Below are 184480 nucleotides of genomic sequence, written 5' to 3'. Positions count from 1 at the left end.
CTAGCGCTGAACCTGCGAGCTTACGACTTCGTGTCGCAAGAGATTCGCGCAGCGGAGGACCCTGAATTTGAGACGTTCTACACGAAGAACATCTTGCTGAACGAGGGCATCCGCGCTTGGATGGCACCTCAAGATCAGCCACACGAAAACTTTGTCTTCCCTGAAGAAGTACTACCTCGTGGTAATGCTCTGTAATTGTGTTTCTGAATGCTAGCTGAGCCGTTTTTGGTTTGGCTAAACCGACGCCCTTATCTTTAATTAGATAAGGGCTTTTTTGTAGACACACATCTCTGAATTCGTGTGTTATCTTAGCTAAAGGTGAATGCACCCGGAGCTTTAAGCTCTGCCTTCTAAGAATTAATCCGCTTAGGGACCAAAGGAGGTGATGCCCATGCAAGATAGTAGTAAATGCCTGGGTCGTCAGGTTGAAGTTAGCCGGCTGCGTGCCGGGGCTGTTCTCTAACAGTTAGCCACAGTTGATCTAGTCTCTAGAAAAACTGAGTAACTTTAGTTACTAGGCTGACAGGGAGTCCCTCCCGGCAGTCTGGTTTCAATCTGAAGACCCGCTACACCGCTCTCACTCTACGGCTGCAATGAGTTTCTCAAAGCGCCTACCTAGTGAGAGCGGATAGTTTTTTAAATGGTTATTTAATTTCTTAGATCTAAGTTTTTGCGATCGCAGCTTAGTACTGCAAAGTTCGGAACGCAGCGACACATAACCCGACTTTGCTGAAGTAAATCTTTTGTCTAACTTGTCTAAAATCTTAGAGCGGTTTTACTGAAAACTATCAGATTTCTCATTACGAGGAGTTAGGTATGGCTCCACTACTAAGCCAAGCAGAGATTCAAGCACAGGCTCATTTACTTTCTGGTTGGGCCGTTGAGGGAAAAACTCTTCAGTCTGTTCGTAAGTTCAAAAATTTCGTTGAGGCGATCGCTTTTGTCAATAAATTGGTTGAGCCGGCTGAAACAGCGGGTCATCATCCAGACCTGGAAATCTCCTACAACAAAGTCATAATCACCCTAACAACTCATGACTCAGGTGGGCTGACTCAGAAGGATTTTGATCTAGCTCAACAGATTTCTCGCATTTAATCTACCGTCTTAACTGCTTATATTTTTTAGTAGTAATTCACAGCAGCCTAGGCGTCTTCGCATATCAAGTTAGGAAATCTTCAAAAGTTCTCGACAATTTTCGGCTGATAAAGTTAACGTTGAATTGAAGAATCCGCTGGTTTTTGCTAAAACTGTAAGCTAAGACACACGATCGTGGTCCTTGTTCAACCATTTTGAGAGATCTGGTAGATCTAATTTCAAAATACTTGGGAACAATTACGAAACGTCGTGAGTCTCTATCGTAGACTAGTAGATAGATGGCTTAGCTTAGTCGTCCTACAGCAGGTGTGAGGAGAACAAAAAGAATGTCAAAGATTCTGTGGAAATCATTATTGGTTAGCCCTGCTCTCTTGGGTACCGTTTTAGCAGTTTCTTCAGGTGCGATCGCCGCAGAAGCTGGAGTAGTTGCTGAAGCAGCTCAACCCCAAGTTACAGCAGCTCAAGATTTGGCTCCCGTAGCTGTTTCTGCTCAGCCAGCAGCTCCAGAAGCAGAAGTAAGCCCCGTTTTTGCGACTGTTCCTAGCCAAGCGCAAGCGCCTACTCAGATTGCGCAAGTTCCAGCCAACACTTCTTCCCTCGATCAAGTTAACAAGTACACCAACGAGGGCAAACAGAATTCTGTTGCTCAAGTTACCTCTGTTTCTCAACTATCTGACGTTCAACCTACCGATTGGGCTTTCCAAGCACTGCAATCCTTGGTTGAGCGGTATGGCTGTATTGCTGGTTATCCCGATGGTACCTACCGTGGCAACCGGGCAATGACTCGTTATGAGTTTGCAGCTGGTCTGAATTCCTGCATGGACCGCGTTAACGAACTCATTGCGGCTGGTACTGCCGACCTAGTTACCAAGGAAGACCTAGCTACCCTACAACGCCTGCAAGAAGAGTTCTCTGCCGAGCTAGCCACTCTCCGGGGCCGTGTAGATGCCCTAGAAGCTCGCACGGCTGAATTGGAGGCTAATCAGTTCTCCACCACTACCAAGCTAGTTGGTGAAGCAATTTTTGCAGTCACCGATGAGTTCAACCAAAATCTTTCTAACAACCCTGTTCTGCAAGATCGGGTTCGTCTAGACTTGCAAAGCAGCTTCACAGGTAGAGATGTCCTCCACACCCGTCTCGCTGCTGGTAATGCAACTGGTTTCTCAACAGACTTCGACAACAATGGCGTTCCTGACACCGTTACAGCTGAGGGAACACAGCAGTTTAACATCGGTAACACTGGCAACAATGACATCGTTTTAGACTGGCTGTCTTACTACTTCCCTCTAGGAGACAATATCAACGTCTACCTTGCAGGAACAGGTGGAATTCACAGTGACTATGTTTACAGCACTACCAATCCCTACCTAGAAGACTATGACGGCGGTAATGGTGCGCTCTCTGCCTTTGGTCAAGAAAGCCCCATCTACCGGATTGGTGGAGGAGCAGGTGTCGGTATCAACACCAAATTTGGTGATGCTATCGCTCTTAGCCTTGGCTACCTAGGTGGTCCTGATGCTGCTAACCCCTCTGAGAAGAACGGCTTATTCGATGGTAACTATGCTGCTCTGGGTCAGTTAACCTTCTCTCCTGGCGACAATCTGGAGTTGGGCTTAACCTATGTTCACGGTTATCACAACACCGGAACACCTATTTTCAACTTGGGTAGCGCTACCCAAACCGTCACAGGTAATGCCCTGGCAAACGGTGGTGGATCTGATGGTGGCCCCAGAGTTACCAACTCCTATGGTGCGCAAGCCTCGTTTAAGGTTAGTAATGCCTTGGCTATCAACGGCTTCTTCGGTTACACCAATGTGATCAACCTACAGGAAAATAGCCGGGATGTCTGGTACTACGGTCTAGGTTTGGCTCTGCCTGACTTTGGTAAGAAGGGCAACCTCCTCGGTCTAGTTGCGGGTGTTGAGCCCTACCTAGGTAGCAAGAACAATGATGTTGAAGATGATACCTCTCTGCACCTAGAGGGTTTCTACAAGTACCAGTTGAATGACAATATCTCCGTCACCCCAGGTGTAATCTGGATTACAGCTCCTGGCCAAAACGAAGCTAATGATGACATCCTCATCGGTACTGTAAGAACAACTTTCAAGTTCTAAGCCGAAGAAGAGAAGTTTTCATTCTCTTAATCAGCTAATCATTCAGCCCCACTGCTAGTGGGGCTTTTTTATGTCTTCTTCCAAACTTTACTAATCAACCTTTAGTGGTAGAGTACTTAGATAGGCTACTTAAATTAAGTAGCCTATCTAAGTGTGGATGTGCTTTAAAGAACATAAAAATCAATCTAAGGGTGCTAATTTTGCTCTTAGAGTTCTGTTTGGTCTATTGAGACCGTTCTAATTTGGTGTGAGGACGTGGAAGTTGATGTCTAAAATTTTCTGGAATTCTCTGCTGATTACTCCAGCGGTTTTGGGTGCTACCTTGGTCGCTTCTTTGTCTGCGATCGCTTCTGAAGCACCGACTGCCCCTACCTCTGTATCTTCTCTGGATCAACCCATCGCTGTAGAAACCAGCGATAACGGTCTGGCTCAGGTTACTTCAGTATCTCAGCTCTCTGACGTCCAACCTACTGATTGGGCTTTCCAAGCATTGCAATCCTTGGTTGAGCGGTATGGTTGTATCGCTGGTTATCCTGATGGCACCTATCGGGGTAATCGCGCCCTGACTCGTTATGAGTTTGCAGCTGGTGTTAATTCTTGCTTAGACCGGATCAATGAATTGATTGCGGCAGGTACCGCTGACCTGGTTAGCAAAGAAGATTTAGCGACTCTACAGCGGTTGCAAGAGGAGTTCTCTGCTGAACTCGCTACGTTGCGCGGTCGGGTAGATGCATTGGAAGCTCGCACGGCTGAACTAGAAGCGAACCAGTTCTCCACCACTACCAAGCTCACTGGAGAAGCTATTTTCGCTGTCACCAATGCTTTTGGTGATCAAGGGCCAGGTGGTGCAGAGCTAGATGACGAAACTGCTCTGAGCGATCGCGTTCGTCTCAATCTAGATACCAGCTTCACTGGTAAGGATCGCCTAAGAACTCGTTTGCAAGCAGTCAACGTGCCCGAATACGGCACTGATAGAACTGGCACCAACATGACCCGTTTGGGCTTTGATGGTGAAGGAGAAAATGATGTCAACATTCAGAAGTTGTTCTACCGCTTCCCTTTAGGAGACAACACGAACGTTATCCTTGACGCTACAGGTGCTGAGTTCTATGAGAACATCGACACCATTAACCCCCTGTTTACCAGCAGTGGTAGTGGTTCGATCTCTCGGTTTGGGCGCTTCAACCCAATTTACCGCCAAGGGTCGGGTGGAGCAGGTCTTACTGTAAACACCGGTTTTGGTAAAGCAGTGTCTGTATCACTGGGTTACCTAGCAGATAATCCTCAAACTCCTAGTGAAAAGGCAGGATTATTTGACGGTCCTAATGCAGCATTGGCTCAAGTTGCGTTCCGTCCTTTTGAGGCCCTGAGTTTAGGGTTTACGTATGTTCGGGCCTACGACCCAGGATTTGGAGTCGAACTTGATGAAAACGGTGAGCTGGTACCACTAGTTAACGTCACTTCTTCAACAGGTAGCCGCCTTGCGAGAAGACCTTTTGGTAATGTTGCCACCGCAACTGACAACTTTGGCGTTGAAGCTAACTTCCGTCTTGGTTCTAAAATCTCTCTAGGAGGTTGGGTTGGCTACACTGAAGCTCATGCCCAAGCTGGTGCGCTTGAGGGTAGCGATGCAGAAATCTGGAACTGGGCAGCGAATGTAGGTTTCACTGACTTAGGTAAAGAAGGGTCACTGCTTGGTGTCATTGTTGGTATGCCACCTAAGCTAACCGATGTTGATGGCAATCGCGCTGACGATGCCGACACCTCTCTCCATCTAGAGGCGCTGTATCGTTATCCTGTCAACGACAATATCGACATCACTCCTGGTTTGCTTGTGATCTTTAATCCTGAGCACAACGATGCTAACGATACCATCTATGTTGGTACGCTTCGGACTACCTTTAAGTTCTAGTAATTCCTGGGTAGGCTGAAATTCTTTTGAGTGGCCTCGCTGATACGCGGGGCCTTTTTATTGCAATTACTTAAACCTCTAAACCCCAGTGGAGAACCGGGGTATAATGTAAGAATATTAAGCCTTGTTAGTCGCTCTCTATTCCTACTTTGCTTGTGGAACTCTCGTGTAAAAGTGAATATGCCTTGCTAGCTTTGTTGGAACTAGCAGCTCATTACGGTAGTAGTGAGCCTTTACAGATTCGGCAGATTGCAGCTCAGCAAAACATTCCCGATCGCTACCTGGAACAATTGTTAGCAACCCTTAGACGTTGTGGCCTAGTTCGCAGTCAAAGAGGAGCCAAGGGAGGTTACTTACTGGCTCGTGAACCTTGGAAGATTACACTTTTAGAAGCCTTAAACTGCATTGAAGGGCTGGACACTCAACCAATGGAGAATGGTTCTACAACCAAAACCGTGGAAAGTTCAGTCATCTGGGACATTTGGCAAGAATCGCGGCAGGCTGCTGACGCTGTGCTCCACGGATATACACTTCAAGACCTAGCGGAACGGCGAGATTCGCGGCAGCAATTGGACATTATGTATTACATCTAAAACTCTACAGAAGCTCTTATTGCTTACTTCAGGCAATAAGGCCAAAAGCTTAATTCAAGCTTTAGTCAAGAATATTGCTTTGCTGAGTTATCCAGGTTAGCACTGCTAATATTTGCTCTTTCTACTTCAGTCCTTCAGTCCACTCCTACGTCAACCCCAGAGTCAAGCCATGCGTATCGCTCATGATGTTACAGAATTGGTTGGTCACACTCCTCTAGTGCAACTCAACCGTGTTCCTCAAGCCGAGGGATGCCTAGCTCGCATTGTGGTCAAAATGGAGGGCATGAACCCGGCGTCGTCTGTGAAGGATCGGATTGGCGTCAATATGATCAACGCAGCAGAACGGGAAGGATTAATTACACCGGGCAAAACTATTTTAGTTGAGCCAACTTCGGGAAATACGGGTATTGCTTTGGCGATGGTAGCTGCCGCTAAAGGGTATCGATTAGTTTTGACCATGCCAGAAACCATGAGCTCGGAGCGACGAGCCATGCTGCGAGCCTATGGAGCGGAATTAGAGCTGACACCTGGTATTGAAGGGATGGGTGGTTGCATTCGCCGAGCGCAACAGATTGTTGACTCTACGCCCAATGCCTATATGTTGCAGCAGTTCCGCAATCCTGCGAATCCTCAAATTCATCGGGAAACTACCGCAGAAGAAATTTGGCAGGACACGGACGGCGAAATAGATTTCTTAGTGTCTGGGATCGGTACGGGGGGTACTTTGACTGGTGTTGCGGAAGTGATTAAACAGCGCAAATCCAGTTTTAAGGCGATCGCGGTTGAACCTGTTAATAGTGCTATTTTGTCTGGAGGCAAACCAGGTCCACACAAAATTCAGGGTATTGGGGCTGGCTTTGTACCGCAAGTCCTCAAAGTTGACTTGATCGATGAAGTGATTGCCGTTGCTGATGAGGATGCGATCGCTTATGGTCGCCGTTTAGCTCGCGAAGAAGGTTTGTTGTCAGGAATTTCGAGTGGAGCGGCTCTCTACGCAGCAATTCAGATTGGCAAGCGACCGGAAAATGCAGGACGCTTAATCGTCATGGTGCAACCGAGCTTTGGAGAGCGCTACTTGAGCACACCCCTATTTCAAGACTTGGAACCCAGTCTCTCGACAGCAGCCACTTGAGCTGTTTTTTTGGCTCCAGTTACATCCCAAGCAATGTAGGGCTACAAGCTAAAATAGCCCTATGGGAAATTCCAATCACTACGACACGCTGGATATTCCTCAGGCGGCGACTCAGGTAGAAATTAAGCAAGCCTATCGCCGCCTAGCGAAGCAATTTCATCCAGATAGTAATCGGGCTGTCACTGACCACGAGCAGATTAGTCGGATCAACGCTGCTTATGAAGTTCTTAGCGATCCGCAGCGTCGTCAGTCTTATGACCAAGAGCTGGCTCATCGGTTATACGGCACTAGATTTGACACGGAGGGAATGTCTCCTGGCGATCGCCAAAGACGAGCTGCCGAAGTACAGAAGCGTTATCGAGAGCAGTACCCCACTGGTCAAGCAGCGGATGAACACCTACAGCTATGGCTAAATCAGGTTTATGCACCTGTAAATCGACTGCTATCTCGAATTCTCAGAGCTTTAGCTGAAGAAATAGATGAGCTATCAGCTGATCCTTTTGATGATGAATTGATGGAAGGATTCCAAGAGTATTTGGAAGATTCCCATACTGATTTGAGCCAAGCTCAGAGAACTTTTCGCTCCATGCCCAATCCTCCTAACGTAGCGGGTGTAGCGGCTCATCTCTATCACTGCTTAAACCAGGTGAGTGACGGTTTAGAGGAGCTAGAGCGGTTTACATTCAATTACGACGACCACTACTTGCACACGGGGCAGGAGTTATTCAGGATTGCTACAGGGTTACGCCGAGAAGCTCAGGCTGCGATCAAGAACCTGGCTTGATGGAGGACCCACTAAAAAAGCCTGAAGCTGCACACTCCAGGCTCTGATTGATTCGGATCAAAATTGGTTAAACGATTTGTTGGAGTTCAGACTCTAACATACCGATCAACCTTTGATCTCCTAGATTTTTAGCAACTTGCAAGCGTCGCTCTAGGCTACGGTAAATATTTGTCCGATGCGTCTCTTCAACTTCCTTCAGTACCCGCTGTCGTACATTTTGCACAGGTTTTACTTGGCTAGCAGCCGTTGCGGACTGAGATGCAATTAAATCCTCCACTTGCATTGGGCGATGAGTGGAATAGGAAACGCCTCGATACTTTAGGTCCAAAGGAGTTTGAGGCACGGGAATGTGCTTCGGATAAGGATATTGCAGCCGCAGGTTTTGTCCACGATATTTTCCTACGACATCTCCTTCCAACATTTGAAAGGTAGGTAGCTCAGACTCGTATTGAGCACCACGGTATGACAGTCTCATGCTTTTCGCCTCTAACTTCGTTGCTTAATGGGGTTAGGATGAGGCGCGTTCCTTCGGGATGGCTCCCTACTTCCGTCCCTCTCGATGGCGAAATAGCCAACTCAGCAATAAATGAGACACCAAGAGAGATGAACGTAACTATATTCTGTATCTTAATTTACAGACTAGGCACCAAATGTGATTCTTTAGTAAATTTTATTAATTATAAGTGTTGACCTGCCACTAGCCTTAGGCATAGAGCAAGTTGGTATAACTAGAGACAATCTTGGTGGTAGCCATAGAGGCATGTGTCACCATGCCTCTGCTGAGTCTGGTTAGGGATTGGCTGCTCTGAGCACCTGAATCCAATCGAGTAAGAAAAGATTGCCAATTTTTTCTGCCAGTATCTGGGCTTCTTGATAGAAGTCTCTGGCCCAGTCTGACTGCTCCAATTCTGCCCAAATTGCCCCAATATTTGCCAAAGTTGTGATCTCACCTGGGCGATCCTCTAATTCTCGGTAGAGGATCAAGGCTCGATTGTAAAAATCCAAAGATCGCTGAGGTTGTTTCAGGTCTCGGTAGGCAAAGCCAATATTGTTGAGGGTGGTGGCTTGTCCTGGGCGATCGCCTAGGGTTTCCCGAATTGCCAGGGCTTGGTGATAGAGGTCTAAAGCTTGGTGTAACTGACCTGCATCGCGATAGGCAAAGCCAATGTTATTAAGTGTGGTAGCTTCGCCAAAGCGATCGCCCAAGTCTTGTCGAATCAGCAAAATTTGATTGTGAATCAGCAAAGCTCGCTGAGGCTCACCCAAATCGCTATAGACAGAGCCAATGTTGTTGAGGGCTGTCGCTTCTCCAGTGCGATCGCCTAATTCCTTTTGAATTAGGAGTGCTTGCTTGAAATATTGCAATGCTTTGCGGGGCTGGCTTAAGTCACTGTAAATCAAGCCGATATTATTCAGCGTTGCTGCTTCTCCCGCCCGATCGCCCAACTCACGCCGGATCGGTAGGATTTGGTTGCATAACAGTAAAGCTTGCTTCGGCTGACCCAAGCGAATGTAAGCCAAGGCAATGCTGTTTAAGGTAACTGCCTCAACTCGGCGATCGCCCAATTCTCGAAAGATCGCAAGAGCTTGGTTGAAAAACTCTAAAGCTCGTTGAGGTTCTCCTAGCTGGCTATAAACAGAGCCAATATTGTTAAGCGTGGTCGCTTGGCCAAACAAAGGTAAAACCACGGTTTGCGGAAAACACTCTCCTTGGACTTCCAACTGGGGTTGGCCTAAGGCGCGTTGCAGCACTAAAGCTTGCTGAAGAAATTGCAAAGCTTGCTGCGGTTGCCACAACCGAATATGCGCTAACCCGACTTGATTCAGAGCGATCGCTTCCTTGGGCGTGTCACCCAAAGTTCTAGCTAATTCCAGGTTTTGCTCAGAGAGGGTTAGGTATTCTCGAAATTGATTTTTACCGTAGCAAGCGATCGCTTGGTTGCGGTGCTGTTCCCATGCCTGTACAGGACTTGAAGACTTCTCCATTAATGCGCTTCCAGGGGAGATTAGGTGAGCTGACATTACTGCCTTCAGCTTTGCCTGTCAGGGATGTAGAGGAGCGATGCAATAGTATGGCTGAGATTGAGGGCACTTTCTAGTAAGTGACCCATTCCCGTAATTTTACATACTTAATGCAGCCTTTGAAGTGCCCTTTCAGTTTGGTGAAACCAGTGTCATCTATCTTAGGGTATAGGAGCAATTTAAAGCATCCGCATACGAAACATACTTTAGCTAGATTGACTAAAGTTTTAATGGTTATTTCGGTTTCGGATTAACAGCTGATTTATTTCTGACCTAATTTATCTCTGCGGTCTAGCCGCCGTTGACCGACCAGTGCGGCGGGTCGCCTAGCAGCTTATACACTCCATAAGAAGCTCCGACTTTCATCAAAGCGGGATTCTCGCCATCGCGAGGAGCAGCAATACTCACTAGTTGACCGCTGCTGTCTCTGATTTGCAATGTCCCTTCCCAACTAATGAACCAATCGATCGCCAGGCCTTGCGTATGCAGCGATCGCAAAGCTACAGGGTTAGTACCAATGCTGTAAGCATCAATCATTTGCTGAGCCGCTTGCACAGAGCCAGCATTGGTGTAATGCACCCAGTCAATATCTACCCCCAGCATGGCGGTCACATCTTGAGGCCGAATTTGGGAACGGCTAATTTTGGCCGCAAAATGCATCAGATAAGCGCGCTCCGGGGGACGCAGCGTATTAGTAATTTCCATTTTTGCCCCTGCTGCTCGCAAGGCTTTCTCAAAGGCCTGAACTCGCTGTCGAAACGGCGAAGCTAAATCCTCTATAGAATTAGTTGCCAAGAAAAACTTTACCCAGTGGGGACCACTTAAGCGAAAGCGCAACTTTTTGGCATAGTCATCAATCAAGGCGATCGCAGCATTGAGATCTGTCCCCAGTTTTTGCTGGGTCGTGGCTGCTAACCGCTGTTGCAAGTCATCGCGAAACCGGACATCCCTTTGTTTATATACTTGGGCTAAGCCTTTGCTGCTCAGGGCTCCAAAATCGCCATCCACGGTGAGGGGAGGATTCAGTTGGGCGATCGCGTTGAGGCTCTTTTGCAAATCCTCGACCTCAGCTATGCCAAAGTTGAGGTAATCCAGCAGCAGAGAAGCAGAGAAATTCGGCACTTTAAATAACAGGCCTTGCTGGAGTGCTAGAGCATAAGTAGCCTTGTCCACGACTCCTGTGACAGGGAGATTATTTTTTTGTTGATAGTTGCGAGTTGCCGTATCGGTTAGCCCGCCGAAGTCTTCATCTACTGCTCCGAGCGCAAACTGGGCTCCTTTGAGAAAGCTTTGCCAAGCCCCCACTGCTGGCCCTTCAGACCCGCTCTGGAGTACAGGTAATCCTAAAGCAGCAATATTAAATGTCATAAATTTCACCGGACGCTAGGCAATCCAAAGGTTGTCATCTATAAATATGCGTTCAACTCTACTGCACTCCTTTGATAAAACTTTAGACGATTAAAAATTGATCACAAGCGATCGCGAATTCCCTAGGACGGCCCTACTTAATTAACCTCAAACTGAATAGGGCTTTTATGATCAAGGAGAGGAGTTCACTGGTTAACTTTGGGCATGCAACGCATTGTATTGATGGCTGGGTTTGAGTCTTTTAATGCGGACCTATACCGCAAAGCTGCTCAACTGGCGCAAGCTCGTTGTTCAGAGTTAGAGATTTGCGTATTTAGCGATCGCGACCTCACCACCCAAGCAGAAGCGATCACAGCGGCGCTTGAAGGGGCAGATGTCTTCTTTGGTAGCTTGTTGTTCGACTACGACCAAGTGTTGTGGTTGTGCGATCGCGTGCAGCAGATTCCGATTCGCTTGGTGTTTGAGTCAGCGCTGGAATTGATGAGCCTGACCAAGTTGGGCGACTTCGCCATTGGTGACAAACCCAAAGGCATGCCCAAACCTGTCAAGTTTATTCTCGACAAATTTGGCAGCGGCAAAGAAGAAGACAAACTCGCAGGCTACCTCAGCTTTTTGAAAGTCGGCCCCAAACTCCTCAAATTTGTCCCAATTCAAAAAGTTCAAGACCTCCGCAACTGGCTGATCATCTACGGCTACTGGAATGCAGGCGGCCCAGAAAACGTTGCATCCATGTTTTGGACGATCGCCGAAAAGTATCTCGGTTTAGCGATTGGTAAAATTCCTGCCCCGATTGAAACCCCGAATATGGGGCTGTTGCATCCTGACTATCCAGGTTATTTCGAGTCTCCCAAACAATATCTAGATTGGTATCGCGATCGCGGATCTGTCCCTTCCGGTAAGGGTGGGCTTAGCACCGAATCTTCGGCTAGCAATTCTTTCTCTACAAACACTACTCTCCCTGTTGTTGGCATCCTACTGTATCGCAAACACGTTGTCACCAAACAACCTTACATTCCACAATTGATTCGCCACTTTGAGCAGGCAGGTTTAATTCCGCTGCCAATTTTCATCAATGGAGTAGAAGGGCATGTGGCGGTGCGCGATTGGATGACAACTGCTTACGAGCAAGCCCAGCGATCGCAAGGCAATACCGAAACGCCATCCCTCTCGAAAGAGGCTGTAGCAGTGGATGCGATCGTTTCTACAATTGGCTTCCCGTTAGTGGGTGGTCCTGCGGGTTCTATGGAAGCGGGACGACAGGTAGAAGTGGCGAAGCGGATTCTCAGTGCCAAAAATGTCCCTTATATCGTCGCGGCTCCCTTACTGATTCAAGATATTCATTCTTGGACGCGGCAGGGAATTGGTGGGCTGCAAAGTGTAGTGCTGTATTCCTTACCAGAGCTTGATGGCGCGATCGATCCGGTGCCGTTGGGTGGTCTGGTCGGCGAAGACATTTATCTGATTCCTGAGCGAGTCCAACGCTTAACGGGACGCTTGAAGCGCTGGATTGAACTAAGGCGCACCCCACCCAGCGATCGCAAACTAGCGATTATTCTCTACGGGTTTCCCCCTGGATATGGAGCTGTGGGAACGGCTGCTTTGTTGAACGTACCGCGATCGCTGCTGAAATTCCTGCAAGCTTTGAAAGACCAAGGTTATACGGTTGGGGACTTGCCGGAAGAGGGCGAGGAACTAATTCGTCAGGTTAAAGCCGCCGATGAAGTCTTTAGCGATCAGGAGGATACTCCAATTACCTTGGTGAGCGATCGCCAATTAGAAAAATGGCTGGGCTTCCTAAAAACTAGCCGCATTGAGAAACAGTGGAAGTCGCTGACGGATAGCGGCATTAAAACCTGTGGCAATCAGTTCTGCTTAGGTGGCATTCAACTCGGCAATATTTGGATTGGGGTGCAGCCCCCACTCGGCATCCAAGGCGACCCCATGCGTTTGATGTTTGAGCGTGACCTCACACCCCACCCGCAGTACGCCGCTTTCTACCAGTGGTTACAACACGACTTTCAAGCTAACGCGATCGTCCACTTCGGGATGCATGGCACCGTGGAGTGGCTGCCAGGTTCGCCCCTGGGCAATACAGGCTATTCTTGGTCAGATATTCTGCTGGGCAACCTGCCCAATCTATATATATATGCAGCGAACAATCCATCTGAGTCGATTTTGGCAAAGCGGCGGGGCTACGGCGTACTGATTTCTCATAATGTGCCACCGTATGGTCGCGCCGGACTCTACAAAGAATTGGTGACGCTACGGGACTTAATCGCCGAATATCGCGAAGACCCCACAAAAAACTATGTCCTCAAGGAAGCGATCCTGAAGAAGATTGGTGACACTGGCTTAGACGCGGATTGCGCTTGCGACGAAGCCAAGAAGCTGGGTATCTCCCTCACTCCCGAAAACGCCAAACTCTTCAGCGCTGAGGTGTTCAATCGCTACTTGCTGAAGCTGTACGAGTATCTGCAGGTTTTAGAAAACCGCCTCTTCTCCACGGGGCTGCATACGTTAGGAGAAGTGCCTAATGCCGAAATCGTAGAAGGCTACTTGAACGCTTATTTAGGCGAAGAATTGCCAGAACAGGCGATCGCTCAAGTTTCTGCTGGTGCTGACCTCAAATCGCTGACCCAACAATTTGACCTTAACGGCAAAACTCCCAAACTCGAAGCAGCCGTGCAAGTTCGAGACTTACTCGCCCAAACTTCTGACGAGTTAACCAACTTATTGCGAGGCTTAAACGGGGAATATATTCCTCCCGCTCCTGGTGGTGACTTGCTGCGGGATGGCCCTGGTGTCTTGCCCACAGGCCGCAACATCCACGCTCTTGACCCCTACCGAATGCCCTCCCCTGCTGCCTACGACCGAGGCCGCGTGATCGCCCAACAAATCATTGCCCAACATCTCCAAGAACACCACATCTACCCCGAAACTGTGGCCGTGATGCTCTGGGGCTTAGACGCAATCAAAACCAAAGGCGAATCTTTAGGTATTTTGCTAGAACTCGTCGGCGCGGAACCCGTCAAAGAAGGCACGGGTCGGATTGTCCGCTACGAACTCAAGCCTTTAGCCGAAGTCGGTCATCCCCGTATTGACGTACTCGCCAACCTCTCTGGCATTTTCCGCGATAGCTTCGTCAACATTATTGAACTGCTCGATGACTTGTTCCGTCGCGCCGCCGAAGCCGATGAACCGGAAGACCAAAACTTTATTCGCAAACATGCGATCGCCCTCCAGGCCAAGGGGGTAGACAATGCCTCAGCCCGCTTGTTCTCTAGCCCTGCCGGAGATTTTGGCTCTTTAGTCAACGATCGCGTGGTGGATGGCAATTGGGAATCGGGCGACGAACTCGGGAGTACCTGGCGCGATCGCAACACCTTCAGCTACGGTCGCCAAGATAAAGGCCAAGCTCGCCCGGAAATTCTCGATACGCTACTCAAAACCACCGAGCGAGTCGTTCAAGAAATCGACTCCTTAGAATACGGCCTCACCGATATTCAAGAGTACTACGCCAACACAGGCGGCTTGAAACGAGCTGCCGAACAAAAACGAGGCAAAAAGGTCACCACTAGTTTTGTGGAAAGCTTCTCGAAAGACAGCACCCCTCGCAGTCTCGAAGATTTACTACGCCTGGAATACCGCACCAAGCTCCTCAACCCCAAATGGGCGGAAGCAATGACCGCACAAGGTTCTGGGGGTGCTTTCGAAATCTCTCAACGCATGACTGCCCTAATTGGCTGGGCTGGTACTGCCGACTTCCACGAATCTTGGGTCTATGACCAAGCCGCCGATACCTACGCTCTCGACGCAGAAATGGCCGCAAAACTCCGCCAAGCCAATCCCGAAGCTTTCCGTAACATTGTCGCCCGGATGCTCGAAGCCAACGGTCGCGGTTTTTGGAACCCAGACCCCGAAAAACTCGCCCAACTCCGCCAACTCTACGAACTTACCGACAAAGAACTGGAAGGGGTAACGGTTTAGTACCTAAGGGCGATCGTCATTCATTATGACTGTATTGTGGTCACACGAAAATGATCAGAGTAAATTAGCAAATCCATCCACATCAATACTTCTTAAAGTTTTAAGTAGTTTTACCATTCGCACGTACACACTCTTTGGTTAGCCTTGAGGCTGAATGGGTTCGCAATCAACTACGAGGAAGTAAGCAATGTTAGATACACTTGCAAAAGCTCCGATTCAAGCTACATGGGGTTGGCTTCAAGGTTCGTTAGCAGGGATAGTAAGTTCCCCAGAAATGCTAATGAAGGGCTTACAAGCAGCAATGTCCCTAATCGCAACAGGTGTACTGGCTCTTGCCGCAGGATGGTTCATTGCTGTTAAAGCAACTGAAGTAACCATAAACATCACGGCTACAGCAGTTCACATTAGTGCGTCTGCTATATCAAAGTCAGTTTAAGAAGTGATGTCTTCTACTTAGGTCGTTTCATTAGGAAATGGCAAAGATCTATTTAGTAGAATCCATACCGTAACTTTAGCGACCATCTTTACTTCGTAGAATAAGGTTGGTCGCCTTTCTGTTTTTAATCAAACCTCTATCTCTCCAAAGCGCGATCGCCCCACTCAACCTCTAGCGTCCTTCTTGATATTCAGTGGCATACTCCATCACGCACATAGTGGTGTAGACAGCATGAGAACCACAAGCTACCCCTGTGATGCGGTAATCGGGTTTGAGAATCGCTTTACGATGACCACGATCTTTGACTCCATCATCGATCAATAGTTGGATGACATGCCACTTTGCCTGATTCATCGGGCTGTAACTGATGTTTTCGCCTGTCAGTCCTTTCCAGGTTCCATAGCGACTAATCCGCTTGTCTGGCTTGCTGCCATCAGTACCATAGTGTCCAGCTTTTCCAGCAGGCCCTAAATCGTTCACATGGTCTTTTGCCCCCAAAGACATTCCTTTAGAGAAACTCAAAACGGACATCGATTTAGTAGCTTTCAGGGCTTGGATTGCTTCCTCCACAGCGCTGACCCCCTCTTCCGTTTCCATCGGAGTTTGCCCAGGCAGCTTCAGCAGTTTGCCCTCAAAATATTGCCTCAAATTTTCTAGCTCAGCAGCATAGGTAGCAGGATTCGATCGAACTCTATTTGTTTCCTCAAAAATTGCTTGCTCTTCTGGCGATAGATAGCTCTGTGGAAATCCAAGCGTCGTTGGGGTCGAAGCAGGAAGTGTCTTGGCAACAGCTTGAGATTTTGTTTTTGGCTTCGTTGGAGCCGCGATCGCCTTATCTACCTGCGCTACTAGTTTTGGTGTTGTCTTGGCTGACTGCCCTTGGGAAGCATTATTGTGCTTAGGGTTTGTTGCGGGTTGAGCCTTGGATGTTGCAACTGTTCCAGATTTCTCTGCATATTCCGTTGACGACTCAATCACACACATTGCGCCTCTGCTGGCATGAGGGCCACAGGCTATACCGATGAAGCGATTCTTCGGATTAAGCAATTCTCCTCGCAAACCTCGATTGGGGTCGCCATCATTAATGACCAACTGCAAAACTACAGCAGCAGATGTTTTTTTCCCGTAGCTGAGAAGCTCGACAAATCCACCTTTAAAGGTGCCATAACGTTTAGCGCGATCGCTTGGACTGCTGCCATCAGTGCCAACGCTACCTACCACACCCTGAGCACCCGTATCAGCTACATGATCTTCAGCAGCCTGGGACATTCCTGCTGATAGGGCCATCGGTGGCATGGGTGGCATGGTTTGCAAAGTAGCGATCGCATCTTCTAACGCTCCCCCACCTTCGCGAGTGCGGATTTTATCTTCTCCTGGTAGAGCCAGAATATTTCCTTCATAATATTGGCTCAGGCTCTCTAGCCAGTCTGCATAACCTGTGGGATTGGTACGAACTCGGTTAATTTCCGCCAACACGTCTGCCGTTAGGACATTTTGGGCAGGAATCGCTTGGGCAACGCGAATAGAAGCCTTTTGGGAGCTGTTGAAAATCGTTTCAGCGAGCGCTGGGGTGGATGGCCCAAAGATTAAAAAGGCAGGCGTCGCTGCAGCAAATGCTACTAACAAACTGAGAGGTGCTCTCGTACCTGAATAACCCCAATAGCGCATAACTGACCTCAATAATGCTGAGCTGAGAGAAAATATGCACAGCACTATATCAGTGAATTTTTAATAAGTCCTTGTAGTTTTTACTACGTTCATCAATTTCATAGCAAGTAGAGAAATTGTGTAAAGACTTTAACAAGTCAAGCTACTGGCTGATATCAGATGAGCCAATACTGGAGAAGGTAGGCAGTCTTTTCTCTACTCAGTGTGGTACTAAAAAAGCGATTCCGTTTGCCTAGCTACATTTAAGCCCTGGGATAGGGATTCCTCGCGCAGACCGAGTCTAAGCTAGGGCATACCAAAATTGTTTTAGTTGAGGAAACATATATGCCCGGCGGTCATGCTAGCCACAAAGGCGCTTCGATCAAACCTAATACAAATGCTAACGGTGTCATGGATGATGCGAGTAATCCAGGGGTAGACCCTCAAGCAATCCTTGACCAACCAGAAGGTTATCCTTTTGATGCCCAAGGCCAGGGAGAAGAAGAGACCAACCCTGCAGCTCTTGAGCGTGGTCCTAGCCCTTCCGAGGATGCAAAATAATCGTAATTTGCGGTAGAGCGGAATAGTCAGCAGCTCTACCGTACAAATTGCTGTTTTTAGCTAGGTATCGCTGCATTTCTCCGCTTTCCTTGATACTAGATAAAGAAGACTGCCTAGCTCCATTGAGGAAAAGCCGTGCTGCTATCAAAAGGTTTTGAAGTAGAGCTGTACACAGGAACCCCCCAGGGCGACATCGTGGGATTGTCCGACAAGATTGTGGCAACCTTAGATGGGTTTGTGCGCGAGCCTGATAGCCGCAATGTTGAGTACACCACTGCTCCCTTGTGCCGCTATGAGCGCTTACTCTGTGACTTAGTGCGTCCTCGCGTGGCACTACGACGCTATCTCAAGCAGTTGGGCGACTATACCCTGCTACCAGGTAGCACTTTGTCTTTGGGGGGGAGCGATCGCTTCTGTCGCTCCGATCCAGGCAATCCTTACCACGGCTATATTGAGCGCACTTATGGCACTAAGGTCGTCACAGCCAGTATCCATATCAACGTCGGCATTGCTGAGCCAGAGCTGTTGATGCGAGCTTGCCGCTTGATTCGCTTAGAAGCTCCTCTATATCTAGCCTTAAGTGCGTCCTCTCCTTTTTTAGATGGTCAGGCGACAGGCTACCACTCTACTCGCTGGGGACTCTTTCCTAAAACTCCCGCTCATGTGCCTCTGTTTGAGAGTCATGCTCATTTCATTCAGTGGACGGAGGCGCAGCTCGTAGCAGGCACGATGCAAAATGTACGGCACCTTTGGGATTCTGTCCGACCCAATGGCGATCGCCGTCCTTATAATCTCAATCGCCTGGAACTGAGAATTTGTGATTTAGTTTCAGATCCGATCGCTTTGCTAGCCATTACCGCGCTCTTAGAAGCTCGTCTGCAACAACTCATTGCTGACCCCAATCTTGATCCGCTCACAGCGAGCACCTTACCCGCTACAACTCGCGCTGAAGATTTAATTGAACTGACGAATGCCAACGAGGCTGCGGTATCCCGAAACAGCCTAGATGCAGAACTGAGGCATTGGCAAGACGGCAGAACAATTTTGGCTAGAGATTGGATTGAGCAGCTCTATCAAGAAGTATGGGCGATCGCTAAACAGCAGGGATTTAGCTGCTTTCTCCTACCACTGAAAAAAATCTTACGAGAAGGCAATGAAGCGCAACAATGGTTGAAATTGCATGAATCAGGTATGGATAGCCGCATAGTAATTAGTCAAGCTATTCAAGCAATGGCAGAGCAGGAGGGAGCTTTAGAACTTGAGTTGTGCCAGCCTATCGCCGCGTAGTTATTCACCTGAGGCATTGCAGCTCTGAGCTTAGTGCCTTTAGTTTTCCACTGTAGTTATTGATCAAGTAATGTTTCAGCTCTTAAAGGCCAGGACTGCCAGCTTTAGAGATTCTTCTTTTAGCAAAACAATCCTGGCTGAAGACCAAAAGAAATTGTTTGTAGCCCAGAATGCCAAAACAGGGGTATTAAACTATCGAAGATCCGAATCATGAATGAATTGATCGATCAGGATCTTTAATCACCTTGCTTTCTTTCTGGAACTATTAAAAAAATATATAGGTTCGTCTACCAAAAGGTAGACTTTTTTGTGTTTTCAGCGAGTAGTATCAGCACAAATTACTCTTTATGCCCCAGGTTGTCTTAGTTCATCCCCAAATCCCCCAAAATACGGGCAATATCGCCAGAACTTGCGCTGCTACGGGTACAGAACTGCATTTAGTGGCCCCTCTAGGCTTTGAAATCACAGATCGCTATCTGAAGCGAGCAGGTCTGGACTATTGGCCTTACGTTAAGTTGCACTATCACGGCTCTGTAGAGATTTTCCAGGCTTACTCTCGACCTAAGGGAGGCCGCTGGTTAGGCTTTAGCGCTAGAGGAAGCTGTAGTTATATTGAGTACCAATATCAAGTCGATGATTGGCTGCTGTTTGGCAGTGAAACTCAAGGTCTGCCCGCAGAAGTTTTAGATATGTGTGACCAGGTGCTCTACATTCCTATGGGGCAGCCTCACGTTCGTAGCCTTAACTTGTCCGTGAGTGCAGCCGTTGGTTTATTTGAAGCGCGCCGTCAATTGAGTGACCTTAGCGTTAAGCCTGAGCAGCCTTGACAAGTTCATTTTCAGGTAAGCGATCGCTTAATTCTTATATTGCGATTGAGTAGTCATTTCTATTCAATGACTCAACTCTCTGTTAGAAATGGAAAATCAGAAAGTAGTTCTATGGTAGGCAGTTACAGTTGGATAAAATTATTTCGTCGCACAAAATACAAAATCTATCCGGAAGCAATAAGAAATTCCTATAAAAAATTAGATGAGATCACCCAATCTACGCTGTGAATTTTGATCACTTTGTCATGGTCTTATCCTGTTCCATCCGAAAACTGCTGTAGCGATCAAAACAGACGGGTTTGCTCTTGGGAACCTAAATCCCAAATTTTTAGTTACCTTAATCTGGGTGCATGATTCCACGGTTGATGTTCACCAAAACTTCACGTAGAGTCACGTCTGTAGTTAAGTTGAATCCTGTACCCCAGCTCTGAGACGGCTGAAAAAAACCGTTACTGACGCAATGACAAACACTAGTTTTTGGGCAAGCAATCTGAAATCTGCACTTGATTTAGCAAACGAGAGAAGTGCGTTAAACTTCAGTTTGATTAGCTCTTCAAGAGAAACTGCAACTCAATTTCTGAGACAGCAAAACCCCTTGAGCTGGACTCAAAAATCGACTCTTGAATTTTTTGTTAAGTAGTGTAAGCTTGTCTAAACCAAAAAAGCAGGGTAATCTTGCCTAGGTGTAATTGCCGTCAGTGATCTTCGTCTGTTTTCAATGTGATTTGCATCATTGACTGACGACGGATCGAGTGAATTGAGGACAGTTAAGCGCTGGTCATTAGGAGGTCGTTCTTTGAAACGAGCATTTCCGCAGAAGGTCAAGTCTGTTCTTTCCCACACACCAGGAAGTGATGTGGCTGATGAACAAAGCAAGCAGGGGCCAACCGAGGTCAATCGTAAGGCTTGCACCTCTGCTGCCATGATTGGATTAGCAATCTCGATGGGTGCGTCCAGTTTATTACTGCCTCGGCAAAACGATCGAGCTGTGGCAGCAGAACCGTTGACTGTTGAACCATCGGTTGCAACCGTTCCGGCTTACGAAGTTGCAGCTCTCTCAGCTACCCCAGAAATCGAGCCAGCAGCAGCTACACTGCCTGTGCCAGAGTCTTCTGCTATCAAGCACAGTGTGCAACCAGGCCAGACCCTGTGGCAAATTGCTCGACTCTATCAAGTTGATGCTACCGCGATCGCTACCGCTAATGGTATCGCCCCTAGCACCACCCTAGAGGTTGGTCAGATTCTACAGATTCCTTCTGTCTCCTCTACTTCCACCTCTTACGAGGTTGCTTCAGCCCAGTTGGAACCAAGCCCCACGCTTGATCCCACGGCTGAGCTACAAGTAAACGAACCCAGCATTGCTTCTGTAGATCAAGCTGAGGTTTTGAAGGAACAGCAAGACATCGCTCTCGATCGCTTAAAGCAAAAGCGAGATGAGCTGAAAAATAGTCTGGCGGAGTTACGGTCTGAGGAAAGTCAAAGTTTAGTTAATAGCAATCAAGTTGCGACAGCTTTCGCTGAGGAGTCTGATGCCGATGGTGCAGCAAGCCAAGTAACTGCCACTGCATCTCCTGAAACTCCATTGGCAGCTGCAGAGGTGGCTCAAGCGAAAACGCAACCTCAAGAGCCTCAAGTTGTTGCAGCGACCGAAGTACCACAAGCAAAACCAGTGGTCACCCTCGCTGAACTTGCTCAAGTACCTACTCCGACTCTGGAGCCTAAGGTGGTTGAGTCCAAAACCAATGAGTCCAGCTCTGTAGTAGCGACCGCTCAGGGCACGAAAGCTTTGAAACCAGAAGCTGAGACTCAAGTCATTATCGAGTCTCAGGTATTTCCCGCTCCCAGCTCTGTAGTGATTCCGGAGGCCATGAGTGAGCCTCAGGTTCCAACAGCGGTTGAGCAAAGCGCTTATCGGGTCGGCCCTGGGGACACCTTGGATGCGATCGCTCGGAATCATGGCATCTCCAGAGCAGAACTGATTCAAGCCAACCGAATCAGCGATCCGAACTACATCCGAGTTAATCAGGTGCTCACAATTCCTCAAGTCAAAGAGGGCACTTTACAAATCGCTACTACGGCTGATGTCACCAACGGAACGGCACCAACCTTAGTCGCTTCGACCAGCGGTGTTGCTGTCCCCACCATGCCAGTTGTGGGAGCTAGCCTACCTAGCACCTCTGCTGCTGGCGCTAAATCCGCTGAATTCCGAGGCACGATCGCAGCCGTACCCAAGCAAGCGATCGCTACGGAGAAGGCGGCTGAAGGCCAAGAGGGCACCAAGGTAGCAACAGCTCCACTGAGCAATGCACCTTTCTCTGAGAAGCCAAGCAGCTCAGGAGCCTCGTTTAACCCAGACGCAAGCAACAGCCCTTACATCAACAACTTGAAATCCGAGATTATCAAGTTGCGTGAGAAGTACCGAGCTACTGGGTCATCTAAAGCCACCGCTACTCAGGCTAATGTGCTGAAGACAGTGCCTTCTATCAGCGCTGCTCCATCTCAGAAGCCTAATGCTAGCCCTGTAACAGCTAGGCAGGTCAATCCAGAATTCAGCCCTAGCCGCTACACAGAAGCTCTACAAGCCGAAATTCGGACGCTCCAGCAAAAGCGTCAGTCTGGGCAATCTTCAGCTCCTACAGCGTCTAATACGGTCAAGCCAGAAGCTAGCCAAAAGTTGGTTGCGGCGGCTCCCCTAGGTTCAGACTCATATGATCCTCTAGTGAAGCCTTTAGTGGGACAAACGGTGTCTCCTGATTTGCCACCTTTGGCGGCAGCCGATCGCTATCTGCCAGAAAACGCAGCTAGCTTCAAGGGTTATATTTGGCCCGCGAAGGGAGTTCTAAGCTCAGGTTATGGTTGGCGCTGGGGTCGGATGCACAAAGGAATCGACATTGCGGCTCCTGTAGGAACTCCTGTTGTAGCAGCAGCTTCTGGTGTTGTGATCACTGCTGGTTGGAATGAGGGTGGGTATGGCAACTTAGTCGAGATTCAGCATCCCGACGGTAGCGTTACTCTCTACGCTCACAACAACCGGATTCTGGTGCGTTCAGGCCAACAAGTTGACCAAGGTCAGCAAATTGCCGAAATGGGCAGCACTGGCTATAGCACAGGTCCTCACTCCCACTTTGAGCTCCATGCTGCTGGGCAAGGTGCTGTGAATCCAATGAAGTACCTCGCTAGCCGCTAATTAGCTCAAGCATGACTTAATCGATCATCGGGGAGGTCTTTGGCTTCCCCGATTGCTTTTATGGCTGTAACAGCTAGCCTAAATTTTTTAGATTTTTTTCAGATAAGGATAGCGATCGCTAACTTTTTTATGCTATTTTAATAAAGCGAAATCAGTCAGCACTGATGGATGCAGCTCGGCTCAGTAGCTCAGTGGTTAGAGCAGGGGACTCATAAGCCCAAGGTCGCAGGTTCAAATCCCGCCTGAGCCATTTTTTGGCGTTTATAAACAACTTGCAAACCCTTGCTCTGCCTGGAACAAGGGTTTTTCTACTTTTATCGATAGGGAATAAAAGGGAATAAAGCGGAATAGATGGGAACAGAATTTTAGGCAAATTTTAGGCAAGGGGTACTTTTGGCCTATCCGCTCGAGTAATCAGTGCATCATAGGCACGTTGATGTACATCTTCATTGATCCAATGCTGGTAAATCTCACAGTGGATTTTGACGCTATGACCCATCTGAGCAGCGGCCAGAGAGACATCCAACCTAAACTCAATGGCTCGCACGGCCCACGCATGCCGCAAATTGTAGGGAGGGAAAGGAATCCCCATCCGCTTAAACGCATGCGTCACCCGATTGCCTAAGTCGGTGTTGTTCTTCCCTGTGCAGTTGGGGAGATTGATAGCCTGTAGCTCCCACTTTTCTGCCCATTCTGGATACAGAGGCCAGACGCGATGTGGATCGGTCTTAGCTCCTTCAGTAATTTGCAGAATGGGAAACCGGGACAGGTCGCAGTAGAACAACTCATGGTTACGGAGCCCATAAGCTGCCATCATGCCAAATGCCCACTGCCACGGCCCCGGCTTGAGTGAGTAGAAGAGTTGGGCGATCGCTTGGTCTGAAGGTAGGTCACGAGGAGCCACATTTTTGGATGAGTAGGAGCCCTTGAGGGGTTTAAAGTTAGCTTCCAGCTCGGCAAATTCAGCCAGTCGAGATAGAACATCAACGAAACGTTTGCGAGTTCGGCTGTCTGCTTTAACGCTGGTGATTGTGTTGGTCAGAACCTCCACTGTTAAAGGTTGGTCCAGAGGCAACGTCTTAAACACCTTCCAATAGTCAGAATGCCATGTCGTTTCTGACTTAGGGTTGCGAGCACGTCTTGTAAAATAATCAATTTCAAAACGCTCAATCCAATCTCCAATTTTGTCTCGTTGCTGAGGCTCTACTTTGAGGTAGGGTGTCCAATCAAACTGCCTGCAATCAAGTAATGCTCCTACTTTTCGGGCTTCTTTTTCGGCTAAACTCACCCCCGCAGGGTTGGCATGAATGCCGAGGGCGATCCGTTGCTGGTGAGGGTGAGTTTTAGCAGATCCTGGTTTGGGTGGGAAGGTGGCCTTCAAATATAGACGGTTGCCAAGTTGCTGAATGGTAACTCCCACTTTGGCAGCCCGCAGCCGTCCGTTAGCTTGATTAATGCGATCGCTGCTCATCTCTGCTCTGCTGGTGTCTCTAACATGCGCTCACACTGCGCCAAGTTCCATTGATAAGTTGCACGCGCAGCACCAGGGCTTCGGATGTCACGCCAATGCTCTCCTTCTTTGAAGAAACCATCATTGCGTAACTTGCGTAAATGCTTTGTGCACATTCCCATCTTCTGAGCAGCCGTCGCGGTGTCTACCCATTCGGATGAAATTGGCTTACCCCGTTTTTTGATCCTAGGCATTCTCCACCCCCACTAATAGATTCAGTTGCCCTTCACGTTCTTGCTTCAGTCGTCTCTTGGTTGCCATTGCTTTGAGGTCGTACCGGCAGTGGCAGACGGAACACCAGGCGCGTAAGTTGGAGCGATCGCAGTTCTCGGGCTGGTGGTCGAGGTGAGCAGTGGTGAGTGTGAAGCGGGTGAGCTTTGGGACTAGGACCATGCACCCAAACTCTTCATCATCCTCTAGCTCATCTAAATCACCTGCCCACTTTTCATGCTCTAGTTCAATGCGATCGCGCAGATCGCCGTCGTCTTCACCAGGCAGACGGCAGGGCCTACCGCAGTTTTCACAGGTCCAGTTCACTTCGGTCTTGATGGCCAGGGCGATCGCCTCCCAGTTTTTGGGGTAGAGCTTGCGGTTCATTGGCATGGCTCTTTCCACCGAAATTGAGAATCGGTCAGGATGCAGGATGTCCAGCCGTTAGGTTTTAGAGCATTGAGGCGGTGCGAGGGTTCTAAGGTGCGGTTGATCGGGCTGAGTCTCATGCCATTAAGGGCTTTGACGTATTTGGCTGGAAACCATTGGTCATCAATCAGGACTTCACAATTACATTCTTGTAGTTCTTTAGAAATTGGATTGAGATCAGGTTCTCTAGTGCTCTTAGGAATTTCGATGTCCAGGATGGGCAGGTTGTCCACGGCCATTTCTTGCACTGTTGATTCTGGTAAAAGTGGGGGTTGTCCAGGGGGTTGTCCCAAAGGTTGTCCACTAGGTTGTCCCGCTACTGCTATCTCGTTTTGACTGTCCTCTGGACAACCTGGACAACCATATTTATTAAAATTGGGAGAAAACCAAAATCTGAGCCTACGACCCTGGACAACCTGACGCGAGGTTGTCCACTGATTTGCCTTTAGGAGGTTGGTCACTCGCATTTGTGAGGCGCGATCTTGCCTGTCGAGGTCTAGATGAATCGCATTAAACAGAATTTCAGCCGCAGTAACTTGCTGCTTATCAGCGATGTAATTCAACACAGGTTCTTCCCAAGGATCTGAGAGTTCGTACTCTTGCCCTGCTTCCATCGCCTGCTCCTTCATCTCGGTGGGGAGTGTCCAGCTCTCCCCTTGCATGAAGGCATGAGTGGCAGCGGCCCAAATGCGATCGCGCTCACTGGCTAGGTCGTCCAGGGGAATCCACTCGTTTTGGATGGGGACCACCCAGAAGCGTCTATTACCCGTGGGGTCTGCGAGGAATTCATTAAAGTTAGTGGTCCCGACAATGATGCTGGGACGGGGAAATTCTTTAACAGTGCGACCATAGGGCGGTCGGATCTGGTCGGTCTGGGTGGTGATAAACGCCTTTACTGCACTAATGTCTCGGCGCTTGAAGACGGCCTCTAACTCTGCCCACTCTACAAACCAGGATTGGTGAAGCTTCAGCCGTTCGTCTTTATCACTGACTGAGCCGATCGAGTCGTCGAACCAGTCCCCAGCTAAGACTCTCCAGAAGGACGACTTACCCACACCTTGACGGCCTGCAAGGATGCAAACAGTGTCCACTTTGCAACCTGGACTGAGCGATCGCGCTACTGCACTAATGAGAGTTTTACGAATGAAAGTGGCGTGTAGCTCTGAGTCAGTACCGAGGTAAGTCTTAGCAATAGAAGCCAGCAGCTCTGAGTCTGGGTCATAGAGGGCAGCGCATTGATGCAGGTATTCAGCTACTGGGTTGTAAAGTTGCTGCTTGGAAATGTAAGTAACAATCTGAGCGCAATCCTCGGCAGGAATATCAATGTTGTGCTTCAAGGCTAGATAAATTCGTAAGTCGTCCACATCTGCTGTTTGTCCATCAAGTTCGACCTCGCCTTTGAGGTTGTTGAATCTGAGACGGCCCTTGAGCTTTTCATGCACCATTTTGTAGCGCATGGCTAAGCGGCAGGTTTCGATCTCCATCAGCTCGGTGGGTTCATCCTCTTGCTCGTCGCGCCACTCCTCTAAGGTTTTGGCATCGTAAAGGCGGCTCTGGATGTCGCCACCTGCTGCAAGGTAATCATCAATGCCTTTGTTGAAGTTGTTCCACTCCAGCACATAGACCATTGCACCTTTGTCGGCGATCATTCGACCGAGGTTGTGCAGGGCTTGTTGAACGGCACGTTTCTTTAAGATGTCGCGGTCAAAGGCGAGGTAGATACGGCGGCCATATTTGCAGAACAGCTCTAGCTCTGGTCGCAGCCGTCCCAGTTTGCCGCCAGTAGCGACACCAGGGATGCTGATGCAGGGAAAGCCCGCAGATAGTACAGCTCCTGCTTTTTTGGCTCCCTCAGTCAGGATGATGGGGCTGGTGAAGTCGAGTAGCAGCTTGTGCCAATACTCTGGGTCTTCCATTTCCAGGAAGAGGGGACTAAGAGCCACTTTGGATGGGCTGAAATACTTCAGCGGCTTCTTGGTTTCTGGGTCGATGGGGGTTTTGTCTGGCTTAAACTGGGCTCCCTTGAAGGAGCGCTCGCCAGTTTTGGGGTCCACACCAGCGACGGCCCAACCGGGCACCAATTCATCAGAGTGCTTCCACTTGCGTTTGTTGTTGCGGTTGAGCAGCTGATCTACGTCGCGCGGATCTTCAATGGTCCAGACGTTGCGCCGGATGATTTCGGGGTCAACGGCGGAAGCGATCCACTCGTCCCAATGTTTCGGAACGATGGAGCCATTGATACTGGAGAGTGTTTGAGGTTGGGCTAAATTAGGTGAAGTCATAACCGATATCTGAGCGCGACAAAATATTTGGTTTGGCAGGTGTAACTGGTGGAGCTGCTCATCTCAGCAGCTCCTTTTTTATGGCGATCGCCTAGGCGTACTCGGAATCAGCTAGATGACCACAGCTAGTACATTTCCACTGGTCATAAGAGCAACCGAAATACTCATCAATGGTGTAAGGCTCGCCGTCTTCGTCGTAGCGGGTCACACAGAATGCCTCGCGGCCTGAGACTCTGCCTGCATAACGAACGATGCCAACTTTCCCGGCATTGGCGCAGACATGACACAAGTCCTCGCCCTTTGCCAGTTCGGGCTTCAGCACCTGCTTGACGAAGAAGTGACCCAGCTTATGCTTCTTGATGGTTTTAGGGTCGTTGTAAAGGGATTCTTTGCGCCAAGTCTTGCCGCCGTCGGAACTGATCTGATAGCTGCGATTAGCTTCATCGAATTCAATCCGGAACCCTAACCGCTCGGCTTCTAGTTCACTAATCATGGCGATCGCCCTCGCTTCGCCTCACTGCTAACTCCCCTTCACCACCGCACTGGTCGCAAATTTCCCATTCCGTCTGGTCTGAGTCTGGGTAGGTGACCTGGGCTTCACCACCAACGCAGTGAGGGCATTCGTAGAGGTCGTAATGTAGCTCTAGTTCTAAGGGGTCAAGCTCTGAAGGACGTTTTACCTGGGTCTTGCTCATAAGCTCCTCCCATAGCAAAAAGCCCACTCACGCCCCGACTGTGAAGCGATCGAGGGCAAGTGGGCACAATTCCTCTGTTTAAAACAATGCGAAAATAAGGCTGTTAAGCCCTTCGTTGGGGTGTGCATTTATACCTCTGGAAGAAACGAACGGTTTAACGCAAAAGAGCCGGGGACTGCTGACACAGTCCTCGGCCCTCTATTTGCTTATAAGTTTTGGAATTCCAACATTATTGTAGACTCCTGAATTCGTTTGTGCTTGTGCAGCCTGTCACTGGGCTGTTTTTTTATGACTGGGAAGATTAGGGAAGGGCAGACGGATGGCGGTCCATCTGCCCTAGATGTTTCTCAAGTCAAAAGTTATGAGTGAATTTGAACCGTTAGAACTGGATGATGTTGTGATGGTTGACAAACCAGGAATCCCAAATCATTCACCGTTTCTGCTGAAGCAATTTCTAAGCGGGTTGCAATCCCTGTTGCTTCAGCAAGGTAGTGCAGGCGGCTTAACAAATAGTGATGGTGTTCGTTGCAGAGTATTGAGACCTGGAGGCGATTGGCGAGCGGGCAAAATTAGAATCCGATTGGAGTTTTGCCCAGATGCTCCACCATCAAGCGGTGGGTCGCTAGATGAATTTAGGCAGTGATTTGATGTCATAAATTCCTTTTTGTTTGTTACTCAAAGGTCAAAAGTTATGAGTGAGTTTGAATCGTTAGAACTGGATGATGTTGCTTGCACTCCAGGTCTGGTAGTCGTCAAGCATCCAACCTTTCAAGTAAGCGAGTATATGGAAGCACTCAGTGAGTTTCTGAGGAGTTATTTAGGTGCCACTGAGCAAAGTAACCAACTCTTGAACGAGGGAGTTCCAGGTAAGGTGTTGAAGCCAGGTAAAGGTTGGCAAACAGGAAAGTTACGAATGCGTTTAGAGTTTTGTCCAGATGAGCCAGAGGAAATTAACTTGTCGGAAGACAGCAGTCCGCTGGATGAATACAGGTAGTGATCAGATGTCATAAAATCCTCAACTTGAATTACACACGGGGCTCAGAAGCCCCTTTTTTATTGACTGATACTAAGCCCACCTCCCATAAAACTTGCGGTGTAAGCGTAGGCAATATGGCTTATTTCACCGTTTTGAGTGCATACATTGCCTTGAGATGATTAGTGATAAGGACGGGTCTACCTGCCAAGTTCGCCCGCCCTTTTGTTGTTTATACGCGAACTAGCAGCCGATTACTAGTAGCGCACTGCTAGTAGTGCATTATAATATGTCTCAAGAAGGTGAAGCACGACTCACGCCAATGAAACTGCGGAATCGCACGGGACTGACTCAAGTTCAATTCGCAATCATGATCGGCAAAAGCCCTTCAACGGTTGCGAAGTGGGAAGCTGGAGATTTTGTTCCTAAAGGGAAGCCATCAGAAATTAAAAGATTGATGGATGCCTATCAATGCACTTTGGATGAGCTTATTGAGGCGTTTGAAGGCATTGAGGACGCAGGCGCACATTAAAAAACTAGGGCTGCAACCCTAGCTCTATCTAAATGAAGGAGGTAGCACGATTAATTAGTGAGTTTCAGGGCTAGGGGCGGTAGGACAAGTACCACCCCATTCCTGCCCACAGTTGACGAGATCTAAACGCACAACTGGAGCATTGCAACAATGATGACACTTTCACGTGACGGAACAAAGATTTTAAGCCCTTGGGCAGAAAGCGATCGCAATTTGATGCAGAGCGACGAGAGAGGGAGTGGCCGAGCCATGCTGAGCGAATCTGACAAACTCTACATTTCGTTGCAGATTCAACGGTATGAGGCATTTACACAGGCTTGGAAGCAATCGACAAAGAGAATACAACGGCTTAATTTGCATTTGTACCGGGAAAACTGCCTTTGGAGAATTGCATCGTGCTCAGAGCTCTTAGGCGATGCACTTGATCCGACCGGTGCCTTAAGTGATGACCAGTGGAACCAAGTGCTTGAGTTTATCGAGCAGTTCCAGGGAGGGAAGCAGTAATGTCTAAAGTTGATGAACTGCTAGACCAACTGGATGAGATTCAGCAACAAATCGCTCAGCTGCCAACTTCCAAGAATGAAACCGGACAGGCTCTCAACCGTGCCTATGACTCTGTAAAAGCAGCCGCGATCGCCCTACAGGAAGCTCAGAAGCTTGAGGGAGGGCAGCAGTAATGCCCTACACCGCAAAGCAACGATTACAGGGCATGAGAGAGGCAGCAAAGAAGATGTTGCCAGCCAAGGAACAAAACCTCTCAGTCTTACCCCTCTATGACGGCAAAATAATTTCTACTGGCCTAACCAAGCGTGAGTATTTTGCAGCAATGGCGATGCAAGGGCTGTTGGCTGCTCAGGGCAATCAGGCAAAGCCTTCTGATGCCGTTGCTTATGCTGACGCTCTGCTAGATGAGCTGAACAAAGTCGAATAACTCCACGGGCGATCGCAGCTCTACTCTCCGCTGAGCGATCGCCCTCTTTCCCATGTCAAAAATTTGCACTAGAAGCCATGAAAGACCTTGCATTCATCGTTTGCTTAGCGGCAGCGGCTGCAATCGTCGCACCTACAGCAGCCGATCTGCTCACTGCCCTGAGCCCTAAATACATCAAGCTCGAAGCCCAAAAACAGCAACTAGAACAGACCGCACGGGACTATCAAGTTTACCGGGAGGCCGTCAAGGATGCCCGATAGTCCCCACGACCAAAGCCAAATCATTCTCCAAGGCTCCGACCTGGGAGACATCATTCGTCCCACTGCCAAGACCGTCACCGTCCAGAGTAATCGCCAGCATCCCGTGATGGAAAGCCAATGGCACTGGCTAAACCTGCTCTTTCCCCCTGCCAGACCACGGGACATGCTGCTACAAATCAGCTCGCGCATCTTCCCCACATCGGTGGTGGTGGGAGTGATCGTTACCAGCTCACCACTTTGGTGGGGGACTGCTGATCTGATTCCCTTCCTCGTTGTGGGGGCGATCGCCCTGGTTGCAGCGGCTTGGCTATTCAAATTTGTGGCTCAGAACGTCCCCAACGGTCGGGGGCTGATGTTCTACCACTACCTATGTGTGCTGATTGGCGTCCTCCTAGCCCTGAATATCTAATGCCAGACATCCACCCCACTGAACTGCAACTGCTGCTCGAAACCAAACGGCGCAACACCCTCGCGACTTGGTGCGCGATCGCGGCTCTACCGTTCTGCGCGGGAATGATGCTGGCTACCCGTTCCCCTTGGCTCAAGCTAGGGGGCGCGGGGCTAGGCACAGCCTTCACCGTCGTGGGTGCCCTCGCTTCCTCAGCCGCCAAAGATGCCGAGTACCGCTTGCAAGATTGGTCAGACATCTCAGCCCAGAGCTACCAAAATCGCTTGTACAAGCTGATGAACCCAGTTAACGCTACGGTCACCACAGTAGAAGCAGAAGTTGCACCCGAAATCTACAACTTTGACAGCATCCTAGATGAGGCCGTGGGCATTGCCCTCTTAGGGAACAGTGGCAGCGGCAAGTCTAGCGTTGCTAAATACATCATCAACTTGATGGGTGAGACTCAAATTCTAGTGTTAGACCCACACGATGATGGCGACACTTGGGGCGGCTTGCCCGTGGTCAGCAGCTATGAAGGCATCGCTGAACAGCTAGAACTGCTGCTGACTGAACTAGACAACCGGGGACCAAAACGCCGACGCAAGGAACGACTCGATCCAGTGGTTGTGGTCTGTGACGAGTGGCCTGCGGTGCGATCCTACTGCCAGCAAAACTCCCTCGATGTCGCCGATCGCTTTTTACTGCGCTTTGGCTCAGAGTCGCGCAAATTTAATATGTTGTGCATGTTCTGCTCACAGTCAGGTAATACAAAGGCACTAGGGCTAGAGGGCAAAGGCGACTTCCTGGAAAACTATCTGCTAATCCGCTTGCACAAAGTTGCCCTCAAGTACGCCAAGAACCTGAGCGATCGCACCGTATTGCAGCGACTCAAGCAACAGGGGTTCCCCTGCTTAGTGGGCGATGACGTGAGCATCCATCCTACCCACGGGCACTACGCCCAATTCAAAAAGCAGTTACCTCCTGCCAACCTCAAAGAGATCCGCTCACTACCCCTGACATTTGCCACCACCAAGCATCTAGTCCAGCTCAGTTCCGTCAAGGTTCTGCCGTCGGTTCCGGAGGGTTCTAGCGAAGTTCCGAACCGTTCCGGAACCCCTGCGAACCCTGTAGAACCTGACACGGTTCGCAAGCTGAACCAGTTGCTAGAGCTAGAGTTCCACGGTTCCGAACCCACTGCGAACCCTGACACCATTGCTGACCCATTCGCCGCAAAAACAGAGCCTTGGGCAGTCGAAAAAGTTTTACACCTCCAACGAGATGGCATGCCCCAGAACCAAATCATCTTCGAGGTTTGGAAAGCCACCAAGGGCGGAGGTAAGCGCTACGGTAAGGCGCGCGAAAAGTATTTGGCGATCATCAACGAATCGCCAGACGAGCTTAGGGAGTCAGACACTTAGACACTCAATCAAGGCCCACGGCCTCAGAAGCGAGACACTAAGACACTGACAAACTGAGATAAGCCCTCTCTCCAGGGCGGCACGGTTAACCAACACCTGCAACCAATAGGAGAAACCACGATGTCTAACTACACACGACTCATCAAATCCACCCTGTTACTCGCTGCGTTCGGCGGCATCACTGCCCTCGCACTCAAAGTAACTGCCCTACTGCTCAGCGCCCTGGTCCTACCAGCACTGCTGACAACGGCGTTAGCGATTCTCGGACTAGCAGGCTATCACGTCTTTCGCCAGCTCCTGCAATCCTTCCAGCTCAGGGAAGCCAGTGTGGAAGCTCCCGCCGCTCAGGAACTGCCACCAGTCACCGAAACGGTAGAGCCCATTCAACCGGAAGAAGCACCACAACCCCCCGTAGTGGCCACGAAACCCCAACCGATCGCCCAGCAACCGGAACGCATCCAATCAGCCAAGGTTTACGCCTTGTTTCCCAAAGCTGTAGTCGAACTAGAAGCCGAGCAACCGGAGGAATCAAACCCCACGGAGGAGCCCCAACCGGAAGACGCCACACACCGCAACGTAGGAGAAGAGGAAACTCTTGCACCTGCAACGGTGGAGGAGTCCAGTGTAGAGCCCACCCAAACGGGTGAGGCACAGCCAGAGGAGCCGGAAGCAATTCCGACCGAAGGAGACACGGGGCCAACCCTAAAGGCCGAGGATATTGTGAGCCAAGAGGATCTTGAAAACCTAGTCGAATCGGGGAAATTAACTTTCACCAAAATGCGGCAAATCTGTCGAGATTTGAAGCTCACGGGCTACGGGAATATCAAGAACTGCAAGGGATACATTGCCTTTCTTGCTCAACAGAACCTCAGACGATCTCAACTAGAGAGAGTCGCATAATTCCGTTACGTTCAATCGTCCGCACCGTCCCCCTGGTTTCAGGGGGCTTATTTTTTGGAGGGAGCAATTATTGGAGCGGTTCTTAAGTTTAGGACCATTTATCCGTGTGTCTCCAGGGGAGTCCCCTTAGCACGCTTATCAAAATCCAAAACATAGTTTTTCTTGGCTTCTTCATATACTTCAGAGATTACATCTCCTATTGGGTCAACAGTATGCATGACAATTTGACCCTGGTTTCTGGTAGTTAGCTCTATAACTTTTTTTTTCAGTTCACCCTCATCTTTAACCCAATAAAGCTTTGAGTTGAAAGATAGTAAGCCCATTTGAAAGAGAGAAGACTGGTAGCCTTCAGAGCGCAAGTAATCGATCGCCTGCCGCATTTCTTCTGGAGAGACTTTTTCCCGCAATCTAGTAATAGCTTTAATTTCTAATAGTTGCTCCCATGTATAAATGACTGTTGGGTGTTTAGGATGCCCAATCTTCTTAGGTTTGACAAGACCAATACGATCTAGATAGCTGATTTGGTTGGAAGTCAAACCTGTCAGCCTAAGAGCTTCTTGACGTGTAAATCCAGTTTCCATGTATCAAAAGGAAAGAAATAATCAAAGTATACGAACAAATATACTAGTTAAGTGATTGCACTGAGGTCTCTGTTTGAACCAGCTAATACAGTTAGCTTAGCAAGGTAATTCTGCTCTGCTCATTTTTAAAAGTAGTTGCAATAAACAAGCCATCAAATCAATATCAAACACAAAAAATGTATATCAATCTATACTCAAAGCGAAAGAAGCTTGCCGAGAGAAGTGGTCAAGCAGAAGTCTATCAATACACTGACCTGCCGATTGAATTCCGACGACAGGTAGTCCATATCTGGTTGACTGCTATTGGGTCTTACGTCCATCCAGAAAGATTCAGTGTAAGTTTGTCTTTAGTAAGCCAGTTGTGGCATAAAATTCATGACTCTGTTGCTAGAGAACTAGGTTTATTCCATCTTGGCTCCCCTCTTAAAGATCCTTTTGAGCAATGTCAGTCTTTTTTGCTCAACAAGGAGACTCCTATTGATCATTGTTTAGATTTAATTGAACTTGCATTTCACTATATAGAGAACATTATTCCCCAATTACTAGGGGAACGTAGGCTAAATGTAGAGCAGAGAGCTGAATACGCTATTAGGGAACTTAATCATCGCTTCCGGGAGCATGGAATAGGGTATCAATATCACGGCGGCCAAATTATCCGTGTTGATTCAAATTTCATTCATGCAGAAGCTGTCGTACCTGCGCTCAGTCTGCTCTCTAAGCAGAGCTTTGAAGGAGCTGAGCAAGAATTCCGAAATGCTCATGAGCACTACAGAAAGAGGGAATATAAAGATGCAATTGTTGATTCCCTAAATGCTTTTGAGAGCACTATGAAAATAATCTGTGATAAGTCTGGATGGACTTACGACAAAACAGCTACTGCTAAAGACCTTATTAAAGTAGTGCTCCAAAACGGGCTTGTTCCAAACTATCTTCAAACCCATTTATCAGGCTTGCGCTCTGTTCTTGAATCTGGCGTTCCTACTGTTCGCAACAAAACTTCTGGTCATGGTCAAGGATCACAACCCATAAGCGTACCGGAGTATTTAGCCGCATACGCATTACACCTTACTGCTTCAAATATAGTTTTGCTTGTAGAGGCATTTGAGGCTAAACAAGGCACCTCAAAATAAACCTAACAACACAGGCTAAAAAAAAATATCATTTACCTTCGGACGGTCAGGCCAAAGTTTTAGCCTTATATATAAACGAGTAATAGGGGATCGACCTCGCCCAGCTTGTAGCACTTGCCTCACCATCAGTGGGGTTATTTTTTGGCGGGAGCGATCGCTTTTCTCTGGGCATATTTAAACTGCATGCCTATAGGCTCGGTAGACCGAGCTTTTTCTATGAGTAAAAAATCAAGATCGTGGTGGCCTGCTTGGTTTCCCTACCCCAGTTCCTGGGCCAGAGCATTTTTAATCATGATGCTGATAGCTTTTCTAATGGTTAGCCTACGATTTACAGGCTTTTGGGGACTTGCAATGTCTGCCATATCCGGGAATGTTGTTCCCTTCATACTTCTAGGATTAGCAGGCTTTTCGGCCCCATTTCTACTAGTTGCCTATACCCATAACTTGATTTGGCGGAAAGCGCCTGCTAGTTGGCCTCAGTGGTTACCTAGCCCCGCTAGCTTAAAAGAAGGGTTGACTGCCTTGATTGTGATGGTCGTATCGATAGCGGCTGGCCTGGTCACTCTAATTCCCTTCATGCAATGCACCATATTTGCTGATGAGGTTGTCTGCCCACCGCTTCCAGAAGCGCAAACAACCTTTGCAACAGTGGTTTTATTTGTTTCGGCTGCTTACTTATACCAATACGATTACTTAGTCCGTCGCCGTCGCTCCAACCGCAAACAACGGCGCGCTGCTTCGCCTGCTATTCGGACAACGCAGCCTACTGCCCAAATTGATCCACTAGAGGCAGAGTTGAATCAGCTACGAAGAAACTTAAACTCAGAGCCGAATCCTTAGAAATGGTAGCTAGTTTTGATACTTGCCCTCCACAGCGAGGGCTTATTTTTTGGAGGGAGCGATCGCCCTATCAGGGGAAACATGAATAAAGCCTCCCTTAGAAGAATCTAAGGGAGGCTTGCACTACTACCATCAGCATTCCCATGTTTGAGATTTTGATTTTGGTGAGCGTGATTGCCCTCACCTTCACCGCCATAGTTTGCTGGATACTGTATGCCTTGGTAGGAGAAATGGGATGGATCAAACCTGCCCCACGGCGCTTAGCAAGGAAACGCATGGTTAGACATGGCATTCTGCTGCTTTGTGCCCTTTCTCTGGGGGCGGCTCTACTGTCTCATGGGGTCTCACTCTTGGCAGCTATTATCATTGCGGGTGGTTTAGCCCTAGTAATAGAAATCATCATTACCAACCCGACCCCCTCTGTCTCCTCAAGTTCCGGGGTCAGCACAAGCTCAAGCACTAGAAGATATGAGACCGTTGAGGCACCGCCCTTTGAGCGATATGCTGGCTCACTGCCAGGGCTCAAAAATCAACTAATTGGGATGCTCCAAGGCGATCGCAGGGCGGCTCATAGCATGGTGCTTTATGAAAAGAATGCTTTGCCTGGGGGTCATCCTGAAGCGTGGTATTGGAAGGCCGCTATCCAAAGACTGGAACGGGACAGGCGCTGGTAAGGCGATCGCCCTGATCTTTGACAATGCGAAGCTCACACCCAGGCAGATCAAGACACGCTGCAATGAAGCTATGAGTTGGTTGGGAAAGGTCCGTGAAAATCGCTGCAATGTCGCGCTGACCAAACCCTGCTCCGGACCCTAGCTCACTTCCGCCAAATCGCTGAATCAGCTCACCAATTTTGGTGTCGAGGCAAGGGAAATCAACATCTGGGTAAAGTACCGTGATTTGAATCATGCTTATTCTTTGACGGGAACGATCGCCTTGACATGGGCAAACTGATTGCAGCCTCCTACCCCCTGCCTTTACATGGACATTGTTGGAATTGGCTTGATAGTTGCGATCGGCGCTGTGGCTTTCTTCGTTAGCTTCTGGTTAGAGCTGCTGATTGCAGGGATTTTTCTAAAAAACCTGAATAACCGTTACCTAGCAGTTTTGTTGCTCAACTTGACTCCAGCATTGCTCGCTGTCGCCAAATCACCAGGAAAAACCCTAACCTTTGTTCTAGTTGGGCTTCCAATCCTAGGGTTGATGTACTGGCAAGCTAAGAAGGCAAGTTTGAAGCATCCTGCCTAACCTCAGCGGCCAATTCTTCTAGCGCTTCTGCCAATGCCAATAAGTCTGTTTTGCTGGCAGGAAACTTCAATGAAGGTCTGAGCGAAATTTTGAAGCGCTCGACCTGGGGCCGATCAATTTGGTCGCTGCTGAAGCTCATTCTGGATGCCGTTGTCCCCTAAGCATTGCTTTGATTTCCAGCAATTCTCTGTGCAACGCTTCAAACTTCTGCCAAAGCTCGTTGTGTTCTTTATCAGCCCGATCATCAAAATCTTTCATCAGAACACCAATGTTCTGAATCATTTGTTCTTGGTTGCGTCGCAGATGAGCAAAATCCCGCTCAGCGGCATATTCCTTTTTGACTGCTTCAGCCGTTTGCTCGCGCTCAATTTGTGCTTTCTGTTTGGCTAAAGCTTGATTTTGTTTCCGATTTGTTAACCAACCCAGTAACCAACCCACAGAAGCTGTGAAAACTGAGAAGAGAAAACCAGCCAAACCCAAATCAAATTTCATGGCCTTATATCAACTCTTCTAGGGTTAGACTCCAGTCGCTATCGGGCCAGATGAACCCGTAGCGCCTACGAATTAAACGTTTCACCCCGATATATCGCACCACCATGCCTGAGTTTTTCAGCGGCTCTGGAATGGGCAACTCTAAAATCAATTTTTCCCGTTTGGGATAAAGCCTTGTAGCAGGGCTAACTTCATCATTAGCAAAGTATTGGCGAATCAGAGCTGTAGAGCTTAGCTCTGGAGTCAGGCCAGTATAAGTAATCCTGAAAGTATCGGAAAACGTGGGGGCATTGAACGTTCTCCAATCCATTTGAGGTTTGAGAGTACCGAGCGATCGCCACATTCAACCCTCAAAATAAAACTCTTCTAGCAAGTCTTCATCCTCAGATTCGAGCAACCGCTCCTCATACTCACCCCCTTCTAGATATTCTTCCGCCTCAGACCAGGGGACAGCGGTCAGAACTCCCCCCTGTCCAGCCTTGGCGATAATTGCATATTCAGGATGCTCATAGGCCAAGGCTTGCCAGTCTGGGGGGAGGCTGCGACCCAGAGTTTCTTCAAACTCTGGATCACCTGGAAGAATTAAATTAGATGTCGTTGCCATCGTCCTTTAGAGGTTTCCAGCCATCAGGAAGCCGATCCATCACCGAAGGATCGACAAAGGTCGAAATCGTATCAATTCCCCCCTGTCCAGAAGGGAGAATGATACCTGCCTTAGGTGGTTTGGGATAAGAAGCCCCAAAGACTAAATCTTTATCGTTGGTGGTCGCAATCTTGATTCCTAGAGCTGCAAGGAAAGTTCTAATTTTCGATTGCGTACTCTTGGGTAGGTTCCAGGCATAATTTACCCCTCGGATGGTCACGTAGGCGATCACCGTTTTGGGAGTTTGCCGACCCCGACGAACCTTAGGCCGACTAACAGACCAGCCAGCAGGCAAACTGTTTAATTTGGTGGCATCTACGAAGGTTGAGAAAGTCTCAATCTTGCCAGAAGTAATTCTAGTTTTAGTGCCTCTAGCTGGTTTGGGAGCATTAGCGCCGATCACCATCCCGTTTGGCACAGCAGTACTGATCACCTTGTGCCCAGCTTCGGTCCCAATTTTGTCTTCTACGTTCGTCTTAAACCCGTAGCGGTGTGTACTACCTATAAAGGGTAGAACGTGCGCCATCCGTTTTTTTGCATATCTACTCATGGTGTGTCCTCGCTTAGTGCGGTTGTATTAAAAGCACTAAACCTTAGACTCTAGAAGCGGTACTAGCGCCCAGATTCACAGGGGCATCAACTGAAACCGTGTAAGTGTACGTGACCAAATAACTTCCATCTTCTTGCCGAGTTGGAACGCCAGGAGCAGGAAGCGCAAAAGCATCAAGCTGAGCGTTTGCGTTTGCAGGAGCAGCGTTGTAGGTTTCTTGAGCTGTGGCCGCTGCTTCTAAAACAACCTGAATAAACTCAGCAACGTTATCAGCAGGAGCCGCAATCCGAATTGTTCCGGGTGCTGGTGCATCCACAACAGCGGCAGCAGGCAAGGCAGCATCGAGAGCAGCAATATCAAACATATAGTGTCCTAATTCATCTACAAATAGACTTCCCCACCATAGCTAGGCTGCTATCGCATCGCAAGAACGGGTAGACTATCGATAAGACTCATCAGGAATAGACCAAACCTCTGAGGTCCGGTCTAAGTACTGAACTCCTAAAAGCCTCATGTAACTTTTTGTAAAGCATGGAATTAGTTTTTTATTACAGGCTTGGGACTAAAAGCAAACGGGCACTAGTCCGACAGAAAAAAAGCTGGGGCAACCTGTACGCCTACAGCCCTAGAGGGGATTTACTACAACGCTTGAGTAAAGAGCTGAACATGCCCATACCAGAGGTAGCAGCCCAGCTTCACCGGGAACGAAACGAAATTCTACGCTCAGGAGTAATCCCCTAGATGGCTGCATTGATTCAGCAAGCTTACAGCCGCAATGTTTCAGTGATTAAAGCTTTCTCCAGTGCTAGCGGTACCAGTATGGTTCAGTTGTACGCTCCAGGTAGTGTCACACCGTGGGACCGTACCGCAACGATTCGCTATTACGGCTTTATTACAAGCCTGAGAATGAGCGTCAATATTAAGTCTATTCCTGAGTCTCAGATTCCCAATATTCAACTAACCGACGACCAAACCGCGAGAATGTTGGCAGTTCGGGATATGGAATGGAAGGAACCTAGGAAACAAATAGATCTCTTCATCAAGAACAGCCAGATTAGTTGGCAAAGAATAGCCAGTTTGAGCTTGTTAAACCGTTTGCCCTACTATCACGTCAATTTGCTGCAATACCTGACAGACAGCAGCAGTCTGGAAGTAGGAAACGATACCCGATTAGCTGCAAGAATTTCTGATGCTGGCTACGGTCTGCTCAATAACACCGATAGCGTAACTATTTTTGGATCAGTCCAAGAGGAAGCAACCGCACTTCCGACCGATGAACGTGACATCAGTTACACAAGCGATTTTTCCTGGGAGCTGGGCACCAACTCCCAGATAATCTTGCCAGCAAACCCGAATCGGTTACAGGCAAGCTTTGTAAATGACAGCGAGACTCAAAATGTCTACTTGAGCTATAACGGCATCGCTCAGCAGGGCAAAGGCATCGCGTTGTTAAAAGCAGGAGGGACTTACGAAATCAACAAGTTCAACCCCTACAAAGGCGCGATTTCCGCCGTTGCTACAGGCAATTGTAATTTGGTCGGATTGGAGGCTGTTTGATGTTTAATTACGCCACTTATTTAAACCCGAAGCCTCAACCTGCTCCAGTGTTTCGCCTACCTTTCCACTGTGGCCCAGTTCAAGCACGACTCTTGGAGGAAAGAGCCAAGCGCCCAAGAGTCCACAATCACCTAATTTTTCAGCCTAGCAAGCCTAATTTAGCTGATGCCTAAGCGGAGTCCTAGAACTGCTAGGAGACAACCTCCTAGAGAGCAAGAGCCACGACAGCAAAAGCCAGGGGGCTATCAGATGCCCGACGTTTTAGAGGAGCCGTTGCAACCGTGGTTAGAGCCAATCGGAGACACTGGATTCTATCAATCCCCACTGGAACCCGTAGACCCTAGAGACTGCGACCGCTGGCCCGACTCACCATCTTGTGGTGGATCGGGGGTGAATATTGACGACTTTATTAACGTAGTGCCACAGGTTCATGCCAACGACTGTGAGATCTGCGTTACGTTTAGCCCGACGCTGGCTTTTATTTCACTTCCGCCTTACACAATCTGCTACAGAAAGGACTCGCCAGAGTGCAGACCGGAACCTCCACCCCCCCCACCCGCTCCACCTCCAAGACAAAGAGAGTATGAATCACCAGATGGAGTAAGGGCATCGCGTTGGACGTTTCCTGTAGAGAAGCAATGTATAGGCCAGCTCTACCTAGTCGAATTTTCTTATGAGGTCTACTACCCTGCTAGAACTTTTGTTTCTCAGGGGGCAACGTTCAATTTTCCAGAAGAAACCTACTCAGGCTTATATTCTGTTCTGGCCTTTGCTCCCATCGTTGAAGTTGGATTCGCCCAAAATCCAGCTTTAGATCCAGGTAACGGAGAACTGACATTAAAAGCTGCCAGAACTTACGGGTTAGGCCGACCAATAGAGCAGGTTTTTTCAACCAACCCTTTAAGGGCAAATTACATTGAATGGCAAACAAACACAGGCTTTCGGGTTGGCCCTCCCGCTGTTCATTCTCTTTTTAATGTGAAGTTGTTTCGAGTTTCAGATGAAGAGGAATTAGTACTAGGGCTAAAAGATACTTATCCCTGGTTATACAGTGAGTTTTGTACCAGAATCCCAGCAGTTAACCTACCAGATCCACCCCCTCCCCCCCCGCCTGGGCCAATCCTTCCCCCTCCGTTAAACAATCCACCGAGAGAGCCTTGCTGTATGAATTGTGCTGAGCAGGATAGGTTATTGCGGCTAATTGCTAAAAGGCTGGGGACTGATGACTACCCCGCATCAGTCCCTAAATCTTTGCTAACCGATAGGGGAAGTGAACAACAGCAAATAGAGAGCCTAACCCAGTTTTTAGGCTGGTTTGTGCAACAGGTGGATTCGCTAGCAGGTGAGTTTCCCATTGAAATTAATGTTGAGGACATCGACCCAACTAAACCAGGGAAACAGAGCAAAAAAGTAAAAGTTCCCAACCTAGCGGAAGCAATCGCTGAACTCTACGGACTAGCGCTTAAAAATACAGTTGATAGTGATATTCACACTAATTTTATGATGCGACTTGCAGCGGAAATTATCGCAACAAAAAACGCTGCAATCGTAACTCAGGACTATGCACGAGCTAACGCAACTTTTTTGGGATACAAGGCAAACCCGAAACGTAGAAAAGTCAATTACGCTTTCAACCCTGAAGGCTTAGAAAGCCTAGAAACAGTCCTTCAAGAATCAGAGAAATATGTGCAAGGTTGGCAGGAGGATGACCCTGAAACTGTGGTTGGATTTCTGCAAAGAATCGTGTTTAGTGCTGGCATTATCAAGGCTGCATTCCTGAGGAATAAAGACCAACTCGGCAACCTCAAGGGGGATCTGGATAACCTGCTGAAAAGTGATGAAGGCGATCAGGATGATTTATGGAAGCAGTTCTTAAGGTCGGTTGAGAACCCAAACCATCGAATCAATACAGGCAATGTTCCTACTCCTGAAATCAAGGATCTGTCCATGACCAGCAATGAGGGCTTGGGCAATCTACTAGACGAGCAAACCTAACATGCCGCTGCTGATTAAGGCTGAACAACTCACGAGCCGAGCAATTAGAAAACAAACCACAGGGGGTAAACCTCGCCTATTGGATTTGTCTAAGCGCTTTGTGCCAGTGACCAAGGATAAAACCTTTTTGGGTCGAATCTTTGATTTCGGTCGCAGCCTTGGCGGTTTTATCAGTGGCGCGATCAACCTAATCCGCAATATTGCCGTTAGTGCTACTGGGATCTTTGGCTGGTTATTGGCACGAGTCGAACAGCTTAAACAGTTCGACTGGAACGCATCCGACGCTGAACTTAGGCAGCAAATGAAGGGGCAAAACGTCCAACTAGCGGCAATCTGGGGAACTGCACTAGGAAACGCTACTGGGTGGTTGGTGGGTGTGGGTGTGGGCTATGGGGTGAGTTTCTTGTGTCCCGTTATTGGTGGAGCTGCACTAGCTCGCACTGTTGCGACCGCTGCTGGAACTGAGGCGCTAGAAGAAATCACCGCTGGTATTGGTGGAGCACTCAGAGCCACCGCTGGGATTATGGCTAACAGAGCTGTGACGTGGGGCTATATCAATTACAGGCGCTTACTAAAGCGAGTCCCTAAGCCAATCCTAGAGAGGCTGTATGGCAAGTCAGGCGCTAACTTCATCAAGAACACTTGGGGCAATGAAGGTGAGCCGATCATCAGTTTCAACTCGGAAATGGATGAATTTGTTGAAAGCATCCAATCTGAAACGACTCGCGCCTTTGTCGAAAACTTTCTAGAGGAGAGCTGGGAGGGATTCACTGAAGCTGGTTTCATCGTGGCTGCTGAGATTGACAACGCCTACGCTCAATCGAAACAAGCCAACAGCGAAGCCCTAGGACAAACCCGGATAGTTGAGCTGACACCAGACAAGAACAACAAGGAAGAAAAAATTTTGCTGGTAGCTGAGGAGAAGTTAATCAGACCTCAAATCATCAGCACTCTAAGCCAGCATCGTCTGTTACACAACCGGGACGTAGGCCAATGGGTAGGCAGTCCCGTAGATGATTCGATCAGGGCAAAATTCCTAAATCGCAAGATAGAGATCGTCTTTCGAGCTAAGGAATCACCTCCTTACTACATGCCAGGGGGTAAGCGTTGCAAAGTTGTTACTTGCTCAATCCCAGACACTAAACCAGGAGTCACCTGGAAAGACATTAAAGCTGCTGCTTCGCCCTATATGTGGGGGTCTTACTTATTAGTCGCAAAGTTGGACAATGGGAGGCAAATGCAAATTCATGGCGCGACTAAGCAAGCGGCACAGAAAAAACTGGAGCAATTGCTGAAACTCTCTACAGCCAAAGTTCTTAAGCTTACTGGCTCTAATGAAGTGTTGGTTAATCCTCGCAACAAAAAACCAGCCACAAAGGTATATCCGTCTTTTGCCAGCCTGCTCATTCGAGCCAAGTCAAGTGATCAGGAAGGGCGAACCAACATGCAAGGCCAGGTCTTTGATGAGAAGTTGATCAAGTTTGACCTCTACACCAAGGAACCACCAGAGGGCCTCCCAAGTTTCAACCAAATCTAAACTATGCCGCTTAGAAATCCGCTCAGAATCACGATCACAATTGGCTCACCTGGAGCCGAAGAAGTGTTAACCGTTATAGATGGAGAAGACGATATGCCCCAAAATTGGCAACTACGAAGCAACGATTACACCGCTCAGAATCGCGATCGCGTAATTGCAGATGTTACCGCTGCTGGCTTTGAACTGAAGTTGCCACCAGGCGCGAGGTATGGCGATGAAGTAGAAGTCTTGATTGATGGGACTAACCCGCTAACCATCAACCCCAACGGCGCAAAGGTTAACGGCGCTGTTGCACCGTTGGCTGTGACGAGCGATCGCGCCAAACTTGAGATCGTTTATAAAGACGATGCAAGAGGCTGGCTTGTAGGAGCTGGATCAACTGCTGGCACTGGCGGGGGAGGAACTGAACCAACGCCAACGCCAACACCAACACCAACGCCTTCATCTTTACTTACAGGCTTATCGGCATTCTGGAAGCTAGGCGATCTGAAGGACGAAGCGAACAACTCAAACTTAATAAATAGTGGTGTTACTTTCGCCAATGGTGAAGCTAGCTTTAACGGTTCGAGCTTTCTCTATACTCCTAACGCTGTAGGGCTTCAAGCTAGTACTGAATTGACGATCGCTTTCATGGCAAAAATCGCGCCATCTGGCTATTGTGCTCTCTTCTCGAAGTGGGAGTCTAACGGTACTAAGACAGATTATTTAATTGATTTTTACGGGACAACAGTTCAATTAAATATTGCTAAAAGCGATAACTCGGCTGGTACAACTATTGCTGCATCTGTTGGGACTCTAGATAATTATCATTTGATAGTTGCAAAAATCACCCCAAACTCTATATCGCTTAGAGTGGACAATGGTACTCCTGTCACTTCTCAAATCACTGCATCTTGCAGAGTGACAGATTGCGATCTAACTTTAGGCTCTTTTGGAGGCACTAGAGATCACAAAGTTTCGGCTGGTACTTTATATAAGTTCGCTGGAGTGTGGAAAAGAGTGTTAACCGATGAAGAGGAAACTAAGCTCTGGAATAATGGCAGCGGTCTAGAGCATCCTTTCTCCTAATTGACTTAATTGCTCGTGACGCAACTACTCATCAAAGGTTCACACAATGCCACAACCTGCTTCTAAACCTTGGTTGCCCTCACTCCAGTCAAGACAAATATTCTATTTAGCAAGAGAGAACCAACAGCTCAAAAAACAAATTAAAGAGCTAGACAAGCGGCTTAAAGAAGTTGAGTGCTGGCTTGATTCAGAAGACTCCTACAGGAGAGAGCAACTAGAGCGCTCTTAATTGCGCGCTACGCAATACATCAACGAAGGAATGCGGGTTCCAGGCTCCAAAAACATCCAGGATTACGCTTGTAGTATGGATGTTTTTGAATTTTTAAGGCCAAAATTAGTCCAGCCTGTTGTAGTACAGGTAGATTGAACCTGAATCAAGAAAATCTTTGTTACTTAGTTTAGTGTTGCTTACATCCGCTGACCGCAATCATTAGCTGTCAGAAGTTCACCTATCACAAGCGCTTGAAATGCCGTGTCTTGAAGATCACCAATATCTCTGGGATGGCAGTTCCCCAGCATGGTGTTTGCTGGAGATAAAATCTTGGGCTGAGGGTGAAAAAAGTTTTATCATTTTTAATTCTCAAAACCCTATTGAGTCCCCAGCTATCAACTGGCGTTATGGGCTTGCCGTACAAAGCAAAATGATTGAAGCAGGGGTGCGAATCATTTCACTAAATGAAAAGCTAGAAGATCCTCTCAGAGAGTACTGTAGGCAGGCAGGCTGGAGCGAAGAAACGATTCGTGGAACGTTCGACTATTTAATCGAGCGGTGGGAAGTATTCGTCAAAAAGGTAATTTCAGGCACTTACCGAGGACGCGATGATTATCTATACGATTTAGGATTTAAGGAATATTTAGAGCAGCTTATCGAGTTTGCTGGTGATGCTGCTCTTTCTGGAATCAAAGAGCGAACTTATCAGCTGGATGTTGAGTTGAAATCTATGCTTCAACCTTCTTCAGTGGGTTCTATTTGGGGAGCAGAGTTTACTAACAAAACTTATTCACGAGAGAAGCACTGGTATTACTTTATGTTACCTACTTATACTGCTGAGGCATGGGAGAAGGAAGTTCGCGCTATACGAGAGGAAGGGCCTGCCTAGAAGCTCAACAAAAATGTAGCTAGTTTGAACGCCCTCCTCTCTACTTAATCAGTGCGATCGCTTTTACGCGCACAATTGAGATACTGTTGATATCTCAGCTATTGAGAATACTTGAAATCCCTACCATCACTAGCTCACAAGCTAAAAATTCCTGCCTTGGGGTAGTAGGGTTCCTTCTTGAAAATGAGAGGGATCTCTGCTTATATCTAGGCAAAGTTTAGGCAAGATTGTAGAGTGAATCGCTAAACCTTATATAGATAGAGAGATTTGAGTTTTACTTCTGGGGACTCATAAGCCCAAGGTCGCAGGTTCAAATCCCGCCTGAGCCATTCTAGAAAAGTTCAAATTAAGGCAAATTTTTCTTTGTACTAAAGCGATCGCTTCTAGCAATAAGCTGGCGATCGCTTTAGACCTTGATGCTGTTCAGCTGCTGCGCTTATTCCTGTTTAGGTTAACAGTTTCTACAGTCCGCAGCACCAAATCAAGACGTTTACGCTGCTTTAGCCACTCTCTGCAAGCATCTTTGGCTAGCTGAATCTCTTCCTCCGTCAAAGTCTCGTCTGAGGGGGCAGAAACTAAAATATTGGCTACTTTTGCGGCTTTGTAAAAAGGAACTCCATGCTTGACTAGTTCGGTATGGAATAACTCTTCTTTTTGCTTAGGAGATATTAAAAGCTTTTCCTGCATGATCGTTTAACAACAGGGAATAAATTAGTTTGAATTTGCATTGTTTTATCGCCCATAACCTTACGGCGCTTCTATAACTGCTTACATCTACCTCTGGAAGGGTCACAGAGCCTCACTCAGCTGTGAATCAGTGGAGACTAGCCATCAACGCTGAAACCAAGCCGTTAAGGCCACTGCTAGACCGTCTGCCGCATCATCGGGTCTAGGGATGGCATCTAAGTTAAGTTCCCGTGCCACGGCTTGCTGTACCTCTTGCTTGTCGGCTCCACCGTATCCCGTTAAAGCCTGCTTGATCTGAGCTGGAGTAAATTCCACGAAAGGTACTTTGTGCTGCGCTAGGACTAACATCAACACGCCACGGGCTTGAGCAACGGCGATCGTGTTGCCCATGCGGTAGAAAAACAGCTTTTCGATCGCCACTAGATCGGGTTGCCATTCGTCTAGCAGCGTATGCAGGTCGTCATAAATGGTGCAGAGGCGATCGCCCATTTCTGTATGAGCTGGAGTTTGGATCACCCCAAAATCAAGCAGGGTAGGAGCGTGGTTACCCTCGTCCCTACCCAAAATAATGCCAAAGCCTAGGATCGCCAATCCGGGGTCTAAGCCTAGGACACGTTTTTCCATTGTCGTTTAGCGAGCCTCTAGTTTAGCGAGCTCTGGCTCCAGTGCCGTTAGTCGCAGCCACCGCCTCAGTTTCTGCTTCTTCTAAGCCGAATACGCGATTAAACACTTTTTCCACTTTGTAGCCAGAATCAATGGATTCTAGAGGGTCTTTGCGGAGGCGGTGACGCAGACAAAGGGTGACAACTCGGCGAATGTCATCAACAGTGACTTCGGTGCGACCTTCCAGAGCTGCGATCGCTTTGGCAGCCCGATTGGTCACAATATCGCCCCGGAGCCCATCTACATCTAACTCAGAGCAAACCTGAGAGATATTCACGCGCAGATCGTAGTCCATGCTGACAGATTTGAGGCGTTCTTGCGCTCCCACTAAACGCTCTTGCAGCTCATCCTGCTGCGCCTGATACTGCTCTAGGAAAGCTTGAGGGTTTTGGTCAAACTCAGTGCGTTGCTCGACGATTTGCACCCGTAGAGATGGCTCTTTGACAGTGCGAATCTCCGCGTGCATCCCGAAGCGGTCGAGCAGTTGGGGACGGAGTTCGCCTTCTTCTGGGTTTCCGGAACCAACCAAGACGAAACGAGCTGGGTGCCGAATCGAAATACCTTCCCGCTCAACTGTGTTCCAACCAGAGGCCGCAGAGTCGAGGAGCACGTCTACCAAGTGGTCATCCAGTAGGTTGACTTCATCCACATACAGGATGCCTCGGTTTGCCTTGGCTAACAGGCCAGGTTCAAATGCTTTTACCCCTTCTGACAATGCTTTTTCGATGTCGATCGTGCCACAAACTCGGTCTTCAGTCGCACCAAGCGGCAAGTCAACCATGATGACTTTTTTCTGGGCAACTTTAACACCACCTTGCTGCTCTACCAGTTGTTTGACGGCATCGCTCATCAGCTCCGGATCGGTGGGGTGGCTGTTGAAGGGGTCGTCTGCTACTACTTCAATTTCGGGTAGCAGGTCAGCCAAGGCACGAATGGTGGTGGATTTACCTGTGCCGCGATCGCCCATGATCATGACACCGCCAATCTTAGGGTCAATTACGTTCAGCAGCAGGGCCAGTTTCATTTCCTCCTGACCCACAATGGCTGTGAAGGGAAACACCAGGCGGCGAGTAGCTGATTTTGAATTTGGGCTAGCTTGGGCAGTCAGACTCACAGGATTACCTAGATCTTAAGAATATTTGATGACTGTCTCTCATTTTGCCATACAGCCTAGAGCTAAATGCACTCCCAGCACTCGTATCAAGTTTCTAGCGCTTTAAGATCCCGCAAAACCTCACCAGCAGATTGGTATCGCTCGTTGAAGTAGTAGCAGACCATGCGATCCAAAACCGCCGCGAATTGATCGCTAACTTCAGTAAACTCTCGCCAAATCACAGTGCCCGTTTCAGGATTCGGTGACAGTTGGTAAGGAAAGAACCCCGTTAGGGCTTGAATGGCGATCATTCCCAACGCATAAACATCGCTGCTGAGACCAGGGTATCCAGCTAGCTGCTCTGGGGGAGCATAACCACGAGTACCGATCGCAACAGTAAATCCTTCTTCTTGGGCGCTCTGGCGGGAAGCACTATAGTCTTGGGGCTGCATTTGTTTCACAGCTCCAAAATCAATTAACACTAGTTGTTGATCGAATTGACGACGCATGATGTTGCTGGGCTTGAGGTCCCGATGAATCACATGACGTTCGTGCAGAAATGCTAAGACTTCTAAGATGGGCCTGAGTAACTCTACAACTTGAGCTTCTGACAACCGCTTGCCGGCAGGTAACTCCTCGCTGAGAGGGTGCCCCGCTATAAATTCCTCTACTAAGTAAAACTCAGCGTTTTCCTCAAATGAAGCTAACAGCTGCGGAATTTGATCATGTTTCCCTAGCTTTTCCAAAATTTCAGCTTCAGTTTTAAACAAGCGTCTGGCAGTTTGCAAAAAACGCGCATCACTCCGAGCTGGCACTAAATGCTTCACCACACACAGCGGATTACCGGGCCGCTGAGTATCTTGAGCTAAATAGGTCAAGCTAAACCCCCCGGATGCCAGGACGCGATCAATTTTGTAGCGCCGACTCAACAGGAAGCGAGGGCGATCGCTGATTGGGTCTTCAACATCATTAGCGACATGCTGATCTGAATAAGTGCGGGTATTAATGGCCTCAGTTGCATCATTAGACTTGGTGCTACTAGTGGGCACCTGGGTGGTGACACTCCGCTTGGTACTCTGGGTCGGGATTAAGGTGGTGTCACCACTTGCAGCACTGGTCGGAGCGCTAGTTAAAGCAATGGTTGGATCCCCACTTAACAAGGTTTGCAACAGGGCAATCGTTTTTTCTTGGTCTTCAACTTGTTCAGCGATCGTTTTACGCTCTTGATACGCCTGATAAGCAAAGTAAGAAACCAAGCTACCCGCTGTAGTAAGTAGGGCGATCGCAGGCGGTACAAAGGGAATCCAAGCAGACTGGGTAAACCAGCCATAGCAAACCAGATATAAGCCCCCAACAGCAGCAACTCCCATCAAGCCGAGATAGACCGGATGCCGAACTCGCCAAGCTAACAAAGCCCCTACTGCCGACCAACCCCAAATCCACAACCCTTCAGCCCACTCAGGCCAAAACCAAACTAGCGATCGCTGGCCCAACGCAGCACTGATAAACTGACTGACCATGTGAGCATGAATCAGCACTCCTGGCATTTCTGGGTTGCCCTGCTCAATCGCGCTGTAGGGAGTAGGAAACAAATCTTTGATACTAGGGGCTGTGGTTCCGATCAAGATAATTTTGTCTTTGATCCAGGCTGGATTCACTTGACGCTGCAATACCTGCGTCAATGTCACTTGACGAGCCACTCGCTGGTTCGAGTGATAGCTCAATAAGACTTGGTACCCGCCAGCATCACCGTTGATGTAACCACCGGAATTTGGTTGTAACGGCGTAAACACAGCCTCACCCCAGCGAACTGCCTGGTAACTTTTCCAGGGCTGTTGCGGGGTAATTCCTCGGGGGGCCAAATACTTTGATGCCAGCCGCAACGACAAAGAAGCAAATTCAGCGTTATCAGTTTCTCCGAAGAGAAAATTGCGCCGAATCACGTTGTCAGAGTCGAAGACAATATCGTTAAATCCCACCCGCTCACTTGGCACACCCGACGGAGCCTTAGTCTTGTTGTTGGCTGTGTCCCCCAAGGTCGAGATTGTGACTACATTTGGTGCTTGTAGTTGTTGTAGCAAGGATGTGCGCCCCGGTGGCTGGGGAATTTCCCGCAGGATATCTAAGCCAATGGCCGCGGGCTGGTAACGCTGGAGTTCAGCTAACGCTTGAGCGATCGCCTGATCCGAGATTGGCCACCTATTTTGAGCTTGAATATCTGATTCGGTAATGGCAACTACAAGTAAGCGAGGGTCAGGTCCCAAATCAGGTTGCAGTTGCACCAAGCGATCGTAAGCCGCTAACTCCAGCAGTTGCCATCCTCCCACTTGCCGCACCCCCAGCACCAAACCTGTGACAATCACGCTCGTCACTAGAGCGGGTTGAGTCACCATCGGTATCAGCTTGCGCCAGCGTTCTAAATTAGGCCGTGTAAAACGGATTTGATGCGCCAGTTTAGAGATCACAGAGGTCAGCCATTGGCTAGAGCATTAACAAGCAGACTTTTACCAAACTCTAACAGCTCTACATGACTAACCCAGCCTAGCTAAGCAATCGAATCACTGCCACTCGTTTAAAATGCGCTTATTCCGTCCAGAGACACGATTTAGATCATGACAAGTCAACTTCCCATTCCGGTTGTTGTTAACGGGGCTGCGGGAAAAATGGGCCGCGAAGTCGTCAAGGCTGTCGCCCAAGCACCTGATCTGACCCTGATTGGGGCTGTCGATCGCAATCCCAAATACATAGGTGAAGACGTAGGGGAAGTGGCTGGATGCGGCCCTTTAGAAGTGCCAATCCTTAACGACTTTGAGCCAGTCCTAGCGATGGCTGGGCAAGAGAAGCAGCTAGGAGTGATGGTCGATTTCACTCACCCAGACGGTGTGTATGACAACGTGAGAGCTGCGATCGCCTATGGTGTTCGTCCCGTTGTCGGCACGACTGGCTTAAGCCCCCAGCAGATTCAAGAATTAGCCGAATTTGCTGACAAAGCCAGTACAGGTTGTCTCATCATTCCTAATTTCTCCATTGGTATGGTGCTGCTGCAACAGGCCGCAATCCAAGCTTCCCAGCACTTCGACCATGTCGAAATCATTGAACTACACCACAACCAAAAAGCAGATGCTCCAAGCGGAACAGCGCTACAAACAGCGCAAATGCTAGCCGAGCTAGGTAAAAGCTTTAACCCAGCAACGGTTGAGGAAACTGAAAAAATACCAGGAGCCAAAGGAGCTTTAGCCGATGAAGGAATTCGTATTCATAGTGTGCGTTTACCCGGTTTAATTGCTCATCAAGAAGTCATTTTTGGCGCAGCCGGGCAAATTTATACCCTGCGGCATGACACGAGCGATCGCGCTTGCTACATGCCCGGAGTCTTGCTTTCAATTCGCAAAGTGATTCAGCTAAAGTCGCTGGTCTATGGCTTAGAAAAAATCCTTTAGACCCAGCAAAATTGCCAAAAAAAATTGCCTGACCCTACAAGCCCCCAGGGTCAGGCAATTCACCTGTAAAGACGCTTTCCTAACCAGAAAAACCAAACAAATTTAGTTGCCCCCTACTTGTTTAGTCTTTCTGAACGCCTTATTCAGAATTAAATTCATTCTGTTACTTTTGCTCTATAAAAACTTCGAGGCAACTACGCAACTTTTAGACAGTAAAGATTGAATTTTCTGTGCTCAAATCCGTAGAATTACTCTCCTCTTATTTAAAGTTAAACTCATAAACAGAGGAACACAAAGAAATGAAGCGACCTGACAACCACTAGGGCAGTGCCTTTGAGCAAACTGCTAATCTATAGCCAATAATCTATAGTCAAGTCTAGCACTAGTAAATAAAGCGTTGTGAGTTCGAGTTACCGCCAAAGTTCCTTCCCTTAAAAACTTCACAATGTTAGGCTCATAATATTAAAGCGATCGCCCACAAAGTATTGCCAACTCAAGAGTATATAAACTTGTACTAATGCTAGTTCCATTGACTCGTGAGAAATTCGAACAACTGGTTCCCCTCGTTGCCACTTTTCCTCAGTACAAATATCACTGGGGAAAAGTCTCTGACTTCTTAAAGCGACTTCTCATCTCTGTTGTGGGAGGGGTAGTTGTCACCATTGCCTACTCCGTTCTTGGAGAAGGCAGCGCAGGTGGACTCATCCTCTTTTTCCTAGGAGTTGCAACCAGTCTCTATTGGCTCTGGGCTCCTGTTTTCTGGGCTACCCTCCGAAACCTAGAAGCTCGCAAACCACGCCATAGCGGTTTTTGGCAAGGCCGTGTCTTAGATGCCTACGTCAGCGAAGAACTGATCGGAACAGAAGAAACCGTGAATAAGCGGGGAGAGTTGGTCCTCGTAGAAAACCGCGAACGACGGCTGAACTTAGAAGTAGGCGACGAAAGCGGATTTAGAATTCCCGTCCAAGTGCCGCTGCGTCGGGAGCATAAAGCCATTCGCCCAGACCAAGTCGCTCATATGGTGGTAATGTCGCATTTGCCAGATCTGAGTCGCATTGCCAAAATCTCTGACATTTACATTCCTAGCCAGAATATTTGGGTGAGCGACTACCCACAAGTGCAGCGGGATAATTTCTTGGAAGTTAGCCGACGACTAAGCTCTCAGCCTAAGCCTCGCAAATCCCCGCGTCGCCGCGCTGCAATGGACATGTAAGTCGCTGAGCCCATCTCTAAACTCAACCCATACCAGGGCTGTCTTGACCGTAGGCTTTCCAAGCCAAATCTACTAAGCCATTCATAATTGCAGCGGCGACGACAGCGCTCCCTTTACGTCCCTCAATGCGAATATGGGGCACCAATGAATCCTGTAAGCGGTGTTTTGCAACTTCAATATCGACAAATCCAGAGGGCGTGCCTACCACTAGGGCGGGGCGAATTTCTTCTGCCTCAATTAAGTCCACAATGACCGATAAGGCAGTTTGGGCTTGACCAATCACGAAAATGCCTTCTGGATAGCGACGTGCCAGGGTTTCAATGCCCCAAGCAGCGCGAGTTTTATCTCTTTGAGGCCGAGTCAAAGCATCCATGCTGCAATATACCGGATTGGCAAAGGTGTTTTGGATATTTGAAGTAATACCAACTTGTACCATCGGCACATCTACCACAATAGTGCTGCGGGCTGCTAAAGCTGCGGCTCCCGCTTGTAGTGCCTGCTCAGAAAAGCGAATCAAGGATTTGTACTCAAAATCAGCAGTGGCATAAATCACTCGACGCACAATTTCATATTCAGCCGGGGAAAACGTGTGTTCACCCATTTCTCGGTCAATGATTCCTAAACTCTGAGCGTCCGTAATATGCCACTCCATGCCTAACTTGTCCCTCAAATGCGTGCTTGGGGTTTGAGATAGTTATACACTCCTAAGCAGTCATACAGCGTAATTGCTATAGGACTGCTTGCACTTTAGGCGATCGCGTTGGTTCTATCCTCAGCGGATTGAAATTCAGTCTTGAGGAAATTTTGCCTGCATTCAAGTTACCACTGGTTAACTTTCAGGGGCGGAAGACTGAGTAAACATTGGTGAAAGATAAGCCACTAAAGCTCCTAGCATAAATCCCACCACGTTTCGAAACAGAGGTAGCCATTCTGAGGTGCGTGTCACAACCGGACCAACGCCAAAAGCAATAAATAAAATTCCCCACAGAGGCGAGAAAATTAAAGCCCATTGCCAAGCAAACACTTGGCCTTCCTTACGAGGATGAGCGGCAAAGCCGAAGATCACGCCGCCAACCAGTGAAGTAATTAGAGTAAGAATCCACTGTTCTTGAGGCAAACCGGGCACCACTTGGCACCCACCTTTACGTAAGCAGGTTTTGACGGACTCTAAGGCTTGAATGATGGCTTGGTCTTCACCATTTTCGCGCACAAAGAATTGGTTACCATAGCGGGTTTGCAGTTCAATCCAGAACGTGCGTGGCATCAACTCATAAAAGGCATCCCCTACACTAAAGTTGAGGATATTACCGCCCCGCGCATCCGCGACTAGCAGCAGACTTTTTTCATCTAGGCCCCAAAAGTCTTTCACCGCTCGTCCTGGAGTTTGATCAAATTGAGTCAAAACTCGAAGTTTCCAGCCTGTTTCTGCTTCAAAGGTTTCTAAATCTTTGGCCAAGGATTCTTCTTGAATACCCGTAAGATTTTTTGCTAGATCAATGACCGTCGTTGGTTCACTGGGCAGCAGTTGTGGGTTTTCGTAGGCTTGGGCTGCTGGTGCGATCGCCCACATTGACAACGCTAAGCAGAAGGCAGCAAGGAAAGTAAAAAGCCGTCGCGGAGAAAGGTATGGCATTGGCAACGCTAGATTAAATCTAATAAGTGGATGCTATGGGTGACGCTAAAAATGGACAGCGCTCACCTATTTATCTTTACACTTGTTTACTTTAATTTAATCTTACGGACTGAGAGCGGAAGCCGTCAATTGCCATGGTTCGATCAAAATTTGGTGGATTTTCGCTAGTAACTCGTCTTTAGGGTCAAACTATTCGTTGAATTGTGGCGAAACGTGTACTTTAACGAAGCTTAATGGCCGATTTCTGTAAAAACTGATGAAGCTGGCAGCTCATCTGTCAGAACAGCGAGTACTCTCAGATTAAGAAAACCTAATGTTGCTCGCTATAGCCGCGAGTCCTTTCTTGGTTCAGGGCACTCTAGGGATCTGCGCTACTTTATTTGTTCCCTGTCTGACTATGTCTATGACCCAGTCATTTCAGTCATCCCAGGTTCAGCCACTTTTTCCTCCAGTCAATTCAGTGCGGAGCCGACCTCAAGTTCGCCGCCAAGCTGATATTGACCCTCGGCAACGAAGGGAGTATGAAGCGACGATCGCCCGTTGTGATCAAGCGATCGCCCGAAAAGGTGATGATGTGAGCGCCTGGTACCAACGGGGACAGGCTCAAGCCAACTTGGGAGCCTACAATGAAGCGATCGCCAGTTTTAACCAAGCGCTAAGGAGCCAGCCTAATCATGCTGCGGCTCTAGTGTTTCGGGCTGTGGCTTTCATTCACTTAAATTGTTACGAAGAAGCCTTGCTTAGTTGCAATACAGCTTTAGCGATTCAGCCTCACCATACAGAAGCTTGGTTATTCCGAGGGGTAGCACTACGTTATCTCAACCGCTACAGAGAAGCTTATGCTAGCTACGACCATGCCCTGGGAATTCGCAGACCTGCTAACTGGCTGAACCGGATCTCCAGAATTTTCGGTTGGTTTCGGCAGTAACACTGCAAACGCTGACGTTTTTATAGAGTTAGTAGAATAGAAGCTAGTGAATTTGAGGGCCAGGTCTCTGGTTAAGCAAGTCTATAGAAACGATCTACGGCAATCTTCAAGGTCTAAAATCTAGTCAGCTTAAGCAGCTGCAACGTCTGTACCATCAACGGCTACCGGGCGATCGCCTCACCACATCTGAATTCGCCCAACGACTAGCTGCCATTAGTACAGATCTCAACCAGCCTGTTTGTGTCTACATCAACCGGCGCGGCCAAGTCATCCGGGTTGGAGTGGGCACGCCCCGTCAAACTCAGATTCCACCTCTAGAACTACCGCGTTATGGGGCCGAACGTCTCAGCGGCATTCGCTGTTTGGCGACCCAATTAAAAATTGAACCACCCAACGAAGCTGCTTTGACTGCTATGGCAATTCAGCGGCTCGATAGCTTGGTGATGATTACTTTGTCAGGTGCAGGATTTGAGCGGCGCGGGGGTGGCGCGACGGGCTATGTTAAGCACGCTTACTTAGCGCATCTGGTCCCGCATCCAGAAGCGAACTGGACTGTTTCACCACCAACCGACCTGGATGATTTAGCGGCTCAGGACTTTCTAGATTTAGTAGAAAATTTAGAAGCAGAATTTGAGCGCGAGTACGTCGCTCAACAAGTCGATCGCGACCACGATCAGGTGTTGATTGTGGGCTTGATGACCGATGAACGAAAATCGCAACGCTTCCAAGATGGCTTAGTCGAACTGACTCGCCTAGTGGAAACTGCGGGCGGCACTGTGGTAGAAACCTTAACTCAAAAGCGCTCTCGCCCCCACCCACAGACCGTGGTTGGCGAAGGCAAAGTTCAAGAAATTGCGCTTGCCGCTCAAACAGTGGGTGCAAACTTAATTGCTTTCGATCGCGACTTACACCCAGCCCAAGTACGTAACTTGGAAACTCAAATTGGCATTCGGGTGGTCGATCGCACTGAAGTAATTTTAGATATTTTTGCGCAACGGGCTCAGTCTAGAGCCGGGAAACTGCAAGTAGAGTTGGCGCAGTTGGAATACATGCTGCCGCGTCTGATCGGGCGGGGACAAGCTATGTCACGCTTGGGCGGTGGGATTGGCACTAGAGGCCCTGGTGAGACCAAGCTAGAAACCGAGCGTCGTGGCATCCAGCGGCGAATTTCTCGGTTGCAGCAAGAAGTCAACCAATTACAAGCTCACCGTTCTCGGTTGCGGCAACGACGCCAGCATCGCGAAGTTCCATCGATCGCGATCGTGGGTTATACCAATGCTGGTAAGTCTACGTTGTTAAACACATTGACCAACGCGGAAGTGTATACCGCCGATCAACTCTTCGCGACGCTTGACCCTACCACCCGACGCCTGATCATTCAAGATGCCGTGACTCAGGAACCCCGCTCTATTTTGCTGACTGACACGGTTGGCTTTATCCATGAGCTACCGCCGTCGTTAGTGGATGCGTTCCGAGCCACTTTGGAGGAAGTCACGGAGGCAGATGCTTTGTTGCATTTGGTGGATCTCTCCCATCCAGCTTGGCAAAACCAAATTCGTTCGGTCATGAAGATTTTGTCCGAGATGCCCATCACGCCGGGACCCGCGTTAGTAGCTTTCAACAAAATTGACCAGGTGGACGGAGATACTTTAGCCCTCGCTCAAGAAGAATTTCCTCAAGCTGTATTTCTCTCGGCCAGCGATCGCCTGGGGTTAGAAACCTTACGTCGGCGACTAGCTCAACTTGTGGACTATGCGTTTTCTTCCTGGGGCTAAACTAAGATCAAGAAACATTGCTTAACGATTGAGGTTGCTATGGCTTCTAAAGTTGAAATTTACACTTGGCGAACCTGCCCCTTCTGTATCCGGGCTAAAGCACTCTTAGACAAGAAAGGAGTTGAATACACCGAATACAGTATCGATGGTGATGAAGCAGCTCGCGCTGAAATGTCCCAACGTGCTAATGGCAAACGTTCTCTGCCCCAAATTTTCATTAACGACCAGCATGTTGGTGGTTGTGACGACATTCATGCCTTAAATGCTCAAGGCAAGCTTGATCAGCTTTTACAGACTGCTAGCTAATTACTTATAAGTTAGCTAGTACATCGTGTAACGCCAAAAGCGATCGCATTTCCACTCAGTTGTTTCGTTAGTGCAAAAGTAGCCACACCGTTGCAGAGGGTAATTCATTGAAATTCGCATTTATTATTGACCCCATTCAAAAACTTGATCCTTGTCATGACACGAGTGTTGCCCTCATGGAAGCAGCACAAGAACTGGGTCATGAGGTATGGGTAACTCAAGCGAATTTATTGAGTGTGGTGAATGGTAAAGCCTGGGCAATTTTAGAACGGGTCAAGCTGACGCCCATTCAGTTAATAGATGGCCACTGGGTGGCTGCTGAATCTTGGTATTCCCTAGGGAGTTCCTTGCAAGATTCCACCCAGGCTAAGAGTTTCGGCAATCTACGCCCGTTAGAGGAGATGGACGTAGTATTTATGCGAACCGACCCGCCGGTGACTACGGCTTACCTCTACGCTACTTATATCCTGGACTACATCGACCCCGCTAGAACCTTAGTCGTTAACTCACCTAGCGGTTTGCGAGCGGCTAACGAAAAAATGTATGCCCTCCAGTTTACCGAGGCGATTCCAACCACGATCGTGACTCAAGATAAGCAAGTGATTCGCCAGTTTGTAGAGCAGCAAGGAGCTGCGGTACTCAAGCCGCTAGGTGGTAAGGCGGGGGAAGGCATCTTGTTCTTGCAACCAGGCGATCGCAACTTGAATTCCATGATCGAAATCAGCACCTTCCAAGGCCAACTGCCGATCATGATTCAGACTTACCTACCGGAAGCGAAAGCAGGTGACAAGCGAATTATCTTGCTAGACGGAGAGCCAATTGGAGCCGTTAACCGCGTGCCCACAGGCAATGAATTCCGGGGCAACATGGCAGTTGGCGGCAGGGTTGAGTCAGTAGATATTACCCCCAGAGAACGAGAAATTTGTGCTCAACTCGCTCCAGTGCTGCGGCGAGATGGCTTGATCTTTGTGGGGATTGATGTGATTGGTGGCTACCTTACTGAAGTTAATGTCACCAGCCCTACAGGTATCCGCGAGATCGATCGCCTGAACCAATCCCGTATAGGTCATCAAGTGGTTCAGTGGCTAGAGAAAGCTAAAGTTAGCAAGCTCAGCCTCACCTCACCTGTCTAGTCGTTCATTGCTGAGTGAGAGTTATGGAGCCATGATGGGCGAGCTACATCCGCCCGTCATGGTTGAGATTGAGTATTTGATTGGGCATTAAGCATCCGCCCACTGACGAAGCAAATTAGCATGGCTTTTAGAAATCAAGTCGAACTCTGTGGTCTTGCCTTGCTTTTCAAACAAAGCCCGACGAGCTACATCTAGATCAAACAAAATTTCGCGTTTGTGGGGGTCACGCACTAAGCTTTGTACCCAAGCTACAGCGACTAATCGCACGCCTTCAGTCACAGGATTGACCCGATGCAGCGTAGAAGAAGGATAGACAATGGCTGAGCCTGCTTCTAGCTTAAATGTAGTTTCTCCTTCAACTCCCTCAATCACTAGCTCACCGCCTCCATAGCTGGAGGGCGAACTGAGAAATAGCGTTAAGGAAACATCCGATCGCCAAAACTCCTGACCTCCCATCAGGGCATTATCAATATGGCTGCCGTAGGACATGCCTGATTCATAGCGACTAAACAGCATTGAGTGAATCAGTCGAGGCTGGACAGCAATTTGAAAGAGGGGATTGCGCCTCAAAGCATTTTTGATTGTCTCTTTCAGAGCTTGGCTGTAGCTAGCTTCATTTTTGAGTTGGGTATTTTGCTTCACCAACTTTGCGTGCCAACCTGCTGTAGTTTTGCCATCGACAAAATCAGATGCATCGAGGCTGGAAACGACAGAATTGAGTTCTTCCGATGTCAGGACATCAGGGATGGTCAGCATCATTATAAGCAACCTCGAACAGCAGTAAGCACAAAAAGGGACAAGCCATAAATTGGCCGAGTTCTAGCTTAATCAGTTCTGGCAGTTTTAAACTGCGACGAACTCAAAAACTTGTAGAATGAGTAACTTATTTATAAAGTACATAAAGAACTGAGGAGAAATACTCAATGCGTGCAAAGTCGGCTGGGCTACTACTACTTCTAGGTTTGATCGCTCCCGTAACAGGTTGTGGCACAGAGAACGAAACTGCTCCCCCTGTGGAACAGACTGGTGGAGCAGGTGGTGAGGCAGGAACCACCACTTCTCCTTCCCCAGATGCTCAAGGCAGTGCTGGTGAAGGTGGCGAGGGCGGTGAAGGTGGCGAAGAAGGAACCACTTCTCCTTCTCCCTCTCCTGGCGGTGAGGGTGGTGAAGGCGGCGAAGGTTAAGGTTGAAATTTTCGACCTTTAACTAAACACTGCAACCCTATCTTTGGAGCCGTAACATCCCGATCGCTTTTTGCAGTTTGGGAAGTAGCGGCTCTATATAAGAAGGCCAGCCAACCAAAATGGGTTGCTTGTGGGCTAGCGTATCTGGATCAAGGGCATCTGGAGTAAAGCGAATTGGTTGCCCTTCTAGGTCGCAACAAACTAATCCTGCGGCTTTAGCGATCGCTAAAGGACCCGTCGTATCCCACAGCTTCACCCGTCCATTGAAATAAACATAAAGCCCTGCTCGGCCACAAATTACTTCCATGACCTTAAGGCCAAAGCTGCCTAGCGTGTAGAACTGTACATCTGGAATTAGCTTTGCGATCGCTTCCCCAAAGTTGTTTTGATCTTTTGTGCCGATGATCATGGGGCAAAACCCAGATTGAGGTGGCGGTGGCTCTACAGGCTCTAACCGCTCGCTATCCTGTCCTGGTTTTTCTTGAAATAGTCCCCAACCGCAGCCGCCATAATACATTTGGTTCAGCATTGGCGCATAGACCCAACCCGCGATCGGTTGGTATTCCTGCAACAGTCCGACCATAATGGCGAACTCTGCGTTGCCTTTGATAAAATCCTCAGTGCCGTCTAGCGGATCAATCAGCCAAAGCTGCGAGTAGTGATCTCCAAAGGCTTGTCTTGATTGAGTATTCTCCTCCGTAATCAGACCATCGTGAGGAAATAAATTTGAGAAAGCTGTCGTCAATTCTTGATCTAAGGCGCGATCGACATTTGTAACGTAGTCATCTGGCCCTTTTTGAGAAACTTGGAAATGCTCTTTCGCCAGACGTTCTACTTGCAAGCCGCAACTACGAATTACTTGGCGAATTTTTTGGTCTTGTTCAGTAGAAGGCAAGGGCATAGCAGGCGATCGCAACAGGGTTGGGACTATCTATCTTGGAAGTCACTCCCGTAAGTCTACACGATTGGCATAAAAAAACGGGCTAACCCGTTTTAGTGGTTAACCCGTAAGCTTGGGAACGCGCAGAGAAATTACTTTTGCAGAACTAGTTTAACGTTGGCATTTTGCAGACCAGGCCGCTTAACTTCTGCCAGAGTCTTATTAACTGCGTACTTTTGATTAATGGAGTTGATGAGTTCAGTTTGGTTGTGCTTCTTAGCAACGCCCCAAAGGTCAGCAATGAGATCGAAAGAACCATCACTATTGCGAGACCAGCCTAGGTCGTATTCACCTTCGAGAACAGCAACGATATCAGAACGAACTCTTTGACCGTTGTAGCCACGGACATCAGCTTCAGTCTTGACCGAGATACCCAAATCACGCAAGGAAGCCTTCAGGATTTCGGCATCAGTGATCTTGGTGCGCAGAGTGCTGAAGTGAGACATTTCGGATTTCCTCCTGGAGAGATTGAGAGAAACGACAACGTTTGATGTGATGAGAGGTTTACCGCGATGGTGGCACGGTATTTTGTCAAACTGCTAGCAACAATTTGCTAGCCTTTCCTCCTGTTGGGAGCAGGAGTGAAAGCCTTTAGAACTCCAGTCGCTGATATTCTGCGACGGAAGATGCAGCAGGTCGCGCGCGCTGCCTTGCCCAGTCTCTTAGGGCTGTCACCTGCTCATTCATTGTTTTAGACAGAGGCAATGTTGACTTAATCGCAGCAATAATGTCGAGCTGGGTAAACTCCCGTTCTTGGGCGAATGCCTCATACATTGCTGCAATCAACGCCTGTTCAATTTCTGCCCCAGAAAAGCCATCGCAAACAGTCGCAAGCTGGTCCAAATCAAACCGAGCAATTTCACGCCGCCGCTTGCTTAAGTGAATACTAAAAATCTCTTTGCGCTCTTCTTTAGTCGGCAGATCAACAAAGAAGATTTCATCAAAGCGCCCTTTTCTCAGAAATTCTCCTGGTAAACGTTCTACCCGGTTAGCAGTCGCCATCACAAACACCGGAGAAGTCTTCTCTTGCATCCAGGTCAAGAATGAACCAAAAATCCGACTGGAGGTGCCGCCATCCGAATCCGCAGAGCCAGTGCTACCTGCAAATGCTTTATCAATCTCATCGATAAACAAAATCGCGGGAGAGATCGATTCAGCGGTTTTTAAGGCATTACGCAAGTTGGCTTCAGAACGACCTACCATTGAGCCGTCGTAAACTCGGCCCATATCTAGACGAATCAGTGGCAAACCCCAGAGTCTAGAAGTGGTTTTAGCGATCAGCGACTTTCCGCAACCTGGAACCCCTAAGATCAGCATGCCTTTTGGTTGAGGCAAACCATATTCTCTGGCTCTTTCTGTAAAGGCGTTAGAGCGCTGCTTGAGCCAATGCTTGAGTTCTTCTAAACCGCCAACAGAATCAATCGTCTCGTCTTCTTCGATGTACTCTAAGATTCCGTTACGGCGAATAAGTTGCTTCTTTTCAGATAAGACAATGTCTACTTCTGCTTCAGTCAGGCGACCCGCTGTAACTAAGGCTTTACGATAAACTTTTTCGGCTTCATCTCGGGTAAGTCCCAGAGCCGCTTTTAGGAGTTTTTCTCGTGCTTCGGTTGTAATCCGACGGTTGCGAGGTAGTTGGTCTAGTTGGTTGGATAGCACTTGATTTAACTCAGCCATTGTTGGCAGAGTGAAATCGAGGACTACAACTTCCTTTTCTAACTCGATCGGAACTTGCTGCACGGGAGACATCAAAATAATAGTTTTTTGTGTTCCCTTAAATCGGGCGATCGCATCTCGGAGACGTCGTGTAACTGCTGGAGAATCTTTGAAGGGGTGCAAATCCTTAAACAGGAATACACCAGATGGTTGCCGAATGGCCCAATCAATCGCTGCTTCTGGAGAAACAGTGTTGTTTTGCACAGGACTACGGGACTGTTCGTGCCCTACCATCCCTTCAGTCATTGTCCAGATGAATAACTGAGGACGCTGGGGTGACCTAGCTTGAACAATTGCAGCTACTGCCTGCTCAGCCCGTTCCTCTTCAGAGGTAACTAGATAGATAAGAGGGTATTGAGCTTGAATTAAAATATTGAGCTCTTCTTGCATGACCATCGACCTACTAGAGACGGTGCAGACATTGCTAGATCCGAGTTCACCCGACCTGAAATTAATGCGGCACCCTTGCTAGCATTAACCTACAGGTTAGAGCCTTAACAAGGAACGAGTTCCTCGCCTGGCTGATTAGGATTAGAGCCAACCTTTTGAGCTTGCTGAACTGGCAAAGATTGCCCAGCTTCATCTAACACACCTGGCTGGTTCTTGAGAGCAAGCATTTCTCCGTTTTGGACCACAACCGAGCTAGTGCACTCTGGACAGTTGTAGACCTGATGAGATTGGCCGTAGGATGCTTCCACCTCATCTACCAACTCTGGGTGAGCCAGGTAGAAGACAACAGCTCGTTCAACAATTGTTGACATAGGCTCTGCATCGACTGCTGCCCGAATTTTCAACTTTCGATGCAGCTCCGGTGAAAGATACAACGTAACCTTTTGCTTCTCTTGCATATAACTTCCAGTTCTACCCGGGTATGTATCTGTCAGAATATCGACTCTGATATTTGCTGTCAAGATGGCAAGACGTCATGACGGCATCATTGTTACTTTTATTTACAAAGCAGGGTTATCTATTCAACGAATGAGAACGAATCAGACAGTGAACCTTTATCGCTCTGGAACTAACCCTAGATCAGTCAGGTTGTCTGCCTTGGCTGGTTTATTGGCTAGCTTGGTTCTCCTAACGAGTTGTCGTAGTTCTGAGATGCCACTTGCAGGGACATGGAAGACTTACCATAACCCGCGCTATAACTTTGAATTTCCCTATCCCAGCAGTTGGGCAGCCGAGCCACCCCCCGACAATCAGGATGGACAGGCTTTTCGCGACCCTAAAAATCCTCAAGCTGAAATTCGAGGGTGGGCAGGACATCAAATTAAGCCCATTACTACTAAGCAAGCTCAGCAGCAAGCGGCTCCTGTTGTCACTTCAAAGCCAAACTTCACTACTGCCCAAGGTTTATCTGGGGCGCTTAATGTCAACATTGGACCCGAAATCAGTTCGATGACACTGGCGCTACAACAAGGCGACATTCGCTACCACTGGCAAGCGCGATCGCCCAGTCAGCAGTTCGACGACTACTACCGCTTCTTCTATTACATTGCTCAGCAATACCGAGTGCCGCCCCCATCACAACAACCCTAGATTCGTGGAAGTGAACTCAGAAAGTGCCATTTCAGAAATTAAGTTAACAAGTAGCTAGAAATTTAAACAGACTGAGTAAAATAGCAAATATCAAGTGCAGCATCTAAGCCAAACCCCCTCAGGGCGAGGATTGATCGCACCCAAGCTGAGCCGTAATTTACACTTCCTCAACCTCATTATCCTTTAGCAGTAGGTCAAAACCGAGTTGTCAACCAGAGCACCTTTAATCGAGAAAAAACAAAATCGTGATTTACCCCAAATCAACGAGCGCATTCGATTTCCTAAGATTCGGGTAATTGATACTGATGGTGCACAACTAGGTATTCTTACCCCTCGTGAAGCGCTGCAAATTGCAGAGGAAAAAGAACTAGATCTCGTACTGGTTAGTGATAAAGCCGATCCTCCGGTTTGCCGGATTATGGATTACGGCAAATTTAAATTTGAGCAAGAGAAAAAAGCTAGAGAAGCTAAAAAGAAGCAGCATACTTCCGACGTGAAGGAAGTAAAGATGCGCTACAAAATCGAAGAACACGATTACAACGTTCGCATTAACCAGGCCGAGCGTTTTCTCAAGGCAGGAGACAAGGTCAAAGCGACAATTATGTTTCGAGGCCGTGAGATTCAACATAGCGACTTGGCTGAAACTCTGTTGATGCGGATGGCGAAAGACTTGCAGGAAATGGCTGAAGTTCAGCAATTTCCTAAAAAAGAGGGACGCAATATGATGATGTTGCTTGCGCCTAAAAAAGCCTAAGTCATCAGCATCCATATAGTCAGTCTCCAGCAAGCCTCACAGCTTCCTTAGCGATTATTACGGTTTCAGTCATAAGGCTGAGGCAGAGGCGATCGCAGAGCCTAGACGTGGATTAACACATCTATATCTCTTCGTAACGTCTCAAACAATATTAAAAATTTCAAGAACAAGGTTGACTATAAAGCAGCCTTGTTCTTTTGCGTTATGTCACTCTATCGCCAGAACGTTACAAAGATTCAAGCTGCTTGTACTTACTAAAACAGAGTCAAGGTTGGGAACGCTAAAAAAGCAAGGTTCTGCTTAGATTTGCTTCACCACTGTTCTCCTATAGTAATTTTGCTGTTTAAGTAGACACAGCCAGCCCAGCGTAGCCCCAGGAAGCTAATTTGGTGCAGAATCCTGTTCAGAAAGTGTCATCAATTGACATTGGCTCCTGTCTTGGAGCTCGAAGCATGTTTTTACTCTCAAGTCGCCACTTGCAAATCTGCGGTAAGCCGAACTCATTAATAGACTGAGTGCGACGAGCGGAAGAAATCATGTTTAGATGAGAAGCAACTCAACCAGGCTGCGATAGAGGAAATCAACGCTACATGACGCTAAAAAATCGGTGGCTTGCTAAAGATAGCCTTGGCCAAAAGCTACTGCGATGGGTCAACCTCCGCCCGGAAGAAAGCGAACGTACCATGTTGATGTTTGCTTTTTACACCACAACCTCTATAGGGTTGCTGTGGTTAGAAGCAAGTACAGTCGCCCTGTTCTTGAAGGAATACGGAGCCGATAAGCTGCCCTGGATTTATATTGCTAGCGCTGGTATTGGCTCAAGTCTAGGGTTTATCTACTCTTGGATGCAGCGAATTCTACCGTTGCGTCGAGTGATTGTTCTAACTGCGTTATTAATGGCAGTTCCCTTGCTCTTGTTTCGCTTTGGCCTTGATGCAGCAGGCGGGGCCACGATCGGCAGCCTTACGGTTCTGAGCTTGACCGTTCTATTGATGCGGCTGTGGCTAGAAGCTATCTACGTGCTCAACGACCTCAATACCTCCATTACCGCCAATCAACTTTTTAACATCCGAGAAATTAAACGAACTTTTCCATTAATTAGTAGTGGTGTGTTAGTGGCAGATGTCATTAGCGGGTTTTCGCTGCCATTTCTCCTCTCGTTCATCAAGCTTTCTGATGTCATTCTAATTTCCTGCCTCGTCATGGCTTTGGGGGCAGGGGTTTTGTTCTACCTCAGCCAAAGTTACAACCAGTTTTTTCCAGAGGCTCCACGCAGACGTCTGGAAGAAGCGCATCCTGATCACCTGATTGCCCGTCGCCTCAAAGGGCCGTTACGCCGTTATGTCATCTTGTTGTTTGCCTTCTTCATGATGGCGCAGGTCTTGTTCTTGCTGGTAGATTTTCAATTTCTGAGCCAATTGGAGAACCAGCAATTAGAAGGGCAAGGATTGGTCGGTGGGATTGCTAGCTTTTTAGGCCTCTTTAATGGTGTCCTTGGCATTTTTGAGCTAGCAACGCAGTGGTTTGCCTCTAGCCGAGTTATTGAGCGCATTGGGGTGTTTACGACCGCGATGTTTTTGCCAATAGCAATTATTGCTTTAGGCTCTTTTTCGATGACAGGTCTCGTGCCGCTTTTTGTTGGGTTAGTGATTCTTAAGTTTTTAGATGAGTTACTGCACTACACCTTATTTACCAGCACTGGCCCTGTGCTTTTTCAACCGTTACCTGAAAGTGTCCGCAGTGGGCTGCAATCTTTGGTCCGAGGTGTGGCTGAACCGATCGCCACTGGTTTAACCGGACTCAGCATTTTAGGGATTATTTGGTTTTGTCGGAACACGCAGATAGGCGTACAGCTACAAGATTGGATCTTTTTGGCCCAAATTATTCTTCTGGCAACGATTTGGTTATGCACAGTTTGGTTGCTACGGAGCCGCTATGTTGGGCTACTGGTGGTAGGTGCAGAACGGGGACAACTGAGTATTTCAGATGTCGATTTGCGGGAGCTAAAGCGAGCTGTAATTGAGACACTTAATCGTCCAGGTACAGAAGCAGATAAGCGTTCTTGCATTGAATTACTCAGCCAGATCGATCTCCAAAATGTAGGGGAAGCGCTAGCTCCATTGTTAGCTAATTTGCCACCAGCCTTGCAACGACAGAGTTTAGAGGCGATGTTGGTGCATCCCAGTGAATCTTACGTAAACCCAGTTAGAGCCCTAATTGAACAACCTCTATTTCCAGAAGTGTTGGCAGTAGCGTTGCGCTATATTTGGCTTACAGAGCGAGAGCCTGACATTCGCCAGTTGCGGCCTTACTTGCGCCCAGAGGTTGATGCGGTGGTACGAGGCACGGCTGCCTCTCTCATGTTGCGCCGGGGCACACCTCGACAGAAAGCGGAGGCTACCAACACCTTGCGGCAAATGCTCACCCATAAACAAGAGCGAGAGCGGGTGATGGGGTGTCGCGCTTTGGGAGAAGCTGTTTATTTGCAAGCGCTGCGGCTTTACATCCCGACTTTGCTGCAAGATGAATCTTTGCGAGTGCGTTGTGCTTTACTGGAGGCGATCGCAGCCACTCATTTAGAAGAATATTATCCTTCTCTATTGCGGGGCTTGCATTACAAATCCACCCGTGAAGCCGCTATGCGGGCACTGGTCAGGCTAGACAATGAGGCGATTCCGCTGTTAGTAGAGCTGGCAGAAGATATTCACAAGCCCGATCTAGTCCGGATGCAAGCTTGGAGCGCCATTGGACAGATTGCGAGTCGAGAGGCCTTAGATGTACTTGTGGCTCATTTGATGACGGCTTGGGGAGCCAACCGACGCAATGTTCTCCGAATCTTGTTGAAAATGCCCCATGAACTCGGAATTGATGCCATATCCGATCGCTTGGGACGAAGTGGGGTTGAAACCCTAATCGATCAAGAAATTCTGTTTATTGGTCAGCTTTACGCTGCCTTAGTCGATCTCAGCTGGGAACAAGTTTTAGGGGCAGAAGCGGATTTACTGCGCCGGGCCTTGGCGGATGTGCAAACTGATGCCGTGGAGCGCTTATTCTTGCTCATGAAGGTACTTTATCCTTTAGAAGCGATTCAGGCAGCTTCGATTAATCTACAATCTGCCTCACCATCGAGCGTGGCTCAGGGGCTGGAAATTCTAGACAATACTTTAGATATTGCTAACAAGCGGGCTCTACTCAGTGTGCTCGATCGCCGTCCAGACTTAGATAAACTGCAAAGCCTCTCTGATATGGTGACCTATGAACCGATGAATGCCAGCGATCGCCTGCGCTACTTATTAGATTTGCGCTACTTTCTACCCGACTGGCCTTTAGCTTGCTGTTTTCACTTAGCCCGCCAAGCTCGCTGGAGCCTGACGTCTGAGCAGATTTTAGCTTGTCTGCGCTACCCCACAGGGTATGTGCGAGAGGCAGTGCTGACTTATTTGAAAGTTGCCTCTCCGAGAGCACTCAAGGAGCTTTTGCCCAGGCTCACCAATGACCCAGACCGATTGGTAGCCGCTCAAGTACAGCAGATGATGGCAGAATTGGGCTTAAAGCATTCCAGACCTCAAACAAACGGCTCTAAACCACCGGGTCCCGCTGCTAATTTCTCTGATATCGCAGGCTTAGAAACTATTTAACGCTCCAGCGTTGCGCTCTAAACCACGGTAACTTTTAGACCCGTTCTTTAAATCCTCGTTCTCTCGCTGCGTTTCTGCTTCAAACTGGACTGATATGAGCTTATTTGCACCCTAAACTCTATGCTAACTAGCGTCGATCGCCTACTTTTTGTTCGAGGAGTGCCTATCTTTAAAGAGCTACGGGATGATTTTCTCGTGAGATTAGCTTCGATTATGGATGAGCTATCTTTTCCGGCGAAGCACACCATCTTTAAAGAAGGGCAGGAAGGGCGATCGCTTTATATTGTGGTGTCTGGCCGAGTCCGTGTCCACCTGAGCAACCAAGAGCTGGCGCAGCTGGAGAAAGGTGCTTGCTTTGGGGAAATGTCTTTGTTTGATGCTGAGCCACGGTCGGCTTCGGTAAGCACGCTAGAAAATTGTGAGTGTCTGGTCCTAACGCAGCAGCAGCTTTACGATGCCATTGACGAGACTCCTGGCATTGCGCTCAATATCATTCGGTTGCTGTCCCGCCGGATTCGCGAACTAAATCAGAGAATTAATGCCCAAGACGTAGAAAATCAAAAACTATTGTCGTTCTACAACCGCCACATGAATAGCAGGGAGGACAGCCGCTTGCCATCTTCCTACTAAAATTTCGCGATGGGTTGTTGAAACTGAGCACAGGATCGCACAAATCGAGCGGCTAGTTCGGGTCGGCTCCCCCAGTGCAAATGTAAATAGGAGGCATGCACTTGCTGCGATCGCCAGCCTTCTAGACTGGGTGCTTCTTGCGACGATGGGTCATAGCGCCAAGTTTGAAATAAGGGTTGGGGCGTAGTTTCAGTAAGGGTTGAGCGGTGAAATTCGTGGCCGCAAACCGTAGTGCCTGCCGCTATTAAGGAACTGTTTTGTTGCGCAATCGCTCGTCGGTAACCCAAAGTTAAACGCCCTGCCATCACAGCGGTAGTTGGCAAAATACCAACCATCGCCCAAGATTGCTGATCAAACCCTTGAATCTGCTGGCATAAATACATCAACCCGCCACACTCAGCGTAAGTGGGTAGCCCTGCTTGAATTGCCACTCGTACCGCATCTCGTCCAGAAGCGTTGTCTGCCAACTGCTCGGCAAAGACTTCAGGAAAACCACCGCCCAAATAAAGCCCTTGTACATCTACTGGCAAATGGGGATCGCTGAGAGGACTCCAAGAAACGAGTTCTGCACCTAATTGTTCCAGGCAGTCTAAGTTGTCGGCGTAGTAGAAGCTAAAGGCGCGATCGCGGGCCACAGCAATTCGCACTTGAGGCCGAGGAAACAAGTTTTGCTCCTGACCAACTAACGGCTCAAAAGGCTGGGGAGGCGGCGCATCAAGCAACGGTAACAGTTGGGGCCAATCAAAGCAGGTTTCGCCTAAGTCAGCGAGTCGGTCGATCAAGGAGTGGAACTGGTCTAGTTCTCCGGTTGGGACTAAACCAAGGTGACGGTCGGGGATGGTGATCTCTGCTTGGCGACGCAATACACCCAAAATCGGCAAATTAAGCGGCTCTAAAGCTGCCTGCAAAAGTTCTAGATGGCGATCGCTGCCAACTCGGTTCAGAACCACACCAGCCAATTGAATTCGTGGGTCAAAAGAACGATAGCCGTGAGCGATCGCGGCTACAGAACGCGATAAACGGCTGCCATCGAGCACTAGCAAGACTGGAATATTGAGCAGGCGGGCAATATGAGCTGTGCTAGCACAGTCCTCAGGTCCCGTTGCACCATCAAATAGGCCCATCACCCCTTCGACTAAGGCACAATCTACCCCCGCGACATGACGAGCGAAACATTGCTGAACATAGGCTTCTGAAGTGAGGACGGGATCAAGGTTGCGGCAAGCTCGACCTGTTACCCGCGTGTGAAACATTGGGTCAATGTAGTCTGGACCGACCTTAAAAGACTGCACCCGTAAGCCACGTCGCTGTAACGCTGCTAACAGCGCTAAAGTCACCGTGGTCTTGCCAACCCCACTCCTCTCACCTGCGATCGCCAAAGCCATAACTGAACCATAAAAAATAAGGTGCCAGCCAAAAATCACCCCATGATGATCTTGCTAACACCTTAATAAACTAACTCAGGTATTTACTAGGCTGAGCGCTCCTGCAATTTAGCAATTTGAGCTGACACAGCTAGGCTTTCTTCATACAGTGCATCCCGACCCCAACTTTGAAGTTGTTGACTGAGCAGATTCTCTGCTTTCTGGTCCAATAGAGATGAAACCTGCTGAATTCGGCAGGATTGGGCACCACCCCCCGATTCCATCCGCATACAACCAGAGGTTTCAGAGCAAAGCACTGTACAACAATCAGCATTCAAATTCGTCGAAGTCAGACGCAGAGCCATCAAGTCACCCCCCACATCCCCATAATCAGCCGTAGGCATTCCTGCTAATTCTGCTTCGATCGGGCGCTGGTCAGCCGCAACAAACCTCACTCTGCGCAAATCGTAGTCGCCTCCTTCATGCTCATAAGAGACAGGGTGCCATTGGAGCCGACTTGCTAACCAACCTAGGAACATTAAAGCTTGGGTCGGATTTCCTTGCTCGTAGTCAATTGTGACGCGATCGACTTCTGTTAAGGCAGCCCGACGCTCCGGGGGGTCAAAAGCCTCCGCAGTTAATTCCTGCCACGGGGCCAGCCGCCGCCAGTTCAGGTCAGCAACATGAGTTCCTTGTTCCACAAGACTTTGAACCTTGAGTAGGCCAGTCTCTGCTTCCAAGAAAGTGCTGGAGTCTACGATGACACAGGTAGAAAAACCTGCTAATTGCCTGAACAAGGCTTGGTTAGGCTCAGGCGTAGCTTTCCACCACAAAAACTTTGGCAGATCACTAATCAACAGAGAAGAAACCAAACTACTCGCTCGGTCTAGCGCTGTTTCTGTGCCTCGCAGAGTAATGTACTCACAACAAATTAAAGTACTGCGGCTTTGCTTTTGCACAGGGCAGTAAGCAGAAACTTGAGCTGTCACCCCTTCATCTTCCCCAGAAACTGGGAATAGAGCGATGATGCGGCAAGGATTTTGGCTGGCGATCGCATCTGCCACCCCTGCGCCTCTAGCATCTCTGGCATAAGAAGGACTGATCGGGGAAGATTCATCACTGGCGGCACTCGTACGCTTTCTGGTGAGTTCCTCCTGCAACCTTTGCAGTATTTCGGAAGTGGCTTTGCCCGTAACCGGTAAGCCGTAGGTTTCCTGAGCTGTCCTCAGAGCTGCTTCCATGCGAGGGCCAGTAATGCCATCAATCGGCCCCGTATAAAAACCGAGATCAGCCAGTAAGTGCTGAGTTTCCTCCGGTTCATACACGATCAAACTAAAAGTAGCGGCTCTCGTTGCCACAGGAAAGGAGCCATCATCACCTGTAGCACTGTAACTTTGCCAAATCTTGCCAAGTTCACCGTCAATTTCGCTGAGCGAAACATCTTTGGGAGCTTGCAGAGAAACAACAGGAGAAGACTGTTTAGCCATAGGATTTATTGGGGTGGTTTGGGTTCAGGAATCAGCGTTTTGAGGTTAGAGATGTAGTTCAGTGCTCTCGATGCGCTAGCTACCAAAAAACTACGGCCTCCGCCAACGATGGCCATCACGGTTCAGCAACAACTCGGCTTCGGCTGGTTCCCACGTGCCCGCTTCGTAAGTAGGGATTGAGGTGGGGTCAGTGGGAGATTCCCAAACTGTTAGAGCGGGGGTCACGACTCGCCAAGCTGCTTCCACTTCATCCGCGCGGGTAAACAGGGTTTGGTCCCCCATCATGCAATCCAGCAATAGGCGATTGTAAGCATCAGCGTTAGAAACGCCAAAGGTAGAGCCGTACTGGAAATCCATATCCACTGAGCGACTTCGCAAGCTCGGCCCTGGCATTTTGGCATCAAAGCGCAGAGAAATCCCTTCATTCGGTTGAATTCGTAGCACCAACACGTTGGGGTTTGCCTGCTGCGTGGCCGACTGGAAAATCAAAAATGGCACTTCCCGAAACTGGATGGCAATTTCCGTCACCTTCTTCGGCAACCGCTTCCCAGTTCGCAAGTAAAAGGGCACTCCTTGCCAGCGCCAGTTATCGACCACTAGCTTCATAGCGACATAAGTCGGCGTAGTTGAGTTGGGATCAACGCCTGGCTCTTCGCGATAACCCGCCACTTGCTTACCCTTCATCCATCCGGCTGTGTACTGCCCCCGAATCGCGGAAAACTCTAAGTTATGCTCGTCGGCTAAATGCGTCGCCTGAATAACTTTGACTTTTTCGGTGCGGATACTATCGGCATCAAGAGAGTTGGGAGCTTCCATTGCCGTGAGTGAAAACAACTGCATCAGGTGGTTTTGCACCATATCTCGCAGCGCCCCAGAGCTTTCGTAGTAGCCCGCCCGATCTTCAACCCCTACCGTCTCGCCAACTGTGATCTGTACGTGATCGACAAACTGACGATTCCACAATGGCTCGAAAATGGCGTTGGCAAAGCGAAACACAAGGAGGTTTTGAACGGTTTCTTTGCCCAAGTAGTGGTCGATGCGATAGACCTGCTCTTCTTTGCAAACCTGGCGCACTACCTGGTTGAGAGATTGGGCCGAGCCTAAGTCCCGCCCAAAGGGTTTTTCGATCACCAAGCGGCTTTTCTGGGGATCGGTCAACATGTTGGCTGTGCCCAACTGCCGAATTGCCTCCCCAAAGAATTTGGGAGCAACCGCTAAGTAGAAGACGCGATTGCCTCTAGTGCCTCTTTTGCCATCAAGCTCCCCTAAAAATTCTTTGAGCTTGAGATAACTGTCTGGATCATCAATGTCACCAGAGAAGTAATACAAACCTTGAGCAAAATCTTGCCAAGCGTCTTCTGAGCCTACCCCATCAGAGAACTGATCGATCCCTTCGCGCATTTGTTCGCGGAAGTAGTCGTGACTCCAAGGCCGACGAGCCACTCCCACAATGGTCATTTCAGCGGGTAGCCGCCGTTCTCGCTTGAGTTGATAGATAGCGGGCACTAACTTGCGCTGCGCCAAATCCCCTGAGGCACCAAAAATCACCATAATCAGGGGTTCAGGAATTCGTTCCTGCTGCAAACCAACGCGCAGGGGATTTTCGAGCAAAGTCACCATATTAGAATTTGTGATTAATTAATGAGTTAAGAGTTAGTGGTTAGCCATTGGTTGTTAGCGCTTAGCGGTTGGCTGTTAGCTTGAGAAACTCCTAATAATCCGAGAGGCTGATGGAGTGTCCTAATTAAAGGGAGCAAGAAGGCGATCGCTCTAGGTAATTGCCCACAGCTAACCGCCAATTATCAAAAACTACCAGAAGCCAACCGCCAGCGCTTTCTACACAGGAGAGAGAAGATTGATTTTTTCTTCCAAGGCTTGCATCAGCGAGTGAAAGGGTTGAACAAACTTATCAAGCCCCTCGTGTAACAGTTCGGTCATGACCTGATCGAGGTCGATATTGATGTCGGGATCTTTCAGATTCTCAATCAGGGTATATGCATGATCCACGTCAGTTTCAATGCGGCTGGCGACATCACAGTGATCCACACAAGCATCAATGGTGCTGGGGGGTAGGGTGTTGACGGTATCTGGCCCCACTAAGCCATCTACATACATGACATCGCTATAGTCGGGGTTTTTGGTCCCGGTGCTCGCCCACAACAGACGTTGCACATTCGCACCCTTTTCAGTCAGGGCTTTCCAACGGTCAGTTTGGATGATCTTTTTGTATTCTTGATAAGCAATCTTGGCATTAGCGATCGCCACTTTACCCTTCACGGCTCTTAGCTTGGCTTCTTTTTCCAGGCGATCGACCCCTGCCTTCAGTTGGTTATCAATCGCCTCGTCCACTTTGATGTCAATGCGGCTGAGGAAGAAACTGGCAACTGAAGCTAGTTTGCTAATATCACCACCGTCAGCAACTCGCTTTTCGAGTCCCCGAATGTAAGCCCAAGCGGTTTCGATATAGCTATTGACTGAGAACAGCAGCGTCACGTTGACGTTGATCCCTTCGCTGATCACCTGCTCAACGGCGGGTAGACCTTCTGCGGTACCGGGGATTTTGATCATGACGTTTTCACGGCCAATTTCGCGGTAGTAGCGACGGGCCTCTTCGATAGTTTTTTGCGTGTCGTTCGCGATCGTGGGAGGCACTTCAATGCTGACGTAGCCATCCAAACCACCCGACTCGTCGTACACGGCGCGAAAGATATCGCAAGCATTCCGAATGTCATCAAAGATCAATGATTCATAGATCTCTTGGAGCGGTTTTCCAGCCCGCACTCCCGCTTCAATATCAGCGTCATACATGGCATTGCCGATGATCGCTTTCTCAAAAATGGCTGGGTTGGAAGTGAGTCCGCGAATCCCTTGCTCCTCAATCAACCGCTTCAGTTCACCGGATTGAATCAAATCACGGGCCAAGTTATCCATCCAGATACTTTGGCCTTGATCTTTGATTTCTAGTAAATGGTTTGTGGTCATAACAGTCCTTATTTAATTCCTTAAATTTCTTGTGGTAGCAACAACTCAACTCAGTTTTGTTGCAGAGTAGCCAGTTATCGTTTGGCTGCCATCAGCCTTTCGTCTTGTTCGCGATCGCGCTCCTGAATAAAAGATTCAACTAGCGTCACATCTTCTTTACTGCCAATAATCAGGGGGCTACGAGCATGCAGTTTGTCAGGCACTACATCAAGAATGTCTTGAGTGCCAGCGCTAGCTCTTCCCCCTGCTTGCTCAATCAAAAAAGCGAGCGGAGCAGTCTCATACAGGAGGCGTAACTTACCTTCTGGCTTCTTCACTGTGCCCGGATAGAGAAAGACACCGCCTTGGAACAAAATGCGATGAATATCTCCGACTAAAGCACCGCTATAACGAGCCGTATATCCCTCATGGCGATGCACATAACGGATATAGTCCCGAATTGATTCTTCCCATTGCCAGAAGTTACCTTCGTTGACGCTGTAAACAGGGCCGTGGTCAGGAATGCGAATGTTTTCGTTTGATAAAATAAACTCGCCTAAGCTGGGATCAAGTGTGAACGCATGCACTCCGGTTCCCATTGAGTAAACCAACATCGTGCTAGGGCCATAGAGCACATAACCCGCAGCAATCTGCTTTCGTCCGTTCTGGAGCAGGTCACTAGCGGTACCATCATCTTCCCCTTCTTGTTGGCGAATGGCAAAGATAGAACCGACATTGATGTTGATGTCTACATTGGAAGAACCATCAATTGGGTCATAAAGGAGCGTGTAGCGACCAATGGGACAGTTTTCTGGGATGTAGTAAGGCTGCTCCATCTCCTCAGATGCGAGGCGGCAAACCAGTCCGCTCTGCTTAAACACAGAGATGAAGACCTCGTTGGCATAGACATCCATCTTCTTGACCGTTTCTCCCTGGACATTGATGTCTCCTGTAACCCCCAGGACATTTTCCATCAACCCAGCGCGACTGAGACGACGAGCAATCAGCTTCGCCGCTAAGCCAATCCGACCCATAATCGCGCTCAAGTCTTGAGCATCGGTGGAAAAGCTATGTAATTGCTGTAATACGTGGCGGGATAAAGTCGTGCAATCGCGGTCCAGGCTACGTTCTCCCTGTACCAAAGGTTGTTGAGCATCAACCACGTCTTCTCCTCCTGATCTAGTGAGTGTTAGTAAAGAACTCACTGAGTTCAAAACCTGGCTATTTCTGCCTTCTATATTAGAGAGGGATTCCCAAACTGAAATCTGACTTTAGGTAAACTACAGAAACTGAGATAAAAGTATTCACAGTTTCACGACTCAGGTAGCGATCGCTGTGAGAATCCCAGTTCAGCCGACTGCGCGCATGCTTTTATCGCTTTTATGATTATTAACAGCCAGCCCAAGGAGAGCCTGCTGCTTCTACCCTGTGTCGTAACTTAGGTGTGAGCAATCACTTACGTCTCTTACTCCTATTCTAGAGAGTGAATTGTCTAACTAGGGTTGCGCACAGTCAGCGGCACCCGCCCAGAGGTTTTCTCCAAGTTGTCAAATGCTAAGCCAGCCAGTGGGAGGTGTAACAGTCACTTCTGCTACAAAATACAAAGTTTTACGCTTTGCAAAGCAAAACTTGAACCTGTACTGGCAGAGACCTTAATCCCTGAAGTGGAATAAAAGTCAACCTTGGCAGCGATCGCAGTGCCCACACCGAAAATTAGTTGCCTCTGCGGCGAAGCCAAAAGCGTTTAACAAAAACTGCCAGCGACATTGCCGAGTACCCAGGTAATCCGTCATTTGAGCGATCGCTTGAGTCTGGAGCTGATTCAAAGTGGTGGAACTTTGATTAGTAGAGGCGATCGCATAGTGAAACGGATCTTGCCAACGCAGTTGCCCAGCAGCTTGCAACAAAGAGAGGGCGATCGCTCCATCGGGAAACTGGCGTGATACGCCTTCTACGGTGCCTTGGCGAGGAAGTTTGTGGATTAATTGGCTAGCAATTTGCTGTTGCGATCGCAGCTTATCAGCAAAAAACTGACGCCGCTGTTTATCTCCTGAATCCAGCCACCCAGTGGGTTCGCTCACCAAGGTCAAGGCGATCGCGGGTTCACCGTCTCGTCCCGCTCGACCAATCTCTTGCACATACTCCGAGAGCAAGAAGGGTGTGTGATAGTGGACAATCCAGCGGCAATTTGGTTTGTTGATCCCCAGGCCAAAAGCAGAGGTGCAAATCACAAATTGGGTGTGTCCGTGCAACCAAGCTTGCTCAATGGCGCGACGCTCCTCTGGGCTTAACCCGGCGTGGTAAGCAGTAGTGGCATAGCCTTCTTGCTGTAGCCAAGTGACCAAGCTCTCACTATCGCGCCGAGTGCGAACATACACTAAACCTGCTTGCTGCGGTCTCGCTTGAATAAACTGCAAGAGCTGCTGTTTGCGGCCTCGTGGAGTCCAAGCGGTCTTGACCAACAAGTGCAAATTATCTCGGTAGGGATTGCAGCGAAAAACCTGTGGTTGTCGCAGTTGCAGAATGTGTTGAATAGTTTTTTGAGCTTGGGGATCAGCCGTAGCGGTAAAAGCTGCGATCGCGATTCGAGTGCCCTGTGGCTTGGTTCGGAGCAGCGCTGGACGGATGGCACCGAGACGATAGTAAGCGGGTCGGAAGCTATCCCCCCACTGAGCTAGATTTTAACTTATGTTTTCAAAGCAGCCTTAAAGCCCCTCCCAGCAAGGCTTTCGGCATGAGCTATAAGCTTATATCCCTTTTGAGTTGTCCGGGGGTAGCTTTCAGGGGCGGTGTAATACATAGCAAGTTGTAGCAAGTGAGAGCAATAACGATTTTGGAACTGTTTATAGTGCTTTGATTAACCGATTACCCGCATTCTTTGTTGTGATCAGAATCAGCGCTTGCCCAGGTTCAGGAGTTTCGTTTGAAGCTGCATCCACCTTTACCTCTGTCTCACCTGTCATCATCGAGTTGAATTTAACTACATGTTGCCCTGCGTCATAACGAACGTACTCCACTACGAACGGCCCTTCGCTCATATAGCTCATCATTTCTATAGAATCAGAAAATTCAGGCATAGGATTATTTCTGGAAATCAACGTTCTAATGCTAGCTCACAGGTTTTAGCGTTTTGTTAGCTGGCCTAGTGTGGAACCAAGAGCAACAACAAGCGCTGGTCAGCTTTGACTAACTAGACCAGCGCTTGTGTTTGTTATGCCGCTTGTTGCCACCTCCAGCAAGCTAGAGTGTAGCCAGCATTGGAGCGGACTCTTGTATCAGACGAAGAACAACGAAGTTCTCGTCCAGCTTTGCTCGCTTGAGCGAAAGTTAGCGCCTTTTTGGGCATAATGAAGTCACTCTTTATTTAACGAACCAGGCTCAAAAAGCCTGGTTTTTTTACCAATTCAACTGTATTAGGTAGTCATACAGTTGAATTCTGTATTAACACTGGTTTTAACTAGTGTAGATAGGAGCAACTCAGGTGATGTAGGTATATTCAACAATGAAGAGTGGATTTACTCGACAAGAAACATTGCAGCTAACTGGAATTACGTCCAACCAATTGAGCTATTTAGATCGAACAGATGTTGTAAAACCAGAAAAATCTGGCAATCTCAAGCATCCCAAGGTTATTTACTCTTGGGAGCAGGTTTTGCAAATCAAAACTATTAGCCGTTTAAGGGAATCCTTATCCCTACAGGAAATTCGTCAAGTTATTGATTATTTAAAGCGCGAAAATTACAATCCATCTTTATTTAAAATGGGACTTCTATTCTTTAACTCAAACCTCTATTGGGTTAAAGATGAAGATGAGCTAAAAAGTATAGTAATAGAACTAACTGGTAAGAATAGAGGCCAGATTATCATTCACTCAGTTCAAGAAATCGGAAATGTAATTGATGAATTACGCAGAGAAGCAGAAAGGAATCAGGTTTTAGATTTCGACAAGCGCATTCAAGGAACTCCATTAGCAATCAGCTAAAGTTTTATCTTCGGCCAAATCACCGTAATTCCTATGCAGCAAGGCTTTCACGTTATTGGCGTTCCACAACGTGGGTTAAACGGTTCACGGAAGAGCCTCCTGTTAGCGACTCTTTTAGAATGCTCACAAACTTTTTGAAACCCTTAAGGCTTGGGAGGAGAGAGCGACTACGCTTAAGCAGAAGCGGCAGTAGTTGTTGTAGCCACATAAGAGGTATAAGCTGTGGAAAATTTCCTTGGCGATCTAGCTGCTTATGGCAGTAATCAATTGGGATCTCTTGAGTAGAGAGTGGGACGTAATCTCGCAAGCACCAGCAACATTCTTAATAGCGCTAACACTTAGCACCGTCATAGTAGGAGGGATTATTAGATGGTTTTTTGAGAAGGAATTTAGAGGCAAGCTTAATGGAAGAGAGGGAGAAATAAGCTTACTCAAACAACAATTAGAAGCAGAGAAGAACGAATTTTTAAGGCAGTTAGCAAGACGTGATGAAGAGATTGTAGAGCTGAAGAATAAAATTGAAACCATTCCAGAAGCGCCTAAAAGCAATTCAAGTCTCAGAGTCGATGGGCTTGACCAGTACAAAAATCGGTTAAATCAGTACTCGAACGCTGAGCTGGCTAGAGAAGCCCGTCAAGCGGCTAAAAGATTACGGTCGTTAGTAGACCCCATTTTGTTGAAGCAGAGAGTAGCACTCCTTAATCCCAGTGAAAGCCGAGTCAACCACGCGCAGGAAGTCCATTTGCATAACACTTGGTCGTCTGAGGGGCCAAGGATGCTGGAAATTAAGCGGGAAATAATCAAACGATTACCAAACGATAGAGCAGACCTAATAGATCGCTACCCTGACCCTTACTACCAAAACTCAACAATGGACGCAGAGATAATATCGCAGGCAATGACTGAAGTGGCTGACTTCGGCTCAGAACTGAAAAAGATTGCTTAAAAGTTTAACCCTATGGCCCATACCTACTCACTAGGGATCTGTGGAGGTGGGTTATTGAAGCCGGGGAAGGGGATAAGGCGGTTTAGGTGGAGGGACGCCATGCCCCCTTGTATAAGTTATTAGCTTTTGAGGGAGTCTTGCATTATCGATAATTGGGCCATTCAGCGTAAAGCGAAACGGCCCAATGTTCCAACCTTAGTTAAGACTTACAAGCCTTAACTAAATCTGTAAGAGATCGAATGAAGTAAATGAGCAAGACAAGAATCACAATCGCAGTTCCTAAGGACTGAAACTGCTGGACCATCTCAGTAGTTGGGATGGCTTGTGATGTAGTGGGTTTTGAGTCCACAACTTGAATGGGTGAAGATTTGGTCATCTAGTTGCCTCCATAAATCACAACGCCCAGAATCAAGAGCGTAAGAGACAAACTAGGAACCTAGCGACAAGTTACGTAGCCTGTCCTTTTTAACTGACTTAAAACATGGGCTATATCTATCAAAAATCAAAATGCCCTTCAGTGTCAATACTGAAGGGCACCAAGATCTGCTCTCGAACAGAAGTTAAACATTTCTATCGAGGTCAGACTACATAACTTGTCGCTGATATGATCCTAGAGCGAGGTAGAAATATCGTCAATAGAGAGAGGTAAAAATATCGGTCAATAGTAACTTCCGTAAATCTACTTATGACTACTTGTATTGAATAACCTATAACTCAGTTTCTAGAAGAGTTATCAGGGAGTTCAATGATGGGAAACCCCGAAACTAGCCCTTGAAATACTTAGTAGACATCTAACCTTCACTCGTTTATTGCTAGTTCTTACCACCCAAAAATAGCGATAGTCATCTTACTAGCCTTCCCCAGCAAGGGATCAGTAAAACCCGGTGAGAAAGCGGGAATTCTAAGCCTGCCTCCTCATGGTGAAAGTATGAACCGATTCTTTGCACTGGCAGCAGCGATCACTCTGATTTCCCCTACTCCACTTTTGGCTCAAGCTACTGTACCGGGCACTGTCATAAGTACGGGTGATGGTGATACGCTGCGCGTTCAAGTGAATGGAAAGCCTATCACTGTGCGACTTGCCTGCGCGGATGCACCAGAATCTACACAAGCTGGGGGCAAAGAAGCAGCGACCCGTCTTAGCCAGTTTCTACCTAAGAACCAAAATATTCAGTTGCGGGTGGTAGAGGAGGATCGCTATGGTCGCAGCGTCGCTGAGGTTTTCAAAAACGGGCAGTCGGTTAACTTGCAGATGGTGCAAGAAGGCCGAGCCGTAGTTTACAGGCAGTACTTGAGCGCTTGTGCTGCCACCAAGGATCGCTACCTCCAAGCAGAAGCCAAAGCTAAGCAACGTAAGCTAGCCTTCTGGAGCCAAGCCAACCCAGTGATGCCGTGGGATTTCAGAGCAGGCAAGCGAGGTACTTTCACGCCAGTTCCCGCCGTTAGTCGTCCCGCCACCCCACAACCTGCGGCTCAGACCTCCAACTGTTCCCCGGCTTACCCCGGTGTGTGCATTCCACCAGGGCCACCCGACTTAGATTGTGGAGATATTTCACAGCGGCGCTTTCAAGTGGTAGCACCCGACCCACACGGGTTTGATAGAGACAATGATGGGGTGGGTTGTGAAAGTTAATTCCAAAGCGCTGAGCGCGATCATCCTTGCCGTCTTTACTTTGATCGCCACCTTTCCAATGTGGGCACAGTACCTCTGGCCCCAAATGTTTGCGGAGGAAAGGTGTGTCCTGCAAGCGCCTAACGGGGATTTGGTGAAATCCTATGGAGCAGCTTGCAGGGGAACTGGCCTGTAAAAGCCGCTAACTGTAAGCACCAAGCATACTCAGACTAAGTAGCGCTGCTTGAAAGATGCCGCACAGATTCCACCCTTTGAAGTTGGCTACATCAGCTTTAGCTCATTATTAGCAGCTAGATTCAACAAATGGAGCAGATTAGTTCGGGTAAGGTCATCAGTACCATTCTCAAACATGATGCCAAGGTCACAAGCTACAAAATTGCGTTGCTAAGAGCGATCAATGATGTCGTGCTGTCTTTCCCAGACTTAAGACACTACAACCAAGATGTTGCAGTCCCGCTCAGGGTTTTAGCAGAGTACTGGATAGCCTACTACTGGCCGTTTGTTGAGCCGAACAAGCCAATATTTCAAGGACAGCGGGCAAAGCTGAATGGGGAAACAAGAAACGATATGGCGTTTCGACCAGCCCTAGCTGCGCTTCGCTTGCGATGGGAGCAAGAGTTGGAAACCGTCTCTCGCCCTTCAGATGGCTTTTTCGTCATCAATGAGATGAGAGTTGCCCGTAAGCGAGCTTTATATTCACAAGATTTCTTAAAAGCCTACCAGCAAGCTATTAACAAAATTAGCAAGGCGCTTGAAAATCCAATTCAGTATGCTGGCCCTGGTCATTGGACAGTGTTTGCACAGCCCGTTAAATACGAGGAACTTGAAGGACTAGCTGTTCCTGTACCTGGAACGCAGAGCAGCGACAAGTGCCTAGTTATCCAGGCTGAGCTATGGCAGTCGTTTCAGACCTTATCGTTATGGGTTGAAGCACTCTGCATTCATGAGTGGTGCCTATTTTCAGAAGGTGTGGAGCAGGGGAGCACTCAACAAGTTGATCGCGGTGACATTTATCGACTGCTGACTGATCGCCCAGACAACCGCCGACCTCTGACTTGGGAACGCAACAATATTGATTTGCTTCTAGTGGAAGGACACGAGTTTGTTTGCCCTTGGACGGAAAAGCGAATCCGAAGTGGTGTGAGCTACGACCTAGACCATTTAGTGCCAGTCTCAATTTATCCGATCAACGAACTCTGGAATTTAGTGCCTGCTGATCCCGACTTCAACTCGCGGGTCAAACGTCATTACTTGCCGTCCTCTGAGAAGTTGCAACAAGCAAGGCAGTATTTGGAGCTGACATATGAGCAATACGGTGTTTCTAAGGCTTTAGCAAAGGCGCTTCGAGAGGATGTAGCGATCCGGTTTCTAACGGTGGGCCATAACGTAACGAACTTTCCAACGCTAGTGACTGGAGCAGTGGTCAGACTAATTGATCAAGTGGCTGAGTCACGGAACATAGCCCGCTTTTGAGAGAAGACCAAGCCTACAGTGAATCGTTTTAGCTCAGTGGCCAAAAGCTGATGGCATTCACCTTATGAGAGCGCGAGTAATATTGCTTACACATCGATAGCCCTCAAATACTCCCACTTATATTTCTAGAGACGTAGAAAAGGAATACTCCTGGTGATACTTCTAATTTGCTGAGTCTGCTTTAGAAAATAAAACCGTTCCCTACAAGCTTTATTGAATGAGCATCAGCGGTACACAGGAGACACTTTATTCAATTTACATTGATAGAACTGCGGTCAGGTTGTACTCGGATATGGGGGAGACTCCTGCCAAAGGGCGTCTCCTCGCTAGCCAAAATGATTACTCTACGGCTTGTGAATTCGCCTTGGAATTAGCCAACCAAAAAGGGCTTGAGCTTATTAACCATGTAAAAGAATTTAGCTGACACTTCAAGGTCAAGTATCTCAACAGAAAAACAACAAGCCTCAATCTAGTGATCGAGGCTTGTTCTAAAGTATTAAATGCCAGCCAACGGTTTTAATATGCGTTTCGGGTACTAAATGCTAGCTGACGGCTTTTATACTTCTTATCTTCCGCGAAGACAACATTTCTGTCTATGGGGGGATTTACCCGCTTATTTCCCGCCTCAGCAACTCATTACCTATCGGACTGCCCTAGAACCTGAACGATGACTTCTATCAATGCATCCGGTAGGAGCGGCTTCGTGAGGTATTGCTGAAAGCCCAGTTCTAGCGCTCGCTCCCGCGCTTCTTTGCTTGCATAACCTGTCAAAGCAATAGCTGGCACCTGCCATCCTAGCTCTGCCTCCAATGTGCGTAATTCTCGAATGAGTGAGAAGCCATCCTCAAAAGGGAGGCCAATGTCACTGATTAGCAGGGTAGGGTGCAACTCCTTAAATAGCTCGATGGCCTCTGAAACTGACGGTGCCGCAGCGACCTTTGCTCCACATTCTTCTAGCGTGAAAGCCAGCAAGAAAAGAGTATCAATATCATCATCAACCACAAGTATTCGCTGCCCCGGCGGTAAAGCTAGCGGACTCATACTTTCCCCCTATAGACAGGTGCCTTACGTTTGCTTCAATGTCTTTAAGCATTGATACTCAGCCTTTCAGCAGATTTCTAGTAGTGGATAGAAGCATAAACTTTAAGAAATTATAAAAGTACTACGCTAATCTCCTATACAGAATCGCAGCCTCAAGTTTTACAGGGCACAGTAGTCACCTCTAGAGCAGAACTTCTAGGGGTGCTTTTTCTATGTACTTTAGGTCTGTTTGCATCCAGTCACAGTACTTCCAGAAGCACCGTCTGTGGTTGGCCTTTATATGTATCTAAAGTTACTTTAATAGATAGGTTACTAATGCGGAGCCCTTGTGGAAGAAAAGTTCTCACCCACCCAAAAACAAGAACAGCTCTTCCGCACTGAACTCATTAAGTGGGGAATCGAGTTTGAAAAAGCAATCAAGGTTGCTAGAATTTTGGCCTTAAATATTCCCAACGAAAAGCTAAGCAGTAGTGACACAGCCCTGGTTGAAGAGGTTTGCCAGGAGTGGTTTGAGAAACGGAAGCACTGGGAGCAGTTTAAGCGGGTTATGGCTCAGCATGGTGCGAACCTGAACGAGGTGACTTTGGAAGATTACCAAAGGGCAAACCGACGAAAGGAGAATGAATCCTCAACTCGGACCACAAACCAGTGAAATGATTAGTGCTTTGGCTGATCTAAAAGGCTTCAGCTTGAATCCGCTTGAGTAGCTTAAATCACAGATTAAGTTTGGACAGCATTTCACGCTGCGAGCAGTGCATTGCATTTGTGGCGATCTCACGACCAAAGCTTAAGCTGTGATCGCCTTCTCTAATGGAGTTAATGCAGCCGTAGGCAAAGCTCTTAAACTAACCCACACCTTGTACTCATTTCTCATGGCAGTAATGCAAACTTGAGCACCGTGTTCCGACAAACTTAGGGCCAAGCAAAAAGCTTTCTGTCTATCTTCAGCCAGGTGTGTTGTGCAGAGGCGGTACAGCTCGGCACCGGAGTACATGCCCTCACAAATTTCGTTGTGATGCCAAAACTTAAACGGATGTACTAGCTCATGGGACAAAACTAAAGGCAACATGGCGGATCAATAGAACTGTAGACCATCATCTTTTGTGATAAATCAAGAATGATAGGTATACGTCTATATGGAGGGAGAGTGGCTACAAAAGCTCTATGCCCCTAGTCTGAGCAGCTTCTCTCGCCTCTAGGAATAGATTCAGCTTCTCGTAGTGTGTCAGGTAGTTGTGACACAATTGCCCCCAACCCGCCCCAATGGAATAACTCACCCACTTGGTTGAGGGAACAAAGCATCAATATTGTGTTCTAAACATACAATAGGTATAAATACTTGCATTGAACCGATGACCGACAATTCCAGACTGCTGTAGAGGGCGTGTTCTGAAGTGAAGGATCGTCAAAGCAATGTAATTAGGAGAGCGCTGGTCAGGTTCACCCCAATGAACTGAAGGCCAGCGTTTCTCTTTAGTACTAACCATTGTAGTCTCAGTCAGACCTAGCACAAGGTAGAGACTACTTACATGGCTTGCCAGTTTCAAGCCAGGAAGAGCGTCAGTGTGCCACTACTTAGAAGATTTCAGCAACTGAGTCAGCCAAGGCGATTCGCCCTACCCCACTCAGGTCGATAGCGCCGCTTGAAAAATGCCGTGCAGATTGAACCCCTTGAAGGGCGAGGGGCGAAACGAAGCGAGTGGAGGGGAAGCTACAGCCTCCTGCCCCTCACCCTAGAGGCATCGTAATCGCACGGCATTTTTCATCCGTCAACCCCTACCGAACCGGGTTGACTGACCGCTGTCATGAAGGGACTCAAGGCTCACTCGCTCATGGATGAGGGGGAGCACCATGTTTTCTAGTTGAAATTTTGGGATGTGCCTATTCCAGCTTGATCCATACCCTCATTCAGCAACGCCAGATTTTGCCTACCAATTATTTACTAAAGTTGGGTTTCAAGCCTTTTCGAACAATAAGCTCAAAAATCCTCTCAGTAACTAGTGGAAGGCAGAGCTCATCTATCACTTGATACAAAAGTATTAGCTAAAATACTTGCCTTATGATACAAGTGTACTATAAGACAAGTAAGAACAGTTTTCCTAAGAGGTGTCATGGCTCAGTTAGGGTATAAGTGGTACCACAACAAAAAATGAAAAGTCTAACTGAAGAAAATTGAAATTTAATGAGAATTTCAAAATTAAAGCTAAGAAACCTAACGACTTGATTCGTGATTGAACTTTAATAGGGTAAGGATTTGCTAGGACGTCCCTAAGGGCGTCTCGCAGAACTGCATGCTTTTGAACCTACTGGGGTGAGATATCCTTTTAGACAGCAGTTGCTAGCATATACCTGCCTACTTATACTGCAATCATCGTCTTAGCCAAAATCAACAGACTGTATGTAGTTACGACATGAGAACGAACATACTCAATACTTAGCCTCTTAATTCATTACTACTTCAGTTAAAGCGTTGATATCCTTCTACATTCTCCCAGTCTGTTTTTTTCCAATTTATAACAAAAAATACTTTTTCTTAAATGGCCAATCAATTTTCTGCTAACGCACCAGCACTGGGTTACCTGTACCAGATCAGGTATTCCTTGCTTGTGTTATTACAGAAAATTAGGTACGAGCCTGAAATAGAGATTTCAATTGAGCAACTTGATGATGTGGCGTTTGAAAAAGAAGGAGAACCAATTGAACTGTTTCAGTTAAAGCATCATATCAATACAAGAGCATCATTAAGTAATGCAAGTAGTGATCTTTGGAAAACTATTCGAGTCTGGAGCGAGTATCTAGTTAAAAACCCAGGTAGTTTCAATGATTTGCTCCTAATCTTAATCACGACTAGTAATGCTCCAAACTCTTCTATCGCTGACAAATTACGTCGTAATGACAAACGAGAAGAAACACAAGCACTAGAAGATCTGATTGATGTTGCAACCGATTCAAGTAGCGAAAGCAACGCACCTTGTTATCGTGCATTCCTGTCACTTTCTGATGAACAAAAACAGTTACTGATTAGCAAAATATATATAGTTGATGCTTCGCCCAATATTCAAGATGTGGAACGTAAAATTCTTCGAGAAATCTCTGTGGCATCACGTTTTCCAGAAGCCCTGAAAACTCGTTTAGAAGGGTGGTGGTTTAAGAGAGCTGTTGATCATTTAGCAGACACCAATCGGAATACTATAAAAGGATTTGAGCTTCAAAGTAAGATTTACGATCTTCAAGATGAATTTCGCCCTGAGAATCTACCTAATGATTTTCCCGAAATAGTTGAGATGAATGAAGAAGAGCTTAATGAGGATGAGCGACTGTTTGTTGAACAATTACGCTTAATCTTAATTGGGCAAACTAGATTACGTATTGCGATTGGTGACTACTATCGTGCTTTTCACCAAAGAAGTAAATGGCTTAATGAGGGCTTACTTTTTCCTGGTGAACTAGAGAAGTATGAAAGCTACTTAGTTGGTGAATGGCGAAGACAATTTGAAATTATGAGAGAAGATATGGGTGAGAGTTCGCTTACTCAGGAAAGAATGGCAGAGCTCGGCAAAGCCTTATTCAGATGGGCTGAGACAAGTTCTTTCACTCCTATTCGTCCAAACTTTCTTGATTCTTTCCTCTCTCGTGGCAGCTATCACATGCTTGCCAATAAATTCCAAATTGGCTGGCATCCAGAATTTACAGAACGCCTAGGCCATCTGATCGAACAAGCAGCTAATCAAGTAGTATGACGGTTTGGGATCAGCGACCTGTTGAGTCAGCAAACTTATTCAATCCTGCTTTTTGCGGGGAGATCATTCGTTTGTGTGTTAAGTCTTACTTTAAAGAATCGGGTCGTACTTTCCCTTACGCTCTAGCTTTCCTAGTCTTACCAATTGTGTTGTACCATGACACGAGAGTGACTATGTCTGCTAGACAGTATTCATATTTGCATGTGTGGGTACAGGATAATATGCATCTTCGCGTCAACTTTGCGAATCGTGCTCGTGAGCTTGTGCCTGTGACGAGAGAGGCAATCACTTTTCTATTACAAATAGGTGCATTGGAATTAAGCAATGATGCTGCCCTGCATGCCAACAGTTATAGAAGAAAGAAAATCGGTAGTCAAAATGAAGCTTCTATTGCTAGCTGTTATGACAAATCTGAACTACTCGGTAAATGGTTTGCGAGAGCTGGAGATACAGCTACGATTTACGTGATGTGGGGAGTTAAACCCTAATCATGCAGATTCTGGATATTGTTCTCTACTCTATTAGTGGCGAAAGGCGCATTCTGCCTTTTCGAATTGGACAAGTTAATATAATTACTGGCAGCTCAAAGACTGGTAAATCGGCACTAATTGACATTGTCGATTATTGCTTGGGGCGTGGCAGTTGTAATATCCCCGTTGGCCCCATACGCAACACAGTATCTTGGTATGGTCTTAGGCTTCAATTTTCTAATAGTCAAATATTTATAGCGCGTAAGAATCCGCCACCAGGCAATAACTCAACTAATATTGCTTTTTTGCAAGAAGCTGTCACAATCGATATTCCTGATACAGCTCCTGAGCAAAATACTACTTCTTCAGCAGTAGAAGACTATATTAATAACAAGCTAGCAATTTCCCCCAATCTGAATGTACCTCCTTCAGGGCATTCTCGGCCCTCCTTAGAAGCCAATTTTCGACACGCTCTTTTCTTTTGTTTCCAACAGCAAAATGATATTGCCTCTAGAAATCAGCTTTTCCACAGGCAGAATGAGAGCCATACCCTTCAAGCTATTAAAGATACTCTGCCTTACTTCCTAGGAGCTATTAGAGAAGACGCACTCGCTCTTGAACAGCAGTTACGGCAAGCTAAGCGAGATTTAAGGGGTGCTGAAAAAACTCTAGAAGAAGCTGAGTCAATCAAAGGCGAAGGTATTAGTAAGGCTATTAGTCTTGCATCTCAGGCAGCCGAAGCAGGACTAATTGATAACGGAATTGAATTTCCAAATGATATAGATAGCCTCATTGAGTTACTACAACAAGTCATTCAATGGACACCTGACAGAGTGCTACTGCCCAATTCAGATAGGCTTGAGCTATTACACAACAGAGTTAGAGAGTTACAAGAACAGGCGACTTCTAAGAAAAATGCTATCCATGCAGCTCAGATTTACGCCAGAGAAGCAGATGGCTATGCTTCAGTAGCGCGCCAGCAGGAGTTAAGGCTTGAGTCTATAGGATTGTTCGATAACCTTATTAATAAAAAAGACCAAGATTCATCAATTTGTCCTCTTTGCTCCCATGAGTTGTCTGAGCCAATTCCTCAAGCTGAAGCAATCAAAAATTCAATTAAGAAGATACAGCAAGAGCTTGACTATGTAGACAGGGACAAGCCCAAGCTGCGCGAATATATTGAAGAACTGCATAGCGAGTTGGAAGTAATTCATAGAGATCTTCAATCAACATATCAATCCATTGAAGGAGTACTTAATGAGCAAGAAGAATCTAGGCGCTGGCGAGAGGAAAGTCTAAACCGTAGCCGAGTTGTGGGGCGGATCAGCTTTTGGTTAGAAAATACGATTTTCACTGATGAAACTTTTGAATTGAGAAGTCGCGTTTCTCAAGCAGAAACTCGTGTACGTGATATAGAAAGCCTTCTTGATCCAGAAGAGAAAAATCAACGCTTACTCTCTGCCCTTAATCGCATTGGGCTGCAAATGACTCAATGGGCTGGGCGGTTGCATCTAGAGCATGCTAATGGAGAGACTCCAGTAAGCTTAGACTTAACTAGAGGAACAATTGTTGTTGATACTGCCGAGCGGCCTATTCCCTTAACCCAAATTGGCAGTGGAGAAAACTGGCTTGGATATCATTTGATCACTCATTTAGCATTACACAAGTACTTTGTAGAGAATACTCGTCCAACACCCCGTTTTTTATTTCTAGACCAACCAACGCAGGTATACTACCCATCTGATAGATCCGAAGTAATTGAAGCAACTGGGCTTATAAATGAGCTCAATGACCAGGATAGAGAAGCCGTCGAAAGAATTTTTGATTTTATATTTGATGTTGTTAATTCATTAGCTCCTAACTTTCAGTTGATTATCGCAGATCATGCTAATTTAATAGAGAATGAACGCTTCCAATCCGCTATTGTTGAAGACTGGAGAGATGGTAGAGCACTCATACCTACAAGTTGGTTAAGATAGTTTTCATATTCCATATGCTGAACTACTAACTCATTAGCCATTGCTTACATCAAAAATTTGTTTTGGCTGAGGGCGTTTCTTCTAACACAAATAGACTAGTTTGGTGCCTTGAACTAAAGTAGAGCTTAATAGTCGCTGAGCTCAGTGTGTATATAAAAGCTTCACCAAGCCTACAAGCATTTCTCTTGCCTCCATAACCAGCTTTTCAGGGAAGTTCTCAGTCGAGATAAAAACTGTCCCGTCGTCATCAACTACAAACTTTAACTCTTCAACAGCAACTTGAAAGGGAAACCACTCCCCCTCCACCTCGTAGGATCGCCTCACTTCCTCCAAGTTAAGCTCATACACTTGGCCCACTGGAGTAGCGATCAGAGCTTCTATTGAATTTTGCAGTCCCACCTCTGTGATCTCGAATGGAGCCTGAGCTGCCCCAGCAACCCTCTTCCGCTCTCCAATTCTGTTCGTTCTTCTAGACTGTGCCAGCCTGTCTTGGAGGTGAGTGATTTCTTTACCTGGATACTTCAGGGCAGTTTCTATTCCTCCAAGATGGGGTTTGAGGTCAAAGCGAATGTTGCGCTCAGCTAACCGCCTCTCTACTTTTTGACGAACATCTAGGATCGCTAACGCTAAGGCATCGCCCCAGCGCTGGGTGTCATTTTCTTGCGCGATCCGACGCATCTGCTCTTTGACTAGCTCAGTTAAGCCAAACTCAACCGCACTACTGTACGTTTGCGATCCTCGCTCCACTGAGCTTTGAATCAGGTCTACGACATTCTGTAGGATGAACTCTTCTTGAGACAGCAGTTTGAATCTCATAAAGCCACCTCAGTAATGTAGCAGCGGTAGTCTGTCTCACTCATCAAAGCTGTGCCGACTAAAATCCCCACCACAGGCCGAGTGTCTAGTTCAGCGCAAGCAGAAATGTAACCTGCCATCCGAACCAGCTCGTCTTCTAGCACCTGTTTGATTCCCAAGGTTGAGTCAGTGGTTGCCTTCGCCTCGATCAGGTAAGTATTGCCATTCCCCTGCATGACAATATCCGGGTAGTCATGGTTGGGGCGGGCCAACTTGCGGCATTGGTAGTACCGTTGAGCTAGGAATCCGGCAATCCCCTCACCGATCCCTGCCACGGCGCTCTTGTTAGCCGTCATGCGCCGCTGTTCAGTCCTACTGTAGAAGAGGGGTGGATACCCAGGCTCTAAGAAGGCACCACTGGAGTAGGTAAACCAGTACTGCATTTCTTCGAGGGGTCGGTACACCAGTTGCTCTGAGTACTTGCTCACCATCCGCCTTAGAGTGTCTCTGCGAAGCTGAAAAGAACCGACCGGGGTGTAGGTAGACCGCCGATTAGCTAAGAGAGCCTTAAATCGAAGCCGCGATGCGTGCCGAGTCGCCGCAATCTTAGCGATAGACTGTTCTTCCTGAGATAACTGGAGCAGGCGATGCTCCAAGGTGATTTGAATGGTCATTGGTACTGGAGAACTAGAAATCCATAGACTGTTCTCACAGTAAGTCCTGTAGCTAGCCCAGACAAACCTTCGCTATCACGGTGATAGCTCTTGTCCATTGTCGGAGGTTGGGGGGCAGAGCACTTGCCTCAATGCTGGAGGAATTTGCTCAAACGACTCCCACAGCAAGTCCATTTCTGCCAGTCGTCGTAGGTAGAGTGCTTCGGGTGGGCGGTAATTCTTAGCTCTGGCAAACCAGCGATCAACGGTAGGCTCAGAGCAACTACAGATTTGGGCCATCTGAGCATGGGTCACGCTCCACTTGGCGTAGAACTCTTGGGGTGACATTCCTAGCTGACAGCGAGTGTAGAGCTTCAGCAAAGCGATCTCTCGTTGCCCCAAATCTCGTAGGCTCACTCTTGACTCACCTCAACAGCGGCACTGTGCTGATCGGTAGTTAGTAGTTCTAAGTCTGCTTCCCAAGCTGTATCCGTACAAGTCCAAGCATGGGAAGGTGATTGAGAGTCAAGCCAAATTAAGTAACGCCAAGCCCAGGACTTTAAGTGTCCTGCTGGGGCATATTGCAGCCCTGTCACAGTACCAAAGTCCTGGGTTGGCAAGGGTCGCCAGCTAACACGATCCCCGATCCTCAGCTTTGGCTGGGGTATCTGATGAGGAAAACCCTCTGGCAGTAGTTGTGCCGAATAGGATCGCGCCGCAGTCATTTCTCAGTTGCAAGAGAACATGTCAATTGTAGACTGAATCGGACAAAAGTTGGTCGCCTGACTGTGGAAAACTAGAGCAACGTCTAGCAGCATTATGCGGTGACGCAAAATGATCAAGAAATCCGGCTACGTTTTGGTAAAGCCATCCGGCGACGGCGGCGAGAATTAGATATTACTCAAGAGAAGCTAGCAGAGCTAGCTGAACTTCACCGCACTTACATTTCTAATCTTGAAAGGGGGGACGCGAACCCTTCTCTAGACATGATAGATAGACTGGCAAAGGCACTGGATATATCAATTGCCCAGCTCTTTACTGATTAAAGTATCGGCTAGGGTCTAAGTCCATGTATTAGCGTCTTGATACAAATGAGTGAACAGCAGGAGAAATGACCCTCCTCCCCAACTTAAGGGGTCTAGAGGGCCATCTTCACCTATGAAAAGGCAAGCGTGAGATTAGCTTGGTCTAATCGTTCAGCTCAGAGATTTCGGATCAGAATTCAAAATCGCCCGAATGTCTGCGGATTTTAGATTACGCTTGCCTCGTAGAGAGATCTCAATGCTCTCAAAGCGATTTTCTAGCTCCTTGAGCCTCTTTGCCATCTCAGCCATAACCTCAAATATTTCTTGGTTGTCTCGCTGTAGTTCAGACAGAGTATCTTCAGGAGCTTGAGAAGAAGAAGAGTCAGATGATTGCACTGTCATAGTACGGCTTAAAAGCTGATCGCATGTATCGACGTTGGAAGAAGGCGTAGCTTGTTGAAGGTCTATCTGTTCCTTGGGGAGCTGCTCGACTATTGCTTTGAGGGCTGGAGTAGCAATATAGACGTAGCGCTGCTTAAAGCCAGGAAGTGTTTCGCGAATTACGAACTCACCCTTCATCAGGAACTTTAATCGTTCGTAAACCCTTTGCAGTGATTGTTCGGTGGTATTTCCAAGCTCCTTGGCATTGATCCCAGTATTTCCAGCTTTGGCAATCGCAATAGCTAACTCCTGTTCAGGAGGAAGCATAGCTGCAAACAATGAAGAGGGATCGCTTGCCTCAGAGACTACTTTCCTGCTGCGACGGGTGTGTGGCTTCGATGGTTGGGAATTTTCAAAATTTTCGCCTACACCGGATTCCACGGCTCCTGCACCTAGAACTACATCTACTAGTTCGGCTGAAATATCTTCTGCTAGAAAGAAATAAAGCGTTGCTTTCGCCCCAGATTTAGGTTTATTGCCTTCTTGAAATCGAAGGACATTCTTATCGGGGTGCGCCAAACTCTTTAGATTTGCCAGGGCAGCATACCTTGTTATACCTAAGACGCCGCCAAGTGTCTTAGCGTCGATCCCTGGGAATTTACGAACAACTTTGACGACACGCTGCCGAGTCTCGCTAAGGCTTGAAAGTCTCTGTTTGGGTTCTAGGGTTGCGATAATTGATTCTTCCTCGTCAAGCTCGCTGGAAGTATCCAAAGTATGCAGAAATGGTACCCCTTGACGCTCAAAAGCCGCACCATTTATGCTGGCAAGCGTGGGGCTAGGCATAATCATGCTAGTCCGCCTCCTAATTATTTGGAGTAGATGTAACCCAGGTAGCTCGTATTCGAGCGCGGAACCGCCAAGAACCTGCTCTATAGAGCTACCGGGATATTGAGCTATGCAAGGCGACCAACCCTACAGGGGGTCGCTTTTGCACTTAAAGGGCATCTTACCCCAAAATTCTTTTCAAGGGTATTCCCACCGGATCACTTAATCCGGAGTACTTAAAAGGGTATATCCGGAATTTCCGCCGCTCCTACCTGTTTGGGTGTCTTGAGCGCTTTGGCGAATTGTTGGGCATCACGCTCTCTCTGCCCAGCATTGGCAATAGTCAACTGATTCAACATACGAGCATTCTCCTTCTTTAGGCCCTCATTTTCAGCCTCTAAGGACTCCTGTCCCGCCAGACGAGATTGTAATTCCCTCTTCTCTGCCTGCCACTTTTCCTTTTCACTTTTTAATTGCTTGTTCTCCGCAATCAGCCTTTGGGTCTTTTTATCTGAGCTATCAACCTGAGATTCATTAAGCTCCTCTTCTTTCAAGAGCTGACTAAGTAACTCGTCATTATTTTGATTCCAGCACTCCTGCTGCTGAGCGAAGGCATTCTCGACCACAATGAGGCGTGCTACTAACTGCTCTTTAGTGAGTTTTAAGTAGCGTTGCCGTGCTCGGTTTTCATCCCGATTAGGCTTAATCCGGAGCAAGTCTGTTTCAATAGATTCTTTGGCAGGAGCTACACGCCTTCCTTGAGGCTCCTTGTAACTCCGGTGTTTCTCGTAATAAGCAAAGGCATCTGCATTACGTTTAATGGCGCTAGCAGATACACCTTTCCCTTCCGGGTCAAGCTCTTTCGACTTTGCCACGACAGTAGCCTTAGAAACCGTTTGTTTCGCTTGAACTAGTGCGTCTACACTGGCTTTAACCAATCGGACAGTACGCTCCATCTTGGGGCCGTAGACCTTTTCCTGCAAGCACTTGGGGGCTTCCGGTTCTTCACTACTCGATACAGATGGTAGCATCACGGTTTTCATCCTCCTGGTAGTGCTCAATCTGATCCATCTCTAGAAGTTCAACTTCACACCGACGAATAAGGTCTTTTAGTTGCTCGGCTTCAGGGCGTAAACCTTGTTCAGTGGAGGATGCCAACCCATCTTTTGCCCAGTCTATTTTTCCTTCAACCTGATAGCGTTTGGAAGGATCTGGTACTTTGTGACCGCAACCGTTACAAGCTAATCCGTGTATGCAAGGGAAATTAAACGTGCAATCTCCTCCGCTTACCGGGTTTAGTGTTCCGATCAGCTTAAGGGCATCTTCCCGTTGCTGCCGTAACTCTTCTGGAGAGCGGATAATGAATTCCCCCAAGTCGAAGTGGCTAGCTAGCCGTGCCAAGAACAGGTCAGAAGCTTCCGAAATCTGTGTTCCGGTTGCCTGTGCGTAGTACCAAGTGATGTCTGGATTCTTCTGATGTAGCCAGCTTCCTACAACGTCGATAGCCACCTTCCCAACCTGAACGGCATGGTTGGCAAAACCATGTCGTAGCAAATGTGCCTTCAAGACAACTGGCTTACCCTCTCTAGTCTTGAATACCATTCCGTGCAGCAAGAATCGCATACAGGCGGTAATGTCTCGATCATTAAGGTGGCGGTGGTTATATTGAAATAGGTAGGGTGCGTCCCCGAATCGGTGAGATCTGCTATGACCAGGATTAAACGGTACAGCAGGTAGACTTTCATCGTTGTCCAGGTTGATCGCATAGTGCTCCTGCAACATTTTGGCAACCTTCACCAGCAAGCGCGTTGTCTCTTGAGCAATGAAGTAGTCGTGCGGCTTGTCTGTACGTTCTCCTTTGGGAATTAAGTGAAAGACATGGCGAAAAGAAGGGGGTTGTCCTGCCGCAGTAGGTGGAATCTCGACACGGGTAAACGCATCTTTGCTTAGACGGACTTGTAGAAGTTCATTGATACGCATTCCGGTTGTTGTGAATAACTCCACTGCTAGAAGCCCAAACACAGCAGCTACATAGAAGGCTTCTACAGGAATGAAAACCCCTTTGGCTTTTATTTGTGCCTGAGCAATGAAGACAGCATCCTTGTGGCTCCAATTCAGAACTTCAGAAACCGATACTTTAAACGGGGCTGACCGTTTATCCGAATCTTCTTCCCCGTAACCCCAGTTTCTTAGCCAAGACTGCCGTTTCTCTGCAAGTTCCTGATTAAAGAGGCGTTGTCCAGCCTGCCCAATAACCCCAACACGGAGCATGTCCTCGAACCAAAATCCTTCTGGTGGAGCATCATCGCTTAAACGCTCTGCCTTGACAAACTCTAAGAACGGTCTGTTCCGTTCATCCACAAACGCTCCCACTCCTTGACGAGCTTTCTTAACAGTTGACTCACAGTAGTCAGAGGCATGAGCAATGACAAAACTGCGGCGATCCCATACCTTAAAATGCAATCGCTCTTGTCCCTCTTCGCAGAAAAAACTAAAGGGGAACGGCAAATTCTGTTCAACGATAGTCTGGAGGGCTTGAAACCAGCAGGAGAGCAGACGAGACATCTTGTTGTAACGAAGATGCCCCTGAGCGCGAACTTGCAGAAAATGAGGCATTAGGGCATCGGTTTCTGACTTGCGCTTTTGCCGTTGACGTTCTTGAATTTCTTTATCACTGATGAGACCTTCAACCTCTCTGGAGTCTATATAGGGCAAGATAAAGGGACGATAATTCTCTCGAATAGGCTCAGGCAGGGACTTTAGCCAACGATGAGTGTGGTTAACTGCTGTTACGTAATTGCTCCAGAATCCTACACGGGTGACTTGGCTATCTTCAGGTAGAACTTCTACCTCCAAATACATCCGCATGTGCTTTTTGCCGTCCCAATCCGCTAGGGTTTGCAGCTCTAGAGCTGGAAAGAGTTTGCCCCAACGACTATTCAGGGATCTCAGTACACTCAGAATGGTGTTGACCTGTAGATGATGAGCCATCATGACAGCAGTTATCAGTGCCAGGTGATCGGCCCAAGGTTTGCCCAGAGCATTGCGCTCTAGATAGCACACCAGTTTGTCATGCACCTTAGTCCACTTACCTTGTGGGTCTCCACCTGTTTTGGGTGCTTGTAGAATAAGCGGGGAGATTTTCCCCGCCAAGCGTTGCCAAGCATCCGTTTGGACATCGAGCTTTGAATCAACCATACCGACTTAGCCTCCTATCCTGCGAAGATAATCGAAGTCTTCATCTTCCGGTAGATTCAATGAACCAGGTACGGAAACCTGTGTATGGACTTCAAAAGCTGGAGGCGGTTCAGTTTTTGCTGAATCTAAGCGCTGGTTCAGATCCCAATCCATCTGTTGATGAACGGCGTCTTGAATCTTTGCGTGGGCAATGCTGTCAAAGAAGTGGTCATAAGCCTTAATGGTGTCGTCGCTTCTCCAGGCCATGTATTGTTGGAGTGTTCGTTTCAGACGTTCCACTTCCCCGTGGTTAGCACCAGCAATGGCATAAATTTGTCGGATGGCACTCGTAACGTACCAGTGACGGGCTTGATGTAAATCAGCTTCAATGCCAGCAATATCGCAAGCGGGCTTCCAGTAGTTGTCGCGATAGTTTTGAGGGCTGAACGGTGTACGCTGCATGGTTAAAAACAGCGGAACTTCGCTTAAATCGACCTGTTTCAGCCTTGCCTTTTCTTGATAGTCGGAAAGTGTATACCGATCCGGACTAAACTTAATCCGCTCTGTATTAAAGTAGCGCCGCAACAGTTTAGCGGTGTCGTTTGAGAACCGTAAGACTTTAACCCGCCTGCCTCTGCTACGTTTACTAAAAGTGCTAATTTCTTGCTTTAACCCCAGCTTCATCCAGTCTTCTAGGGTTACTCCTACGACTTCTGAAATCCGCCCGCCGGATTCAAAAAGTAAACGGGTAACGCACCCCTCCCTTAACCCCCAATTAGGCAATTGTCGCCCTGCCTCTAGAATCAGTCTGTAAAAGTCAGGGTTATCAATTACTTGAGGCACCCACTCCTCGCTCTCCAGCTTGAAATAGCTATCGGTTAAACGTTTTCTAGGTGAAGGCTTTTCGACCCCGCTAATGTCCGGCATTCGGGGTATCTGATTAGCGTCGTCTGTTTCGGCCTCCAGAGCCGTGAAAATCTTAGCTGAGGAGTCAATCAAGGGATTGGGATGGGAATAGTACCCGTTCAGCTTCATGAGCTTATAGAAGCACTTGAGGGCGGTTAAAAAGGTGCGGACTTCGGCGGGGGTCTTTCCTGTCCGGTAAACCATTTGAAAGCCAAGAGGGTGTTCCCCTATCTGGCACCGCATATGCTGGGTTAAATAGTCGTCCACCGCAAAGCGCACTTGCTCTGGAGGCTCTTGCCAGTGTCGCTGAGCTTGAACCTGCCTGGAATCTGTATCGAGCCAGGTAAAGTAAGGTAGAAGTGCGTACAAATAGCCCCGGACTGTGGCGAATGTACGAGACTTGATGGCGAACTTGCTAAATCGAGTCAGATGATAGTGAAGCTGTTGTTGGCAGTCGGAAACCACAAATGGATGCCCATGATCCACTTCCGTAGGTCTAGCTACCAATCGATATGCCCTTGCCATGAGCTACACCATCGAGACTAGCCTCGATTCTAAGCTATTAGCTTATAGAAAAAGCCTTTATTTACAAGAGATCAAGGATTTTAATGTAATTTTGCTTTTCTAATGACAATGAGCTTCATCAAGTACCAAGCTATTGATTTTCAAGTTTGGTTGGCATAATCTCTCCCAGACAGCGGGACTCAGCAAAGTTTCTGGCGAGAGGTACAGCAACCGCAGCTTTTGTTGTTCTAGTGCCCACAACGTTTGTTTGCGCTGTCGAATCGGCAGTTCGCTGTGGAGCAGGGCCGCAGGCAGGCGACGTTGTTGCAGTTCTTGTACTTGGTTCTCCATCAGCGCCACCAAAGGAGAAACCACTAACGTCAACCCAGGTTGCAGCAAGGCTGGCAATTGAAAGCAAATTGACTTGCCACCTCCGGTCGGCATGATGCTCAGGGAATCTCGTTGTGCCAACAAGCTCTGCACAACTTCAGCTTGTGGCGGTCGAAATGCCGAGTAACCCCAAACTTCTTCTAACGTTTGCTGAGCTTGGCTCCAGAGACGGGGTTGGACTGAATTCATGACTCCGCTCGCGATTGAATACCTGTACCTGTACAGGAACGCACCCTGGCTTAGCATTCCCAGAACTAGAGTTGAGGCTGCGAGCTAGCAGAGAACCTAAGGATTGATTGCTGTAGCTTCTAGGTTCGGACGATGTTGTTCCAAAACGTGGTAGCACTCTGCCACATTCAATTGTTGTTTTAACGCTTCTACCAAAGCTGTATAAGCTTCTTGATGCTGTTGCAATAAATTTCGAGCTTTTAGAACAGCCCATCGTTCTTTTTCTTGCCCTTCTCGCTGTGAACGGCGCAGTTGGACCCAAATAGTGCGGAACTTTCGCAGGTCATCTGCGCCTCCTTCGGCATCGCCATAGACCAGCGTTTCTGCCACACCTCCCGCCATCCAAACCGTACAGTAGCGCTCTAGGAGTTGGGCGGAAAGGGTGCCTTGTTGTAACTCTGCATCTAGTTCTTGACAGTCAAAGGTGACTCCGCCTTGACCTGCTTGGCCTTGCTTAAAAGCATCCCATGCACTTAAGGCATAGCCCGTGATTGGAATATTGAGCAAATAAGCGACTAGAAAATGTCCTGCTTCGTGATGAACCACGCGATCGCGATGGGCCGGGGATCGCCTAGCAAACCAATCCACTACCAAGGTGCCACCTGTCCCTTGCCAAGCAAAGCGATCCACCGTGACCAAGCTCATCAGCGCCACTACCGCGATCGCAGGCACCAGAGGCGAGAGATGGACGAGCGGCCCTAAGAGGCTGGTCATCGTCACGGTAAACACAGAAATAGCAACCAAGTTAAGCGTGATTTGATTCATGCGGCTGATGGAACCATGAAGTTAAAGACTACTCTAGGCTACTCAAGATTACTGGGGGCTATTGGTGCTGCTGGGAGCAGGTGCTAGATTTTTCGCCTTATAAAAAGTTTCTAAACTGGCGCGATCGCCCACAAAGCGCCAATGCCAAGGCTCGTAACTCACATTCTGAGGATTATTTTTGGTAAAAGAAATCTCAAAGTTATAGCGAACAGCATTGTTTTTGAGCCACTGAAAAGCTGTAGTCTCTTCAAAGCTCGTACTCAAGTTAGTCTCTGGAGCATTAGCATCACCAACATCAATCGCATAGCCTGTATGGTGCTCGCTGTAGCCCGGTGGCGCACTTACCTCGGCTCGCTTGGTTGCATCCTGCCCGCGTTCTGCCTTGATATCAAAAAAGACATGCTGTTGGTCTGCTAGGGAGCGAAACCCCGAAATCGGTACGAGTGCCACACCGTCTGCTTGAGCTGCTGCTACCATCGACTCAAAGGCTGCTGCCGCCGCTTTCCTTAACTTGATGTTGCCATCCATTGTCAGAGGTTCTAGCTCTGCGGCAGGTGCTTCTGGATAAGGCAAATGCCCCAACAAAGTCTCTCCATTCGGACCGACAGTTGGCTCTGTTTGGGGTGAGGGGGCTGTAGCATTAGCACCTGGACTAGAAGGGGCTGGCTTTTGAGATTGAGAGACAAGCCAAACACTACTTAAGAGCGCGATTGCGCCTAACCCACCTGCCGCTCCCATGAGCCATTGTCGAGGCAGCTTAGGCTGAGGTTGAATCTCTGGGGTTTCCCGCACTGCTTCCGGGATATCGCCCAATGATGCAGGAACTTGCGGTGGTTTTCCAGGCAGATCGGGGTTATTCAAATTTCAACTCCTGCCTTGAGGTCGCAGCATAACAACTAAACCGATTGCAATATTAAAAATTGTAGACCGGAGCCGATCAATCGACAGTCCAGTCTTTTTGCTTTGATCCCGCTATGCCTAGCCTCGGAATCAGCCTGCTAAAACTTTATTTACCCCTGATGGGATGGGTGTTTTTGGGGCTAGCTCTGGGTCAGCGGCTGCCTCCAGCGACTATGGGCATCCTAGGAAAGTTTCTCTTCTGGATCGGGGTGCCAATTAGCATTGTGGCGTTTTTGCGGCGCGCTAGTTTGAGTGGACCGATTTGGATTGCTCCTGTGACTGCCTGGGCTGCAATTTTTTTGGGAGCAGGACTCGCTTGGCTTTGGTTGCAACACCAATCCCAGGCTTTGGCCCTGAGCAAACCTGATTTAGGCAAACCTGATCTAAACGAGCCTAATCCGAGTAAACCAACGCGAGGCAGCTTCATACTCGCTGCTATGGTCGGGAATACGGGTTATTTAGGCTATCCTGTCACCCTCACTTTGGTTGGCTCTAAATACTTTGCTTGGGCATTATTCTACGATCTCCTAGGAACCACGATAGGAGCTTACGGACTAGGGGTCGTCATGGCGGCTCGTTATGGAATGGGGGTGCAGCCTTATGGGTGGCTAGCGCAAGCTCTCGGCAAAAATCCCGCCCTTTGGAGTTTGGGGTTGGGGTTAACGTTTCGAGCAGTGCCCTTACCTCCGCTTTTAGAGCAAAGTTTAGAGATAGCAGCTTGGAGCAATGTAGCTCTGTCCTTGATTTTGATTGGGATGCGACTCAGCCAATTGTCTTCTTGGCGCAGTCTACGTCTTGCCTCTATTAGCCTTGGCATCAAAATGTTAGTAGTGCCATTCCTCCTAGGATTGGGGCTATGGCTGGTTGGGGTTCAGGGTCCTGCTCAGTTAGTTATTGTGTTGCAAATGGCCATGCCGCCTGCTTTCGCCACCCTTGTGATTGCTGAAGCCTATGATTTGGATCGTGACTTAGCCGTCACGGCTCTAGCAGTGGGTTCTACGGGCCTCTTGTTTACTTTGCCCATTTGGTTATGGCTCTTTCAGTAGCCTTGGCTAGCTAGGCAGGATAGGTCATTTACCCCACCCAACTGACGTCTTCACCGCTGCTGTTGACGGCTGGTAAGGGTTTAGTAATTGGCACTTCACGGCGGCTCTCTTTAGGTATGCCTCGTGAAGACTGGGATGCTTTATTTACCTGATCTGGTGCAATGTGAGTTTGGGTCTTGCGTCTTTGTAATGAAGCTTGGCGTTCTGGGACAATTACTTTCTGCATCAAATACTCAATTGTTTGTTGTTTGACCCAGCCCCTTGTTACCAGGATGTCACCAAAGCGCATTCCAGTTAGCTTTTGATCATTCAAGGCTACATCTATCTGCCCAGGTGACAGCAAGCCAGCTTCCACTAAGTACCCACCTAAGCGCTTTATATGACTCGCGTGATCTGGCACAGCTGGCTTCTCCAAGCGATCGCTTTTGTCTGGCCTTTTGTCCGGCTTTTTATCTGACATTGTGATTTCAGTCTATCAAGCTGGTTTGTAGCCCCTTCACAGTTCGCAACTCCAATTCCTGAAATTTACTGACATTTATTGGGCTTGACGATTAACCGGAGGCGCGATCGCTGGAGTTACTAGTTCACTGGGGTTCATTCGCTCATACTTTTCAAAAGGCTGATGAATCCAAGGATTGTCGAGTAGGTGATCTACGTAATAATCCGGTGCAATGGAAGAACAAGCCTTATACCAAAGCACCGCTGTTCGTACCTCTTCCACATAAAAACCATATTTGCGATCGAGCCAAGTTAAGGTGCGCTCTAGGGTCACTCCGGAATCTACCAAGTCGTCTACCAGTAAGATATGGCTACCCAAATTGGCAGTTGTCATGGTTAAGTCATGCGAGAACGTAATCGAACCCCGCACTTGATTGTTCAGCCCACCATAAGATGAAGTGGCCAAAATTGCTAAAGGTTGATTATAAATTCGCGACAGAATATCACCGACGCGCAAACCACCTTTAGCTAAACAAATAATCTGATTGAATTGCCAATTTGACTGATAAATTTGAGCAGCTAATGCTTCAATTTTTTGATAATACTCAGCCCAAGAAACGTGAAGATCCACCATGATTGATTCAATTAAGCAGTAAGAATGAAGAGCATGATACAACTCTTAACCCCATCTCACTCAGGAATTTCTCAGCTTGCTAGTCTCCCTTCTGCCACGACCCTACCATCACAAGTCAATTTGGGACGCATACGGACAATCGTGACACTGGGCATCCTAAGCTGACCTCTCAGAAATTTCTGCTCGCCCACGGCTAAGTACAGATGCGAAAAAAGATACTTTTATGGCTTTGTTTGGGCTTTGCTAGTTTGCCGATCGCCTGTCTATGGGTTGCCAATTGGGTTGCGGCTGAGCAAGAAAAACAATCTCAGCAACAGTGGCAAGTTTTTACAACTCGATTTGCCGATTCTGCCCCTAATCGTGCAGCTTTGCAGCTAGAGGTATTAAGCGCTAGGTTAGGCATCAATCTGCTGGGTGCCAAAAGCGATCGCCTAACTCCAACAGCGGTCCAGCAATTTGAGGCGATTCAGCCAGAACTGCAAGAATTTTTAGACAAGCAGTTAGAAGATGCCACTGATGCAGTGGAGCCACTACCCCCACCCTTACAAAAATATCTACGGGCGAATGCCGACACCTTAGATGCCATCCGTCAGCAAGGGCTACAAGGTGAAGTACCTCAGTGGGCCACAGCCATGCCTCGCCCCAATGCAACTCAAGTTCGCCCGGACTTTGCTGGCTTTGTGAAGCTACAACGGCTGCTGGCCATTGATGCTCTAGAAAAGAATCGGCTCGGCCAACCTGAGGCAGCGATCGCCAATCTGGAAGCGAGTTGGAGGTTGACCCAAGGCTTGCGCGATCGCCCAGAGCTAAACAGTCAAGTCGTGGCGCTAATCATGACTAAAATCCAAGCGGGTAGCCTCCGTAAAATGCAGCAGTTACCGCCCATTTGGCAGCAACGTCTAATGGAGCACGATTACCGCCAGTCTTTTCAAGCAGCATTGACCTGGGAGAGTTGGTTGGTTGCCGACTTGATTCGAAAAACGGGTCTGTTAGGTAAGCCTGAGCACGCAGGACTGCAACAATTTTGGTTCTCGATCCGCCAACCTTATCTTCGCCTGGCTGCTTTGGATGCGGCTAGCAAAATGCGCCGAGCTTACACGGACTTACCCCAGCAAAATGTCTGTCTTTTTAATCCTCGGACTTTTGATGACGATTTAGGAACCTCACTCGCTCTCTGGAATGGAGAGGGTGGAGATATGTTGTTTGGGTTTGCTCAGCAATGGCGAACCGCAGGTTACTTAATGCTCGATTTGGAATTCACTCAAAAGGTACTAAACACTAAAGCGCTTAAGACTCCTGAGATAGCGTCTACTATAGTCACTCGGCAATCTCGCATTTGTCCTCACGCTCAGTGGATTTATCGAGCTTCCCCGACCCAAACTTGGACGCTGAGCTTCAGTCAAGCCCTAGAGCGACCCGCCCGTAAAACTAAAGGTCTAGTTTTACCGTTAACTTATCGTGCCAAAGCGCAGAAAATCTGATAGTTTCTGATAGTTTTGATAAACCCTTGGTGCTCGGATAGTTAGCTTGTTTTATTCCATACCAAGGTTGCTCTTTCTCGTCGGTGCCAACTGTTATGAACGATCCGTCTCCCCTTACCGATGCTGCGACTCCCGCAGAAGAAAAGCTGAGCTTGAGTACCAAGCTGGCCTATGGAGCGGGAGATTTAGGGCCTGCCATTACAGCAAATTTACTAGGCGTATTTTTGTTGTACTTCTTTACCAGTGTGGCAGGGTTGGGAGCAGGGTTGGCTGCCAATATCTTGATGATTGGCAAAGTTTGGGATGCGGTTAACGACCCAGTGGTGGGGACGCTGAGCGATCGCACTAAAAGCCGCTGGGGGCGTCGGCATCCTTGGATGATTTTTGGAGCCGTCCCGTTTGGCATCTTCTTTTTTTTACAGTGGCTAATCCCACGTTTTAGTAGCAACCCAGTGACTAACCAGTGGGGGTTGTTCTGGTATTACGTGGGCATTTCTATCCTGTTCAATACGTTTTATACAGCGGTTAACCTACCCTATACTGCTCTAACACCAGAACTGACCCAAGACTATAACGAGCGCACCAACCTCAACAGTTTCCGCTTTGCCTTCTCCATTGGTGGCAGCATTCTCTCGCTAGTGTTGGCATTGGCCATCTTCAAGGTGGTTCAAGGAAATCCTGCTCAGCAATATCTCGTGCTTGCAGGGGTTTGCACCGTTTTATCAGTGCTACCACTCTATTGGTGTGTTTGGGGCACCCGGAAACGAGTCACAGTTACCGAGAGAGAGCGTCAAGCTAGTAGCGACGGAACGGAGCCACTGCCCTACTTAGAACAGCTAGGCATTGTCTTTCGCAATCGCCCATTTCTCTTTGTAGTTGGCATCTACCTTTGCTCTTGGATCGCCGTGCAAAATACAGTCGCGGTTATTCCCTACTTTGTCGTTCACTGGATGCGCCTTTCCCAGGAAACATTCACTCAGGTCGTGCTGGTCATTCAAGTGACTGCCCTGATCATGCTGTTTGTCTGGAGCAGAGTGAGTAAGCATCTAGGCAAGAAGGCGGTCTATTTCATGGGCATGAGCTTATGGATCATTGCTGAAGTTGCACTTTTTTTCCTGCAACCGGGGCAAACAGCACTAATGTTTGTGCTGGCTTTTCTCGCTGGGTTTGGCGTCTCAACAGCCTATCTGATTCCTTGGTCAATGATGCCAGATGTGATTGAACTCGATGAGTTGCAGACTGGGCAACGGCGGGAAGGCATCTTCTACGGCTTTATGGTGCTGCTGCAAAAAATCGGTTTAGCTTTCGGCTTGTTTATGGTCGGTAAGGTTTTGGATGGCTCTGGTTTTATTGCCACCGTTGCAGGACAGGAGGCACCCCAACAACCTGAGTCGGCTTTATTTGCCATTCGCTGCTTAGTTGGTCCTCTCCCCTTAGCTTTTTTGCTGCTGGGATTAGGGTTAGCATATTTTTATCCGATTACTCGCGAAGTTCACGCTGAGATTCTCTTGAAGCTACAGGAACGCAAAGCCCACCACGGTAAAAGTGCTGGTCCTGAAGCTTCTGAAGAAATTTAAGTACCTTCAATACTTTCAACCGCTTCCTGGCTAGGCTGAGTCGGCAACTCTAGCAAAAACGTAGTCCATCCTCCACCGCTGTCGACTCGGATCGTTCCTTTCAAGCGCTCCGCCAGTCGCTGTACTAAGGCTAAGCCTAAACCTGTTCCCCCTTGTTTCCAAGGATCAGCATTCGGCACGCGATAGAATTTTTCAAAAATCCGGGGTAGCTCGGCGGCTGGGATTTCTACCTGGTTGCGAACTGCCAAAGTAACGCTGGTATTGATCCCTGCTGACAAGTTTTTGAGCGGGGGCTGGTGGTTAACCTGTACAACGATTTGGCCTTTGGACGGCGTGTACTTACAGGCGTTGTTGAGCAACTCGGCAATGATTCGGCTTAAACTGGCTCGGTCCGAGATCAAAGTAGGTGGCTGAGACAAGAACTCTAGGCGCAAAACCTGGTGATGCTGCTGCGATCGCGTCTGAAATGGCTCTAGAAGTTCGGGCAGCCAATGCTGCAAATCAATCGACTCCACCACAAAAAGGGGATAAGACGCAGCTTCCAGACGTTGTAAATCTAGCAGATCGTTGATCAGCTCAGCTTCGCGGGCACATTCAGTTTGCAAAATTTGTAAGTAGCGTTCTTGCCGCTCGGCGCTGGGGGCCATCCGTAGCATGTGAATCGCCATTTTCATGTTGGAGATGGGAGTGCGAAGCTCATGAGACACGGTACTGAGGAAGTCATCCTTCAGCCGATTCAGCATTTCCAGTTCGGCGACCTGGGTTCGCGATCTTTGGTATAAGCGGGCTTGGCGAATGGCGATCGCGCACTGGTTAGCCACTTGCTGCACTAAGCGAATTTCCAGCTCATTAAAGACTGAACCACTGGATCGAAAGAGCCAGAGATCTCCTAGGACTCCTTGGTCATCCAGAATCGGGCAAGCCAGCAAGGTCGCTGCAACTTGGATCGGACGTAGCGCTAAACCCTCGTAGATACAGAACTGAAGATGCTGACCTTGTAAAAGCTGATAGTACACTTCTGGTCGATCAGCCATCTGAATGACTTGGCCCACGGCTGAGGGGCCAGGGCTGTAATCATGACTGATAGTAGAGATTGTGTGGTCGGCATTGTAGAGTCCGGTATCACAACAGGGCACCCCTAAGCCTTGGGCTAATTCCTTGACAGCTGTGCTCAAAATGTAGTCTTCATCCAAGCTATCGCGGACCTTATCGGTGATCCGTTTCAGCGTGGCTTCAAAATCTAAGGCTTGCTGCAATTGCACTGTGCGTTCCACCACTTGCTGCTCTAATCGAGCATTTAAGCGTTGCACCTGTTCGTAAAGTTCCGATTGTTGAATGGCGATCGCGAGCTGAGTTACCAGCCTTTGCAGGGAGTCAATCTCAAACGGTTCCCAGTGTCGGGGAGCAGAGCACTGATGAGCGCAGAGCAGCCCCCAAAGCTGATCGTTGGACACGATCGGCACTAGGAGGTTAGCTCGAATCTGGATGCGTTCTAAAAATTCTAAGTAACAAGATAGATAGCTTGTCTGGTAAATATCATCGACGACAGAAATTCGTCCCTGTTGATATTGGTGACTGTAATCCACATCAAAACAAGGATCATGCAGCTCGATCCCCAGAACGGATAGACAGCCTGGAGCCACGGATTCCACAATAAATTGCCCAGGCTGATCCGGAATAATTCGGTAAATGGCGGCTCGCTCAATTTGCAGGAGATTTCGTGTCTCAGCCACAGCAGTCTGCAAAATATCATTCAGATTCAGCGATCGCCGAATTCGCAAAGCCATATCAGCAAGCAGGCGATCGCGTTCTGTTTGTTGTTGAAGTTGGGCTTCCGCCCGTTTGCGTTCAGTGATGTCCTTGAACGTAACTACCGCACCCACCAATACTTCATGCTCACGAATGGGCATGGAGGTGTACTCCACCGGAAATGAAGTGCCATTCTTACACCAAAAGATATCTTCTATGCCTTGTCGCACCATCCCATCCTTGAAAGCGGCATAAATGGGGCAGTCACTCTCTAGATGAGGTGTGCCATCTAGCTTAGAGTGATGAATGGTGGCATGCATCGGCTGACCAATCAACTCTTCTACTTCCCAACCGACCATTCTGGAAGCAGCAGGATTCACAAAAGTAACGTGACCTTGCAGATCTAAGCCATAGATCCCTTCTCCCGCTGAGTTGAGAATCAAGTGGTTCTGATGACTGAGGCGTTCTAGCAACTCCTGCGATCGCTTTTGCTCAGTCACATCTGAAATCACCGCGATCGTCCCATTGAGCTGCCCCTCAACGTCATAAAGCGGTCCCGCAGAGAGGCTCAAGTCTATCTGTGAATGATCTTGTCGTTGACGGCGCACCTGTAACCCGGTGACCGTTTTTCCTTGGCAGATGTCTTGATAAAGCTGTTGAAATTCCGCTTGTCCAGCATCGGACACAATCGGCAGTGGTTGACCTACCACATCTGCGCCTTTCCAGCCAAACATAGCTGCCGCTGCGGCATTCCAAAGCTTCACCTTTCCCCTTTGGTCCAAGGCAATAATGGCTGAGGGTGCTGCCTGGATCAAGGCCTGTAACACCTGATTCGTTTCCTGTAACACCGCCTCAATGCGCTGCCGCTGAGTAATCTCGATCAAAAGCTGCTGCTCATGATTTTGAGTTTCGGTCGTGACCTGTTGGCGATACTGCCGAAAAAACCGATTCAGGCGGGGAGCGTCCTGCAAAAGTGCAGCTAAATATTTTTGCGCCCGTTGATCAAGCTCGTACGTCACTTCGGGATGCGCTTCTACCCAAACATGGCACAGCTTCAAATAAGCCAAAAACGCACTCAAGTGATTGTAATACTGAGTTCCCAATACTCGCTGCATTTGGTTGTAGCAAGCCTTAGAAGCATCCAAGCTGAGGAATATATAAACTGCACTGCTAAAAATGCTCTCTTCCAACAATGAGCCTGGATCAGGCCAAGTTATTAAAGCCGTAGGCTGGGCCTCTAGAACACTAATGTAAAACTGAATCCTTGCTTCTGTGGGAGGCGGAGACTCTAATAACTGAAGGATATTCAAGGCTGACATGCCTAAAGGCTGCAAGCTGCAACTGTGGCAAATCAGGCAATACGGCACGGCACAGTAACGTGACAGATAAGCTGAAAGTTTTTCTTTAATTAAAGTCGGCAAAGGATTATTCAGATAGGCAGACAAAGTCTGCTGCCAAAGCGTCTCCAGGATCTCCGGGGTTGAGTGAGCAGCGGCAAAGAAAGGTGGAAAAAAACCTAACCGTTCTTCTATTTCTGCTTGAATTTGTTCACTAGTTCGCATAAGAGGTGCGAGTGGGATGCGGAAGACAGTTTTGACTGGGTATGTATCGTCAGCTTCAGCTCAATCGTGCTGCCTATAGTAACGACTTTGAGCTTAACAATCTCTCAACTAGACGCCTCAATCTGAGTCAGTTAACAAATATTTCTTAAAGATTTCTGCTCGCCAGGTAAATAGCATTACCAAGATTTATTAGTTTAACTGGCTTTACTACGTCTTGTGGCAGCTAGACAGACTGGTTCTTCGGCGGAGCAAGGAACGAATGCTGTTTTGCTACAAGCACCATAGGCAAATTCTATATTTTCATGCTTAATTCAGCAGTCAAAGCTTCTGTAGGGACGTTGTGCTAGCAACATTGTGCAAGGGCAAGGTGATTCCTTAACGCTATACAGCACCAATCAAGCAACCATTTGTAGCTCTTTTATAAATCTAGGAATAAGAAATAATTTACGCCAAATCGATCGCATTTCCTAGCTTTCCGCTAACCTTAAATCAGATCCAAATCCATCAAAATTAATCAAAGAATTCTCTATCTACGTCGTTGTTAAACTGAAATGAATTTATTCGACCAGGATTTGATTCTTCTGGTTTTATTTCAACACATCTACTTCAATATCAACCAATTCACCAATTTAGGAATTTTTGTGCCAGAACACTGAGTTGCGAAATTCAATTTATCCCTTTAGAGAAATCTTTAAAGAGCAAATTCATTTAGGCTGGCACACTCCTTCGCTGAGTTATAAATTCAAAAGCCACAGATCTAACAACTCTCTAACTGTCACCAGCCATGCCAAAAAACAAAAGCTGATTTTTAGTTCCATCGCAAGCTTCTAGAGATTTCAATCCCCTTGTTAACCTTATCTTTACGCTTTAGTTGTATTCTTTTCTCGTTTGCTAAATAAGCAGTCCAGCAAAATTACTCCGAACCTGACAATGGCGCTTCACTTTAACTTTGCTCATCGAGCTTTTCTGACTTCTGCGATCGCCCTGACGGTCGGTTTGGCTTCCTGCCAACAAACTCCCCCCAGCGGTCCTCAAGGTAGCAGCCCCGCACCCGCTGGCAATACTGCCGCCAACAGCAATGCAGGTGGTGGTCAAACTATTGCTTTAAGTGGCGCTGGCGCTAGCTTCCCCGCTCCCTTGTATCAGCGCTGGTTCTCTGAGTACAAGAAGCAAAACCCCACTGTTGAAATCAGCTACCAGTCGGTTGGTAGTGGTGCTGGCGTTAAGCAGTTTTTGGCCGAAACAGTAGATTTCGGAGCCTCAGACGCACCCCTCAAAGAAGATGAGCGGCAAGGATTTCCGGCTAAGCGGGGCCAAGCCATTCAAATTCCTATGACAGGTGGTGCTGTTGTCTTTGCCTACAATCTAGATGGCGTTGACAACCTCAAGCTATCGCGCGAAGCCTACTGCGGCATTGTGCAAGGTGACATTAAAACCTGGAATGATCCCAAGATTGTTCAAGACAACCCTGGTGTAAATCTACCCAGCAACCCCATCACCTTTGTTCACCGCTCTGATGGTAGCGGTACCACCTTTATCTTTACGACTCACCTGAAAGCAGCTTGCCCCAATTGGACTGCGGGTGCCTCTAAAGCTGTACAGTGGCCCGCTGGTTTTGTCGGTGCTAAAGGCAACGAAGGTGTCACCGCTCAGGTTCAGCAAACTCCCGGTGCAGTTGGCTATACCGAGTACTCCTACGCCAAAGAGAACAACCTCAAATCAGCTACGCTACAAAATAAGGGGGGTGAATTTATTGCACCTAGCCCTGAAGCATCTGCAAAAGCATTTGCTGGCGTGACCGTTCCAGAAGACTTTTCTTTGGTGATTCCTGACCCAGAAGCTAAAGACGCTTATCCCATTAATGGTTTGACCTGGTTGCTGGTTTACAGCCAGTACGACGATCCAGCCAAAGCAGATGCGTTGAAAAACATGGTCAAGTGGGCACTCTCTAATGGCGACCAGTATGCTCAGGAGTTAGGCTATGTGCCTTTACCCGATGAGCTGGCCAACCGAGTTGTCGCAACTCTTGATACCATTAAGGTTGCCGCCGCAACTCCGGCACAATAAGCTATTTGGTGCTATTTAGTTTCCGTAGGTAGCTCTTCAGTACCTACGGAACGTCTTTAATTAGTAGAGGAAATCATGACTTTGCTGGTCAGAGATTCTCAGGAGACAATTCATCAACGGTCTCCAATCTCCCGGTATGTGAATATTGGCTTTAAGTGGCTCACTGGCTTCTTTGCAGTGGCAATTGGTTTAACGCTATTGGCGATCGCCTGGCAGGTCGCCAACCAGTCCTGGCCTGCAATCCAGCAATTTGGCTTGGGTTTTCTGACCTCTAGCGCCTGGAATCCGGTTGAAGATCAGTACGGAGCTTGGCCATCGATCTACGGAACTTTAGTCAGCTCCTTTATTGCTCTGTTGCTATCGTTACCCATCGGTGTAGGCGTGGCTCTGTTCCTCAGCGAGGATTTTTTGCCACCCCGCATCCAGCAGCCTTTGGTATTTCTCATTGAGTTGCTCGCAGCAATTCCCAGTGTTGTTTATGGCTTATGGGGCATTTTTGTCCTCATTCCTTTGGTCGGCAAACTAGCTCTTTGGCTGCACCAGCACTTGGGCTGGGTTCCCTTCTTTAGCACCCCTCCACGCGGACCAGGGATGTACATCGCAGGAGTCATCCTGGCTATTATGACTCTGCCGATCATTGCAGCTATTTCCCGTGATGCTTTAGTGGCGGTGCCTTCTGAGTTGCGGCAAGCTTCCTATGGTTTGGGCGCGACTCGCTGGGAAACCATCTTCAAAGTCATGCTGCCTTCCGCTTTCTCTGGCATTGTTGGGGCGACGATGCTGGGATTGGGTCGGGCTTTGGGTGAAACAATGGCGGTCACGATGGTGATTGGCAACGCCAACACGGTCAGCCCATCAATTTTCTCTCCAGCCACCACGATCGCCTCACTCTTGGCGAATCAATTTGCTGAGGCATCAGGGCTGCAAATTTCGTCACTGATGTACACCGCCTTAATTTTGTTTGCCTTAACGCTGGTAGTCAATATTCTGGCTGAACTCTTGGTCCGCTCAATGAGGCAGAGCCTTTAGTATTGAGGCTGAATTGGCTCACTTAAAGATTTAGTCAAAATCGAGATCTAGCAACTAGTCGCTTATATGGCTGATTTCCCCATTCCTTCACCGCCTCCCTTTTCGCCGCGCAGCTTGATGCGGTCTCGGACCTCACCTCGGACTTTGTTCTCCGCCGCCATGACTGGGTTGGTGTTTATTGCGGCCGCGATCGCCTTATTGCCTTTGGTGGCAGTGTTGACCTATGTCATTCTCAATGGAGCCGATCGACTGAGCTTAGATTTATTCACCCAATTGCCACCTCCACCACTCGTCAAAGGCGGCGGATTTGGCAATGCCATTCTGGGTACCTTACTTACTGTCGGCATTGGAGCCGCCATTAGCATCCCTGCCGGGATTTTAGGGGCGATCTTTCTCTCAGAATTTGCTAGAGATACCACCCTCGCTTCTTGGGTTGACTTCTTCAACAACGTCCTGAGTGGCGTCCCTTCAATTGTGGTTGGGGTTTTTGCCTACAGTGTCGTGGTGCTGACTACAGGTACTTTCTCTGCCCTGGCTGGAGGCGTCGCTCTTGCCGTTCTGATGTTGCCAATCGTGGTTAGAACTGCGGCTGAGGCACTAGAATCAGTGCCGAATGAAATTCGTCAGGCTGCTGTGGGGTTAGGAGCCACTGAATTTCAAACTGTGGCCCGTGTCGTCTTGCCTGCGGCGATCCCAGCAATTTTGACTGGGGTGATGTTGTCGGTGGCTAGGGCTGCCGGGGAAACCGCACCCCTAATTTTCACCGCCTTATTTAGTCAGTATTGGGCGCGGGGTGTGATGCAACCAACTCCCACCCTATCTGTTCTGATTTTCAACTATGCCATTACGCCTTACAAAAATCAGCAAGAACTAGCGTGGGCAGGCTCCCTAGTCCTTGTGGCTTTGGTGCTGGTCACTAGCATCTTGGCTCGTTGGCTGACTCGACGTAAGGCTTAACCCCAGATTGATGAATTTTACTCAGCCACACGAAAAGAAAGGTTGAATAGAATGTAAGATATCTGTGCGTCCTCAGGAATGTTTGCGATCGCCTGCTTTAAGAGTTGGCTATACCCGGAAATTTGGGTTTCAAGTTTATGACTTAATTGGATAACTACATTTGGTGGCAACGCCTGACGGTGCGAGGTAAGTTGCTAGCTTGCATTTGAATAGAAACATTCTGAATCATTTCAACTAATTAGAGGCGAACTAATCCATTCGGGTTAACTTTATGCATACTCATAGTCCCATTGCCAGTCAGACGGATACCGTTTTACGTGCAGAAAACCTGAACGTTTATTACGGCAGCTTCCGCGCCCTCCGCAATATTTCCTTGGATATTGCCAAAAACCAAATTACAGCTCTTATTGGCCCTTCTGGCTGTGGTAAGAGCACCTTGCTGCGCTGCTTCAACCGTCTCAACGACTTAATTAAGGGATTTAAGGCCGATGGTAGAGTTTACTACCACGCTCAAGACCTCTATGCCTCTGAAGTCGATCCGGTCGAAGTGAGACGCCGAATTGGCATGGTATTCCAGAAGCCGAATCCTTTCCCCAAATCAATTTACGACAACGTCGCCTTTGGTCCTCGGCTCGTTGGCTATAAAGGGGATATGGATGAATTAGTTGAGCAATCTCTCAAGCAGGCAGCGCTTTGGGACGAAGTTAAGGACAAACTGCGAGAGAGTGGTTTAGCCTTATCGGGTGGGCAACAACAACGGTTGTGTATTGCCCGCGCGATCGCGGTACAGCCCGATATTATTTTGATGGATGAACCTGCTTCAGCCTTGGACCCCATCTCAACCCTCCGCATCGAAGATTTAATGCAGGAGTTGAAGCAGCAATATACGATCGTAATTGTGACGCACAATATGCAGCAAGCGTCTCGGGCCTCCGATCGCACTGCTTTTTTCAACGTTGAGGAAAACGAGAAAGGCGGACGCAGTGGTTATCTAGTTGAATACGATCGCACCGAAATCATTTTCCAAAGTCCACAACAGCAGATTACGCAAGAATACGTGAGCGGTCGCTTCGGATAATTGTTAATCATTGCTAGCGCCAAGCTTCAGCCCTAACGAGATTAAATATTTGCATTTAACTGCATCCAGCAATCTTCTTTGTCTGGATTATTTTTTTTGAGAGCAATTTCGTCTTTACTCTCAATACCTATCTCTTAGGAAGGTGATCCCCTAGTACCGATACAAGATAGGATTAACGTTAATTTTCTGATTTAATCCTGTTCTTTTTCGGTAATACATTATGAAACGCTATCTGTCACGTTTGCTAGCTCTGATTCTAGTGGTTACGGTTGGTCTGGCAGGATGCAGTGGCGACCAGCTCAGCGGCAACTATCGGCAAGATACTCTTACGCTCGTTAACAGTTTGCGAGAAACCATTGAATTGCCTCAAGACGCTCCCAATCGTGTCTCTCTTCAAACAGAAGCTCGCCAGAAAATTAATGACTTCGCCTCACGGTATCGCCGGGATGACTCTGTAACCAAGCTGAGTTCTTTTACGACTATGAGAACTGCTTTGAATGCTCTGGCAGGGCACTACAGCTCTTATCCCAATCGCCCGCTGCCCCAAAAGCTCAGAGACCGCTTGCAGCAGGAGTTGACCCAAGTCGAAACGGCTCTCAACCGAGGTGCTTAATTTTTCAGCTTCAGCAGACCCAGTTGGCATCGTAACTTTCGTAGCAGATTTTAAGATCTTCCGTTAGTTAACGTCGCGCGATCGCAATTTTTGGCATCATTTCATTCTCACTATAAAATCGCCTTAGATCCGAGTTGGCTTTGGATCTAAGGCGATTTTGATTTCTCAGGTTTAATCCAAGTTAGCAGTTTTCAGTTGACGACGCTTTGAGCAGGCTCAGAAACCTTCTCGTCTTCCCGTAGCACCTCAGTCAAGATGGAAGCTGGACGCTGTCGATGCGGCCAAGCAAAGGCGTGCTTGAAAGCTGCATCTTGGCAGGCTTGAAGTTCTTTGAAGCCAATTACATCGTAGGTCAACAGATTCTCGTACTCGAACGGCAAGCGAACATTGTGCAACCCTGCGTTATCTGTGCAGATAGCGATATCTACCCCTGCTTCAAAGCAGCGATCGAACACTAGTTTGAGTTGCCGAATGTCTTCTAGAGTGCCCGTCTTGAGATACGTGGTCGGACAGACTTCCAAGCATTGATTTTGTTGAGCCAACTCTGGCAAAAGTTCTGGATATCGCAGCGGAATCTGAATCCCGTGACCAATCCGCATCAAATAAGGCAGTAGTTCTGGATAACTGCCATCTGTGGTTTCGTACACATGCCCAGTAGTGTTGAGTCCCAGCGATCGCGCGTAGGCATACAACTCCGTAAACTCATCAAGCCGCTCCGCATAATAGGCATCACCCCCAGCTAAATCAATGCCACAAACATACGTGCGATTTTGAGCCGCCAACTCCACGATGGCTCGGTTTACTGCATATGGTAAGCGGGAGTGCATGCACAAGATCTGGCTCGTCACGATCGGGTATTCACTCAGCTGACTAGCCTGCCCCACAATCTCGACAATTTGAGCCATCTGGTCGATCCGCTCAGTTTGGGGCAAATGGTCGGGTGTTCGCAAATAAGGGGTATAGCGCAACTCTAAATACGCAAGATTCTCAAAGATATAAGCGCCCCGAATCAAGCGGTAGATAAAGTAAGGCAATGTCTTGGCACTCTGGACATTTTCTACCAGCGTATGTAATTCTAGATACTCATCTAGGGTTTTACGAGGTCGAGTGTAGAATTCCTCAAACTCTGGGTACTCTGGAAAGCGTTGAGCTAAATCCGACTGACTGCGATGAAAGTAGCGCCAGAGCACCCGAGGGACAACTGAACCGCCTAAGTGACGGTGTAGCTCAGCATATAAAGACACGGCAACCTCATTCAAAAAATAAGTTGACAATCGCCTGCCTGTCTTAGGAAAAAGAGCACGGTTAGATTAAGTCAGCTAACTGCGCCCTTCTGGTCCCAGTCAGCAGCTGCCATTAAATTGTGTAAATCCTTCTTCAACTATAGACAAATCTATGGAAGACCGGAGGGTTTCTAAAATGGCTCTCAACAGATTTTTCAACTTCTATCTTGAGGTTGACACTTGTTACGTTGGTTGCCGATAATCGTAATTTGTGTGAAGTCTAGCACTAGAAAAACCCTTGGCTAACGTAGTTGTAATTGGGGCCCAGTGGGGCGACGAAGGAAAAGGTAAGATTACCGACCTGCTCAGCAAATCAGCAGATGTTGTTGTACGTTACCAAGGGGGTGTCAATGCTGGGCACACCGTGGTGGTCAAGGACAAAACTTTTAAGCTGCATCTGATCCCTTCTGGCATTCTTTATCCCGACACAGAATGCATTATTGGATCGGGTACAGTTATTGATCCCAAAATCTTGATTGAGGAATTGGATCAGCTCGATAAGTTGAATGTTTCAACTAAAAATCTGCTGATCTCCGAAACTGCCCATGTAACGATGCCTTACCATCGCTTGATTGATCAAGCATCGGAAGAGCGGCGCGGCAGTCACAAAATTGGCACCACGGGGCGTGGAATTGGTCCCACCTATGCTGACAAGTCCGAGCGGACGGGCATCCGGGTGATGGATTTGATGAATGCAGAATCCCTCCGGAAGCAGCTCAATTGGGCGATCAACTACAAGAACGTCATTTTAGAAAAGCTGTATAACTTGCCACCGCTCGATCCAGAAGCAGTGATCGCTGAGTATCTAGAATATGCTGAACGGTTGCGGCCTCATGTCGTCGATTGCTCGCTTAAGATTTACGATGCGATTCAGCGCCGTCGCAATATTTTGTTTGAAGGTGCCCAAGGGACATTACTAGATTTAGACCACGGTACCTACCCTTACGTCACCTCATCTAATCCGGTGGCGGGTGGCGCTTGTGTCGGCGCTGGGGTTGGCCCTACCATGATCGATCGCGTGATTGGGGTGGCGAAAGCTTACACAACTCGCGTCGGTGAAGGCCCTTTTCCCACTGAACTCGATGGAGAAGTGGGTGAGTTGCTCTGCGATCGCGGTGCAGAATTTGGTACCACCACGGGTCGGAAGCGGCGTTGTGGCTGGTTTGATGCCGTGATTGGTCGCTACGCCGTTCGCATCAACGGCTTAGACTGCTTGGCTATCACTAAGCTAGACGTGCTGGACGAGCTAGACGAAATCAAAGTTTGCGTCGCCTACGAGATTGAAGGTCAACGCTGCGAAGACTTCCCCAGTAGTGCTCGTCGCTTTGCTCACTGCAAACCTATCTACAAGAGCCTCCCTGGTTGGAAGCAATCAACGGCTGATTGCCGCTCTTTAGAAGATCTGCCGAAGCAAGCCTTAGATTACCTGAAATTCTTGGCTGAGTTGATGGAAGTGCCGATCGCGATCGTATCTCTAGGGGCAAGTCGCGACCAAACCATCATTGTGGAAGACCCCATTCACGGACCGAAGCGAGCTTTGCTCTACGCTAACGGTGCGGCTGTTGCTGCTGAGGTCTAGAACAAACGCTTTCTAGCATGACTGCACTTTATGGGCACCTATACACCTGCCGTTAGCAGGATTTAAGTTACTGTGCTCTGCGTTAGCCTAAAGGGCCATAGCGGAGCACAGTTTTTTTATGCTACTGAACCTGGAGTGTCAAAAACGGGAGTCTGGAACTAAGCCGGGAGCGCTACGACGTGCTGGCAAGACTCCTGCTGTTTTGTATGGACATAAAGGGGCAGAGTCAATTTCCTTAACCTTGGATGCTAAAGTAGCGGAAAGCTTAGTTGATAAAGCCACTCTGAACAATACATTGGTGCAGCTGAGCATTCCCAGCTTAGGGTGGAGTGGCAAGACGTTGCTCCGCGAAGTTCAAACTCACGCTTGGAAGCCGTCAATTTATCACCTCAGCTTCTTTGCGATTGAGTCGCAATCTAGCATTCACGTTCAGGTACCTATCCATCCCACGGGTGAAGCCCCAGGAGTCAAGCTGGAGCAAGGTTCTCTGGATACAGTTTTAACGGAAGTGCAGATCCAATGCCCTCCTGGAAGTATTCCTGACTTTATTGAAGTGGATATTTCCGAGCTTCATGTGGGCGATATGGTACATATCAGCGATCTAAAATTGCCTGATGGTGCCGTTGCACTAGAAGATCCAGCCCAGGTAGTCATGATCGTCATCGGACCTAGAAGCACTGCTGCAGCAGAGCAAGACGAAGCAACAACTACGGAATCAGCTGCCGCCACATAAGTCTGAAATACAGGTTTCAAGCCAAACAGAGTTATAAGAGCCAGGGTTACACCTGGCTTTTTTGTGGGAGCTTTTTGATTGGGTAGGTTGTTTTGGGCTGAATTTACTGGATATTAGAGAGTATGACAGACACTTCTCTTCCCCCTTTTATTCAACAGATGCTGGAGCCAGGATTTTATCCCCATCCTGTCGTAGAGCCGATCCAGCTAATTCAGACTCACGTTTCCTATGTACTGCTGACGGGTGACTATGCTTATAAAGCCAAAAAACCCGTTAACTTTGGCTTTTTAGATTTCGATACGCTGGAAAAACGCCATCACTTCTGCGAAGAAGAACTGCGCCTCAATCAACGCGGTGCGGCAGAGCTGTATATCGAGATTCTGCCCTTGACGCAGAGTGGCGATCGCTATACCCTAGGTGGCTCCGGCGCTCCGGTCGAGTACGTGATCAAGATGCGGCAGTTTCCCCAAGAAACGCTATTCACGAACTTGTTCGATCGCGGAGAGTTAACCGCAACCCGTTTGGTAGAGTTAGCCCAAGAACTCGCAAGTTTTCATGCTAAAGCAGCTAGTAGCGACTATATCCGCAGCTTTGGTGAGGTAGACCAGATCCGAGTGGCGATCGATGAAAACTACGACCAAACCCAAGGCTATGTAGGCGGGCCGCAAACTCAGCAGCAGCTCGACGAAACTCGCAGCTACACCGATCGCTTGTTTGCAGAACAGAAAACTCTGTTCGACAGTCGTATTCAGAACGGCTGGATTCGTGAGTGTCACGGGGACGTGCATTTGCGGAATATTTGCCTGTGGCAAGACAAGATTTTGCTGTTCGACTGCATTGAGTTCAACGAGCCGTTTCGCTTTGTTGATGTCATGTTCGATGTCGCTTACATCGTCATGGACCTTGATGCCCGCGATCGCTCCGATTTAAGCAATGTTTTCTTAAACGCTTATGTAGAGCAAACAGGAGACTGGGAAGGGTTGCAAGTTCTACCTTTCTATCTCAGTCGGCAATCTTATGTCCGGGCCAAAGTCACTTCGTTCTTGCTGGGTGATCCGGCAGTCCCAGAAGCCGAGAAGCAAGCCGCTGCTGAAACCGCCGCCCGCTATTACCGTTTAGCTTGGCAGTATACCCAACCGCAGCAGGGGCGATTGATTTTGATGTCTGGGTTGTCTGGCTCTGGCAAGAGTACTACGGCGCGGCAAGTGGCAGGTGAAATTGGTGGTATTCACATTCGCTCTGATGCGGTGCGGAAGCATTTGGGCGGCATTCCCCTCCAGCAACGGGGTGGCGCTGATCTTTATACGCCAGAGATGACCCAGAAAACCTACGATCGCCTACTCAAACTCGGCACGACTCTAGCAGCTCAAGGCTTCCCGGTGATTCTGGATGCTAAGTACGATCGCCAAGCTTTACGAGCTGAGGCGATCGCTCAAGCTCAAGCTCATCAATTACCGCTGCAAATTCTTTATTGCACGGCTCCAGAAGCTGTGTTGCGCGATCGCTTGCAGCAACGCAGCAACGACATCGCGGATGCCACGGCAGATTTACTCGCTCAACAGCAGATGGACCCCTTTACGGCGGATGAGCAAGCTTTCGTGACCACCCTGGACACCACGAAGGACTTAACATCCTTGCTCACGCAGGCTCTGCAATCCCCATAGGGATAGGAGAAAAAGACGGTGGCCAAGTCTTCTAGGTTTTCAGGCGGATTTGCAGTAGGACTGAAGTGGTCTTTATTCTTTCTGCTCTGCTTTTTCATCCTGGGTTACTCCGCCGTCTTTAGTGTCCTTCTCGCCTCAATGGGAGGATTTGCCACTAGCTTGATCACAGATTGGTGGAATGCTAAAGCTGATCCTCAACCTGCGACAACTTCAGATGCCGCAGGCAACCAAGCGAATCAGCCTAAAGCAGAACGAGTCCTGACCCGCGCTGAAAAATGGCAACGAGCCACTGGCACTCATCGCAGGCGTCTCCCCAGATTAAAGTGGCCGTTTGGCAAAAGGTAGAATCAAGCTCATGACTAACTCCCCCAATAAAGTACAGCCATGGTTAGCCTGGGGCTTGCCTTTTCCGCTAATTGTGCTTAATGCTTGGGTTGCCCTTCAGGTATTTGAGTATTTTGAGCCCCTAGTGACCGTAGTTGGTCTCGGTGTTTTGTTAGCTTTCGTCTTAAACTACCCCGTGCGTTTTTTGCATCAACGCGGCATGAAACGCAATCGAGCCGTTTTCTTAACGTTCTCAGTGGCGCTCCTCGTGGTGATTGGGGTGGGGGTGACGCTAATTCCTATTGTGCTAGAGCAACTGAGCGAAGTGATCAGAGTTTTGCCGAGTTGGATTAATTCAGGCAGTACTAAACTGGAGCGCTTGAACCAATGGCTAGAGACTCGCAATTTGCCCATCGACTTCAGTCATTTGGCAACTCAGTTGACCGATCGCTTCCCAGATGAAGTACAAGCCCTAGCCGAAGAACTGCTTACCTTAGCTTTAGACACCGTCAACAGCGTCTCCGATGTGTTACTGACGGCTGTGCTGACGTTTTACTTATTGCTAGATGGCGATCGCCTTTGGAACGGTTTGTTTCGTCGCTTGCCGAGTCGGTTTGGGGTGCCCATTCAGCGATCGCTCCAACAAAACTTTCAAAACTATTTTCTCGGTCAGGTTACGCTTGCGGCCCTCGTCGGCACTGCTATGACTCTGGCTTTTTTAGCGCTGCGACTGAAATTCGGCTTGCTGTTCGGCCTTGGGATCGGCGTTATGACCTTGATTCCCTTTGGCGATGTCCTAAGTTTTGTGCTGGTGGGCCTCTTGGTGGCTTCGCACGATTTTTGGTTGGGTGCCAGAACGTTAGGAGTGGCTGTGGTGGTCGATCAAGTAATTGACCAAGCGATCGCCCCAAGATTAATCGGCAGCTTCACAGGTTTAAGCCCCATTTGGGTGATTGCTGTCTTGGTCATTGGCACGAAAGTTGGCGGCTTACTGGGTCTCCTGATTGCTGTCCCCATTGCCAGTTCGATCAAAAGTCTTTTAGATATTAGCTTCCAACCTGTTCCAGAAGACAATGGCCGCGAACTGGAGCCGTCCAATTTCAATCCCATGCAGCTAACTCCTTCAGAATCAGATCCTCGCTCTTAGGGACAAAGATTCGGCAGAGGTTCGTTGGAGGGTTGCAAGGTCGCTTGTCCAAGGCTTCCCCCTGATCAATTCAATCGATCGCCTATGTTTTTGTTTCTGTCGAAATTGCTGCCTTTATTCCTCTACCCGTTAGGGCTGAGCTGCCTGCTGTTGGTGGTGGCCTTGTTGACGTTTTGGAAGCGGCCTCGAATTGCGGCTGGTGCGATCGCTCTGGCCCTCAGCCTTCTGCTGTTGGGAGGCAATGGTTGGGTTGCCAATCAGTTAGTGCGATCGCTGGAGTGGCAAAATTTACCAGCGACAGAATTGCCTCAAGCAGATGCGATTGTGGTGCTAGGGGGTGCGACTAAGTCTGTTGCCAAACCCAGACCTGGCGTGGACTTGAGTGAAGCAGGCGATCGCGTGGTCTATGGGGCGCAACTGTATCGCAAGGGGAAAGCGCCACTTCTAATTCTGAGTGGCGGGCGGATTAACTGGCGGGGTGGGGGATCTCCGGAATCAGCGGATATGGCGGCATTAGTGAAGAGTTGGGGCGTGCCTGAGTCAGCGATTCTGCAAGACCCGCGATCGCTGAACACCTATGAGAATGCCGTCAATGTGAAGCAAATTCTAGAATCGCACCAGATTAAGCGAGTTTTGCTCGTCACTTCGGCCATGCACATGCCGCGATCGCGACTCATTTTCCAGCGCCAAGGCATTGAAGCAATTCCTGCACCCACTGACTTCTTGGTCACTGAGCTAGAAATGCAAGAGTTACAGAGCAGCCCAGAAGCACTCTTGCTCAATCTCATCCCTGACGCTGATCGGCTACAACAATCTTCTCGCGTCCTAAAGGAGTATTTAGGATTAGCAATTTATCGGCTACGCGGTTGGCTGTAGGTGACAAATTAACTACCCTCTCCCATTAGTCCCTACAGTCACGACCACCTCTGAAGTAGAACTGAGGTCGGATACTACAGGACACATTACTTGCAGCCGCAGCGTATTGCGGAATTCAGGAGCGAGGTAGCGCTGTTGAATGGGTTGCCAACTTTGCCACAGTTGCAGTTTTCGTTGTTGAATTTGCTCATCTAAACTCGGTAGCGCTGTGGCTAAGTCTGACTCTAACTCAGCACTCAAAAACTCGCTCAACACTGAATAATCTTGAATCTGACCTAGCACTTCCTGAATATTCTTAAAGTCTTCGACTTGAGCGGCATAAGCAGGATCATAGAAGTCGGTGAAGAATTCCGTTTGATAGCGTACTCGCTTCAGCTGCTTACGCAGGTCATGCAGTTGCGTTTCTTGGTCTGCCAATAACGCTTGAATGACTTTGGTATCTAACTTTGATGAGGATTGATTTTGAGCTAGATTCGCTCCGACTAGCCAACCGGGATGCAGCAGCAGTTGACTGATTAGCGGCAGTAATAAATCAGGCAGCACTTTGAGAATAGGTTGCTCAGCGATCGCTTGATACTCGGGGTGCTTAACCCAACGGGAAAAGGCTTTCTTGAACTTTTGGTAGTGGCCGCGATGTAAGGTTTTTTCTAGTTCAGCGAAGTGGTGCGACCGCTGCTTTTGTAGTTTTCTAAAAACGGCATCTAACTCTTTCTGCTCTGCTTTTTTAAGTGAGGGATAGTAACGATTTTTTAACTCTGGTTGCAGAACATCTAAATCTCGTACTGCTCCTAATTTCTTGGCGATTTTACTAATTTGAGGAATATTAGCTGCCTTGGGTAAATCTAAGGCAGGGCCAAACACTTGTAGGGCAGTCCGGAGACGGCGCATGCCAACTCGCATTTGATGTAAATGCTCTGGTTCTGAGTCTTGCAGTACTGCTGCTTCGGGCTTTACAGATTTTTTGAAGTGCTGCTGAATGGCTTGATGAGCATATTCTCCCAAGGTCGCTGCTCTGACGGGTGTCTGGATTTTCATATCGCTTCGTTACAACTCAAAGAATTATCAGAATGGAAAATCTTATCGAATTTTTGTTAACCTTTGACTACCATTTTGTTAATTTCAGCCAAGTAATTGCTCAGCCCTAAGATAGTTAGTTTGAAACTTTGTCTGCCAATATGCGTATTGGAGGAGGGCTTGGTAAACGAGCGCTTTTCTCAGCGAGCCTGTCGTCTAGGGCTGGGGTGGTTAAACTATAAAAGTATGGTTTTATCTCTATCAGAAATTTCAGACAAAGTTAACAAATTATTTATTCAAAGTAAATTAAAACTTCTAGAGTTTAGTTATTTAGATGTCTCAGCCTTTACATTGGGTCGTCCCAGCTCCTCCACCCGACACTGAATTCTTTGCGGTCTATCAAGCCACCCATGAGTTTTATCGGGAAGCACAACATCGAGAGGCGTTGGAGGAGTATTACGAATGGTACGAACAAACGGCTGCTGCTCACCGTCGCGAGTTTGAGAAGATGCGGGGAGATGTGAATATTTTTGGCTGGTTTAGTCGGCGCGATCGCTAGTATCAGTATCCGCTAGTATCCAGTCTCCTATTAGAACCAAGAGCTTGAGGGCACCTGCCCCCAAACCCCGGCTGAGAGCGTTGCGTCCCCAGCCTCCCTCCAGAAGGTTTTCGTAAAATTTTTTGCTGGAGAAGGTAAAAAGCAAAAACCCCTGATGTTTCTAGCAATGAGAAATCAATCAGGGGTTAGCAAGGTGATGAGTTTTATCTCTGAGCTTGAGCTGGCGTAGGAGGCTTTCTCCTGGGAACAGAACTATGCGGTTACTTCTAGTTCTACTTCTTGCAGGTGAGCGCGGAATTTTTTGTCAAATTTGACTTGGATGGGTAGGTTGGCACTGACGGGTCGGCCCTGCCACTCCTTGACGACAGCTACTACTTCGCCTTCCTGACCTTTGATATCAAATGCTTGATTGCGATGGTCAGGATGATGGTACACAATGACGGATTCTTTGACGCGAACGCGATCGCCAACTTTCATAATCCTCGTGTTTCCTCTTCAACAACCTGAACCAATGCAGCGCTCAACGGTAGGTAGCGCTTGCAGACAACCTTTTTATCTTCACATAGAGTGGCACTTTCCTATCAATTAGTCGGGGAACCGGGGGGTAAAGCTTGGTTGAGGGGGTTGGGTAAACGTTGGCGCAATTGCTGGAAGCCTTGCGGGTTGAGTTGTGACCAAGCAATTAAACCAGCGGTACCGCCACCAGCTAACAAGATTAATAAGCTAAGGACGACGACAAAGCGGTTGCGTTTACGAGTTACTGTACTGACCGGAGCAGCAGTGGCGGGGGTTTCGGCTTCATCTGATTCGCCATAGAGCAACGCTTTGGAGGCTTCGGACATATCTGCGGGCCAACCACTCGTTGCATTGGTCGCTCGTTTGGGATCAAACCAGTTGAGCTGGAAGTCGGAGGAGACTCGACAGTGCATCAATACAACAGAGGTGTTGTCGTAGCCGTTGTGTTGGTTGGCTAAATCGATCAAGGCTTGAACTGCGGCTGATAAAGACAATTTACCTCGCAGCACAGGTTCGGCGTAATCAACCCAAGCTCGCTCAATCAAGCCGTTGTCACTGAGGCCATCGGAGCAGAGCAAAAGCAACCCATCCTCTTCGACAATGAAGCGCTGCACAGTGGGTCGAAGAAATTCGGCATCTCTAGTGCCTAGGGCCTGTGTTAATCCGCCTGCATCAGGTCTGTGTAGCGCTTCGCGATGTAAACTACGGCCCAACCGAACTTCTCTGGTGGCTACGTCATCGTCCAAGGTCAACAGATGGCAGTAGTGAGGGGTGATCCAGTAAGCGCGGCTATCTCCGACATTGGCGATGTATAGCTCATGCGCATTGTCGGCAGTTGCACCTGTAGTCAGTTTGACTCGCTGCGGCAACTGAAGCGCCATGACTAGGGTTGTGCCCATGCGCTGTCGCGATTCTCGCCCTTGGGTGTCGTTTTGAGCGCAAATCAAGTTATTCACAACGCGAATGGCTGCTTCTAGCTGTTCCATGATCAGCTCTGGTGACAGCAGTTCTTCCTGTTCTTCTACCTCTGTTAAGAAGGCGCGAATTTGGAGTTTGAGCGATCGCACTGCCAACTGACTCGCCACTTCCCCGCCTTCGTGTCCACCAATGCCATCACAAACGATCGCCAGGTGGGGCACTAATTTCTCTTTGGGACGGGCTTGGCCTTCTCGCAAGTCGGGCACTGTAGGGAAGTAAGCATCTTCATTCAGCGATCGCTGCTTGCCTGTATCCGACTCGCCGAGTAGCTTGAGCTGGAGCGGCAATTGAGAAGATTGTTCTAGCAATAACTGGTTGAGTTGCGTGACCACACTGGCAAGTGAGGCTTCCGCCGTGCGTAACGGGTGCAAGACGGTTTGCAGCGGTTGAGCCACGACCACTTGAGCTTCGGAAGCCCAGGCAAAGAGAAATTCGCCAAATTCTTCTAGGGTGGGAGGCTGAGGCAACTTGCGGCTGAGGAGCGATCGCGGTTGGGCATCTGCTTCAGGTTGGTCGGCATACAACTCGCGCAGACGGACGCGCCAGCCTTCTACTCGTAAGTTCTCTGGAATCATTAAGCTGGAGGCCACGCCTTGCTCAGCTAGCGGTTGCCACAGTTGCAGCAATTGCCACAGCCAATAGACTTGGCGCAGGGAGGTGGTTTGCGGCCAGACTTCGGCCATTGAAGGGTGTAAGTTCCCGTCTGAGTCGATGGCAGCGTTGTCCAGCAGTGCAATATCCCACTGAGTTGCTTCTTCTCGGCTAGAAGCGAACCCGTATAACTCTGGCACATGCAACCGTTGAGGATAGAGATGCAGATAAGCGAGCAACTCATCTGGCCAGGCAGGAGGGAGGTGCGGCAGCAATCCAGGTTGGGTGTCTAGCCAAATCTGTGGGGTCAAAACGTAGTATCTGCCTAGAACCAACTCCTGTGGCGATCGCTGAGTCGCGCTGCTGCCACTGGCCCAGAGGTAGCGATAGATGAGCGGTGTTTCACAATGGGCACAAAGCTTCTGGCCTAGCGAATTCTGTGGATTAGCACAGGCTAGGTTAGGGCAAGAAATTTTTAGCTCAGAATTGCTCATGCGTTCGCACACCCTAAAGCTAAGTGGATCAAAGGGCTAGAGGCCTAAAAGGTTGGGATAGATTGGTTGTGACAACACTAATCCCACCAGCCTACCCCATCATTATCTAAGCCTAATACTTCACCAAATTAGATTTTCAGGGTTGAGTGGGGCAGGCGAGACCCGCCCCACTCAACCCCAAGCAGCACAATTAATGCGGCGGAATCCGAGGTTGAAGTTACAAGACAGCAATCATAGCAGGGTTAGGGGCTACCAGACATTTGCGATCGCGGCAACCAAGCTGGAATTGGGATCAGTGGAATTGAATCTATCTTTATCGCGCTGCACAGGATATGGGTATGCCTTTCGGTCCTACAGTGATTTGGTTGCTGGCAGGAGTCGGATTTTGTTTAGTAGAGCTATTGTTGCCGACGGCATTTGTCGCCTCAATGATGGGTGTGAGTGCGTTTATCGTCGCCCTGATTTCATTGGTTTTGCCGCAGCTTAGTTGGCAAATTATTCTCTGGATGGCCATTTCGGTAGCGCTGGTAGTTTTGGTGCAACGTTGGGTACCCAAGCAGAAGGCCTCAACGATCGCAGATGCCACAGAGGCAGAAACTTTAACCGAGATTTTGCCAGGAAAAACGGGTCGGGTGCTCTACGAAGGCAATTCCTGGCAGGCCCAGTGTGATGATGAAACGCTAGCGATCGCGCCTCAGCAAAAAGTCTGTGTAGTCGGTCGTAAAGGCACGACTCTGCTGGTCATGCCAGAAAACTTACTGCATCACTAGAGCCGAATCTGCATTCGGTTGATTTGCTTTTTCAAGCTTCAGGAGAATCCAAAATGAACCAATTTATCTTAATGCTCGTTCTCACCCTAGGCGGTGTGGGGCTTTCCGGCGTCAGAATTCTGAGTCAAGGGAATGAAGCGCTCGTTGAAACCCTGGGACGCTACAACGGCAAAAAACTCAAACCAGGTCCAAATTTCGTCTTTCCTGGTTTGGATCGCGTGGTGTTCAAAGAAACCATCCGCGAAAAGGTTTTAGACATTCCTCCCCAACAATGCATTACCCGTGACAACGTATCCATCACCGTGGACGCCGTAGTCTACTGGCGCATTATCGACATGGAGCGGGCCTGGTACAAGGTGGAGAACCTCAAGTCAGCAATGGTAAATATGGTGCTGACCCAGATTCGGGCCGAAATGGGCAAGCTAGAACTCGATGACACCTTCACAGCGCGATCGCAAATTAGTGAACTGCTGCTCCGGGAGCTAGACATTGCTACTGACCCGTGGGGTGTGAAGGTCACTCGGGTAGAGTTGCGAGACATCGTGCCTTCCAAAGCCGTCCAGGAATCGATGGAATTGCAAATGTCTGCAGAGCGACGGAAACGCGCCTCTATCCTGACATCAGAAGGCGAAAGAGAATCAGCCGTCAACTCTGCTAGAGGTAAGGCAGAAGCTCAAGTGTTGGATGCGGAAGCCAGGCAAAAAGCAGTCATCTTGGAAGCGGAAGCTCAACAAAAAAGCATTATCCTCAGAGCGCAAGCGGAGCGGCAACAGCAAGTGCTCAAGGCTCAAGCCACTGCCGAAGCACTTCAGATTGTGGCCAAAACCCTTAAAACTGACCCCGATGCTCACGAAGCGCTGAAATTCTTACTAGCGCAACACTATCTAGAAATGGGCACCACCATTGGTAGCAGCGGCAGCAGCAAGGTGATGTTTATGGACCCCCGCAGCATTCCTGCCACCTTAGAAGGGATGCGATCGATCGTGGGAGATGGCAGCACTCATGCTAACAACCACAACTCCAAGCTGGATCCTGCTGCTAATCTAGGGCTTTCATAACCTCAAGTAGCACCTCTGCGATCGCTGGCTAAAACACTGCTTAGAGCACTACTTGAGAAGCTAACTAACCACCCCGCTAGCACTTTGAGCCGCTTGGCAGGGATCGCAGAGGCCAAAAAACTCCAGGGTATGGTAGTAGATCTTGAACTGATGTGATTGTTGGAGCTGCGTCTCTAGCTCGTGTACCGGACATTCATGAATGGGAATTGAGGCACCACATTGTAAGCAAGTGAGGTGGTGCTTATCTTGCTGCAAACAGCTATACAACGATTCACCACTGGCTAACGTGCGTACCTGTACCACACCCTCTAATTTCAAAGCGTCTAGGGATCGATAGACCGTAGCAAGCCCCATGCTCTGACTTTGACTCCGCAATTCCACGTAGAGATCTTGGGCAGAAACGGCTCGATTCAGGGTCTTCAATAGGGCTAAAATACGCTCCTGACTGCGGGTGCGTTGAGCTTTCATATACAAACAATTCTCAAGCGTTATGTTGGGTAGGGACGCAGTTTGTCCTTTCCTTCAAGCTAAACCATATAGACTGCACAAATGGGAAATCGCAGCCTTAGAATAGGAAGGCTGTGGTGTACAAACCGTCTATTCACTCTTTTAGTTAAGGCGCTGCTGTGACTCGAAAGTATCAGGCTCGAATCTATGTTACTCTCCGTCCCTCCGTACTAGATCCAGCTGGGACGGCAGTGCAATCTGGATTGCAACACATGGGCTACGACAATGTGGAGCAAGTCCGAATCGGCAAATATGTGGAACTGACCCTGACGGCAGCAGATGAAACCGCAGCTCGACAGCAGTTGGATCGAGTGTGCGATCAACTTTTAGCGAACCCGGTGATTGAGAACTATCGCTTCGAACTCACCGAATCAGCCACCCTCAACTCAGGGGTAACCGCATGAAGTTTGGCGTTGTTGTATTTCCTGGCTCGAATTGCGATCGCGACGTTGCCACCGTTACCGAAGGCTTACTTCAGCAGCCAACGCGCATGGTTTGGCATGAGGAAAGCGACATTTCCGATTTAGATGTGGTAGTAGTTCCCGGTGGTTTTAGCTACGGCGATTACCTCCGCTGCGGGGCGATCGCTCGTTTCTCTCCTATCATGCAAGCTACGATCAAGCATGCTGAGCAGGGCAAGCTAGTTCTGGGCATTTGCAATGGCTTTCAGGTGTTGACGGAAGCAGGACTACTGCCTGGAGCTTTGGTCCGTAACCGTGACTTACACTTTGTCTGCGATCGCGTCCCCGTTAAGGTGGAGCGAAATGATTTGCCTTGGACGCAGGAATATCAGGCCGGAGAAGTGATTACCCTACCGATCGCCCACGGTGAAGGTAGTTATTACGCTGACCCCGACACCTTGGCTGAGCTTGAAGCCAATGGTCAGGTGCTGTTCCGTTACTGCACAGCGGCAGGAGAGGCTGAAAATGGCAGCAACCCCAACGGCTCCCTCAACAACATCGCTGGCATTTGTAATCATCGGGGCAACGTTTTAGGCATGATGCCCCACCCAGAGCGAGCCGCTGAACCCATCTTAGGTAACACCGATGGCATGAAATTGTTTCATGGCTTGTTGTCTGCCGTTGCTGCGATCGCTTAACCGACTCAATCAAATTGCTGGCGCGATCGCTCGACTGTCTTGGTAGCCTGGGCGGGCAACAAGTAGTGGTAACCACTTACTAAGTTCCATACCCGTAGTGAGATGCGAGCGATGGTCAGGGTCTCGTATCCTAAGGCTTTCAAATCACAGAGGTCTCTGGATACGATTATGCGATTGTTGCGGCGTAAAAGGTTTTGGTTATTCGTGGCTACGATCGCTGTAATTACTTTAATTAGCGTGCTCTTTCTTAAGGGCTGGTTTATCAATTTGAGGAGCTGGCTGCGGACTTTAGGACCGTGGTCTATTCCGATGTTTATTGCTGTTTATGTCCTCATGACCCTAGCGGGGTTACCTAATGCCTTGCTGATGCTCGGTTCTGGTACTTTGTTCGGGTTTAGTAAAGGAGTACTTTACGCCTCAATCGCAGATATTTTGGGGGCGACGGCTTGTTATGTCGTGGGTAAAACCATTGCTCGCAAACAGATAAAGAAATGGCTCGCTAAAAATCCCAAGTTTCTCGAGATTGACAAAGCGATCGCCCGTAAGGGTTGGAAAATTATCTTACTGACTCGCCTGTCGCCAGTGCTGCCTTCGAGTGTGCTTAACTACGGCTTCAGTTGTACCAAGGTCAAATTTAGAGACTATTTCATCTTTACTTGGATCGGGATGTTGCCCGTAATCGCCTTCTACGTTTACCTCGGCTCTTTTGGCTTCAGGATGATGGGTCGAGAGGGTTCGCCGCAAAGTCTGTTGCTGCAACTTAGTGGACTGTTGGCCACAGTAGCCACTGCGATTTACACGACACGAGTCGCCAAGCGAGCCTTGGCCCAAGCTGAAGATGCTGCCTAGAAGCCTGTGGCAGAGGTAGCTATTCAGGTTGGTGAAGTTCTGGCTGTTTCCGCTTGAACCAAGCGAGCAGCACATCCAGAATGCGATTAAGGCTGGCAGGATACGCGATCGCCCAGATGTTAATCAATAGGCAAGTGCTAGCCAACCAAAACAGAATATAGGTGGGAGGCATCACGATACCAACGGCCAACCAGGTTAAGACATGTAGCACCATTACTAGGGCGAAGCAACTGGCTAAACCCACGGCTCGTTGAATTTGCACCGTTGGACGACGCAAAGCCGTGAGTCCCAGAGTCAGCATGGTGGCGAGTAAGTTAGCTGGCACCAAAAACGCACAAATGGCGATGCAGTGAGTCCGAGAGAATTCAGATAGAGAGTGGAAAGCGTCAAGCATGAAGAATGAACAGTGAGAGTCTAGATGCTATCGATTTAAGCGATCGCCCCTTACGTTAGTGCCTGCTATAAGCTCTAGCCACAGCTTAAAGGGGGATATGACTAATCATTTCACCCTTTGAGAGTACCCATTCCGGATCTTTAATAACTCTACAGCTTTGGTGGCTGCTGGCGGTTTGGCAACTGCTCTCTGGGACACCAGCTCTCACTAGTAAGATTCTCAATTCGCTACTTCTGGCAGTCGGATTTCCTGGGCCACGGTTAACCCTGCCAAGAAACTGCGGTCTTCGCTGATGTGAGGAAACTTGAGCTGAGAATCTGGCACACCTTTCTTAAGCTGCCGTTGGCGGACGATCGCAAAGCTGCCTGGAGCCAGAATGCGAAGTCGTGGTGCGGGCACAACATCTCGCCGCTTGACTTCGTAGGAAGTGTGAATTTCCTTCAGCTTTTGGTCGAACCGATGTAGGAAAGCTGACGGATTATCGAGTGCTTGACCAGGCAGCAGCTCAATGTTTACTAGATAGTGGGCTGGAATCACATCTTCAGCTAAAGTGACACAAAAATCTTCTAGGGGCAGGCCAAACTCTTGTTGCAGCGATTGCATCACTTGAGTCACATGGAATTCGGTGGTTTTTTCGGTGGTCGAGGAGAGCAGACCCCCTCGACGATGGCGGAAAACAATCAATGGCGATTGCTCATAAAAGCCCGTCACTTCGACCACATCACCAATGTCGTAGCGATAGAAACCGCTGTAGTTGGTCATCAAGATGCGGTAGCGATCGCCCACTCGAACTTCCGGCGCTAGTAGGGTTTGGGGCTGTTCAGCCTCCCATTGATCTTCCGGGATAAATTCAAAAAACCCACTCTCGATCGCCAGAATGCTGCCGTCTTGGCCCAGTTCCGGATAGATGCTAAACGTGCCTTCGGCAGAGGCATAGACCGCGCCATAACCTGGGGTGTCGCCAAAGTACTGCGGAAAGCGCTCAAAGTAGAAATCTGAAGTGCCGCCCCGCGCAGTTGCCACATAGGAAAGCTGCGGCCAAACGAGCCTTGGGATCAGCCGCCCTTCCGACTTCCAGACCTCACGGAGTTGGGCCGCTCGGCTTGGATTGGCTGACCATTGTCGCTCTAGTTTCGTGCGCACGTCCGGCGCTAATTTCAACCAAGGCGCGATCGTGCCCTGGTCTAAATCGTGTATTAACTCCTCAGCGTATTGCTCCAAATAATTGCAGATCCGCAACACCAGCATGGGAAAGTTAGCCCCTAAACCTCGCATCTCAGGCTGGCACAGCGCAAACAGCAGGCAGAGATAGTGCCGCGTCAAGCTGTCGTCGGGCAGCAACGTTTCGTAGGGATGAGCAAAGAGTTGTTCGTAGAGAAATTTGCCCATCCGCAGCACGCCAACGCTGGCAGGCCCATACTCAATACCGCCCGGAGTGCGACCCAAAAGCTGTACCGAGTTGGTAGCAAGCAGTTTGCCAAACTGGGAGCCGCGATCGCGTAAGGCGTCACTCAAAAAACCAATGCTGGTGAGATTCGCCTGCCGGAGAGAGTTTTGAAATCGCTTGGTGACGGGAATCAGTTTCTTTTGCCCCGTCGAACCGCTGGTGAGGTTGAGATAGACCACCGGATCGGGGGTTAAGACGTTTTGCTCACCTTGAGCAATGCGCTCGGTATAAGGCTCATAGCTGCTGTAGGGTAAAACTGGGACGCGATCGCGAAATTGGTCAATGGTTTTGATGTCGCGCAAACCATACTCTCGCCCCAAGGCGGTGTCTTGATAGGCAACCAGCAACTCCTTCAGGAACTGCTCTTGCACCGCTAAAGTGCGCCGAGTTTTTTTGACAAAGCTATTTTTCACTTGACGACTCACAGTCGCCAGAATCGGTAACAAGATCGACATTCCCCTTCCCCTCACGCTCATCCGCACGATGCATTGGATTTCGATTAAAGCTGATTTACCACCGGAGTTCAAATAGACACCAGCAGCGCCAAATGGTTCTCAAGCCGCGAAAAAGCTCTTAATTCTAGGCTGAGCGATCGCCTCGCTAGATCCTTGCTCTCTAGAAATCAGTGGCACAAACCTCCTTGGGTAGCTCCTGAGCCACGAAGAGGATGTCAAAATAGTCGTTATTGGTTCTTTGCGGGCACCGTGTGAGGAAGGAGAGTTCATGCTGACCTTAGAGCCGATCGCCATCGGCATTGCCTGTTTCATCATCGCCTTTATTCTGGCCAGCTTGGTGGAGTACTGGATGCACCGCTTAATGCATGCGTCCCCTCGGGTGGGCGAGCGCCATCGCGACCACCATCGGCGTAATGAAGGCCAAGGCGTTTTGTGGGAATTCCGTGACTACGTCAGAGGCACGTTTATTGTGCTGGGCTTGATGTTTTTTGTCTCGATTCCTGCGGGTAGCGGGTGGCTGCTAGGTGGGATCGCCTATGCGGCGTTCTCAGCTTATGCCCATCAACTCCAGCACGAAAACCCTACTAAGTGCTTCTGGATGAAGATGCCTGTGCATTACGTACATCATAAATACGGCATGTGGGACCACAACTTCGGCTTAGCTGTAGATTGGTGGGACCATATTTTTGGCACCTACAAGCCTGTGGAGTGGCTGAGCGAGCAAGAACTGAACCAACCAGAACGGAGTTATCTGCAACTCCGGTGGTGGTAGCGCTAGCTTAGAAGCAGCCCAACTGGGTGATTTTTGCCAAAAACTGGCGATCGCCCTCGCCTAAGCCAGAAGCCTAGTGCTATGTTGCTTAAACAGTTGCTTATTGCTTAAACAATAGTTTCCGATCCCTGGCATGAATTCTTAGTCTGTGAGGATTCCACCTTGAGCGAATTTCGACAGTTGTTGCAAGAATCGAAAGCCCACTTTGTTGCCAGTCATCAAAACCCCATTAACCAGGCTCTGCACCATCTCACCAATATTTTGGCGATCGCAGCGGTAATCTTGCTATTTTACGATTGGCGGCTGACCTTAGTTTGCCTAGTATTCACCCAAGTGTTTGCCCTAGGCGGCCATGCTGTCTTTGAGAAAAATCAGCCTGCTTTCGTCAAGTACCCTGGCATCACTATTCTCAGTTCCTTCACTTGGTCCTTCGAGAATTGGTTTGGTCTGCGCCAAATTCTGGCTTACTTACAGCGCAAGACGGCTTAGCGTTTACACTTGTACACAAACTCAATAATTTCTTTGATTCAAAGTTTGTTGGAGCCAACGTCGGCAAATGTTTCCAGGCTTGCTGGCTGGTTTGTCTCCACTTTACAGGCTATCCACTGAGGAGCGTTCATGTATCAAGGTTTACTGGTAATCGATGCGGATGCCCACAAGCTAGAAAATCCGCTACTGCTGCGGGATTATATAGAGCCACAGTATCGCGATCGCATTGGTCTGGTGATTGACAGTTTGGGTGATCAGCGCGCGAAGCTGATTGACTTTAATCCTGCAACTGGCAAAAACGATTATGTGCGGATGTTCCCCCAGCCCCAAGGCTTAGGCAAAGGTGGCTTCCGCAACCTGCATCCTGAGACGACTCTCGGTGCCATGTTCAACCGGGTCCGCATTGAGCATATGGACCGCGAAGGTGTGGATGTCCAAGTTATCTACGGCACGCTCAATCTGATTTTTTCCAGCATTTTAGATAAAGATTTTGCGATCGCCCTCTGCCGCGCTTACAACACCTACATGGCAGATGACTGCCGTGGTTATGACAACCGCCTCAAGCCCATCGGGGTTCTGCCACTTCAAGATGTAGACGCTGCGATCGCGGAGATGAAGCGCTGCATCAATGAACTCGGCATGGTCGGTATAGCGGTGGCTCCCAACCTGCCCATTCCTCATCCCAAAGCGCCGGATGCCTTCCCCGAAATCCGCACCTGCAAGAACATCAGCCATCCAGACTTCCGCCCCCTCCTACAAACTGCGGTGGAGTTGGATATTGCTTTGGGCATCCACGGTGGCCCTGGTTCCTACATGGTGGGCGGTATTGCTGACCACATGGAAACCTTTGTCCTGAGCCACATCTTCGTGCAGCGCAACCAGCAGCAAATGGCAATGGCGCGCATGGTCTTCGATGGGGCATTTGAGCAATTCCCCACCCTACGCGTTGGTTTCCTCGAAGGAGGTTGCGGCTGGATTCCTGACCTCGCCCATGCTTTCCATGAGCACTGGGAGAAGCGGATTCGTGACTTCGATCCTAAAAACCCATATCGCCCCTCCCTCATGGACTTCACCAAACTGATGATCCAAGAGCGGGGTGTGCAAAACGTTAACTTGCTCAACCAGGCGAAAAATCTGTTCGACTTGCTGTGGAGTGCTGAGCATGACCCTGCCAAGATCGATGACGCTAGCCTGTATGAGCACTACGATCTGCGCCACCGCGATCCGATGGACTACTTCAAACGTGGTCAGATCTTTGCGTCCTATGAGTCGGATGACCCAGGCCCCTCCTACATGCCTCAGGCAATGGGTGAAGCAGGCAAGCACATTCCTTGCTTCTCTGGTGACTACGGCCACTGGGATGGCGTCCTCAAGGATTGCGTTAAAGATGCAGCCACAGCCACTGAGTACGATCGCGAGCATCTAGCATTATTGTTAGGCGGTAATGCGCTGGCACTCTACGGCGATCGCTTGCGTAATTCTTTACCTGATTACGTCAAAGCTGAAGCTACCGTCACAGCTCAATAAGCTAACTTAGCTCCTGATCGATCAACCCCTCTTTGGTGTGGAGAGGGGTTGAGCAAAAATTGAGACTTGGTTGATTAGGCTGACATTGAGGCGATCGCGGGAGCTAACCATTCTTCCCGGAGTTTCGCGATCGCCTGCTCTTTTAATTTTGCTTCCACCTCAATCCAAGGCACTTCCCGGTAAGAACTGGGCATGACTGTAATCAGATCGCTGTGGTGGGGGTCACCAAAAGCATCACAACCATTAGAAATATGCACTAGCTGCCATTCTGGAAAGGGCCAAGTGCCACGAGCAGCTAACACCATCTCCGCTACACTAGGGTGCTCGTAGCTTTCCAGTTTTTCGTGAATGACATGATGGTGCGCATCAAACACCATTGGCACTTCAGCCGCCTGGCAGACCGCTAAGATTTCTGCCGCGCTGTAAGCATACTCGTCATTTTCTAAAGCCAAACGACAACGAATCCCATCGGGTAGATCGCGAATCACCCGAATCAACCGTTCCGCGCGATCGCCTTTGCCGCCGTGGATTTCCATCATCGCCCAAGGCGATCGCGGCAAACCGAGCAAGTCAAAGATTTGCGCCTGAGTCCGTAGGATTTTGATGCTATTCTCGATCACCTCTGGTTTATCAGAGCTAAGCACCACAAACTGATCGGGATGGATGACGAGGCGAATGCCTGCCGCTTGGGCGCGATCGCCCGTGGCTTGGAGCGTGGCTTGAAACTCCAACAAAATCCCTTCACCAATTGGCTCATCGGCAAACGGAAATAAAGCTGAAGTTAGCCGATAGAGCCGAATCCCTTGTTCTAGACAGAAATCGATTGCGAGGTTGAGGCGCTGTAGATTGTCGGCATACAGCGCTCGCAAAACTCGTTCCTGTTCACTGAGTTCTAGCTGTAATAACCGCTTCCGGGTCAAAGCACGATAGCGCACTTGATTGGTAGAGGTAATGCAGACCAACCCCAATTTTGGAAGTGCGGTGTCTGTCAACTGTTGGCTCATCGGGTTCGGCTTCTCTGGATTCGGCTGCTTTAAATTCGGCTCTGGAGGCGCTGCTAAACGGAGTTTATTCTTGCACGTACATAGGAGGTTCAATCGCAAAGTTGTCGATCCGACCAGACTCATCGATCACATAACCATCAGTTGTCTTCAGGTCAGTATTTTCTTCCTGCTCCACCGCAGCATCCAAGTTCTTGATATTGCGGGCCACATCTACGTTGGAGGGAATTTCTTCATCAGCTGGGTTCACAGCTGGATTTTGCGCCATCTGTACGCCAAACTGATCCCCTCCTGCACCTTTGCCAGGTTCAGCGTCTTCAGGATTACCGCTTCTATATTCTTGTTCTTCACTCATGGTCATATCCCCGTATGTAAAAATTCAAGCTGGCTGAGTAAGATTTGCCTTGACACCTCATGCATCCAATGCGGCGAAGTCTTAGCTCATTCAACGCCTACCAAGTTACCTCAGTTCACCTTCAGAGAGATTCCTTCGGCGGGAAGGACCTCCACCTTGGCTACCTATACCTTGAGTAGGGTTCTGATCCCCACACCTTCTGCCAGCGATCGCGAGAATAAAGGAAGGCTTTGCTCGCTGTTCTGAAACCATGTCTCTTTATTTTTGGGAACGAAAAATCTTTGGACAAGAAACAACTGTTCGATCGCTGGGCACCCAGTTATGACTGGCTCTTTCCTTCCGTGTTTTACCAAGCCATTCATCAGCGCTTGCTGGAATTTATTCAGCTAGGCGATCGCGCTCAGGTACTAGATCTGGGTTGCGGTACTGGGCGATTACTTTATCGTTTAGCAGAGCAATTTCCCAGCTTACAAGGGACAGGATTGGATCTCTCTCCCGAAATGCTGGGGCAAGCCCAAAAACGCCATCCTCTGCCGTCTCGGCTCACCTATGTTCAAGGCGATGCCGAGCAGCTACCTTTTGGCGAGGCACAGTTTGATGCCGTGTTTAACACACTTAGCTTTTTGCACTACCGTCAGCCAGAGCAAGTTTTTGCTGAAGTCAGCCGAGTCTTAAAACCAGCGGGTTGCTTCTACTTAGTTGACCTGACGTGGCAGCCTTGGTCAGATACCCAAGTTCTACTGATCTCGCCAGGAGAAATTCGGCTTTATAGCCAGCAAGCCCGCGAACAGCTAGGACAACAGACAGGGCTAACTTGCCAAGGTCATTATTATCTACTAGGTCCTGTAATGCTGACAGTTTTCACTAAACCCTAAGATTGCCGACTGGCAATCTATTAGGAATAGATAAAAATAGCCTGTTGTTTTAATCCCTAATTAGAGATTCGAACGTGGTTCTTAAAGCTTTGAGATCTGCAATCCTAGCCACAATTAAGTTCTCATTGCCAGCATCTTCTAAGCGGCGTTTCCAGAGTTGAATCTTTTCAGAATTATTCATCCAAAAATTAACGACAGTTTCTACCACTTGATCTAAATCCCAACCGCGTTGGGGAGGTACGGTCTCGATGGATTGAATAAAAGAATCAAGGGTGCAACGGTAGGAACCAACATATTCCACACCAGGTTCTGGCAGCTTTTGTATAATTTCTTGTTGATGATTGAAGAAATGTAAAATGGGTGAGACACCTAGGACTTCAAATGTGTATTTCATGTGAAACTCCTAAAGAGTTTTTGCCGTTTCTTATTAAAAATGAATTGTAGTGAGTATAAAACCAAACGTCTAACGTCAGTAGATAGATTTAATACCTTTTTAACCCAATGAACCTTTACCTTGGCCTAGATTTTGGCACTTCAGGCGCACGCGCGATCGCAATTGACGCCGAGGGAACCGTGCAGGCGCAAGCCAGTTATCCCTATGTCGCCACGGCTTCAAAGGATTGGGTCACTAGTTGGCAAACAGCTTTATTTGCCCTGATCGAGAAAATTCCTCTAGAGCTGCGCCAATCTATCCGAGCGATCGCGATCGATGGCACCTCTTCGACTGTGCTGATCTGCAACAGCGCCGGACGACCCATTGATGAACCGATTCTCTATAACGATGCTCGTGGAGCAGCAGTTTTGGAGATGTTGCAGGCGATTGCCCCTGCGAATCACAGTGTCATCAGTGCCACTTCTAGTTTGGCTAAGTTGTTGTGGTGGACTCAGCAACCGCAGTTTGCCCAAGTGCGCTATTTCTTACACCAAGCCGACTGGTTGAGTTTTCTGCTCCACGGCAAGTTAGGGATCAGCGACTATCACAACAGCCTCAAGCTGGGCTATGACGCCGAGCAGCTATGCTACCCAGCTTGGTTAGAGAGTTTGCCCATGTCACCCTTGCTACCCCAGGTCGTGGCTCCTGGTACGCCTATTGGCCCGATTAAGGCGGCGATCGCTACCCAATTTAGCTTGCGCCCCGATTGCCTCGTCTGTGCTGGCACCACAGACAGCATTGCCGCATTCCTCGCAAGTGGAGCCCAAATTCCCGGTGAAGCCGTCACGTCGCTCGGTTCCACTTTGGTCCTCAAGCTTTTGAGCCAAACTCGGATCGATGACACTCAATTCGGTATCTACAGCCATCGTTTGGGCGAATGGTGGCTTGTGGGTGGCGCTTCCAACACGGGTGGAGCAGTGTTGCAAAAATTCTTTAGTTCTGAGCAACTAGAAACGCTTAGCGAAAAAATTCCCACTGAACAGGAAAGCTCGTTGCATTACTACCCATTGCAGCACCCTGGCGAACGCTTTCCGATCAATGATGCTGCCCTAGCTCCCCAATTAGAACCACGCCCGGAAGACCCAGTGGAATTTCTCCACGGTTTGCTAGAGAGTATGGCCCGCATTGAAGCTCAGGGCTATGAGCTGTTGCAGAAGTTAGGAGCCACGCCGCTCAAACAGGTCTACACAGCTGGAGGAGGGGCAAACAACTCAGCATGGACTAAAATTCGCGAGCGTCAACTAAAAACCTCTGTGGTTCGCTCTGCGCAAACAGAAGCAGCCTACGGTACAGCTTTGCTGGCACTGCGGAATTGCAACCAGATTTTGTAAGTAGCAAGTCTACGTTTATAGCGCTATTTTCATCGTGAAGGAAATGCCGCCAGTGCGATTGCGAACTTCACTCCCCGCGATCGCTCGAAACCCCATCCTTTCATACAACCGTAGGGCAGGATTACTATCTCTGACACTGAGAGAAATCGCCGGGTAAATCGGTTTTGCCGTTTTCAGTAAGTGAGCGATGAGCTGAGTGCCAATGCCTTGGTTGCAATAGTCCGGTAGTACGGCGATCGCTAACTCTGGCACGTCATCTGCTACATAAGCGAAGCCTTTTTCTGCCCCTGTCCAAAGCCTGACCCAGACTGCTCCAACTTTCTGGTTGGTACCGGAGGCGATCGCCACAAATCCTAGATCTCCTTCTCGGCCCCAACCTTCAACGTAACGAGCTAGGAGGGGATGATGCATCGCGGCTTGAATGCTGGTTTCGCCCTCGTCTCTTAGGTGGGCTGCCTCAAACAGCATTTCCCACAGAAACGGTTCATCCACGATGGTTAGAGGTTGAACCAAATAATGCATATTGATCTGAGTGCGATCGCCCTGCTTATATAAACGCCATTCAGCAAAAGAAGCTAGGCACGTTGACGTTCAGCAATTTGCATCAATAATCGCAATGCTTCGTTGACAGCTTCAGCCGTTGGAAAGGCTTTAGCCACATCGGCATCAAGCAACACAAGATTTGTCCCCGCCTTATAGGGTGCCGCATACTTACCTCGCACCCCACCTGCCATTTTGGAGAAGTCGTACTCTGGGCGAAGCTCATCTTCTAGCTCATTTTCATCCTTCTGCATAAAATCTCCGCTCTTGTCGCGTTGCTTCGCGGGCACTAATGATTCGGGTACGGTCATTGCGGTCAGCATGAGAAACCACTAGTAGACGGCCATACCTGGATAGCCCGATAGTGACGTAGCGATTTTCTCTGATTGAATGATCAGGATCGGGAAAAGTGGCAGATAGTACATCACCAAACACTGTAGCTGCCTCCTGAAATTCAACGCCGTGCTTCTGAACATTGCTAGCAGCCTTGTTGGAATCCCATTCAAACTCCATGCTAGAAGTTTATACTTTTTTACCTTAATAGCTTAGGAGCTAAGCACTGAGCAATCGCCCACCAAGATTAGCGCTTCAACCGAAACTGCCAGTCTATACTATTCGCGCGGTCGCTCTACATACAAGCAGGCTTAGCTTTCCACAATTGCAGCAGTATTTGCTTCTTCGTAGTTGATTTGAAATAAGCGATTGCGGCCTTGAGCTTTAGCTCGGTAAAGACCTTGATCGGCGGCTGCAATTAAAGTTGCAGCAGAAGACTGGCTCTGGGGAATTGTTGTGGCGACACCGAGGCTAAGCGTTACGAATCCAGTAACTTGAGAACTAATGTGCAGCAGTTGCAAAGTTTTGATCTTGGCCTGGATTTCGGTCGCGACTGCGGCAGCACCCACCGCATCCGTATTCGGTAGGATGATGGCAAATTCTTCACCCCCGTAACGAGCCACTAGATCCGCAGGTCGCTTTACAGCTTGGGCGATCGCTTGGGCAACTTGTCTTAAAGCATCATCTCCAGCTAAGTGCCCATAGGTGTCGTTATATAACTTGAAGCAATCAACATCGCACAGAATCAAGGACAAAGGAGCTTGCTCCCGCGCTAACCGCTGCCATTCCTGAGCTAAATACTCATCAAAGCAGCGACGATTTGCCACTTGAGTCAAGCCATCTGAAGACGCGAGGCGCTGTAGCTCTTGGTTAGCTTGTTGTAGTTGTTGATAAAGTTCCGACTGCTGAATCGCGATCGCGGCTTGACCCGCCAACTGGCTGAATAGATTCATCTCAGAAGCTTTCCAGCTTCTAGGCCCACTACACTGATGGGCGATCATTAGCCCCCACAGCTTCTCCTGCTGCAAAATTGGCACCACTAAATTAGCCCGAATTTGCAACTGCTGTAGTAGCTCCACATGGCATGGAGTCAGCTCTGCGGCGTGAATATCTTCAATTGCTTTAGTTCGTCCCTGCTTATATTCACAAGCGTGATTGGATTGGAAGCAAGTATCTATGACATTCAGCCCCAATATAGGTAGCCATCCCTCGGCTACAGACTCTACCACTACGACCCCGCTCCAGTCGGACGCAAAGCGATAAAGGACAACTCGATCTACCTGAAACAGCTGTCGAACTTCTGCTGCTGTGGTTTGCAAAATTTCATTTAAGTCTAGAGATTGTCGAATGCGCTGAGTTACAGCAGCAACAATTCGCTCCGACTCGCTTTGCTGATCAATTTGCGCCTGTAAGTCGTAGTTCGCTAGTGGTTGGCTGCCTAACTGCTGATCTTGGCTACTTGCGTCCGACAGGTGGTCACTAGGTTGATTTGAAATCGGTGGCGCGATCGCAGTTAAGCAAGGCGTCGTAGCGGCAGGCAAAGCCCCTGGTTTGGCAATCAAGTATCCTTGGGCAAAAGTGGCACCACGCTGCCGCAGCCAGTCCAGCTCCCCAATGCACTCAATGCCTTCAGCTACCGTCTGAATATTTAACTGCTGCGTAATTTCCAAAATCTTTTCTGTGATTAGACCTTTATAGGGGTCTTGATGCACATCTCGAACCAGGCCCATATCCAATTTGAGGAAGTCTGGACGTAACTGATGCAACAAATTGAGGCTAGAGTAGCCTGAGCCTAAATCATCCAACGCGATCAGAAACCCTGCATCTCGGTAGTATTTCAAAATTGATTTGAGATGATCCAAATCCTGAGGGCGATCGGACTCAATTACTTCAAACACCACATGCTCATGGGGAATGCCTGCCTCGTCAATGGCATCTACAGTACTCCGTAGGCAGGAAACTGGGTCATACAACGCCGTAGGGGAAAAATTGATAAAGATGTGGCTAGAGATTTGATGCCGACTGGCAGCGGCGATCGCGCTTAGACGAGCCAGTCGATCCACTTGGGGCAGCAGTCCCGCTTCTGTAGCCAAATCCAAAATGACACCTGGCATAATCAAACGATCTTGCTCGTCAAACCCCCGCAATAGCGCTTCGTGAGCATAAATCCGAGAGGTGTCTGCCATGTGAACAATGGGCTGAAAAAAGCTAGTGAAGCGTTTAGCCGCCAGCATCTCTACTAGCCAATCGGATTGAGTGAACTTGATGAAGCGTTGCAACGAGGTAATATCGCTAAAGTCATGAATTCGGGGCTGGATATTGCCTCGAACAAACAACACTTGAGTAGATTCCAACTCTCGCGGAGTCAGCAACTCGCCGATATTTTTGGCTAACTCCTGGGTTTGCCCAGGTGCACAAGCAATACTCAGGCCATGCCGCTCTGGCATCAGATCGCAACTAAAGTTTGCTGCCTGCAAATAGGGCACGATTTTTTTTAGGGTGTGCGGTACAGGAAGCCACAGAAACAATCTGCCAGCCTCTGCTGCACCACAGGGCGAGAGGTTGTAGCAAGCACAGGATTTCGGACCAGCATTAGCTTGGCTCACAACTCGCCTACCTTGATAAAACAGCTTTAATTAGTAATTCCCAGACAAAATCACGAGAGCCCGAAATATTATCAGGAGTTTTCAAAGAATTATTAAAGATCTCTCTTTAGGCATAAAAGTAGGCAGGCCCAAAGCCATAATCAGTCGAGCTTAGACTTTTATCTGTTATCTAACTTTTAATCGTTTGGTAGCGGTGGGCGGAAGCAAAGATAAGCCAGTGGCCCAAATAGCGGAATTAAAGCTACAGTCCAAAACAAGCCTGGCTCCTTTAAGCCCCGACGGGCCATGTCGTCTCCTAGCAAGGTCGGCCACAACAGACCGAAAAGGCAAAACGCCAAACTCATTAGGTGAATGAAGCGGCTGGTTTGAAACTCCTGCACAAACCCACCCCAATCACCCAATAGAATGCCATAGGCGATAAAGGCGATCGTGCTTATGCTGATCAACCAACCAGTGCGGCGTGAATCCCAAAACTTGAGCCAGCCATCTTTAGGCCCCGAAAAATGTTGGTTTGGCTCTCGCAACGCCAAATAAGGAATTAAACCCAACACTCCGGTTCCCAGAGAACCTAGGACAAACGGCCAAGCAGGAAGCTTTTGCATACGGCCATCGGCAAATATGAGGCAGCTATAGATCATCACCCACATGCCAATCAGACTGAACACTGCCACGACCCAAGCGTTCAGATCTGTCCAGTTTCCCGCCAAGAAGTTTTGTAAGCGGCCTACGTCAGGCTGCCAGGGGGGAGCTAAGAACAAAGCATAGGCAATAAAGCCAATCCAGAGCAGCCACAATCCGACTTTCCTGATCATTGCTTTCACATCACGATTCAGCCAACCGCTCGGTTCAGGTTATTTAGGTGCGTCACTCTTACCTGCCTGTCTGGCAAATAGGTAAACCGCACCCCAAGCGAGCAGCACAATGATTAGTAAATAACTCATTTATTTTCCCCATTCTGATCACAGCGTAGATAAATCCAAGCGGGCGTCCCTCTTTCCTAAGGCAGGTCACTCAGCGGTATCCTCAGCCGTTGTCCAGCTCGTAGCAACTAGAACTAAGAACCAGAGGCGATCGCTTTATCCCGTCGTCTACCCTGCAAGTAATGGCGTAACTGTTGTTTGGCAATGATCTTGACTCGCCGCCTAAATTCCTCAAACTGCTGTGGGTTGGGTTGTGTTTTTTGCCAAGCCTCTCGTGCCATCAACCGCTCCGACCAAGCTTTGAGGGCTGGGTAGCTCACTAAGTCAACTTGCACATAAGGCAAAAGAGACACCACAACTCCTGCGACAACATCGCCTAAAGTCAATTGGTCGCTGCCAAAGTAGGGGCGATCGCCCAACAACTCGTTAAGAAAACTCAACCCTTGCGCCACTTGAAGTTGAATTCGTTCGAGCTGCTTTGGTTCTTCGAGCTGCACAACCAATCCAAACACTGCTGGCCCCAATTCATTCGTCGTCACCATCTGGGCCATCCGTACTGTGGCGATCGCCTGCGGATCAGTTGGTAGCAGAGCAGGTTGAGGGTATTTAGCTTCTAGGTAATCCAGAATTGCCAAAGATTCCAAAACTCTCACCCCTTCATCTACCACTACAGGAATGTGATGGAAAGGATTAATCGCGGCAAACTCCGGTTGGAATTGGTCTCCATTCAACTGCATCAGCACAGGTTCAAATGGAATTTGTTTTTCTAACAGCGTCAACCAGACTCGACGCGCATTAGGTGAGAGGGGAGCATAGTAGAACTTCAGCATTAAAAACTCCTAGAAAGACAAATTCCGACCGATCGGTCTGTAGAGTCGCAAAAAAATAACCCTTCGTTTAACCCACTAAATTGATGGTGGTTGTAAGCGATTGCAAAGGTAATCATTTAGATGCGCGATCGCTCGCTCCAAATGCACCGGATCGTCATAGAGCTTGCTCATCATTAGGGCTCCTTCCAAGGTAGAAATCATCACCGTTGCTACGGTATCCGCCTCAACCGTAGGCCGAATTTCACCCCTGGCAATTCCCCGCTCCACAGTGCGTCGAATCGAATTGCGTAAGGTATTCATCGCTGCTTGAGCGCGATCGCGCAATGCAGGATTGGCATCATCACTCTCGATCGCCGTATTGAGAATTGGGCAACCTCCCGCGATCGGCGGGTCTTCGATAAAACTGTAAAAGACACCCAAAATCGCTTGCAGCCGTTCTATAGCATGCTGCTTTGTCGCCAGAGCAATGCGAAACCGTTCTTGGCACCTCTGAAAAGCAAAGTCAAAAGCCTCTAAAGCTAGAGCCTGCTTACTCGTGAAATGGTTGTAAATCCCTCCTTTTTGTAACCCTGTCGCCTGCATGATGTCCGACATCGACGAACCCGCGTAGCCCTGCTGATTAAACAGAGTCGCCGCCTCTTGCAAAATCTTGGCTCTAGTTTCGTCAGCCTTAGCCATACAGCAGTCCTTAAAAAAGACCGATCGGTCTTTCTAAGAGTACAACAACCCCATCACTAATACAAATCAACCTAATACAACAAACATTGGTGCCCCTTTTGGAGGGAGTCTGAGGGACGCAACCGTCTCTCAGTGGGGCTTGGGGGCAAGCGCCCCCAAAGGCTCGGTTCTGCAAAATCTAACGGTATGCAGCACCAACCAAGCCAAAGACTCAACCTATTTAGCCACCTTGAGCTTCCTGCTGTTCCAGCTTCTCCTTCGAGTCACCCCAATAGGCGCTATAGGTCCACTCCTCGCTATTCCCCTTGTCCTCCATAGACCAGCGGTAAATAGCTGACTTTGGGTTCACCCCAATCTCCAAAAGTTTAGCGCCCATGTAATATTCCATCTGGCGCTTGGTCATATCCTTCCAAGCCTCACCTCTGTTCTTCTCCAAGGTCTTGGCCATGTGGGCTTGTGTATGCTTTGCCATCCTATTTAGGTGCCTCCGATTGAATTGAATTATTCTACGCGCTGCAACACTGTGACCTTTGGGTCAATAATTTTCTGGCCTAAACCCGGAAACTTAATGGCGAGGCAAATTTTGTCCCCTTTGCCAAAGATATGCGTAACTTGACCCACGCCGAAAGCTTTATGCACAATGCGATCGCCCACAGTCCAATCATCTTCATGGCTATTGGGCCGAGCGGAGCCGACAGCAACGCCTTCGCGTTTAGCCGCAGCAATTCCCTGAGTCATCCGTGTGGGGATGGCCGTAGCAACGTTGCTGGTAAGCAACTCTCTGGGCAACTCGGCTAGAAATAGCGAGGGACTAGCAGGTTCGCGTGAACCATAGAGGCGACGTTCCCGCGCGTGGCTAATGAACAACCGCTCTTGGGCCCGAGTGATGCCGACGTAGCAAAGCCGCCGTTCCTCTTCTAAAGCAGTCGGGTCTTCGAGCGATCGGAAGTTGGGGAACAAGCCTTGCTCTAAACCCACCAAAAACACCACTGGAAACTCCAATCCCTTCGAGGAGTGCAGCGTCATTAGGGAAACGCGGGCGTCATCTTCTTTTAGGTCATCCAGGTCAGAGGCGAGGGAGGCGTTGGCTAGGAAACCGGATAAGCTTTTGTCTTCGTTATCTTCCTCAAATTGCCGCACCGCGTTGTAAAGCTCTTGGACGTTTTGCACGCGATCGAGGGCTTCATCTGTGCCTTGGTTCTGCAGGTCTTGAATATAACCAGAGTCTTCGAGTACCCCTTGGACAATCTCTGTGGCAGGGATAGTTTCTAGTTTCTCCCGCCAAGTTTGGATAATACTGGCAAAGTTGAGGACGCCTTTTGCAGAGCGACCCGCCAAGGTTTTAACCGAAGTGTCGTCTTGCAAGATTTCCCAGAGCGGTACACCCAGTTGTTGCGCTGCATTGGTTAGCGAGTCGATCGTGGTTTTGCCCACACCACGCCGGGGGGTATTGATTACGCGCAGCAAACTAACGGTGTCAGCGGGATTGGCGATCGCTCTCAAGTACGCCAAGACATCTTTAATTTCTCTGCGATCGTAGAACTTGAGACCACCCACAACTTTATAGGGCACTCCCCAACGCACCAACGATTCCTCAAAGGCGCGGGATTGAGCATTGGTGCGGTACAAAATGGCAAAACAGCCCCAGTTGAGTTCGGGGTTCTGGCGTTCTAGGGTGCGGATTTGGTGAACCGCAAACTCGGCTTCAGCGGTTTCATCATCAGAGCGGTGACAGAAAATGGTTTCGCCACTACCGCGAGTCGGCTTCAGGACTTTGTCGATCCGCTCTGTGTTGTTCTCAATCAGTTCGTTCGCGGCTTGGAGAATATTTTCGGTGGAGCGGTAATTCTCCTCCAGCTTCACCATCGTCCGGGTGTCATCGTCGGGGAGGCGATCGCCAAAGTCATCCTGAAAGCCCATCAAGATTTTGAAGTCGGCTTTACGGAAAGAATAGATCGATTGATCCGCATCGCCCACGACAAAAATTGAGCGGTAATCCCAGCTCTTAAAGTCGCGTGACTCTGCGCCGTTCGTTACAAGTAATCGCACTAAATCGTACTGGGTGCGGTTGGTGTCTTGGTACTCATCGACCAAAATGTGACGAAACCGCTTGTGCCAGTAAGCTAGCACCTGCTCATTCTGCTTAAACAGTTGCACGGGCAGCAAAATCAGGTCGTCAAAGTCTAGGGCGTTGTTGGCGGCTAGGGCATCTTGATAGCAGCTATAGACATTAGCAATTACCCGACCTCTAAAGTTGGGCTGCTGTTGCTCCAATTCTTGTGGCGACAAGCCTTCGTTTTTGGCATTGCTAATGGCGTAGCGCACCGATCGCGGATCGAACTTTTTGTCATCTAAGTTCAACTTGTTTTGGACAATATCCTTGACCAAACTCTGTGCGTCCGATTCGTCAAAGATCGAGAAGTTCTTTGTCCACTGACGACCATTACTGTCTTGATACTTATCAATGTCGAACCGCAGAATTCGGCAACAGAGGGCGTGGAAGGTGCCAATCCACAATTCTTTGGTGATGCCTTTGTAGACACGCGATCGCAGTTGCTTTTGTTCGTAGGGCGCGAGCAAATGAAAAGGCTTACTAAATTCATCCAACGCTTGCCGCTCGGCAAACAAGCGCTCAATCCGTTCTTTCATCTCCTTGGCGGCTTTATTGGTAAAAGTCACCGCCAGGATGCTTTCTGGGTCTACTCGGTGGGTCAGCACCAAATTGGCAATCCGGTAGGTCAAGGCGCGGGTCTTGCCTGATCCTGCTCCCGCTACCACCAAAAGCGGCCCGCAGAAATGTTCTACGGCTTGTCTTTGAGAAGGGTTGAGATGGCCGAGAAAGTCAGTGGTGGCGGTCATAAAACTTAGGTGCGATCGCGAGCAGAAAACTAATTAAACTGGGTCAGGCAGCTTCAGAGCAAGCGTCATTTGTGTAGAGAGCAGGCTCCATTTCACATACTACAGGGTTGCTTGAAGATAGGGGCAGTGAGGTAAGGTGCGATCGCCGTCCTTCATCACTACGCCTATCCCCATTGCCAATTCTCGTTCTAGCCAGCCGCCAAAATTTCTGAGAGCGCTTGTTTCACCGTGGGGTATTGATATTGCAAGCCATCTGAGAGGGTGTGCTTTGGTAGGACCTGCTGACCTTCTAGGACGACCTTAGCGCCATCTCCCAGCAAAGCTTCCAAGGCAAAATCCGGGACTGGCAACCAGGAAGGGCGATTCAGCACCTCGCCTAATACATGGCAAAACTCAGCCATGCGGACTGGGTTAGGAGCAGTACCGTTATACACCCCTTGCATGTCGGTTTGGGTCAGTGCTTGCAGAATTAGGCTGACCAAGTCTTCGCGGTGAATCCAAGAGAACCATTGCCGCCCACTACCAATCGGCCCGCCTGCGAACAGCTTGAATGGAGGTAGCATTTTGGCTAGTGCACCTCCCATTCCTAAAACAATCCCAGTCCGCACAATCACCAAGCGGGTGCCGCTATCCTTAACTTTTTGGGCTTCCGCTTCCCAGGTTTGGCAAACTTGCGCCAAGAAATCTTTGCCAGCCGCACTGGTTTCGTCAAAGGTAGCAGTTTCACTCGTGCCGTAATAGCCCACTGCCGAAGCGTTGACTAATACGGTTGGTTTCGGGTTGGCTTGGTTGATCGCCGCCACGATGTTTTGGGTGCTAAGTTGGCGGCTGCTCAAAATTTCTTGTTTGCGAGATTCAGTCCATCTGCCGTCCGCGATCGCTTCTCCTGCCAAATTCACCACGCCATCGCAACCTGCCACTGCCTGCTGCCAAGCGCCCGGAGTAGTAGGAGTATAGGGAACAACTTCTACATTTGAGAAAACGGTGCGAGGAAACAACTGTTCGGCTCGCTCACGGCTACGGCTGAAAGCGACAATTTGATGGCCTTCCGCCTGTAAACGCTCGACTAGACGACTGCCGACAAAACCTGTGGCACCTGCGATCGCGACTTTCATACTCTCTTCCGTTACTTAAAAATGCCTTCAAAAACCTGGATTGAAGGAGACTGACCTGTTATGTAAAAAATCAAGGAAACTTAAAGCTCAGTATACAGAACAGAAGCTGGAGCCGTGGCTAAGGGCGCAACTGGCGATCGCACTCCGGGCCGTAGCAATTAGATCCAAGCCAAGATCTAATCAAGATCTAATAAAGTGAGAAAGCACCCCTACCCTGTGTTCTCGCTTTGCTAACTGAAGTCTTCAGCCTTGTTTCTCCACCCAGCTTTTGGGTCCAGTTAACTGTTGTCGGCATCTGGCTTAGTTGTGTCGTGCTCTTGGCAGAGTGGCTAGGTCGTTATACAGAGACTGACGCAGAGATTGTCCGAAAAGTCGTCCATATCGGCGTGGGCAATGTCATTTTGCTAGCTTGGTGGCTCCAGATTCCCGCCTGGATGGGCATTACGGCTTCTGTTTTGGCTAGCGCGATCGCCTTTACTTCCTATTACGTCCCGATTTTGGCCAGCATGAACAGCGTGGGTCGTAAAAGTTGGGGCACCTTTTTTTATGCTATTAGCATCGGGGTGTTGATTGCTTGGTTCTGGCCTATACACCAGCCTCAATACGCCGCTCTTGGCATCTTGGTGATGACTTGGGGAGATGGGCTAGCAGCTTTAATTGGTCGCCGTTTTGGTCGCCACCCCTACCAGCTTTGGGATATGCAAAAAAGTTGGGAAGGCTCACTGACGATGGCAGGCGTGAGCTATGTGGTCAGCAGTGCCATTTTGTTTGGAGTTCAAGGCAACACTTGGCAAACTTGGTGCATTCCTTTGGCCGTCGCCTTAGTTGCCGCTGGCTTAGAAGCTTTCTCCAAGTTCGGCATCGATAACTTAACAGTCCCCATTGTCAGTGGAGCGTTAAGTTTTTTATTAAGCAAAATTCTTTGACTGAGCTAATTATTTAGCTATATTTAGCCACTTTGATAATTGGCACTTCGAGTTGTTTGTTAAATTTCTATCAAAAACCAAGCACCTGTTTAATATTCCTTAAAAAGTCAAGCCTGAACCAGATTTAAGCGTAAAAACAGATACAGTTTTAATTTTTCAGTCAGCATAAACTATCAGTCTTTAGTTCTATGCCAAGCTAGATCTAGAGATTACAGTCATTAATCTAAAGTAAAAGCTAACGACTTCAGCTACTTCTGTTGACAGACTCTCGGATCAGTTAAACCGCTTCTGTCGATAGATTAAAGGCGATACATGAGGAGAGATGATTGTAGCGTTCCGCCTCAAGGAACGACATCATTTTATTTTCAATCGCCTTTTATCAATCACCTTATTGAAGTCAATGAATTTAGTTAGCCCAATTAACCTAGATTTTTTTAATTTTGATATCCCTTTATTGCGCTCTAAAGAATCTGCCTTTGCCATAGAGGACTTGCCTGGTTTATGGCGAATTCATTGGCAGGTAGGTGATAAAACCATCATTTCCACTTTTTATACACGCATCGATCAAGCGTGTCTGCTTTGGGGAGTCATTTCGATCGCCATCTTTGCAACGGCTCAATTTCTACCTATCAGTTGGAGTTTGCAAGCTATTTGGTGGTCCGCCTTAACGGTATTTGGCACTCTGGGTATGCATCTATTAACAGAACCCTGGAGCCGATTTGAGCATTTCAAGTGGGTGTTGCGCTGGTGGGCTTGGTTAATGCTCGGTGGTGTAGTAGTTACTGACCTCAGCATCTTTTGTGGCTGGGGTGATATGTTGTTGCAGCTTTGCCCCCTATGGCTAGGATTAAACGCAGTGGGTTATTTGGGGACAGGTTGGCGGATGCGATCGCGAGCCTTCATTGTAGTTGCGCTCATTCATTTGCTTGGCATCTTCATCCTGCCTTACTTTGCAGCTTGGCAATTTTTGCTGACTGGAGTTGTAATCGGGGTCAGTGCATTGCTAATAGCAGAACTACAGTGGGATTCCAACGGCAACTGCACTCAAGAAATCTTAGCGGACTAACTATTTTAGATAAGCTAATTAACTAAGTTAGCGATCGCAACAAAACAACCAACAAGTTTGATAAATTAAATCTAGATACTCATGATTAAACTCGGCGAAGAATAAGGAAATACTTCACCGAGTCAAAGATATTTACGAGTAAAACCACGAGCCAATTCAGACAACTAACAACAGTACTCAAGCAATTTAGGATTGCACTAACTAAGGTTGCATTTGGCCCCTCAGATAGTGCAGAACCGCTAAGCACCTGATTAACTACCAATCATGAGACCGACTGGATCTCACATCTCCTTCAAAAGGCTGGACACCTGTTGCAGGATACTCATCGTCAGTAGGGCTAAAGATCCGATTCACCGCACCAAAAATAAACTGAATTAAATCATTGAAGGCGGTACGTAATTTCATAAGGTTTCTCTCAAGATTAGTGAGTAGTGACTCGACCTAAACTAAGCTGTGTAACCTGATACCTTTATTATCTTCAACTCTTCGAGAACGAGTTGAAATTTGTATAATTCTTTAGCTTAATTGGAGCATCATTTACTCTTCTTGATACTGCTTTACCTTTAAACAGCTAGTGAGAACTTCTTTGGGTACAAGCCAGAGCGATCGCCCTGAGATTTTTGAGCTTTCCTATAGACAGAATTACTAATTCGTCAAACCTGGGCGCTAAGCGCAGTCCAAATTTTTATTATTTTTCAGCTAAGTCAACCACCTAGTTTTGTAAGAATCACTATAAATTTGACAGGTTAAATCTCTGGAACACTCCTAGTACAGATAGCCTGTCGGCTAGTAGGCAGGAGCTTTACCTCGCTGTTTGCAGACCGCTCCTATCATGCAATTTTGAAAAATCAGTGAAACCTTAGCCAAAGCTTTATCTAATTTTGGTAAGTTTGACTATAATTAGAACAAAGGCTCTGGAACAACAAGAATAGTCGTGTTAGAAGCACCTTGAATGCACTAACTGACACGCCAATTAGCAACTCATTGTGGAAAGGTGTTGAGAAAAATGGCTGAATTGCTGAGTTGAGGCAACCTAGAAGGTTGGTTGTAGAGTTGCTGCCTTGGCAAAAATCAAACGTGAGAATTTTGTTGGTCTAGGAGAAAATGTGACCCATTTAGAACTAACGCTACAGCCAGAAGATTATAGTTTGCTGACCGATCTTTACCAGCTCACTATGTCAGCTTGCTATGTCGGAGAAAGCATTGAGCAACGTCGGGCTAGTTTTGAGCTCACTGTGCGACGCTTGCCAGAAAATTTTGGCTATTTGGTGGCGATGGGTTTGGCGCAAGCATTGGAGTACTTAGAAAAGCTCAAATTTAGTCCAGCACAAATTGCAGCCTTACAAACCAGTGGAATTTTTAGCCACGCTCCCGATCGCTTCTGGACCTTGCTAGAAACTGCCCGCTTTACCGGAGATGTCTGGGCTGTTCCCGAAGGGACCGTTGTCTTCGCCAATGAACCACTTTTGAGGGTAGAAGCTCCCTTATGGCAAGCCCAAATTGTGGAAACCTATCTCTTAAATGTGCTGAATTACCAAACGCTCATCGCCACTCGCGCCGCTCGGATGCGAGATGCAGCGGGTCCACAAGCGGTGCTATTAGAATTTGGTACTCGTCGGGCTTTTAGCCCTCAGGCAGCACTCTGGGCGGCAAGAGCCGCTTTAGGTGCTGGGCTAGATGCTACTTCTAATGTGCTCGCGGCCCTCCAACTCGGTCGTCAACCCGCTGGGACGATGGCTCACTCCTTAGTCATGGCTTTGGCAACCCTCCAAGGAAGCGAAATGGAAGCGTTTACGGCCTTTCACCGCTACTTTCCGGGGGCTCCTTTATTAATTGACACTTACAACACGATCGCCGCTGCCGATCAACTTGCTCAGCAAGTCGAAGCTGGCACCCTGACGTTAGAAGGGGTACGGATTGACTCTGGAGATTTGGCTATACTTTCCCAACAAGTGCGATCGCGGCTTCCGGGCGTACCCATTTTTGCTAGCGGAGATCTAGATGAGTGGAAAATTGCAGAATTACGAGTCGCAGGTGCTTGCATTGATGGCTACGGTTTAGGCACCCGCTTAGTCACCGGAGAGCCTGTCAACGGAGTTTATAAGCTCGTCGAACTGGATGGCTTACCCGTTATGAAAGAGGCTAGCGGTAAGTTAACTTATCCTGGACGCAAGCAAATTTTTCGCTGCTTTGAACACGGACAAATCCACAGCGATCGCTTAGGGTTGATCACAGAAATGTCTAATCATGAACAACCGTTGTTACAACCCGTCTTTAAACAAGGGGAGCGCTTGCAGCCACTCGAATCCTTAGAGGCGATCGCAGAGCGCACCAGCGCCTCTGTAACAAGTTTATCCGCCGAGTTACGTCGCCTCCAGTGCCCATCACCCCCACCTCTAGAAATTTCCGCTCCCCTCCTAGAGCTAACGGATCAAACCCGCCACGCTCGACCGTAACGATTGGATTCTCTTCCCCAACTTGCCTGTTCTTACAGCTCACCTATCCCGTTGGCAACTTAACCTATGCCGAACATTGCGCTCTTTGGTACCAGTGCTGATCCACCCACCGCCGGACATCAAGCCATCTTGGGTTGGTTATCTCAACAGTTCGACTATGTAGCCGTTTGGGCTTCTAATAATCCTTTCAAATCTCATCAAACGCCTCTAGAGCATCGAAGCGCTATGCTCCAGCTCTTGATTCAAGATATTGAACCGCCACGACACAATATCAGCTTGCATCCAGAACTTAGCAGTTCTCGTGCTTTAATCACCGTTGAACAAGCGCAGCAGCAATGGCCTGATGCCCACCTCACCTTTACGATCGGTGCGGATTTAGTCGCCCAATTGCCCACTTGGTATCGAGTAGAAAACCTACTGCAACAAGTCAAGCTGTTGGTTATTCCTCGCCCAGGTTACCCTCTAAAGGATAATGATTTGGCGGAGTTGAGGCAGCTTGGTGCCAAAATTGCGATCGCTAATTTGACTGGACCTGCCATTTCTTCCACCGCCTATCGGGAAGCAGGCCACGCAGAAGCATTATCCCCGACCGTTGAAGCTTATATTCATCAAGAGCAATTGTACGCATGCCAGGAAACCGCCCCAAAAAGAGTGCAGATCCGGTAGCCCAACCAGCATTGGCGGACTTCAAAGTTGGAGTAGACAACGTCATTTTTTCAGTCGATACAGCTCAGAATCGGCTGCTAGCCTTATTAGTAATGCGCCAAGAGGAACCTTTCCTCGGCCAATGGTGTTTGCCAGGAACCTTAGTGCGGCAAGGAGAATCTTTAGAGGACGCTGCCTATCGAATTCTGGCCGAAAAAATTCGTGTCAGGAACCTTTACCTAGAACAGCTCTACACCTTTGGAGAACCAGGTCGCGATCCTAGAGAATCACCTGACAGTTATGGAGTGCGTTACCTCTCAGTCAGCTACTTTGCCCTAGTACGGTTTGAAGATGCTGAACTGATCGCTAATGGGGTGAGTGGCATTGCTTGGTATCCGCTCGAACAAGCACCCCAACTAGCCTTCGATCACAACCAAATTCTGAAATATGGATATCAACGACTGCGCAACAAATTGGAATACAGCCCAGTAGCTTTTGAGGTGCTACCAGACGTATTTACACTCAACGACCTCTATCAACTCTACACAACCGTGCTAGGAGAAAATTTTTCAGACTACTCCAATTTTCGCTCTCGTTTACTCAAGCTTGGCTTCCTCCATGACACTGGCATCAAAGTGTCACGGGGAGCAGGACGCCCTGCCAGCCTCTACCGCTTTGATGCCAATGCTTTTACTCCGTTCAAGGACAAGCCGCTGGTGTTCATTTAACTTTACATAATATTTACAAAGCCTTAAAGACTACGTAAAGCAATACCTAGAACGTATCTAATCACTGAAATAGATTGACTAACATATAGCGGAATAAACTAAATCTTATAAACCAATGAGGGTCAAAAGCTGGGAGGTTTCGATAATAAAAATATATTGTAAAAAATTTGAGGACGACTTTTAATGCAATAATAGTAACTTTAGTTATTAAAAACACTAAGTTTATTTGCTACTAGTTAGAAACCATTAGCAGGAAACAAACAAGAAACACTGAATGTCTCCCAATCAACTACTGATAAAGTACGCTCTCCGATACCCACTATGGAATGTCATCACCATAGTATTGGGTTTTTCTGGGGCCCTGTTTAATGGTGTCAGCACGACTCTAATTGTGCCCGTAGTCTTGAGTTTTCTAGGCCAAGACGTAGTTCTGCAAGGCGGACCACCCGTAATTCAAAAAATTATGGGCCTGTTCAGTGGCGCACCTGAACAATATCGTCTGATTTTAATGTTGGGAGCAATTCTATTTGCTATTGGTCTTAAGAATGTAATTGGATACATCAATTCTCTATCCTCAGGTCATTTAGCTAGATTGTTAGTGAATGATTTGAGGAAAGAAGGGCTAAGAATTCTCTTAGAAGTCGATCTGGATTTCTATAGCCAAATTAAGGTTGGAGACATTACTAACCGAATTGGTAACGAGGTTAGCCGAACTGCTCGCTCAGTTCAAATTATCTTTCAGCTTATTTCAACAACTACTACGATCTTAGTATTTGTTGGCATTCTATTATCAATATCTTGGGAGCTGACTTTAGCTTCCACGTTCCTGCTTTCACTAGTTATTTTAGTTAATCAATTTTGGATTCGCCGCTCCAAAGAGTTTGGTCGTACCTTAACTGAGATTGCCCGTATTTACACGAGTCGCCTCATAGATATCTTGACAGGGATTCGACTGATTAAAGCTGCTGGCAATGAAGAGAAAGAATACAAACAGTTAGAAGACTTGATTCTAGTCCGAGAGAAAGCCGAATTTCAATCTCAGGCTAACTCCTCAGCGATCGCACCCGTCAATGAAATGTCTGGTATCATCGCTGTTTTGACCATTCTATTTCTAGGTCGAACCTTCTTCTTTCAACAGTTAGAAGCAGTCTCCGCTGTATTACTAACCTACCTCTTTATCCTTTTTCGATTACTCCCCGTTGTTGGTCAATTAAACGGCGCTCGCAATGGATTTGCAAATGCTTCGGCGAGTGTTGAAAGTGTGAGTGATTTTCTGCGTCGTGACAACAAACCATTCATGAAGAATGGCTCGTTACTCTACAGCAAACTGGAGAAGGGGATTCGGTTTGAAAATGTATCATTTGGCTATCCAAGCCGCAGCAGCTTGGTACTCAAAAATGTAGATCTCTGGGTTCCCAGGGGAACTACCTTAGCCTTAGTAGGAGCCTCAGGTGCAGGCAAGTCAACGCTTGTCGATTTGCTACCTCGGTTCTACGATCCAACTGAAGGTCGCATTACACTGGACGACCAAGATTTGCGAGAGTTCAACCTTCGATCGCTCAGACAGTCAATGGGAATCGTCAGTCAGGACACCTTCTTATTTAACGATTCAGTTCGCAACAATATTGCCTACGGCAAAGCAGATGCCACTGACGAGGATGTCATTGAGGCGGCCAAGCGATCTAATGCTCACGAGTTTATTTTGCAGCTACCTCAAGGCTTTGATACGCCTCTTGGCGATCGCGGCATTTTGCTCTCTGGAGGCCAGCGCCAACGGCTCGCGATTGCTCGGGCTCTATTGCGTAACCCAGAAATCCTGGTGTTAGACGAAGCTACTAGTGCTTTAGATACAGTCTCCGAACGGCTGGTGCAACAGGCGATTGATGAATTAAGCCGCGATCGCACCACGATTGTTATTGCCCACCGCCTTTCTACTGTCCAAAAAGCCGATCAAATTGCAGTGATGGATAAAGGCTCTGTTGTAGAGCTGGGCTCCCATGAGGAACTGTTGAAGCAAGGTGGCTATTATGCGCGCCTATGCTTGATGCAGTTTTCGGAAGACACGCAAGAAGCGCTCAAACTCAGCAAACATACTGCTGTCTCTAAAACCTCTTACGAAATTCGCAGCCGCCTGAATTCCATGATTGGTTCTCTAAAGCTGGTTGTTGATGGAATGGCAGAAAACTCAGAAGAAGCGAGTGAACTGACTGAAGAGGCTTACTATTCAGCCGTTAAACTACTGCAAACCTTAGAGTCTCTTGAAGAAGAAGCTAAGGTGTAAGCCTGTAATAGCTAGAGGCTTCTGTGCACTATTACTAAATCATCCTGTTTTCCGATAAGAATAGCTTTTTGAGAGAGCAGGTCATTGTAGTTTTTTACGCCAATGACCTGTTCTTTTTTAGCTTCACTTCCTCATGCCTCATGAAGAAATCTGTAATGTACAAATACATCCTTGTATGGAATGCTGCTAATCTTGCGATCAAACAGCTTATCTGTAATCGGTAAGAGTGCATTCTTGAACGGAATTTTACTTTTTTGCCATTCACAGAGTTGACCAAAAAGCTCATTACTAACCCCCATATAATGCAAGTAGGTTAGTCTTTTGCCTTTGTCGTACAAAATATGTTGCTTTTCCTCAAAATGTTTGGAGGTAACACATACTCCTGTGCAATATTCTGAATCACCATCAAACGTTAGGTTGTAAGGCTTAAATAGCTTTTTTAAGGTCATATAATTAAGCAGACGTTGCTCACTCAGCTTGTCTCCAAAAATTCTAATTTCACTAGATGCCAAATCCTGAAGAAACACTTCTAGGTCAAGCTCTGTGATCGCACCTCGCTTCGCCCCCCAGAAACCACTACAGTGAAAGTAGCGTGAGAGGACATCTGTCGATCCATACGAATCTTGGAAAACTTCTATAAAACTATCAATTGTGTTTTTGTTGCTAGAAGTCTTTCTTTGAAAATCATGCACTATGAAATCGTAGTCATCCAGCTTTTGAAAGATGTGATTGAGGGGACGAAAAACTAACGTATCGCAATCAATAAAAATAAATTTGTCGAACTCCCCATCGAACGCACAATATTTTCTACTGTGTTGAACTTTTTGAGCTTTCTTTTTCTTACTTCCTAACTCGCTGGGATAGTCATAGTACAAGGCTTGTACTCTTGTCACAAATCTTTCCCACTTCTCAATAATTGCTTGATTCTCAAATAAAGAGACATTTTTTCTCTTGGCGATCTCTTTTTCAATCAAGTCGATATTGTTGTTATAAGGAATTACACAAATCGGTATGTCTCGACTGTAGTTAGCTTCAACACTATTAAGCAAAGCAACCAACTGATCGTAGACATTATTGTTTGCTACTACGTAAATACCTTGTTGCACAATTCAACCTCCCATTTAGAGTTGGCTCCTTAAAGGAGCATAGTAGCTTCCTTAAAATCAGAATGCCTGCTAAAGATAGAAATGATTTTGCTGTAACAGCTACACAGTTCTTCTATGAAAGCCAAGCCTTGAATTGTAAGTCGTAGTGCCCTGCTTGCTCTGGCGGGTACCAACCTGCTTCAATCTTTTCAATTAGCTGAGGTAGAGCTGCAATAAATTCTGGACCCCGATCCTTCGGGTGGACGGTCCAAGCCTTAGGAGAGTCAATGACAGCTCGCACATATTTGTCGTTCTCAATTCTCTTAGAAACCATAATTTCCCAGGAGTCTAGAGCATTTTTGCCAGTGAAATAATTGAGAGTTGTTTTAACGGTGTTGGGTAACTGGTTGAGAACTTGATTTCTGTACGATCGCCACAGAATAGGTAATGGTAGCAATTCCTCAAAACGCTTGACGTTAATTAAGTAAGCTCGGCTACTGAAGAATTTGAAGCGATAAAAACCATTGGGATCGCGCTCATAGGGCACCTGCTGATACAAGCTGCCATCCATTGTCGGTGGACCTGCTAGCGGGCGAATGGCCATAATCTCAGGATGTTTTTGTATCAGTTCCATGCCTTCCTCGATCCAGCTATAGCCCGGAGCTTGGTAAAGCATCATGTCACTATCAAAATGGAGGACGTAGTCAGTTTTAGCTTCCTCAATCTTGAATAGGGTACCTAGAATGGGATATCCCTTGTAATTATGGGTTTGGCGGATACGACGGCCAAAATGTTTGGCATACACTCGGTTATGGTAGGCTTCCGAGTAATCAATATCGGATACTGTATCAACTACCCCTGACTTGAGTAATTGATCACAATTGGCTCGGACCTCCTCCTGGCTACCAATTCCGGGGCGACCCACTTTATCACCGGAGAGGGGAGCCGTATCAATGGCGAGTAGGCGCTGAGTGAAAGGAAAGTTGCAAGTCCTGACTAAATGAGGAATGGTGTGCATCATGAAGGGAACATCAGTCCGCGCAGCCAGTATGGATAATGAGCAAGTAGGAGATGCCATTAATCTTTCCTTTCCTTAACTTACATGGAATTTGAGAACGACTAGAGCGGCGGATCTGCTAAAAGCCGTGCTTCTGTCCTTGATTTTAATAGGGGCGTATCCATCTGAGTTAGAAGCTGAAAGCCCAACCAACAGCCTAAAGGACACACTGCAAAGAAACTATAAAGTCGCTTAAGGTTTTTGAGAAGAATCCTTGAAAATACGGGTGATTCATCTTAGACAGTTTGCAATTTCAGGCTCTTGTTAGTAGGGTTTAGAGGACTCGTGCTCGTTAGCAACCAGAATTTTGATCTGTAGATTAACGGATTTCACCGTAAATCGCGGAAGATACATGAGTGCCCCTGCATTACAATCAAGCCAGCGTGAGTGGAGAGTTCGATGGTAGATGGTATCTATACCCTTGCTAACGACGTGGTGTATAACCAGTTAGTTGCTCTTTTAAACAGCATTGAAGCTAATGTTGGTAGCGAGATACCAGTTTGTATCATTGCTTATGATGAGCGAGTTGAGCGAGTGCGGGCAGAAATTGCCTCCAGAAAGAATGTCACGCTTCTAGAAGATCCTCATTTGTTTTCTCGGTGGGAAGACTTTTCAAGAAATATTTGGTCGGCTCATCCAACTGCGCTTCAAACTTGGCAAAAGCAGGGCATTTCAGGGGTATACCGTCTAGGAATGAATCGACGATATTGTGCTTTTGATCCAGAAGCACCTTTTGACAGATTCATCTACTTAGATGCTGATGTGCTAGTGATGAATTCTTTGCAAAACGTTTTTGGGGCTTTAGATACTCATAATTTTGTAGTTTACGATTTTCAGTATAAGAGCCCTGATCATATTTATAATTTGCGATCGCCTAAACTCAACGAAGTCTTTCCAGAATCTAGAATTCGCTCCGAAATTTTCTGTGCTGGAATGTATGCATCTAAACGAGGATTATTAGATCAAGATCAACGAGCTTGGTTAGTGTCTCAATTGCAAGCGGGCGAATCAGAGATTCTCTATATGTCTGCTCCTAACCAATCTGTATTGAATTATCTGGTGATGCGATCGCAGATTCCCGTTCACAACTTGGCATTGAATTTACCAAAAGACCAGATTTCTGGCAACGCAATCACCTCTAGCCACTTTGTCGACCAGAATCATGTTTTGTATGACAAGAACGCACAGCTAACTTATCTACATTACATTGGCTTGTCTTCTAAATTTTTCGACCGAGTTTGTAATGGAGAAAATATAGACTTTCCCTATCGTGATATTTTCTTGCATTATCGATATTTGCAGGAACCAGAAAATCAACCTCAATTTAGAGGCAAACCAAAGCTTTACAACGCGCCGCCGAGTTTGACAAAGCGGGTCATGAAGAAACTTGGACTAGCTCGTTGAGGAAAAAGTGATGAAGCGTGGCATTTACATCGTTGCGAACGACAAGGTTACGAGTCAAGCGATCGCCTTGCTCAATAGCATTCGACTGCATGATCCAGAGATACCGATTGTCATGATCCCCTACGACGATCAATATCAGGCAGTGGCAGCAAAGCTGAACAGCGACTATGGCGTCACGCTCTACGAGGATTTGCAATTCATCGATCGCTTGTCCAGCAAACTCCAACAAACCTTTGGGGAAAAGTTTTTTGCTAGACCCAATCAATTTCGCAAACAGGCTTGCTGGTTTGGACCTTTTGAGGAATTTCTGTATATCGATACCGATATTGTTGTTTTTGAGAAAATCAGTGACAACCTGAATTATTTAGCTAATTATGATTTCATCTGTTGTGATTATCAGCATGCGGGTGGAATCAAAAATGTTTTTTCTCAAAAAGTGATTGAAGACCAAGTCTTTAGTGAAACAGACCTAAAAGGCATGTTTAACGGAGGCTTTTGGGGCGCTAAAAAAGGCTTCTTTTCCGAGGAAGATCTATACAATAACTTTGCAGAGTGTGCTGCTCATCCGGAATATTTTGACTTTTCTCAGAAGACTTCCGATCAGCCCATTATTAACTACATGATCTTGAAGCGAGTGCAGCGTCGCCTCAATATTGTCCAGCAAGAGCCGAAAGGCCCTGGTAACTGGGCAGGTAGCCCTCACTTCATTGTTCAAGACCATCACCTGATCGACTCAAAAGTAAATCGACCCCTGCAATACTTACACTGGGCAGGAATTCGCATCCAACCCGGTTGTCCTTATTGGGAAATTTGGGAGCATTACCGCTATTTGCATGAGCCAAAGCCAGAGCAACCTGCACCTACTCCTCAAAAGTCTAATTTCTGGCGTAAGCTGACCAACAAAGTTAAAAAGCTAGCCGCAAGATAGAGCTAGAATTGGCTGGATAAAATGCCAGATAGAGTCTGGATATAGTTGAAAGTTAAGTCATTTGTTGAGACCCCCTAAAAAATATGGCTATTCATATTGTTACAGGAGCTGCTGGATTTATTGGCTCTCACTTAGCTGAGGCACTGCTTAACCAAGGACATGAGGTTATCGGTGTCGATCAGTTCAATGATTATTACGATCCTGCACTGAAGCGTAAAAATATTGTTTCCTTCGAGAGCCACCCTACTTTTCACTTGGTAGAAGGAGATATTCAAACTTTAGACTGGCCTGCCTTGCTGGATGGGGTAGATGTGGTTTATCACCAAGCGGCTCAGGCAGGGGTCCGAGCTAGTTGGGGCGAAGGTTTTCGCAGTTACACCGAGCGGAATATCAATGCCACGCAAGTTTTATTGGAAGCCGCAAAAGACGCTAAGCAACTGAAGCGGCTCGTTTTTGCCTCCACTTCATCTGTGTATGGCAACGCCGAAACTTTACCCACCTACGAATCGATTTGCCCGCAACCTGTTTCCCCTTATGGCATTACAAAGCTAGCGGCGGAGCGTTTGTGTTGGTTATATCATCAGAACTTTGAGGTGCCTGTCACCGCTTTGCGCTACTTCACGGTTTATGGCCCTCGCCAACGCCCGGATATGGCCTTTCACAAGTTCTTTAAGGCCGTTTTGGAAGACCAAGCGATTCCCGTCTACGGAGATGGCCAGCAAACCCGTGACTTCACGTTTGTCGCTGATGCGATCGCGGCTAACCTGGCAGCGGGCAGTGTGCCTGAAGCTATTGGTGAAGTCTTTAATATTGGTGGGGGCAGTCGTGTTGTGTTGGCCGAAGTCCTCGACACTATGGAGCGAGTGGTGGGCCAACCCATCAAACGCAATCACATTGGAGCGGCGATGGGAGATGCCCGCCATACCGCCGCTGATGTCTCTAAAGCCCAAAAACTGCTGGGCTATCAACCTCAAGTGTCCTTGGCAGAAGGCTTGGCGCGAGAATGGGAATGGATTAAAGCTTTATATGCCTAAGCTTCGACTCCGAATCCAGCTTTTTGCTGCTGATAGAGTTGCTTGAATAAGCTTTGTTGTTTGTTGTGGTCCACAATGGGGGCGGGATAGCCACAGCGATCGCGCTCTAGAGGCAAAATCTTGCCGCTAAGCAAATCTTCCGTATCAACACTTCTGAGTTCTGGAAGCCAATGGCGGATGTAGGCTGCATCCGGGTCAAATTTCTTGGCTTGGTTGGCAGGGTTAAAAATCCGCAGTGGTTTGGGGTCCATACCACTGGAAGCACTCCACTGCCAGCCGCCATTATTGGCTGAGAGATCGCCATCAAACAGCTTTTGCATGAAGTACTTCTCGCCTTCCTGCCAATTGATGATCAAGTCTTTGACTAAGAAGCTAGCCACAATCATGCGGCAACGGTTGTGCATCCAGCCTGTCTCGTTCATCTGCCGTATGGCTGCATCCACAATCGGGTAGCCAGTTCTGCCTTCACACCAAGCTTGCAAGTGGTCGTCGTTATTTTGCCAAGGAAAATCTTTGAGGGGTTGGCGATAAGGGCCATCAGCTAGTTCTGGGAAGAAGTACAAGACATGCTGGTAAAACTCGCGCCATGCCAGTTCTTGCCGCCAGGTTTGCACTCCGTCTCTGGCTTCGTCGCTGCGAACTTGCTCCATCACCTCTGTCGTGGCTGCCCACACATGGCGCACCCCCAGCACACCAAACTTTAGTGCGGCACTGAGTTGCGAAGTGCCGTCTTCAGAGGGGAAGTTGCGTTGCTCGGCGTAGTCAGACAAGGCGCGATCGCAAAATCCTTCTAGTCGCTCTTGAGCTGCTGTTTCCCCTGGCGTCAAAACCAGTTCATTCTCCCAGACAAAGCCTAAATCTTTAGCGGTGGGGAGTGCAATCGCACCTACCTGTTGAGCCGCTGCCTTTTCCTCTGGCGTTAGACCCACTGCCCCTTGGAAACGTTCTGCGGGTTCAGCCTTAAGGCGACTACTCCAATTTCTCCAGAAGGGTGTGTAGACCGTGTAAGGGTTGCCCGAACCCGAACGAATGTTCTCCGGCGCATGCAGAAGTTGGTCCCAGAAGTTGCTCGCTTTAATACCTTTTTCGTGCAGCGCTTCTAGAACGGCGCGATCGCGTTGGCGAGCGTAGGGTTCTATATCCCAATTCCAAAACACAGCCTGAACGTTCAGAGCTGCTGCCAAAGTAGGAATGCTGACACGGGGATCAGCTCGCAGAATCAATAATTCACTTCCCGCCTGGGCATAACTTGCTTGTAGTTCTCGCAAGCTCCCGATCATGTAGGTGACTCTGGCAGGCGCAACATCATTGCGCTCCAAAATAAGGGGGTCGAGGCAGAACACACCCACTACTTTGGGACTTTGCTGACGTGCTTGGGCCAACCCAATATTGTCTGTGATTCGCAAATCACGACGGTGCCAAAACAAAATAAGATCAGACATCCGGGCTTACTACAACTGCAAGGAAGTGTTTCAGTACTACTGTACTGAACTCTGTCAGATTTAGCCTAAGCTCTGACAATTTCTAGGCTAGAAAGGGGCGAGCTAAGAAGAAGCTAGAAATTGACTTAGCATCGACAGGTTGTCCCGCCAAAATTGCTTGCTCCAATTCCTCAGGAGTCATCAAGACCAGTTGAATGTCTTCATCGACATCTTGGGCGGGTGGCGTTTCTAACTTTTCTAAATCTTGGGCCAGAAAAGCGTAGATAATTTCATCCGAGTAGCCAGGAGCTAGAGAAAATTCTCCTAGCTTCCGCCAAGCACCAGCACGATAGCCAGTTTCTTCCTCAATTTCGCGCTGAATCGTTTCTGCTGGGTCTTCGTTAGGCTCGATGGTGCCCGCTGGAAACTCTAGAATTCGTCCCTTCAAGGCAAAACGGTATTGCCGTAACAAAATGAGTTTGCCGTCAGGGGTGACAGGTACAGCCAGTGCTCCACCGGGATGTCGCACACATTCCCAATCTCCTACCGCTCGGTTGGGTAGACGCAGGGTATTGACTTCAAAATTAAACTTGCGGCCTCGGTAGAAGAGGCGTTGCTTCAATAGCTGTGGGGGTTCGGAACCAAAACCCATAAGATACTCGACTCACAATCGGCGCACTCCTGAATAGTCTACCGCCTGAACCAAATCTGCGATCGCTTTTCTAGAAACTGGCTCTACCCAATCTGAGGCAATTTCGGCCAGAGGTACCAGCACAAAGGCCCGCTCGCTCATGCGGGGATGTGGCAGGGTGAGGGTGTCAGTCTTCAAAATTAAATCATCAAAAAATAACAAGTCGAGGTCAAGCGATCGTGGCCCCCACCGTTCCTGTCTAACTCGCCCAAATTGCTGTTCTATCTCTAATAAAGTCGCGAGTAATGTTTGCGGGGTCAGCGTGGTAGTGAGCAGGGCACAGCCATTGAGGAAATCGGGTTGAGGCGGGCCAACCGGAGCCGTGACATACCAGTGCGATCGCGCTTGTAGGGCAATTCCAGGTGTCTGGTCTAGTGCTACTAAAGCTGATTCTAAAGTTTGTTGCGAGTTCCCTAAATTGCTGCCCAAAGCGATCGCGGCACTGTGAATCAATGGATGCGTGCAGGAACTAGGGACATTTGATAGCGGCATCTCAACCTAATTTTGCAAGTAGTATCTATGGTTATCGAAAGAGGAAAGCAAGATACATAATGCTGGTAAAAAAGCTACGAAAATGGATTGGCAACGAGGTCAAATTCGTGACTCCAAGACGGTAATTCATCCCCTCTACGCCGTCCATATAACCTTACTCTTTCAATAGATTCAACTCCTAAGCTGGTCATACCCTTCTGAATCAGGGATACCATAGCCTGAACCTCTGGAACTTGCTCTGCCTCAACCATTACCTGCAAACAATCATTCTTCAAGTTTGCTTTAGCCGTAATTCCTTTAGGTTTGAGAGAGCGATTCATTAAAGCAGCGATCGCTTGTGGATCACCTTTCTTGGCCAATTCTAAAATGTTTTGCTGAGGCGGTGATATTGTTGCTTGCTTCTGTTGATGAATTCCTAGGCTTTCAAGAGAAGGTATATCTTCCGGCTGTATTGTGGCTAATAGAGCATCTGTAATTGAAGGTATTCGAGCAATTCTATTAGCTTGTTTTTCTAGAACTTTCTCAAAAATATTTCTCACTAACCTTCCATTTCCAAACATTCTGTCTCTATTCGTGTATAGAATATTGAACGTATTTTTTAAGCTTTCTCTAGCTGCATTAGTTAACTGAAGGTGACTATTAAAGCAACGTTGCTCAAACATTGCCAATAGTTCATCAGGAGTATAATTTTGAAAATAAAAATATCGGTTAAATCTTGACTTAAGTCCAGGGTTCGATTCTATAAACCTAGTCATTTCATCAGGATAGCCAGCAACCACTACTACCAGCCTGTCTCTATAATCCTCCATATATTTAAGCAGTGTATCTATAGCTTCCTGACCAAAGTCATTAGTTCCTTCATGTGGTTTTAGGGTGTAAGCTTCATCAATAAAAAGCACACCATCTAAAGCCGAATCTACTAATTCTTTAACTTTCAGCGCGGTATGTCCAATATATCCAGCGACTAACCCTGCTCTATCAGTTTCTACAAGATGTCCTTTATCTAGTAAACCTAAGCTTTTGTAAACTTTGCCAAGTAATCGTGCAACTGTAGTCTTTCCAGTTCCCGGTGGCCCGCAAAAGACAGCGTGGAGTGATAAAGGCGTTTTTATCATTCCTCTTTCCAGCCGAACCTTTTGAATCTTAAGGAAGTTGGCTAAGCTTTCTACCTCATCTTTCACGTTTTGCATGCCAATGAGTTCGCTAAGGTGGCTCAATACCTCATCTAAACTTTCTTCCTCAAATTCAGGAGTAAGACTGACTTCCTCTTCTTGAATTTCAATATCCTCTTCTTTATTTAATAAGTACCAAACTAACTTTAATGACTCTATTTCTTTTGATGAAACTGTTCCATCTGCTTTGACGATAACTTGAGCAAACCTGTACATGGCATTAACGAACGGATCAAAAAAATCAGTTCCATTATTTTTGTCAATACTTCTGATTACAGAGGGTATATAAAATTCATAAGCATTATTTTCAGCTACTCTCTCAAATAAATCTAAAACTGTTTTTTTGTAAACATCTCTTACCTCTTTTGAAGAATCCCACCAATATAGTTCAGATAAAATGTCTTGGCTTTTTCTCACCAGCCCTAACATTAGTGAATAGACATACAGTTCTTTATGGTCGAATTCACCATCACTAAACCCACAAATTATGCCTATTTTGGCCAAGTCCACTACTAAAAGATTCTCAAAATCATTCCCTGTTAGCTCAAGTAACGGAGAAAAAGCGTTATATACAACATTGACCTCTTGCGAAAGCTCATTAGTATTCACAGCATTTCTCTTCTTGGTATAGGGGTTAACAAGCAGGTGACATTTCTGGCCATGCTAACTCAAGATTTAGCTAGCAATAGTAAAGCCCCTTCTGCTAAGTGAGAAGAGGCTATTAAGATTATTTTTCCCTGCTAAAGTGCACTATTAACTAACGTGCTGCGGCGGTTGGCATGCCTAGGATGTCTTCGATTTTGGGCATCTCCTCTAAGGGAATCACGCGGCCTTCGTCTTCAAAACCAGCAATTTGGTCGAAGTTGAGGTAGCGGTAGAGACTGTCTGCGAAGGGGTTTATTTTGTTCGCCACAATGTCCAGGTATTCCTGCACCGAGGGAATCCGACCGAGGAGGGCACAGACGGCAGCGAGTTCCGCCGAGCCGAGATAGACTTGCGCTCCTTTACCCATGCGGTTGTTGAAGTTGCGGGTAGAAGTCGAGAAGACCGTTGTGTTGTCAGCCACCCGTGCTTGGTTCCCCATGCACAACGAGCAACCGGGCACCTCAGTTCTGGCCCCTGCTACGCCAAAGGTACTATAAACGCCTTCTTCTTTTAGTTGGTGCTCATCCATCCGAGTGGGAGGCGCAATCCACAGGCGAGTACTCACCGGAGGCGCACCTTCTAGCACTTTGGCAGCGGCGCGATAGTGACCAATATTGGTCATGCAGGAACCGATGAACACCTCATCAATTTTGTCTCCCGCCACGTCCGACAGCAGCTTCACATTGTCGGGGTCGTTGGGAGCAGCGACGATCGGTTCTTTGATTTCGTTGAGGTCAATCTCAATGATGGCGGCGTACTCAGCATCTGCATCCGCTTCCATTAGTGCTGGGTTGGCTAGCCACTCTTCCATCTTAGCGACTCGCCGCATAATCGTGCGAGCATCTGCATACCCACGCGCCGCCATGTTCTTTAGCAGAGCCACATTCGATCGTAAATACTCAGCCACGGTATCAGTACCGAGCTTAATCGTGCATCCAGCACAGGAGCGCTCCGCACTAGCATCCGTTAGTTCAAAGGCTTGCTCCACTTTAAGATCAGGCAATCCTTCGATTTCCATAATCCGCCCAGAGAAGATGTTCTTCTTGTTCTCCTTGGAAACCGTCAACAATCCTTGTTGAATTGCCACATAAGGAATGGCATTCACCAAGTCGCGCAGTGTTACGCCTGGTTGTAGTTCACCCTTAAAGCGCACCAGCACAGACTCAGGCATATCCAAGGGCATCACGCCTAAGGCAGCAGCAAAGGCCACTAAGCCAGAACCCGCCGGGAAGGAAATGCCAAGGGGAAAGCGAGTATGGGAATCACCTCCGGTACCTACGGTATCAGGTAGCAGCATCCGGTTCAGCCAGGAGTGAATAATGCCATCTCCCGGACGTAGGGCTACCCCACCACGAGAAGAAATAAAGTCGGGTAAGTCGTGGTGAGTTTTGATATCGGCAGGCTTGGGATAGGCCGCGGTATGACAGAAGCTTTGCATTACCAAGTCAGCACTGAAACCCAGACAAGCCAGCTCTTTCAGCTCATCACGGGTCATCGGGCCAGTGGTATCTTGAGAACCGACGCTGGTCATCAAAGGTTCGCAGGAGGTACCGGGACGCACACCGGGCAAACCGCAAGCTTTACCGACCATTTTTTGGGCTAAGGTATAACCTTTGCCTGTATCGGCTGGGGCGTTGGGTCGCACGAAAATAGTGCTAGGTTCGAGTCCAAGCGCCGTCCGGGTTTTGTCGGTGAGCGATCGCCCAATAATCAGCGGAATTCGGCCCCCTGCTCGCACTTCATCCAAAATCGTGTCGGGCTGCAGCGTGAAGGTAGAAATCACTTCGCCTGCTTCATTGGTGATCTCTCCTTTATAAGGATGAATCGTGACCACCATGCCAGTTTCCATCTGGGTGACATCGCACTGGATCGGTAGGGCACCAGAGTCTTCAGCAGTATTGAAGAAGATAGGGGCGATCGCACTTCCTAAGACAAATCCGCCACTGCGCTTGTTGGGCACAAACGGAATATCTTGACCAATGTGCCATAGTACTGAGTTGATCGCAGACTTCCGGGAAGAGCCAGTTCCGACGACATCGCCCACATAGGCCAGAGGATAGCCCTTTTTCTTGAGTTCCACGATCGTTTCTAGCGATCCGGGTTGCCGCGTTTCCAGCATCGCCAGAGCGTGCAGCGGAATGTCAGGACGAGTTGCTGCGTGAGTTGCCGGAGACAAATCATCCGTGTTGGTTTCTCCGGGCACCTTAAACACGGTCACTTGAATCGCTTCGGGCAATGTCGGACGACTGGTAAACCACTCAGCATTCGCCCAGGCTTCCATCACTTGCTTAGCGTATGCGTTGGTGGTCGCTAACTCCTGGATGTCGTGGAAGGCATCGAAAACGAGCAGGGTTTTGCTCAAAGCTGCTGTAGCTGCCGTTGCCAACTCGGCACTGTCCACCTGCAACAACTCGATCAAGGAGTGCACATTGTAGCCGCCCATCATTGTGCCTAACAGCTTCACAGCTTCCACAGGCGTTATCAAAGGACTGGTGGCTTCTCCCTTAGCGATCGCCGTCAAAAATCCCGCTTTAACATAAGCTGCTTGATCGACACCCGGAGGAACGCGATCGCGCAGCAACTCTAGTAATACCTCTTCTTCTCCAGCGGGAGGGTGTTTTAGAAGGTCACACAGCTCAGAGGTTTGCTGCGGGGTGAGGGGTAAAGGTGGAATACCGAGGGCAGCCCGCTCAGCGACATGTTGGCGATAGGATTCAAGCATTGCAGTAGTCTCCAGGCATCAGCAAGATTTTGAGGATGTGCAAGGTCAAAGAGATGATCGAGAGCGTAACCCAACTCACAATTCCTAATGGTTGGCAGGAATACGGTCAGCAAGCCTCAAGCCCCAGTGATCGGGCAGTTACAACTGGCAGCAGCCAAATATTGAAATGAGTAGCATATACAATCGCTACCGTTCTATCAGCATAGAAGTTTACGTAGCGAAAACAAATGTTGCAATTGGCGCACAGGTCACTCCAGCAAGTTCGTGACAGGCGATCACACTCATCACTGACCAAGCGTTGCAGCAGGCCCACTAACTTCACATTTAGTTCCACAGTCAGGCCAAACAGTCAGGTCAAAGTGTATCGCTCAAGTCTTGACCTGTACTTCAACCATAGCAAAGCTGACTTGGTGACCGTTGAGGACTAAATACTTGCAGCTTATAGACTGATATCTAAACTTTCAATTAAACTCCGCAACCATTCTGTGAGGGTTTGATTGCCTAGTTGGTCTGCTAGCCCCCAAGCTTTTGCATAAAATGCCAGAGCGCGGCTTTTTTTGCCTAACTCAACATAGACAGTGCCAATGTTCGCCGTCGTATTAATTTCACCCAAGCGATCGCCTGCTTCGCGTCGGATAAGCAGTGCTTGCTGGTAAAATCCCAAAGCTTTCTCCAACTGCCCCAGAGACCGATGGACTGCCCCTGTATTTGACAGGGTCACAGCTTGACCTAAGCGATCGTCCATCTCCTGCTGTAGCAACAAAATCTGGTTATAGAACAGCAGGGCTTGATTGGATTGACCTAAGTTGGCATAGGTTAAGGCCAAATTATTCATGGTGATGGCTGCGCCAGACGTATCTCCCGCCTGCTGCCTCACCAACAACACTTGCTGATAATGCAACCATGCCTGAGCCAGCTCACCCAAGTCGTTATAAATAGATCCAATATTGTTCAGGGTGGTAGCTTCACCCGTGCGATCGCCCAGCTCACGTTGAATTAAAAGCGCTTGCTGAAAATGCTCTAGAGCAGTTTGGGATTGACCAAAGGCACTATAAGCAAAGCCCATATTGTTGAGAGTGGTGGCCTCAGCAGCGCGATCGCCCAGTTGCTGCCGAATGGCCAAAATTTGGTTGTAAAGCAGCAAAGCGCGTTTGGGTTGTCCCAGTTTGGCATAGACTAAGGCAGTGTTGCTCAAAGCAGCGGTTTCACTGGCTCGATCCCCTAAAACCTGAAAAATCAACCTAGCTTGATCGAAACAGTGCAAGGCTCTTTGGAGTTGACTGAGGCGAGAGTGAGCTAAACCCAGGTCACTGAGGGAAGCGGCTTCTCTGACCTGATCTTGCAAGCCTCTAGCCAATTCCAAATTAGCTTCAGAAAGGGTTAAAGATTCACGAAATTTGCTGCCTTTATACAGTTCGATCGCCCGAAGGCGGCATTGATCCCATTTCTGTTGCACAAGCACAATCCCTAAAAACTGCTGGCTTACTTGCGATGGCCTATTACTCTCAGAGTGCCCGATCGCTCGCCAAGAAGAACAGGCTACGAGGCAGAGTCAGCATAGGATTGGCAATAGCTAACCGTCGTCAGGCCATAAACAAAAATCCGCTCAATACCAAATCTTGGAATCGAACGGATTTTTAGTTTTTATACCCCCAGGGGAATTCGAATCCCCGTCGCCTCCGTGAAAGGGAGGTGTCCTAGGCCTCTAGACGATGGGGGCCTGTTTTTGATTTGGCCAACCGATTTACCTCGGTTTATCGCCGCGCCTTTATTAACTTAATCAATCTCCCTGAATCTGTCAATACCTGGTTTAGATTTTGCTTAATTTTTCAGTAACTGAGTGGTGAGGCTACGAGAAACCAAATGCAGTGGCCACCAGTATGAAGCACTCAGCTAGTTGCTTGAGTCAAGCATTCTATAAGCTTGGAGCAAGGAACTATAAAGGTTATGAGCTGTACGGATAAAACTAAAGGAGCGACAGATACAGGGATGCCCAGATTGAAAAGACATGAGCCGCTAGGCTAGTTCGTTGGAGTTGCGTAGGCGGATGAGTTGACGACGCAGTTCGGGAGAAGCCGACATTTCGGAAACTTCTTCAGCTTTCACTAAAACTTGCAACGGCTCCAGGTACTCGTCGGTACCACAGGTAAAAGCATCAATCAGTTGCTCTAGCAGTTGATCGCGATCGCTGAGTCCACCTTTCTCTTCAATCAAACGAAACTTCAGATGGACTTCGCACTCATAAACACTGACTTCAAACGCAGCGGGCTGGCGATCCAGAGAATCCTGTTTCATTTCAGTAAGCAGCACTTAACTATGCTGTGAGTAAAGGAATGTTTAAAGCTAGACTTCGAAAAATTTCAACGCTGGTATTCATAAATGTTGAGTTGGTTGAAACCTTAGCAACTTGATTCAAGCCAAACCTAAATCTGCTGCTGTCATTGCTTACTATCAAAATTAATATGCCCTCTACAAGGTTAGAATCCGCTAATTAGCTGAACTTAAATCAGCAACCTAATTAGTTCAAGGAATCTTAAAATCAACTTCGCTGTTTCTTCATAAAATACTTTCTTCTTACCCTCACTCACTAAAGCCAATAAACTAACTGCTACCTACCATTCAAGTGGAGGAATACACCCTCAATCCAGGCTTCATCGGAGATTTGAAAAAGCTTCATGAGAGCTTTGTCGACGCTGAGTGCATCAGTATATTGAATCTTCAAAGTTATAAAAATACTCAAACTTTACCCGTATGAATGCAATTATGTTTCAACCTAGTTAGCATTCATTACTGGTAAAATGCTTCTCCCACTGAGGTTATTTAATTAAAATTTGATACTTTGAGTCACTGAGATAAACAGAAACACAAAGACAGGAAGCAGTGATAGATAGTAGAACGTACCCAACCAGTCTCTGGCAATCATGGGCTTAATTTGGCTCCTCGTTCATCTACTCTTTTAGCTTTAAAGCGATTTAAGTTATTGTTTTTTGAAGTAAAGATGGGCACAAGTAAATTTAACCCTGTCCATGGTTGCTTACTCCTGACGCCAATATCTAGAATTTTGAAAATAGTTAGCTTAGAGCACTCAGTAGTTTATATAGCCTTTAGGATGACAATATTCTTAACAAATAGCTTGAGCTTTGAAGTCCTAGTTTAACAACTGCCAACGTCAAAAATACAGAGTTCTTATTAACCCCAGGATTAAGCAACAAATCAATCTAGTATCTTCACTGATGCAGTTTAGAAGGATCAGAATGCTAAAGATAGCAGCCCTGAATCGCAGTTCAATCCTTCATAACCATTCGGTTATAAGCAAGCACGTCTTTTGGTCCTGAGAGGCTCTAACTAAGGACGGTAAACTGGCAGGGTGAAGTGGAAACAGCTACCTTGGTTGGGGACGGAGTCCACCCAAATTTGGCCGTAGTGCGCTCGCACAATGCGCTGGCACAATGCTAGACCAATACCGTAACCTTCCTGAGCTTCGTCGCGCTTGAGCCGAAAATGCTCTTCAAAAATTCGTTCATGATTTTCTTCTGGGATACCAGGCCCATCATCACAGATGCTTACCTGCACTTTCTGAGTAGTGCGGTGCAAGACTGAAAAGGCAATGGTGCCTTTTGCGGGAGCGTACTTGATGGCATTGTCTAACAGATTAATCAGAACTTGGCGGACGCGTTCTGGGTCCGCGTAGATCAACGGCAAGTCACTCGGAATGTCGTGGGTAATCTGCTGCTCTTTGGGTTGAAAGCGATCGCGCAGATATACTAAAACTTCTTGGCAAAGCGACCCTAAATCTAGTTTCTGCGGCTGGATCTGAAAGTCTCCGCTAGTACCACGAGCTGCTTGCAAAATATCTGTGATCATGCGGTCGATCGCTCGCGTTTGAGTTTTAGCGTGCTTGAGCAATTGAGCTGTGACAGCAGGCTTAAGGCGAGTGTTCAACCCTTCCTTGGGGCTGTAGCTGAGTTCTAGCGTTTCGATCGCGATCGAGGCCGCCGTTAGAGGGTTACGTAGGTCATGAGCCAACATGGCAATAATGCGGTCTTTGAACCGCAATTGCTCTTGCAAGTCTTCTTGATCTTGTTGTAGGCGAAAAATTTCGTCTGAAAGCCGCATCAACTCGGCTGAATAGGCTACTGAGTCAATGGTTGAGTTGGGGCGTTCCGGACTAGACGAATCTGTTTGTGACTCTAAGGTTGCTAGATATTCCTCAACAGAACGTTGCCACCGGGGCCAGCAATTTTCTAATTGAGTCACTAGAGTACTGCCCGCCAGCGTTTGTCGCGGTTCTGGCTGAATTTTGATTAAAGCGGGGGTTGCTACCAGCTTAAAGTGCTCGGCTAGATAGGGCTGTTCTCCTACGTCAATAACTTGTAGATCGAACGAATACTGAGCTTTGAGATTTTTTAGATAATTCCGGATGTGCCGAATCTGTTCCCCTGAATTCGGGCGCTTGTCTACAAATAAAAGTAGTTGTAGCGGAGTTTCAGGGTCGATTGGCTTGTCAGGAGATGCTTTCATGCCATCTCTCGTCAGCACCTAGGATAGGCAAAATAGGTTGGATTGGGTTCAAACAAGACTAGGTAGAACTGCCACCATCTATATAGACTATCGTGTTCTAGGCCTCCTCGCGCGAAATCTCAGCCTCAGATCCTAGGTTAGTTTCCGTTTCCGATCGCGCCGTGCGGCAAAGCAGAATCGGACAAGGCGCATGATGCAGGACGTAGTCGCCTGTAGCAGTGAGGCGAATATTACGAAACGCAGGGTGGCGATCGCTCCCCAAAATAATCACATCGGCTTGCTGCTGTTGAGCGATTTGGCAAATAATCGGCCCTGGCTCTCCAGTCTGGATTAAGCTGGTGATTGCTACATTGGCTCCTGCTAGCTTCTCTTGCGCCTTTTGAATGATTTGTTCGCTTTGCTCTTTTTGGGCTTGTTGCAAGGATTGCGTGAGTTGCCAATTAGGGGTGGGTGTGGCGAACGGCCCAAACAAGTAGTGAGGATTGAGGGGTGTTTGGGCACAGAGGATGGTGACTCGCTGGATACCTGCGGGAATTAACTGGCGCGTCAGGGCGATCGCTTGCTTGGTGGCTTGAGAGCCATTCACAGCCAAGAGGACGTGGTGCCACTTCGGTTGTAGCGTTGGTGCTTCAGGTAAACCTCGCGCGACTAAGACGTGACAGGTGGCATAACGTGCGATCGCTGAAGAAACGCTACCCAGCAACAACTCCCGCGATCCACCAACACCCCGATGACCTACTGCAATCAATCCAGCCTGAATTGTCCGCGCATGGTTCAAAATTTCAGTCGCAGGTCGCCCCTCTCGGCTCTGGTAAGCAATTTTTCTGTCTAGCGGCATTTCAGCTTTAATTTGAGCGAACAGATCATTCGGGTTCAAATCAGCCCGATGCCCATTCTCTACTTCAGGTAGTGACAAGGGTGAGGTCAGTTCTGGCTCTGCTTCAGGCGTCCGGGTTTCAGCCGTTGGCTTCCTAGATAGGGCCGGGAGTCTTGGGCGCATTCCCGCAGGCCGAGGCTGTACAGTGAGAACGTCTAGCCAGGTTTGTCGGTCTGCCTCAGGTGGCAGCTGGGAGAAAAGCTGGATTACCGGAAGCACAAGCCGTTGTGCCGTGCCAGCACTTGTAGAACCATCCGTAGCCAGTAGCAGCGGTGGCAGCAAAGGAGAAGTAGTAGACGGCATGATCGACAGCTCCAGTCCCGAACAGAACTTAGGCAGGGCATTTCTTACCCCTAACATAGGCAAAACCTGAGCAAAAATTGGTGTCTTGTCTGGAAATATTCATGAAACTCTAGGCGATCGCGGAAATTTTGGGGAATGGGTTGAGCCAAGAGCGACAACATGAGAGCGTTAAGGCTGTAGCGAAAAGAGTCATCTAATCATGTTGCAGCAGTGGCAGAAACAGCCGGAGTTGCGGTGGGTGGTGGGTATGGCGAGCGCTTTTTTTGTCGTGTTGTCCGCGATCGCGCTGCATCGGTATTACAACTTCTACCCAACCTATGTGGCCTTCGACCAAGGCATTTTTAATCAAGTGTTTTGGAATGGCTTGCACGGTCGCTTCTTCCAAAGCTCACTCTCTTCGACGCTGTCGGCAGCAGTCACCCAAGACGGGCAAGTGCCAGAAGTGTTTTACCATCGGCTGGGCCAGCACTTCACGCCTGCTTTGATGCTCTGGCTGCCAATTTATGCCCTGTTTCCCTCTCCTGCCCTACTGTCAGTGCTGCAAGTCGCTTTGATGACGGCGGCTGGATTGGTGCTGTATGCCTTAGCGCGGCACTATCACAACCCACCGCTAGCCGTGATGATTGCCGCTAGTTTCTATGGGGCGGCAGCAGTGATTGGGCCAACGGTGGCTAATTTCCATGATTTGTGTCAAATTCCGTTGTTTATTTTTGGGTTGCTGCTGGTAATGGAGAAGCGCTGGTGGTGGCTGTTCTGGCTGCTAGCAGGACTGACGCTGCTAGTACGAGAAGATGCGGGTGTCGTCTTATTTAGTGTGGGGTTTTATCTAGCGGTGAGTCGGCGGCATCTCCGGGCGGGGTTGGGTGTGTGTGCGCTGAGTGTGGCTTATATACTGCTAGTGACGAACTGGGCCATGCCACTGTTCTCGCCTGATATTTCGCGACGGTTTATGGTGGAGCAGTTTGGTCACTTTATTGGCAATCAGGAAGCGTCTTCCTTGCAAGTGATTGGGGCGATCGCGACTCAGCCGCTGCGGTTAATTCAGGAAGTTATCACGCCTGTCGATCGCACGATTAGCTATTTACTGGCGCATTGGCTACCTTTAGCCTTTGTGCCTGCGGTGGCTCCGACGGCTTGGTTAGTCGCCGGCTTTCCGTTACTGCAAAATTTTATGCGGCAAGACCCAACAGCCCTGTCGATTGACCTGCGCTATGCCTTGACGGTAATTCCTGGGTTCTTTTATGGGGCGGTGCTGTGGTGGGCCAAGCATCCAGGGGCTTTTACTCGACGGTTTCGGCGCTTTTGGATTTTTTGCCTCAGTGTGTCGCTGATTTTGACGATTGTCTCGAATCCCAATCGAGCTTTGTCTTTTTTGATCCCCGATTCTTTCCAGCCTTGGGTTTACTCAGCGCCTCAAGCTCAATGGCAACATGCGGCAGCAATTCGCGGCTTGATGGCTCAAATCCCAACGGATGCCAGCGTTTCAGCCACAACCCATATCGTGCCGCACCTCTCGAATCGGCGGGAGATTGTGCGTTTTCCAGCCCTACAAGTGAGAAATGATGCGCGGGCTGTGGTTTCGGTGGACTATGTGATTCTGGACTTTCAACAGTTACGGCAGTACCAAGTTGTGTTCGATGATGACCGACTGTTACTGAAGACAATGGTGCCTGTCGTTGATCGGCTTTTGGCCGATCGCTCCTACGGCTTAGTTGGCTTTCGAGATGGCGTATTGCTGATGCAGCGCAGCGCTAGTTCTGACGCGATCACGACTACGCCTTGGTCTACCTTTCGGCAAGAGTTGGAACCGATTCTGCGACAGCCCGACTAGCCAAGCAACGCTTTGTGAAGATTTAGGAATCATGCCTGCATTCCTTCGTAGCAATTACAGTCGCCGCTACACTGATATGTGAAGTTCTTAGGACTTATGTGAAGGTGCAGGAGTAGCGTTTGATGAAAATTCTGGTATTAGCTTGGGAATTTCCGCCTCGTATTGTGGGCGGCATTGCCCGACATGTGGCCGAGCTATACCCAGAACTCGTCAAGCTGGGCCATGAAGTGCATCTAATTACCGTCGAATTTGGGCAAGCCCCCAGTTATGAAGTGGTCGATGGGGTCAAAGTGCATCGGGTGCCTGTGGGCTATAGCCATGACTTTTTCCACTGGGTCGTGAATATGAACGAGAGCATGGGCCGTCATGGTGGCAAGTTGATTCTAGAAGATGGCCCCTTCGACCTGATCCATGCCCACGATTGGCTGGTTGGAGATGCGGCGATCGCCCTCAAGCACACGTTCAAAACTCCGCTCATTGCAACCATTCACGCCACCGAATATGGCCGTCATAACGGCATTCATACCGATACTCATCGGTACATCAGTAGTAAAGAAACTCATCTAGCCTACAATGCTTGGCGAGTCATCGTTTGTACTGATTACATGCGCTCTGAGGCTGCGCGGGCATTGGGCAGTCCTGAAGCAAAAGTGGATGTCATCTACAACGGCATCCGCCCCGAAAAGAAGCGACGGCACCCAGATTTTGACTTTGCTAGTTTCCGTCGCCAGTTTGCCGAGGATGCCGAAAAGATTGTTTATTATGTGGGCCGCATGACTCACGAAAAAGGCGTGGCAGTTCTACTCAATGCCATGCCCAAGGTGCTGTGGGAAATGGGCGGCTATGCCAAGCTGGTGGTCATCGGCGGCGGCAATACAGACCACTTGAAACAGCAGGCTTGGAACCTCGGCATTGCCCACAAGACCTACTTCACTGGGTTTATGTCTGAAGAAGACTTGAACAAGTTTCAAACCATTGCCAACTGTGCGGTTTTCCCTAGTCTCTACGAACCTTTTGGCATTGTGGCTTTAGAAAGTTTTGCGGCGAGAGTACCTGTCGTGGTCTCGGATACAGGTGGCTTTCCGGAAGTGGTGCGTCATACCAAAACAGGCATTGTGACTTGGGCCAATAATTCGGAGTCACTGGCTTGGGGTATTTTAGAAGTCTTGAAGAATCCGGGTTATGCCCAGTGGCTGATAGACAACGCTTATGAAGACCTAGAACGGCGCTTCAGTTGGGCCAAAATTGCCCAGCAAACAGAAGTGGTTTACAAACGGGTGGTACAAGAGCGATCGCTAGTCGATTGGTAAGGTGGATTGGTAAGACGACTTAGACATATCGGGTTCAAACCACAATACAGGGGGCGAGCATATGGATGGGGCTGAGCGGATTCAATGGTTAAAAGAGCATACTCAGTTGGCATCGCTCTCTGATGAAGCTCTAGAGGCGATCGCCGCTGCTATTGTCGAAGAACCGTTACAAGAAAATCGCCGTCTGGTTCTAGAAGACACCCATCCAGACGTACTTTACATTCTGAAAGCAGGGCATTTAGAGAGTTACCATACCAGCCCCAATGGCCCTGCTAAAGCAGTGAGCCTGCTGCCTGGAAGCATCATTCATCTCAAGGAACTGTTGCTAGAGCAGCCGACTGAGCGAACCGTCATTACGCTTGACGACGGTTTGTTGTGGCGGATCACTAAAGAACAGTTTCTAGAACTAGCGCAACAATATCCAGAGATTAGCCGTACCTTCTCGCGCCAACTTGCGGCGGAGCTGAACCAGGTCACCTCTCAACTTGCCTATGAACAAGAGCGCCAATCAGCATTACGACCCTATGTGATTCCTAAACTGAAGCGGGGGGTAATTGGCAGTAGTGAAGTGGCGATCAGGCTCCGCAAACAAGTGAGAGAAGCAGCTCGCGATCGCACCCCCGTTTTACTGACAGGAGAAGCGGGAGTTGGCAAAGTCAACCTAGCGGCGTTGATTCACTTTACGTCTGCGGCACGGCACGAATCCTTAATTCGGCTCAACTGTGGCACGCTCTCTAGCAGTGGGGTGGAACTGTTTGGTCGCAGCACCCCAGGTTCAGGTAGCAAACTGGGGGTACTGGCTTACCTAGGCACCGGAACGTTAGTGCTGGATCACTTGCAAGACCTCCTGCCAGAACTGCAAGCCAAAGTAATTCAACTCCTCCAAACTGGAGAATATCGCCCGGTGAGCCGTGACGGCGAGCCGCTGGCTGAATTGCAGCAGTGTGAAGCGCGCATCATCTTGACCGCAGAGCGATCGCTAGATCAGGTCAACGAGCAACTGAGCCTTGAACCTGAGCAAGCTTTGTGGAGTCACTGGATAGAAGTTCCACCCCTGCGCGATCGCAAAGCTGATATCAAAGCCAAAGCTGAATATCACATCAGTTGTTTTGCTCGTGCGGAAGGCATCCCCAGACCCGGACTGACACCCGAAGCTGCTGAAGTCTTAGCCAGTTACGACTTGCCTGGTAATTTGCCAGAGCTAGAGAGCCTACTGGAGCAAGCAATTAGCCAATCGAATGGCGCAGCTGAACTCAACGCCGATCTGTTCCGCTCCGCCCAACAACTCGCTGTCCAGCTAGATCAAGTAGCCTCCCAACTCGCTTTCGAGCAAGAACGCCAAACTGCATTGCGTCCTTATTTGGTGCCAAAAGTGCGGCGGGGAATTGTTGGTTCTAGTCGCTATGCGGTGCGATTGCGTCAGGAAATTAAAAAAGCGGCTGCCGATCGCAAATCTGTATTGGTGTTTGGTGAACCAGGACTGGGCAAAGACAACACCGCAGCCTTGATTCACTTCGGCTCCCGCGATCGCCACCAACCCATGATCAAAATCAACTGCAACACGCTGCAAGCCAGCGGCGCGGAATTGTTTGGTCGTGTAGGCGGCAAGGCAGGGCTACTAGAGTGGATCGGACAGGGCACGCTCCTGCTTAACAACATTCAAGAGTTACCCCCCGCGCTGCTAGAAAAAATTCTGCTCTTACTAGAAACCGGAACCTACACCCCAATTAGCCGAGAAGGAGAACCAACACCAGAACCTAAACGCAGCCACGCTCGGATCATGATGGTGTCGGAAAAAACTTTGCCGCAGCTAGAACGGAAGCATTGCGTTCCTCATGTGATCAAGGTGCCACCGTTGCGGGTGCGGAAGGCGGATATTGCGGCCCAAGCCGAGTACTACATCAGCTTGACCTGTCGAACTAAAAACATTGCTCGCCCCCACGTCACCCCAGAAGCCTTACGCCGCCTCCAAGGCTATGACTTCCCAGGCAACTTCACGGAACTAGAAGGACTGATCGAGCGGGCGATCGCGCAATCGAACGGTGCCCCCGAACTCACGGAAGAAGTCTTTTGGGCCGTGAGCAACAAAACCCGACGCTTCCGAGTGAACCTACTCAACGCCTATCCCAAGTTGCGGCAGTTTCTGCGAAGTGATTGGTGGCCCGATCGCATCAACTTTGGTTTCACCTTGGGCATGTTTGCTGTCATCGTCGCCATCTTGATGTTCGGCCCCCAAACGCGCGACAGCAACATTGGCCTCAATTTGTTTTGGGCTTGGTGGTGGCCCCTGATGCTCTTTGCCTTTCCCTTTGTGGGGCGGTTGTGGTGCTCGGTTTGTCCTTTCATGATCTACGGTGAGCTAGCCCAGAAGTTATCCCTACAAATATTTCCCCGCGAATTACTGCCTTGGCCCCGCCAGCAAGCTGAGAAATGGGGTGGCTGGTTCCTGTTCGGCTTATTCACGCTGATTTTGCTCTGGGAAGAACTCTGGAACCTAGAAGACACCGCTTATCTGGCGGGTTGTCTCTTACTGCTGATTACGGCTGGGGCAGTAATCTTTTCACTGTTGTTTGAGCGCCGCTTTTGGTGCCGCTATCTCTGCCCCATTGGGGGCATGAATGGCTTGTTTGCCAAGCTTTCCATGACTGAGTTGCGGGCACAGCAAGGCATTTGTTCTGCCACTTGTACCACCTATCAATGCTACAAAGGCGGTCCGGAAAAAGGCGAAGGACAAGAGAGTCTCGGTTGCCCGCTCTACTCGCACCCTGCCCAATTGGAAGACAACCGCGACTGCGTACTGTGTATGACCTGCCTCAAAGCTTGTCCCCACCGCTCAGTGGAGGTGAATCTGCGGCCTCCAGGCATTGAACTTTGGACGACCCATCAGCCGACTTATGCGGAAGTAGCGCTGCTATTTTTATTATTCGGAGCAATTTTTCTGCATCGCCTATCTGAGATTGAAAATCAGTTGGGCTGGAATTTACATCTAGAGAATTTTGGCTGGCATGCTGCCGTTTCTGCTGTGGCGTTGTTGGCGCCTGTGGCGATCGCTCTCCTGGCCCAATTCTTGATTCAAGTAGTCAATCGCACTCTCAAACCCCGCCCGTTTCTGGAGCTAGCTTACGGCTATTTGCCTTTAGTGCTGGGCGGCAGCTTAGCTCACTATCTGCGCTTGGGTTTAACCGAAGCGGGTCGAGTTTTGCCGATTACGCTAGCCACCTTTGGTTATAGCGGTGTGAATGTGCCAATCGCTGTGGCTGAACCCGCAGTAATCGCATTTCTGCAAGCGGTGACGCTCATTGCTTCAGTCTGGTTGAGTGTGATGTTGACTCAGAAAATTGCGCGTCAGCCTTTACTCAGTCTGCTACCCCAACACCTAGCCACGATCGCGATCGGCTCACTGTTGTGGAAGTTGATCGTCAGTTGATCAGGTTTGCTGCTCTAGCAGTTGGAACTCAATCCACCACTTTCAGCAGTCCCATATCCAAGTGGTCAGAAATCCGCCGAATTTGACTCAACTCCTCAGCACTCAACACTGCGTCTGAAGCGATCGCCATAAAAAATCCGCATTCGTCGGCTTGGGTAATTTTTCCAGAAGTAAAAATGCGTTGGATAATTGGCCCAATGGCAGAACCAAGACTGCTATTGTCAGTATTCATGAGGACGATTCTGTAAGGAAAACATGAAGAAGCTCTATTAATCTGTATATTCCCTGAATTGTTGACCTCTTTGCTCCCTCCAGTTGGCTTACCTAGGTGGGTGAGCCTGAGCCATACCAGAGTAGAGATGCAAAAACTGCCCATCTTCCGAGACAACGCTTTGTTACAACGAGCGCTGACCCACAGTTCTTACATCAACGAGTACCCAGCGTTTGGGGAAGATAACGAACGCTTAGAGTTTTTAGGCGATGCCATATTGAACTTCCTTAGTGGCGAATTTCTTTACAAGCGCTATCCTCAGAAGCCAGAGGGAGAATTAACACCGCTACGCTCTGCCTTAGTCGATGAGTCACAGCTCGCCAAATTTGCGATCGCCCTCAACCTCGGTCCCCTCATGCATTTGGGCCGAGGCGCAGAAATTAACGGGGGGCGGGAAAATCCCAACTTGCTCAGCAGCACCTTTGAAGCAGTGATTGGGGCTTATTTCCTAGATACAGGTTCCAATATTGAGATAGTCCGCAACTATGTAGAACCGCTGTTTCAAGCGATCGCGGATACTTTGGTTGATACCGCAGCGCAAATCAACTTCAAGAGTCGGTTTCAAGCCTGGGCCTTAGCCAAAGTAGGTCAGAACCCCAAGTACGCCATCATTGCTCAATCTGGCCCAGATCATGCGCGAGAATTTACCGCCGAGGTGCGTGTAGCTGACCAAAAGTACGGCGAAGGCAAGGGGCACAGAAAACAGGATGCCGAAAAGAGCGCAGCTAAACAAGCTCTAGAAACCTTAGGACTGCTTTAGAAAACGGGTCAGCTCGCTAAGCTTGGCTAGAAACTGTCGCACCCCGCAAAGATTGGATCGTCGCGACCGCCTTT

The 184480-nt window shown here is 48.4% G+C and carries 177 protein-coding genes, 2 tRNA genes, 1 pseudogene and 1 riboswitch (1 of these 181 only partly in view); of the genes and pseudogenes, 93 read left to right on the top strand and 87 right to left on the bottom strand.

Annotated elements, in window-relative coordinates; genetic code table 11:
• The 7 genes and pseudogenes from NDA01_RS03800 to NDA01_RS03770 all read left to right on the top strand — a co-directional run.
• A pseudogene (locus NDA01_RS03800) lies at positions 1-195 on the top strand (photosystem II D2 protein (photosystem q(a) protein)); the annotation flags it as partial.
• Between the two features lie 621 nt (positions 196-816).
• Positions 817-1095, top strand: coding sequence for a 4a-hydroxytetrahydrobiopterin dehydratase (locus tag NDA01_RS03795; protein WP_348226919.1), 279 nt, complete (start codon positions 817-819; stop codon positions 1093-1095).
• 326 nt (positions 1096-1421) lie between these two features.
• Entirely contained in the window at positions 1422-3209 is a 1788-nt protein-coding gene (locus NDA01_RS03790; RefSeq protein ID WP_190554862.1) for an iron uptake porin, read from the top strand.
• 265 nt (positions 3210-3474) lie between these two features.
• Positions 3475-5121: an iron uptake porin gene (locus NDA01_RS03785; RefSeq protein WP_348226918.1), complete on the top strand. Its 1647-nt coding sequence runs from the start codon at positions 3475-3477 to the stop codon at positions 5119-5121.
• A gap of 155 nt (positions 5122-5276) precedes the next feature.
• Positions 5277-5714: an RrF2 family transcriptional regulator gene (locus NDA01_RS03780; protein WP_190433415.1), complete on the top strand. Its 438-nt coding sequence runs from the start codon at positions 5277-5279 to the stop codon at positions 5712-5714.
• Between the two features lie 169 nt (positions 5715-5883).
• Positions 5884-6846: a cysteine synthase A gene (cysK, locus tag NDA01_RS03775; RefSeq protein WP_190563072.1), complete on the top strand. Its 963-nt coding sequence runs from the start codon at positions 5884-5886 to the stop codon at positions 6844-6846.
• Positions 6847-6907: 61 nt separating this feature from the next.
• Positions 6908-7630, top strand: coding sequence for a J domain-containing protein (locus NDA01_RS03770; protein ID WP_190554865.1), 723 nt, complete (start codon positions 6908-6910; stop codon positions 7628-7630).
• A 67-nt stretch (positions 7631-7697) separates the two neighbouring features.
• Here the strand turns inward: NDA01_RS03770 and pirA are convergent, their stop codons facing one another.
• The 3 genes from pirA to NDA01_RS03755 all read right to left on the bottom strand — a co-directional run bounded on the left by pirA (position 7698) and on the right by NDA01_RS03755 (position 11020).
• Positions 7698-8105, bottom strand: coding sequence for an arginine synthesis PII-interacting regulator PirA (gene pirA / locus NDA01_RS03765; RefSeq protein WP_348226917.1), 408 nt, complete (start codon positions 8103-8105; stop codon positions 7698-7700).
• Between the two features lie 42 nt (positions 8106-8147).
• A riboswitch (Glutamine riboswitch) is annotated at positions 8148-8242 on the bottom strand.
• A gap of 177 nt (positions 8243-8419) precedes the next feature.
• Positions 8420-9616 (bottom strand): tetratricopeptide repeat protein, encoded by a 1197-nt coding sequence (locus NDA01_RS03760; RefSeq protein ID WP_348226916.1) that lies wholly within the window; start codon positions 9614-9616, stop codon positions 8420-8422.
• 327 nt (positions 9617-9943) lie between these two features.
• Complete coding sequence (locus NDA01_RS03755) at positions 9944-11020, bottom strand: peptidoglycan-binding domain-containing protein (protein ID WP_348226915.1); 1077 nt, start codon at positions 11018-11020, stop codon at positions 9944-9946.
• Positions 11021-11224: 204 nt separating this feature from the next.
• Between NDA01_RS03755 and bchH the strand changes: the two genes are divergently transcribed.
• A complete protein-coding gene (gene bchH, locus NDA01_RS03750; protein WP_348226914.1) occupies positions 11225-15007 on the top strand; it encodes a magnesium chelatase subunit H in 3783 nt (1260 codons plus the stop codon).
• Between the two features lie 187 nt (positions 15008-15194).
• Positions 15195-15443: a hypothetical protein gene (locus NDA01_RS03745; protein ID WP_348226913.1), complete on the top strand. Its 249-nt coding sequence runs from the start codon at positions 15195-15197 to the stop codon at positions 15441-15443.
• Positions 15444-15614: 171 nt separating this feature from the next.
• On the opposite strand, the gene NDA01_RS03740 is transcribed toward NDA01_RS03745, so the two are convergent.
• A complete protein-coding gene (locus NDA01_RS03740) occupies positions 15615-17111 on the bottom strand; it encodes a CAP domain-containing protein (RefSeq protein ID WP_348226912.1) in 1497 nt (498 codons plus the stop codon).
• A gap of 324 nt (positions 17112-17435) precedes the next feature.
• Between NDA01_RS03740 and NDA01_RS03735 the strand changes: the two genes are divergently transcribed.
• The 5 genes from NDA01_RS03735 to NDA01_RS03715 all read left to right on the top strand — a co-directional run bounded on the left by NDA01_RS03735 (position 17436) and on the right by NDA01_RS03715 (position 23202).
• Positions 17436-17651 carry a hypothetical protein gene (locus tag NDA01_RS03735; protein ID WP_190433432.1) on the top strand — a complete coding sequence of 72 codons (216 nt, stop codon included), beginning with the start codon at positions 17436-17438 and terminating at the stop codon, positions 17649-17651.
• 135 nt (positions 17652-17786) lie between these two features.
• Positions 17787-18938: a glutamate--cysteine ligase gene (gshA, locus tag NDA01_RS03730; protein ID WP_348226911.1), complete on the top strand. Its 1152-nt coding sequence runs from the start codon at positions 17787-17789 to the stop codon at positions 18936-18938.
• Between the two features lie 347 nt (positions 18939-19285).
• Positions 19286-19765, top strand: coding sequence for a tRNA (cytidine(34)-2'-O)-methyltransferase (locus NDA01_RS03725; protein ID WP_348226910.1), 480 nt, complete (start codon positions 19286-19288; stop codon positions 19763-19765).
• Positions 19766-20561: 796 nt separating this feature from the next.
• Entirely contained in the window at positions 20562-22952 is a 2391-nt protein-coding gene (locus NDA01_RS03720) for a peptidoglycan DD-metalloendopeptidase family protein (protein ID WP_348226909.1), read from the top strand.
• Between the two features lie 177 nt (positions 22953-23129).
• Positions 23130-23202: transfer RNA gene (locus NDA01_RS03715), tRNA-Met, on the top strand.
• A gap of 126 nt (positions 23203-23328) precedes the next feature.
• Here NDA01_RS03715 and NDA01_RS03710 read toward each other — a convergent pair.
• The 6 genes from NDA01_RS03710 to NDA01_RS03685 form a co-directional block, all read right to left on the bottom strand.
• Positions 23329-24423: a site-specific integrase gene (locus tag NDA01_RS03710; protein ID WP_348226908.1), complete on the bottom strand. Its 1095-nt coding sequence runs from the start codon at positions 24421-24423 to the stop codon at positions 23329-23331.
• Positions 24420-24656 carry a DNA-binding protein gene (locus NDA01_RS03705; RefSeq protein WP_348226907.1) on the bottom strand — a complete coding sequence of 79 codons (237 nt, stop codon included), beginning with the start codon at positions 24654-24656 and terminating at the stop codon, positions 24420-24422. Before NDA01_RS03705 ends, NDA01_RS03710 begins: the two co-directional genes overlap by 4 nt.
• The gene (locus NDA01_RS03700; RefSeq protein ID WP_348226906.1) at positions 24649-25065 is read right to left on the bottom strand and encodes a hypothetical protein; all 417 of its coding nucleotides are present in this window, start codon (positions 25063-25065) and stop codon (positions 24649-24651) included. The genes NDA01_RS03705 and NDA01_RS03700 overlap by 8 nt, the downstream gene beginning before the upstream one ends.
• Positions 25056-27383 (bottom strand): virulence-associated E family protein, encoded by a 2328-nt coding sequence (locus tag NDA01_RS03695; protein ID WP_348226905.1) that lies wholly within the window; start codon positions 27381-27383, stop codon positions 25056-25058. Before NDA01_RS03695 ends, NDA01_RS03700 begins: the two co-directional genes overlap by 10 nt.
• Positions 27384-27474: 91 nt before the next feature.
• Positions 27475-27876, bottom strand: coding sequence for a hypothetical protein (locus NDA01_RS03690; RefSeq protein ID WP_348226904.1), 402 nt, complete (start codon positions 27874-27876; stop codon positions 27475-27477).
• The gene (locus NDA01_RS03685; RefSeq protein WP_348226903.1) at positions 27869-28078 is read right to left on the bottom strand and encodes a hypothetical protein; all 210 of its coding nucleotides are present in this window, start codon (positions 28076-28078) and stop codon (positions 27869-27871) included. The genes NDA01_RS03690 and NDA01_RS03685 overlap by 8 nt, the downstream gene beginning before the upstream one ends.
• Before the next feature lie 361 nt (positions 28079-28439).
• Here NDA01_RS03685 and NDA01_RS03680 point away from each other — a divergent pair, with 361 nt between their 5' ends.
• The 10 genes from NDA01_RS03680 (at position 28440) to NDA01_RS03635 (ending at position 33480) form a co-directional block, all read left to right on the top strand.
• Positions 28440-28721, top strand: a complete 282-nt coding sequence (locus NDA01_RS03680; protein ID WP_348226902.1) for a KGK domain-containing protein — start codon at positions 28440-28442, stop codon at positions 28719-28721.
• A 48-nt stretch (positions 28722-28769) separates the two neighbouring features.
• On the top strand, positions 28770-29072 hold the full coding sequence (locus NDA01_RS03675; RefSeq protein WP_348226901.1) for a KGK domain-containing protein: 303 nt from the start codon (positions 28770-28772) through the stop codon (positions 29070-29072).
• Positions 29073-29340: 268 nt separating this feature from the next.
• Entirely contained in the window at positions 29341-29583 is a 243-nt protein-coding gene (locus NDA01_RS03670; protein WP_348226900.1) for a helix-turn-helix domain-containing protein, read from the top strand.
• Positions 29584-29733: 150 nt separating this feature from the next.
• A complete protein-coding gene (locus tag NDA01_RS03665) occupies positions 29734-30087 on the top strand; it encodes a hypothetical protein (protein ID WP_348226899.1) in 354 nt (117 codons plus the stop codon).
• Positions 30087-30260 carry a hypothetical protein gene (locus NDA01_RS03660; RefSeq protein WP_348226898.1) on the top strand — a complete coding sequence of 58 codons (174 nt, stop codon included), beginning with the start codon at positions 30087-30089 and terminating at the stop codon, positions 30258-30260. Before NDA01_RS03665 ends, NDA01_RS03660 begins: the two co-directional genes overlap by 1 nt.
• Positions 30260-30514, top strand: coding sequence for a hypothetical protein (locus tag NDA01_RS03655; RefSeq protein ID WP_348226897.1), 255 nt, complete (start codon positions 30260-30262; stop codon positions 30512-30514). Before NDA01_RS03660 ends, NDA01_RS03655 begins: the two co-directional genes overlap by 1 nt.
• 77 nt (positions 30515-30591) lie before the next feature.
• Positions 30592-30774 carry a hypothetical protein gene (locus tag NDA01_RS03650; RefSeq protein WP_190550084.1) on the top strand — a complete coding sequence of 61 codons (183 nt, stop codon included), beginning with the start codon at positions 30592-30594 and terminating at the stop codon, positions 30772-30774.
• Positions 30764-31183: a hypothetical protein gene (locus NDA01_RS03645; RefSeq protein WP_348226896.1), complete on the top strand. Its 420-nt coding sequence runs from the start codon at positions 30764-30766 to the stop codon at positions 31181-31183. The genes NDA01_RS03650 and NDA01_RS03645 overlap by 11 nt, the downstream gene beginning before the upstream one ends.
• Entirely contained in the window at positions 31144-32580 is a 1437-nt protein-coding gene (locus tag NDA01_RS03640) for a P-loop NTPase family protein (RefSeq protein WP_348226895.1), read from the top strand. Before NDA01_RS03645 ends, NDA01_RS03640 begins: the two co-directional genes overlap by 40 nt.
• 120 nt (positions 32581-32700) lie before the next feature.
• Positions 32701-33480 (top strand): hypothetical protein, encoded by a 780-nt coding sequence (locus NDA01_RS03635; protein ID WP_348226894.1) that lies wholly within the window; start codon positions 32701-32703, stop codon positions 33478-33480.
• A gap of 98 nt (positions 33481-33578) precedes the next feature.
• Here NDA01_RS03635 and NDA01_RS03630 read toward each other — a convergent pair whose 3' ends face one another.
• Positions 33579-34061 (bottom strand): MerR family transcriptional regulator, encoded by a 483-nt coding sequence (locus tag NDA01_RS03630; protein ID WP_348226893.1) that lies wholly within the window; start codon positions 34059-34061, stop codon positions 33579-33581.
• Between the two features lie 176 nt (positions 34062-34237).
• Here NDA01_RS03630 and NDA01_RS03625 point away from each other — a divergent pair, with 176 nt between their 5' ends.
• The 3 genes from NDA01_RS03625 (at position 34238) to NDA01_RS03615 (ending at position 36705) form a co-directional block, all read left to right on the top strand.
• Positions 34238-35191, top strand: a complete 954-nt coding sequence (locus NDA01_RS03625; protein WP_348226892.1) for an abortive infection family protein — start codon at positions 34238-34240, stop codon at positions 35189-35191.
• Between the two features lie 351 nt (positions 35192-35542).
• Positions 35543-36031, top strand: coding sequence for a hypothetical protein (locus NDA01_RS03620; protein WP_348226891.1), 489 nt, complete (start codon positions 35543-35545; stop codon positions 36029-36031).
• Positions 36032-36174: 143 nt separating this feature from the next.
• A complete protein-coding gene (locus NDA01_RS03615) occupies positions 36175-36705 on the top strand; it encodes a hypothetical protein (RefSeq protein ID WP_348226890.1) in 531 nt (176 codons plus the stop codon).
• On the opposite strand, the gene NDA01_RS03610 is transcribed toward NDA01_RS03615, so the two are convergent.
• The gene (locus tag NDA01_RS03610; RefSeq protein ID WP_348226889.1) at positions 36671-36940 is read right to left on the bottom strand and encodes a hypothetical protein; all 270 of its coding nucleotides are present in this window, start codon (positions 36938-36940) and stop codon (positions 36671-36673) included. The genes NDA01_RS03615 and NDA01_RS03610 overlap by 35 nt on opposite strands.
• A 72-nt stretch (positions 36941-37012) precedes the next feature.
• Here NDA01_RS03610 and NDA01_RS03605 point away from each other — a divergent pair, with 72 nt between their 5' ends.
• A complete protein-coding gene (locus tag NDA01_RS03605) occupies positions 37013-37279 on the top strand; it encodes a hypothetical protein (protein ID WP_348226888.1) in 267 nt (88 codons plus the stop codon).
• Between the two features lie 135 nt (positions 37280-37414).
• On the opposite strand, the gene NDA01_RS03600 is transcribed toward NDA01_RS03605, so the two are convergent.
• From NDA01_RS03600 to NDA01_RS03580, 5 genes are read right to left on the bottom strand one after another with little or no spacing between them, the layout of a single operon-like run.
• Positions 37415-37771, bottom strand: coding sequence for a hypothetical protein (locus tag NDA01_RS03600; protein WP_190551851.1), 357 nt, complete (start codon positions 37769-37771; stop codon positions 37415-37417).
• 4 nt (positions 37772-37775) lie between these two features.
• The gene (locus NDA01_RS03595) at positions 37776-38114 is read right to left on the bottom strand and encodes a hypothetical protein (protein ID WP_348226887.1); all 339 of its coding nucleotides are present in this window, start codon (positions 38112-38114) and stop codon (positions 37776-37778) included.
• Positions 38115-38375: a hypothetical protein gene (locus tag NDA01_RS03590; RefSeq protein ID WP_348226886.1), complete on the bottom strand. Its 261-nt coding sequence runs from the start codon at positions 38373-38375 to the stop codon at positions 38115-38117.
• Complete coding sequence (locus tag NDA01_RS03585) at positions 38359-38964, bottom strand: hypothetical protein (protein WP_348226885.1); 606 nt, start codon at positions 38962-38964, stop codon at positions 38359-38361. The genes NDA01_RS03590 and NDA01_RS03585 overlap by 17 nt, the downstream gene beginning before the upstream one ends.
• 43 nt (positions 38965-39007) lie before the next feature.
• Positions 39008-39328: a hypothetical protein gene (locus NDA01_RS03580; RefSeq protein WP_348226884.1), complete on the bottom strand. Its 321-nt coding sequence runs from the start codon at positions 39326-39328 to the stop codon at positions 39008-39010.
• A 377-nt stretch (positions 39329-39705) separates the two neighbouring features.
• On the opposite strand from NDA01_RS03580, the gene NDA01_RS03575 reads away from it, so the two are divergent.
• The 5 genes from NDA01_RS03575 to NDA01_RS03555 all read left to right on the top strand — a co-directional run bounded on the left by NDA01_RS03575 (position 39706) and on the right by NDA01_RS03555 (position 46221).
• Complete coding sequence (locus NDA01_RS03575) at positions 39706-40521, top strand: hypothetical protein (RefSeq protein WP_348226882.1); 816 nt, start codon at positions 39706-39708, stop codon at positions 40519-40521.
• 165 nt (positions 40522-40686) lie between these two features.
• Entirely contained in the window at positions 40687-42516 is a 1830-nt protein-coding gene (locus NDA01_RS03570; protein WP_348226881.1) for a hypothetical protein, read from the top strand.
• 1 nt (position 42517) lies between these two features.
• Positions 42518-44053 (top strand): hypothetical protein, encoded by a 1536-nt coding sequence (locus NDA01_RS03565; protein WP_348226880.1) that lies wholly within the window; start codon positions 42518-42520, stop codon positions 44051-44053.
• A gap of 3 nt (positions 44054-44056) precedes the next feature.
• On the top strand, positions 44057-45121 hold the full coding sequence (locus NDA01_RS03560; protein WP_348226879.1) for a hypothetical protein: 1065 nt from the start codon (positions 44057-44059) through the stop codon (positions 45119-45121).
• A 524-nt stretch (positions 45122-45645) separates the two neighbouring features.
• Positions 45646-46221, top strand: a complete 576-nt coding sequence (locus NDA01_RS03555) for a hypothetical protein (RefSeq protein ID WP_348226878.1) — start codon at positions 45646-45648, stop codon at positions 46219-46221.
• Positions 46222-46644: 423 nt separating this feature from the next.
• Here the strand turns inward: NDA01_RS03555 and NDA01_RS03550 are convergent, their stop codons facing one another.
• The 4 genes from NDA01_RS03550 to NDA01_RS03535 form a co-directional block, all read right to left on the bottom strand.
• Positions 46645-46908, bottom strand: a complete 264-nt coding sequence (locus tag NDA01_RS03550; RefSeq protein WP_190433439.1) for a hypothetical protein — start codon at positions 46906-46908, stop codon at positions 46645-46647.
• Between the two features lie 144 nt (positions 46909-47052).
• A complete protein-coding gene (gene ruvC, locus NDA01_RS03545) occupies positions 47053-47532 on the bottom strand; it encodes a crossover junction endodeoxyribonuclease RuvC (RefSeq protein ID WP_190563092.1) in 480 nt (159 codons plus the stop codon).
• Positions 47533-47554: 22 nt separating this feature from the next.
• On the bottom strand, positions 47555-48685 hold the full coding sequence (bchI, locus tag NDA01_RS03540) for a magnesium chelatase ATPase subunit I (RefSeq protein ID WP_190433441.1): 1131 nt from the start codon (positions 48683-48685) through the stop codon (positions 47555-47557).
• An 86-nt stretch (positions 48686-48771) separates the two neighbouring features.
• Positions 48772-51129, bottom strand: a complete 2358-nt coding sequence (locus NDA01_RS03535) for a CHASE2 domain-containing protein (RefSeq protein ID WP_348226877.1) — start codon at positions 51127-51129, stop codon at positions 48772-48774.
• A 147-nt stretch (positions 51130-51276) separates the two neighbouring features.
• On the opposite strand from NDA01_RS03535, the gene dapB reads away from it, so the two are divergent.
• Complete coding sequence (gene dapB / locus NDA01_RS03530; protein WP_190433442.1) at positions 51277-52104, top strand: 4-hydroxy-tetrahydrodipicolinate reductase; 828 nt, start codon at positions 51277-51279, stop codon at positions 52102-52104.
• A 517-nt stretch (positions 52105-52621) separates the two neighbouring features.
• Positions 52622-53317 carry a DUF8619 family protein gene (locus NDA01_RS03525; protein ID WP_190554875.1) on the top strand — a complete coding sequence of 232 codons (696 nt, stop codon included), beginning with the start codon at positions 52622-52624 and terminating at the stop codon, positions 53315-53317.
• A 22-nt stretch (positions 53318-53339) separates the two neighbouring features.
• On the opposite strand, the gene NDA01_RS03520 is transcribed toward NDA01_RS03525, so the two are convergent.
• Entirely contained in the window at positions 53340-53969 is a 630-nt protein-coding gene (locus NDA01_RS03520) for a precorrin-8X methylmutase (RefSeq protein ID WP_190433444.1), read from the bottom strand.
• Positions 53970-54146: 177 nt separating this feature from the next.
• Positions 54147-54950 carry a TPM domain-containing protein gene (locus tag NDA01_RS03515; RefSeq protein ID WP_348226876.1) on the bottom strand — a complete coding sequence of 268 codons (804 nt, stop codon included), beginning with the start codon at positions 54948-54950 and terminating at the stop codon, positions 54147-54149.
• A gap of 403 nt (positions 54951-55353) precedes the next feature.
• Here NDA01_RS03515 and NDA01_RS03510 point away from each other — a divergent pair, with 403 nt between their 5' ends.
• The 4 genes from NDA01_RS03510 to gshB all read left to right on the top strand — a co-directional run bounded on the left by NDA01_RS03510 (position 55354) and on the right by gshB (position 59092).
• A complete protein-coding gene (locus NDA01_RS03510; protein WP_348226875.1) occupies positions 55354-55878 on the top strand; it encodes a tetratricopeptide repeat protein in 525 nt (174 codons plus the stop codon).
• 281 nt (positions 55879-56159) lie between these two features.
• Positions 56160-57653: a GTPase HflX gene (hflX, locus tag NDA01_RS03505; protein ID WP_431193305.1), complete on the top strand. Its 1494-nt coding sequence runs from the start codon at positions 56160-56162 to the stop codon at positions 57651-57653.
• Between the two features lie 39 nt (positions 57654-57692).
• Complete coding sequence (grxC, locus tag NDA01_RS03500) at positions 57693-57959, top strand: glutaredoxin 3 (protein ID WP_190433449.1); 267 nt, start codon at positions 57693-57695, stop codon at positions 57957-57959.
• A 107-nt stretch (positions 57960-58066) separates the two neighbouring features.
• Positions 58067-59092 carry a glutathione synthase gene (gshB, locus tag NDA01_RS03495; protein WP_348226874.1) on the top strand — a complete coding sequence of 342 codons (1026 nt, stop codon included), beginning with the start codon at positions 58067-58069 and terminating at the stop codon, positions 59090-59092.
• An 87-nt stretch (positions 59093-59179) separates the two neighbouring features.
• Here gshB and NDA01_RS03490 read toward each other — a convergent pair whose 3' ends face one another.
• Positions 59180-59851 carry a Fe2+-dependent dioxygenase gene (locus NDA01_RS03490; RefSeq protein WP_348226873.1) on the bottom strand — a complete coding sequence of 224 codons (672 nt, stop codon included), beginning with the start codon at positions 59849-59851 and terminating at the stop codon, positions 59180-59182.
• A gap of 164 nt (positions 59852-60015) precedes the next feature.
• Between NDA01_RS03490 and NDA01_RS03485 the strand changes: the two genes are divergently transcribed.
• Positions 60016-60276 (top strand): hypothetical protein, encoded by a 261-nt coding sequence (locus tag NDA01_RS03485; RefSeq protein ID WP_190554881.1) that lies wholly within the window; start codon positions 60016-60018, stop codon positions 60274-60276.
• 37 nt (positions 60277-60313) lie between these two features.
• Here the strand turns inward: NDA01_RS03485 and NDA01_RS03480 are convergent, their stop codons facing one another.
• The 4 genes from NDA01_RS03480 to NDA01_RS03465 form a co-directional block, all read right to left on the bottom strand.
• Positions 60314-61177: a 3'(2'),5'-bisphosphate nucleotidase CysQ family protein gene (locus NDA01_RS03480; RefSeq protein ID WP_348226872.1), complete on the bottom strand. Its 864-nt coding sequence runs from the start codon at positions 61175-61177 to the stop codon at positions 60314-60316.
• A gap of 131 nt (positions 61178-61308) precedes the next feature.
• Positions 61309-61662 (bottom strand): DUF1257 domain-containing protein, encoded by a 354-nt coding sequence (locus NDA01_RS03475; RefSeq protein ID WP_190433455.1) that lies wholly within the window; start codon positions 61660-61662, stop codon positions 61309-61311.
• 145 nt (positions 61663-61807) lie between these two features.
• A complete protein-coding gene (gene ycf46 / locus NDA01_RS03470; RefSeq protein ID WP_190433457.1) occupies positions 61808-63322 on the bottom strand; it encodes a stress-responsive protein Ycf46 in 1515 nt (504 codons plus the stop codon).
• 104 nt (positions 63323-63426) lie between these two features.
• Entirely contained in the window at positions 63427-63780 is a 354-nt protein-coding gene (locus NDA01_RS03465) for a slr0373 family blue light stress response protein (RefSeq protein WP_190554883.1), read from the bottom strand.
• A 64-nt stretch (positions 63781-63844) separates the two neighbouring features.
• On the opposite strand from NDA01_RS03465, the gene NDA01_RS03460 reads away from it, so the two are divergent.
• The 4 genes from NDA01_RS03460 (at position 63845) to NDA01_RS03445 (ending at position 69493) form a co-directional block, all read left to right on the top strand.
• On the top strand, positions 63845-64471 hold the full coding sequence (locus tag NDA01_RS03460) for a hypothetical protein (protein WP_348226871.1): 627 nt from the start codon (positions 63845-63847) through the stop codon (positions 64469-64471).
• Between the two features lie 205 nt (positions 64472-64676).
• A complete protein-coding gene (gene infC / locus NDA01_RS03455; protein ID WP_190433461.1) occupies positions 64677-65225 on the top strand; it encodes a translation initiation factor IF-3 in 549 nt (182 codons plus the stop codon).
• Positions 65226-65815: 590 nt separating this feature from the next.
• Positions 65816-68863: a HEAT repeat domain-containing protein gene (locus tag NDA01_RS03450; RefSeq protein ID WP_348226870.1), complete on the top strand. Its 3048-nt coding sequence runs from the start codon at positions 65816-65818 to the stop codon at positions 68861-68863.
• Positions 68864-68983: 120 nt separating this feature from the next.
• Positions 68984-69493: a Crp/Fnr family transcriptional regulator gene (locus NDA01_RS03445; protein WP_190433465.1), complete on the top strand. Its 510-nt coding sequence runs from the start codon at positions 68984-68986 to the stop codon at positions 69491-69493.
• Here NDA01_RS03445 and NDA01_RS03440 read toward each other — a convergent pair.
• From NDA01_RS03440 to NDA01_RS03415, 6 genes are all read right to left on the bottom strand, one after another.
• The gene (locus NDA01_RS03440) at positions 69490-70878 is read right to left on the bottom strand and encodes a cobyrinic acid a,c-diamide synthase CobB (RefSeq protein ID WP_348226869.1); all 1389 of its coding nucleotides are present in this window, start codon (positions 70876-70878) and stop codon (positions 69490-69492) included. The two genes, NDA01_RS03445 and NDA01_RS03440, sit on opposite strands and share 4 nt — an antisense overlap.
• Before the next feature lie 86 nt (positions 70879-70964).
• A complete protein-coding gene (gene opcA / locus NDA01_RS03435) occupies positions 70965-72344 on the bottom strand; it encodes a glucose-6-phosphate dehydrogenase assembly protein OpcA (protein WP_348226868.1) in 1380 nt (459 codons plus the stop codon).
• Between the two features lie 90 nt (positions 72345-72434).
• Positions 72435-73964 (bottom strand): glucose-6-phosphate dehydrogenase, encoded by a 1530-nt coding sequence (gene zwf, locus NDA01_RS03430; RefSeq protein ID WP_190433471.1) that lies wholly within the window; start codon positions 73962-73964, stop codon positions 72435-72437.
• Between the two features lie 216 nt (positions 73965-74180).
• The gene (tal, locus tag NDA01_RS03425; protein ID WP_348226867.1) at positions 74181-75326 is read right to left on the bottom strand and encodes a transaldolase; all 1146 of its coding nucleotides are present in this window, start codon (positions 75324-75326) and stop codon (positions 74181-74183) included.
• A gap of 74 nt (positions 75327-75400) precedes the next feature.
• Positions 75401-76468: a class 1 fructose-bisphosphatase gene (gene fbp / locus NDA01_RS03420; protein WP_348226866.1), complete on the bottom strand. Its 1068-nt coding sequence runs from the start codon at positions 76466-76468 to the stop codon at positions 75401-75403.
• A 513-nt stretch (positions 76469-76981) separates the two neighbouring features.
• Entirely contained in the window at positions 76982-77722 is a 741-nt protein-coding gene (locus NDA01_RS03415; protein ID WP_431193304.1) for a helicase-related protein, read from the bottom strand.
• Here NDA01_RS03415 and NDA01_RS31835 point away from each other — a divergent pair.
• A complete protein-coding gene (locus NDA01_RS31835) occupies positions 77708-77983 on the top strand; it encodes a hypothetical protein (RefSeq protein ID WP_431193303.1) in 276 nt (91 codons plus the stop codon). The two genes, NDA01_RS03415 and NDA01_RS31835, sit on opposite strands and share 15 nt — an antisense overlap.
• Positions 77984-78148: 165 nt before the next feature.
• Here the strand turns inward: NDA01_RS31835 and NDA01_RS03410 are convergent, their stop codons facing one another.
• Positions 78149-78382 carry a hypothetical protein gene (locus NDA01_RS03410; RefSeq protein ID WP_348226865.1) on the bottom strand — a complete coding sequence of 78 codons (234 nt, stop codon included), beginning with the start codon at positions 78380-78382 and terminating at the stop codon, positions 78149-78151.
• A gap of 425 nt (positions 78383-78807) precedes the next feature.
• Here NDA01_RS03410 and NDA01_RS03405 point away from each other — a divergent pair, with 425 nt between their 5' ends.
• Together NDA01_RS03405 and NDA01_RS03400 are read left to right on the top strand one after the other, a co-directional pair.
• Entirely contained in the window at positions 78808-79287 is a 480-nt protein-coding gene (locus tag NDA01_RS03405) for a MerR family transcriptional regulator (RefSeq protein WP_348226864.1), read from the top strand.
• Between the two features lie 253 nt (positions 79288-79540).
• Entirely contained in the window at positions 79541-80233 is a 693-nt protein-coding gene (locus NDA01_RS03400) for a hypothetical protein (RefSeq protein WP_348226863.1), read from the top strand.
• Positions 80234-80432: 199 nt separating this feature from the next.
• Here NDA01_RS03400 and NDA01_RS03395 read toward each other — a convergent pair whose 3' ends face one another.
• Complete coding sequence (locus NDA01_RS03395) at positions 80433-80609, bottom strand: hypothetical protein (protein WP_348226862.1); 177 nt, start codon at positions 80607-80609, stop codon at positions 80433-80435.
• 552 nt (positions 80610-81161) lie between these two features.
• Between NDA01_RS03395 and NDA01_RS03390 the strand changes: the two genes are divergently transcribed.
• The 3 genes from NDA01_RS03390 to NDA01_RS03380 all read left to right on the top strand — a co-directional run bounded on the left by NDA01_RS03390 (position 81162) and on the right by NDA01_RS03380 (position 83339).
• Complete coding sequence (locus NDA01_RS03390) at positions 81162-81866, top strand: thermonuclease family protein (protein WP_348226861.1); 705 nt, start codon at positions 81162-81164, stop codon at positions 81864-81866.
• Positions 81856-82041, top strand: a complete 186-nt coding sequence (locus NDA01_RS03385; protein WP_348226860.1) for a hypothetical protein — start codon at positions 81856-81858, stop codon at positions 82039-82041. The genes NDA01_RS03390 and NDA01_RS03385 overlap by 11 nt, the downstream gene beginning before the upstream one ends.
• A 128-nt stretch (positions 82042-82169) precedes the next feature.
• Positions 82170-83339, top strand: a complete 1170-nt coding sequence (locus NDA01_RS03380; protein WP_348226859.1) for a DUF8808 domain-containing protein — start codon at positions 82170-82172, stop codon at positions 83337-83339.
• Between the two features lie 636 nt (positions 83340-83975).
• On the opposite strand, the gene NDA01_RS03375 is transcribed toward NDA01_RS03380, so the two are convergent.
• Complete coding sequence (locus NDA01_RS03375) at positions 83976-84380, bottom strand: response regulator (RefSeq protein ID WP_190562033.1); 405 nt, start codon at positions 84378-84380, stop codon at positions 83976-83978.
• Between the two features lie 328 nt (positions 84381-84708).
• On the opposite strand from NDA01_RS03375, the gene NDA01_RS03370 reads away from it, so the two are divergent.
• Positions 84709-85032 carry a hypothetical protein gene (locus NDA01_RS03370; protein ID WP_190554892.1) on the top strand — a complete coding sequence of 108 codons (324 nt, stop codon included), beginning with the start codon at positions 84709-84711 and terminating at the stop codon, positions 85030-85032.
• Between the two features lie 135 nt (positions 85033-85167).
• On the opposite strand, the gene NDA01_RS03365 is transcribed toward NDA01_RS03370, so the two are convergent.
• The gene (locus NDA01_RS03365) at positions 85168-85449 is read right to left on the bottom strand and encodes a hypothetical protein (protein WP_348226858.1); all 282 of its coding nucleotides are present in this window, start codon (positions 85447-85449) and stop codon (positions 85168-85170) included.
• A gap of 1468 nt (positions 85450-86917) precedes the next feature.
• On the opposite strand from NDA01_RS03365, the gene NDA01_RS03360 reads away from it, so the two are divergent.
• The 3 genes from NDA01_RS03360 to NDA01_RS03350 are packed head-to-tail and all read left to right on the top strand — an operon-like array spanning position 86918 to position 90569.
• Entirely contained in the window at positions 86918-88120 is a 1203-nt protein-coding gene (locus tag NDA01_RS03360; RefSeq protein ID WP_348226857.1) for an ABC-three component system protein, read from the top strand.
• Positions 88117-88608 carry a three component ABC system middle component gene (locus tag NDA01_RS03355; RefSeq protein WP_348226856.1) on the top strand — a complete coding sequence of 164 codons (492 nt, stop codon included), beginning with the start codon at positions 88117-88119 and terminating at the stop codon, positions 88606-88608. Before NDA01_RS03360 ends, NDA01_RS03355 begins: the two co-directional genes overlap by 4 nt.
• Positions 88609-88610: 2 nt before the next feature.
• The gene (locus NDA01_RS03350) at positions 88611-90569 is read left to right on the top strand and encodes a DUF3732 domain-containing protein (protein ID WP_348226855.1); all 1959 of its coding nucleotides are present in this window, start codon (positions 88611-88613) and stop codon (positions 90567-90569) included.
• Between the two features lie 141 nt (positions 90570-90710).
• Here the strand turns inward: NDA01_RS03350 and NDA01_RS03345 are convergent, their stop codons facing one another.
• From NDA01_RS03345 to NDA01_RS03330, 4 genes are all read right to left on the bottom strand, one after another.
• Positions 90711-91385: a hypothetical protein gene (locus NDA01_RS03345; protein WP_348226854.1), complete on the bottom strand. Its 675-nt coding sequence runs from the start codon at positions 91383-91385 to the stop codon at positions 90711-90713.
• Positions 91382-92038: a hypothetical protein gene (locus tag NDA01_RS03340; RefSeq protein WP_348226853.1), complete on the bottom strand. Its 657-nt coding sequence runs from the start codon at positions 92036-92038 to the stop codon at positions 91382-91384. The genes NDA01_RS03345 and NDA01_RS03340 overlap by 4 nt, the downstream gene beginning before the upstream one ends.
• A 75-nt stretch (positions 92039-92113) precedes the next feature.
• The gene (locus tag NDA01_RS03335; RefSeq protein WP_348226852.1) at positions 92114-92434 is read right to left on the bottom strand and encodes a helix-turn-helix domain-containing protein; all 321 of its coding nucleotides are present in this window, start codon (positions 92432-92434) and stop codon (positions 92114-92116) included.
• Positions 92431-92637, bottom strand: a complete 207-nt coding sequence (locus tag NDA01_RS03330) for a hypothetical protein (RefSeq protein ID WP_348226851.1) — start codon at positions 92635-92637, stop codon at positions 92431-92433. Before NDA01_RS03330 ends, NDA01_RS03335 begins: the two co-directional genes overlap by 4 nt.
• 204 nt (positions 92638-92841) lie before the next feature.
• Here NDA01_RS03330 and NDA01_RS03325 point away from each other — a divergent pair, with 204 nt between their 5' ends.
• On the top strand, positions 92842-93063 hold the full coding sequence (locus NDA01_RS03325) for a helix-turn-helix domain-containing protein (protein ID WP_348226850.1): 222 nt from the start codon (positions 92842-92844) through the stop codon (positions 93061-93063).
• A gap of 150 nt (positions 93064-93213) precedes the next feature.
• On the opposite strand, the gene NDA01_RS03320 is transcribed toward NDA01_RS03325, so the two are convergent.
• From NDA01_RS03320 to NDA01_RS03290, 7 genes are all read right to left on the bottom strand, one after another.
• Positions 93214-94269, bottom strand: a complete 1056-nt coding sequence (locus tag NDA01_RS03320) for a hypothetical protein (RefSeq protein WP_348226849.1) — start codon at positions 94267-94269, stop codon at positions 93214-93216.
• A 218-nt stretch (positions 94270-94487) separates the two neighbouring features.
• Entirely contained in the window at positions 94488-95285 is a 798-nt protein-coding gene (locus NDA01_RS03315; RefSeq protein ID WP_348226848.1) for a hypothetical protein, read from the bottom strand.
• Positions 95260-97449, bottom strand: a complete 2190-nt coding sequence (locus tag NDA01_RS03310; protein WP_348226847.1) for a site-specific integrase — start codon at positions 97447-97449, stop codon at positions 95260-95262. Before NDA01_RS03310 ends, NDA01_RS03315 begins: the two co-directional genes overlap by 26 nt.
• A gap of 6 nt (positions 97450-97455) precedes the next feature.
• Positions 97456-98859, bottom strand: coding sequence for a tyrosine-type recombinase/integrase (locus tag NDA01_RS03305; RefSeq protein WP_348226846.1), 1404 nt, complete (start codon positions 98857-98859; stop codon positions 97456-97458).
• Positions 98860-98958: 99 nt separating this feature from the next.
• A complete protein-coding gene (locus tag NDA01_RS03300) occupies positions 98959-99417 on the bottom strand; it encodes a DEAD/DEAH box helicase (RefSeq protein WP_431193302.1) in 459 nt (152 codons plus the stop codon).
• Between the two features lie 96 nt (positions 99418-99513).
• Positions 99514-100221, bottom strand: coding sequence for a M41 family metallopeptidase (locus NDA01_RS03295; protein ID WP_348226845.1), 708 nt, complete (start codon positions 100219-100221; stop codon positions 99514-99516).
• A gap of 48 nt (positions 100222-100269) precedes the next feature.
• Positions 100270-101082, bottom strand: a complete 813-nt coding sequence (locus tag NDA01_RS03290; protein WP_348226844.1) for a M15 family metallopeptidase — start codon at positions 101080-101082, stop codon at positions 100270-100272.
• Between the two features lie 113 nt (positions 101083-101195).
• Here NDA01_RS03290 and NDA01_RS03285 point away from each other — a divergent pair, with 113 nt between their 5' ends.
• A complete protein-coding gene (locus tag NDA01_RS03285) occupies positions 101196-102167 on the top strand; it encodes an AEC family transporter (RefSeq protein WP_348226843.1) in 972 nt (323 codons plus the stop codon).
• A 28-nt stretch (positions 102168-102195) separates the two neighbouring features.
• On the opposite strand, the gene NDA01_RS03280 is transcribed toward NDA01_RS03285, so the two are convergent.
• Positions 102196-102627, bottom strand: a complete 432-nt coding sequence (locus NDA01_RS03280; protein ID WP_348226842.1) for a cyclic di-GMP-binding domain-containing protein, MshE-related — start codon at positions 102625-102627, stop codon at positions 102196-102198.
• Positions 102628-102702: 75 nt separating this feature from the next.
• Positions 102703-103239: a phosphoribosyltransferase gene (locus NDA01_RS03275; RefSeq protein WP_348226841.1), complete on the bottom strand. Its 537-nt coding sequence runs from the start codon at positions 103237-103239 to the stop codon at positions 102703-102705.
• Between the two features lie 203 nt (positions 103240-103442).
• Here NDA01_RS03275 and NDA01_RS03270 point away from each other — a divergent pair, with 203 nt between their 5' ends.
• Together NDA01_RS03270 and NDA01_RS03265 are read left to right on the top strand one after the other, a co-directional pair.
• A complete protein-coding gene (locus NDA01_RS03270) occupies positions 103443-104720 on the top strand; it encodes a hypothetical protein (protein ID WP_348226840.1) in 1278 nt (425 codons plus the stop codon).
• Between the two features lie 95 nt (positions 104721-104815).
• Complete coding sequence (locus NDA01_RS03265; RefSeq protein WP_348226839.1) at positions 104816-106297, top strand: MFS transporter; 1482 nt, start codon at positions 104816-104818, stop codon at positions 106295-106297.
• Here NDA01_RS03265 and NDA01_RS03260 read toward each other — a convergent pair.
• A complete protein-coding gene (locus tag NDA01_RS03260) occupies positions 106294-109608 on the bottom strand; it encodes a sensor histidine kinase (protein ID WP_348226838.1) in 3315 nt (1104 codons plus the stop codon). The two genes, NDA01_RS03265 and NDA01_RS03260, sit on opposite strands and share 4 nt — an antisense overlap.
• A 930-nt stretch (positions 109609-110538) precedes the next feature.
• Here NDA01_RS03260 and pstS point away from each other — a divergent pair.
• The 5 genes from pstS (at position 110539) to psb27 (ending at position 115352) form a co-directional block, all read left to right on the top strand.
• A complete protein-coding gene (pstS, locus tag NDA01_RS03255) occupies positions 110539-111675 on the top strand; it encodes a phosphate ABC transporter substrate-binding protein PstS (RefSeq protein WP_190433490.1) in 1137 nt (378 codons plus the stop codon).
• 75 nt (positions 111676-111750) lie between these two features.
• Positions 111751-112704 carry a phosphate ABC transporter permease subunit PstC gene (gene pstC / locus NDA01_RS03250; protein ID WP_190433491.1) on the top strand — a complete coding sequence of 318 codons (954 nt, stop codon included), beginning with the start codon at positions 111751-111753 and terminating at the stop codon, positions 112702-112704.
• A 66-nt stretch (positions 112705-112770) separates the two neighbouring features.
• A complete protein-coding gene (gene pstA / locus NDA01_RS03245; RefSeq protein ID WP_190433492.1) occupies positions 112771-113661 on the top strand; it encodes a phosphate ABC transporter permease PstA in 891 nt (296 codons plus the stop codon).
• A 271-nt stretch (positions 113662-113932) separates the two neighbouring features.
• Positions 113933-114739 carry a phosphate ABC transporter ATP-binding protein PstB gene (pstB, locus tag NDA01_RS03240; RefSeq protein ID WP_190554918.1) on the top strand — a complete coding sequence of 269 codons (807 nt, stop codon included), beginning with the start codon at positions 113933-113935 and terminating at the stop codon, positions 114737-114739.
• Positions 114740-114959: 220 nt separating this feature from the next.
• The gene (gene psb27 / locus NDA01_RS03235) at positions 114960-115352 is read left to right on the top strand and encodes a photosystem II protein Psb27 (protein WP_190433494.1); all 393 of its coding nucleotides are present in this window, start codon (positions 114960-114962) and stop codon (positions 115350-115352) included.
• Between the two features lie 191 nt (positions 115353-115543).
• Here the strand turns inward: psb27 and NDA01_RS03230 are convergent, their stop codons facing one another.
• Positions 115544-116596 (bottom strand): adenosine deaminase, encoded by a 1053-nt coding sequence (locus tag NDA01_RS03230; protein WP_190563143.1) that lies wholly within the window; start codon positions 116594-116596, stop codon positions 115544-115546.
• Between the two features lie 277 nt (positions 116597-116873).
• Between NDA01_RS03230 and NDA01_RS03225 the strand changes: the two genes are divergently transcribed.
• The 6 genes from NDA01_RS03225 (at position 116874) to NDA01_RS03200 (ending at position 122958) form a co-directional block, all read left to right on the top strand.
• A complete protein-coding gene (locus NDA01_RS03225; RefSeq protein ID WP_190433497.1) occupies positions 116874-118214 on the top strand; it encodes an adenylosuccinate synthase in 1341 nt (446 codons plus the stop codon).
• A gap of 118 nt (positions 118215-118332) precedes the next feature.
• Positions 118333-118947, top strand: coding sequence for a 50S ribosomal protein L25/general stress protein Ctc (locus tag NDA01_RS03220; protein WP_190554920.1), 615 nt, complete (start codon positions 118333-118335; stop codon positions 118945-118947).
• Positions 118948-119069: 122 nt separating this feature from the next.
• The gene (locus NDA01_RS03215; RefSeq protein WP_190554921.1) at positions 119070-120611 is read left to right on the top strand and encodes a bifunctional aminoglycoside phosphotransferase/ATP-binding protein; all 1542 of its coding nucleotides are present in this window, start codon (positions 119070-119072) and stop codon (positions 120609-120611) included.
• Between the two features lie 18 nt (positions 120612-120629).
• Positions 120630-120956, top strand: a complete 327-nt coding sequence (locus NDA01_RS03210; protein ID WP_190433502.1) for a hypothetical protein — start codon at positions 120630-120632, stop codon at positions 120954-120956.
• Positions 120957-120966: 10 nt separating this feature from the next.
• A complete protein-coding gene (locus NDA01_RS03205) occupies positions 120967-122082 on the top strand; it encodes an AI-2E family transporter (RefSeq protein ID WP_348226837.1) in 1116 nt (371 codons plus the stop codon).
• A gap of 84 nt (positions 122083-122166) precedes the next feature.
• Entirely contained in the window at positions 122167-122958 is a 792-nt protein-coding gene (locus NDA01_RS03200; RefSeq protein WP_348226836.1) for a YdcF family protein, read from the top strand.
• A gap of 12 nt (positions 122959-122970) precedes the next feature.
• On the opposite strand, the gene NDA01_RS03195 is transcribed toward NDA01_RS03200, so the two are convergent.
• Positions 122971-123993, bottom strand: a complete 1023-nt coding sequence (locus tag NDA01_RS03195) for a CHAD domain-containing protein (RefSeq protein ID WP_348226835.1) — start codon at positions 123991-123993, stop codon at positions 122971-122973.
• A gap of 313 nt (positions 123994-124306) precedes the next feature.
• Here NDA01_RS03195 and NDA01_RS03190 point away from each other — a divergent pair, with 313 nt between their 5' ends.
• On the top strand, positions 124307-124531 hold the full coding sequence (locus tag NDA01_RS03190) for a hypothetical protein (RefSeq protein WP_190433510.1): 225 nt from the start codon (positions 124307-124309) through the stop codon (positions 124529-124531).
• A 252-nt stretch (positions 124532-124783) separates the two neighbouring features.
• Here NDA01_RS03190 and NDA01_RS03185 read toward each other — a convergent pair whose 3' ends face one another.
• Both NDA01_RS03185 and NDA01_RS03180 read right to left on the bottom strand, forming a co-directional pair.
• Positions 124784-125008 carry a ferredoxin-thioredoxin reductase variable chain gene (locus tag NDA01_RS03185; RefSeq protein WP_190433512.1) on the bottom strand — a complete coding sequence of 75 codons (225 nt, stop codon included), beginning with the start codon at positions 125006-125008 and terminating at the stop codon, positions 124784-124786.
• A 104-nt stretch (positions 125009-125112) separates the two neighbouring features.
• A complete protein-coding gene (locus tag NDA01_RS03180) occupies positions 125113-127110 on the bottom strand; it encodes a PP2C family protein-serine/threonine phosphatase (protein ID WP_348226834.1) in 1998 nt (665 codons plus the stop codon).
• Between the two features lie 338 nt (positions 127111-127448).
• Between NDA01_RS03180 and NDA01_RS03175 the strand changes: the two genes are divergently transcribed.
• Both NDA01_RS03175 and NDA01_RS03170 read left to right on the top strand, forming a co-directional pair.
• The gene (locus tag NDA01_RS03175) at positions 127449-127880 is read left to right on the top strand and encodes an NfeD family protein (RefSeq protein WP_348226833.1); all 432 of its coding nucleotides are present in this window, start codon (positions 127449-127451) and stop codon (positions 127878-127880) included.
• Between the two features lie 53 nt (positions 127881-127933).
• Positions 127934-128938, top strand: a complete 1005-nt coding sequence (locus NDA01_RS03170; protein ID WP_348226832.1) for an SPFH domain-containing protein — start codon at positions 127934-127936, stop codon at positions 128936-128938.
• 60 nt (positions 128939-128998) lie between these two features.
• Here NDA01_RS03170 and NDA01_RS03165 read toward each other — a convergent pair whose 3' ends face one another.
• On the bottom strand, positions 128999-129406 hold the full coding sequence (locus NDA01_RS03165) for a Fur family transcriptional regulator (protein WP_348226831.1): 408 nt from the start codon (positions 129404-129406) through the stop codon (positions 128999-129001).
• A 158-nt stretch (positions 129407-129564) separates the two neighbouring features.
• Here NDA01_RS03165 and purS point away from each other — a divergent pair, with 158 nt between their 5' ends.
• The 3 genes from purS (at position 129565) to NDA01_RS03150 (ending at position 131393) form a co-directional block, all read left to right on the top strand.
• The gene (gene purS / locus NDA01_RS03160; RefSeq protein WP_190433521.1) at positions 129565-129849 is read left to right on the top strand and encodes a phosphoribosylformylglycinamidine synthase subunit PurS; all 285 of its coding nucleotides are present in this window, start codon (positions 129565-129567) and stop codon (positions 129847-129849) included.
• Complete coding sequence (gene purQ, locus NDA01_RS03155; protein WP_348226830.1) at positions 129846-130544, top strand: phosphoribosylformylglycinamidine synthase subunit PurQ; 699 nt, start codon at positions 129846-129848, stop codon at positions 130542-130544. The genes purS and purQ overlap by 4 nt, the downstream gene beginning before the upstream one ends.
• Before the next feature lie 168 nt (positions 130545-130712).
• Positions 130713-131393 (top strand): TVP38/TMEM64 family protein, encoded by a 681-nt coding sequence (locus NDA01_RS03150; RefSeq protein ID WP_348226829.1) that lies wholly within the window; start codon positions 130713-130715, stop codon positions 131391-131393.
• 19 nt (positions 131394-131412) lie between these two features.
• Here the strand turns inward: NDA01_RS03150 and NDA01_RS03145 are convergent, their stop codons facing one another.
• Together NDA01_RS03145 and NDA01_RS03140 are read right to left on the bottom strand one after the other, a co-directional pair.
• Positions 131413-131787, bottom strand: coding sequence for a hypothetical protein (locus NDA01_RS03145; RefSeq protein ID WP_348226828.1), 375 nt, complete (start codon positions 131785-131787; stop codon positions 131413-131415).
• Between the two features lie 219 nt (positions 131788-132006).
• Positions 132007-133689, bottom strand: a complete 1683-nt coding sequence (locus NDA01_RS03140) for a GH3 auxin-responsive promoter family protein (protein WP_348226827.1) — start codon at positions 133687-133689, stop codon at positions 132007-132009.
• A 268-nt stretch (positions 133690-133957) separates the two neighbouring features.
• Between NDA01_RS03140 and NDA01_RS03135 the strand changes: the two genes are divergently transcribed.
• The 3 genes from NDA01_RS03135 (at position 133958) to NDA01_RS03125 (ending at position 136477) form a co-directional block, all read left to right on the top strand.
• Positions 133958-134461, top strand: coding sequence for a sterol desaturase family protein (locus NDA01_RS03135; RefSeq protein WP_190433528.1), 504 nt, complete (start codon positions 133958-133960; stop codon positions 134459-134461).
• A 162-nt stretch (positions 134462-134623) separates the two neighbouring features.
• A complete protein-coding gene (locus NDA01_RS03130; protein ID WP_206755558.1) occupies positions 134624-134950 on the top strand; it encodes an Mpo1-like protein in 327 nt (108 codons plus the stop codon).
• Between the two features lie 129 nt (positions 134951-135079).
• A complete protein-coding gene (locus tag NDA01_RS03125; RefSeq protein ID WP_348226826.1) occupies positions 135080-136477 on the top strand; it encodes an amidohydrolase family protein in 1398 nt (465 codons plus the stop codon).
• Positions 136478-136551: 74 nt separating this feature from the next.
• Here NDA01_RS03125 and uvsE read toward each other — a convergent pair whose 3' ends face one another.
• Together uvsE and NDA01_RS03115 are read right to left on the bottom strand one after the other, a co-directional pair.
• On the bottom strand, positions 136552-137481 hold the full coding sequence (uvsE, locus tag NDA01_RS03120; protein ID WP_348226825.1) for a UV DNA damage repair endonuclease UvsE: 930 nt from the start codon (positions 137479-137481) through the stop codon (positions 136552-136554).
• 64 nt (positions 137482-137545) lie between these two features.
• A complete protein-coding gene (locus NDA01_RS03115; protein WP_190433531.1) occupies positions 137546-137833 on the bottom strand; it encodes a hypothetical protein in 288 nt (95 codons plus the stop codon).
• Between the two features lie 281 nt (positions 137834-138114).
• On the opposite strand from NDA01_RS03115, the gene NDA01_RS03110 reads away from it, so the two are divergent.
• Entirely contained in the window at positions 138115-138708 is a 594-nt protein-coding gene (locus NDA01_RS03110; protein WP_348226824.1) for a class I SAM-dependent methyltransferase, read from the top strand.
• Between the two features lie 49 nt (positions 138709-138757).
• Here NDA01_RS03110 and NDA01_RS03105 read toward each other — a convergent pair whose 3' ends face one another.
• Positions 138758-139102 (bottom strand): hypothetical protein, encoded by a 345-nt coding sequence (locus NDA01_RS03105; RefSeq protein WP_348226823.1) that lies wholly within the window; start codon positions 139100-139102, stop codon positions 138758-138760.
• A 107-nt stretch (positions 139103-139209) separates the two neighbouring features.
• Between NDA01_RS03105 and NDA01_RS03100 the strand changes: the two genes are divergently transcribed.
• Positions 139210-140472, top strand: a complete 1263-nt coding sequence (locus NDA01_RS03100) for an FGGY-family carbohydrate kinase (RefSeq protein WP_348226822.1) — start codon at positions 139210-139212, stop codon at positions 140470-140472.
• 15 nt (positions 140473-140487) lie between these two features.
• On the opposite strand, the gene NDA01_RS03095 is transcribed toward NDA01_RS03100, so the two are convergent.
• The 10 genes from NDA01_RS03095 to thyD form a co-directional block, all read right to left on the bottom strand.
• Positions 140488-140994, bottom strand: a complete 507-nt coding sequence (locus NDA01_RS03095) for a GNAT family N-acetyltransferase (protein ID WP_348226821.1) — start codon at positions 140992-140994, stop codon at positions 140488-140490.
• Positions 140995-141047: 53 nt separating this feature from the next.
• On the bottom strand, positions 141048-141335 hold the full coding sequence (locus NDA01_RS03090) for a hypothetical protein (protein ID WP_431193308.1): 288 nt from the start codon (positions 141333-141335) through the stop codon (positions 141048-141050).
• On the bottom strand, positions 141253-141525 hold the full coding sequence (locus tag NDA01_RS03085) for a BrnT family toxin (protein WP_190563180.1): 273 nt from the start codon (positions 141523-141525) through the stop codon (positions 141253-141255). Before NDA01_RS03085 ends, NDA01_RS03090 begins: the two co-directional genes overlap by 83 nt.
• A gap of 131 nt (positions 141526-141656) precedes the next feature.
• Positions 141657-143951, bottom strand: coding sequence for an EAL domain-containing protein (locus NDA01_RS03080; RefSeq protein ID WP_348226819.1), 2295 nt, complete (start codon positions 143949-143951; stop codon positions 141657-141659).
• A gap of 176 nt (positions 143952-144127) precedes the next feature.
• A complete protein-coding gene (locus tag NDA01_RS03075) occupies positions 144128-144763 on the bottom strand; it encodes a hypothetical protein (protein WP_190554938.1) in 636 nt (211 codons plus the stop codon).
• Between the two features lie 242 nt (positions 144764-145005).
• Positions 145006-145701: a glutathione S-transferase family protein gene (locus NDA01_RS03070; protein ID WP_348226818.1), complete on the bottom strand. Its 696-nt coding sequence runs from the start codon at positions 145699-145701 to the stop codon at positions 145006-145008.
• Positions 145702-145776: 75 nt separating this feature from the next.
• A complete protein-coding gene (locus tag NDA01_RS03065) occupies positions 145777-146379 on the bottom strand; it encodes a TetR/AcrR family transcriptional regulator (protein WP_348226817.1) in 603 nt (200 codons plus the stop codon).
• A gap of 220 nt (positions 146380-146599) precedes the next feature.
• The gene (locus tag NDA01_RS03060; RefSeq protein WP_348226816.1) at positions 146600-146851 is read right to left on the bottom strand and encodes a hypothetical protein; all 252 of its coding nucleotides are present in this window, start codon (positions 146849-146851) and stop codon (positions 146600-146602) included.
• Between the two features lie 29 nt (positions 146852-146880).
• Positions 146881-149238, bottom strand: coding sequence for a DNA helicase PcrA (gene pcrA, locus NDA01_RS03055; RefSeq protein WP_348226815.1), 2358 nt, complete (start codon positions 149236-149238; stop codon positions 146881-146883).
• Between the two features lie 188 nt (positions 149239-149426).
• A complete protein-coding gene (gene thyD / locus NDA01_RS03050; protein ID WP_348226814.1) occupies positions 149427-150353 on the bottom strand; it encodes a thylakoid membrane protein ThyD in 927 nt (308 codons plus the stop codon).
• A gap of 227 nt (positions 150354-150580) precedes the next feature.
• On the opposite strand from thyD, the gene NDA01_RS03045 reads away from it, so the two are divergent.
• Both NDA01_RS03045 and NDA01_RS03040 read left to right on the top strand, forming a co-directional pair.
• Entirely contained in the window at positions 150581-151279 is a 699-nt protein-coding gene (locus NDA01_RS03045; protein ID WP_348226813.1) for a diacylglycerol/polyprenol kinase family protein, read from the top strand.
• A 322-nt stretch (positions 151280-151601) separates the two neighbouring features.
• On the top strand, positions 151602-152345 hold the full coding sequence (locus tag NDA01_RS03040) for a hypothetical protein (protein ID WP_348226812.1): 744 nt from the start codon (positions 151602-151604) through the stop codon (positions 152343-152345).
• Between the two features lie 255 nt (positions 152346-152600).
• On the opposite strand, the gene NDA01_RS03035 is transcribed toward NDA01_RS03040, so the two are convergent.
• Positions 152601-152750, bottom strand: coding sequence for a hypothetical protein (locus tag NDA01_RS03035; RefSeq protein ID WP_348226811.1), 150 nt, complete (start codon positions 152748-152750; stop codon positions 152601-152603).
• 656 nt (positions 152751-153406) lie between these two features.
• On the opposite strand from NDA01_RS03035, the gene NDA01_RS03030 reads away from it, so the two are divergent.
• From NDA01_RS03030 to NDA01_RS03015, 4 genes are all read left to right on the top strand, one after another.
• Entirely contained in the window at positions 153407-154801 is a 1395-nt protein-coding gene (locus NDA01_RS03030) for a nicotinate phosphoribosyltransferase (RefSeq protein WP_431193300.1), read from the top strand.
• 66 nt (positions 154802-154867) lie between these two features.
• Entirely contained in the window at positions 154868-155467 is a 600-nt protein-coding gene (locus NDA01_RS03025) for a nicotinate-nucleotide adenylyltransferase (protein WP_348226810.1), read from the top strand.
• Entirely contained in the window at positions 155428-156174 is a 747-nt protein-coding gene (locus NDA01_RS03020) for an NUDIX hydrolase (RefSeq protein ID WP_190554950.1), read from the top strand. Before NDA01_RS03025 ends, NDA01_RS03020 begins: the two co-directional genes overlap by 40 nt.
• A 343-nt stretch (positions 156175-156517) precedes the next feature.
• Positions 156518-158455, top strand: a complete 1938-nt coding sequence (locus tag NDA01_RS03015) for an ABC transporter ATP-binding protein (protein ID WP_348226809.1) — start codon at positions 156518-156520, stop codon at positions 158453-158455.
• Between the two features lie 131 nt (positions 158456-158586).
• Here the strand turns inward: NDA01_RS03015 and NDA01_RS03010 are convergent, their stop codons facing one another.
• The gene (locus NDA01_RS03010; RefSeq protein WP_348226808.1) at positions 158587-159561 is read right to left on the bottom strand and encodes an Npun_R2821/Npun_R2822 family protein; all 975 of its coding nucleotides are present in this window, start codon (positions 159559-159561) and stop codon (positions 158587-158589) included.
• A gap of 112 nt (positions 159562-159673) precedes the next feature.
• Positions 159674-160618 carry a hypothetical protein gene (locus NDA01_RS03005; protein ID WP_348226807.1) on the bottom strand — a complete coding sequence of 315 codons (945 nt, stop codon included), beginning with the start codon at positions 160616-160618 and terminating at the stop codon, positions 159674-159676.
• Between the two features lie 378 nt (positions 160619-160996).
• Here NDA01_RS03005 and NDA01_RS03000 point away from each other — a divergent pair, with 378 nt between their 5' ends.
• The 3 genes from NDA01_RS03000 to NDA01_RS02990 all read left to right on the top strand — a co-directional run bounded on the left by NDA01_RS03000 (position 160997) and on the right by NDA01_RS02990 (position 163963).
• Complete coding sequence (locus NDA01_RS03000; RefSeq protein WP_348226806.1) at positions 160997-162001, top strand: Npun_R2821/Npun_R2822 family protein; 1005 nt, start codon at positions 160997-160999, stop codon at positions 161999-162001.
• Between the two features lie 10 nt (positions 162002-162011).
• Positions 162012-162929 (top strand): Npun_R2821/Npun_R2822 family protein, encoded by a 918-nt coding sequence (locus NDA01_RS02995; protein ID WP_348226805.1) that lies wholly within the window; start codon positions 162012-162014, stop codon positions 162927-162929.
• 83 nt (positions 162930-163012) lie between these two features.
• Entirely contained in the window at positions 163013-163963 is a 951-nt protein-coding gene (locus tag NDA01_RS02990) for an NAD-dependent epimerase/dehydratase family protein (RefSeq protein ID WP_348226804.1), read from the top strand.
• Here NDA01_RS02990 and NDA01_RS02985 read toward each other — a convergent pair.
• From NDA01_RS02985 to NDA01_RS02940, 10 genes are all read right to left on the bottom strand, one after another.
• On the bottom strand, positions 163960-165405 hold the full coding sequence (locus tag NDA01_RS02985) for an FAD-binding domain-containing protein (protein ID WP_348226803.1): 1446 nt from the start codon (positions 165403-165405) through the stop codon (positions 163960-163962). The genes NDA01_RS02990 and NDA01_RS02985 overlap by 4 nt on opposite strands.
• Positions 165406-165487: 82 nt before the next feature.
• A complete protein-coding gene (locus NDA01_RS02980; protein WP_348226802.1) occupies positions 165488-166036 on the bottom strand; it encodes an NUDIX hydrolase in 549 nt (182 codons plus the stop codon).
• A 12-nt stretch (positions 166037-166048) separates the two neighbouring features.
• A complete protein-coding gene (gene folK, locus NDA01_RS02975) occupies positions 166049-166567 on the bottom strand; it encodes a 2-amino-4-hydroxy-6-hydroxymethyldihydropteridine diphosphokinase (protein WP_348226801.1) in 519 nt (172 codons plus the stop codon).
• A gap of 74 nt (positions 166568-166641) precedes the next feature.
• On the bottom strand, positions 166642-168348 hold the full coding sequence (locus tag NDA01_RS31825; protein ID WP_431193299.1) for an AAA family ATPase: 1707 nt from the start codon (positions 168346-168348) through the stop codon (positions 166642-166644).
• 148 nt (positions 168349-168496) lie between these two features.
• On the bottom strand, positions 168497-171106 hold the full coding sequence (gene acnB / locus NDA01_RS02965) for a bifunctional aconitate hydratase 2/2-methylisocitrate dehydratase (RefSeq protein WP_348226800.1): 2610 nt from the start codon (positions 171104-171106) through the stop codon (positions 168497-168499).
• Between the two features lie 439 nt (positions 171107-171545).
• Entirely contained in the window at positions 171546-172562 is a 1017-nt protein-coding gene (locus tag NDA01_RS02960; protein ID WP_190554960.1) for a tetratricopeptide repeat protein, read from the bottom strand.
• Between the two features lie 191 nt (positions 172563-172753).
• Positions 172754-172826 (bottom strand) — tRNA-Glu (locus NDA01_RS02955).
• 296 nt (positions 172827-173122) lie between these two features.
• Positions 173123-173401, bottom strand: a complete 279-nt coding sequence (locus tag NDA01_RS02950) for an Npun_R1517 family heterocyst differentiation transcriptional regulator (RefSeq protein ID WP_190433581.1) — start codon at positions 173399-173401, stop codon at positions 173123-173125.
• Positions 173402-174451: 1050 nt separating this feature from the next.
• On the bottom strand, positions 174452-175627 hold the full coding sequence (locus NDA01_RS02945; protein WP_199296181.1) for a histidine kinase: 1176 nt from the start codon (positions 175625-175627) through the stop codon (positions 174452-174454).
• Between the two features lie 97 nt (positions 175628-175724).
• A complete protein-coding gene (locus tag NDA01_RS02940) occupies positions 175725-176807 on the bottom strand; it encodes a universal stress protein (protein WP_348226799.1) in 1083 nt (360 codons plus the stop codon).
• A gap of 199 nt (positions 176808-177006) precedes the next feature.
• On the opposite strand from NDA01_RS02940, the gene NDA01_RS02935 reads away from it, so the two are divergent.
• From NDA01_RS02935 to NDA01_RS31820, 3 genes are all read left to right on the top strand, one after another.
• Positions 177007-178638, top strand: coding sequence for a DUF2079 domain-containing protein (locus NDA01_RS02935; protein ID WP_348226798.1), 1632 nt, complete (start codon positions 177007-177009; stop codon positions 178636-178638).
• Between the two features lie 122 nt (positions 178639-178760).
• Entirely contained in the window at positions 178761-179948 is a 1188-nt protein-coding gene (locus tag NDA01_RS02930; RefSeq protein WP_190433589.1) for a glycosyltransferase family 4 protein, read from the top strand.
• Positions 179949-180009: 61 nt separating this feature from the next.
• Positions 180010-183375 carry a sigma 54-interacting transcriptional regulator gene (locus NDA01_RS31820; RefSeq protein WP_431193298.1) on the top strand — a complete coding sequence of 1122 codons (3366 nt, stop codon included), beginning with the start codon at positions 180010-180012 and terminating at the stop codon, positions 183373-183375.
• A 28-nt stretch (positions 183376-183403) separates the two neighbouring features.
• Here NDA01_RS31820 and NDA01_RS02915 read toward each other — a convergent pair whose 3' ends face one another.
• Complete coding sequence (locus tag NDA01_RS02915) at positions 183404-183607, bottom strand: hypothetical protein (protein ID WP_190433593.1); 204 nt, start codon at positions 183605-183607, stop codon at positions 183404-183406.
• A 127-nt stretch (positions 183608-183734) separates the two neighbouring features.
• On the opposite strand from NDA01_RS02915, the gene rnc reads away from it, so the two are divergent.
• Positions 183735-184406 (top strand): ribonuclease III, encoded by a 672-nt coding sequence (rnc, locus tag NDA01_RS02910; protein WP_348226797.1) that lies wholly within the window; start codon positions 183735-183737, stop codon positions 184404-184406.
• Positions 184407-184422: 16 nt separating this feature from the next.
• Here rnc and NDA01_RS02905 read toward each other — a convergent pair whose 3' ends face one another.
• Positions 184423-184480, bottom strand: the final stretch of a protein-coding gene (locus NDA01_RS02905; protein WP_348226796.1) for an IscS subfamily cysteine desulfurase. Its footprint extends 1115 nt past the window's final position; the window shows 58 of its 1173 coding nt (coding positions 1116-1173); its start codon lies off the right edge, out of view; its stop codon occupies positions 184423-184425.

This window comes from Trichocoleus desertorum AS-A10 (assembly GCF_039962155.1).
In the GTDB taxonomy this organism is placed as follows: domain Bacteria; phylum Cyanobacteriota; class Cyanobacteriia; order FACHB-46; family FACHB-46; genus Trichocoleus.
Note: the sequence above shows the minus strand (reverse complement) of the source record. Positions and strands in the feature narration are given on the sequence as shown.

Bases quoted from the DNA above. Each gene is read 5' to 3' on its own strand.
- NDA01_RS03670 (WP_348226900.1), top strand. From the start codon at position 29,341: ATGTCTCAAGAAGGTGAAGCACGACTCACGCCAATGAAACTGCGGAAT.
- NDA01_RS03150 (WP_348226829.1), top strand. From the start codon at position 130,713: ATGCGATTGTTGCGGCGTAAAAGGTTTTGGTTATTCGTGGCTACGATC.
- NDA01_RS03035 (WP_348226811.1), bottom strand. From the start codon at position 152,750: ATGAAATTACGTACCGCCTTCAATGATTTAATTCAGTTTATTTTTGGT.
- NDA01_RS02945 (WP_199296181.1), bottom strand. From the start codon at position 175,627: ATGAAAGCATCTCCTGACAAGCCAATCGACCCTGAAACTCCGCTACAA.
- NDA01_RS03320 (WP_348226849.1), bottom strand. From the start codon at position 94,269: ATGCCTAGCCCCACGCTTGCCAGCATAAATGGTGCGGCTTTTGAGCGT.
- NDA01_RS03525 (WP_190554875.1), top strand. From the start codon at position 52,622: ATGCTAGTTCCATTGACTCGTGAGAAATTCGAACAACTGGTTCCCCTC.
- NDA01_RS03475 (WP_190433455.1), bottom strand. From the start codon at position 61,662: ATGTCTCACTTCAGCACTCTGCGCACCAAGATCACTGATGCCGAAATC.
- NDA01_RS03125 (WP_348226826.1), top strand. From the start codon at position 135,080: ATGTATCAAGGTTTACTGGTAATCGATGCGGATGCCCACAAGCTAGAA.
- NDA01_RS03115 (WP_190433531.1), bottom strand. From the start codon at position 137,833: ATGAGTGAAGAACAAGAATATAGAAGCGGTAATCCTGAAGACGCTGAA.
- NDA01_RS03640 (WP_348226895.1), top strand. From the start codon at position 31,144: ATGTGTGCTGATTGGCGTCCTCCTAGCCCTGAATATCTAATGCCAGAC.
- NDA01_RS03615 (WP_348226890.1), top strand. From the start codon at position 36,175: ATGTTTGAGATTTTGATTTTGGTGAGCGTGATTGCCCTCACCTTCACC.
- NDA01_RS31820 (WP_431193298.1), top strand. From the start codon at position 180,010: ATGGATGGGGCTGAGCGGATTCAATGGTTAAAAGAGCATACTCAGTTG.
- NDA01_RS03285 (WP_348226843.1), top strand. From the start codon at position 101,196: ATGCCTAGCCTCGGAATCAGCCTGCTAAAACTTTATTTACCCCTGATG.
- pcrA (WP_348226815.1), bottom strand. From the start codon at position 149,238: ATGACCGCCACCACTGACTTTCTCGGCCATCTCAACCCTTCTCAAAGA.
- NDA01_RS03665 (WP_348226899.1), top strand. From the start codon at position 29,734: ATGATGACACTTTCACGTGACGGAACAAAGATTTTAAGCCCTTGGGCA.
- NDA01_RS03340 (WP_348226853.1), bottom strand. From the start codon at position 92,038: ATGACCATTCAAATCACCTTGGAGCATCGCCTGCTCCAGTTATCTCAG.
- NDA01_RS03795 (WP_348226919.1), top strand. From the start codon at position 817: ATGGCTCCACTACTAAGCCAAGCAGAGATTCAAGCACAGGCTCATTTA.
- NDA01_RS03660 (WP_348226898.1), top strand. From the start codon at position 30,087: ATGTCTAAAGTTGATGAACTGCTAGACCAACTGGATGAGATTCAGCAA.
- NDA01_RS03480 (WP_348226872.1), bottom strand. From the start codon at position 61,177: ATGCCCTTGCCTTCTACTGAACAAGACCAAAAAATTCGCCAAGTAATT.
- NDA01_RS02995 (WP_348226805.1), top strand. From the start codon at position 162,012: ATGAAGCGTGGCATTTACATCGTTGCGAACGACAAGGTTACGAGTCAA.
- NDA01_RS03060 (WP_348226816.1), bottom strand. From the start codon at position 146,851: ATGGCAAAGCATACACAAGCCCACATGGCCAAGACCTTGGAGAAGAAC.
- NDA01_RS03650 (WP_190550084.1), top strand. From the start codon at position 30,592: ATGAAAGACCTTGCATTCATCGTTTGCTTAGCGGCAGCGGCTGCAATC.
- NDA01_RS03265 (WP_348226839.1), top strand. From the start codon at position 104,816: ATGAACGATCCGTCTCCCCTTACCGATGCTGCGACTCCCGCAGAAGAA.
- NDA01_RS03520 (WP_190433444.1), bottom strand. From the start codon at position 53,969: ATGGAGTGGCATATTACGGACGCTCAGAGTTTAGGAATCATTGACCGA.
- NDA01_RS03785 (WP_348226918.1), top strand. From the start codon at position 3,475: ATGTCTAAAATTTTCTGGAATTCTCTGCTGATTACTCCAGCGGTTTTG.
- pstB (WP_190554918.1), top strand. From the start codon at position 113,933: ATGCATACTCATAGTCCCATTGCCAGTCAGACGGATACCGTTTTACGT.
- NDA01_RS03610 (WP_348226889.1), bottom strand. From the start codon at position 36,940: ATGATTCAAATCACGGTACTTTACCCAGATGTTGATTTCCCTTGCCTC.
- NDA01_RS03220 (WP_190554920.1), top strand. From the start codon at position 118,333: ATGCTACTGAACCTGGAGTGTCAAAAACGGGAGTCTGGAACTAAGCCG.
- NDA01_RS03685 (WP_348226903.1), bottom strand. From the start codon at position 28,078: ATGAGCAAGACCCAGGTAAAACGTCCTTCAGAGCTTGACCCCTTAGAA.
- NDA01_RS03100 (WP_348226822.1), top strand. From the start codon at position 139,210: ATGAACCTTTACCTTGGCCTAGATTTTGGCACTTCAGGCGCACGCGCG.
- NDA01_RS03065 (WP_348226817.1), bottom strand. From the start codon at position 146,379: ATGGCTAAGGCTGACGAAACTAGAGCCAAGATTTTGCAAGAGGCGGCG.
- NDA01_RS03165 (WP_348226831.1), bottom strand. From the start codon at position 129,406: ATGAAAGCTCAACGCACCCGCAGTCAGGAGCGTATTTTAGCCCTATTG.
- pstA (WP_190433492.1), top strand. From the start codon at position 112,771: ATGGCTGATTTCCCCATTCCTTCACCGCCTCCCTTTTCGCCGCGCAGC.
- NDA01_RS03760 (WP_348226916.1), bottom strand. From the start codon at position 9,616: ATGGAGAAGTCTTCAAGTCCTGTACAGGCATGGGAACAGCACCGCAAC.
- pstS (WP_190433490.1), top strand. From the start codon at position 110,539: ATGGCGCTTCACTTTAACTTTGCTCATCGAGCTTTTCTGACTTCTGCG.
- folK (WP_348226801.1), bottom strand. From the start codon at position 166,567: ATGCCGCTATCAAATGTCCCTAGTTCCTGCACGCATCCATTGATTCAC.
- NDA01_RS03790 (WP_190554862.1), top strand. From the start codon at position 1,422: ATGTCAAAGATTCTGTGGAAATCATTATTGGTTAGCCCTGCTCTCTTG.
- NDA01_RS03275 (WP_348226841.1), bottom strand. From the start codon at position 103,239: ATGGTGGATCTTCACGTTTCTTGGGCTGAGTATTATCAAAAAATTGAA.
- NDA01_RS03020 (WP_190554950.1), top strand. From the start codon at position 155,428: ATGCCAGGAAACCGCCCCAAAAAGAGTGCAGATCCGGTAGCCCAACCA.
- grxC (WP_190433449.1), top strand. From the start codon at position 57,693: ATGGCTTCTAAAGTTGAAATTTACACTTGGCGAACCTGCCCCTTCTGT.
- pstC (WP_190433491.1), top strand. From the start codon at position 111,751: ATGACTTTGCTGGTCAGAGATTCTCAGGAGACAATTCATCAACGGTCT.
- NDA01_RS03040 (WP_348226812.1), top strand. From the start codon at position 151,602: ATGATTGTAGCGTTCCGCCTCAAGGAACGACATCATTTTATTTTCAAT.
- NDA01_RS03390 (WP_348226861.1), top strand. From the start codon at position 81,162: ATGAACCGATTCTTTGCACTGGCAGCAGCGATCACTCTGATTTCCCCT.
- NDA01_RS03195 (WP_348226835.1), bottom strand. From the start codon at position 123,993: ATGAAAATCCAGACACCCGTCAGAGCAGCGACCTTGGGAGAATATGCT.
- NDA01_RS03485 (WP_190554881.1), top strand. From the start codon at position 60,016: ATGCGTGCAAAGTCGGCTGGGCTACTACTACTTCTAGGTTTGATCGCT.
- NDA01_RS03460 (WP_348226871.1), top strand. From the start codon at position 63,845: ATGGCAAGACGTCATGACGGCATCATTGTTACTTTTATTTACAAAGCA.
- NDA01_RS03380 (WP_348226859.1), top strand. From the start codon at position 82,170: ATGGAGCAGATTAGTTCGGGTAAGGTCATCAGTACCATTCTCAAACAT.
- NDA01_RS03105 (WP_348226823.1), bottom strand. From the start codon at position 139,102: ATGAAATACACATTTGAAGTCCTAGGTGTCTCACCCATTTTACATTTC.
- NDA01_RS03620 (WP_348226891.1), top strand. From the start codon at position 35,543: ATGTCTGCCATATCCGGGAATGTTGTTCCCTTCATACTTCTAGGATTA.
- NDA01_RS03345 (WP_348226854.1), bottom strand. From the start codon at position 91,385: ATGAGATTCAAACTGCTGTCTCAAGAAGAGTTCATCCTACAGAATGTC.
- thyD (WP_348226814.1), bottom strand. From the start codon at position 150,353: ATGAAAGTCGCGATCGCAGGTGCCACAGGTTTTGTCGGCAGTCGTCTA.
- NDA01_RS03725 (WP_348226910.1), top strand. From the start codon at position 19,286: ATGCCCCAGGTTGTCTTAGTTCATCCCCAAATCCCCCAAAATACGGGC.
- NDA01_RS03355 (WP_348226856.1), top strand. From the start codon at position 88,117: ATGACGGTTTGGGATCAGCGACCTGTTGAGTCAGCAAACTTATTCAAT.
- NDA01_RS03680 (WP_348226902.1), top strand. From the start codon at position 28,440: ATGAGTGAATTTGAACCGTTAGAACTGGATGATGTTGTGATGGTTGAC.
- NDA01_RS03215 (WP_190554921.1), top strand. From the start codon at position 119,070: ATGACAGACACTTCTCTTCCCCCTTTTATTCAACAGATGCTGGAGCCA.
- dapB (WP_190433442.1), top strand. From the start codon at position 51,277: ATGACAAGTCAACTTCCCATTCCGGTTGTTGTTAACGGGGCTGCGGGA.
- NDA01_RS03005 (WP_348226807.1), bottom strand. From the start codon at position 160,618: ATGGCATCTCCTACTTGCTCATTATCCATACTGGCTGCGCGGACTGAT.
- NDA01_RS03365 (WP_348226858.1), bottom strand. From the start codon at position 85,449: ATGTTGCCTTTAGTTTTGTCCCATGAGCTAGTACATCCGTTTAAGTTT.
- NDA01_RS03490 (WP_348226873.1), bottom strand. From the start codon at position 59,851: ATGATGCTGACCATCCCTGATGTCCTGACATCGGAAGAACTCAATTCT.
- NDA01_RS03710 (WP_348226908.1), bottom strand. From the start codon at position 24,423: ATGAGCAGCGATCGCATTAATCAAGCTAACGGACGGCTGCGGGCTGCC.
- purQ (WP_348226830.1), top strand. From the start codon at position 129,846: ATGAAGTTTGGCGTTGTTGTATTTCCTGGCTCGAATTGCGATCGCGAC.
- NDA01_RS02935 (WP_348226798.1), top strand. From the start codon at position 177,007: ATGTTGCAGCAGTGGCAGAAACAGCCGGAGTTGCGGTGGGTGGTGGGT.
- NDA01_RS03600 (WP_190551851.1), bottom strand. From the start codon at position 37,771: ATGAAATTTGATTTGGGTTTGGCTGGTTTTCTCTTCTCAGTTTTCACA.
- ruvC (WP_190563092.1), bottom strand. From the start codon at position 47,532: ATGGAAAAACGTGTCCTAGGCTTAGACCCCGGATTGGCGATCCTAGGC.
- NDA01_RS03185 (WP_190433512.1), bottom strand. From the start codon at position 125,008: ATGAAAGTTGGCGATCGCGTTCGCGTCAAAGAATCCGTCATTGTGTAC.
- NDA01_RS03465 (WP_190554883.1), bottom strand. From the start codon at position 63,780: ATGCAAGAGAAGCAAAAGGTTACGTTGTATCTTTCACCGGAGCTGCAT.
- pirA (WP_348226917.1), bottom strand. From the start codon at position 8,105: ATGAGACTGTCATACCGTGGTGCTCAATACGAGTCTGAGCTACCTACC.
- NDA01_RS03565 (WP_348226880.1), top strand. From the start codon at position 42,518: ATGCCGCTGCTGATTAAGGCTGAACAACTCACGAGCCGAGCAATTAGA.
- NDA01_RS03350 (WP_348226855.1), top strand. From the start codon at position 88,611: ATGCAGATTCTGGATATTGTTCTCTACTCTATTAGTGGCGAAAGGCGC.
- NDA01_RS03655 (WP_348226897.1), top strand. From the start codon at position 30,260: ATGCCCTACACCGCAAAGCAACGATTACAGGGCATGAGAGAGGCAGCA.
- NDA01_RS03000 (WP_348226806.1), top strand. From the start codon at position 160,997: ATGGTAGATGGTATCTATACCCTTGCTAACGACGTGGTGTATAACCAG.
- NDA01_RS03070 (WP_348226818.1), bottom strand. From the start codon at position 145,701: ATGCTGAAGTTCTACTATGCTCCCCTCTCACCTAATGCGCGTCGAGTC.
- NDA01_RS03405 (WP_348226864.1), top strand. From the start codon at position 78,808: ATGAAGAGTGGATTTACTCGACAAGAAACATTGCAGCTAACTGGAATT.
- NDA01_RS03280 (WP_348226842.1), bottom strand. From the start codon at position 102,627: ATGTCAGATAAAAAGCCGGACAAAAGGCCAGACAAAAGCGATCGCTTG.
- zwf (WP_190433471.1), bottom strand. From the start codon at position 73,964: ATGGTGACTTTGCTCGAAAATCCCCTGCGCGTTGGTTTGCAGCAGGAA.
- NDA01_RS03695 (WP_348226905.1), bottom strand. From the start codon at position 27,383: ATGACTTCACCTAATTTAGCCCAACCTCAAACACTCTCCAGTATCAAT.
- NDA01_RS03360 (WP_348226857.1), top strand. From the start codon at position 86,918: ATGGCCAATCAATTTTCTGCTAACGCACCAGCACTGGGTTACCTGTAC.
- NDA01_RS03770 (WP_190554865.1), top strand. From the start codon at position 6,908: ATGGGAAATTCCAATCACTACGACACGCTGGATATTCCTCAGGCGGCG.
- NDA01_RS02930 (WP_190433589.1), top strand. From the start codon at position 178,761: ATGAAAATTCTGGTATTAGCTTGGGAATTTCCGCCTCGTATTGTGGGC.
- NDA01_RS03135 (WP_190433528.1), top strand. From the start codon at position 133,958: ATGCTGACCTTAGAGCCGATCGCCATCGGCATTGCCTGTTTCATCATC.
- NDA01_RS03260 (WP_348226838.1), bottom strand. From the start codon at position 109,608: ATGCGAACTAGTGAACAAATTCAAGCAGAAATAGAAGAACGGTTAGGT.
- NDA01_RS03740 (WP_348226912.1), bottom strand. From the start codon at position 17,111: ATGCGCTATTGGGGTTATTCAGGTACGAGAGCACCTCTCAGTTTGTTA.
- NDA01_RS03745 (WP_348226913.1), top strand. From the start codon at position 15,195: ATGTTAGATACACTTGCAAAAGCTCCGATTCAAGCTACATGGGGTTGG.
- NDA01_RS02940 (WP_348226799.1), bottom strand. From the start codon at position 176,807: ATGCCGTCTACTACTTCTCCTTTGCTGCCACCGCTGCTACTGGCTACG.
- NDA01_RS03300 (WP_431193302.1), bottom strand. From the start codon at position 99,417: ATGAATTCAGTCCAACCCCGTCTCTGGAGCCAAGCTCAGCAAACGTTA.
- NDA01_RS02915 (WP_190433593.1), bottom strand. From the start codon at position 183,607: ATGAATACTGACAATAGCAGTCTTGGTTCTGCCATTGGGCCAATTATC.
- NDA01_RS03395 (WP_348226862.1), bottom strand. From the start codon at position 80,609: ATGACCAAATCTTCACCCATTCAAGTTGTGGACTCAAAACCCACTACA.
- NDA01_RS03570 (WP_348226881.1), top strand. From the start codon at position 40,687: ATGCCTAAGCGGAGTCCTAGAACTGCTAGGAGACAACCTCCTAGAGAG.
- uvsE (WP_348226825.1), bottom strand. From the start codon at position 137,481: ATGAGCCAACAGTTGACAGACACCGCACTTCCAAAATTGGGGTTGGTC.
- NDA01_RS03310 (WP_348226847.1), bottom strand. From the start codon at position 97,449: ATGGTTGATTCAAAGCTCGATGTCCAAACGGATGCTTGGCAACGCTTG.
- NDA01_RS03085 (WP_190563180.1), bottom strand. From the start codon at position 141,525: ATGGAGTTTGAATGGGATTCCAACAAGGCTGCTAGCAATGTTCAGAAG.
- NDA01_RS03375 (WP_190562033.1), bottom strand. From the start codon at position 84,380: ATGAGTCCGCTAGCTTTACCGCCGGGGCAGCGAATACTTGTGGTTGAT.
- NDA01_RS03295 (WP_348226845.1), bottom strand. From the start codon at position 100,221: ATGAATCAAATCACGCTTAACTTGGTTGCTATTTCTGTGTTTACCGTG.
- NDA01_RS03410 (WP_348226865.1), bottom strand. From the start codon at position 78,382: ATGCCTGAATTTTCTGATTCTATAGAAATGATGAGCTATATGAGCGAA.
- NDA01_RS03705 (WP_348226907.1), bottom strand. From the start codon at position 24,656: ATGCCTAGGATCAAAAAACGGGGTAAGCCAATTTCATCCGAATGGGTA.
- NDA01_RS03575 (WP_348226882.1), top strand. From the start codon at position 39,706: ATGGCTGCATTGATTCAGCAAGCTTACAGCCGCAATGTTTCAGTGATT.
- NDA01_RS03200 (WP_348226836.1), top strand. From the start codon at position 122,167: ATGTTTTTGTTTCTGTCGAAATTGCTGCCTTTATTCCTCTACCCGTTA.
- NDA01_RS03635 (WP_348226894.1), top strand. From the start codon at position 32,701: ATGTCTAACTACACACGACTCATCAAATCCACCCTGTTACTCGCTGCG.
- acnB (WP_348226800.1), bottom strand. From the start codon at position 171,106: ATGCTTGAATCCTATCGCCAACATGTCGCTGAGCGGGCTGCCCTCGGT.
- NDA01_RS03675 (WP_348226901.1), top strand. From the start codon at position 28,770: ATGAGTGAGTTTGAATCGTTAGAACTGGATGATGTTGCTTGCACTCCA.
- NDA01_RS03510 (WP_348226875.1), top strand. From the start codon at position 55,354: ATGACCCAGTCATTTCAGTCATCCCAGGTTCAGCCACTTTTTCCTCCA.
- NDA01_RS02990 (WP_348226804.1), top strand. From the start codon at position 163,013: ATGGCTATTCATATTGTTACAGGAGCTGCTGGATTTATTGGCTCTCAC.
- NDA01_RS03205 (WP_348226837.1), top strand. From the start codon at position 120,967: ATGACTAACTCCCCCAATAAAGTACAGCCATGGTTAGCCTGGGGCTTG.
- NDA01_RS03560 (WP_348226879.1), top strand. From the start codon at position 44,057: ATGCCGCTTAGAAATCCGCTCAGAATCACGATCACAATTGGCTCACCT.
- NDA01_RS03550 (WP_190433439.1), bottom strand. From the start codon at position 46,908: ATGCAGGAAAAGCTTTTAATATCTCCTAAGCAAAAAGAAGAGTTATTC.
- NDA01_RS03590 (WP_348226886.1), bottom strand. From the start codon at position 38,375: ATGGCAACGACATCTAATTTAATTCTTCCAGGTGATCCAGAGTTTGAA.
- NDA01_RS03075 (WP_190554938.1), bottom strand. From the start codon at position 144,763: ATGATCAGGAAAGTCGGATTGTGGCTGCTCTGGATTGGCTTTATTGCC.
- NDA01_RS03090 (WP_431193308.1), bottom strand. From the start codon at position 141,335: ATGCTGACCGCAATGACCGTACCCGAATCATTAGTGCCCGCGAAGCAA.
- NDA01_RS03450 (WP_348226870.1), top strand. From the start codon at position 65,816: ATGACGCTAAAAAATCGGTGGCTTGCTAAAGATAGCCTTGGCCAAAAG.
- NDA01_RS03270 (WP_348226840.1), top strand. From the start codon at position 103,443: ATGCGAAAAAAGATACTTTTATGGCTTTGTTTGGGCTTTGCTAGTTTG.
- NDA01_RS03585 (WP_348226885.1), bottom strand. From the start codon at position 38,964: ATGAGTAGATATGCAAAAAAACGGATGGCGCACGTTCTACCCTTTATA.
- NDA01_RS03700 (WP_348226906.1), bottom strand. From the start codon at position 25,065: ATGCCAATGAACCGCAAGCTCTACCCCAAAAACTGGGAGGCGATCGCC.
- ycf46 (WP_190433457.1), bottom strand. From the start codon at position 63,322: ATGCAAGAAGAGCTCAATATTTTAATTCAAGCTCAATACCCTCTTATC.
- NDA01_RS03625 (WP_348226892.1), top strand. From the start codon at position 34,238: ATGTATATCAATCTATACTCAAAGCGAAAGAAGCTTGCCGAGAGAAGT.
- NDA01_RS03190 (WP_190433510.1), top strand. From the start codon at position 124,307: ATGTCTCAGCCTTTACATTGGGTCGTCCCAGCTCCTCCACCCGACACT.
- NDA01_RS03440 (WP_348226869.1), bottom strand. From the start codon at position 70,878: ATGGCTTTGGCGATCGCAGGTGAGAGGAGTGGGGTTGGCAAGACCACG.
- NDA01_RS03690 (WP_348226904.1), bottom strand. From the start codon at position 27,876: ATGATTAGTGAACTAGAAGCCGAGCGGTTAGGGTTCCGGATTGAATTC.
- NDA01_RS03595 (WP_348226887.1), bottom strand. From the start codon at position 38,114: ATGTGGCGATCGCTCGGTACTCTCAAACCTCAAATGGATTGGAGAACG.
- NDA01_RS03170 (WP_348226832.1), top strand. From the start codon at position 127,934: ATGAACCAATTTATCTTAATGCTCGTTCTCACCCTAGGCGGTGTGGGG.
- NDA01_RS03515 (WP_348226876.1), bottom strand. From the start codon at position 54,950: ATGCCATACCTTTCTCCGCGACGGCTTTTTACTTTCCTTGCTGCCTTC.
- NDA01_RS03400 (WP_348226863.1), top strand. From the start codon at position 79,541: ATGGCAGTAATCAATTGGGATCTCTTGAGTAGAGAGTGGGACGTAATC.
- NDA01_RS03735 (WP_190433432.1), top strand. From the start codon at position 17,436: ATGCCCGGCGGTCATGCTAGCCACAAAGGCGCTTCGATCAAACCTAAT.
- NDA01_RS03305 (WP_348226846.1), bottom strand. From the start codon at position 98,859: ATGGCAAGGGCATATCGATTGGTAGCTAGACCTACGGAAGTGGATCAT.
- NDA01_RS03630 (WP_348226893.1), bottom strand. From the start codon at position 34,061: ATGGAAACTGGATTTACACGTCAAGAAGCTCTTAGGCTGACAGGTTTG.
- NDA01_RS03180 (WP_348226834.1), bottom strand. From the start codon at position 127,110: ATGAGCAATTCTGAGCTAAAAATTTCTTGCCCTAACCTAGCCTGTGCT.
- NDA01_RS03445 (WP_190433465.1), top strand. From the start codon at position 68,984: ATGCTAACTAGCGTCGATCGCCTACTTTTTGTTCGAGGAGTGCCTATC.
- NDA01_RS03175 (WP_348226833.1), top strand. From the start codon at position 127,449: ATGCCTTTCGGTCCTACAGTGATTTGGTTGCTGGCAGGAGTCGGATTT.
- cysK (WP_190563072.1), top strand. From the start codon at position 5,884: ATGCGTATCGCTCATGATGTTACAGAATTGGTTGGTCACACTCCTCTA.
- NDA01_RS03645 (WP_348226896.1), top strand. From the start codon at position 30,764: ATGCCCGATAGTCCCCACGACCAAAGCCAAATCATTCTCCAAGGCTCC.
- NDA01_RS03755 (WP_348226915.1), bottom strand. From the start codon at position 11,020: ATGACATTTAATATTGCTGCTTTAGGATTACCTGTACTCCAGAGCGGG.
- NDA01_RS03145 (WP_348226828.1), bottom strand. From the start codon at position 131,787: ATGCTTGACGCTTTCCACTCTCTATCTGAATTCTCTCGGACTCACTGC.
- tal (WP_348226867.1), bottom strand. From the start codon at position 75,326: ATGACCACAAACCATTTACTAGAAATCAAAGATCAAGGCCAAAGTATC.
- NDA01_RS03140 (WP_348226827.1), bottom strand. From the start codon at position 133,689: ATGTCGATCTTGTTACCGATTCTGGCGACTGTGAGTCGTCAAGTGAAA.
- bchH (WP_348226914.1), top strand. From the start codon at position 11,225: ATGCAACGCATTGTATTGATGGCTGGGTTTGAGTCTTTTAATGCGGAC.
- NDA01_RS03095 (WP_348226821.1), bottom strand. From the start codon at position 140,994: ATGCATTATTTGGTTCAACCTCTAACCATCGTGGATGAACCGTTTCTG.
- NDA01_RS02980 (WP_348226802.1), bottom strand. From the start codon at position 166,036: ATGGGTTTTGGTTCCGAACCCCCACAGCTATTGAAGCAACGCCTCTTC.
- rnc (WP_348226797.1), top strand. From the start codon at position 183,735: ATGCAAAAACTGCCCATCTTCCGAGACAACGCTTTGTTACAACGAGCG.
- NDA01_RS02985 (WP_348226803.1), bottom strand. From the start codon at position 165,405: ATGTCTGATCTTATTTTGTTTTGGCACCGTCGTGATTTGCGAATCACA.
- NDA01_RS03025 (WP_348226810.1), top strand. From the start codon at position 154,868: ATGCCGAACATTGCGCTCTTTGGTACCAGTGCTGATCCACCCACCGCC.
- NDA01_RS03580 (WP_348226884.1), bottom strand. From the start codon at position 39,328: ATGTTTGATATTGCTGCTCTCGATGCTGCCTTGCCTGCTGCCGCTGTT.
- psb27 (WP_190433494.1), top strand. From the start codon at position 114,960: ATGAAACGCTATCTGTCACGTTTGCTAGCTCTGATTCTAGTGGTTACG.
- NDA01_RS03605 (WP_348226888.1), top strand. From the start codon at position 37,013: ATGGACATTGTTGGAATTGGCTTGATAGTTGCGATCGGCGCTGTGGCT.
- NDA01_RS02950 (WP_190433581.1), bottom strand. From the start codon at position 173,401: ATGAAACAGGATTCTCTGGATCGCCAGCCCGCTGCGTTTGAAGTCAGT.
- opcA (WP_348226868.1), bottom strand. From the start codon at position 72,344: ATGGCTAAACAGTCTTCTCCTGTTGTTTCTCTGCAAGCTCCCAAAGAT.